The organism is Sinorhizobium sp. FG01, assembly GCF_002531875.1.
Classification (GTDB): Bacteria; Pseudomonadota; Alphaproteobacteria; order Rhizobiales; family Rhizobiaceae; genus Sinorhizobium; species Sinorhizobium fredii_C.
The window spans coordinates 114,885-344,867 of the sequence record NZ_NWTB01000002.1 but is presented as its reverse complement, the minus strand read 5'-3'; the positions used below and the strand labels follow the sequence as shown (position 1 = coordinate 344,867).

The window sequence follows — 229,983 nt, the reverse complement described above, 5'->3', positions numbered from 1 at the left end:
ATCTCTTCGAAAAGCAGGCCGTCGGCGATTTCGGCGCCTCGTTCCGCCGCTCTTTCACGCTCGGGCTGATGGTCATGGTGGTGAACGTCGCTGTCGCGCTGCTTGCGGGGCTTGCCTTCCGCCACCGCTTCCGCGGCTCGACCGCCCTGTTCTACATGACCGTCGCAAGCCTGGTCGTACCGTCGATCATTATCTCGCTCGGCATCGGCGTCGTCTTCCAGCAATTCGGCCTGAAACCTGCCTGGTATTCCTCGGGCTTCGGCGCGCATCTCACTTGGGCGCTTCCCTTCGGCGTGCTTATCATGTTCGCCGTCTTCAACCGCTTCTCGCCGGCCTATGAGGAGGCCGCCCGCGACCTCGGCGCGACCTCCTGGCAGACCTTCCGCCACGTCGTGTTGCCGATGATCGCTCCGAGTCTGATCGGCGTTGGCCTGTTCGGCTTCACGCTCTCCTATGACGAGTTCGCCCGCACGCTGATGACCTCCGGCACCTACAACACCCTGCCGCTGGAAATCTACGGCATGACCACCAACGTTACGACGCCGGTGCTCTATGCGCTTGGCACCGTCACGACGCTCTTCTCCTTCACCATCATTCTCGCAGCGCTCGCCATTATCCTCGTGCTTCGGCGCCGCCACGCAAGGTTAAGCTGACGTCCATGCGCATTCTACTCGTCAATCCCAACACGACCGTCTCAACGACCGAAAAGGCGGCGGCCGCCGCACGGGCGGTGGCGGCGCACGGCACCGAAGTCATCGCTGCCACGTCAAGGAGCGGGCCGGCCTCGATCGAAGGGCACTACGATGGAGCGATCGCCGTCCCCGGCGTGCTCATGGAAATACGCGAAGGAGAGGCGGCGGGAGCAAACGCCGCGATCATCGCCTGCTTCGACGATACCGGGCTTGAAGCCGCCCGAGCCCTCGCCGGGATCCCGGTGCTCGGTCTTTGCGAATCCGCGGTGATCACCGCCGCACTCGTTGCCCAGCGCTTCGCCGTGGTCACGACGCTCGAGCGTTCCCGCGTCCTCATCGAAAACCTTGTGCGCCGCTACGGCATGGGCGACCGGGCGAAGGTCCTTGCCGCCGACATTCCGGTCCTCGCGCTTGAAGACAAGGCGTCGAGCGCTTCCGACAAGCTTAGGCGGCGGATCGAACGGGCGCTAGACGACGGCGGCGCCGAGGCGATCGTCCTCGGCTGTGCCGGCATGGCCGACCTCGCGCAATCGCTGCAGCGCGAATACGACATTCCGGTCATCGACGGCGTCTCGGCGGCGGTCAAGCAGGCCGAAGCGCTCGTCGCACAGGGACTCGTGACCAGCAAGCGCGGCTCCTATGCCTCGCCCCTCTCGAAGGCTTATACCGGGGCGATGGAGGCCTTTGCGCCGGCTCGCAGCTGACCCGTGCCGACGAATCCCTATGGTTGCAAAGCTGGTTGTTGACAACGCTCTTCGAAGGTTGAAAGAGTGGTGCTCACTCGAAGCGGGCAGCGTTGGGAGGACTTTGTCGATGCGCGCGTTTCTCGGCCTTACCACCCTTCTCTTCGCGCTTCTTTCCCTCGGCACTCCGGCCGCGGCCGCCGAAGCCGACCGCAAGGTCGAGGTGACCGGCGACGCCGATTATTTCGGCTTCGATCTACGGACCGAGCAGAATGTCTCGCTCGACGAGTGCCAGGCACGCTGCATCGCCGACCGCGCCTGCAGGGCCTTCACCTACAATCCCAAGGTGAAGTGGTGTTTTCTCAAGTCCGACTTCAACCAGCTGAACACGTTCAAGGGTGCCATCGCCGGCAAGGTCGTCGAGACCGCCGCGGGCGAACCGGATCTCGGCGCCCCGCCACGACTGCCCTTCGTGTCGGACGACCTCCTGCAGCAGGCGCGCGACGTCAAGGCCGGGCTCGCCTTGGCAGACGATCAACTGGGCTTCGGCGTCAACGGGTTGATCGAAGCGGGCCGCAACGACTTGACAGCCGGCAATTTCGTCGCGGCGCTCAAGGCTTTCCGCGGCGCGCTGGCGATCACCCCGGAGAATGGGGACTTGTGGCTGGAGACCGCCAGAACAGCCAACCGCTTCAGCGGCGGCACGGATCTAGCAAGCGAGGCCGCCCTTGCAGCGCTCAACGGCTACCAGCTGACGAGGACCGCCCAGAGCCGCGCCGATGCGCTGGCCATCCTCGCCCAGGCGCTCGACAACCTGCAGAATTACCGAGCCGCGCTCCAGGCCTACAAGGCGAGCCTCGACCTCGTGCAGGCCAAGACGGTCGAGACGGCTTATCTCGACCTCAAGGAGCGCCAGGGCTTCCGCGTCACCGGCCACACGGTCGATGCGGATGGCGCAAGCCCGCGCGCCTGCGTGCAATTCTCCGAACAGCTGCTGAAGAACGGCCCCGACTACGCCTCCTTCGTGACGCTCGACGGCGTCGCCCCGAAGGCGGTCGAGGCCAAGGGCAGCGAGATCTGCGTCGATGGGCTCAAGCACGGCCAGCGCTACAAGCTGGCCTTGAGGCCGGGACTGCCATCGTCTGTAGACGAAGTCATCGAGACGCCGGTCAGCCTTGACATCTATGTCAAGGACCGCGCGCCGATGGTGCGCTTCACCGGCGACAGTTTCGTGCTTCCTTCGACGGCGCGGCGCGGCATCCCGATCGTCTCGGTGAACTCGGAAAGCGCCAACCTCAAGCTCTATCGCGTCGGCGACCGCAGCATCTCGTCGTTGCTGACAAGCTCTCAGTTCCTTACCCAGCTCGACGGCTATAGTGCCGAGCGCATCGAGACCGAGAGCGGAGAGCTCGTCTGGCAAGGCAGCATCGACATCAAGACCGACCTCAACAAGGAAGTGGTGACGAGCTTCCCGGTCGATGAGGCGCTGCCGAAGCGCAAACCCGGCGTCTATGTGCTGACGGCGGCTTCCGCGACTGCGCTCAGCCAGGACTGGGACGCGCGCGCCACGCAATGGTTCGTCGTTTCCGATATCGGCATCTCGACCTATGCCGGAACCGACGGGCTCACCGTCTTTGCGCGCTCGCTCGCAAGCGCCAAGCCGCTTGCCGAGGTCGAACTGCAGCTGGTCGCCAAGAATAATGAAGTGCTGGGCACCGCCACGACCGATGCGGAAGGCAGAGCGATCTTCGCCGCCGGCCTGATCCGCGGCACGGCGAGCATGGTGCCCGCCGTCATCACGGCCAGGAAAGGCGAGGATGATTACGTCTTTCTCGATATGACGCGCGCCGGCTTCGACCTTTCCGACCGCGGCGTCACCGGCCGTGCCGCACCCGGCCCGATCGACATCTACGCCTGGACGGAACGCGGCATCTACCGCACCGGCGAGACGGTGCATGCCGCAGCGCTTGCCCGAGACATCAACGGTCAGGCGATCGAAAACCTGCCGCTCACTTTCGTCTTCCTGCGCCCGGACGGGGTGGAGGATCGGCGGATCGTCAGCAATGGCGGCAAACTCGGCGGCCATACACTCGATCTGCCGATCCAGGAAAATGCCATGCGCGGCACCTGGACGATGCAGATCTTCACCGATCCGAAGGGCTCGGCGATCGGCGAGAAGCAGTTCCTCGTCGACGATTTCGTGCCGGACCGCACCGAGTTCGACCTGGCGAGCGATGCGAAGGCGATCGAAATCGGCACGCCGATCGAGGTCGCCGTCGACGGGCGCTTCCTCTATGGCGCACCGGCTGCGGGCCTAACACTGGAAGGCGAAGTGGCGGTCAGGCCGACGCGTGAGAACGAAGCCTTCAAGGGCTATGTCTTCGGGCTCGCCGACGAGGAGGCGAGCGAAGACAACCGCGTGCCGCTCGAAGGGCTCGAACCGCTCGACCAGGATGGGAAGGCCGTCATTGCCCTCGATCTCGGCGAGGTGCCGGCGACGACGCAGCTGCTCAACGCCACGGTCACGGTTCGCATGCGCGAAGGCGGCGGCAGGGCCGTCGAGCGCGCCCTGACGCTGCCGGTCAAGCCGGACGGTCCGATGATCGGCATCAAGCCCGAATTTTCCGGCGAGCTCGCCGAGAATTCGGTCGGCAAATTCCATGTCATCGCCATCGACGCGAACGGCGCCAAGGTCGCGATGCCCGGCCTCTCCTGGAAGCTGATCAGCGTCGAGCGGAACTATCAATGGTATCGCGACGGCAGCGCCTGGAAATACGAGCCGGTCATCTCCACGAAGCAGGTGGCAAACGGCACGGTCGACGTGACCGAGAACGGCGCCGAGATCGCCGTGCCGGTCGGCTGGGGCCGTTATCGGCTGGAGATCGAGACCGCGGCGGCGGACGGCCCGACCTCCAGCGTCGAGTTCGACGCCGGCTGGTATGTCGAAGCCACGTCGACGGAAACCCCGGACGGGTTGGAGATCGCCCTCGACAAGGCAAACTACGCGATTGGCGAGACGGCGAAACTCAAGGTTTCGCCGCGTTTTGCCGGCGAATTGCTGGTGACCGTCGGCACCGAAAACCTGATCACGACGAAGACGGCGACGATCGCCGAGACGGGCGGTGAAGTGGAACTGCCGGTCACCGCCGAATGGGGCGCCGGGGGCTACGTGACGGCGACGCTTTATCGGCCCGGCGACGCTCAGGAAAGCCGCATGCCGATGCGGGCGATCGGCATCAAGTGGCTTGCCGTCGACCCGGCCGATCGCAAGCTTGCTGTGGGTCTCGACGCACCGGAGAGGACGCAGCCGCGCCAGCCGCTCGATATCAGTCTCCAGGTCCGCGGCGCGGGCGCCAACGAGGACGCTTACGTCACGGTTGCCGCCGTCGATGTCGGAATCCTGAACCTGACGCGCTACGAGGCGCCCGACCCGGACGGCTGGTATTTCGGCCAGCGACGGCTCGGCCTTGAAATCCGCGACCTCTACGGTCGCCTCATCGACGGCTCGCTCGGCGCCACAGGGCGACTGCGCACCGGCGGCGACGGCGGGCAGATGCCGCTGCAGGGCAGCCCGCCGACCGAAAAGTTGGTCGCCTTCTTCTCCGGGCCGGTGAAGCTCGACGCCGAAGGCACGGCGCATGTGCGCTTCGACATCCCGCAGTTCAACGGCACGGCCCGCGTCATGGCGGTCGCCTGGACGAAGTCCGGCGTCGGCCATGCGGTGAAGGACGTCGTCGTCCGCGACCCGATCGTCGTAACTGCCAGCCTGCCGAAGTTCCTGGCGCCCGGAGACCGGGCCGGCCTCAGGCTCGACATCGCCAACACGGACGGCCCGGCCGGTAACTATCAGTTGCAGGTGACGACCAACGGTCCGGCCACGGTCGAACAGATCGCTCCATCCCAGACCGTACAGCTCGGTGCCGGCGGCAAATCCACAGTGACGCTGCCGCTCACCGGCCAATATCCGGGCAACGGCCTTGTCACCGTCACCCTCTCGAACGCCGAGGGCCTGTCACTGGAGCAGGCGGTGAACATCCCGGTTCGCCCGGCCGCACTGCCGATCACGCAGCGCCAGGTCGTCAACATCGCCGCCGGCAGCAGCCTGACGGTCGACGATCAACTGCTGGCCGACAGTCTGCTGCAGGGCGCCTCGGTCAGCCTCAACGTGACCCGTTCGGCCGCCTTCGACGTTCCGGCGCTGCTGATGTCGCTCGACCGGTACCCCTATGGCTGTGCCGAACAGACGACGAGCCGCGCCTTGCCGCTGCTCTATCTCAGCGAACTCTCGAAACAATCCGGACTTGCGGAGGACGGCGAGGTGGCAAAGCGCGTGCAGGAGGCGATCTACCGCGTGCTTTCCTACCAGTCCTCCTCCGGCAGCTTCGGCCTCTGGAGCCCCGGTTCCGGCGATCTCTGGCTCGACGCCTATATCACCGACTTCCTGACCCGCGCCCGCGAGCAGAAGTTCGACGTGCCGGAACAGGCGATGGTCCAGGCGCTCGAAAACCTGCAGAACGCGCTGAGCTACGAAACGAACGTCAAGGACCGCGGCAACGAGATCGCCTACGCGCTCTACGTGCTCGCCCGCAACCGCAAGGCCGCGATCAGCGACCTTCGCTACTATGCAGATACGTTGCTTGGCGATTTTCCGACGCCGCTTGCCAAGGCGCATATCGCCGCGGCACTCGCGCTCTACGGCGATGGCGGGCGATCGCAGGATATCTTCGCGGCGGCGGTCAACATGTCGACCGGCCTCGTCAATGTCAGTCTCGCCCGCTCCGACTACGGCTCGTCGCTGCGCGACGACGCGGCGGTGCTGGCGCTCGCAGCCGAAAGCCGGCCGGTGCCGCCGATCATTCCGGAGCTTTCAAAAATTGTCGCCCGGGAATGGGAGCAGGCCCGCTACACCAGCACCCAGGAACAGGCCTGGATGCTGCTCGCGGCGCGCGCCGTCCAGGGCGGCGACGAGGATATGAAGCTGGAGGTCAACGGCGCCCAGCGCACCGGCAGCTACGCTGCCCGGATAACCGGCGATGCGCTGATCGAGCACCCCGTCGTCATTCGCAACCACGGCACTGACGCCGTTTCCGCCGTGGTGACGACCGTTGCGGCACCCGCTCAGCCGCTCTCGGCCGGCGGCGAGGGCTTCACCATCGAGCGGACCTATTACACCCTCGACGGCGCCGAGGCGAATGTCAGTGAGGCGCGACAGAACGAACGCTACGTAGTCGTGCTCAAGGCAACGGAGAGCAACGACTGGCCGTCGCGCGTGCTGATCACCGACCTCCTGCCGGCCGGCTTCGAGATCGACAATCCGAGTCTTGTCGACAGTGCCCAACTCTCGAATTTCGAATGGATCGGCGAAGTTCAGGCCGCCCACACCGAGTTCCGCAGCGACCGCTTCGTCGCCGCCTTCGACCGGTCGAGCGGCGACAATCGCGAGATCACGCTTGCCTATGTCGTGCGCGCCGTGACCCCCGGTACGTACGACCATCCGGCCGCAAGCGTCGAGGACATGTACCGGCCACAGTTCTCGGCCCGGACGGCGACTGGGCGCATGGAGGTGCTCACGGCACAGTAGAACGCGCGATGTCCATTTGGCGACAGTTCATTATCGGTGTGCCGGGGCGGTTTCTTGAGCGAATAGGATTGTGTCGCCAGGGCGTCGGCCCGGCATCACCCCCCTCTGCCCTGCCGGGCATCTCCCCCACAAGGGGGGAGATCGGGGATGCGACCGCTCGCTCCACAACCGGCATCGCGCTCAAGGCGCGTCCGCCGATTGTAGACGGAACCACCAAGTTCGACGCGTTTTGGAAGCAAAGACCTAGCAACCGGCCGATCTCCCCCCTTGTGGGGGAGATGTCCGGCAGGACAGAGGGGGATAGCGCCGGCCCTATCCATTGCGATGCTCCTCGAAGCCCAACGCGTTCCCCAGTACGTGCCCTGATCACGCTGGCGATCGTCCTTATCATGACTGGACTTGTGGCGATCGGCCTAGAATGGGCTGACCGAACCTTCCCGCCGCCACTTGAGCGCGCCCAGATCTTCTCCCGCGAGGTTCTCGACAAGGATGGACACCTCTTGCGCGCCTTCGCTACGCCGGATGGCCGCTGGCGGCTGAAGACGAGGGTTGATGATGTCGACCCGCGTTTCCTCGACATGCTGGTTGCCTATGAGGATCAGCGGTTTTACGAGCACCACGGCGTCGATCCGCTGGCGCTCGGACGGGCGGCACTGCATTTCGTCACCAATGGCCGCATTGTTTCCGGCGCCTCGACGCTCTCGATGCAGGTGGCGCGGCTGATCGAGCCGCGCGAGCGACGGACATGGGCGGCAAAGCTGCTGCAGGTCGCGCGCGCCATCCAGATCGAGCGGCGGCTCGGCAAGGATCAGATCCTCGCCCTTTATCTCACCCATGCCCCCTACGGCGGCAATCTCGAAGGCGTGCGTGCCGCAAGCCTTGCCTGGTTCGGCAAGGAGCCGCGCCGCCTCGCGGTCGGCGAGGCGGCCCTGCTCGTCGCGCTGCCGCAATTGCCCGAGAAGCGTCGCCCGGACCGCAACCTGGCGGCGGCCGATGCCGCGCGAGAACGGGTGCTCGGCCGCGCCGCGGTCGCCAAGGTCATCGGCCAAGGCGAATCTGAGCGTGCGGCGATGACCGCCATACCGACCCGCCGCCTGCAGCTGCCGGCCCATGCGGCGCATCTGGCGGAAGCCGCGCTCCGCAAGGAGCCGAAGGCGCTCCGCCACGAGACGACGCTCCGCCGCGACATCCAGCGCGGGCTGGAAACGGTGGCGCGGGAGGGGGCGCAGCGGTTGGGACCGAAGGTGTCGGTAGCAATGGTGATGGCCGATGCGAGGACCGGCGAGATCGTCGGCGAGGTCGGCTCGGCGGATTATTTCGACGCAAGCCGCTCCGGCTGGATCGACATGGCGCGGGTCACCCGCTCGCCCGGATCGACGCTGAAGCCTTTCATCTACGGGCTTGCCTTCGAGGAAGGCATCGTCAGCCAGGAGACGATCATCGAGGATCGGCCGGCGGATTTCTTCGGCTATCGGCCGCGCAACTTCGACATGAGCTACCAGGGCGATGTCAGCGTGCGCGAGGCGCTCCAGCTTTCGCTCAACGTGCCGGCGATTCGGCTGCTCGACGCAGTCGGGCCGTCGCGTCTGATGGTTCGCTTCCGCCGCGCCGAGGTGCACCCGAAGCTGCCGCCGAACGAAGCGCCGGGATTGGCCATCGGCCTTGGCGGCGTCGGCATCACGCTTCGCGACCTGGTTCAGCTCTATGCCGGGCTTGCCAATCGCGGCTGGCCGGTTCGGCTCGGCGACGGCATCGAAGGCAAGCCGGGGCTGATCGACGGCGAGCCGCTGCTTTCGACGGTCGCCACCTGGCAGGTCGCCGACATCCTCTCCGGCGTGCTGCCTCCGGCCGGAACCCGTCAGCACGGCATCGCCTACAAGACGGGCACCAGCTATGGCTATCGCGATGCATGGTCGGTCGGCTTCGACGGCCGCTACGTGCTCGGCGTCTGGGCGGGGCGGCCGGACAACGGCGCCGTCCCCGGATTGAGCGGCTATGGCGCGGCCGCTCCGATCCTGTTCGAAGGCTTTGCCAAGGCCGGCATCGCCATCACCGCGCTGCCGGACGCGCCGGCCGGCGCCATTCGCCTGGGGCAGGCCGACCTGCCGATCGGTCAAAGGCGCTTCTCGGTGACGGCGAACGGCCTGCCGTCCACATCCATCCGTGAAGCCGCGCCGCGGATCGTCTTTCCGCCGGAAGGCGCGCGTGTCGAGCTTGGTGCCGCCGCCGGCCAGGCAATGATCCCTTTGACCCTGAAACTGCAAGGCGGCCGGGCACCGTTCCGCTGGCTGGCGAACGGCCGCCCGCTGCCGGACGTGACGCGCCGCCGCGTCAGCCAATGGCTGCCCGACGGCGGCGGCTATTCGACCCTGACGGTCATCGACGCGCTGGGCCGGGCCTCTACGGTGCGCGTTTTTGTCGAATGATGCTCAATGTCCGGGTATAAAGCGACGTTAGGCATTGATCGGAAGGCCGGAGCGCTTCCGACCAATCATTCCCTTCATCAGGCTGATATCGCAGTCTTTGGTTCAGCGCTTCGCGGTTCGTGGCGCGGCGTCACCATAACCAGCGGCATGCCCGCCTCCAGGCAGGCCGCGATGAAGGCCTCCCGGGCCACCGCCGCCGGTGTCATCCTGTTCAGTGCCCGCAGGCAGGTGCGCAGCGCGCGCTCGTAGCGCTCTCCTTTGCGCAGCGGCCACTCGTTCTCGAGAAAATCGACAGCCTCGTAAACTGAGGTGAAGGTCCGTTCCAGGCCGTTTGAGAGGCGCACTGTCAGCGGAATCGTCCAGGGAATCTCATTGAGAAGCATTTTTTCCTCCTTTCTGATACCGTCAATGGATCGCACGCACAGAGATATTTGGCGTCGAAAAGCCAGATTCAAGAACCCAACAAGCCCGAGCCGCGCACTTCTTCTCCAGGCCGCCGCGGGGCGCCCGAGAAGCGGTGAAATGGGCGTGAAATGCCTCTTGAATCCATGGTTCGAGTAACTAAATCGATCGTGTGGGCCGCCTTTCAGGGGTCTCACGGTCGAGGAGCTCCGGCCTCTTCGGCGCTCGTCATCGTCCATGTTGCTCAAGGAGGATATGGCTATGAGAACAACCTTCGATTTTTCGCCGCTGTCACGCTCCAGCGTGGGCTTCGACCACTTGTTCGAACTGCTCGACTCTGCAAACCGCATGGCACCGGCCGACAACTGGCCGCCTTACGACATCATGCGCGTTGGCGAGAGCCAGTATCGCATAGCGATGTCGGTTGCAGGCTTCAGCCCGGACGAACTCACCATCACGCACGAGCAGCGGCTGCTCGTCGTCAGCGGTGAGAAGGTCGGCGAGGACAATGCGGAGTATCTCTATCGCGGCATTGCCGCTCGTAACTTCGAGCGCCGCTTCCAGCTTGCCGACCATGTGATGGTCACCGGCGCAAACCTCACCAACGGTTTGCTTACGATCGATCTCGTCCGCGAGCTTCCGGAACAGATGAAGCCGCGGCGCATCGATATCCAGCAGGCCGGCGTGCTGCCCGCCGGCGAGGTGAACAAGCAGATCAAGGGCGATAAGCACGCCGCCTAGCGGCGAAGAAATTCCGCCAAAGCGCCGGCGATGTCGGCACTTCGGCTTGGGGCAAACGGGAGGCGAGGTGCAGAAATCCGGCGACGGGCCTCATCCCGCTCCATCGCTTCTTCCCGTTCGAAACGGGGGCCGGATCTGCCGGCCTCCGGCCTTTAAACCAGTTCCGCCTTCTTCGGGGCCAAGTTCTTGCCTTGTCCTCTCCTGCCGTGCTTCATCGGCTGCCCCGCCACATAGACTTCCGCGACGCAGCGATCGTCGCCCATCGTCTGCAGGACGAAGAGCTCTTCGGCAAGTGAGGATGCCACCTGCATCCTGAGTTCCATCGCCGGCTTGGCACGGCTGTCGAGAATGACGATATCGGCGTCGGCGCCGGCATGCAGCGAACCGATGCGATGCTCGAGGTCGAGGGCACGGGCGTTGCCGAGCGTCATCATGTAGAAGGAGCGGAGCGGCGAAAGCCGCTGGCCTTGAAGGTGGAGCACCTTATAGGCTTCGTCCAGCGTTTCCAGCATCGAGAAGCTCGTTCCGGCGCCAACATCGGTTGCGACTGAATGGCGGGCACCGAGCTTATCGAAGCGGTCGCGATCGAACAGGCCGCTGCCGAGGAACAGGTTGGAGGTCGGGCAGAACACGCCGACGGCGCCGTTCTCGGCAAGCACCGATATCTCGCGGTCGCTCAAATAGATGCAATGGCCGAGCAGCGTCTTGCGGCCCAGAAGCTCATATCGGGCGTAAATGTCGGTATAGTCCTTCGCTTCCGAATAGAGCGAGGTGGCAAAGGCAATCTCGTCCTTGTTCTCGGAAAGATGCGTCTGCACGTAGCAGTCCGGATGTTCGGCGACGAGCGCCCGGCTCATCTCCATCTGCTCGGGCGTCGAGGTGATGGCGAAGCGCGGACCGATCGCGTAATGCGCCCGCCCCCGGCCGTGCCACTTGCCGATCAGGTGCTTCGTTTCGTCATAACCCTTCTGCGGCGTGTCACGAAGCGCCTCGGGGGCGTTGCGATCCATCATCACCTTGCCGCCGATCATCAGCATGTTGCGCTCTTCGGCTGCCGTGAAAAAGGCGTCGACGCTTTCCGGATGGACCGAGCAATAGGCGACGGCCGTCGTCGTGCCGTTCGCGAGAAGCTCGTCCAGGAAGCGGCCGGCGACGAAGTCGGCGTGCCGGCGCTCCCTGAACTTCTGTTCCTCGACGAAGATATAGGTGTTCAGCCATTCCAGAAGCTGGGCGCCATAGGAGGCGATCGCCTGCGTCTGCGGGAAATGCAGGTGCGTATCGATGAGACCCGGCAGGACGAGATGAGGGCGATGATCGGCGATGCTGATACCGCGGCCGGTCCGTTTCGCCACGTCAGCATAGGTGCCGACATCGGCAACCTTGCCGTTGCGGACGAGAACGGCGCCGTCCTCGTGATAGCGGTAGGCGGTCGCATCGTCGATGCCCTCGGGCTCCTTGACGAAGGTCAGCACGCGGCCGCGGATCAGCAAGTCATTCATTGAATCGTTCCTTCCTTCACGGCTGTCTCGTACCAGGTGGCCAGCAACTGCCGTTCCTCCTCGGTGACACCGGTGACATTGGCGGGCGGCATGGCGTGCGAACGCCCCGCCTGCAGATAGATTTCGCGGGCGTGCTCGACGATATCGCCGTCGCTTTCGAGGATGACGCCCTTGGGCGGTACGACGATGCCTTCCCAGCCGGGCTCCCGCGCATGGCACATGGAGCAGCGGCCAAGCACCGTGTCACGCACCTTCGAAAAGTCCGCCGCGGCCACGACCGCCCGCTCGGCGGTCGACGCCCTCGCCTCGCTTCCCTCGGTCAGAACCTTGGGCACCGTCGAAAGCCACATGATGACGATGAAGAGGAGCACGGTGACCAGCCAGGTCCAGGTCGGGGCGCCCTTTCGGGCGTGCTGCGTGTTGAACCAGTGGCGGATGGTGACGCCCATCAGGAACACCAGCGAGGCGATGATCCAGCTGTACTCGGTGCCGAAGGCGAGCGGATAGTGGTTCGACAACATCAGGAACAGAACAGGCAGCGTCAGGTAGTTGTTGTGCGTCGAACGCTGCTTCGCCTGCTTGCCGAGAGCCGGATCCGGCGTGCGGCCGGCGATCAGATCGGCGACCACCTTCTTCTGGTTCGGAATGATGATGAAGAACACGTTGGCCGACATGATCGTCGCCGTGAAGGCGCCGAGATGCAGATAGGCGGCGCGGCCGGTGAAGAGCTGGGTATAACCCCAGGCGACGGCGACGAGGATGAAATAGAGCAGCGCCATCAGGCGGGTGTTGTCGTTGCCGAGCGGCGAACGACAGATCGTGTCATAGGCGAGCCAGCCGAAGGCGAGCGACGCCAGCGAGATGGCGATCGCCGTCGGCTTCGACACGTCGAGCACGCTCGGATCGATCAGATAGAGATCCGCGCCGGCATAATAGACGAGGGCCAGCATGCCGAAGCCGGAAAGCCAGGTGACGTAGGATTCCCATTTGAACCAGATCAGGTGCTCCGGCATGTTTTCCGGCGCGACGAGATATTTCTGGATGTGATAGAAGCCGCCGCCGTGGACCTGCCACTCCTCGCCATAGGCTCCGGCTGGCAGGTCCGGCCGCTGCCTGAGGCCGAGGTCGAGCGCGACGAAATAGAACGACGAGCCGATCCAGGCAATGCCGGTAATGACGTGCAGCCACCGCACCGCGAATGTCAGCCAGTCCCAGGCAATGGCATATTCGTACATAGAGGCCTCCCATTTCTCTAAAGTGCGTCGCGTTCAAACGAGTTGACGTGACGCGCTTTAGATCTTTGTCTTCATGCATGCCGTTGTCCCAAAACCGCTTACGCACTTTCGGGCGACATGCATTGGGCCGCATTATGTGTCATTGCTTGGAGGCGCGAGAAATGCCGCGAGATCACCAACTCTTTCAAAAAAAACTATAAAATAGGCGCCTGGCAGGCGCGGTAGTCTGGACCCGGAGGAGCGGAGGCGGGAGCATGTCCTATCTCGATAATGTGCGCGTCTTCGTGCGCGTCGTGGAACTTGGAACGCTGTCGGCCGCGGGCCGCGACCAGCGGGTAACCCCGGCCGTCGCAAGCAACAGAATCAAGGAGTTGGAGCGGCATATGGGCGTGCGCCTGTTCAATCGCACGACCCGGAAACTGACGCCGACCGAGCATGGCCGCGTCTTCTATGACGGTGCCGTAAAGATCCTCGAGGCGGTGAACGAGGCGGAAAGCGCCATCGCCGATCTGTCGCGCAATCCCAAGGGCGCCGTGCGCATTACCGCGCCGCTCGGCATAGGTCGGCGGCTGATCGCATCGGGCGTTCCCGAATTCCACGACCGCTATCCGGATATCGAGGTGCGGCTGCGGCTTTCCGACCGCAATGTCGATATCCTGAGCGAAGGAATCGATGTCGCCTTCCGGCTCGGAATTCTCGAGGATTCCAACCTGCGCATGCGCGGCATCATGAATTGCGATCGCGTGCTCTGCGGCGCTCCAAGCTATCTCGAGAAGCGCGGCGTTCCAAGGACGCCGGACGAGCTCATCACCGAGCACCACGACTGTCTGCTGCTGCGCTATCCCGGATCGAAGGAATATTACTGGACGCTGCAGACGCCGGAGGGGGTACGCAAGTTCGAGGTCGGCGGTCCCTACGATTCCGACGACGGCGACGTTCTGACCCAATGGGCGCTCGACGGCCGCGGCATCATCAACAAGCCGCTCTTCGAAGTGAAGCAGCATATCAACGATGGCACGCTCGTGCCGATCCTTGAAGACGCGCCGCCGCTCGGCGCACAGCTCGCGGCCATTTACCCGCACAAACGGTTTCAGGATCCCAAGGTGCGCCTGATCATCGACTTCATGGCCGAGCGCTGTCAGCGGCTGATCGGCAAGATGCTGGCCGAGCCCGCGACGGCGCGGCTGGAGGAGAGTGTGACGTAGAGTGGGTCGGGGCGGAACGAGAGCCTCGTCCGGAAACGCAACTAGGCGAAGGAGTACTTGTAGCGACTTGGTGGCGACGCTAGTCGCGGAGACGAACTCCCGCTTGGGGTGGGAAGCAGGCACCCCGCTACGGCTAGCGAGAACGGCCGCCATACCGTGGGGCCCAAGACATGATATCGGCGGCCGACAGGCGGAAACATCCGTTTTCGCTGTCCGTGGGAATGATTGATAGCTGGCGTATTACCTGAATCAGGTTTCAGGTTCTTGACCGGGCTGCCTATTCTCCTCGGAAGCCGAGTGGTCTCCATGACTTCAGGCATTCTTCCGGTCTACCATCATACACTTGTCGCGCAGGCGTGTGAGGGCCTCCTAACATTTGGTGAGTGCCTGTCGAGGTGGTCGGCTCGTCGAGCACCCCACGGACGGAGCATTTTGATCGCCCGTACGGGAGGAACCCGGCGGCGCGTGTTCGACCGCCTCGCTTCCCGTTTCTCGCCACAATGCGGTAACCGCAAGGATCAACACGCCACCGGCGCCGAACTCGAGGACTTCTTCCAGGATTGCTGCCTTGTATGACGTCACGAGATCGAGCGTCACGGCACTGGCAAGCATCGCGACAGCCACGGCTAAGCGGCATTCAAACGCCCGTGCGAAAATTCGATGCAGGATAGCCCAAACCGTTCGTTGAAACGCGTAAAGAAGCACGACCGCCACGGTCAGGCAAAGCAGCGCCCCAGTCGCTGCCGCAAGGTAGCCCGCGGGCCCAGAGTCTCTCAAGAGCCGGAAGACTACAATGACGATATCATGACCGCCGTCGAACTCGCCTCCGCCGCGCATTTTTGGCATCTGCACATCAAATATGCGGGCGCCGAAACTTATCTCGCTGAGGAACAGTATCAGACACAATCCGCTGGTGCAGACTAGGGTGATCGTCTCAATTGAGGACAAGAACACGCGCCTTCGAATCGCCGTTCCTAATGCGAGCAGAGATGCTGTGCCAAAACTCATGGCGCCGAGATTTTCCACGAGGTTATCCTCGACCAACAAATCCGGCCGTGAAAGACCGAGGGCGAAGAACAAGGCTATTCCGGCGGCTACCGAACAGAAAAACACAACATTCTCGCGGCTCATCGCTCCTGCCCCTGTCATAAGACTGTCATAAACAAGTCAAGGGGAATTTGGCGAACGTGCGGCGGTAGAAAACAAGCTTACTTCTTCAGCATTGAGGAAGGCTCAAAGTGTGACCGTTCGACTTCATGTCGTCTCTTGCGTCAGTCGGGTTTCGCGGGTGACTGCTCGGCTCCACTCTCGCATGCACTACGGTGGCAAAATTTAGGAAACGGCCATTCGGCGTCGTTCCGCCGAACGGCTCGATAGCGTCACTATTTCAGAACGACCACGGCTTCGACCTCGAAGAGCATGGGGTCGATTGCAAGCTTCGGTACCGGAATGAGAGTCTGCGCCGGTAGCGCCTCGCCGAACATGTCCTTGACGTTCCTGGTCAGCACCTCAAGCTTGGACATATCGTGATCGACCACGAAGACCGTAAGCTTGGCAACCTGATCCGGTTTTGCGCCGAGCGCATCGAGGGCACTGCGCAAATTCGCGTAGGCCTGCTTAACCTGGACGGCGAAATCGGGTGACAAGGCTCCGGTGCTGTCCTGGCCGCCCTGTCCGGAGATGTAGGCCACCCGGCCTTCGCGGGGCACGATCACCGCCGTGCTGTAGCCGTTCGGCGTGGGGTCGTAGAGGTTTTGCGGATTGACGATGGTCAGCTTGAGATCATTCGCCGTCGCTGCAGTGGGAATTCCCATGGTCATGATGATGAGCCCTCCGATAAGATGCTTGATTGCGCGTGACATGGTTTTCTCTTGGCTCTGAAGACCGTGAGCAACGCTCCCTGGCGGCCTGCAGGATTGAACTTCCAGACATTGCCGTATGAGTGACTCGTACGGCGTACGATTCCATCGCATCGTACACCGTACGAGTCAATCGCCGAGCATCGACATCCGTTGCATTGTCGGTTTAAATCGACGGTCTGATCGGCAGGGAAGACGGATGGCAGCCAAACGTAGCGATGCTCGGATCAACCGCTCTCAACGGAAAGACGTGTCGCTCCCGTCCGCGCAAGAGCAGCGCAGCGAACCGCCTCTCTCCCTCGAAAGGATCGTGGCGACCGCGGTGGAACTGCTGGACGCTCAAGGGATCGACGGGTTGACGATGCGTCGGCTGGCCGATCGCCTCGGCTCGGGCGCGATGAGCCTATATTGGCACGTCGACAACAAGGAAGAGGTCTTCGATCTGGCGCTCGATTCCGTGCTCGAATATCGCGGACCGGCACAAATAGCTGTGTCTCGAGACTGGCGCGGGCAAGTCGTTCATATGCTTGAAGACTGGCGCGCCACCATGCTGCGCCACCCGTGGTCGGCATCGCTGCTGCCGCGCCGGGCGCTCGGCCCGAACATCCTCAATCGTTTGGAACTCTTGAGCAAGACCCTGTCCGGCGCCGGTGTAGCGGATGCAGATTTGAACGTCGCGATATGGTCGCTCTGGAACTATGTAATGGGAGCCACCATCACCCGGGCGAACTTCGACCTCTCGGACGAGGACAGGGCCGCGGCGCAGCAGCGCCTTGCGCGTCTCAGCGAACACTACCCAACGATCGAGCGCTCTCGCCTGCTGCTTGATAATGATTGGGACGGCGCTTTCAGGAAGGGCCTGGACTTCCTGCTTGACGGCCTCACTCCTACAGCGCCGCGCGTCCAATCGGACGCGCTAAAGTCGCTGTAGCACTTTGATTGCTGCATGATCCTCAAATCGATTTCGATTTAAGGGGGTCATGCAGTGGCTAATGAACATCCGTCATTTCCTGGAGGAGACGGTGCCGGTCGAAACCCGCATGTCGGCTTTTTTCGGCTCGTCCGCCAACGTGCCCTTTGGCTGCTGCGTGAGGACCGCCGTCATGATCTCGGCCGCGGCGAGTGCAGCGATGACGGCGGGCCGCTTGTCCTTGACTGCGCTGCCGCCGATCGGGCAGACGAGCCGGCCGAAGAGTTCGGGGCGGCCGACATCGCGCGAGAGCCAGTTCCTGAAGGTGGCCCGCTTTGTCTTCGAGCCGATCATGCCGACATATGAGGCATCCTCGCGGCCAAGCGCTTCCGCGGCGATCAAGAAATCCAGGGCATGATCGTGCGTGAGAATGACGAAGGCGCTCCCCGGCGGGGCGTCGCGGACGACCGCCTCCGGCATCGCCGTCAGGCAGGTTTCGATGCCCTGCACGCCGACCGCCGACAGTTCGTCCTCGCGGGTGTCGACGAGTACGGTCCTGACCGGCACAAACGACAACGCCAGGGCGAGCGCATCGCCGACATGGCCCGCCCCGAAGACATAGACATGCGGCCGGCGGGCGATTTCCGTGTCGCTGCGCTCGATCAATGCCGCCCGGGTTTCCGGATCGACAGCCGTGAACGCCAGCGCCACACGCCCGCCGCAGCATTGGCCTATCTCCGGACCGAGCGGGATCGTCAGCCGGTCATCGGCGGCCGTCCCCTTGAGCAATCGGCGGGCATGGTCGATCGCCATATATTCCAGCTGACCGCCGCCGATCGTGGCGAAGGTGCGCTCCTTCGAGACGAGCATCCAGGCATCCGTATCGCGCGGCGTCGAGCCCGCCGCTCCCGACACCTCGACGAGAATGCAGGCCGCTTCCCCGCTCAGAAACTTTCGAATGTCCTCTCTGCCCGTCATGCCGGTCACCCATCCGCCTTGCCGCGCGTCGCGGCGCGCAGCCGCTCTATCGCCATCAGCACCCGTTCCGGTGTTGCCGGGGCATCGATGCGCGGCGGAATACGATACTCCGCAACGCTTGCCGCTGCCATGGATATCGCCTCCAGGACGGAAATCCCCAGCATGAAGGGCGGTTCCCCGACCGCCTTCGATCGGCGGATGGTCTCCTCGCGATTGAGCGACCATTCCACCAGCCGCACGTTGAAGATGCGCGGGCGGTCGGAGGCGAGCGGGATCTTGTAGGTGGACGGCGCATGGGTGCGCAGCCGTCCCTTCGCGTCCCACCACAATTCCTCCGTCGTCAGCCAGCCCATGCCCTGCACGAAGGCGCCTTCGACTTGGCCGAGATCGAGTGCCGGATTGAGCGACTTGCCGACGTCATGAAGGATGTCCGTACGCTCGACCTGGTACTCGCCGGTCAGCGTGTCAACGCTGACTTCGGAGCAGGAGGCACCGTAGGCGTAGTAGTAGAACGGGCGGCCCCGGCCTTCCGCGCGGCTCCAGTGGATCTTCGGCGTCTTATAGAAGCCGGCCGCCGAAAGCTGCACCCGCGCCGCATAGGCTGATTTGATGAAGTCGGCAAAGGCGATGCGCTCGCTGCCGATCCGCACCACGTTCGGCTCGAAGGCAACATCCGCTTCGCTGGCGCCGTACCGCTGCGCCGCGAAGCCGACGAGCCGTGCCTTGATCTGCTGCGCCGCGTTGGCGGCCGCCATGCCGTTCAGGTCCGAGCCCGAGGAGGCCGCCGTCGCCGAGGTATTCGGCACCTTGCCGGTCGAGGTCGCCGTGACCTTGATGCGGTCGAGGTCGACCTGGAACTCATCCGCGACCACTTGGGCGACCTTGGTATAGAGCCCCTGCCCCATCTCGGTGCCGCCGTGATTCAGCTGGATCGAACCGTCCGTATAGACATGGATGAGAGCGCCGGCCTGGTTGTATTCGGTCTTGGTGAAGGAGATGCCAAACTTGACCGGCGTCAGCGCGATGCCGCGTTTGATCACATGGTTCTCGCGGTTGAAGGCGAGCACCACCTCACGCCGGGCGGCATAGTCGGCCGAGGCTTCGAGTTCCTCGATGACCCGGCCGATGATGTTGTCTTCAACCGTCTGGTGATAGGGCGTCAGGTTGCGCCCTTCGCCGCCGTAGAAATTCAGCTTGCGGATTTCGAGCGGATCCTTGCCGAGCGTATAGGCGATGTCCTCGATCATCCGCTCGCCGCCGACCATGCCCTGTGGTCCGCCGAAGCCGCGGAAGGCGGTGTTCGACACCGTGTTCGTCTTCAGCGGGCGCGATCGCAGCCGGACATTCGGGTAGAAATAGCAATTGTCGGCGTGGAACAGCGCGCGGTCGGTCACGGGACCGGAGAGATCGGCCGAGAATCCGCAGCGCGCCGCAAAGACCGCGTCCACCGCCGCGATGCGGCCATCGTCGTCGAAGCCGATCCTGTAGTCGACGTGGAAGTCGTGGCGCTTTCCGGTCGCCGTCATGTCGTCGTCGCGGTCGGGACGCACTTTTACCGGGCGACGGTATTTCCTTGCGGCAAGGGCAGCAACCGCGGCGAAGAGATTGGCCTGCGTCTCCTTGCCGCCGAAGGCGCCGCCCATGCGGCGGATATTCACGGTGATCGCGTTCGACGGAATGCCGAGCACCTGGGCGACCATGTGCTGCGTCTCGCTCGGATGCTGTGTCGAGGCGATGACGGTCACCTCGTCGTCTTCGCCGGGAATGGCGAAGGAGATGTGTCCTTCGAGATAGAAGTGGTCCTGGCCGCCGATCCGCATCTCGCCCTGGACGATGTTCTTCGCCTTGGCAAAGCCGGCGTCGATATCGCCGCGCTCGAGTTTCAGGGGATCGATCACCAGCGGGTAATTGGCGGCCGCCGCCTCGACGACGTCGGTCACATGCGGAAGGTCGCGATATTCGATCTTCACCCTTGCCGCGGCCCGGCGGGCGGCGTCGCGCGAGGTGGCGATCACCGCGAAGATCGGCTGACCATGGAACTCGACCTTGCCGGTCGCAAAAACCGGGTCGTCGTGCTTGTGGGCCGGGCTGATGTCGTTCTCGCCGGGAATATCCTCAGCCGTGAGAATGCCGACGACGCCGGGGCTGCTCTCCACCGCCTCGAAATCGATCGACAGGATTTCCGCATGGGCGCGCTGGGAGAGCCCCAGATAGCCGTGCAGCGTGCCCGCCGGCTCCGCCATGTCGTCGATATATTCGGCCGTGCCCGACACATGCTTGTGACCGGATTCGTGCCGCTCCTGCTCGTGGACGCCGCCGCGGATGCGGTCGATGGGCTGCATCACATTCATCGGTCCACCCTCCTAGACAGCCACCGCAACCGTGCGGTCGATACGGACAATCCCTTTATCCTGCGTCTCCAGATAGAAGCGACGCAGGAGGTTCTTGGCGACGAGCATGCGATAATCCGCCGAGGCACGCCAATCGGTCAAAGGCGTGAAATCCTGTTCGAAGGCGCCGACGGCCGCTTCGATCGCGGCACCGGTCCAGCCTCGCCCCTTGAGCGCGGCCTCGACATTCGCCGCGCGCTTCGGCGTGCCGGCCATGCCGCCGAAGGCGATCGTCGCATCCGCAACCTTGCCCTCGCTATCGAGCGTCACGCGGAACGCGCCGCAGACGGAGGAAATATCCTCGTCGAGCCGCTTAGAAACCTTGTAGACGGCAAACCGGTCGGCGCCGCTCAGGAACGGGATATGGACGGACTCGACGAATTCGCCTGGATGACGGTCCTGCCTGCCATACTCGATGAAAAAGGATCCAAGCGGCACCGTCCGTCGGGCCCCGCCCTTCCGCAACGTCACCGAGGCGCCGAGCGCGATCAGCGCCGGCGGCGTATCGCCGATCGGCGAGCCGTTGGCGATATTGCCGCCGATCGTACCCATGTTGCGCACCTGCTCGCCGCCGATCCGGTCCCAGAGCTCGCGCAATTGCGGGAGGTGGCGGACGATCACGGTATAGGCTTCGGTGTAGCTCACACCGGCCGCGAGCGTGATGCCCTCATCGTCGACGGAGATCCGGCGCAATTCCTCGAGGTGCGAGAGGTGGACGACCGGGGCGATATCACGCATGAATTTCGTTACCCAAAGCCCGACATCGGTGGAGCCGGCCACGATCGTCACATTTGGGTTGCTTTCCAGGACATCAGCGAAATCGTCGAGCGAAGCCGGCAGCACCACGCGATCGGCCTCGTTGCCGATCTCGACGCGGCGGCCGTCCCTGAGGGCGGCAAGCTGGCCGGCGATCTTCTCGCGCTCGGCAACCAGCGGGTCCTTTCCGACCTCGCCGATTGACGAAATCGCCTGGGCGGCGCGAATGATCGCCGCATATCCGGTGCAGCGACAGAGATTGCCCTGCAGCGCCTTCTCGATCTCCTGGACGCTGGGCCTTGGGTTTTCCATCCAGAGACCGTAGAGCGACATGACGAAGCCCGGCGTACAGAAGCCGCATTGCGACGCGTGCGTGTCGACCATCGCCCGCTGCACCGGGTGGAGCGGCCCATTCGGCTCGGCGAGCGCCTCGACGGTGACGACATGACAGCCATCGAGCGAGGCAAGGAAACGGATGCAGCCATTGACGGATTCGTATTTCAGCCTGCCGTCGTAAAGGCGGCCGACGAGCACCGTGCAGGCGCCGCAGTCGCCTTCTGCGCAGCCTTCCTTGGTGCCGCGCAGATTGCGGTCGATGCGCAGGAAATCGAGCATCGTCTGGACCGGCGAGACATCGGCAAGCTCGACCTGCCGGTCGTTCAGGAGGAAGCGGATCGTATTGCGGATTTCGGTCGTCATGGCCGGTCAGCTCCCGCGATAGGTGGAATAGCCGTAGGGGGAAAGCAGGAGCGGCACGTGGTAATGCGCGTTTTGATCGGCAATGCCGAAGCGGATCGGGATGAGATCGAGGAACGGATTGCTGCCGCTCTCGGCCCCTAGATATTCGCCGGTATGGAAGCGCAACTCGTAAATGCCGGTCGTCATCGCCTCGCCGCTGAGCAGCGGCTCATCGCAGCGGCCGTCGTCGTTCGTCCGGGCCGAGACGAGATGCTCCCGCCACTCGCCATCCAGACGGTAAAGGTCGATGCGCAGCTTCGCCGCAGGCTTGCCGCTTGCCGTGTCCAGCACATGGGTCGTCAGACGCCCCGGGTTTCCGCCTCGAGATCGCATGCGTGTCGCTCCTCCCACTCACTCTCAACGGCTGAAGTATCCAAAGCACCGGTCCCTTTGTGTAGCGGGCGCGAGCTTCGAGACTTTCAAATTTTTCGAGGGGAATGAGCCCGCGGATTTCTCGCTACGACTGGCTATCCAGCGACAAAATCAGGAGGAAAGTTGCATGAGATATCCCCGTGATCTCCTGGGATACGGCCCCAGTCCAAAGGCCGTTTGGCCGAACGAAGCACGGATCGCCGTACAATTCGTCGTCAATTACGAAGAGGGTGGCGAAAACTGCGTGCTGCACGGCAATGCGGCATCGGAGGCGTTTCTGTCGGAAATCGTCGGCGCCCAGGCCTGGCCCGGCAAGCGCCACTGGAACATGGAGTCGATCTACGAATATGGCGCGCGGGCCGGCTTCTGGCGACTGCACCGGCTTTTCACGGAACGTCAGGTGCCGGTCACCGTTTATGGCGTCGCGACCGCGCTGAAGCGATCGCCGACGCAGGTCGCTGCTATGCAGGATGCCGGCTGGGAGATCGCCTCGCACGGACTGAAATGGATCGAGCACAAGGATTTCAGTGTCGAACAGGAGCGCGCCGAAATCGCCGAGGCGATCCGGCTCCACACGATCGTCACCGGCGAACGGCCGCGCGGCTGGTATACGGGCCGCTGTTCGGAAAACACCCTCGACCTCGTCACCGAAGCCGGCGGGTTCGACTATGTTTCCGACTCCTATGCCGACGACCTGCCCTATTGGCACGAGCATCAGGACCGGCCTCAGCTCGTCATTCCGTATACGCTCGACACCAACGACATGCGTTTCGCGACGGCACAGGGCTTCAACAGCGGCGACCAATTCTTCAGCTATCTGAAGGACAGCTTCGACGTTCTCTATGCCGAGGGTAAGGCAGGGTCGCCGAAGATGATGAGCATCGGCCTTCACTGCCGCCTCGCCGGCCGGCCGGGCCGGGCCGCGGCACTAGCCCGCTTCATCGACTATGTGAAGAGCCACGGCAAGGTCTGGCTGGCGCGCCGGATCGACATCGCCCGCTACTGGGCCGAGGCCTATCCGTTCCAGCCGCACGGCGACCGCCCGTTCCTGCTTTCCGAAGAGGCGTTCGTCGCCCGCTTCGGCGGCATATTCGAACATTCGGACTGGATCGCCGAGCGCGCCTTCGCCGGCGAGCTTTCTCCGGCAACCGACACGGCGACCGGCCTGCACGCGGCGTTGACCGCGGTCTTCCGAGAGGCGAGCGATGCGGAAAGGCTTGCGGTGCTCAACGCCCACCCGGACCTCGCCGGCAAACTCGCCCAGGCAAAGCGCCTGACCGAGAGCTCGACCAACGAGCAGGCCTCAGCCGGACTCGACGCCCTGACGGACGGCGAGCGCGAGCGCTTCACGACGCTCAATGCGTCCTACGTCGAGAAGTTCGGCTTCCCCTTCATTATTGCGGTCAGGAGCCGCAGCAAGGACGACATCCTCGCCGCCTTCGAAAGCCGCATCGGCAACGACCGCGAGACGGAGTTCGAGACCGCCTGCCGTCAGGTGGAAAGAATCGCCCTGCTGCGGCTTCGCGAGATGCTGCCGGCTTAACCCGCCATCTTCAGCCGATTGCTTGTTGAACGAAAATCGGCCGGACCCGCAATATGACGGGTCCGGCCGATTTCGTTTTGTCATGAGAGGGGCGTTGGTCGCCCCTCCGGAACTCCGTCAACCGCCAAAGAAGGCGAATCGCACGACGAAAAGGGCGGCGACGATCTGCGTGGCGGGATGGATGACGCTCCAGCGGCCGGTGCAGATCTTCAGGACCACGTAGCTCACGAATCCGAAAGCCAGCCCGTTCGCGATCGAGTAGGTGAAGGGCATTGCGATCGCGGTCAGCGCCGCCGGTGCCGCTTCGGTCAGGTCGTCCCACTCGATTTCGGTGAGCTCGCGCATCATCAGCCCGGCCACGTAAAGCAGCGCCGGCGCCGTTGCATAGGACGGAACGGCGGCCGCCAGCGGCGAGATAAAGAGGGCGGCAAGGAACAGCACCGAAATGGTGAGCGCCGTCAGACCCGTCCGGCCGCCCGCCTGCACGCCGGAGGCGCTCTCGACATAGGCCGTGGTGCTGCTGGTGCCGATCAGAGAGCCGGCGATGATCGCCGAGCTGTCGGCAAGCAGGGCGCGCCCGAGACGGTTCGGCTTGCCCTCTTCGACGAGTTTCGCCCGCTTGGCGACGCCGATCAGCGTACCGGTAGCGTCGAAGACCTCGACGAGCACGAAGACGAGGATGACGTGAACGAGGCCACCATGCAGCGCGCCCATGATGTCGAGCTGCATGAAGGTCGGAGCGATGCTCGGCGGCGCCGCGACCACGCCCTTGAACTCGGAAACCCCGAGGAACATGGACAGGATCGTGACCACGAGAATACCGATCAGGATCGAGCCCCGGACCTTCAGCGAGTCGAGCACTGCGATGACGAAAAAGCCGAGAATGGCGAGCAGCGGCCCGGTCTGCTTGAGGTCGCCGAGGCCGACCAGCGTTGCCGGATTGTCGACGACGATGCCGGCGTTCTTGAGCGCGATGATGCCGAGGAACAGGCCGATACCGGCCGCGATGGCGCTGCGCAGCGAATGCGGGATGCCGGCGATCAGCCAGCTTCTGACCCCGGTGACCGTCAGGAACAGGAAGATGAGGCCGGAGATGAACACCGCGCCGAGGGCCTGCTGCCAGGTGAAGCCGAGAGCGGCCACGACCGTGAAGGCAAAGAAGGCATTGAGGCCCATGCCGGGCGCCATGCCGATCGGCCAGTTGGCGACGAGCGCCATGACGGCGGAACCGAGCGCCGCCGCCAGACAGGTCGCGACGAAGATCGCGTCACGGTCCATGCCAGTGGTCGACAGGATATCGGGGTTTACGAAGATGATGTACGACATCGTCAGGAATGTCGTGAGACCGGCGACCACCTCCGTGCGGATCGTCGTATCGTGCTCTTTCAGTTTGAACAGTCGCTCAAGCATATTTCCTCCCTTGGCAGCCGTCATCTCGACGCAGCCGAACAACAGAGGCCAGGTCGCTGCTCCTCCAGCATCCGGCCGTTGCATTTTTGACCCCTCTCCGGAATTCTTCGTCGAGCGGTCGTGGCGACCATTGGGCCGCGCCGGATGGGATACCCATGCAGCGCCCTAATTGTGCGGCGTCGCGCGCATGATCGCTAGCCGCCCATTTCGACGGCGAAAGCGAAAGACTTTCAAATTTTTGAGGGCATTCCGCCGGATTTCCTTGAGAAAATCCTCCTTAAGTCGGCGATACGACCAAGCGGCCCACAGCGCCGATCGGACGGCGGCTAATGCAAGCCGCCGACTCCCAGAAGCCGCTCGACGGCCGTGTGATCCTTCGTCAGCGCCGCCGGCGTTCCGCTCCACGCGAGCCTTCCCCGCTCGAGAACGATGACGTGGTCGGCGAAATCGAGCGCGCTCTGAATGCGCTGTTCGACGAGCAGGATCGTCATGTCGCCGACCTTTGCAAGTTCGGCGAAGGCCTTCATCAGTTCCTCGCAGATGACCGGCGCCAGCCCCTCGAGCGGTTCGTCGAGGAGCAGGACGGAGGGACGCCCGAGGATCGATCGGGCGGTCGACAGCATCTGCTGCTCGCCGCCGGAGAGCTGGGAACCCAGATTCTTGCGGCGCTCGTAGAGACGCGGAAACATCTCGTAGGCTTCCTTGAGCGCGTTTTTGGGGCGTCCCTTGAGGCCGACGAAGAGGTTTTCCTCCACCGTCAGCGTCGGAAAGACGCAGCGCGCCTGCGGCACGAAACCGAGGCCCTTCAACGCGCGAGAGGCGCTCGGCATCGCCGTGACGTCCGTCTCGCCGATCCGGATGCGTCCGTCGTAACGCCGCGTCTGGCCGGCGAGCGTGGCGAGCAGCGTCGTCTTGCCCATGCCGTTGCGGCCGAGCACGGCGAGCCGCGCCCCGGCAGGCACCGAAAAGGAAATCCCTTCCAGCACCCGCGTCGGCCCGTAGCCGGCCGACAGGTTCTCGACTTCAAGCGGCGTGGCCGGCATTGGCATAGCTCCCGAGATAGGCTTCGCGCACGCGCGGGTCCTTAGTGACGTCCGACGGCGAGCCGTCGAAGATTATCGTGCCTGCGGCGAGCACGATGACGCGCTTGGCAAAGCGAAAGACGAGGTCCATGTCGTGTTCGATCATCAACACGGCGAGATCGGCCGGAAGGTCTGCGAGCGCCTGCTCGATGCGACCGGTGTCGCTTTGCGGCACGCCGGCCGCCGGCTCGTCGAGGAGGAGCACCTTCGGCTTCAGCGCCAGCGCCACGGCGATTTCCAGAAGCCGCTGCTGGCCATAGGCGATTTCGCTGACCGGCCGGTGCATCAGCTCGCGAAGCCCGAGCTTGCCGAGCAGTTCGCCGACTTCCGCCATGACGTCGGGCATGGCGAGGAAATGGACGAACAGGCGGCCCGCCCGTCCGTCGCGTTGCAACACCGCAAGAGCCACGTGTTCGGCAGGCGTCATCTCCTGGAAGAGGCGCGTCACCTGAAACGAGCGTACCAGGCCGCGCTGCACCCGCCCGATCGCGTCGATGCGTGTGATGCTCTCGCCGCCGAGCTGGACATCGCCGGAATCGGGCGCCAGGTTGCCGGTCACGAGATTGACCAAGGTCGTCTTGCCAGCGCCGTTCGGGCCGATCAGCGCGACGCGGTCGCCCGGTGCCATGGCGAGGCTGACGTTGTTGGTGACGGCAAGACCGCCGAAGGATCGCTTCAGGTTCCTGACTTCGAAGATCGCGCTCATCGGGGCGTACTCCGCCATCTGGACGCCAGACCGGCAAGGGTGCCGTAGAGACCCTTCGGCGCGAAGAGGACGACGGCGATCAGCAGGGCGCCGACCATGGTCAGCCAGTGAAACGGGTTGGCGGCGGAAACGACATCCTCAAAGAACATGAAGACGATCGTGCCAGTGAGCGCGCCGAACAACGAGCCGGTGCCGCCGAGGACGAGCATGACAAGGCTCTCGGCCGAGAGCGTGAAGGACAGGCTGTCGAGGCCGACGACCTGTGTCGAGATGGCATTGAGCGCGCCGCCCGTTCCGGCAACCGCGCCTGAAATGACGTACATCTTCATCAAGGCAAGCTTCGGCGAGGCGCCCATGGCGCGGATGCGGATCGGGTCCTCCTTGATGCCGCGGCAGAGCATGCCGAAGGGCGAACGGACGATGAGCCGCAAGATCGTAAAGACGACTGCAAGCAGGACAATGCCGAAGACATAGGCGGTGCGGCCCCAAAGGTCGAATTCGAAGTGAGCGAGCAGCGGATCGGGCGCGATGCCGGCGAGCCCGTCGCTGCCGCCTGTCCAGGAGGAGGCCTTGTTGGCAAACTCGTGGAACAGATGAATGAGCGCGATCGACAGGACCAGCTGCGGAAGACCGTGCGCCCTGAGAATGACGATACCGCAGACGAGGCCTGCAAGAGCACCGCCGAGAATGCCGCAGGCGAGCATCAGCAGCGGATCGGTGATGCCGAAGTGAACCGCGGCAATTCCGGCCGCATAAGCGCCAGACCCGAAGAGCGCGGCATGGCCGAGCGTCGCCACGCCGCAATAGCCGGTAACAAGATCGAGCGACAGGACCAGGAGCGCGATCGCGGTGATACGCGTCAGCAGCGCCAGATTGTTCGGAAACAGGAGATAGCCGAGCACGGCCAAGAGCAGAATTGCCGCAAGACCGGCGAGATCGCGGGCGAGCTTGCGCCCTTTGCCGGGCGCGCTCGTCATCGCATCGTTCATCGTTGCCATGGTCACTAACTTGTCCTTCCGGAAAGCCCGCGGGGAAAGACGCAGACGATGGCTATGACCGCGAGGTAGAAGAAAAATTCGCCGAATTCCGGCACGAGATAGCGGCCGGCGGTATCGATGCCGCCGAGCAGCAGGCAGGCGATCAACGCACCCGGTATCGACCCCGCGCCGCCGACGGAAACCACGACGAGGAAGGTCACCATGTAGCGTAGCGCGTAATAGGGTTCGACCGGCAGCAGTTCGGCGCCGACGACGCCGCCGAGCGCGGCAAGCCCGACGGCAACGGCGAAGCTCACCGCATAGACGATCTCGGTGCGCACGCCGAGCGCCGCCGCCATCGCGGCATTGTCGACGGCCGCCCGAAGCTTCACGCCGAAGGCGGTCTTTTCGATCAGGTACCAGAGGGCGGCGGCAACGGAGAGGCCGCAAAGGATGGCAAAAATTCTGTGCGTGGCGATCGATCGGAAGCCGAGATCGACCGACCCCTGAAGCGCCGAAGGAAGGGGAACGGTCTTCAGCGTAGGGCCAAAGACGTAATTGGCGATGCCGATGATGCAGAAGGTGATGCCGATCGTCATCAGCACTTGAGTGAGTTCCGGAGCCCCGTAGATGCGCCGGTAAAGCAGGCGCTCGATCGGCACGGCGATAGCGATCGTTCCGAATACGGCAAAGAGCACCGCGAAACCGTAGCCGAGCCCCAGATCGCGTGCGGCATAGGAGGCTATGTATCCGCCGATCATGGCGAAGGCGCCGTGGGCGAGGTTGACCACGCGCATCAGGCCCATGGTGACGGAAAGACCGATCGAGATCACGAACAGCACCATGCCGTAAGCGAGCGCGTCGACCGCTATGCTGAAGACGGTTTGCATTAACCCCATCCTGTTCCGCTAGGGCGGGGCCAGCGGCCCCGCATCCCTTTCCCCGAACGGCCTTACTTCAGCGCCGCCAGACCGGGATCGCCCTGCTTCTCGAAGGTCGCGATCTCCTTGTTGTAATAGGTGCCGTCCTCGGCCTTGGCGACTTCGCGCAGGTAGATGTTCTGGGTGATGTGGCGCGACTCCGGATCGATCGACACCGGTCCGCGCGGGCTCGTCCAGGAAAGCCCCTTGACGGCCTCGACCGCCTTCTGTGCGTCCTGCTCGCCGCCCGTCGCCTCGATCATCTTGTAGATGACGTGCATGCCGTCGTAGGCGCCGACCGAGGGGAAGGAAAGCTCGGCCGGATTGCCGATCGCCTTGCCGGCCGCCTCGACGAACGCCATGTTTTCCGGCGAATCGTGCGAGACCGCGTAGTGGAAGGTCGTCTGGATCCCAAGTGCAGCTTCACCAAGTGCCGGCAGGTCCGATTCCTGCGTCAGGTCGCCCGGTGCGAAGAACTTGATGCCGGCGCCCTTTAGGCCGTTTTCGTTGAAGGACTTGACGAAGCCAAGCGTCGTCGGGCCGGAGGGCAGGAAGGCGAAGACTCCTTCGGCCCCCGAATCCTTGATGCGCTGCATGATCGGCGAGAAGTCATTGGTGGCGAGCGGCATGCGGATCGCCTCGACGATCTGTCCGCCCGCGGCTTCGAACCCCTTCTTGAAAGCGTTCTCGGCGTCGACGCCCGGGCCGTAGTCGCTGACCACCGAGATGATTTTCGAGACGCCGGCGTCCTTCGCCACCTTGGCGATCGGCGTCGAGGTCTGCCAGAGCGTGAACGAGGTGCGCACGACCAGCGGGCTCTTGGTGACGATCGCCGACGTTGCGGCATTCATGATGACGAGCGGCACGTTGGCCTGCTCGAGCAGCGGCGTTACCGCCATCGCGTCGGGCGTGAAATAGAAGCCGGCGAGATATTGCACGCCTTCCTTGACAACGAGCTCCTGCGCCAGCGCCTTGGATTGAGCGGGATCGGGCTGCGGCACGTCCCGGTAGATGATTTCGATGTCGTCGTCGCCGACCTTGCTGCCGTTCAGCGCCATATAGGCATCGATGCCGGCCTTGAAGTTCTTGCCCTGCAGCGCGAACGGGCCGGAAAACGGCCCGATGACGCCGACCTTGATCGTGTCGGCATGCGCTGCACCCCCAATCGTAAGTGCCGCCAAGGCGGCGAGAATAGTCCGTTTCATTTTTCCTCCCCACGGCACTCGGCTCACTCCCGTCCGGTGCCCGTCCAAGATCAACTGCGAATTGATCGTCGTCAGTTTGCCACTTGAGACGGCGGTGAATAATGAAAGATAGGCCGCCCCACATAACTGCATAGTTATGAATACTCCTCTATCAAACCTCCCTTCCCTCGGCACAGCACAAGGTCAAAACGGCAACCCGACATAATTCTCGGCGAGCGCCGTCGCCGCGGCCCGCGAATGGGTGAGATAGTCGAGCTCGGCCTCCTGGATTTTCTGGTCGAATTCGCTGGTGTCGGGAAAACGGTGCATCATCGTCGTCATCCACCAGGAAAAGCGAACCGCCTTCCAGACACGCGCGAGCGCCCGGACCGAATAGGCGTCGACGGCTGCATTGGAGCGGTCCTGATAGTGCTCGAGCAAGCCCTCGAACAGGTAGTGCACATCGCTCGCCGCAAGGTTCAGCCCCTTGGCCCCGGTCGGCGGCACGATATGGGCGGCATCGCCGACAAGAAACATTCGCTCGAAGCGCATCGGCTCGGCGACGAAGGATCGAAGCGGCGCGATCGATTTCTCGAAGGAAGGACCGGTCACCACCCGTTCGGCATGATGGATCGGCAGGCGGCGACGCAACTCGTCCCAGAAACGCTCGTCGTCCCAATCGTCGAGCTTCTCGTCGAGCGGGCACTGGATGTAGTACCGGCTGCGGCTCAAGGACCGCATCGAACATAGAGCGAAGCCGCGCGGGTGATTGGCATAGACCAGTTCGTGATCGACTGGCGGCACGTCGGCGAGGATGCCGAGCCAGCCGAAGGGATAGACCTTCTCATAGGCGCGGATCGCGCGCTCCGGCAGGGACCTGCGGCTGACCCCGTGGAAGCCGTCGCAGCCAGCGATGAAATCGCAATCGATCCGATGGGTGACTCCGTCCTTTTCATAGGTGACGTAAGGTGCATGGCTCTCAAAGTTATACGGCTTCACATTTGCCGCCTCGTAGATCGACGACGCGCCCGACTGTTCGCGATGATCCATCAGGTCGCGAGTGAGCTCCGTCTGGCCGTAGATCAGCACCCGTTTGCCGCCCGTCAGACCATTGAGGTCGATACGATGATCACGGCCGTCGAAAGCGAGCGAAAATCCGTCATGCGGGAGGCCTTCGGCATGCATCCGCGTTCCCGATTGCGCCTCGTCCATAAGCCGGACGGTGCCTTCCTCCAAAACGCCGGCGCGCACCCGGCCGAGAATGTGTTCCTTGCTGGCGCGGTCGAGGACAAGATTGTCAATGCCCGCCAGTGTCAACAATTGCCCAAGCAGCAGACCGGACGGGCCGGAACCGATGATGACGACTTGGGTTCGCATGTATCTCCTCACCATACAAGCCGGCGAAGCCGTTGATGTGCCCGGCAAAATTGCCTTTATCAGGGAAGTTTGCGCGCCGCCGGCCCTTGTCTCAATGGACATTTCTGCCATGTTATTGGACTTTTCGAACATCGATGCTGCGTGAGCCAGATGAAGCGACCTGTCCCGACCTACGAGCTCTATGGCGAGGAATCCGGAGAACGGCCGGATTTCTGGCTGCATTGCGAGACAATCCCTTCGCGCAGCCGCCTGCACCACTGGGAGATCGGCCTTCATCGCCACGAGAGCTTCTTTCAGATCCTCTACATCGCCAAGGGTTCAGGCGATGCGCTGTTCGACGGCACGGCCAGGCCGATTTCGCCGCCGGCGGTGATTACCATCCCGCCCGCCGTCAGCCATGGCTTCCGCTTTTCGGCTGATATCGACGGTTTCGTGTTCACGGTGCTCGCATCGCATCTGCCGGTCGCGCCGGGTGGCCGCAACAGGCTCGGCGGCTGGCTGGCGACACCCCGCCTGACGCCACTCGGCGATAGCGACGACGGCCGCTACATCGCCGAGACATTGCAGCGCCTGGCCGAGGAATGGGACGCGCGCCGCAGCCACCGCACCGGCCTGCTCGATGCCTATCTGACGACGGTGTTGGGATTGGCGGCGCGGCTCGCGGATGAGCCGCGCGACAGCGGGCCAGCCGGGGAGAGCGAAAACGAGCGGCGCATGGAACGATTCGACGCCCTGCTCCGGCAGCACTATCTGGACCACCGTCCGGCCGCTTACTATGCGCGCGAGCTGGGCCTGTCGCCGACCCATCTCAATCGCGTCGTCCGCGCAGTCGCCGGGCAGAGCGTGCACGAGGTGATCGCCGGACGGCTGCTGGACGCCGCGAGGCGCCAGCTCGTCTTCACCCGTGCGAGCGTCCAGGAGATCAGCTTCCGCCTCGGCTTCTCGGACGCAGCCTATTTCTCACGCTTCTTCGTCCGCCACATCGGCATGACGCCGCGGGCCTGGCGGATCACCGAGCGGCAAAGGCTCGGTGTATGACGTGCCTTGCCGTCTGCTGCATCAGTGAGGTGGGCGCGGCCAAGGCGGCCGCGCCCGCATGTCTTTCGGCTCGCGATCAGACGAGATCGAAGCGATCGGCGTTCATCACCTTCGTCCAGGCCGCCACGAAGTCGCGGACGAACTTCTCCTGCGAGTCGCCCTGGCCATAGACCTCGGCAATGGCCCTCAGTTGCGAGTTCGAACCGAAGACGAGGTCAACGCGGGTGCCGGTCCACTTGATTTCGTCCGTCTTGCGGTCGCGCCCCTCGAAAACATACTTCGATTCCGCAGAGACCTTCCATGCCGTGCCCATGTCGAGCAGGTTGACGAAGAAGTCATTGGTGAGCGTCTCGGGCCGCGTCGTGAACACGCCGTGCTGGGACTGCCCGGTGTTGGCGTTCAACACGCGCATGCCGCCGATGAGAACCGTCATTTCCGGTGCGGTCAGCGTCAGAAGCTGCGCCCTGTCGATCAGCAGTTCTTCCGGCGAAATCAGATAGTCGCCCTTCTGATAGTTGCGGAAGCCGTCGGAGATCGGTTCCAGTACGCCGAAGGAGTCCACATCGGTCTGCTCCTCGGTCGCATCGGTGCGGCCGGGCGCAAAGGGAACCTCGATGTCGTGGCCGGCGTTCTTCGCCGCCTTCTCGACCGCGGCGGCGCCGCCGAGCACGATCAGGTCTGCGAGCGATACCTTCTTGCCGCCGGACTGGGCATCGTTGAATGCCTTCCGGATGCCTTCAAGCGTTTCGAGCACGGTCGCAAGCTGGGCCGGCTGGTTGACCTCCCAATCCTTCTGCGGTGCGAGGCGGATGCGCGCACCGTTTGCCCCGCCGCGCTTGTCCGAACCGCGGAAGGTCGATGCCGACGCCCAGGCGGTCGATACCAGCTGAGAGACCGACAGGCCGGACGCAAGAATCCGTTCCTTGAGATCGGCGATGTCCTCTTCGTCGACGAGCGGGTGGTCGACGGCCGGGACCGGATCCTGCCAGATCAGTTCCTCGGACGGAACCTCCGGGCCGAGATAGCGCACCCGCGGCCCCATGTCGCGATGGGTCAGCTTGAACCAGGCACGGGCAAACGCATCCGCGAACTGGTCCGGGTTCTCGAAGAAGCGCCGCGCGATCTTCTCGTAAGCCGGATCGAAGCGCAGCGCGAGGTCGGTCGTCAGCATGGCCGGCGCGTGGCGCTTGGACTGGTCATGGGCATCCGGAACCGTGCCCGCGCCCATACCGTTTTTCGGCGTCCACTGATGCGCACCGGCCGGGCTCTTCGTGAGCTCCCATTCGTAGCCGAACAGGTTCCAGAAGAAGTTGTTGCTCCACTTCGTCGGCGTGCTCGTCCAGGTGACTTCCAGGCCGCTGCCGATCGTGTCGCCGCCCTTGCCGGTTCCGAAGCTGCTGGTCCAGCCGAAGCCCTGTTCGGCGATATCCGCGCCTTCGGGCTCAACGCCGACATGCGAGGCGTCGCCAGCACCGTGCGTCTTGCCGAACGTATGTCCGCCGGCGATCAGCGCTACAGTCTCCTCGTCGTTCATCGCCATGCGGGCGAAGGTCTCGCGGATGTCCTTTGCGGCGGCAAGCGGATCCGGGTTGCCGTTAGGACCTTCCGGATTCACATAGATCAGGCCCATCTGCACGGCGGCCAGCGGCTTTTCGAGCTCTCGCTCTTCCGTATAGCGCTTGTCGGCAAGCCAGGTATCCTCGGCACCCCAGTAGACGTCTTCCTCGGGCTCCCAAACGTCGGCGCGGCCGCCGGCAAAGCCAAAGGTCTTGAAGCCCATCGACTCGAGCGCAACGTTGCCGGTGAGGATCATCAGGTCGGCCCAGGAAATGCTGTTGCCGTATTTCTGCTTGATTGGCCAAAGCAGCCGGCGCGCCTTGTCGAGATTGACGTTGTCCGGCCAGCTGTTGAGCGGCGCGAAACGCTGCTGGCCCGCACCCGCACCGCCGCGGCCGTCGCCGGTGCGGTAGGTGCCCGCGCTATGCCATGCCATGCGGATGAAGAGCGGCCCGTAATGGCCGAAGTCGGCCGGCCACCAATCCTGCGAATCGGTCATCAGCGCATGGAGGTCTTTCTTCAGAGCCTCCAGGTCGAGTTTCTTGAATTCCTCGGCATAGTTGAACGCCTGGCCCATGGGGTCGGACAGCGACGAGTTTTGGTGAAGAATCTTCACATTCAACTGGTTCGGCCACCAGTCCCGATTCGACCTTCCGCCATGGGCCGTGTGGGTGTGCGCCACCGGACACTTGCCCGCACTCTCGACCTTGGAATCCATTATGCTCTCCATTGCGCTTGGCTTCAATTGCGCCATCCAGATGACATCGGTCTTCAACCTCGGGCGTTCTGCATGGCGGTGCGTCAGAGCTGGCCGCTGCACTGAAGGGGCAGCAGCTGCATCTGGTGCGACCATACCGATTCAGTTCCATTAGTTTAAGTTGGATTTTCCGATTGCGGCGATAGGATAAACTTATTGTCCAATGAACTTCTCTCTCGTATTGCAGCGAATCTCGCCTGAGGCGTGCATCGGCGCTCTTTCAGGAATGCCAGCGCGCCTAGGACCTTAGTCCGGGGTAGCGGGTCCAAAGGTCTTAGGCCCGTTGCCGAGCGCTGCTCGGCAATACATACTCGATAGTGAGCACCTGCGGAACAACGGCCAGCCCCCCGCCGCCGCGGCCGTGCGATGATCCTGGAGCGGTGCGCCGATGCCCTTCCGCGCCGCTCCAGGACCTCAACTACGGCGCGCGTCCTGCTTGACGCACAGATATCGCTGTAGCCTTTGAATCTCTGCATGTTTTTATCTCCAGAACGGCGATGATCTAGAGGAACATGCAGTAGCGAGCTTTCCTATTGAGGTGTCCGATGAACTCCGAAAAAATGAGAAAGCTCATAGAGGACTGCCAAAGGGACTTATGGGAATACCTATCCTCCGACTGCGGGATCAGCGACAGGGAGATCATTATCGCGCTCCTCAATCGGTTGAATGGACCACAAGCCAGGGATGCGCTGGGGGTGGATTGCGATTGGCGCCCGCGACTTGAGGAACAATGGGTCGGGGAGCGCACTGGAACCAACCAGAACGAAGCAAGGCTCAGAATAATTTTCAACCGTCTCGCAAATGGATCAGCGCATACCTGAGCGTTATCGATGAAGGCGACACGACGCTCTTCCCGCACCGGAAGCGTCATCGATGAAGCGCTTCAACTCGTCATGATGCCGCTCTTACGGCGCGAGGGCTCTGTTGCGGCATCTTCAAGCGTCAGTCGCAGTGAAACTGCCCGTCGCCCTCGCTATAGCTCCGCCGGAGCAAGCGGCTTGCGGGCCGGACCGTGGATCACCGATCCATCTGCTGCGAAAATCGAGCCGTGGCAGGGACAATCCCATGTCCGATCGGCATTGTTCCAAGTCACCGTGCAGCCCTTGTGGGTGCAGGAGGCGGAGACGGCACGCAGGGTTCCGTCATCGTCCCGGCAGACGGCGAGCTTCTCGTCGCCGCGCAGGACGACGCCGCCTTCACCCGGTCGTATGTCCCTCGCGCTGCCGACAATCGACTGGCTGTCGCCATTCTTGTGAAAGCCCTTGGGATAAGGCCGGGTCGGATCATAAAGGCTCCGCCAGGGGCTGGCGCGGCCAAGGATCGTGTCGGCGATCATAATGCCGGCCGCGGTGCCGTTGCTAATGCCCCAGGCGTTGAAGCCGGTGGCGATATGGAAGCCCGGCGCCTTTTCGGGATCGGGTTCGCCAACATAGGGCACCCGGTCGGCGGTGTCGTAGTCCTCGTTGCACCAGTGCCAGGCCAGCTCGCCGACGGCTAGGTTCTGCCGCGCCCACTCCTCGAGTTCGATGAAGCGCGCGGCGACGTTCCCGTCCTGGCCGGTATTGAACTTCGGACCGAGCACGACAAGCAGGGGGCCGGCGTCATCCCTCCCCGTTCTGATCGAGTGTGTCGGATCGTCGATGCCGATGAACATGCCATCGACGGCGAGCGGACTGTCGACGCGGAAGGCGATCGCGGTATGGCACCGCGGCTGTGTGCGGTTTGCCATGCCGACGGGGCTCTTGACCGTCATGTTGGTCGCGACGACCACGTGTTCCGCATGAACCGTCCCGCCAGAAGTGACCACGCGCCAGCGGCTCGCCACGTCGATCAGAATCGCTCGGCTCTGTTCGAACAGGCGCGCGCCCCGGTCCGCCGCGGCGCGCGCCAATCCGACGAGATATTTCGCCGGGTTGAATTGCGCCTCACCAGGAAAACAAACTGCAGCCGTGGTCTCGAAAGGCAGCGGTGCACGATCGAGCACCTGTGCCTCGAGCCCGACCTGTCGCGCCGTCTCCGCCTCGGCAATGATGGCTTCGCGGCCCGCCGAGCTGGTGGCATAGGTATAGGCGTTCTTGCGCTCGAGATCGCAGGCTATCGCATAGTCGCGGATCCAGTCCTTGATCAGCGCGGCTCCGGCCGAATTCGCCTCGGCATAGCTACGCGCCCGTGCCAAACCGAGGCTGTCGATGAGGTGGCGATAGATCAAGGCGTGCTGGGTGGTGATTTTCGCCGTCGAACGCCCGGTCACCTGCCCGCCGATCTCGAGCGCTTCGAGCAGGATCACTGAACGGCCAGCTTCGGAAAGGCGAAGCGCTGCGGTAAGCCCGACGATCCCGCCTCCAACCACGACCGTCTCGGCATGGATCGAGCCGTCGAGCGGAGAATAGCCCGTCGGCCCGGCGCCAGCCACCCAGCAGCTTCCCCGTTTTCCCGGCAGATCGACCATCGTGGCATGTCCTCGTTCAGGTGGTCCGATAACCACGCCTGTTCGGGAATGTTCCCGCCCGGCAGCCCTGCACATATCGAGTGAACCTCAAATGGACATGCCTCCAGGCCACGGGAACGGATCGTGCAGTGTCGTTTAGCGCTTGCTCATGGACCGTTGTGGGGCCATGCTGAATTCAGAAGCTGGCTGTGCGGCAAAGCGAGAGGTCAGGCCTATTCAGCGGCCTCGAAGCCCTGCCGTACTGCCTTTCTCGGCCGTACCTTGACGCGAGGAGTTTGTCCGATGTCTGCGCACGCTGCCAACAATCCATTGCAACCGGGCGATCAGGCGCCGAACGTCGTGTTCGACGCGATTTCGCGCGAGGGGAAGATCGCACTTGACGATTTTCGCGGCCGCAGCCCGCTGCTTGTGGGCCTGTTTCGCGGCCTGCATTGCCCGTTCTGCCGCCGCCATGTGGCGGCGATGGCCCAGCTCAACCCGGCGCTCCGCGAAAAGGGCGTTCAGACGCTTGCCGTGGTAAACACTCCCGTCGAACGGGCCCGTCTCTACTTCCGTTTCCATCCGATCGCTGGTCTTCTCGCCGCATCCGATCCGGCCCGCGCATCGCACCGCGCCTTCGGCTTGCCCATCGTCGAGTTCACCGAAAACGAGACTGACTGGCCAACCAAAATCGGAATGGACGCGGTCATGCAGATGCGCGTCGACCTGCCGGGCGAATTGCCTGAACCGATGAATCCGCCCGCGGCAGGAGACCTCCTTGCCGAAAAGGACCCGTACGAAATCAAGGACGCCGATAAGCAGGTCAGCCTGGCCAATCATATGCAGCTCGTCGGCCATTTCCTGCTCGACCGTGAAGGCGTCGTGCGCTGGAGCTTCACCGAAGTCGAGGAGAACGGCCAGAATCTTTGCCGGGCGCTGAGCCCCGAAGAACTGATGTCGGCCGCTTCGAACGTTGCCCATTGACCTGGCTCCTCCCTGCGGAGCTCCGCTATGCGAATCGCGCGGGTGTTCGGCTCCGGCGGCGCGATCAGAAGCCCTGCAAAGGGAAGCGCCGCTCCATGCAGATAATGATTGTTCTTCCGGCGAAGCAAGCCTACTTTGCGCCGTCTCCATGTATGGAATACATAGTTCAGATGCGCCCGCGCCGGTTTCTTCCCTCCATCAGTCTCCTCTCGGCCTTCGAGGCGGTCTTGCGTAACGGCTCGATCTCGGGGGCGGCGCGAGAAGTCAATCTGACGCAAAGCACCGTGAGCCGCCTTGTCCAGAACCTCGAGGAGCAATTGGGCCGGCCGCTGTTCGAACGCCACAGGCAGAGGCTCATTCCGACCGAAGCAGCTCAGGCCTATGGACGGGACGTCACCCGGGCGCTCGACCTCATCCAGCGCGGCAGCATGGAGTTTTCCGCCAATCCGGGCGGCGGCGCCCTGTCGCTCGCCATCCTGCCGGCCTTCGGCACGCGATGGCTGGCGCCGCGGCTCGGTACGTTCCTAACCCGGAATCCGGGCGTGACGATCAATCTTGCGACGCGCCTCAAGCGGTTCAATTTTGCCGCCGAGGGTTTCGACGCAGCCATTCATTTCGGAGCGGACGATTGGCGCGACGCGGGGCACATGAAACTCTTCGAGGAGCGTTTGACCGCCTGCATCGCTCCGTCGCTTCTCTCCGAACACCCGGTTCGCACGGTCGACGACATGGCCGGTCTGCCGCTGCTGCAGTTGGAGACACGCGGGAACGCCTGGGAGATCTGGTTTGCCGCTCAAGGCGCCGAAGCCCCGAGCGTCACGGGAATGTTGCTGGACCAGTTCGCCACGATGACGCAGGCCGCCATTTCGGGCCTCGGTGTGGCCCTGCTTCCCGATTATCTCGCCGATGTCGAGATAGAGGAAAAGCGCCTTGTGCCGCTTCTCAAACGTTCTGTTCCGGGTTCCGGCGCCTATTGGCTGGTCTGGCCCGAGTCGCGGGCCAACCACCCGCCGCTCGAAGCCTTCCGCAGCTGGCTCGCCGCCGAGGTCTCCTCCTGAGCCCCGCTCCAGAGTCGGCTATGCTCCTGCCACCGGAAGCGGGATCGGCTGTCTCCTGTCCTCTTCATCGAGAATGCTGAACGTAAACTTGCCCTGCTGGTCGCGCTCGACCGAATAGGTCAAGCGATCGCGAACATGGTTGTTCTCGTCGAAGGTCAGCACCCTCGGTTTCAGCTCCGTCAGCCGGCTCTCGTCGAGATAGACCGAGTTGCAAATGATGACCTGATCGCCCGGCTGGCAGGTGCGGGCGGCCGCCCCGTTGAGGATGCAGCACCGCGAGCCGCGCTCGCCGAGAATGACATAGGTGGAGATGCGCGCGCCGGAGTTCTTGTTCCAGATCTCAACGAACTCCATCGGCAGGATGCCCGCCGCCTCACAGTGGTCCGGATCCAAGGTGATCGAGCCGTGATAATTGAGGTTAGCCTCGGTCACGTGGATGCCGTGAAGTTTGCCAGCAACCAGTTTTCTCATGTTCCTCCCCTCGCTTCCGCCGCGTTGTCATAGAGCAACGGCTGTCGAAGGGAAAGTGACGTCAGAAACGGCGTGTGCTCGCCGGAGGCGCGTGTCGGATATTCGCCGACGTTTCACAAAGAATGCGGCGGCTGGATGCCAAGCGGCCTGAGCCGTGATACACGGCTGGAACGAGCATCTTTCCACTCCGCCGCTAGAGGTTGCTGCACGCCCGAACGTGGGCAAAGGATAAGGCGAAGAACACGATGCCTATTGCGAATACGACAAGGTCCATGTCGATAATTCCTGTCTGTTGTTTCTACTGACTGCGCGTCCCCGATAGGCGGCGCCGGCCGCCCGGTAGGTGATCGCGATGGCGTGCATATCCGTCGCCGCAGCGATCGAGGCGATGCGGCGCGTGGATCAATAGAATATGGCTCAAGCGCATAGGACGAGAGAGGTCCAAGAGGAAAGAAATAGGATTCCATAGGAATTCGGCCGCCTCGGGGCTCATGCACGCAAACGCGCTTCGGCGTGAACATGCGAGACGCGAACGAAGCGCCAATTGCTCAGGCACTCCGGGCGAGGCGACGCACGAGGCCCTGCCGACCGCGTTCCATGACGACGTCATGGTTCCAGCTGAAGACGGGCTTCAGGATGACAGCAAGCCTGACCATCCAGGGTTTCGTCACCTTGACGATCCAGTCGTAGCGGATATTGCATACCGCTCCGTCCGGCCGCAGCGTCCATCGACCGGTCCCATCGAGCTCGCCTGAAGCTTTGCCCTCGATAAGCGATAGCGGTTCAACCCTGGTCGTTTCCATGTCGAAGGCCAAGTCATAGGGCAAAGCGGTGGACCATTTCATCCGACGCACGGCGCCGATGCCGGACTCGTCGCCTGGGCGCAGAAGCGTGACCTCATTGACTGAGGGCCACCAGTCCGGCCAGCTCTCGGGCGTGCTGAGCTCCCGCCAGACATCCTGGACAGAGGCGTCGACGGCCCAGGTCGTGACAAGATGAAACTCGGTCGATGCCATCGCGGTCTATCTCGCGGAGGCCGATGAATGGCCCTCACCAATATAGGCGATCCGGGCCGAAACAGCACCGCATGCTGTCGGTCATGCCGCAAGGCAACGATTGGGAGCGCCGCTACTGCCCGTAGGAAATGCGACGGCGCACATAGTTTGCGCGGCATGCAAAATTGCTGGATGGTGCAACGCACAATAATTCATCTTCTGCAGATCATGCTATATTTTTGGGCATATCGGAATTGGCTAATTTTCCCTCGTCAATTCAGCCACATACGAGATCTGGCGGTGTTTGGCACGACGCTTGCATTGGTGTGCTTGCTTCGGTCAACGGCGATTGAAGCAAGTTCAGGCGAAATGCGCCTGCGAAGGACAGTGACGTCGCGACGGTCTTTGCCTCCGAAAGGGATACCTCCCGATCCCCGGAGCGCGATTTCCGAGCGGCGTTTTTTTCGTCGGTTTTCGACCGGCCAACAAGTTGAGGGAACGTGCGCATGACCAAGATATCGATCGGCGGCTTTACTCGCCGCAGCCTGCTGAAGACGACCGCGACGGCCGCCATGGTCGGCGCAGCGAAAACGCTATTGCCCTCCGGGGCCTTTGCCCAGGGGGCTGGTCCGGAGACGGCGAAAGCCATCCTCGGTTTCATCGCGCTGACTGATTCCGCACCGCTGATCATCGCCAAGGAGAAGGGCTTCTTCGACAAATACGGAATGACCGAAGTCGAGGTGGTGAAGCAGGCCTCCTGGGGAACGACGCGCGACAATCTGGTGCTCGGCTCTGCCGGCGCCGGCATCGATGGGGCACATATCCTGACGCCGATGCCCTATCTCATCTCGACCGGCAAGGTGACGCAGAACAACCAGCCGCTGCCGATGGCGATCCTCACCCGCCTCAACCTCGATGCCCAGGGCATTTCAGTCGGCGCGGCCTATGCGGATCTCAAGATCGGTCTCGATGCCTCGGTGCTGAAGGACGCCTTCGCCAAGAAGAAGGCGGCGGGTGCGGCGGCAAAGGTCGCGATGACCTTCCCCGGCGGTACGCATGACCTCTGGATCCGCTACTGGCTCGCCGCCGGTGGCATCGATCCGGACAAGGACGTCGAGACGATCGTCGTACCGCCGCCGCAGATGGTCGCCAACATGAAGGTCGGCACCATGGACTGTTTCTGCGTCGGCGAGCCCTGGAACGAGCAGCTCGTCAACCAGAAGATCGGCTACACCGCCGTGAATACCGCTGAGCTCTGGGCCAAGCACCCCGAAAAGTCCTTCGCCATGCGCGCCGATTGGGTCGAGAAGAACCCGCGTGCCGCCAAGGCGCTGGTCATGGCCGTCGAGGAGGCCGCGCAATGGTGCGACGACATGGCGAACAAGGACGAGCTTGCCAAGATCGTCGGCAAGCGCAGCTGGTTCAACGTGCCGCCGAAGGACATCGTCGACCGGCTGAAGGGCGAATACGACTACGGCAACGGCAAGGTCGTGGAGAACAGCCCGCATTTCATGAAGTTCTGGCGCGACCACGCCTCCTACCCCTTCCAGAGCCACGACGCCTGGTTCCTCACCGAGAACATACGCTGGGGCAAGCTTGCACCGGATACGGATATCAAGGGGCTGATCGCCAAGGTCAACCGCGAGGACATCTGGCGCGAAGCGGCGAAGGATCTCGGCGTCGCCGACATTCCGCCCTCCACCTCGCGCGGCCCGGAAACTTTCTTCGACGGCAAGGTCTTCGATCCCGCCAATCCCGAAGCCTATCTGAAGAGCCTGGCAATCAGCCGCATCGCCTGATGCCGCAATCGCAGCCGGGCCCGGTCCCGGCTGCCGTCGACCGAGAACCCGTAGGAGAAGGGCATGTCCGCCACCAATCTGAAGCTCAAACCGCAGGCGCCGCCGCAGTCCTCGGCGCAGGTGATTGCTCTCGAGGCTACGGCAAGACCGCGCTTTGACAGCCGCCTGCCGCGCTTTGCCGCTCAAACCATCACCAATCTCTTGCCGCTGCTGGTGACGCTGACCTTCCTCACCCTCGCTTGGCAGCTCGCCTGTGCCTCGCCCGATTCGAGCCTGCCGGCGCCGACGCGCGTGCTCGAGGAGAGCTGGGAATTGATCGCGCATCCCTTCTATGTCGGTCAGGGTGTCGACCAGGGCCTCTTCTGGCACGTCTTCGCCAGCCTGCAGCGCGTCGCCCTCGGCTATGCCATGGCCGCCGCCGTCGGCGTGGCGCTCGGCACTCTGGTCGGCCAGAGCGCGCTCGCCACGCGCGGCCTCGACCCCATCTTCCAGGTGCTGCGCACCGTGCCGCCGCTCGCCTGGCTGCCGCTTTCGCTGGCCGCCTTCCAGGACGGCAACCCCTCGGCGATCTTCGTCATCTTCATCACCGCGATCTGGCCGATCATCATCAACACCGCCGTCGGCATCCGCAACATTCCGCAGGACTACCAGAACGTCGCCAGGGTGCTGCGGCTGAACGGCTTCGAATATTTCGCCAAGATCATGCTGCCGGCCGCCGCCCCGTATATATTCACTGGCTTGAGGATCGGCATTGGTCTCTCATGGCTGGCGATCGTCGCCGCCGAGATGCTGATCGGCGGCGTCGGCATCGGCTTCTTCATTTGGGATGCGTGGAACTCGTCGCTGATCAGCGACATCATCGTGGCGCTAATCTATGTCGGCATCGTCGGTTTCCTCCTCGACCGCATCATCGCGCTCATCGGCCGCGCAGTCGCCCGCGGCACGGCAAACGCCTGAAGAAAAGGAGGCTTTTCATGCCCAAGAGCTATCTCTCGCTGGAACTCATCGACAAGACCTTCGAACGTGGCGGCACCCGCAGCGAGGTTCTGAAACAGGTGTCGCTCGCGGTCGACAAGGGCGAGTTCATCTCGATTATCGGCCATTCCGGCTGCGGCAAGTCGACCCTGCTCAACATCGTCGCCGGATTGACGCAGGCGACGAGTGGCGTCGTGCTGCTGGACGGCCAGGTGGTCGACGAGCCGGGACCGGACCGCGCCGTCGTCTTCCAGAACCATTCGCTGTTGCCCTGGCTGACCGTCTATGAAAACGTCCGGCTCGCCGTCGACAAGGTGTTCTCGGCGACGCGCACTAGGCGGGAACGGCATGAATGGACCATGTGCAACCTCGAACTGGTGCAGATGGCGCATGCCGCCGACAAGCGCCCTTCGGAAGTCTCCGGCGGCATGAAGCAGCGCGTCGGCATCGCCCGTTCGCTGGCGATGGAGCCGAAGGTGCTGCTGCTCGACGAACCCTTCGGGGCGCTCGACGCGCTGACACGTGCCCATCTGCAGGATCAGGTGATGCAGATCCACGCGACGCTCGGGAACACGGTCTTGATGATCACCCATGACGTTGACGAAGCGGTCCTGCTTTCCGACCGCATCGTGATGATGACCAACGGCCCCTCCGCCCGGATCGGCGAAATCCTCGACGTGCCGCTCGCCCGCCCGCGCCGGCGCATCGAGCTCGCCTCCGATCGCACCTACCTGAAATGCCGCGAAGCGGTGCTCAAGTTCCTCTACGAGCGCCATCGCTTCGTCGAAGCTGCGGAGTGATCGACCGCGCGCCGGGCGCTCTTGACCTTCCAACGGTGGGAAGCCCCATCTTCGGTTCCTAACGAAAATCGGAGACAGGAAATGCACCGCTACAAGATCGAAGACATGACCTGCAGCCATTGCGCAAGTGTGGTGGAAAGGGCGATTCGCGGCGTCGATCCCGCCGCGGCAATAAAGGTGGACCTCGGCAAGAAGGAAGTCAGCATCGAGACCGCGGCCAACAAGACTGCGATCTCCGACGCGCTCAGAGCGGCCGGCTACGAAAGCCGGCCGCTCTGATCCACGCTGCCAGTCAACCCCTCAGCGACCGCTTCACGACAAGAGAGCTATCTCAATCCTCACCCGGATACTGAAATCCTGGAGGAAGCTGCAGGCAGGCGGCATAGGCCGGCTCAGGCGCGGCGGCCTGCGCATGTTCCCGCGGCTTCATTGAATTGGCCGCGACGATGGAACGGATCGCCAATGGGCGATAGCGTTGGAGGAGATCCGGATTCTTCTCTTCCTTCGCCGCCTCGTCGTTGCGTCCTGACTTTGCTTGCCCCCTGGGCCAGAGAACGAACGGCTCAAGCGGTCACGTGCTTCACCATGGTGCCGCCACCGCTTGCCTGATCGGTCGGGAAGACTTCGACACGGGCGACATCGACAAATACCGGCAAATCGATGACATCGTTGATGATGCGGGCGATAATTTCTGGCTGAATCGAGCGGTATCCGTCGTACAGCATGGCCTTTGCCTGACCATCCGGAATCGAGGTCCGATAGAGAGACGTCTCCACGCGGCCCGGAACGATTTCGCTGACGCGGACGGAAGTCCCCAGGAGATCGCAACGCAGGTTGTCGCAGAAGAGACTTAGTCCCGCCTTCGACGGTCCATAGACCGCCATGTTGGGATAGGCTGCCCGCCCGCCGCTGGAACCCACATAAATCAGATGCCCGCGCTTACGTGCGACCATGCCTGGCAGGAAGACGCGCGTTAAGTGCATCGGGGCCTTGAGATTGATATCGATCATCGCATCGATCTCGGAAGGTTCGATCTCGTGGAATGTGGCGCGGGTGGAAAGAATGCCGGCGTTGTTGACGAGGATATCGACTTCAACATCCTTCAACGCCTCGGCGATGACGGCCGTATCGCGCACGTCGGCCCGCACCGGAACAGCGCCGCACCCATCTGCCAGTTCCGCAAGCAGGCTTTCGTTGCGGCCGACCGCGTAAACCGTCAAGCCGCGTTGCCGCAGAGCCGAAACCGTCGATTTGCCGATACCGCTGGTCGCGCCGGTGACGACTGCCACGCGATAGGTGTCAGACATAGATATAGCCCCCGCTGACGACGACATTCTCGCCTGTGGCATAGGTGTTGCGGCTGGACGCCATCATGACGATCCATTCGGCCATTTCGACGGGCTCGGCGGCGCGGCCAAGGGCGCTCGCCTTGGCCAGCTCCGGCAGGAAGCCGAGTTCTTTAGCGCGGTCCGTCGCAAAGCCTGCCGGCGCCACCGAATTCACGAGGATCTGGTCCTTGGCGCATTCCTGGGCGAAGGACTTGGTGAGGCTGACCACCGCCGCCTTGGTCGCGGCATAGTGGGCATTCTGCGGATGCGCCTTGAAAGCATCGACGGAGGTGACGTTGACGATGCGTCCTGTCACTTCCGGCGCGTTCACGAACTGGCGCATATGCAGCACCGCCGCCACCATCATATGGTAGGTGCCCTTGACGTTGATGGCGTTCTCCCGGTCCCAGTCCTCGTCGGTGATTTCCAGGATCGGCTTGCGGGGATAGATCGCTGCGCTGTTGACGAGAGCATGGATGCGGTCAAGCTTGCCGGCAACCGTCTCGAAACCGCTGTGAGCCGTTTCTGCGCGGGAAATATCGGCAACCGCTACCGCCACCTCCGCGCCGAGTGCTTCCAGCTCCGCCGCCGCGGAGGCGAGCAATGCCTCATTGCGGTCAATAAGCCCGATCTTCGCCGCTCCATGCGCGATCATCAGTTTCGCAGTGGTGAGACCGAGGCCCGAAGCTCCCCCCACGATGACAACGGATTGGGCTTTCACAACGAGCCTCCTGACTGTTTGTTTGTATGTTATCACTTATATGCTAGGATGGAGCGAGATCAAGCAGTTTTTGTCGGTGAGAAATGACTCCGCCGCGGGCCAACACCTCCATCTTTGAAGAGAATCCCGCGAGGCAGGCAATTTATCGAGAAACGAGATATTTCGAGCGGCACGTGGCACGATATGTGATATGTGCCAACGGGGGATTTTCAATCGGAGCAAATAGGTGTCGATTATCACGCAACGTGGCAATTTGGCAGAAATCGTCGTCACAAAGCTTACCGAGCGCATCGACTCCGGGCTCTACGCTCCCGGCGCGAAAATTCCCTCCAGCGCCCAGCTATGTGAGGAATTCGGCGTTTCCCGAACCGTCATTCGCGAGGCTCTGACATCTCTGAAGGTGGGAGGACGCGTAACCGCGCGACAAGGCGCTGGCGTCTATGTGACCGAGAAGGACGCGAAGACGCTCAACTATGAAATCAGCCGCATCGAGGACATACGCTCCGCCATGCAGATCCTCGAATTGCGGCTTGGCGTCGAGATGCAATCCGTCGCTCTGGCCGCAGCCAGGCGCACTCCGGAAGCTCTCGCGGAGATTGCCCGCGCCTATGATAATTTGGAAACTCTCAAAACCGACGATGCGGAGGTCGAAGCGCGCGCGGATTTCGACTTTCATCTGGCTATCGCCCGCGCCACCCGCAATCCGCATTTTCCGAGCTTTCTAGAAGCCGTCATGGAAAGCATCAACTTCGAACTGGTGCTGAAACATCGCCAATCGTCGCGCGCCTACAATGGCTATTTGAAGAAAATCAACAGGGAACATGCGGCCATTCTGGCAGCGATCACCCAGGGCGACGTGAAGGCAGCAAAGCAGGCGCTTGCCGTGCATCTCGAGGAGAGCCTCAACAGATACCGGCTGATGTTGGACGAGCCTGAAAGTGTGGAGACGGCGGACTGATCAGGTTCGCAAATTTTCTTCGCGCGCCTGCGGAGACTTCGGCAACTCGTCGACACTGTCGCAGGATGCGTTCACTCAGCCGGCAATCTCCTGCCATTGAAGGTCGCCTTGATGGAATGCCACCGTCACCCATCTGTCCGGCAGCAGCCGTATTCTTACCTCCCCAGCGCGATCGCCTGTTCGCGGATCTGCGTGAGGCTCATTTTCGGCGTCAGTGCTTCCGGATCGAGGCGGATTTCGATCAGCGCTGGCTTACCGGAGGCTTCGCAGCGCTGGAACGCCGGGGCGAATTCCTCGGTCCTCTGCACCGTTTCTCCATGCAGTCCGTAGGAGCGGGCAAGCGCGGCAAAATCCGGGTTGGTCAAACGCGTGCCGGACACCCGGCCCGGATAATTGCGCTCCTGATGCATGCGGATGGTGCCGTACATGCCATTGTTGATAACCAGGACGATGACACGCGCGTCGTACTGCATCGCGGTCGCCAGTTCCTGGCCGTTCATCAGGAAGCAGCCGTCGCCGGCAAAGGCCACAACGATCCGGTCCGGCGCGGTGATCTTGGCGGCGATCGCCGCCGGCACGCCATATCCCATCGAGCCGTTGGTTGGGCCGAGTTGGGTGCGAAACGTCCGGTATTGATAGAAGCGATGCGCCCAGGCGGAATAATTTCCCGCCCCAGTCGTCAGGATCGCGTCGGGCTTCAGATGACCGCGCAGCCACTCCATCACCTCGCCCATCTGCACCGGGCCGGGAATTTCCGGATGCTTCAGGTTTTCTAGATAGTCCGCATGCGCGGCCCTCGTCCATTCCATCCAGGCAGCGGATGCCGCAGGTCTTAGCTTCGCCGCCTGCGACAGGAAGCCGGCCACGCTGGCATTGATTGGCAAAACCGCGTGATAGACGCGTCCGAGCTCCTCGGCGCCCGGATGGACGTGCACAAGCGTCTGCTTCGGAACCGGAATGTCGATCAGCGTATAGGCGCCCGTCGTCATTTCGCCGAGCCGCGCGCCGATCGAAATCAAGAGATCGCAGGCCTTGATGTGCTGGATCAGCTTCGGCCCGGCGGCAAGGCCAAGGTCGCCGGCATAGTTCGGATGCCTATTGTCGAACAGGTCCTGGCAGCGGAAGGAGGCTGCGACGGAGAGCGAGAAGGCTTCGGAGAACGTCCTGAGGTCGGCGACCGCCTGCTGCGTCCAGCCACCACCACCGGCAACGAGCATCGGGCGCTTCGCTTCCGCGAGCAACCGGACGAGCTCATCGAGCTGCTGCTCGCCCGCATAGGCCTCGACCCGCTTGTACGCCGGCGTATCGGCAACCGCCACCTCATCGGTCAGCATGTCTTCCGGAAGTGCGACGACGACCGGACCCGGCCGGCCGTTGACGGCACGATGGAACGCCTGGCTGACGAGTTCGGGGATACGGGCCGCATCCTCAATCTCGACGATCCATTTCGCCATCTGGCCGAACATGCGGCGATAGTCGATCTCCTGAAATGCCTCGCGCTCCATCTGGTCGCGCGCCACCTGGCCGATGAACAGGATCATCGGCGTGGAATCCTGGAAGGCGGTATGAACGCCGACCGAGGCATTGGTGGCACCCGGCCCGCGGGTAACGAAGCAGATGCCCGGCCTGCCGGTCAGCTTGCCATAGGCCTCGGCCATATACGCCGCTCCGCCTTCCTGGCGGCAGATGACGAATTCGACCGCGTCTTCCGCATCGTGGAAGGCGTCGAGCACCGCGAGATAGCTTTCGCCCGGCACGCCGAATGCACGCTCGACGCCATGGATGCGCAGGGCGTCGACCAGCACCTGGCCGCCGCTGCGTGTCTTGATTTCGTTGTTCATGAAGTTCCCCTGCCCTTTTGGTCAGATGACGGCGTCTTCGAGGAAAGGACGGTTCGCCACAACCCGTTCGTAGCCAAAGGGCGCAAGGTCGAGCGTGCGGAAGCCTCCATAGGTAATGATTTCGGAAAGCCCACGCCCCATGGCCGGCGACTGCTGCAGCCCATGGCCGGAAAAGCCGTTGGCGAAGAGAAAGTTCTTCACCTCCGTATGCGGGCCGAGGACGACGTTGTGGTCGAGCGTGCAGTAGTCGTAGTGGCCGGCCCAGGAATTGACGACCTTGATCGCCTCGAAGGCAGGCACGCGATTCGCCAGCGTCGGCCAGATCTCCTCCTCGAATTCGTCATGCATCACTTCGAAATCGTTCGGATCGACCTCCGGATCGTGCTTGGGATAGGTGCCCATCAGATAGAACTTGCCCTCCGGACGGAAAAAGACTCCCGTCGGATCGATGGTCAGTCCGACCTTGCCTTCAAGGGACGTGCGGCAATCGACGACGAAGAGCGAGCGCCGGCGCGACTCGACGGGGATGTCGAGACCGGCCATGCGGGCGACGTGTCTGCCGTTGGTGCCGGAGGTGTTGACCACCGTCCCGCAGCCGATCGTCTGGCCGCCCTTTGTCGTCACGGAAACGACGCGGTCGCCCTCGCGGTTGACCGCCACAACCTCGTCTTCGATGTATTCGACGCCGAGCGAACGGGCCTTCTTGCGGAAACCCTGCATCAAGCCGACGCTGTCGAACCAGCCTTCGCCACGCTCGCCGGTGCTGCCGAGCACCAGCCCTTCGAGGTTGAGCCAGGGGAAGCGTTTCGCGAGACCTTCGACCTCGAGCAGCGTCACTTCGGCGCCGCAGGAGACCTGCGTTTCGTGATTGCGGCGCAGAACTTCAGCGCCTCGTTCGTCGCCCGCAAGGAAGAGATAGCCCGCCTCGTGAAAGCCAATCTCCGGCGTATCGTCGTCGACGGCGACGTTCTCCTTGAAGTTGCGGATGAACTCCGTGCCGAACTGGGAGACCTTGACGTTAATGGCGTTCGAGAACTGATGTCGGATCGAACTGGACGAGAGCGCCGTCGCGCATCGTTGATAGGTCCAATCCTTCTCGATCACCAGGACGGAACCGGTGAAGTCCGGATTGGTCGCCAGGAAGTAGGCGGTCGAGCTGCCGACGACGGCACCACCGACGATGACGAGGTCATAGGAGGTCCTGGCAGCCCGCATCACTTGTTCTCGTCTTCGAAGTGGCCGGCCGCACAGAAGCTGCCGCCTTGGAAGCGCACGGCCGGATCGTTCGGATCCCCCTGCTCCGTCTTGGCGAACACCCTTTCCGCATAGTCGTCAGCACTGTCCTCCGGCTTGTAGCCGAGAGAAGCGGCGGTGCGGTTGTCCCAAAAGGCGCGGCTGTTGTTGGACATGCCGTAGGCGACCATGAAGCCGACGCGTTCGGCCGACAGGCTCTTTTCAACGAGTTGGCGGCAATCGCGGTAGGAGAGCCAGGTGATCAGATGTCGGCGATCTGTGGGCTCCGGAAAGGACGAGCCGATGCGCAGGCTTACCGTTTCGAGGCCGAACTTGTCGAAATAATAGCGGGCGAGGTTTTCGACGAAGGTCTTCGACACGCCGTAGAGACTGTCGGGCCGGGTCGGCACGTTGCCGTCGATGGTCTCGGTCCGCTCGTAGAAACCGATGGCATGGACCGAGCTGGCATAGACGATGCGCTTGACGCCATGCTGGCGGGCCGCCTCGTAAATGTTGTAGCTGCCGACGATATTGGCGTCCAGAATGGTCTTCCACGGCGCTTCGAGTCCCTGTCCGCCCATATGGACGATCGCGTCGCAGCCTTTCACTGCATGGGAAACGGCATCGAAATCGGCGAGGTCCGCCGGGGAATCCTCTTCGTGCGGCGCCAGGTTCTGGCACGCCTGTCGGGCCGAGAGCCGAACGATCTTGCCGAGCCTGGTACCGGATTTGCGAAGCTGTGTTCCAAGAGCGCCGGCGGCGCCGGTGAGAAGCGTGCGCTGATAATCGGTCACGAGACTTGATCCTGATTAGCGAAGTCTAGCTAGGGCACCGGCGGTTCGCTCGATGGCCAAAGCGAGGTTTTCGCGCGATGTTGCGAAGGACAGGCGAATATAGGGCTCTACGCCGAAAGCTGAACCCGGCACGGTCGCGACCTTTCCCTCCTTCAGGAGGTACGACGCCAGATCAGTGTCACTGGCGATTGTCGCTCCGTCCGGCGCGGTCTTGCCGATATAGGCGGCGCATTTCGGAAACAGATAGAATGCGCCTTCCGGGGCGCGTACTTCAAGACCGGCAATCGCGCCGATACCTTGCGTCACCATTTCACCGCGCGCCTTGTATTCCGCCACAGCTTTCGTCACGAAATCCTGCGGGCCGTTCAGCGCAGCCGCGGCGGCAACCTGGGTGATCGAAGACGGACAGGTGGTGCTCTGTGACTGGAGTTTGTTCAACACCTTCGTCAGTTCCTTCGGCCCTGCCGCATAGCCGAGCCGCCAGCCGGTCATCGCATAGGCCTTTGACACGCCGTTGATCAGGAGCGTGCGATTGCGCAGTTCGGGGCATGCATTCGCGAATGAGGTGAAGGGCACGTCACCGCAGACGATGCGCTCGTAAATCTCGTCCGACATGATGGCGACGCGCGGGTGGCGTGCCAGCACTTCGCCAAGGGCTTTCAGCTCGTCGGCGGTATAGATCGCACCGGTCGGGTTGGAGGGTGAGTTAAACAGGAACCAACGCGTTTTGGGCGTAATCGCCGCTTCGAAGCGTTCAGGTGTAATCTTGAAGGCATCCTCGACGCCGCAGGGCACGACGACAGGTAAACCGCCGTGCAGGATCACAATATCCGTATAGGAGACCCAGTAGGGCGCCGGAACCACCACCTCGTCGCCCGGCTCAAGCGTTCCGAGGAAGGCATTGAAGAGTATCTGCTTGGCGCCGTTGCCGATCGAGATCTCGTCCATGGCGTAGTCGAGATCGTTCTCGCGCCTGAACTTGGCGACGATCGCCTCGCGCAGTTCGGGCAGGCCGTCCGGGGCCGTATAGCGGGTGATCCCGCGCTTCATCGCGTCGGCCGCCGCCGCGACGACATGCGCCGGCGTGTCGAAATCCGGCTCGCCGAGCGAGAGGTCGACCACATGCTCGCCCTGGGCCCGCATTGCCTTGGCGGCAAGAGAAATCGCCATCGACGGCGAGGACTTGATCGTCGCGGCTCGGCTGCTTTCGAACGTCATCATGTTCATGCCTTCCCTTCCGCCTTGCCGTAGAGCATGGCCTGATCTTCGGTGATGTAGCCGTGCCTGACGTCATGGGCGACAGCATCCGCAGGGCGCTCCGCCGGATCGCCGTAGCCTCCGCCGCCCGGAAGCGCGAGCACGAGCCTTCTTCCCTCAGGCACGAATTGCAATCCCTTGCCCTTCAGCACCGTTCCATCGTCGAGCGTCACGAAACCGGCCGCCCCGTCCCTGCCCCCGTCGCGGCCGCGCGCCGGATGACCGAGACGGTCGAACATGGCGGAGAAGCGGAAAGAATAGCCCTCGGCCGCCTCGATCTCGATCATCTGGCCGAGGCCGCCGCGCTGTGCACCGGCGCCGCCGGATCCTTCGCGTAACTCCTTGCGCCAGACGATGACCGGGCCGACATTCTCCGTCGCCTCGATCGGCATAGTATGGACGCCGCTGGGGAAAGCAGTGGCGTTCAGCCCGTCGAGCGAAGCGCGTGCGCCGGAACCGCCGGAATTGAACATCAGGATCTCCGCGCCCTTGCCGCCGATTTGATCGGAGACTGGGCGCACGCTCATATGCAGGTTCCAGAGCGCGCTCGCGCCTTCGGCCGGCACCTGACCAGGCAGCGCCTGATGCAGCGCGCCGAGCACCAGATCCGGGACGAAATGGCCGAGCACGTGGCGCACCGCGACCGGCGCCGGACGTTTGGCGTTGAGGATGCAGCCTTCCGGCGCGACGACGTCGAACGGCGCAAGCGAGGCGGCGTTGTTCGGGATTTCCGGGGCAACGACGCATTTGATGCCGTAGCAGGCATAGGCCTTCGCATAGACAAGCGGCACGTTGATGCCGAACTTGCTCGTGCCGGAGGTACCGTCGAAATCGACCGCCACGCCCTCGGGGCTGATGGTGAGCTTTGCGGCAAGGTGCACCGGTTCATCGTAGCCATCGAGATCGAGGCTGTACTCCCAGGAGCCGTGCGGCAGGTCCTTCAACCGATCGAGCGTCGCCTCGCGGCTGTTCGTCAGGATGAAGCCGCCGATCATCGACAGATCTTCGAGGTTGAATTCCGTCAGCATGTCGATGAGGCGACGGTGGCCGGTCTCGTTGCAAGCTGCAAGCGCATGGAAGTCGCCGACCACCTTGTCGCTTTCTCGGACGTTGTTGCGCACGATATGGATGAGCGTACGGTTCAGTTCACCGCGCTCGAAGAACTTCATGATCGGGATGAAGATGCCTTCCTCGTAGACCTCACGCGCATCCGGGCCGAAGCCGCGGCCGCCGACATCGACGACATGGGCGGTCGAGGCGAAGTAGCCGACGAGCTTGCCGTGATGGAAGGAAGGCGTGACGACCGTGATGTCGTGCAGGTGACCGGTGCCCTTCCATGGATCGTTGGTGATGTAGACGTCGCCTTCGAAGATGTTCTCCGGGCCGATGTCGCGGATGAAGTGCGCAACGGATTCCGCCATGGCGTTGACGTGGCCCGGCGTGCCGGTGACGGCCTGCGCCAGCATGCGCCCTTCGAGGTCGAACACGCCGGCGGAAAGATCGCCTGCCTCGCGGACGGAGGTGGAGAAGGCCGTGCGGATCAGCGTCTGCGCCTGCTCCTCGACGACGGAGATCAGGCGGTTCCACATGACCTGCATGTGGATATCGATCATCGATTGGTTCATGGGAATATCCTCAAAGCCGTGATACGAGCAGGCAGCCGTCGTTCTGAACGATGGCCCTGAAGGCGGAGGTCAGAACCGTCGAGGTCTCTCGCTCCACGATAACGGCCGGACCTCTGACGACGTCGCCGGGCTTCAGGTGCGTCCGTTCATGAATACCCGCTTCGAGATAGGTCCCTTGAGCTGCTTCGAACAGCCGGCGCGTCTTGGCGGGCCTGACGGCCTCGCCTTCAGCAACGGCGGCAACCCGGGCGACCGGCGGCAGCGGCGAGCTCGCCTTGACCGACCAGCTGACGATCTCGATATCGAGGCCTTCGATGGCGCGGCCGAAGAAGCGCCCGTATTCAGTCTCGAACAGCGCAGCGATCGTCTTGGCACTGTCGGAGTCGAAGCGGGGGGACTGCAGCGGAACGGGAATGTCCCAGCCCTGCCCGGCGTAGCGCATGAAAAGCATGCGTTCGATCACCGGCTGGCCCATGTCGAGCCCGCCTTCGACGAAGCCGACGGCCTCGGCCAGCATCGCTTCCATAAGCCGGTTCGCCGCCGCATGATCGAATTTCGTAAGGTTGAAGACGGCGCTGCGCACGGACTCATAGCCGAAGGGTGCCTTCAAAAAGCCGATCGCCGAGCCGACGCCGGCGCCCGGCGGGACGAGGAAGGTGGTAATCCCCATCTTCTCGCAGAGACGCGCCGCATGCAGCGGTCCGGCGCCGCCGAAGGTGATCATCGTGAAGTCGGCGATGTTCTTGCCGTTCTCGACCGTATGGACGCGGCCGGCATTGGCCATGTTCTCGTCCACCATCTCGCAGGTGCCGTAGGCGGCAGCTTCCGGATCGAGCGCGAGAACAGAGCCGATATCGTCGCTCATCGCCTTGCGGCTCGCATCGATGGAGAGCGGGATGGCGCCGCCGGCAAAGTTCTCCGGATCGAGCTTGCCGAGGATCAGGTCGGCATCCGTCACGGTCGGGTTCTTGCCGCCGCGCTGGTAGCAGGCCGGGCCCGGCTCTGAAGCGGCGGAGTGCGGTCCGACACGGATCTGGCGCATGCCGTCGACACTGGCGATCGAACCGCCGCCCGCACCGATCTCGACCATCTCGACCACCGGAATCGAGATCGGCATGCCGGAGCCCTTGCGGAAGCGGTAGGTGCGGGCGACCTCGAAGGTCTTGGCTGTCTTCGGCACCTGGTTCTCGATTAGGCAGATCTTGGCGGTGGTGCCGCCCATGTCGAAGGAGAGCACCGTGTCGAGACCATGACGCCGGGCAATGTCTGCCGCGAAGATCGCCCCGCCCGCGGGACCGGATTCCACCAGCCGCACCGGGAACTCCGACGCGCTTTCCACCGAGACGATGCCGCCGCCCGAATGGATCATGAAGACCGGGCAGCCGACGCCGATCTCCTTCAGCGACACGACGAGCCGGTCGAGATAGGATTTGATCGCCGGTTTCACATAGGCATTGGCGCAGACCGTGTTGAAGCGCTCGAACTCGCGCATTTGCGGGGAAACTTCGGAGGAAATCGAGACGGAGACATGCGGCAGCCGCTCGAGCATGGCCTCACGCACCGCAACCTCATGCGCGCCGTTGGCATAGGCATGGATGAACCCGATGGCGACACTCTCGTAACCGCCCGCGGCGATCTTCTCGATGACTGCCGCGACGGATGCTTCATCCAGCTGCAGAAGAACTTTGCCCGACGCGGCGATCCGCTCGCGCACGACGAAACGATCCGCGCGGGCAATCAGCGCCGGCGGCAGCGAGATGTTGAGATCGTATTGCTCGAAGCGGTTCTCCGTGCGCATCTCCAGCACATCGCGGAACCCTTCCGTCGTCACCAGCGCCGTCTTAGCCCCGCGCCGCTCGATGAGCGCATTGGTGGCAAGCGTCGTGCCGTGGATTAGGATATCGATGTCCGAAAGCGCTATGCCGGCCATCTCGGCGACGACCCCTACACCCTTCAAGATCGCCCGCTCCGGCGCCAGGTAGTCGGTCAGTACCTTGGTGGAGTGGAGAACTCCGTCCAGATCGAGGGCGATGTCCGTAAAGGTGCCGCCGATATCGACGCCGACCCGGCAGTTTGAAGGGCTGGTTTTCACCGCTTTATTCCCCCGGTTTCGCCACCCGTCCGCATAGGCGATGTGCAATTGAAGTCGACGCTCTTACTATGCACTTATCATATAAGTGTCAACCGGCTGTGGTGACCGGCCATTACCGTTCGAACATTGAAGGTGAGCCCGCTGGTCCTTCGGTCGCGCCAGCTCGTGCTTCAATTTGCCGGTCTCAAGCCGGTGAGCGCTCTCGCTCGTCATAGGGCTTGCGACAGGCCGCCGCAGCCCTACGAAGCACCGGCGTCATCATCATCATCATCAAACCCCGAATATTTTTCCAAAGCGTCCGCCTTGACCTTCCCACCGTTGGAAGGCCCATCTTCAATGACAGATATAACCGCAAGGAACATAAGCATGGCATCCCTGAACGCCGCCGGAACGAGGCACGTGGAAAGCACGCAAAACGTCAGCCTTTCCGTGGAGGGCATGAGCTGCGCCTCCTGCGTCGCGCGCGTCGAGAAGGCGATTAGCGCCGTCCCGGGGGTGGTTTCCGCCTCCGTCAACCTGGCAACGGATCGTGCCGACATTCGCTTCGACGAGACGGCGAAACCATCCGAGATCATCAAGGCGATCGAGAATCTCGGCTACGGGGCGGTTGAAGATGCGCTTGAGCTCGGCATCGAGGGGATGAGTTGCGCCTCCTGCGTGGGGCGCGTCGAGAAGGCGCTGAAGGCCGTCCCCGGCGTCGTCGAGGCGAATGTCAATCTTGCCAACGAGAGGGCCTCGATCCGGCTAGTAAGGGGGCTCGCCTCCACCGAGCAGCTGGTGGAAGCGGTTCGCGGCGTCGGCTACGAGGCACATCAGCGCGGCAATGATCAGGATATCGACCGCGAGGGAGAAAGGCGCGCACAGGAGCTGAGACGCGTTGAGCGTGCCTTCCTGACCGGCGCCCTCCTGACGCTTCCTGTCTTCCTCCTCGAGATGGGCTCGCACTTCGTTCCGGCAATCCATGATTTGGTGATGACCCGCATCGGCATGGCCGAGAGCCGGTACCTGCAGTTCGCTCTGGCGACGATCGTTCTCTTCGGCCCCGGCCTCCGCTTCTTCGCCAAGGGCGTGCCTGCCTTGTTGCGCGCCGCACCTGACATGAACTCGCTGGTGGCGATCGGAACGGCCGCCGCCTGGGGCTATTCGGTCGTCGCCACCTTTGCGCCCCGGCTCCTGCCGGCCGGCACCGCCAATGTCTACTACGAGGCGGCAGCCGTCATCGTCACACTGATCCTGCTCGGACGGCTCCTCGAAGCGCGCGCCAAGGGCCGCACATCGGAGGCGATCAAGCACTTGATGGGCCTGCAGCCCAAGACAGCGCGCGTCCGGCGCGGCGGCGAGATGCTGGAAATCCCGGTTGCCGAGTTGCGCGTGGGCGACATGGTGCTGGTGCGGCCCGGCGAGAAGGTCGCCGTCGACGGCGTGGTCGTCGAAGGCCAATCCTATGTCGACGAATCGATGATCACCGGCGAGCCCGTGCCGGTGGAAAAGACGAAGGGTTCGGATGTCGTCGGCGGCACGATCAACAGGACCGGCGCCTTCACCTTCCGTGCCACCAAGGTTGGCACCGATACCATTCTTGCGCAGATCATCCGGATGGTCGAGCAGGCGCAAGGCGCGAAACTGCCGATCCAGACGCTCGTCGATCGCGTCACCGGCTGGTTCGTGCCGGCCGTGATGGCGGTCGCCGTGGTGACTTTCCTCACCTGGCTCGTTTTCGGGCCGGACCCGGCCCTCACCTTCGCGCTCGTCAACGGCGTCGCGGTACTGATCATCGCCTGCCCCTGTGCCATGGGTCTCGCCACGCCAACTTCGATCATGGTCGGAACCGGCCGTGCCGCCGAGATGGGCGTGCTTTTTCGCAAGGGCGAAGCGTTGCAGACGTTGCGCAATGCCGCGGTCATCGCCCTCGACAAGACCGGCACGCTGACCGAGGGCCGGCCGGAGCTGACCGATCTGGAGACCGCGCCCGGTTTCCAGCGCAACACCGTCCTGGCTCTAATCGCCGCCGCCGAAGCACGGTCCGAACACCCGATCGCCGAAGCGATCGTTTCCGCGGCCGAAGCCGCCGGCCTTGAATTGGCCGAGCCTGAAAAGTTCGAGGCAATTCCGGGTTTTGGCATCAGAGCCGAGGTTGCCGGAAAGGACGTCCACATTGGCGCCGACAGGCTGATGGCACGTCTCGGCCTCGACGTCTCGCACTTTGCCTCCGAAGCCGCCCGGCTCGGCGACGAGGGCAAGAGCCCGCTCTATGCGGCGATCGACGGCAGGGTCGCCTCCATCATCGCGGTTGCCGATCCGCTGAAGGAGACGACGCGAGAGGCCGTCCGAGCGCTGCATGACCTCGGCCTGAAGATCGCGATCGTCACCGGCGACAATCGCCGAACGGCCGAGGCGATCGCCCGCAAGCTCGGCATCGACGAGGTGCTCGCCGAGGTGCTGCCGGACGGCAAGGCCGCGGCGGTCAAGCGCCTGCAGGCGGACGGCCGAAGAGTCGCCTTCGTCGGCGACGGTATCAACGACGCGCCGGCGCTTGCCGCCGCAGATGTCGGAATCGCGATCGGCACGGGAACCGATGTCGCAATCGAGAGCGCCGACGTGGTGCTGATGTCCGGCGACCTCGTCGGCGTGCCGAATGCGATCGCCCTTTCGAAGACGACGATCCGCAACATCAAGCAAAACCTGTTCTGGGCCTTCGCCTATAACATGGTTCTGATTCCGGTGGCCGCCGGCGCGCTCTATCCCGGCTATGGCGTCCTGCTCTCGCCGGTCTTTGCCGCCGGAGCAATGGCGCTTTCTAGCGTCTTCGTGGTCGCCAATGCGTTACGCCTCAAGGAATTCCGAGCTTCGGAGCGGCAGGCGTGAACGGCAGCGGGTCCTTATTGGCGTCCGCCCCGGCAAGTTCCTATATTTCGGCTTGGCTGCCGGCTGTCGAAAGGATGACGACATGAATATCGGCGATCTCGCACGCGCCTCGGGGGTTTCGGCGAAGATGATCCGCTATTATGAGAAAATTGGCCTCATTCCGCCGGCCGACAGGGCCCAATCCGGCTATCGCAACTACGGCGACAACGACGTCCATACGCTGCGGTTCATCCGGCGGGCCCGCGACCTCGGCTTCACCGTCGAGCAGATGGCGGAACTTCTGGCACTTTGGCGCGATCGTTCGCGCGCCAGCAGCGAGGTGAAGAAGATCGCACTCGATCAGGTCGCGATACTGGAGCGCAAGGCGGAGGAACTGAAGGCGATGAGTCTGACGCTGAAACACCTTGCGGCCCATTGCCACGGCGACGCGCGGCCGGACTGCCCGATCATCGACGATCTTGCCGATGCAGACAACGAACCGAAGAAGTCGCCCAAGCCGGCGCGTTTCGGCCGCGGCGGCGAGCCGGTCCGCGGCCTGCGGCGATCTGGTGCATCGACACGCTGACCATTCGGGCGTCTAATTTCATGCGATCCGCGGCGCGCTGGAATGAACAGCGCGGGGAAGGAGTGATCCGATGACCATCCACCGCAGAGATTTCCTGGCCGGCACCCTGGCATGCGCCTTTGTTGTCCTACTCGGCGCTCCGACCCCGCTGGCAGGCGCCATGCGCATGGTGATCTACAAGGATCCCGGCTGCGGCTGCTGCGAAAGCTGGGCGGCAGCCATGAGGGAAGCGGGCTTCGCGGTCGAAGTCCATAACGAAAGCGACATGACCGCGATCAAGCGGCGCTTTGCCGTGCCGCCGGACATGGCGGCCTGTCACACGGCGGTGCTCGACGGCTATCTGATCGAGGGGCACGTGCCGCTCGAGGCGATTAGAAAGTTGCTCGCCGAGCGCCCGAACATTCCCGGGCTCGCGGTGCCCGGCATGCCGGTGGGTTCGCTCGGCATGGGCGACGATCCGCAGGCTGCCTATGAAGTCTATGCGCTAAGCAGGATACCCGGCGCCGCGCCGACCATCTTCCATAGCGTCCGACCGGCAATCTGACACGCCGTCCCTTACTCACTTGGGAAGGAAGAGCAGGTCGAAGCCTTTGAGTTCGCGTCTTGCGATCGATTTGCGCAATGCCGCAAAGATCGCCGACCTTTTCTCCAGGCGAAGTCCGCGAAAGCTTCGGATCAAGCGCACCGTCGCGGCCATGGTCCGGATGGCTCGAAACAGCGCAGGACCGGAAAGCGAGGCAGCCAGGATCTGCGGATGCACCGCAAGGAGCACACCCGCCGTTCGCCTGCGGTCGATCGCCCGGAACTGGTCCAGCGCCTTGTATTCATAGCCTTCGATATCGATCTTGAAGCAGAGGCGCTCGGTCGTTGCCATTGCCTGGAGCTTCTCGATCGTCACGGTTTCGGCGCTGATCGCCATGCCGGTGTCGTCGGCGATCAGCGCCGAGGTCTCCGAGCTGCCGAAACCGCCGCCGACGGAGTTGAGCACCAAGCGTTCGTCCTGCGACAGGGCGGCATTGACGAGTTCCACCTCGCCGGCATTGCCGGCCTTCATCTGTGTCAGGATGTCGAAGCACACCGGGTCGGGCTCGACGACGATAACATTGTTGGCGATCTGCGCCGCCCAATAGGGGGTGACGCCGATCCAGCCGCCGATGTCGATGAAGGTGGTTTTTTCGTCGACGAGGCGCGCGATGTTCTGGAAGGTGCCAGGTTCCCATTGACCGGCCTGCAAGCGGGCGAAAAAGCGCTTCTTTTCCGGCTTGTCGGGGAAGTGAACGGTCTTGTCGAAATAAGTTATGGCGCGCATGGCGCCTCTCTACTGCATGATTCCCGAAACCGGAACCGGAATAATCGCCCATCCGCGCACGGGTACCAGCGCACGCATCGGAAATGTCTGGGAACCCTACGCCTCGGCCCGTTGGGCGCGGCTGCGGGCTTCGGTGAGCTCGGACGTCGTCTGGCTGAGACGGTCGGCGAGCACGCGCATGATCTCAACCGCCATCTCGGGGAAATCGGCCAGCAGCTTCAGGAAATCGTCCTTGCGGATCCGCAGAGCTTCGAGCGGAGTGGTCGTCTGGATGGTTGCGGTGCGCGGCGTGTTGCAGAGGATTGCAATCTCGCCGACGATCGAATTCTGCTCGACTTCGGCGACCTTCAGCTGGCCGGTCGGCGTCGATACCAGTACGTCGGCCTTGCCGGACAGGATGACATAGGCGGCGTCTCCGATATCTCCTTGGCGGAACAGGTTTTCGCCGGCGCTGTACATCACCCGGTCGGAGGTGAAAGCGAGTAGCTTGAGTTTCGCAGGCGGCAGACCGGAAAAGAGCGTTATCCGGCGCAACATTTCCACTTCGTCTTTTAGGAGCATATCAGTCCGCTTCTCCGAATGTGCCGCGGGCGCGAAGACGCCCGTTCCCGACCGGCCGGGAAATTACGCCTACCACCCTATGCTAATATTACATCAAGACGCCAGTTCCTTATAGTCGCTGTCTTTTGAGGGCGTTTCCACAGATTCGTCGTGCACCAGCCGGCCGTTTTCGAAATGCACGACGCGATCGAAGAGTTCCGATAGGGCCGGATTGGAGAGAACCCACACGATCGCCGGATCCCGCTTTTCGTCGTGGAGAAAGGCGAAGACGTTGCGGGTAATCTGGTCCTGGGTGCGCTGGTCGAGCGCCGCCAGCGGCTGGTTGATGATGTAGAAATCCGAAAGCCGGATCAGGGTGCGCGCCAGATTGAGCTTCTGCCGCTGGCCTGCGGTCAGCCGCTTGCCGCCGGCGCCGACGTCGAAATCGAGACCGAAGGCCAGCACCTTGTTGTAAAGGCCGAGCGCCTCGAAGAGATCGCGAACGATCGCCCGGATCTTGTCCGATCCATCCGTGTGCTTGTGGCCGATGCGACCGAAAAGCACGTTGTCGAGGATGGTGGCCGAGGCCATGTAGCGGTTCGGCTGGTAGTGCTCGATGACGCCGACGAGATCGGCAGGCAGTCCGTCGCTGAACTCACGCCGCGCCTCGACGATCTTTTGCATAAGCTCCTCAGTCAGCAGGCCGAAGCGATGCCGCGGCTCGATATAGCCGAAGCACAGTCGGATGATCCGGATCGCGTCCTCCTCCGAGACCTCGTCGAGCGGCCGGCCCCTGACCTTCTGCAGAAGCGCTTCATAGCCCGGGATTTCCTCGCTGGTCATGAAGGTCAGCTGCTGGAAGAACGGATGATCCGGCGGCAGGTCGCGGAACAATTCGACGACGTTCTCGGCAATTTCCAGCCCCATCTCGTAGAAGGTCTCGTTCAGGCCCGCCCGCTTCAGGACCGTCTTGAAGAAGGGATGATTCTCGAGCGCTTCCTCCCACCTTGCCCTGTCGGTGACCGTGCCGAAGAGCAGGTTTTCGCCGACCGTCGCCTCGATATTGTAGGAGCCCGGCTCGAAGAAGACGACGAGGTCGCTGAGCTTCTCGGCCTCGAGGCGCCGGCGGAGCGCTGCGCGCATTTCGACGATTTCATGGGCGAATGCCTCATGTTCGACGGGATTGATCGTCGAACGGACCGCCAATGCCGAAATGTCGTTCGTCAACAGCACGACGTCGAGCACCGCCCTGACCTTGTTGAAGAGATCCTCCGGCCCCGTCGCTCCGGCCGCTCCATAGTCGATCCAGTCGCTATTGAGGTCGAGCGAGGGATTGCCGGCGAGCTTCGCCTCGAGCAGTTCCCACCGGCGATGGGCCGCCTTGTCGCCCTCATAGACGACCTCGGTCAGCGGCGCATGCTTGAGACCGTAGAGCAGATTGTCGCCGAGACTGCCTTGGAAGGTGTAGACCTCGGAGGAGGCATAGGAGATCCGCCGGCCGATGACGGACTCCGGCAGCTCATGGATGTCATCGTCGCCGACGACAATCCTGCCGCTTGCCGGCCAAGCCAGGCGGCCGAGGGCCTCGGCCAGAGCCTCTCCGCCGCCACCCGTGCCGCCCGTAACCGCCACCGTCTCGCCCGGGCGCACCTGAAAGGAGACATGCTCGATCAGCTTGGCGCCGCCGTCGTCGGCAAGAGTGAGGTTGACGGCAGCAAGAGCGCCGGCGAGCACCGGGGGCGACGCAAGGGAAACCTCCTGCACCTTCGGGTCGATCAGCGGCTCGACGCTGAACTGTTCGACGACCTGGGTGTATTTGACCTGCACGTCCTGGCGCGCCTGGTCCCAATCGATCAGTTCCTTCAGCGGTCCCGGCAGGTCCTTGTAGGCACCGATCACCGCGACCAGCTGGCCGATGTCAAGGCGCCCCTGGAGGGCGAAATAGCCGCCGATCGAATAGAACAGGAAAGGCGTGACCTGGGCGAGGAAGTTGTTCAGGAACTTCACCAGGAACTTCCACTGGTAAAGGTCGTAGCGGATCTTGAAAATCCGGCCGAGGCGGGCGGCAATGTCGGCGCGCTCGTAGTTGGACGTATCATGGCCGCGGATCGTGCCGATGCCATCGACGATTTCGCTGACCCGTCCGGAGAGCTCGCGTGCCGTCAGCTGCCGCTCGCGGCCGAGCACCAGCAGGCGCCGGCGCATGCGCGGAATGATTATCGCCTGGATCGCGACGATGACAAAGGCGATGATGCCGAGCCAGAAGCTCTGGATCAGGATGAAGATCAGCGCCGTCAGCGCCTGGCCGCCGAGCAGCGCAGGCTGCACGAAAGCGTCGCCGGTGAAGCCGCCCATCGGCTCCACTTCATCCTTGATCATCGTCGAGATTTCCGCGGGCTTCACGCGCTTCAAGTGATGCGGCGGGAAGCGCAGGACGCGATCGACGAGCTCGAAACGGATGCGTCTGAGGAGCCTTTCGCCGAGCCGGCCCTTGTAAGTGTTGATGTAGAACTTGAAGAGTCCGTTGATGATCACCAGCAGGAGAAAGACGAGACTGAGTGCCAGCAGCGTCCCCTGCCGCCCAAGTTCGATTCCCGAAAACAGATTGACCTCGCCAAAGTACGGCAGGCTGAAGGAAATCGGCAGGAAGAGCTGGGTCGCTCCGGGCGTCTCGAAGCCCTGTCCCTGGATCGGCCCGTTGACGATCTGCTTCGGCAGGTCGAAAGACATGAAATAGGGGATCATCGACAGCGCCACGATCAGGAGGATCCAGAGCTGCGACTTTCGGGTATGGGTCCAGATGTAGCGGGAAAGACGGGGTTCCATGGGCGGGTAATGAGACCTAATCTGAAATTCGGGATCGCAGGGCCGCTCCGAAGGCGGACGCTAGCCGCAAATGGTTTTTCTCCACCAGATCTTCAATGGCGTTCGCCTCTTCCGCGAACTCGATGACTGCCTGCCATGAGAGCAGAGGCATGCTCCATGTCAAGCGCTTGGTGGGCCAAGCAGACTTCTTCAGTCGGATATCGAACTGCCCTGTCGTTCTGCTCGGCTCCTTCGGCAACCGACCAGTCGCGGTGTTCTTGCGCGCCTTGCGCTTGCCGGATCGTGAGCTTACAACAGCCGCATGACGCATGCCAGCCACTCCCCCCGCACATCCGACGATTGGCTCGAAAACGGTTATGACCTCGCGCGGGGTCTCGCCGCATACACGGGCAGCACGCTTGTCGCCGGTATAGCCAAGGTCATTGCGAAGCATCCGGAAGCGAATATCGCCAATGCCTTCAACCACAAGCAGGTTCTCTGCAAACTCTGGGCCCGCGAGGAGCTTTTGAAGAGCGGCGGCTCCGACTACGGCAGGATTGCCGTTCTCGGCGGCTGGTACGGCATTCTGCCGGCCATGCTGCTCGAAGATCGGCGCTTCATAATCGCCGCGATCGACAGTTTCGACATCGATCCGGCGGTCCAGCAGGTGGCGCTGACGCTGAATGCCGGCTTCGGCGCCCGTTTTCACGCCGCAACCGCGGATATGTATCAGATCGACTATCGCGGCCTTGGGGCCGATCTCGTCATCAACACGAGCTGCGAGCACATCGCCGATCTTGGCGCATGGCTCGGCCTCGTCCCCTCCGGCACCCGCGTGCTCTTGCAGTCAAACGACTATTTCAGCGAGCCCACCCACATCAACTGCGTTGCCTCGCTCGGGGAGTTTCAGGCCAAGGCCGGCCTTTCCCGGGTCAACTTCGCCGGCGCACTGCCGATGAAGAAATATACGCGCTTCATGCTGATCGGTGCGGTCTGACGCCTTCCATCCGATTCAGACGCTCCTCGATAATTGTCGCCGTATTGTCGGCCCCGTCGAGATCGAGCGGCGGAATATCGGGTTTCGAACGCGCAAGCGACGCCTCCACCCGGCGGGCGAGTTGCCGCGCGGTGATTCCTTCCTCGGGCAGGACGGCGGCCAGCCCGAGCCTCTCCAGTCTCGTTGCCCGCGTGCTCTGCTCCGTTTCGCCGCCGGCGGTAAAGGGAATGAGCAGCGCGCTGCATCCGGCCCGCAATATGTCACAGACGGTGTTGTAACCGGCCTGTGACACCGAGAGACGCGCGCCGGCAAGGAGGCTTGCGAAATCCTGGCGGAAACGAAACAGGCTGGCATTTTCCGGTGCCGAGACGGCGAGTTCGTCGAAGTCCGGCTGCGGCAGGTTCGGGCCGGTCACCAGGCACCAGCGGAGCTCTTGCGGCAAGAACTTCGCAGCCCCGAGAGCAGCGCCGATCAGTTCCTTGCCGACGGCGCCGCCGCCCGCAGAAACCAGAATGTCGAAGGTCTCGGCGGGCTCGCCCGGCGATGGTGGGGCGACAAGGCCGGTATAGGCCACCCGCTCGGCGATCTCGCCAGCCAGCGGAAACGTCTCCTCGAGCCGGGCAAAAGCCGGGTCGCCGTGGACGAGCACGAGGTCGAAATGCTTCTTCACCAGTTCGACCGTCTCCTCGGCCCGGCCTGGCTTCGTCCGTTCCTGCAGAATGTCGCGCAGCGAAGTCGCGACTAGCGGGCGGCGTTCCATCGCTTCGATCGCGTCGAGCAGCGGCAGAAGCTCGAAGCGCATCTGCCGGCGGCCGAACGGAAAGGCCTCGATGATGACGATGTCGGGTTCCGCACGGCGGAGTGCATCCAGGAGCAGATCCTTGCGACGCTCCTGGAACGCGGCGGTCACCGGATTGCCCTCGGCGTCTGTCAGACCGGAGAACCCCTTGTCCCCCGCCGTCAGCGGTGGCAGGACGACCGTCCTGATGTCCTCTCCGGGAAAGCCCTGAACCGGCAAGCCGCCGGTGACCATCGTCACGTCGAAGCCGCGCTTCAGCAGCGCCTTCGCAATGCGGCTCGCCCTTGCCAGATGCCCGATACCGAGCAGGTGCTGCACATAGAAAAAAACGCGCCGCTTGCTCAAGGGGCCCTTCTCCATTCGCTTTCGAAAAGATCGCTCAAATGGCTGACGCTCGAGTGGTGGTCGAACTCGGCCCGCACGCGCCTTTCCGCCGCGGCGCCAAGCCTCCTGCGCAAGGCCGGGTCGCGGATAAGCCGCTCGAGCGCAGCTGCGAGGGCGCGGGGTTCCTCGGGCGGCACGACAAGACCGTTCTCGTCATCCTCGAGCAGCTCGGGAATGCCGGACACCTGGGTCGAAACGCAGGCAAGCCGCTGGCTCGACGCCTCGACCAGCACGTTCGGCAAGCCGTCGCGATCGCCGTCGGCCGCAACCCGGCAGGCAAGTGCAAATATGTCGCTCTCCCGATAGCGCGCGAGCACGTCCTTCTGATCGAGCGCGCCGTGCCAGGTCACGCGATGGGCAAGGCCGAGATCACCGGCGAGTCCCCGCATATCCTTGGTCAGATCGCCTGACCCTATATGGTCGAAACGCCAATTGAGATCAGCGGGCAACATCGACAGCGCCTTGAGGAGAATGTCGTAGCCCTTCTTGGCGACGGCCCGCCCGACGCTGACGATGCGCACGGGATCGCCGGGATCATATCCGTCGCGGCTGGAGTGATCGCCCTCGAAGCTTGGGAAGCGATCGAGGTCCAGACCGTGATAGCTCAGATGCACCCGGGTTTTCTCGGCCGTCAGGCTTTTGAGATGCTCGAAGCCGCTGCGCGTGCATGTCACCGTCCAGCGCGCCCGACCAAGCTTCTCCGACAGCTCCCAGTCCGCGGAAGTCCAGATGTCCTTGGCATGGGCCGAGCAAGTCCAGGGAACGCCGGCCATGATGCTCGCATAGGCCGTCACCGAGGCGGGCGTATGGATGAAATGCGCGTGAAGCCAACGCGCCCCGGCCGGCCATTCGGCGAAGAGCACCAGCGCCTGGCCGAAGCGGCGGAAGCGGTTGCGCGTCCAGTCACGGCGGAGATCGCGTGTGAAGGGAGGAAGTGCCCGCCAGAAGCCGTTTTTCGGCAGCGACTTTAACAGCGAGCGAAACACCCGCCAAGGTTCCTCATGCAGATATTCCGGGAGATAGAAGACCTGCGCCCGAATCTCGTCATGGACGGGGTGTCGCTTCGCGTCGGTCGGCCGTCTGAGGGCGACGAGCACGAGATCGTGCCCCGCCCTTTCGAGCCCCAACAGTTCCTGGGCAATGAAGGTCTCGGAAAGGCGTGGGTAGCCCTTCAGGATAACGGCGATCTTTCGAGTTTCGGGCACGGGTATTTCAGCTTGTCTGCTTGACGACGCTCAGGTGATCCCTCGATCGGTGATCGAGCCAGTCTCCGACGATGCCGGAGATGTGGACAAGGCCCTCGAGCCTCAGGTCGTTCCTGTTGCAGGAGGGAGCCGCACGCTGCGGCAGGGCCTTGAGCGCGGCGGCGAAGCGCAACGGGTCCTCCGCCTCGTGGGGCAGCAGCATCTCGACCAGGCCGAGCTCCGAGGCGCGGCGTGCCCGGATCAACTGCTCCTCTCGCGGTTGCAGCCGCGGCACGATCAGCGCCGGCTTGTCGAAGGAGAGGATCTCGCAATAGGTGTTGTAGCCGCCCATCGAGATGACGGCCCGGGCGCCGGCGACCAGTTCCTCCATGCGATTGTCGAACTCGATGATCTTGATGAACGGGATACGGCCGCCCTTCCGGATCAGCTTGTTGCGCTGCTTGGCGGGCATGTAGGGGCCGAGGACGACAAGTGCGTTATGCGTGAGGTTCGGGTCCTGCTGGTAGGCGTGGATGACGTTGTGGATGAGCTCGGCGCCGTCGCCACCGCCCCCGGTGGTCACCAGAATATAGTCGCCCTCCGGCCGGTGATCGGGCAATCCGTCATGCGGAACGCTTCGCTGCAGGAAGCCGACGAAATTCATGCGGTCGCGCACCGCCGCCGGCACGTCAATCCCGACCAGCGGGTCATAGAAATCCGGCGGGCCGTAGACCCAGATCGAATCGTAGAACTGCTCGATCTTGCGCATCGTGTCGCGGCGCTTCCACTCTTCCTCGAGCAGGTGCGGCGCATCCATGATTTCGCGAAGGCCGAGAACCAAGCGGGTCCCGTGCGTCTTCAGATAGGTCAAGGTGTCCTCGACCTCCCCGCGCAGCCCCATCGGCTCCTTATCGACGATGAAGATGTCCGGTTTGAAGGTCTCGGCGGTCGAGCGAATGATCGACTGACGCATCTTCAGCGTCTCGTGCAGGTCGATATGGCGGTCAAGGGAGGTGTATTCGCCATTCCTGAGCTTGATGACGCTCGGGATCTTCACGAAGTCGACGCGGGCCCGATAGTCGAAGGCGCCGGCGATGGTGGCCCCGGAAATGATCAGCACCTGCAGGCCGCTGTAGTCCTCGACGAGCGCATGCGCGATCGCGCGACAGCGCCGGAGGTGCCCCAGGCCGAACGTATCATGGCTGTACATGAGAATCCGGGCATCTTCGAAGCGCCGTATCATACGAAGAACCTTTCTCTCATACGGAAACGCCAAGTCCGCTGCAGCGCCTGTTTTTTGATCGAGCGACGGTACCGGGGCTATTTGTAGGGATCTGCGGCGTCGCGCAACCCGTCTCCCAGGAAGTTGAACGCCAATATCACAAGAATGACTGGTATAGTCGGAAACAGCAGCCAAGGATAGAAGGCAATCACGCTGACACTCTTTGCCTCGGTCAGCAGGATGCCCCAGCTGGTGATCGGCGGGCGCAGCCCGAGGCCGAGGAAGCTGAGCGCCGTCTCGCCGAGAATCATGCCGGGAATCGAGATCGTCGCTGTCGCGATGAGATGCGACATGAAGCCCGGCACCAGATGCCGCCCGATGATGCGGCTGCTTTTCGCCCCCATCAGCTGCGCCGCAAGCACATAGTCCTCTTCCCTGAGCGCCAGCAGCTTGGAGCGGACGGCGCGCGCCAGGCCGGTCCAGTCGAGAAGCCCGAGAATGACGGTGATGCCGAGATAGATGAGGATCGGGCTCCATGTCGCCGGCATGATCGCCGCCAGCGAAAGCCACAGCGGAATGCTCGGTATCGACTGGAGAACTTCGATCAGCCGCTGCACGACGAGATCGAAAACGCCGCCGTGATAGCCGGCAAGGCCGCCGATGACGATGCCCAGCACGAAGCTGACGGTGATCCCGAGCAGGCCGATCGTCAGCGAGATCCGCGCGCCGTAGATGATGCGCGACAGCACGTCGCGCCCCAGCCTGTCGCTGCCGAGCAGGAACATCTGGCCGTTTTCCGCCGGGCAGACGAGATGCAGGTTGCTTTCGAAAAGTCCCCAGAAGCGATAGCTGTCGCCGCGGCAGAAGAAGCGGATCGGCTGGACGTCCGCCCGGTTGTCCGTGTAGTTTCGCTTCAGCGTATCCATGTCGAGCTGCATCGTCCGTCCGTAGACGAAGGGGCCGACGAAATCTCCCTCATGGAAGAAATGCACCCGCTGCGGCGGCGCGTAGATGAAATTCATGTTGCGCGTGTGCAGATTGTAGGGCGCCAGGAACTCGCAGATGAGAATCATCCCGTAGAGCACCGCCAGGAAGATGCCGGACGCCAGCGCAACCTTGTGCCGCTTGAACTTCCACCACATCAGCCGCAGCTGCGACGCCTGGTTGACGCGCACCTGCTCCTCCGTCATCACCTCGACGGAATAGGGATCGAAGGGGGCGGTCGACACGTAATGCGGTAGCGGTTCGCCCGGGGCAGGAATCGGTGACGTCACTTGGTGCTCCTGCCTTGCAGGCGAATTCTGGGATCGAGGACGGCGAGCGCGAGGTCGGAAATCAGGACACCGATGACGGTGAGGAACGCCAGGAACATCAGGAACGACCCGGCGAGATACATGTCCTGACTTTGCAGCGCCTTGATCAGCATCGGCCCGGTGGTCTCGAGCGACAGCACGATCGCGGTGATTTCAGCACCGGAAATGATCGCCGGCAGGATTGAGCCGATGTCGGAGATGAAGAAGTTGAGCGCCATCCGCAGCGGATATTTGACAAGGGTCCGGGTCCGCGAGAGGCCTTTGGCCCGGGCGGTCACCACATATTGCTTCTGCAATTCGTCGAGCAGGTTCGCCCTCAAGCGCCGGATCATCCCGGCCGTGCCGGCGGCGCCGACGATGATCACCGGAATCCAGATGTGTTCGAGGATCGACTTCGCCTTCTCCCAGCTCATCGGCTCGGAAAGGTATTTCTGGTCCATCAGGTGGCCAATCGAGGTGCCGAACCAGATATTGGCGAAATACATGAGGATCAGCGCCAGCATGAAGTTCGGGATGGCGATGCCGATGAGGCCGACGAGCGAGAGACCGTAATCGCCCCAGCTGTATTGGTTGGTCGCCGCATAGATGCCGATCGGGAAGGCGATGATCCAGGTGAAGATGATCGTGAAGAACGACACCAGGATCGTCAGCCACAGGCGGTCGCCGACAACCTCGCTCACCGGCAACTCATATTCGAAGGAATAGCCGAAATCCCCCTGCAGCATGCCGCCGACCCAATAGACGTAGCGCAGCAGCGGCGGCTGATCGAAGCCGTATTGCTGGCGCAGCGACTCGATCTGCTCCATGTCGACGCCTTCGCCCTGCGCCCTCAGCTCGGCGATGTAGCTCTCGAAATAGTCGCCGGGCGGCAGCTCGATGATGGTGAAGACGAGTGCCGAGATGATGAGCAAGGTCGGCACCATCACCGCGATGCGCCAGAGGATGTACCGCAGCATCTCAGCTATCCTGTTCCAGCCAGAAGGTATCGGCCTTGTAGACGCCGAAGTAGCTCGTCGGATCGAAGCCCCACAGCGCCTCGTCCGGCATGTTGCGCAGCTTCGTCGAAACGAGGATCGGCTGCAGCGAAGCGTTGACGAGGCCGATCGAGAAGACCTGGTCCGTATAGATGGACAGCATCTGCCTCCATATGTCTGCCCGCTCCGCGTCGTCGGCGGAATGCCGCCAGCGCTTGAGCAAGGCGAGCAGCTCGACCACCGGTTCCAGGTCCGGTGCCTCGCCCATTTCGCCGTGCGAAATATAGTTCAGACCCCAGACCGGCCATTGCAGCTGGTCGTCGGCGGTCGGCGCGAGCTGGCCGGGATTCATGTCCGCCGTCGGCACGCCGTTGTCGATGCCGAACCACATGGACATGATGATCTCGCCGCCGACTGCGCGGCTGCGGAACGTGTCGCGCTGCGAGGTGCGGATGAAGAGCGAGATTCCGACCTTCTGCCAATAGTCGGTGATGAGTTGCAGCACATCCGTGTCGAGCGTGCTTTCGCCAGGCGTTTCCACGACGATCTGCGCCCGCCGGCCATCGGGAAGGATGCGGATGCCGTCGCTGTCGCGTTTTGCAAGGCCGGCCTGATCGAGCAGGGCGTTGGCTTGGTCCGGATCGTGGGCGATCCAGGCGCTCGCGAATTCGGGACGGAACAGCGGACTTTCCGGCAGGACCGTATCGGCGCTCTCCTTGGTCAGCCCATAGAAGGCCGCCATGTTGATCTCGCGCCGGTCGATCGCCAGCGACAGGGCTCGGCGGACCCGTACGTCTCTCAGGAGCGGCCGCCACACCGGGTCGGCGCAATTGAGATTCGGAAGCAGCGCCAGGCGCGAGCCGGAGGTCTTCTTCCACAGTTTGACCTTCACCGGATAACGCTTCTCGGCATCCTTGAGGTACGTATAGTCAACGAAGTCGATGCCCGCCGCCTGCAGGTCGCTTTCGCCTGTGCCAGTCTTTGCCGGAATGAGCGCCGAGGAACTGACGCTCAGCACGAATTTGTCGATATAGGGCAGTTGCAGGCCGTTCTCGTCGACACGATGGAAGAACGGATTGCGCTCGAAGATGAATTGTTCGGCCGGCAGCGGCGTCGTGTTGCGCCACGGATCGAGGGTCGGCAGGTCCGGGTTTTCCGGCCTGTAGGAGCGCGCCATGCGTTGGTGGAGCTGGTGCCACTTCTTGACCCGCTCTTCCTTCATCAGCGCCTTCAGCTTATCCTCTTCCTGGTATTTCTTGTGGAACTGCTTGAGATAGGCCGAGGGCATGGCGAGAACCAGCGGCTGCGGCGCCGCCAGCTTCTGCAGGAAATCCGGATTGGGCATCGCCCAGGAGTAGCGCAGCGTGCGCTCGTCGAGGACCTCGAACTTCGCCGCCTGACCGTCCATGACCATGGCCGTCGGCAGGCCGGCCGGCGACAGGTCCTCGTTGAGCAGCACGTCCTCGAAACAGTAGCGGAAGTCCTCGGCGGTCAGCGGCGTGCCGTCCGACCACTTGTGCCCCTCGCGGAGATGGAAGGTGAAAATCCGGTCCTCCACCGTCTCGAAGCGTTCGAGCACGTCCGGGTGGAGGTTGAGCGCCTCGTCGTAGCCGACAAGCCGGGCATAACCGTAGATCGTCATCAGGCGGATGTCCTTGGCGCTGCCGATCAGGCTGCGGATCGTTCCGCCATGCCGGCCGGGCTGCCTCCCCATCGCTGCGACATTGATCACTCGCGGCGTTTTCGGCAGGCGTTCGTTGAGCGGCGGAATCTTGCCTTCGGCGACAAGCGGCGCCGAGGCATCGACCCCGCCCGCCGCGGCGAAGAGGACTTTCGGCAGGGCGGTTGAAGCGAGGATGGCGAGTGCTGTTCTTCGGGTAATCACGGGCGCAACTCCCTAGCATCTGCCGATTTCCTGGCGAGCACGTAATGACCACCGCCAAGATCGGCCGGAAAGAGAGCGTTCTCCTCGCCGCCGTCCGAGAATTGCACTCCCCACTGACGCTGGTCCGAACACCCGCTCGCCTGGAGCGCGTCGAAGTCGAGCTTCCGATCCAGGTCGGGATAGGGCACGGCTGCCAGCAGTGATTTCGTATAGGGATGAACCGGATTGCGCATCAGCACCTCGCGCGGTGCGAGCTCGACAATCCGCCCCGAACACATGACGGCAATTCGGTCGGCCATGTAGTCGACGACCGCCAGATTGTGCGAGATGAACAGCATCGTCAGGCCGAGTTCCTTCTGCAAATCTTTGAGAAGGTTGAGAATCTGGGCCTGGACTGATACATCGAGAGCCGAGACGGGCTCGTCGCAGATCAGGAGCTGCGGAACCAGCGCCAGCGCCCGGGCAATGCCGATGCGCTGCCTCTGACCGCCGGAGAAGCTGTGCGGATAGCGATTGATGAAGCGCTGGTCGAGGCCGACCGCCTGCAGCAGGGAGCGGACGGTTTCGACCCGCGACTTCGGATCGCCCCGGCCGTGAATCTCGAGCGGCTCGCTGAGGATGTTCTTGACCGTCATGCGCGGCGAAAGCGACGAGACCGGATCCTGGAAGACCATCTGGATCTTGGCGCGAAGCGCCTTGAGCTCGGCGCCATCGAGCTTCAGGACGTCGACGGCGCCTTCCCCGTCGTCGAAGGTGACCGAACCCTGATCCGGCGTCACGGCGCGCATCAGTATCTTGCTGACGGTCGTCTTGCCGCAGCCGCTTTCGCCGACCAGCCCCAGGCACTCGCCGCGACGGATGTCGAAGCTGACATCGTTGACGGCGCGGTGGCGCGACGTGGTGCCGCTGCCGAACCAACCGGACGAGCGCGTCGAGAACGTCTTGCACAGATGGCGGACCGAGACGAGGACATCCGGCCCGGCGGCCTTCTTGACGTGCTGGGTTCCGAGGAGCGTCCCGGCCTTGACCGGCACCTCGCGAAGCGCCTTCAGCCTTTCACCCGGCTTCATGTCGAAATGCGGCACGGCCGCCATCAGCCCCTTGAGATAGGGATGCTGCGGATTGCGGAAGATTGCCTCGACCGGCCCCGCCTCGACAATATCGCCGTGATAGATGACGACCACCTCGTCGGCCATGTTGGCGACGACGCCAAGGTCGTGCGTGATCAACAGCATGGCCATGTTGAGCTTCGACTGGAGCTCGCGCAGCAGCTGCAGGATTTGCGCCTGCACCGTCACGTCGAGCGCCGTCGTCGGCTCGTCGGCGATCAGCAGTGCCGGGCGGCAGATCAGCGCCATGGCGATCATCGCCCGCTGACGCATGCCGCCGGAAAGCTCGAAGGGGTACATGTCGTAGGCCCGCTTCGGATTAGCGAAACCGACATAGCCCAGCAGCTCTTCGGTTTGCGCCCGGCGCTCCGCCTTGTCCGCATCCGTGTGGATTCTCAGCACTTCGGAAATCTGGTTGCCGATCGTGTGGAGCGGCGACAGCGAGGTCATCGGCTCCTGGAAGATCTTGCTGATCCGAGCGCCGCGGATTTCCTGGATCTCGCTCCCGTCGGTTTCGAGCGAGAGCAGGTCGACCGGCTTTGCCCCGGCCGCGGTGTCGTTAAACAGGACCCGGCCGCCCACCTTGGCGACACTGGGCAAAATGCCCATGATCGCCTGGCTGATGGCCGACTTGCCCGACCCGGACTCGCCGACGAGCGCCGTCACCTTGCCTGGCAAAATCCTGAAATTCGCTCCCCGGACGGCCTCCACGTTGCCGCCAAGCACGGAAAATGTGATCCGCAGACCCTCAACCCTTAGTAGGTCCGCTCCTGAAGTCATTGCAACACACCGCCCTCATTACCCCTCCTGCATGATCCCCCTCCCTTATGGCAGGGATATTATGCAGCAATTTCAAGTGTCACAGCGACCTTGACATGCCCCACGGCGCTGTAGCGTCCGCCACCGTCGAAACAGTAGCTTAGCTTCCGCGGGCTGTCCAGCGCACCGCCGGTGGGGTACGTGGAGGGCGTTGGCAAGTGGCGCGCGGACCTTTTACGGAAAGGGGCAAACGCCGTCCGTCAGGACATCGGCACAACGCGATGAACGGCGGAAGTCGTCGTAATAGAGCGTCCAGTCGGTCGTGTCGGCGGCGCGATAGGGGCCGAACTTAAAATACTGATTCTCTCCCAGGCCTTTGTCGGCGTGGCCGATATGGCCCTTGACCGTTATGATCGGCTTACCGTTGGCAAACAGCTCGATGTGCCCCGTGCCGTCCGGCCCGGGTTTGGTGAAGATCGCGAAATCGATCCAGCCGGAACCCGGCTCCGGGAGCGGATTGCCGTGATCGGTGACCGTCACCGCCTTCGTGCACGAGTTGAAAAAGCTGCTGTCCTCAGTCGTCCAGTTCGGGTCCGTGGCCACCAGGATGCGCACCTGGTTCACGTCGGGGCGGGCCCAGGCCGGCACCTCGCCCGGCCCGCAGCGGGCCGGCTTGCCTTCGGGGCCGGTCGAAATCGGCAGCTGATAATTGGTCTCGACGGTGGCGAAGAGCTTCCCGAGGTCCATGCGCAGCGCCAGAAAGGGGCTGAAATCCCCATCCGCGCCAGGATCGATCTCGCGCTTCCATTGTGCGATCAGATAGCGATGGTCGCCGCTCGGAATCGGGTCCTCGAACTTGACCGCGAAGCCGTACCAGACGCCTTGGTCATAGGGAACGCGCAGGGCGGTCTTTTCCCAGATTTCCGCCCGCTCGCTGCAGCCGTCGTTCAATGTCGGGCAATGCGGCATGACGCTGAGCTTCAGCCCGCCATTGCCCGTCCGTTTGACCGCGGTCTGGAACTCGACGGTGCCGGCGCTCTGCTCGAAATTCTCGCGGTAATAGAGGCCGCCTTCCGGCGCAAAATCCTTGCCTTCGAAACCGTCGACCAGTTTCTGCTCCAGAGGCGGTTGTTGTTGTTGCTGCAGTGCTTGAGCGTTTGCGATGGTCGGCAGGAGAAGAGTGGCGGCCAGAAAAGCGACGCGAAGCATATATCCCTCATTGGAGCATCTTGTCGATCAGGCCGCGAGGCCCCGGCGGCCCGATCTTGTTGCGATAGAGCAGCATGACATGCTCCGCTTCGGAAAGTCCATCCTCCGTCTCGTCGAAGGCGCGTTCCTGTGCGATGGCAGCGAGGGCCGCGTCCTTGGGATAGAGAACCGTAAACTTCTGGCGCACGCCGCGCAGCCTCTCCTGCCCGAGGGTCAGCCAATCGCCGCCGCAATAATTGACGAAGGCTTCGCTGGCGACGACGTTGTGGCCGTATTTCTTCGTGAGATTCTGCAGCCGCTGCACCTCGTTTACCGCCGAGCCGAAAACCGAGAAAGTCAGCCGGTCCCGCAATCCGACATTGCCGAACATGACGTTGCCGACATGCAGGCCGACGCCGTAGCCGATCGGTTCGCGGCCCTGCCTCTTCCGTTCGGCATTGAGAGCGGCGAGCCGGGCGCGCGCCGTACCGACTGCGGCGAAGGCTTCGCGGCTCGCAAGCTCGGAAGGCTCCTTGTGCCGGCCGCAGGGATAGACGGCGATGAAGCCGTCGCCGACGAAGCTCAGGATCTGGCCGCCATGGCGGTTGAACGGCGTCGCGATCGCGTCGAAGAAACCGTTCAGCGTCTCGATATAGGCTTGCCGGCCTTCCCGCTCTGCAAGAACGGTTGAGTCGCGCATGTCGGCCATGACGAGGACCGCGCGAACCGTCTCGCCATCTCCCCGGCGCACCTGGCCGCTGAGGACCCGCCGGCCGGCATTGGCGCCGAGATAGGTGGTCAACATGTTGTCGGCGAGCTTGCCGAGCACCGCGACCTTGGCGGCGATGGCCAGATGGTTCTGCAGCCTCAGCAAGGCGGCGATGACGTCATCGCTGAAACCGCCGTGACGATCGGTCGTCCAGGAGCCGACCATGCCATGCTCGGAGACGGCGCCGAGCGGCTGCATGAAGGCGATATAGTCGGTCGCTCCCTGTTCCTTGAGCTCATCGAAGATCGGGAATTCCGACGGCTGTGCCGGATCGATCCGTCGCCGCACATGGTCGAGATTATTGCTGAGCAGGTAATAATAGGGGCTGCGGAGGAACCGATCGGGATTGAGCGCCAGTTCCTCATGGCGAAGGCCGCTGACCTCGACGCCGCGGCCGCGCCACCAGGTGAAGCCGAGCGCGTCATAGAGCGGGTGGAGCATCGAAAAGGAGAGGTGAACGCGCATGAGCGGCAGGCCGGCCGCTGCCAGCCGCTCGCAGAAGCCGCGCACGATCGTCTCCAGCGATTCGTCGCTGAGCGATGTCCGCATCAGCCAGTCCGCGACCTTGTCCAGGAGGATTTCGGAAACATTGTCGTTGATCGCACTCATTCCACGTCCTCATTTGTCGCGATGGCGGATGTCGACAACGCTCCCGCGGCACCTGGCGAACTACATCGCCTGCCCGGCAGCACTGGCTGTGGCACCCGTCACTAAAGAAAGGCTCCGGCCGCATCTGACGGCGGCGGCGGCGCGCAGCGATCGGATCGCCACGATTTCGCCTTGCAGATATTCACCGCCGGCCCCGATTTCCAGAGACGTTCGCAATTTTAATCGTGGGAGAATGCTACACGGAACAGGCCCTCCGATTACACCCTGCAATTGCCGGGGTTGCCGATTGGACGCCGCTCCACGATGCTGCCCGCGCTTGACTTCGCGCCGCTTTGTCGCCAACAAAACCGGACCAGCTCGCGCGGCCGCCACGTCGAAAGAGCGGCGCGTCCGCCAACACTTGGAAATGATCTTGACCTCCTCTCATCACGACAGGCTGCTCGAATCGATCGGCGCGCGCACCGCCAAGATCGGCGTCATCGGCCTCGGCTATGTAGGCCTGCCGCTTGCCATCGCGGTTGCCCGCTCGGGTTTTCCGGTCACCGGCTTCGACATCGACCCGGCAAAGATCGTCGCGCTCGACGGCGGCCGCTCCTATATCGAGGCCGTCCCGGACGATGCGCTGAACCGGGAGGCCGCCGCCGGACGGTTTCGCTCGACGACCGACTTCGGCGAGCTCGGCAGCTGCGACGTCATCGTCATCTGCGTGCCGACGCCGCTCACCAAGCACCGGGACCCAGACCTCTCCTTCGTGGAGAACACATCGCGGTCGATCGCGGCCTGCCTGCGGCGGGGCCAACTCGTCGTTCTCGAGTCGACCACCTATCCCGGTACGACGGACGGGATCGTCCGTTCGATCCTGGAAGAGACCGGCCTGAACTCGGGGGTGGATTTCTTCCTGGGCTTCTCGCCGGAGCGCGAGGATCCCGGCAACCGGAAATTCGAGACGGCGAGCATCCCCAAGGTCGTGGCCGGAGACGGACCGCTCGCGGCAGCGCTGATGGAACGCTTCTACGCGGCCGTGGTCGAGACCGTCGTGCCCGTTTCGTCCAATGCGACGGCCGAGGCGGTGAAGCTCACGGAAAACATCTTCCGGGCGGTGAATATCGCCCTCGTCAACGAGCTCAAGGTCGTCTACGAGGCGATGGGCATCGACATCTGGGAGGTCATCGAGGCGGCGAAGACCAAGCCCTTCGGCTACATGCCGTTCTATCCCGGCCCGGGGCTTGGCGGCCATTGCATTCCGATCGACCCCTTTTACCTCACGTGGAAATCTCGCGAATACGAACTGCCGACCCGCTTCATCGAATTGGCCGGGGAGATCAACTCTGCCATGCCGCGCCACGTGGTGACGCGGCTCGCCGAGGCGCTCGACCGGAGACAGGGCAAGGCGCTCAGCCGCGCGAGCGTGCTGATCATCGGGCTCGCCTACAAGAAGAACGTGCCGGACATTCGCGAAAGCCCGTCGCTGCGGCTGATCGAGCTCATCGAGGAACGCGGCGGGAAGGCGGCCTTTTACGATCCGCATGTCGAGGAAATTCCGCCGACCCGCGAGCACATCGCACTCAAGGGCCGGCGGTCGATCGTCTTCGACGAAAACACCGTGCGCAGTTTCGATGCCGTGCTCGTCGCCACCGACCATGACGCTGTCGACTACCCCGCACTTCGCGACTGGGCGCCGTTGATCATCGATACGCGCAATATCTTCGTCCGCCGCGGCCTCGCAGGCGATCACATCGTCAAGGCGTGATCGCGCGCGCTTGCCGACCGTCTTCGGCAAGCGTTGCCTTGAGGTTCGTTGCCGCCATGGCATAGCCGCCAGCCGCTCCATCGATGAAGTGCATGTGGTCGCGGCTCATCGGAGACGGCACGATGCAGGTCATTAGGGCGGAATCCTGCCGATGCAGCCCATAGCGGCAAACGCCCGCTTCGGCGCCTCGCTTCAACCGCTCCTCGATCCGGTTCAGGCGATCGGCGCCGACATCGATCGTCATCTTCAAGCCGTCGTCGAATTTGCGGAAGTCGGAATTATTGGCAAGGTCGTGCTTGTACTGGGTGACATCGAACCTGCCGATATTGAGGCCGAGCCTGAAGCAGACGAACAGCAGGGCGCTCTGCAGCGCGATCCATGGCCAGGCCAGGAGGCGCTTGCCCGGTGAGGCGATGGCGCGCGATTCCATGGCGATCCCACGCATCGAAAGGCGAGGCTCGGGACCGCCCTCCGGAACCGGATGGCCGCCGCGCTCCTCGCTCTCGGCGAGCGCCACGACCTCGGCGATCAGCGCCTGAAATTCCGGGCCGTTGCCACGCGCGCCGGGGACCGCGATGATCGACACGATGGCGCCATGATGAGAGACGATCGGATTCCAGCGGCAGGAAAGCCCGCTCAAGTCCGGCCTCGTCCCCGGCGCCGCAGCGTCGATCTGGTAGCGCCCCGCCTTCATCTCCGCTTCCGCCCAGCTTGCGCCGCCGCCCGAGAACATCGCGTAGGAAACCTCTTCGCTCGCCTTGAAGCGGGCGACGCGCATATCGAGACCCTTGGCGCGAATGTCGCCGACCGGAACGAGGGCGGCGCGCAGTTCAAGGCCGAGCTCTTCGGCCACCCAGGTCTTGGCCGCGGCGAGAGCCGTGCGCGCCTTTGCCGACAGGGCGGCGGGTATGGCGGCGAGCGCCCCATCGCCGCCGAAGACGAAAGGCAGGTCCCTTTCCTCAAGCGCGTTCATCAGGGCCGAGATCACGCTGGCGCCCGCCATATTGACGCTCTTGTAGCGTCCCTCGGCGATCGCGCCGGTCGAATTGACGATGTCGGCTACGGCCAGCGACCAGCCCTCCGGCAGGGGCCGGTAATTCGCCTCGTCGGCCACGCCTTCGAACGCTTCGAAAAGCGGCAGGCTCTGGTAGAATTGCATTTCGGCTGGCTCTGCCATCGATGCTGAACCCTTTGGCCAGGGTGGAATTTGGCCGCCACCAATTTTCAGAGTGGGAGCGGAACGCCTCAGTCCTGAATCGCCCCATACAACTTTTAAATCACGTTGGGGCCGACGGTAAGGCTTTCAATTCAGGACCGGCACAGAAATCGTCGACAAGCATTCCGTGGCCGCGAGTGCCAATGGCATTGCAGGACCCTCATGATTTGTGCTTGTCTAGTCAGCGCGCCGGGGCAAAGTGCCCGAGGCGGGCAGGATGAAACCGAAACGGAATGCGGGACGACACCTTTCGAGTGAAGTTTTGGGGCGTCAGAGGCAGTTTGCCGGTGTCCGGCGAGCAGTTCCTGCGCTATGGAGGCAACACGCCCTGCATCGAAGTCCGTTGCGGCGCCGAGGTGCTGATCTTCGATGCCGGCTCGGGACTGCGCGAGGCTGGCCTGTCGCTGATGTCCGAGGGCGTCTCGGAGTTCGACGTCTTCTTCACCCACACCCACTACGACCACATCATCGGGCTGCCCTATTTCAAGCCGATCTACCGCTGCAGCTCGGCGGTGCGTTTCTGGTCCGGCCATCTGCACGGCACGATGTCGACGGCCGAGATGATCAACGACTTCATGCGGCCCCCATGGTTTCCGGTCGGCCCGGGCATCTGTCAGGCAAGCCTCGACACGGTCGATTTCCGTCCGGGCGACACGCTTTCGCCGCGCAAGGATGTTTCGATCCGCACGATGAGCCTCGTCCATCCGGGCGGCTGCGTCGGCTACAGGGTCGACTGGGGCGGCCGCGCCGTCGCGCTCATCTATGACACCGAGCACGAGCCGGGCATACTCGATCCCACCCTCCTCGATTTCATCGCCGACGCTGATCTGCTGGTTTACGACTGCACTTATCTCGAGTCGGAGATGGCGGCCTATCGCGGCTACGGCCACTCGACCGGGATACACGGCTCGCGCCTGGCGATGGCCGCTGGCATTCCGCGGCTTGCCATGTTCCACCACGACCCGTCGCGCACCGACGCGGCGCTTGCAGCGATCGAACAGGAAGTCCAGGCATTCTTCGCGGGCGCCTTCGCGGCCCGCGACCACCAGGTCATCGACCTATGAGATCCGACACCTTCCGCCAGCGACTGGCCGGATGGGTGACGGTAACCTCGAACAGCTTCGACAGAAACGCCCAGACATTCTCGTCATGGACAAGGTGATGCGTCAGAATACCGACTGAGCCGCCGCCGTTCACCACCTGCTCCAGTCTCGCGAGAATGTCTCGAACGATCTGCGCATGATCGCGGCAGCCGCGCGTTCCGCGCCAGTCGATGACATCCACATGCGTGTTGATGATCTGGAGGCCGGGCCGCAGGAGAGCGGTGGCCTTGCCGCTCCTCTCCGAACCGAAGACCGACAGCGCCCTGAAGCCGCTTGCGCCGAGCCCGGCGACGATTTCCGCATCGATCCGGTTCCATGGCGGGACGAGCAGCGGCACGAAGGAAGCGGGAAAGAGGGTTTTGAGACGGGCATATCCGGCCCGCAATTCGTCGGAGACCGTTCCGCCCTGTCGGTGGCTCCCTAGTTCCTGGCGCTTCTCTCCTGCGGGCGCATGGTTCTCGTGCGACCAGCCATGAACCGCGACGCCGATGTCTCTGCGGCCGGCGAGGCAGCGCTCGAGACGCGCGTCGGTATGTGCAGGAATCACCGCCAGGGTCAGCGGCACCGAAAACCGGTCCGTCAGGTCCAGCAGTCGGTGAAGCGCCGCCGTCGGTTCGACCGCATCGTCGTCGCGCAACCAGAAATCCGCGCTCTCGCCGGCTTCCTGCATCTGGTCGAGCCTGTCGATCAGCGCCTGCCAGATGGCCTCACTCTTCATCCTGCCCTCCTGACGAACGTGCCGAAAATAGTGTCCAGACGCCGAGCGGCGGCAGTGAGCGAGCGCTCTTCGAGCACGAAACGGCGCGCCCGATTGCCGAACTCGGCGCGCATGGCAGCGTCGCCCAGCAAGACCCGGATCGCTTCGGCGATGCTGGCGATGTCGCCCGCCGCGGTGAGCAGCCCGGTGTCCCCGTTTCTGACGACCTCGGGGACGCCGGCGGTCGCCTGCGCCACAACCGGCAGGCCGGCCGCCTGCGCCTCCAGATAGGAAAGACCGTAGGCCTCGCCGCATCCGGGCCAGACATAAAGATCGCTTGCGAAGAGCAGCTCCGCAACCGCTTCGGGTGCATTTTCGCCGGCCCAGGCGAGCCGCTCTTCCGGCACACCTGCAAAGGCCTGCTGCACCTCCGGGCGCGTCGGGCCGTCGCCGACGACGGTCAGCGTCCAGGGAATGTCGACGATCATTTCGAGTGCGGCCGCGAGCATCCGGTAGCTGTCCAGCTTGTCGCCGGGCCGCATCATGGCGACCGCGATCAGTCGGGCCGCATCCGGTTTTTTCCGCGGCGTTCCCTCAAATTGGGTCGTGTCGATGAACGGAGGCAGCATGGCATATCGCCCCTCCGGTATCGCCTCATCGAGCCCCTTGCGGTCGCGCTCGGTAAAGCAGATGTTCACCGCCGCCTGCCTTGCGCCGGCTGCGATTGCCTCCTGGGCGAGCTTCCACGCCCCCTCGTTGCGACGCGACGAATAGGAGCTTTCGGCCGTCACATAGGGAACGGAAAACTCAGCGGTCAGCGGAGGACCGATCAGGTCGGCGGCCTTGTAATAGGGATGGTAGCAGAACCATGCGTCCGGCGGACCCTCGCTCGCCCACCTCCGGCGAAGCCGGGCGATTTCCGCGTCCGCTTGCTTGCTGAGATCCAGATAGGCCGCGTCAGACGCTTCGCGCGAAAAGGCACGCAGTCGCGACGAGATATCGACCTCATGTCCGCATAGCCCAAGCGCCTCGACCAGCATGCGCGCCATCTGCCTGTCGCCAGAGGGGACGGGATGATCCGGGGACTTCAGCGGCGCGTAGAAGGCAATCCTCATGCGCCGCGAGCTATCCCGCCTTCTCCTCCTGATGTCAACACGGACCGCCAGGCCGCGGCGCCCCCTGCCCCGATCTACTCGGCCGCGGCCTCCCCTCCTTGCTGCGCGGCCAGAGCCGCCTTTTTCTTCTCTATCGCATCCCGGGTCGCCGCCGCGGCGGCGGTCGCTTGCCCCTCATCACCGGCGACCTGAACGGTCGGCGAGGCAAAATTGATTCCGTTGGCGTCAAACGCCTCCTTGATCATCGCCTGAGCCCGGCGCCTGATCTGGGTCTGGTGACCTGGCTTGGTCGTCATGGCGAAGCTCAGGGTGATGCCGTAGTCGCCAAACTGCTCAACGCCTTTCATCTTGACGGTCTCGATGATCAGCGGCCCGAGTTCCTCATCCTCGAGGAGCGCAGCACCGATGCCCTTCACGACCTTCTTCACCTTGGCCACGTCGGCATCGTAGGAGACATTGATCATGAACTTGTCGATGACCCAGTCGCGGCTCATGTTCTGGACCGCGCCGAGCGAGCCGAAAGGCACGGTGAACACGGGCCCCCGGTGATGGCGCAGCTTGACGGAACGGATGCTGAAGGATTCGACCGTTCCCATATAGCTGCCGCTCTGGATGTATTCACCGACCCGGAAGGCGTCGTCCATCATGTAGAAGATGCCGCTGATGATATCCTTGACGAGCGTCTGCGAGCCGAAGCCGATCGCGACGCCGAAGACGCCGGCGCCGGCGATCAGCGGCCCGATTTCGACGCCGAGACCGGAGAGCACCATCATGCCGGCGACGACGGCGATGAAGGCTGCGAGAAAATTGCGCAGGATCGGCAGCAGCGTGCGCAGCCGCATGCCGCGAGCTAGCTGAACCGGGTCGGCGACGTCAACGCTTGCCCGCTTGACGTGTAGATTGATGAACTCCTTCGTCAGTTGCCAGATCAGATCCGCGGCGAGCAGAATGACGATGCCGGAAAGCACGCCCCGGAAGATGCGGTTGAAGACGTCGTCCTGCATCATCTCGCTGCCGTTGAAGCGGAAGACGATGGCGAGCCAGGCGGCCGCGAGCGCGATGATGGCGAACCGCGCTCCGCGGTCGATCAGCACATTGCGCATTACCCGGACATTATCGGCCGCCTCTGCGTCCAGCATCGTCCGCGTCGCGGCACTGACGAAACGCAGCAGCGGCGGCAGGCCGAGGAGATAGACCCCGAGCCAGAACAGCACCTTCATGCCGGCAACCCAGACGACCCACAGCAGGATGAGGAAGGCAACGAGCAGCGCGTTGCGCAGGATGCGCCGGCCGCCCGTCAGTTCCTGAGCCGGCCGGCGGAGCACCGTGTCGATGCCGATGCCGAGCACGACGAGGCCGAGGCCGGCGCCGGTGAGGTCCCGGACGTCGGGGAGGAACGAAAGGGCCTGCATCATGTCCATGACGGCCCACAGGACAGCGACCGCACAGACCATGACGACGAAGCGCTTGTGCCAGAACCTTGTCACGTCGGCGGCGGGCGACACGCCTGCCTCCTCCGCATTCTCATCTGCCGGCTTCGCCAAGGCCGCAGCGACAGTGATCAGCAGGCGCGCGACGATCAAGGCAATCAGGAGCGGTGCGACCGCCGCCTCCAGCCGGCTCGGCCAGTCGGCAAGGACGAAGGCGGCGATCGCCGAAACTGCAAAGACGACGAGCGGCGCGATGCGAACAAAGGCCGCAAGGCCTGGCCCAGACTGTCCTGCGCTTCGACTTGCACTCCGCCGCAGCAAGTAGCGGAGAAGAAACTCGGCACCGTAGCCGACGAGAAGCACGAAGCCGAAGCCGCGCAGGATCGGCATCGTTCCTTGGTGCATATCTGCCGTTATGCGCTGTCTTGCCGCCATCCACTCGGGAACCAGCCGCGGGGCCGCTTCACGCATGCCGCCGAGGTGCCTTCTGATTTGCGCGACCCATCGCGAGGCAACGCCGCTCGGCGGCGCGGCGGCCGCAGGCGGAGGCGTGATCTGCCTGGCAGAAAGCCATTGCCGCACCTCGGGATCGTCCAGCAGTTCGATCAATTGCTGGACCTTGGCCGGCGGCGCCTTCGCCGCGGCCTCCTGCGCAGCCAGAGGAGAGCGGGAACCCAAACCCAGTTGAAGAACGAAGACGAACAGGGCCAGGACTGCACTTTGCCCAACAAGCCTAAACATCGAACTCATGCAAGCGCCCCCTCATAGCGCGGGACAATCGCGCGAGATGAATTGTATCAAATATTTACGCATACGGCAGGTCAGAAAGCCCGAGGCGCTCAGACAGGCAGTGCAACGGCGCGAGGTCGAAAGATGCTCGGGATCGCTTCGGCCATAGCGCGAACCGGCCTGCCCGGTGATCTTGCCGTAGGTGCGGGCCGACCAAAGCGCAGATTAGCCGGCACTATCAGAGGTCTGCAAAGGCGTCTTCGAGGACTGCGTCAACACGCGCGCGGCCAGCATGTCCCAATCGGCAAGGATCTGCTCAGGCATGTATCTTTGGGCGCTGGCCGCAGCCCTTGCCCCCAGTCGTTCCCTGAGGTTACGATCGGAAAGCATCCTGTCGAGGGCTTTAGCAAGGGCTTCGACATCCTCCTTCGGCACAAGTATGCCGTCGCTCTCATGCGTGATCATAACCCGTGGACCCCATTCGCATTCGAAGGAGACAACGGGCAGGCCGGCAGCCATGGCTTCCAGCAGGACAATTCCCCATCCCTCGTAACGGGAGGAGAGGACAAACGCATCCGCGGTTTCAATCCAAAGGCCCGGCCGTTCGGTGACCCCGGGCATGTCCACCCGCTTCTGCAGACCGAGGGTCTCGCGCAGGGTCTCCAAGCTACGCCGTTCATCGCCCTCACCCCAAATGACCAACCGCCATGCGGGGTGAGCGCCAGCAATCCTTGCGAAGGCTTCGAGCAAGAGGTCGAAGCCTTTCTGGGGCGTCAACCGGCCGACCGCAGTCAGGATGTTCTTGCCGCGCCTGTTCCGCCAATCCCGCGGCAAGTCGACCGGATTGGCGATGACCCAGCCCTTTTTGCGAATGCTCGGCGGAAAGTAATCCAGCGCCCCTTGGGTCATCGTCACCAGACCGAATGCTCGAGGGTATAGGCTTGCCTGAAGCCGCCTCCAAAACAGACCGAAGGGCTGTGAAGCCGGGTTGTTGCGCTCGGAGACGACGACCGGAACCGCGGAGCCGATCGTCGCCAGCAGCGTCAAGACATTCGTTCGCGTTAGAAAGCTTAGAACAAAATCCGGGCGAGTTCGCCGAATGGCAGACCGCAAGCGTCCCAATCGCTGCAGCACCAGGAGGGACGACCGCAGCTTCGAGGCTTTGCGGGGCGGTACGCCCAGGCGGACGATCTCGATCGTGGGATCGAAATCGTAATAGGGCTGCGCATCCGGACGCTCGAGGGTGATGAGCGTCACTGCGCAGCCGGTGCTGTTCCAGTGGTTGGCAACGAGATTGACGATGTGCTCGGTACCGCCCGCGCCGAGCGCCGGAACGACGATCGTTATCCTTGCCCCGGCGATCTGCGGCGATGCGAGCGCTCGAGAATCTGAACGTTTGTCCATCCAGAATTGCCCTCCCCATGCCGAGGTTTCTACTGGCCGCGTCACTAAACACATGGTAGAAATTACGGTAACAAGACTTTGCAATATAGACGCACTTGTATTTCTCAACAGTACGTAAAACGCATTCCTTGGGGCACAACAAGTTTCGTTCCCTCATAGAGCAACTGTGAATTGCAGAAGGGACGCTAACACTAACCGCTTCGTCTAGCTTTTTAAAGCCGCAGGCATCCGGCCGTAGTCGGGCCGCGGTCGACACCAGCCGAATCGCAATGGGAACGCGATCTCGCCTGATCGTTGCGAAGAGGCGGGAGGGGCAGTTGAAAAACCTGATCGCACTCCTGGTTTCGGTGATCCTGGCGTTCGGAGCCGGGGAGGCGATGCTCCGGTTGCTTACGCCGTTTCCGATCGGCACGCAGTCGCATCGCCATATCGACCCCAAGTACGGCTATCGCCTCGATACCACTCTTGGCGACGTCGACGAGGAAGGCTTCCGAAATCTGACTGGCGCGCATCACGGCTTTCAAGTCGCGGCGATCGGCGACTCGATGACATACGGCAACAACGTCGAAAGCGCCCATTCTTGGCCGGCGGTCTTTGAGGCAATCACGGGCGAACGCACCTACAACTTCGGAATTGGCAGCTACGGCATCTACACCTATCACGCGATCGTCGTCGATGCGCTGGCTGCCGGTGCAAAAGGCGCGATCGTCGCCGTTTACCCTGCCAACGACTTCGCGATCGTATTTTCCGCATGCGATATCCTGGACGCGCGATCCGACTTCTGGCTTGCAGAACAGAAGCGACTTCAGCTGCAAGCCTTCATCGGTCAGTCCGGAGGTCATTCGCAATGCACCAAGGCGCGGTCGGCAAGCCTCAAGACGAAGCTCTTCGAGAATGTCGCCATCTTGAGCGCCTATCACTACGCGATCAGGGATCGGGCGAAGAGCTTGTATGCTCGCTTCTTCGCAACCAGCGATCAGGAACTATCTGAATATTATCGGTTTCCGGACGGATGTCCGCCAGTGTCGAAGCGCTATGTCGACGAAGCTGGTCGAATGGCCGATCCGACCTCGCCCGAGGTCGCTGCAATGCTGGCGGATTTTGAGCGCTTTGCGGCCGATTGGGCTGACAGAGGGCGGGGCCGGATCGGACTTTTGGTGCTTCCGACAAAAGAGCGGGTGATCTACGAACATCTGCGCCGCCGTGGCCAGCTCGCAACCGCCGAACCTGGCTTTGTTGCCAGCGTTGAAACGCAGATCGCGCTCGAGGAAGAAATCCGGCAGATCGCCGACCGGCTCGACTTGCCGCATCGCAGCGCCGTTGCCGCAACTGCCGACGCTTTGCAGGCAGCTATCCTGACCGGGCAGCGTTTTTATCCGGACAGCGACGGCCATCCGTTCGAGTCCGGTTATGAAGCTTTTGCAAGAACCGCATCGTCGTTGTGGGAGGAAATGAAGGCGGCGGCTTCCGAGACACCCGGCATTGGCTGCGAGGGCAGCTGCCCGAGCACGATGCTGCAAAAAGAAGGAGCCGGCGTGGATCAACATCGGTAGCGAGGGCTTGCTGCCTGTTTGTTCAGTTCGCTCTTGCGGAACTATGACCTCTGACGGCGCGCCTCTGCCGTTGAACTGGCGCTTGCCATGACTTCGCGGAGAACCTGTGCCGCCCTCCCGACGGCAGCCGTGTCTAGAGCGGGATCGACCAGGAATGCGAGGCTCGTCTCTCCGAGCTGCCGCGCGTTCGGCAACCGCTCAACCGGACCCATGTTCATCTCCACGAATGCCTTCTCGAGGTAGATCTCCGGGCAACTGCCGCTGAAGCAGGCGACCCCGGCACTGTTAACTTCCGCGACGATTCGGTCTCTGCTCCATCCCGGCAACAGTAGCTTCGGCTTCAAGAAGGTGTAGAACCTATACCAAGCATGCCGGACGCCTCGGGGAGGAAGGGGTGTACGCAGAGCGTCTATCCCGGCGGCCGCCCTGGCGAGAATGGCGGCATTCTGCGCCCTGATGCTGTGCCATTGCTCGAGGCGCCGCAACTGCCGCGACCCCAACACCGCCTGGAAGGAAGTCATGCGCCAGTTCGTCCCGATCGACTCGTGCAGCCAGCGGAACCCCGGCGGGTGCTCTCTGTTGTAGACGGCATCGAAAGACTTGCCGTGGTCCTTGCGGCTCCACGCCTTCTTCCACAGCTCCTCATTGTTCATCGCCACGAGGCCGCCTTCGCCTCCGGTGGTGATGATCTTGTCCTGGCAGAAAGAGAAGACGGCAATGTCGGCGAAGCTGCCGACCGGGCGACCGTCGATTTCGGCGCCATGCGCCTGGGCGCAGTCCTCGATGACCCACAGTCCGTTTTCGCGGGCAAATTCCATGATCGCCGGCATGTCACAGGGCCAGCCGGCAAGGTGGACGGCGATAATGCCCTTGGTTTTCGGTGTCAGTTGCTCCCTGATGCTTTCTACGGTGATGTTCTGGCTGTCGCGGTCGACATCGGCAAAAACCGCGACCCCGCCCGCCATCGGCACCGAAGAGGCCGAGGCGATGAAGCTGCGTGGCGTAACGATCACTTCGTCGCCGGGCTGAAGTCCGAGCGCAAAGAGCGCCAGGTCCAGCGCCACGGTTCCGTTCGCCAGAGCCACCGCGTGCTTCACGCCAAGAAAGCGCTCATAAAGCGCCTCGAAGTTGCGGACATGCGGTCCCGTCCAGGCATTCACCTCGCCCGATCGAAGCACCGAGACGACATCCTCGATCTGCTCCTCGTCGTAGATTGGCCAACGCCCCATGTTTCCCTCCCGCTCGTATTCATCCGCCTCCGGCCATGGCCGAAACAGTGTATCGAAAATCCAACGGACACTGCCGCGGTCGGTGGTCTCCGCTTCAAACGACGTGCCGAACCAGGACGAAGGCCTCGGCCGCAGCACACATCACGGTTGCCCCACGCAAGGTGGCGAGGGCCCGTAGGGCCGCTATGGAACGCTCGTGCGGTGGTTCGCGCAGCTGCGATGCAAAGAGCTGCATTGCCTCAACCTTCGCCTCGAGATGCTCGCTGATGTCGACAAAAAAATTCGGCAGAAATCCCGGGGACAAGTATGGGGCATTCCAGTTCGTTTCCGAAAGCGTTTCGTAGGCGAGGATCAGTTTCGGAAACCCCGCCTGGTGCGGCCGACAGGCCACCAGGGCCGAGGTGAATGTCAGCTGATGGTCCATATGCATGTCGCCCGCGAAGGGAACGAGCACTGTTTGCGGGCGTAGACGAAGAACAAGGTCGAGCAGCGCACCGTTGACGGAAGCATGTGCGGTTTCGGCAAGCTGTGCAGCAGGCAAACGCAGCCAAAGGGTTTCCCGCACGCCCAAGACCCGGTGCGCCTCCATCGCCTCGGCCTGCGTCCTGGCGATCGTTGCGGCGTCGAAAGTCGGCGGCTTTCCCTCGGTTACGATGGCGACGAAGACCTCCTCGCCCCGCGATGCCAGCTTCGCGATGGTCCCGCCGGCGCCCAGCACCTCATCGTCGGGATGCGGAGCAACGACCAATGTGCGGCCGAAAGAGAAATGCGAACCGTTCATGGAACCTCCGCGAGCCCCTGCCGCCATCGCATCGCTATCCGTGGCTGCGGCCCGCACGAATGACGCGCAGAAAATCCTTGGCGACTTTCAAATGCATTTCATCGACACGCTCGCCCAAGACGATCGTCTTCAGTGTCAACAGGAGAATTCGCCCATCAAGCCAAAGACTGGCGTGCGCGACATACCAGAGGTCAAGCGCGATCTTCTCCTCGTCCGACAGCAACGTATTGCCATTCACCTGCGCCCAGCCAGTCATGCCGGGAGTGACCAGTGAGCGCAGGCGGCCGAGATCGCCGAAGCTTGCGACCGTGGCCAACGGAAGCGGGCGGGGGCCCACGATCGACATGTCGCCTGCCAACACCGCAAGGAGTTGCGGGAGCTCGTCGCAGCGGAGCCTGCGCAGCAGCGAAGTCGCAGCCGTCTGTCGTATGTCGTCCGGCAACAATGTGCCGTCCGGTCCGCGCGCGTTCGTCATCGTCCGAAACTTGGTCACCGTGATGGCACGCATGCCCGCACCGGCGCGCGTCTGGGTGAAGAGCAACGGCAAACCGAGGCTCGCCCAAACCACCATCGCCGTTACCGCCATCAGCGGCAGGCAGAGGATGACGAGCAAGCCGCCAAGAGCGCACTCAGCTATTCGCTTGAGACGGTATGATCCCGACGGGGCGGGCAGAGCAAAAGGGAAAACTGCCTGCTCTCGACTGGGCTTCACTTCGATGTCCCCTGGCGCGTGGAGCACGGTTTCCAGTATCACTTGTCTAAGAATGCTACATTCCGGCGATACTCACGACGACGACATCGCCTGGCAGCAATTCTGTAACGAGGGACGCCTGCAGGCTGGTCGGCTTGCCGCCAACTGCGCTTCGACGGACCTCGTAAGCATAGGAGATCTGATTCTTCTTCGATTCATCGCGGGCCACCGCGGCGAGGAGAAGGATCTGCTCTTCAGCCGAACGTTGCTCCGCAATCAGCTTTTTGATGGCAATTTCACGCTCCTGGAGCTGGGTCAGAATATCCTTCTTCCTGTCAGCTGCGAGCTTTGCCAGCTGCAGCTTCAGCTCGCTCATCTCCTGGCGCGTACGCGCAAGGGTCGCGAAGGTTTCCAGCAGTTGCGCCTTTTCCGTTGCGGCACTGTTCTCCGCGCGAGAAAGCTCGCTCTCAGTGTTCAACCCGCGCTGCCGGAGCGCGCCGACGCGTGCCACATCGTCGACGCTGTTGCTCACGATATCTTTCTGCTGCTGCACCAGCTCGTTCAGGATCTCTATCCCACCCTCGGCCTGGGCAATTCCTTCCGTCAGAATTTGCGCTTGCGATCGATAGGCGGCGAGATCCTCCTTCAGGATCTTCTCCTCAAGCTCGATGACGCCGTCGACAGGCAACTCCTCGACATGCGTGCGGGCGACTTCCGGGACGTCTTTCAGGTCGACCTTCTCGCTGGATTTCAACTGCGCCGCAAGTCGCGCCGCATAGACGGCCTCGTGAACGATTTCGGCTTTTGCGGCCTCTATCTCGGCGCGCAGGCGGGCGCGTACGATCAGCCGGTCGGACGCGTTCGCCGTCACCACCTGCATGCCGCCCGCAAGGCCGATCGCCTGCTCGACCGTCAGGCCGCTGTAGAAGGGAAACGAACCGGGGCTCCTGACCTCGCCGAGGACGAAAATCGGCCGGAAGGTCGAAATATTCAGAGACAGCTTCGGATCGACGAGGATGTCGCGTCTCCGGTACTCGCTGCCAAGCTTTTCAATCGCCTCCGTTATCGTGAGACCCACGACGTTGACGCCGCCGATAAGGGGGAACTGTGCTTCGCCGTTGCCTGAAACGGTCGCCGTTATCGGCAGCTCGGCATCGTCGAGGAAGTCGAAGGTCAGGACATCTCCGGCGTTGAGCCGATAATCACTGGCAGACGCAGGCGGGGCCGGGCCTACCACGAGTCCGACTGCCAACAGCACGATCGCCAAAAAATACGTGCCCCAAAACCTTAGGGACAAGCTCGTGGCCGATAGCGGAGGTAACGTCCCCATCGCAACCGCCCTCCAAAAGCAACAAAGAAAAGGCTATCAAAATATCTCGCGCGACTATATTCTCCCTCATACTGTCCCGTCAAAGGATTTTAGTTGTTTTTTGCGCCGGTGACCGGCAAGGCGACTTACCTGGACGCTCAAACACGACTGCGCCCAGGGGGCCGCGCGGGTGTTCCTGCCCTGCGGAGTCAGGCTCACTCCCGATAGATTTATGAGTGCATCGGCCCTGCGCCACGGGCGAAGGGCGGCGCGTTTTTCGACAGGGCGGCCTCGCTAGAGGCGGGAGGTCTCGTTTGGCGATACGAGAAGAGCTGGCCAAATATTTCAACCGCCTCCACAAGATGCTCGCTCGGGAAAAAGGACTAAAGGGTCGCCTGGGAAATATAAGGCACCTCCTTACGGGGAATGCGCTTACCTCCCTGCTCGGCCTTGTTGGATTCGCCTTGACGGCCAGGGCGCTTGGTCCGTCCGAGTATGGCATCCTGGCGCTTTGCTTCACCTATACGGCCGCCATAGAGCGGCTCGTGAACTTCCAGTCCTGGCAACCACTGATCAAGTTCGGCGCCGAATCGAAGAGCGCGGAAACGCTTGCTTCGTTGTTCAAGTTCGGGCTTCTGCTCGATGTTTCTGCGGCTGCGACCGGATGCGTGATTGCCGTGGCGCTCGTGTGGGCCTTCGGGCCGTGGCTCGGGATCTCGTCCGAGATGTCCGGACTTGTCACGCTTTTTTGTGCCATTCTGCCGTTTCGCATCTCCGGCATGCCGCTGGCCGTGCTGCGCCTGTTCGGGAAGTTTCGAACAATCGCCTATGGCCAGGTCGCCTCGAGCGTTTTCCGCGCGGGATTGTGCGCAATCGGCTTTGCCTTCGGCGGTACCTTGCAGGACTTCGTGCTGATATGGATGGCGGCCCAAATCTTCGGCTCGCTGTCCGTTCTCTTCCTTTCGCTTGCGGAGTTGCGAAGACAGGGAATGCTGGCGAGCATGCTTAAGGCTCCTGTCCGCGGTATCAGCGCTCATTTTCCAGGCCTCTGGAAATTCGCGATCTCGACGAACCTGTCATTGACCCTGCGTTCGAGTGCCAACCAGCTCGACACGCTTCTCGTCGGCTACCTGGCCGACCCGACCGCGGCAGGTCTTTATCACATCGCCAAGCGCATTGGCCGAATGACCCTGCAGATCGGAGATCACGTGCAGGCCGTGCTCTATCCGGATCTGGCCCGGGCCTGGGCCGCGAGCGCAATCGAAGCGTTTCATCGGGCCGTCACACAGATGCGAGTGCTTCTTCTCGGCTTCGGAATATTGCTGGTCGGCGCCGTGTCTTTGACGATCGATCCGGTGCTGAGACTGGCTGTCGGTCCGGATTTCGAGGCGGCAGGGCCCTTGGTCATCGTTCAATCGATCGCGGCGACCATGACGCTCTATGGTACTATAACGCGCTCAGCGCTCCTTGCCATGGGGCGGGAGGACCGGGTTCTAAGCAGCGTGCTCGTCGCGACAATCGCGTTTCATGGCACCGCGTTGGCGCTGATCCCGCGGATCGGCCCGATGGGCGCCAATTTGGCCCACATTGTCATGGCCGCCATCTGGCTCTGGATGATGGCAGTGGCGTATCGGCAGACATAAGGCAAGATCGCCAGAAGCTTCTCTCGACAGCTGTGACGGAGGGAAATCCATGAAGCTGCACGATATCGATTTCCTGATTATCGGCGCCACCAAGAGCGCCACGACGTGGCTGCAGCAATCGCTGCAGCAGCACCCGCGCATCTACATGCCGGCTCCAGAGCTGCATTATTTCAGTCGCTACTATGACCGCGGAGACGAGTGGTATCTGTCGAACTTCGAAGGGCCCAAGGATCGACGCCTCGTCGGCGAAAAATCCAATTCCTATCTGGATACAGAGGGCGCAGCTGAGCGGATATGCCAGAAACTTCCAGGCGCGATGCTGATCGCCCAGTTGCGCAATCCGATCGAGCGGGCCTACTCGGACTACTGCATGCTATACCGCCGGGGCGAAGTCGGCCGCGACATCGCCACATATCTTGACCCGCGCATGGGTGCCGGCGGGCGTTTCTTGAACGGTGGTCTCTACTTCCAGCAATTGCGCGCCTATTTTGATCGGTTTCCGGCCGAGCAGATCCTCGTCGTTCTTTATGAGGACATGCGAATAGATGCGTCTGCACAGCTCGATCGCATTAGCAAGTTCATGAAGATGACGGACGACATGCCGCTCCAGCCGCTGGAGAAAAAGGTCAAGGACAAGGCGGAGCCGATGATCAACCCTACGCTGCGCCGTCTGCTGCGCCCGTTGAAGCCGATCGTCGCTCCTTTCAGGAACAATGCGGGATTCAAGAGACTGCGGTCGATCGCCGCTGCCGAAGTCGAGTATGCGCCGCTGACCCGAGAACTCAGGGAACGCATGGGCGACTTCTACGCCGCCGAGATAGAAAAGCTCGGCGCCATTGTCGGCAGGGATCTGAACGGGTGGCTGAAAAATGGGGGCGTTCACTAGTTCAGCTGGCCCGGCTACGCTACTGGCGCCCGATCGACAACGCTCCGATAGCCGTCGACGGTTGCGGGCCGCGGAAATCCAGCACGAGCCTTTCGATCTCCGACCCGCCGCCCACGCGCTCCAGTGCGGTAAATGATCCGTCCTCGTCTAGCTCAAACAGGGTGGCAGCGTTTTCCCCAGCGCGATTGGTGCGGGCGATCATGAGCAAGGCGCCAGGACCGTGGAGATAGGCTTGAATATTCTCAATTGCGACATGAAGCTGATCCGCAGAAAAGTAGCCCGTATTCAGAATATTGGCGGCGCGTATCATGTCGAACCGGCGGATAAAGCGTTCCGACTGACGCATTATGTCATTTTCAACGAACACGATCGCACCATTAGGCGGCAGCGACCGGGTAACCATTCGCACCGGCGTGCTCACACCCGCGCTTATGCGCGATCGCAGGCGTGCTTGTAGAATGCTGCGGCTAAGCATGAGCGGAATAAATGCAAGCGTCACGTAGTCCAGTCTTCGGATCCAGGGACGGATCGCGATACCCCTGAGGTCATATTGCAATGGCCAGCCCCCCGGATCGCAGAACACTCTGAACCACGGAAACAGTTCGACGATGTGGGCCTCGATGAAGAGATCGGTTGCCGTGATGCTGGCAGCACTGCCGCAATCATTCAGGAATCTGGCGAGTTCCACGGTTGTCAGCCCGGTCGAAACTCCGACGTCCAGAACCTCGCGAAGCGAGCCTGCCCGCTCCTGGACATGGGGGCGGAACGCGACCTCCAGCTCCTGAAAGCGCGACGGCTGGGTCAGCTTGAAGGTGCCGTTTCGCATCTTGAGCTTGGCAAAGAAGGCAGACTCCAAGACTGCATCGGTCGTATCCGCGCCCGATGAATAGAACTCGCTGGCACTCAGGTTCATGGCCCCCTCAACCCTGCTGCATGTCTTACCCCTAGATCGAAACGATTTAAGGACGTCTAAGGTAGCTCATTGCGGATCCGGCAGCGGCCGGAAATCGCCGTCTCCCGGATCGCCGGCCATGACGTGGAGAAACTCTTCGAGGTTCGACCACCCGTCACCATCCATGTCCTGCCGACCATCGTCGGCCTTTGCCGGATCCAGGCCGTATTTCACCTCCCAATCATCTGAAATGCCGTCCATGTCCCCGTCCTGGTATGGCGTTCCAGCATCAAGATCGGGCCATCCGCCGACCTCGCGCGGATCCGTTTTCAACAGGCGCCCGCCGCGACTTTTCACATCCTCGACAATGCGGCTGTCGGCCTCATCGCGCTCGGGCTTTGTGGCACCGGCATTCTCCAGAACTTCCTCGAAGGCGGCCATGGGCGCGGACGTCCGGATGGCCGGCGCCTCGAACGGCGCCTTCACAACAAAACGTCTTTGATCCTCAGCGAGAACCAAGCTGTCATCCTGGTCAGGCGCAGTTCGATACGGTTCGTCATAGTTGTCCTTTACATAGATCGAGTGCCCGAGGCCGCTTTCGGGGAAAAGATGCACCAGGTGGTCGTTGCGCAACTTTTGTCCTGCGATCTTATAATTGCCCACCACATTGGCCTGAATATGCGTCCATTCATCGCCAAAGCTCACGACGTATTGCCACTCTGGCGAGAAGAGAACATTATTCACGACATCCGCAACCGCGCCGGGAAGTTTCATCTTTATCTGCGGATTTCTGAACCTGCCGAACGCGAAGAGCGAGTGGTGCACCGAGACGTTGCCACCTTTAGTGAACAACATGTTGCGAGCACGATTGTTTTTCCCCGGCCCGCCTTTCAGCAGCGGCTCGCTGGCAATTCCCCATTGCCAGGTGAAATTGCTGGCGTCTTCCGAATCTACCGTCTCGTCCGATCCCCAGCTGGCGGAGATATGATCGAGCATGATGTCTCTTGCCGCCTCCGAGTACATTCCGAGACCGCCGGAACAACACGCCTTGCGCGCATGCGGCCCAGGTCGAAGGCGAATATGCCTGATGATCACGTCGTTGGTCCAAATTTCAATGGAAGGACGAATCTGTGTCTCACCGTTGCGAATGGCGATCCCGCCGCCCGGAGCAGTCTCCCCGGCAATCGTCAGGAACGGATTTCGAACCAACAGCGATTTCTCGCGCAGCGTGATCGTGCCGCCGGTGCGGAAGATGCAGACGCGCGGTCCAGACGCTTCTATGCACCCGCGCAGAGATCCTGGGCCCGACTCGTTCGTGTTGACGACATAGATGACCTTACCGCCGCGGCCTCCAGCGGCACCGGCGCCGAAGCCTTCGGCCGTCGGAAAGGCACGCTGCCTGCCGTCCGGCAGCTTGGGTGAAAGAGGTTCCTGCACTGCCGTTGCAGCTTCGGCCTCCCGCACCGGCCCGACCTGCGATCCAAGGAGCAGCCATGCCAACATCAGCTGAGCCGCGACAATGTCGGGGCGCCTCCAATGTCGGGACCTTCGCGAAACAGCTGAACGCGCAGCCAGCATAGGTTTTCCCTCGCTCCTGCAGGCGATGCTTAAAGATAGCCGTAGCGTCTGAGCATCCAGCCGCACAGCCGCTCGAACGAGAGCTGCTGGCCGGCCGGCATCCGCGCCCGCCAAGACTCGTCCCTCGTGAGTGCGACAGATCCATTCATGCGCAGCCGATTGCCCGCGACCTGGTGCCCTGGACCGACCGGCTCGCCATTCCGCAAAGAAGAACCGATTTGTTGGAGGTCGAGCTCCAGAAACGCCCCGATCTGCCGCATGATGCCGACGGGGTCGGAGACGAAATCCTCATACCTCACACGCAGCACTTTATCCGGGCCCAGTTTTCGCGAGAGATATTCGACCGCAAGATTGACTATGCTCCATCGCAGCGCCGTTCTAAGTACCGATTTTGGCCGGATCTCCTTCTGCAATCCCGAGTTCGCGTCGCGCGCATAGGGTTTCAGCAATGACCAGGCCACGCCGCGCCCGTCACGCACCATGTGGATGACCCGCATGTCAATTCCCGGTGTCTGCGCAAGCGCCATCGCCCTTCCCGGCAATTTCGAAGAATCGACGATGACCTGCTTGCCGGAAGAGGTAAGCATCGCGTTCATCAGACGCTCCGTGTGCAGCGCATAGGCCGCAAATTGTTTGCCGAGACTGAGCCCGGAAAACATCCGTGCAAGCACGGGCAGACCCTCGAATTTTTCTTGAAGGCCGCAATACTCCGACATGAGCGTCGGGTCCGAGTTCGCCAGCCATTCCTGGCAAACGGTGCTCCAGAAACGGCAGTCCCGAATCCGATTGCCGCAGGCACAATATTCGTTGTGACGCCAAACATGCCGTGTGAGCGACGTTATCTCACCCGCCCCCAGCACGGCATCGTGCTGCCCCAACGCAATGTCGAGCAAGGTGGTCCCGCTGCGTCCGTAACCTGCGATGTAAGCAATGCGAGCGGGCTGCGAGGGCATCATCATAGCCTTTCATATGAGCGGCTGCTTGAACTTGCCTTCAATTATGCTTGCACGGATCGCGGACGTCCCACCAGCAGATGCGATCGACTACAATCTTCTAGCCGCGGACGTCAGCACGCGCCGACCAGTTATTTCAAATTCATGCGGGGGAATTGGCTGCTCTCGTTCACAAAACAAGTGAAACAAAGAATATATGATAATGCATGCACGCCTGATTAGCAACCCGGCCAGCTTTACTACCGCTCGGCCCTGAACGTACTTCCTCTCCAACTATTCGCCAACTATTTTTTCGACATAAAACCGCTACACATGAATAGATATGATGCGACGCGGTTAGCCGCCTGATTCCGTGAACGACAAAGCCCTCGGGCCTTAAGCTCCGCGCCTTCTAAATCTTTCGGTCTGGCGGAATTGCGCGAGGCCGAGTCCGCAGCACAAGAAAATAGGGATCGTCCAATACCGCGCGTACATATGCGGATTGAACAGGGCAATCGTCAGAAAAACCACAATGGTCGTCGTCATCGCTGCCAGCGCCCTCTTATCTCCTCCGCCCCTTTTGAGCGTCAATCCATGCAGCAGGAGGACGGCCGAAAACATGATCCAGCCCAGGAGCGCGAGCAGCCCGCCTTCGACCCAGAGGAGAAGATAGAGATTGTGAACGGGAGCGGTTTGTACACTTCTCTCCCGGAACTCGTCCGCTCCCAAACCCACAAAGGCAATCTGCTTATCGGATATCGTCTGGAGTGCTTCCTCGATCAGCGCGGCTCTCGAAACGAACGTTCCCGCTTCGGATATGTCGCCGGAGGAAAGCGCGCCCAAAACACGCGTCTGAAATGTCTTGGGCAGCAGGTCCTTGCTTCCAAAGCCCGCCACAGCCGCAGCAAGTATGCCGCCGGCAAGCGCCAACCGTAGCAACAGCTTGGGCGTCGAAAGAAACGCCGTGAAGACGCCTAGACAAAGCAACGTTACGAACAGACCGCTATTCGAGCTGGTAAGTATCACCGTACCTATGAATATCGCTATTACCGGTAAGGCGACGTATGACTTGATCCGGCCGGCCGCCCACAAGAAGAGCGGAATTGGCAGCGTCAGGGCATTCATCGCCGCAGCCAAGTTCGGGTTGCGAAGGACTGTCGCCAAACGCCGTCCACCGGTAACGACGCCCTTTCCTTCTCCAGGCACATAGCCAACCGTGTAGAAGGTAATGATGCCGTGAATATCGATGACAACCATGCTGACCAGGAAAATGGCCGCCAAACGATAGGCTACCCTGGGCTCATCTCGGATCAGAATGAACATCAGGAATACGTAGGCGAACAAATATTGCGCCGTCACGATCAGCCCTCGTTCGGGGCTGTCATGCAAGAGGCTGCCGACCATTAGCCCGACGAACAAGAGCGTGAACGCGATAAGCCAAAGCGGCGTTGCTTCGCCGAGCGGCTTGCTCCAGATCCGCCCGGTTATGAAAAGAAGAGAAAGACTGAGGCAGAAAAAGAAATCGCTGAGCGTAAAGAATAGCTCGGAAAACCGCAGTGTTGCATAGGGCGCCAGGAACACGCCCATATAGAGGAAGGCACGTTCGATTGCAGGCAAGGCCGGCGCGCGCAGGTGGGTATCGGAATGAATGTGAAGTGTCGTTGTTTTGCCTAGGTGTGACACTGTCGCCTCGCGCCGCATATCACTGCCCCGTCACCGGCTATGGGCCTGCACTCGGTCGGCGCCTTTAATGCCGCCCGTGCGCAGCAGGTCTTCGTAGACCGCCGTGATTGCGTGCACGTGGCGCTCTATGCTGAAGCGGGCGCGTGCTTGGTTGCGCGCCGTTTCCACGATGTGCGCCAGATAGCCGGAGTCGCCGAACAGTTTTAGGCAAGCTCTTGCGAATTCGTCCGGATCCTCCGGGCGAACGAGCATGCCCGTTTCGCCGTCCTCTACGACCTCGGGATTGCCACCCGAATCTGCTGCAATGACCGGCGTTCCGAGCAGCATTGCTTCGACGAGCGTTCTTCCGAGCGGTTCGTTCACCGCCGTCACCAAAAGAGCATCCAGCCCCGCGATCCAAGGCTCGCCCGGATAGCGGAAACCCATGAAATGCACGCGGTCGCCGACCCCAAGGGCTTGCGCGCGCGATCTTGCGGCGTCGTCAAGCCCGTTCAGAGCGTTTCCCAGGAACAGCCCGGCAAACTCTAAACTCGGCTCCAGCCGCCGCAGAGCCGCAAGCACCTCGACGAAAAGGATTGGCCGCTTGCGATCGACCAGGGTTCCGACATATCCGAGGAGCCTTGTTTCCGGCGCGCACCCAATCGTGGCGATGATGTTTCTTCGACTGTCTTCCCGCTCGACCTCTTTCGCTTTCATGACGTCGAATGGACTATGGACGACGCTGCATTTGGCCGCCGCTGAAATAAATCCAGGGCGTGGCGAGGCAAATTTCGAAACGGCCACGAGACGGTTCGGAAGCCAGGGCGCGATGCGTCGCAAGCCGAAGGACGTCGCGTCGCCACGGTGGTGCCAGAGGTGCTTCGATCCCGCCAATCGAGCTGCGAGACCCCACATGAGATGTGCGCGACCGTCGTTGGTGTGCACGATTGCGACGTCTCTGCCCCGCAAATATCTGACAAGCGCCGGAAGAGTGCGGGCGACATTGAGCGCCGCCGTGCCGTTGCGCGCGCCGGCCCGCTCCAGGCGGTTCAAGACGGGCGCTGGTTCAAAGTCGATACCTTCGCGGCGAAACAGTTCCGCCACCGGCCCCTCGGTATCATGGAGGACAACGAGCGGCGCGAACAACGGTTTCGGAAGATTTCGTATCAGTCCGAGGGCGGACAGATGACTGCCGCCTATGAAATCCCCGATGAAAGGAAAGCACACGGTCCGCGGCCGCCCGTTGCTCATGTTGGATTCTCCGTTCTACAACAAACGCTGGAGCCGAGACCGACGGAAAGCTTGTGGGCCCGCCCTTTCAGACGATCTCCTCCAACAGACGAGCCTTGCTCGGTTTCAGCAAATACGAGCGCCGGCCCTCGGGTTGCCGAATTACACCATCTTCGACGGAGAATTGGGCGCGGCTCTCACCGAAAGGACCGACGAGGTATTCGTTTCCTTGATCGGGCGGTCGGCGATCGCACCATTTCCGCGGGACCGGCTCCTGATCCATCCACCCGCCGGAAAACGCCTCGAGGTTATCACGTAGCCTCCGTAGCGGTGGCGTCTATGAATGTCAGGATTGACTTGATTGATTGCCGTGCCGATCAGTGGCGCATGATTCATCCGAAGCTGGGAAACGGCCACCAACAATTGGTCCTCGGTTGTCTCGCCCCAGGACACCATCAGGATGACCCCGTCGACAAAGGGTGCGAGCCAAGTCGCATCGCCCGAGCTGAGGACGGGCGGGGCGTGAAGCACAATGAAATCATACCCGCTCTGCCTGAGCGCCTGGATCAGTTCACATAGCTTGTCGGAGTCGATGAGTCTGAACGGCTCCGTCATTGCCAGCGTCGCGTCGAGATAACCTAGGCCCGGCAAGGTCGGAATCGTTTGCACGACATCGGCGAGGGTCGCTTCATTGTTGAGATAGCGCTCGAGGAGTTCGGGTGAGCGCCCCATGCTCTTCAAAAAGGGAATGCTGTGCTGATGGAAGTCCAGGTTCACGAAGGCGGTGGGGCGGCCGTCTGCGGCCGCCGCCGTTGCAATTCCCCACGCAGTCGATGCGTTTGCAATGTTGTGACGGCATGAGGTGACCATCACGACGCGATGCAGCTGCTTGGCTTCCGAGAAGCGGGACGCCATATAGATCGAACGCTCCGCTTCGGCCGATGTCACATTGCTCCAGTCCGGTATGCATGACGATCGCTTGGTGCCGTGCGACGAAAAATGTTTCGGGATTTTCGGCACATAGCCCAAGTTGGGAATTCTCAGGAGTTCGGCGGTGCGCTGGCCGCTGCGGATTCGCGTATCAGTCGCCTCGAACAGGAGGGCGAGCAAGAAGGCCAACAAGGTCGACCCGGCAAATGTCGCCGGAACAATGATGCTTGCCTTGGGAAAGGATGGTGAATTCGGGAGTTCCGCCGCCGATACGATCCGGGCGCTCGGCTTCAGCGATTCCGCCTCAAGGTCCAACAAGATGCGCCGAACCTCCTCTTCGATCATGCTGCGTACGCCCGCGATTTGCGAATCTGCATCGATCATCTGAGGGTGGTTCTTGCCGAACTTCGCCGCGATCTCCGCTTTGCTCTGCAGCAATCGGGCCTCTTCTGCCCGCAATGTGACCAGAAGCGGCTGCGTCATGCTTTGCCGGAGGAACCCGACCGCGCCGCCCGTATTAATGGCCCGCTGCTTGTCGGCGATCCGCTCGTCCTGCTTGAATTCGAGCGAGGATTCGACGTACAGCTTGGCAATCGTATTGGCGATTTCCTGAGCGAGCCTGGGACTGGGATTCGATACGGTAATTCTTACCGCAAGGCTCTCTCCGGTCCGGCTGACATTGAGCTGGGGCAGCAGTGTCGAGATTGCGCGGTCCCGTTGAGCTTTCAGATCCGGCAGAGTTCTGACCGGATCGGGCGACTGATCGATTCCGATTATTCCCTGTAAGTACGCAAGAAGTCCGCCACCGATGTTTTGCGGTTGTTTGGCCTGGCGAGCATAGGGGTTGAAGCTGGGATTGTTGATGAGCTCCAATCTGTCGACCACGCGGCCGGCAAATTGTCTGGACTGCAAGACATCCATCTCGGTTTCTGCTGCAGAGCGATCACGGTCGACGGTCGTCAAAGAAGCGTCAGTAGCAAACGGTCGAACGTCTTTCCGCTCGAGCACGACTTCAGAACTGGCCGTGTAGGTTTTTGGCAGCGTGAATGATGCGATCGCAGAGAGCAAAGTGCACCCGACGATCACTGTCGCAAGGAGCCGCATGCGCCGTTTGACGAGCGCCCAAGCATCTAGCAGACCTACCGAATTCCCATTGCGCTGAACGGCAAGCTCAACGCTTTCTCGGTAGTGGGAGCGAGCAGAGAGGCTGCCATTAGAAACGAACGTCGTCATGGAAACCATCTTAAGCAACAATTTTCGCTATCGTTCTAGATTAGTGAAATGTTTAGTAGGGCGCAATAATTTAGTTCGCCCCATCGCCACCTGTAGTTTCGGAAGCGACGTATATCTTATTCAATCGCTTCATCTTTTAGCCATTTCTTGGCGCAAATACGGCGGATCACCAATTCTGAAACGCCGCTTCATCCGAGGGCAAGGGCGGCCGCCTTCTCCTTTCGCGGCGCAAATCCAAGGTGCTGTCGCGGCGGACTTGTCTGGTTCCTGCACTGGACATCATGGTCGTCCTTGGAGTTCAATGCGGCCAGCATAGCATCACATCGTTCGTTGCCGCCGGGAAATGACATCCCGCGCTCGTCGATAGTCGGCGGTTGTTGGATCATGCGTATCGTTTTCGTCGGTGCCGTGGAGAGCTCCGTAATCGCTCTCGAAGCGCTCATAAGGATGGGGCGCGCTCCTACGCTCGTTGTCACCCTGCCGCCTGAGCTGGCCGGGCGCCACTCCGATTTTGCCGATTTGGGGGCCATGGGGCGCGCCGCCGGTTGCGCCGTTCGCTACGCGTCGGATATCAATCAGCCGGACGTGCTGGAGGCGATGGCGGCGGTCGAGCCCGACCTCACCTTCGTCATCGGCTGGTCGCAGGTCTGCAGGCAGGCCTTTCGAGATGTCGCGCGCCTGGGTACGATCGGGTTCCATCCTGCCGCCTTGCCGCGTCTGCGCGGTCGCGCGGTCATTCCCTGGACGATATTGCGCGGCGAGGAAGTGACCGGATCAACGCTGTTCTGGCTGGATGAAGGCATCGATTCCGGCCCGATCTTGCTTCAGCGGCTGTTCGCCGTCGCGGCCGACGAAACCGCTCGCAACCTCTATGCAAAGCACACAACGAATTTGCGCGAGATGGTGGTCGAGGCGATCGCGCTCGTCGAGACGGATAATCCCCCACGGAGAGAGCAGGATCATGACCAGGCGAGCTATTGTGCGAAGCGAAGCGCCGAGGACGGCCTGATCGACTGGAATGCGTCCGCCGTCTCCGTGCTCCGGCTGATCCGTGCAGTCGGCGCCCCCTACCCCGGTGCATTTTCCTTTTACAGCGGCGAGCGGGTCCGTATCGACGCAGCCGTGGAGTTCGAGAACGCCGGCCGTTACATCGGTTTGGTCGGACAGGTTCAATGCCATTCAAAACGCGGATTCGTCGTTCTATGCGGCGACGGCGCGTGCATCGAGGTGGTGGCCTGGGCCTCCCCGACTGGCAGGCGCCCGGCGGTACACGGCAGATTCCGTCCACATGCGCCTTAGGACTAGCCGAGGCGGCTTTCGTCTCCGGAGCCGGAAAGTCGGCAACGAATCTGGTCTTTGGAAATGCAATTCGACATAATCCCCTCTGGCCTGCCGAAAGACCGGGGTTGATTGCCTGCCTGAAGAGAGGACTTGGCGGTGAAGTACTGGGCCTCCGCGATTTCCACAGTGCGGGCCGAAAACGGGTTGGCCCCGGCGACCAATCGACAGACTTGGATCAATACATTCCGGGCTCGCTCGGACGCGGTCATCGCCATCGCTCGCATCGTCCTGGCGATCGGCAGCCTGTGGATTACATGGCTCGATGCCGCCATCTGGCCCGCGCGCTCGCAACTCGTTTTCTGGCTGCTCGTCGCTTATCTCGCTTACGCCATCGCTGCAGCCCATTTCGTTTGGAAGGCCCAGGTCCATAGGGTCCGCGGGACCCTCGTGCGGCATATCATCGACGTCGCCACTTTGGTTGCCCTGGCGCTGCTTACCGGCCGGGTGTCTGGCCCGGTCTTCATGCTCATGCCGTTCGTCCAGCTGACAGCGACGCTGCACTGGCTCTGGCGCGGTGCCTTGTGGACCGGTTTCATCGGCGTGGCGATCCTCGCATATCTGGCGCTTTCGAATACCGTCTGGCCCTTCAACTCGGACGTCGACGCGGCAGTCGCGCTGTCGTTCATACTCTTCCTGCTGACGGCAACGGTTCTTCTCACATGGCTCGGGACTCATCAGGAGGCGGTGCGCTCCGAGTTGTTGCGGCTCGTCGAGCGGACGCCCGGCGCGCCCGACGGGCGTGATTGGCCGGCCGAGGCGGCGCTGGATTATGCCGCGCAGGTGATGCGCGTCGGCCGCGCACTGCTGATCTGGAGTGACGGCGACGAACCCTGGACCCATCTTGCCACATGGGAGAACGGCGCATGCGAGGTGAGGCATTTGTCGCCGACCGCCTATCTGCCGTGGACACCCGAAGCGCTGGAGCATGCAAGTCTTCTGATCATCGACGCAAAGCGATCGCGAGCCCTCATTCACCGCGGCGAGGGACGTTTCGATCGATGGCGCGGAGACGAGTTGCCGGCGTCCCCCGCCCTCGTCGCCGAATTCTCGATCACTTCGGCGATTTCGGTGCAGTTCCACGCGAGCGACGTCGAGGCGCGCCTGTTTCTCCTCGATCCCCCTGCCCCGACACTCGACGACGTTGCCATGGCGGAAATTGTCGCCGACCGGCTGAAGACGCTTTTCGAGCAAGCAATTTTGCTGCGCCGTCTCAGCGACGCAGCCGCCCTTGAGGAACGCATCAAGATCGGACGAGATATACACGATGGGGTGCTGCAAACCCTGGCGGGCATGGCCTTGCAGCTGCAAAGCCTGCGCTCGTCGAAGGCCGAGCCCGAGGAGATCGACAGGCGTCTGATGGCCTTGCAAGCCATGCTATACGACGAACAAAGAGAGCTCCGCGCTCTCATTCGCGCGCTCGAACCGGGATCCGATCACGGCGGCGCGAAGGACTCGCCGCTGGTGGTGCGATTGGAGGCACTGGCCAAGCGCTTGCGGCGGCAATGGTCGATCGACTTTCGCTTCCTTCTGGAACCCGAAGACCTCCGCTTGCCGTCATCGATCATCGACGAACTGATGCGGATGATTGCAGAGGCGACGGCCAATGCGGCACGTCATGGGCATGCAAGAACGCTCGAGGCCCGGCTCCGGCTCGACGGCGGGGCCGTGGTCCTCACCGTGGACGATGACGGAACGGGCTTCGGCTTTGACCGGCGCCTCGAGCATGCGGAGCTGGAGAGCAGCAAGGTCGGTCCGCGGAGCCTTCGAGAGCGCGTGGCGACCTGGGGAGGAGAACTCTCGATCGACAGGGTGGAGCAATGGACTCGGATAACCATCAAGATACCGGCCCATCCGTGAGCCCGCGTATCGTGGTCGTCGACGACCACCTGATCGTCCTGGACGGGTTGCGCCGCTTGATCGACGCCGAGCCCGGCTGGCAAGTGGTTGCAACATGCAAAACGGCTGCCGAGGCGCTCGAGGTCGTCTCGACCCGGCCGGTCGACCTGGTCGTCGCCGATCTGCGAATGCCCGAAATCGACGGCCTCGACCTCATTCGCCGCCTGCACGGCGATCGGCCGGAACTCGCCTGCGTCCTTCTGACCGCCGATATCAGCGATCAGGAACTTGCCGAGGCGATGAGAATTGGTGTGCGCGGCATCGTTCTCAAGGAACAGGCGCCAAGTGCGCTTGTCGAGTGCATTCGGGCGGTGATGGCCGGCCGAACGTCTGTCGTGGATCAAGGTTTGACTGCGGAGATCGATCGAATTCGTGAACGCGACATCGAACGCCGCGCGGTCATGCAGAAGTTGACCCCGCGTGAACTCGAGATTTCCCGCCTTGCGGCAGCAGGTTTGCGCAGCCGCGAAATAGCCCTGCGGCTTGGAATAGCACCCGGCACCGTCAAGCTTCACCTTCATAGCGTCTACAGCAAGCTCAACATCACGACCCGCGTGGAGCTCGCCAATATTTCTCAGCGGCTGCAGCTAGGTTCGAATTGATCATCACGGGGTCGCCATCGGAGGCAGGCATGCTTCGCCGCAAGGTCGTTTGATCGCTGCGGTGATCGGAAGGCCAGTCTCCTTCACCGCGATGGAGCGGAGGATTTCCTTCGCAACGAATTTGGCCCCGGCACGACTGAAATGAGCATCGGGCGCATACAGAAGAATAGGGTCGGGCTGGGCGCGTATGGCCTCGTGAAGATCAAGCACGGGAATCCCCTCTGCCGCGGCAGCATCGAGTACCCTCCTCCGCAGCGGATCGAAGGGGCGATCCGATGAGAACGGCCCGATGAACCTGTCCATCCTCGGCACGTAGACCAATGTGAAAGTGCCGCCCCAGCCCTTGGCCAGTTCTTTTGCGCGGTGCAATATCTTTCTGAACTCCGGCCTGTCGCCGGCAATCTTCGGATAAACCAACCCCAGCCGTGCGAGAGTTTGCTGCAGGGCGACGAAATTGCGCAGCAAGGATGTTCTCGTGAGCAGGTCGACACTCGTCACCGGGGCATTTTTTCGCTCCGCCAGAATGCTGCGAGCCTCGCGCATGGTCGCTTGCGCCGTCGACTGCAAACCGAAGTTCGCATCCGGCGAAAGCGCTTGTCGAAGCCAGGGCACGGCGAGTTCCCGCTCCAGATTCTCCCAGTCGTTGCCTTCAACAAAAACCATCATCACGTGGCGGGGACGCAAAAGCTCACCGAAACGACCGAGCATTGCGAGTTCGACCAGGGGACCATTTCCGCGAATGCCTATGCTCGCTGTGGTAGCGCCGCCCGCGCGCACGCTCGATGCGAGGTCCTCGCCCGGAGGCAGGCAGAAGCCTTCGACGAACGAGTCTCCGAGGAGCATCAAATCCAGCCGGCGACTATACACATCGTCGGGATTGTTGAAGCCGTACCGGTCCGCCGTATAGCTGACAATGCCGTCCTTTGACGTGCACAGCACCACCTGGGTCGCCGGAAAACCCGACAGCAGCCCCTCGGGTAGCTCGTCGGTACCCGAAAGCCGGTTCAGGCTTCGAAGCGTGAAACCGGGCACGATGTTCTTGTTGCGCCTGAGCGTTTCAGCCTGCGCCTCGCTGAGCTGGCCGAGCATTTCCAACCGGACTGAGACCACCGAGACCGTGTGCATCGCCTCGAAGAGGAAGAGGCCGAGCAGCATGCTCGAGGCCCAGATGCCGACAAGTACGGAAATGCGCGGCTTCGCAATCAAGCCGATGGCGATCACCGCGGCTCCCAGCACGCCCGGGATCAGCACGTAGCGGACGAAATGCGGGGGTTCAGCTGCGAAAAGCTGGTAATGCAGTAGAGCGTAGACTGGGCTTAACAACAGATACAGGCCAGGAACGGCGCATGCCACAAGCCCGAGATGCCGCTTCGTCATGACATCTTTTCCTCTCTGACGAGCCGTCCAGCAAGTCGTGCCTTTGCAGACCGCCTTGTTCAGGCGGCCGATCCCGACTTGTCTGTTCTGACAGCTTTGGCAGATAAGAATCGTATCTCTTGCACTTGAACTCACACAAATGAATTCAGAATAGGAATTTGATACGAAAGCATTTTTGTGCGGCGGAATATACGGCGTTTTGCCGATAGAGTCTCCCCCCAAAAAGTGGCCTGGCGCAGCAAGTTTGATCAATGCCGCTGTACCGCTTGGTCCCGACCAGGCGTCGCCTGCTCTCTATATCCAATGGTATATTGACCGGATCGGTCGCCGCTTGTTCTATACGATGCGTCCTATATTATTCCTCAATGCAGGCGATTGCATTTCGAGCAGTATCCTATTTTAGAGATTAGCACTGGCCGCTGAGGGCGTTCCCGATGAACCAGGCGCACGAGTCTTTTTCCGAGCATGCCTTGGAGGGGCCGTCGAACCGCAGCTTCGGCTACACGGTCGGTGGCATCCTCCTCGCTTTTGTTCTCGCGCGGTGGTTTATCAGCGGCGGGCTCACTCCGATCACTACGGGGCTTGCGGCCATCGGCTGTGTTCTCGTCCTGTTGGCGTTTGCCTCTCCCGACTGGCTCGCCTTGCCGAACCGGCTGTGGATGAAACTCGGCCTGTTGCTGTTCAAAATCGTCAATCCCGTGGTGATGCTTCTGATCTATGCGGTAGCCTTCGTTCCGATCGGGGTCTTCTTGAGGCTGCGCGGCTACGATCCGCTCGTCGCCGCGTTCGACAAAGGTGCGCACACGTACTGGAATGAGCGGCAACCGCATGAACCGGACCCGACGACGATGCGCAATCAGTTCTGACGCAGGCGGTTGTAAAGCGACAAGAGCGTTGTCGGTTGATGAGTGGAGGAAATGGATATGGAACTGATCCGTGAACTCTGGGCCTATATGGGCGTCCGCAAGAAGTTCTGGCTCCTACCTATCTTCATCATACTCGGAGTGTTTGGCGGATTGGTTGTGCTGACGCAGGGTACCGCGGTGGCGCCGTTCATCTACACCCTGTTCTGAGCCGACGCCATGCGCATTCTCGGTATCTCGGCATTCTACCACGACAGCGCGGCTGCGATGATCGAGGATGGTCTGATCGTCGCTGCCGCGCAGGAGGAGCGGTTCACGCGCAAGAAGCACGACGCCGGATTTCCGGCAAATGCGGTGGCCTATTGCCTGGCTGCGGCCGAATGCGACATGGCGGACGTCGATCACGTCGTCTTCTACGACAAGCCATTCCTGAAATTCGAGCGGTTGCTGGAAACCTATCTTGCCACTAGTCCGCGCGGTTTCCGTTCCTTCAGGATGGCGATGCCGCTGTGGATCAAGGAAAAGCTGTTTCAGAAGAACCTGTTGCGCAGGCAATTGGGGAAGCTTTCCGGATCAAAGGAATGGTCAGGTTCGCTCCTGTTCACGGAGCATCATCTGGCGCATGCGGCAAGCGCCTTCTTTCCGTCGCCCTTCAAGAGCGCCGCGGTGCTGACGATGGATGGAGTTGGCGAGTGGTGCACCACGTCGCTCGGCCATGGCCGGGACAAGGATCTCGAGATACTGAAGGAGATACGCTTTCCGCACTCCCTCGGGCTGCTCTATTCCGCCTTTACCTACTACACCGGATTCAAGGTCAATTCCGGAGAATATAAGGTGATGGGCTTGGCACCCTATGGCCGTCCGCTATTCGCGCAGAAAATACTCGATAACCTGATCGACCTGAGGGAGGACGGCTCGTTTCGGCTCGACCAGCGCTATTTCGACTACTGCACCGGTCTCACCATGACATCCTCCGCCTTTCATCGTCTGTTCGGCGCCGAGCCGCGAAAGCCGGAGTCGCCGCTGACCCAGCGCGAGATGGATCTCGCCGCTTCGATACAGGCCGTCACCGAGGAAGTCGTTCTGAAACTTGCGGGTTATGCCCGGCGGGAAACCGGCGAGCGTCACCTATGTCTTGCCGGCGGGGTTGCCTTGAATTGCGTCGCAAACGGCAAGCTTCTTCGAAAGCGGATCTTCGACGACATCTGGATCCAGCCGGCGGCCGGCGATGCGGGCGGCGCGGTGGGTGCGGCGCTGGCCGCATGGCACGGCTATCTCGGACACGGCCGCACTCCCGACGGGCGGGACCGCATGGCCGGCGCCTATCTCGGTCCCGCCTTCGACCAACGCGACATAGAGAAGCGTCTGACGGCCGTGGGCGCCGTCTATACCGTCCTCGACGACGACCAGGTGATCGCGCGCACCGTCGACTCTTTGGTCGACGAGAAGGCGGTGGGATGGATGCAGGGACGGATGGAATTCGGACCGCGGGCGCTCGGTGCAAGGTCGATCCTGGGTGATCCGCGCTCTCCGACGATGCAAAAGACCCTCAACCTCAAGGTCAAATACCGCGAAAGCTTCCGTCCCTTTGCCCCTTCTGTCCGCCGCGAGGACGTGGCGGAGTGGTTCGACATCGATGCCGACAGTCCTTACATGCTGCTCGTCGCCGATGTGCTCGGCGGGCGGCGATTGCCCCTCGCTCCCGACGAGGCTGCATTGTTCGGCATAGACCGCCTCAACGTTCCACGATCTAATATCCCGGCGGTGACGCATGTCGATTATTCCGCCCGGGTGCAGACGGTGCATCAGGATACCAATCCACGGTACTGGGAACTGCTGAGCGCATTCAAGGAGCGGACAGGCTGCCCTGTCCTCGTCAATACCAGCTTCAATGTCCGCGGCGAGCCGATCGTCTGCACCCCGGAGGACGCATTCCACTGCTTCATGGGTACCGAGATCGAATGTCTCGTCGTCGGCAACTGCTTTCTGCGGAAGGAGGATCAGCCGTCGCACCTGCGGCAGGACTACAAGGAGCATTTCGAACTCGACTAGAATCGGTTCAGATGGCGATCTTGGTCGGATGCCTGCTCGACGTGTGCGACGCACCCCAGCGGATGTAATGGATGGCCGGGATCGGCATGAGAAGATGGGGCCTAGCGCTCTTTGGCGCCCGGACGTCTCTTTCGGACTGGAGCGTGCGACTTTCCAGTCTCGGAATGGCGGCGGTGACGGACCGGATGAGGCTCGGAGCGATGCCGTAGTGCGCCGTCAGTCGACGGAAAATGCCGGTCGCAGCATAAATCTCGTCGGCGCCTCGGACAGCCTCGCAAACGCGTGCCTTGTCGTTGAGGCTGACATAAAGCACGCCAGGGATCGACAAAGGCAGCGTCGTCACGATCGGGTCCAGAACCAGATTGATCGCTTGGGGGGTGACGCCATTCAGAACATAGACCACAACACCGGCCTGGCTTGCCCAGTACCCGGCCACGATAAGTTCAGCAGGCAGCCGCCCGCGAGACTCCACAATCTCGATAACGCTTCGTGCTTGCATGTTTCCGCCCACCTCGGTGAAAAAAGAGGGGCTGACGCCATGACCATTATGGCAATGCGCCGGATGGCGCCTGATCGATTACACTTTCATCGAAAGCTTATGTCTAAACCTCAAGTACGGCGTAGAAGACTAACTTCTTCATCCGGGTTACGCCATATGCCTTTAGATATACTCTTGCCGAGCGTCACATTTTTCTCGTGAGATACGGATCGGCCACGACCGATCGCCGCAGGTGGCGAATTCATCTCCCGGGGACCTCGATTTCCTGACCCGCCCTGGTGGCGTTTGCATGCCAGGGCGCCTGACCGCCCAGCAGCCGGTAAACTTTTGTGAAAAACTATAAGCCTGCGATTTATAAGCATTTACAACTACTGAATTACGTGTTTCTTATTATAGACCATTTGATCGCGATCTAGCCCACCGCGATGAGTAACCTTTTGTCGAAGTAGATTTATCAAGCCTTTCGAGCTGGTCGACAACAAGACTTACGGACGCACCGTTCTCTACCCCACCATTAAGCCTTCTTGAGGGAGGTGCGGTTCTCGTTCGGCGGCACGGCAGGCTTGCAGAAATTAGGAAGGGCCGGTCATGCAGCGTTTTTACGACGCCGCGAAGGCAGTGCGCGATAGTTTCCTAATGTTGCCGAAAGGCGGAACAGCAAGAGCATCGGCCAAAATGTTGCTACCGGTATTCGGGGCGGCCCTCGATATCGGCTACCGGCGTCTGCGAGGGGCCGTTTTCAGCATTCAGAAATATCCGGCCTTGTATCTTGCCGACCTTGGCTCCGCAGGCGTGGCGCTGGCCGTGGCGCTGTTGCTGCGTTACGGCTTTGCCGAGCTCAGTATGAGGCCCGAAACCGCCTCCGTCCTGTTGTGGTCCGGTGCCCAGTATCTCGCGATTTGCGCGATCATTTTTCCGTTGTCCGGGCTTTACAGCCGAAACTGGAAATATGGCTCGATCTCCGATCTCCTGATCATTCTTCGCGCAGTCCTCGCGACGTCTCTATTGCTGATTTCGCTCCTGTTCTTTTCGACAAGGCTGATCGACATGCCGCGATCCGTCGTGCCGATGCAGTCGCTGCTCCTGATCGCCTTCCTTGCCGCCGCCCGGCTGAGCTTTCGCGCCGACGAAATCCCGCTGGCGCGACCGGTTTTCAAGAATGGGCGCGACAAGGGAGTGGGCGACGATCACCAGGTGCCGCTGCTGCTCGTCGGAGCGGGCGACGCCGCCGAGCTTTACCTGCGAGCACTCGCGCGCGATCCAAACGCTACTCATGTGCCGGTGGCCTGCCTTGACAAGAACGCAGACCAGCTGGGGATGAGCCTGCGCGGGGTGCCGATCGCGGGTCGGATCGAGGATTTCGAGCAGGTCGTAGCAGAACTGCAGCAAGCCAGCAGGCGGCCGCGCCATGTCGTCTTCACGGAAGCGCCGGCAAACTTCGGCGAAGCCGCGTCGGACGAGCTGCTGCGGTCGGCCGAAAGGCTTGGCATTGCCGTGTCGCGCCTATCGCAGCCAACCGAGTTCAAGCACGCCAAGGGAGACAATCCTTATGAACTGCGGTCGGTAGAACTCACCGATCTGCTGGAGCGCCCGCAAGCGGCACTCGACCGCGAGGCGATCGCCCGGCTTGTCCGGGGTCGGCGCGTGCTGATCACCGGGGCCGGCGGATCGATCGGCAGCGAGCTGACCGCACAGGTCGCTGCCTGCGAGCCGGCGGAGATCGTGCTGGTCGACAATTCGGAATACAATCTCTACTCGATCGACATGACGCTCGCCGAGACCCTCCCGAACGTATCTTCGTGGAGTTACCTTTGCAGCGTCCGGCGCAGCCAGCGTGTCGAGGAAATTTTCGAGCGGCATCGCCCGGAGCTGGTCTTCCATGCTGCGGCCCTCAAGCATGTGCCCATGGTGCAGATGAATCCGCGCGAGGGCATCCTCACGAACGTCATCGGCACGATGAACGTCGCCAATGCGGCAAAGAAATACGGCACGCTTGCCATGGTCCAGGTATCGACCGACAAGGTTGTGAACTCTACAAGCATGATGGGTGCGACGAAGCGGCTTGCGGAGCTTTATTGCCAAGCACTCGACCTGCAGGGGCTCGAAACCGGCAAGGGCCCGCGGTTCATGACCGTCCGCTTCGGCAACGTGCTGGGATCGAGCGGATCGCTAATCCCGCTCTTCAAGCGCCAGCTCGCTAGAGGCGGCCCGCTGACCGTGACCGATCCATGCATGACGCGCTTCTTCATGACGATCCGCGAGGCCGTGGAGCTGACCTTGCAGGCATCGGCCTATGGCTTTGAGAAACAGCTCGGACAGGGTGAGATTTTCGTCCTCGACATGGGCGAGCCGGTGAAGGTCATCGACATCGCGCGCCGCATGATCCGGCTGGCCGGCTTCAGCCCAGACCAGGATATCGAGATCAAGATCATCGGCTGCCGCCCAGGCGAAAAGCTCTACGAGGAGCTTTTCGACGAGACCGACAAGCGCATAACCTCTCCGGTGCCGGGCGTTCTCGGTGCGGTTCCGGAGCCCATTCCCTTACCGACGCTGCGGGACGCGTTCGCTCGCCTGCAGCGACATGCGGAGCGGGGCAACGATCCGGCCGTCGTGGCAGTCATGCGCGAACTGCTTCCGCGCTACGAGCATGAGGCCGCCATGACGAAGCCCCCCGCCGTGAACAAGAAGCGCGGCCGGCTCCAGCCGACAAGGCGCAGCAAGCCTGAGAGTCCACGCCGGCAGATCTATCAAAAGAGCGCCCGCGGGGGACTGCGATTGCCGGATTAGGTGAGAGCGCGCGGGGAGGTCAGCCTTGAGTTCCGCTGAACATGTTGCCCGCATGCAGACCGAGGAGATCGCCCGCGCAGCGAGCCCCTCCGGTGTCGCACAGCCTTCGACGCGCAGACGCGTGATCGCCGTCGTCGCAAGCCTGACGGCGTCTCTCACGATTTTTCGGCTGGAGTTGCTGAAGCGCTTGGTCGGCGCCGGCCACGAAGTCATAGCCTTCGCTCCCGAGCAGGACCCGCGGGTCGCGCAGGCGCTCGCTGAAATCGGCGTTCGCTTCGTCCGCATTCCGATGGTGCGGACCGGTCTCAATCCGCTGCAGGACATCCGCACCTTTTGGTCGCTGCGGCGACACTTCAAGCGGCTGAAGCCCGACATGGTCCTTCCCTATACAATGAAGCCGATCATCTATGCCGGGATCGCCGCCCGGACGCTCGGGATCAGGGAACGGTGCTTCCTCGTCACGGGCCTTGGCCACATCTTTTCCGAAACCGGCGGTCGCTCCTTCAAGGCGCTCGCCATCCGCCACCTGTGCGTCCGGCTGTATCGCCTGGCGTTCAGGGGCGCGAGGGTGGTTTTCGTCTATAACGACGCGGATGCAGAGGACATTCGCCGCTACCATATGCTGCCGGATGCCTTGACCCCCACGATGGTTCCCGGATCCGGGGTGGACCTGGAGCATTTTGCCTTTGCGCGAAGGGCTCGCGGCGGGCCTGTCTTCCTGATGATCGCACGGCTCCTGCGCGACAAGGGAGTGGTGGAATATGTCGAGGCCGCGAGGATCGTGCGGCGCACTTTCCCCGATGCCCGGTTTCAACTGCTCGGTCACTTCGACAGCAACCCGACGGCAATCTCGCGCCAGGAGATCAAGGCTTGGGTCGGTGAAGGAATATTGGAGTATCTTGGCACGACCGACGACGTGCGCCCCTACTTGGCGGCATGCAGTGTCTTCGTCCTTCCCTCCTACTATCGCGAAGGCATTCCGCGGAGCATCCTCGAGGCGCTGGCGGTCGGCAGGCCGGTGATCACGACGGATCTGCCGGGCTGCCGCGATACGGTGCAGCCGGGCGTGAACGGCATGACGGTGAAACCGCTCGACGTCGCCGCGCTTGCAGATGCGATGGCGGCGTTAGCGCGCGATCCAGATCTCGCCGAAAGAATGGGCATGCGCTCGCGGGAACTCGCGGAAAGCAGATTTGACGTGCACATGGTCAACCGAATTCTCTTTGCCGGCATGGGTCTGACTGATTGACGGACGTTCATGGCAGAGCGGTTCGTTCCTCCTATCGATGCATGGGCAGTGCCGAACTTGCAGCTCCGCGTCTTCAGACGCGCAAAGGTCGCTGTAGCACCTTGAATTACTGCATGTCTTTGTCCTTAAATCGACCTCGATTTAAGGACAAAGACATGCAGTAGGGCGGCCTCGATGATAATGCATGTCATCACCAACTTCACCGCCAGCGCAGGTGCCGAGACCATGCTCGCACGCCTGCTTCAGGGTTCCGCCGATGAGCGCATCGTCGTCGTTTCGCTGATCGGTGTCTCGGATCGGAACCGCAATCTCGCCGACAATCCGAGAGTTGCCTACGTATCGCTGGCCGCCTCCTCCCTCACCGCGCTTCCAGGTGCGATCGTCCGGCTCGCCCGGCTTATTCGCAAGGAGCGTCCCGATGTAATCCTGTGCTGGATGTACCATGCGATGGTCGTCGGCACGATCGCTGCCCAGATGTGTCGGTCCGGAGCGGCGGTTTACTGGAACATTCGCCAGTCCTTGGACGACCCCGCCTCCCTTACGCGCAGCTCGCGCCTGGCAATTGCCGGTGCGAAGCTTCTGTCGAGCCGGCCGGCCGGCATCATCTACAACAGCGCGCGCGCCCTCCAGTTGCATCGGGCCTACGGCTACGCAAACCGGAACGCCGTCGTCATTCCGAACGGCTTCGACTTGCCGCGCATCGATTCCCCCGAGGCGAAGACCGCACGCCGGATCGGCATCGTCGGTCGGTTCCACCCGCAGAAGGATCACGGCACCTTCTTCAAAGCCGTGGCTGCCGTCCGCAAGACGCACCCACAGGCGCTCTTTTCCGCCGCCGGCAACGGGCTTTCCCGCGACAACCGCGCTGTGGTCGACTTGATGGCGGAGGCGGGTCTGCCCGAGGACGCGGTCGACCTCATGGGCGAGATCTCCGACATGCCTTCCTACTACCGCAGCATCGACGCCTTGGTGCTGTCGTCGAGGACCGAGGGTTTCCCGAACGTGATTGCAGAGGCAATGAGCTACGCGAAGCCGATCGTCACGACGGACGTCGGCGATGCCGCCACAGTTGCCGGAAATGCGGGCATCGCCGTACCGGCCCGCGACCCGGAGGCTCTTGCCGAGGCGATCCGCGAAATCCTCGATTTTTCCCCTACCGAATATGCCCGCTATGCCTACAACGCCCGAGAGCGTGTGGAAAAAGCGTATGCAATCGCCGCGATCAGGACAAAATACGCAAGTTTTCTAACGCCTTACATTCCGCATCTATGAAGTTATTCCTGATATCCGTTTCATTCCGTCAGAAGAGTGAGCATTTTCAAGGCCAGCGCTTTCAGATTCAGTTGTGAAAGCCATTGAATATTTCTAGAATAGGTAGTATAAGCCTTCGTCTCCATTCAATTGTACGTATTGAATTAGGCCCAAATCCACTTTTGCGCCCTATTCTGAAATTATCCGCCCTCCTGCAACTGCTAGGAGATCATGATGATTTTTAAGGGAACCAACCTTACCGACACGATTCTCGGCACCCTCAATGGCGACGAGCTTTGGGGCTATGCCGGCGACGATTACCTCGATGGCCGCGAAGGCAATGACAGGTTTTTCGGTGGACTCGGTAACGACCACATCAAGGCGGGCGTCGGTGACGACTATGCCGAAGGCGGCGACGGCAACGACAGCATCGAGGGTGGGCTTGGGGCCGATACGCTGATCGGTGGTTTGGGAAACGATATCTTCGAAGGCGGTGACGGCAACGACATCATCGACGGTGGCGACGGGCATGATCACATCCTGGGCGACAGCGGAAACGACAAAATCTACGGTGGAGCAGGCGAAGAATATATCGACGCAGGCTCCGGCGATGACATCATCTATGCCGGATCGGGAAATGACGGCTTCAACAATCGCATAGACCCGGCAACCGGCAAGCTGACGCAACAGGCCGTGTCGGGTGGCGCGGGCAACGATACGATCTATGGCGAAGAGGGCAACGACGCCCTGAAGGGGCAGTCGGGGCACGACCGTGTCTATGGCGGCATCGGCGACGACATCGTCGACGGCGGCGACGGCAACAATTATCTCGACGGCGGCGACGGCAATGACGTGCTCGACTCCGAAACCGGCATCGATGAAGCCCACGGCGGCATCGGCAACGACAGGATCTCGGTCGGCGACGGCAACGACATCGCCTTCGGGGATGACGGCGACGACATCCTGACCGGCGAAGGAGGCGCGGACTCGCTCAGGGGCGGCAACGGCATCGACCTCATCTATGCCGGTGACGGCAATGATACCCTGCGCGGTGATGCCGGGAAGGACACCCTCATTGGGGAAGCGGGCAGCGATATCCTCTGGGGCGGTGCCGACTCCGACCGTTTCGTCTTCAAGGCGACCGCTGCCCTCAGCGCTCAGGACACGATCATGGATTTCCAGGATGGCGTGGACTTCCTGGTCATCGAGAAGCTCGGGGTCACGCAGTATTCGAGCTCCGGCGCCAACGGCACCGTCTATGCCTACAACACCACGGATGGCGACGTGTTGCTCAAGGGTCTCAACTCCGCGGGCCACGCCTTCTCGATCGTCGTGGACGATCCAACCAGCAGTCTCTCCGCCTCCAACTTTTCGAGGAGCGACTTCATCTTTGCCTGACCCCGCGCACGCGTAGCAGCGTGGGTTGGGAAGGGGCCGGACATCGGCGCCTTCCCCTGCAAAGCATTGGCGGCCGTAACATTGTCAGCGCTGGCCTCAGGCGTCGTCGAACTCCGCAAATCCGGTCTCCGCCTTCCAGGCTTCAATGCCCTCGCGAAAGGAACGAGGCTGGTAGTCGAGATGCTTCGCAGCCTTGGCGACTTCGAGCGCCCTGAACCCGCGAGCGGCTGTATTGGTGCCCGCGGCCTCGACCCCAATGAGAATCCGGTCTGCCCCGACGACGTCGGCAACCGCCTGCGCGGCTTCCAGAGACGCGCAGGAGCAACCGCTGCCGGCATTGAAAACCCCGTCCGCGCTCTTCTCCACCGCCCGCAGCGCCAGCGTCACGACGTCGTCGACATAGACGAGGTCGACGCTGTATTGCCCGCCGTCCGCTATGATCAAGGGACGCCCGCGCGCGAGCGTCCGCAGAAAGGCAGGCACCATCCCCGTGGCGTGCATGCCCGGGCCATAGACCGACGCGAGACGGAGGACCGTCACCGGCATCGCATTTGCCTTGCCGAAAGCCATCAGGCAAATCTCGGCAGAGAGCTTGCTCGCCAGATAATAGCTGGCCCGATGGACGGGAAATGTGGCGCTCGTTTCCGATGCGGGACCGGGATCCGGCGCATAGACCTGCGCGGATCCGAAGAAAACCAGCCGCCTCAAACCCTGGGAAGCGGCTTCCATCGCGACCTGCAGGGCGCCGATGGTATTGATCTTGAAACAGCTCGCGGCCTGGCCGGCGTCGCTGAGATCGGCTGGAATGTAGGCGGCAAGATGAAGCAGGGCATCGGCTTGCCCTATCGAAGGCAGGGGGTTGCCGATCGACCATTTCTCGAGCCGCAAGCGAAAACCACTGCGCGCGGCGACCCGCTCGGGATCGCGCACAAGCGCCGTCACGGCGTAGCCTTGTGCAAGTGCACGCTCAATGACTCTTGCCCCGATGAACCCGGTAGCGCCAGTTACCGCCAGGTGCTTTGTGCTCACGGCCGATCTCTTTCCTCAGACTTGTTCTTCCAGACGAGTGGAAGCCGTGACCAGGTCGCTGGGTCTGACCACAGTCTCCGACCAGTGGCGCAATATGGTTACCGGCGTGATCTCCGGCTGAACGATCGGCTCTCCAAAGAGCAGATGCCGGATGCACAGCTCGACTTCATTGAAGCCCGCATGGATCCTCACCGCGGTGGTGCCCGAAAACCGCGCATTGATCTCGAAAATCCTGGGAACGCCGTCGTCGAGGCGGAACTGGAAATTTGCAGGCCCGTCGGCGCCGAGGGCGTCTGCCGCCTGGGCCATTGCCGCGTTGAGGGCCGGAAACGGCTCCGCAAAGGCGCGGTAGGTATTGCCGTCGCGCAGATCCCGGCGCATGACGATCGTCGCGCGGCATTTGCCGTCGAAGGTGAGTGTGCCGGAGGTGTATTCGGTCGCATCAGAGCCGACATATTTCTGTATCACGATGTCGGGCTGCTCGGCGATTGCGCGCGTTAGCTGGTCCCGATCGCGGACGATGCCGAAGCCGATCGACCTGGCGCCGATCCTCGGTTTGACGACAAGCGGAAAGCCGCACTCTTCGATCAACGTCTCCTCGTCGCCTGGCAGGCAGGAGGGAACGAAGCCCAGTCCGCGTTGCCGGAGGAACTCGGAGGTAAGCCACTTGTCATTGGCGATGGAGACGACATTTGGCGAACTGATGATCACCTGGGTTGCGTAGGTGCTCTCGATAGCTTCCCGGTTCGCTGCAAGGATCGGCAATTCCACATCAGTTCCGGGAATAAGGATGTCGGGCCGCTCCGCTCGCAGCAGGTCGCCCAGCTTGTCCAGATATTCCGGGTCCTTCGCCATCGGAACGAGATAGGCGGCATCGCCCCAGTAGAGGCCGGCCGAGAGCGGGCTCGGATCCCCGACGATTACGGTCGCTCGAAGCGTGGAGCGCCGCAAAGCGCGAATGATCCCCTGCCCGAGGAGGGCGCCCGCCCCCGTGATGAAGACCTTCATGCCAGCCCTACCCCCAGTTCACGAAGCCTGTCCCGGCAACGGCCCAGCTCGCTCAGCTTGTGCGCATCGGAACCGATTGAAACAAACGGATTGATCTCGTCGCACAGCGCCAAGAACGCGGGGATATCGACCAGGTACGAGGAGTTGATCTCGATGGCGATCCCCCGCTCGAGCGTCGCTGTCATCAGCATGCGAAAGTAATTCTCCGGAAACCGGCCGTAGCGCCTCAGGCTCATCCCACCCGGGTGTCCGAGCACGTCGATCGGCGCGCTCGCAATCATGCCCATCGACAGACGGAATTCGATTTCGGCCGTCTCCTCGAACGACATTTGCTTGAAATCGAGGTAGCCGCCCTGCCCGTCCGGCAAGCGGTGGACGACGCCAAGAACAATATCGCAGGCGTCTAGCACGGATCGCGACACATCCAGCCGTCCATCGTCGTCGATGGCTTTCGTCTCGCAGCCGACATAGACGCGCAAATCGCCGAAGCCGTCCGCAGCGGAAAGAATCTCGGCCCTGAAGTCGGGAAACCAGGACGTGTCTTCCCGGACATGTTCCGTGAAAGCGAGTTCGGCGAGGCCGCGTTCCTTGGCCGTTTGCAGCACCTCAAGCACCGTCGCCTGCCCGTCTGTCCAATTGGTATGGACCTGGAACTCCACATTCAATTGCGCGCGACCAAGATCCCGAAAACGGGAGAACACAGGCTTGCCGCTATCCGTCATTCGTTGCGGTTCCATGTTTGCGTTACGCCCTTGCTCTGCCTTCTGTCTCGGTCAATCGGAACGGACCCAACGGTCGTGCCACAGGTTGAACATCAGCACCGCCCACAATTGCGGCCCCCAGTCGCGGCGGCCGGCGAGATGTTCCTTCCAGCGACTGACGATCGGCTCGGCCCGGAAGATTCCATCGCGCTGCAGGCGAGACGGCGACAGCATCTCTTCCGCCCAGGCGCGCAGCGGTCCGCGCAACCAAGCATTGATGGGGACGCCGAATCCGCGTTTTGGAAGACTTATGAACTGTTCCGGCAGCCTCCGGGACAGGAGCTTGCGCAGCGCGGGCTTGCCCGGCGCTTCGGCGAAGCACAACGTTCTTGGTGCACGCCAGGCCAGTTCGACGAAGCGGTAATCGAGCAACGGGGCCCGCATCTCCAGGCCCACCGCCATCGAAGCCCGGTCCATCTTCACGAGGATGTCGTCGGGCAGATAGTCGACCATGTCGCTGTACATCATTCTGTCGACGGCGCCGAGGCAGGCCGGTATCCGCTTCGAGGTCATCGTGGTCGGAGGCTCCGCTCCGCCGAATACGACCTCGTCCGGATGTGACCAGATCGAGCGAAAGTCCAGGTAGCGGGCGTCCGGGTCCTCGATCTCCAGGAGCTCGGCAAGTCTTCTCAGCCGATTGCCGGTCACTTCGTCCTGAAGCGAGGACGGGTGCGCATGGCGAGCGGCCGCGGCGGCAACCTCCAGCGCCCAATGGGGTGCATGCCTTGCCGCCTGCAGGGCAACGGCAGGCGTTTTCCTCGCCAGCCGGTCGAAGGCGAGCATTTGCCGATAGCGTTTGTAGCCACCGAAGAACTCGTCGCCGCCGTCGCCCGAAAGTGCCACCGTTACGGTTCGTCGCGCCAGTTTCGATACAAGCAGCGTCGGAATCTGTGAAGGATCGGCGAAGGGCTCGTCATACACCTCCGGCAACTCGGTGACGACGCCCAATGCCGTGTCGGGTTCTGCCGTGATCTCCGTATGATCGGTGCCGAGCTGTCTGGCGATGCCTGACGCCAGGTCCGCCTCGTTATACTGCTCCTCCAGAAAGCGCACGGTGTAGGTTTTTACACGCGAGGTCGAAACTTCCTGCATGACGGCCGACACCAAGGAAGAATCGACCCCGCTGGAAAGGAGAGCCCCCACCGGCACGTCGGAGACCAGCCGCTCACTCACCGCCCGTTTCAGCTCCGCGTCGAGCGCGTCCAAGGCTTCGTCCGGGCATTCGATCCGCTGCGCATGGCCCCGTTCCGCCGCCTCGAAAGCATCCCAATAGCTCCTGGCTCCGCTAAGGGCGGCGGCCGCCGACGCCGGCGGCGTGTCGACCGAGAGGCTCAGCCAGGAGCCATGCGGAAGCTTGACGATGCCGCGGTAGATCGAATAGGGCGTTGGCACATAGCCGTATCGCAAGAACAGCGTGGCCGCCTGCGGATCTAGATCGGCGGCGCGGAAGGACGGATGCGCCCTGATGCTTTTCAGCTCGGAGCCGAAGGCAAGGCCACCCTTGGATATGCCGATATAGAGAGGCTTCTTTCCTATCCGGTCGCGAGCGAAGATGATCTGTCGCGTGGCGCTGTCGTAAAGTGCAAAGGCGAACATGCCATTGCAGCGCTGCAATGCACCTTCCAGGCCGTAGGTCTCGATCGCCTCCAGGAGCACCTCGGTATCGGAGTGGCCGCGGAAGCGAGCGCCCTGCTCCTCCAATGCGGCTCTCAGGTCAAGGAAGCCGTATATCTCGCCGTTGAAGACGATCGAGTAGCGGCCGCTGCTCGAATGCATCGGCTGGGCACCAGTCGGGGAGAGGTCAATAATGGACAAGCGGCGGTGTCCGAGCCCTACACGGCCCTCGCGATCGAGCCATGTACCCGAAGCATCCGGCCCGCGGTGGGCGAGGGCGTTCGTCATGCGCGTCAATATCTGCGCCGCTTCCTCCCGACTGTGCTGCGCATAGTCTATCAGGCCGGCAATTCCACACATGAGAAATTCCTCCTGCCCGTGCCTGCGTACAGCTGGCGGTACTAAGGAGCCGTCAACACCGAAGACGTATCCGCCCAGGCGACGAAATGCGGATTTGCGAAGTCGCTGTCGTCCGTCTGCTTCATCTTGCCGTAAGAGAGGCGCGAGCCGTCGAGCCGGACCACCGATCCGCCGGCGGCGTTGAGCACCGCGTTGCCTGCCGCCGTGTCCCATTCCATCGTCCGGCCGAAACGCGGATAGACATCCGCCCTGCCTTCAGCGAGCAGGCAGAATTTCAGCGACGAGCCGACCGAGGTCAGATCCGTGACGCCGTGGCCGGCGAGAAAGGCCTCGGTCTCCGAACTGTTGTGCGAACGGCTGGCAACGGCGGTCAGGGCCGGACCTCTCGCCCGCACCCGTATCGCCTGCCGTTCTCCCACCCGGCCGGAGCCGAAGACGAGCTTCTCCGCCCGCCCCTCGTCGGCGACATAGGCGCAACGCAGCGCCGGCGCATAGACGATGCCGGCAACCGGGACGCAGCCTTGGATCAGGGCGATATTGACGGTGAAATCGTCGCGCCGGTTGATGAATTCCTTCGTCCCGTCGAGCGGGTCGACCAGGAAGAACGTGCCGCAACTGATGTCGGGGACGCAGCCCGAAGCGACGGCCTCCTCGGCGACGATCGGGATATGCGGGAAGGCGGCCGCCAGCCGGGCGAGAATGATCGCTTCGGCCCGCTCGTCCGCCTCGGTCACCGGCGAGCGATCATCCTTGTAGCAGACCGTCGGTCCCGCTTCGTAGATGGGGAGGATCGACGCGCCGGCCTCGAGCGCGATGCGCTCGAGGAGTTCGCAAAGGAGCGTCATTGGTCCTCCCTATGTCTGTCGAGGAATGCCTCGATCTTCAGCGCAAGGGCGACCGGGTCCTCTTCGACTGTCTTCAGATGCAGTTCCGGGTTCTCCGGCGCCTCGTAGGGCGAGGAGACGCCGGTGAAATTGGCTATCTTGCCGGCGAGCGCCTTCTGATAAAGCCCCTTCGGGTCGCGCCGCGCGCATTCCTCGAGCGGCGTGTCGACGAAGATTTCGATGAACTCGCCCTCCTCCATCAGTTCGCGGGCCATCCGGCGCTCGCCGCGAAACGGCGAGATGAAGGACACGAGCACGATCAGCCCGGCATCGGCCATCAGCTTGGCGACCTCGGCGACGCGGCGGATGTTCTCGACGCGGTCGGCTTCGGTGAAGCCGAGGTCGCGATTGAGGCCGTGGCGCACATTGTCGCCGTCGAGCATGTAGGTGTGCTTGCCGCGGGCATGCAGCAGCCGGTCGAGCGCATTAGCGATCGTCGACTTGCCGGAGCCGGAAAGTCCTGTGAACCACAGGACGGCGGGGCGCTGGCTCTTCATGGCCGCACGCGCCCCTTTGTTGACGTCGGTCGCCTGCCAATGCACGTTGTCGGCGCGCCGGAGCGGGAAATCGATCATGCCGGCGCCGACCGTTGCATTGCTGGCCCGGTCGACGAAGATGAAATTGCCGGTCGCCCTGTTATCCTTGTAGGCGTCGAAGGCAATCGGCGCCTGCGTCGAGATGTTGCAGACCCCCACCTCGTTCATCTGCAGGGATTTCGCAGCCTCGCGGCCAAAGCTGTTGATATTGACCTGGTGCTTCAGCGCCGTGACCGTGGCGCCGACGCTGTCCGTCTCCGTTCTCAGGATATAGCTGCGCCCGGGAAGCAAGGGATTGGCGTCGAACCAGATCACATGCGCCTGGAACTGGTCGGCGACGAAGGGCCTCGAGGCGGGGGCGACCAGCATGTCGCCGCGCGAGGCGTCGACGTCGTCGGCAAGGACGAGCGTCACCGGCTCGCCCTCAACCGCGGTCGCCAGATTGCCGTCGAAGGTGACGATCGCCTTGACCGTCGAGCGCTGTCCGGATTTTGCGACGACCAGCGGATCGCCGGCCGAGATCCGGCCGGAAGCGATCTGCCCGGCATAGCCGCGGAAATCGGCGTTGGGACGCGTGACCAGCTGCACCGGGAGACGGAAGGGCCGCTCCGCCTCGGGCGGATCGAGCGGCACTGTCTCCAGATAGTCGAGAAGCGGCGGCCCCTCGTACCACGGCATGTTCTGCGATGGCGAGATAACGTTGTCGCCGAACCGCGCCGAGATCGGGATCGGCTGAATGCTGACAAAGCCGAGCGTCTTCGCGAAAGCTTCGTAGTCGCGGGCGATTTCGTCGAACACCGACTGGCGGAATTCGACGAGATCGATCTTGTTGACCGCCAGCACGACATGGCGGATGCCGAGCAGCGAGGCGATATAGGAATGGCGGCGAGTCTGCTGGAGAATACCCTGCCGGCTGTCGATGAGGATGACGGCGAGGTCCGCCGTCGAAGCACCGGTTACCATGTTGCGCGTGTATTCCTCGTGGCCGGGCGTGTCGGCGACGATGAATTTGCGCTTCGCCGTGGCGAAATAGCGGTAGGCGACGTCGATGGTAATGCCCTGTTCGCGCTCCGCCTCGAGCCCGTCGAGCAGCAAAGCCAGATCGACTTCTTGGCCATTGGCTCCGCCCGAAGAACCGACCCGGCCGAGATACGCCAATTGGTCCTCGAAGACCAGCTTCGCGTCGACGAGCAGCCGGCCGATCAGCGTCGACTTGCCGTCGTCGACAGAGCCGCAGGTGATGAAGCGCAGCACCGCCTTGCCGTCGTGGTCGGCGAGATGCACCGCCAGGTCGTGCGGCGGCACGGATTGAAGATACGACATCAGAAATACCCCTCGCGCTTCTTCTTTTCCATGGCGCCGGCCTCGTCTGTGTCGATCAGCCGACTCAGCCGTTCGGAGGTGCGCACCGTCAGCATTTCGCGCAATATGTCGGGAACCGTGGCAGCCTCGGAGTCGATCGCCCCGGTCAGTGGATAACAGCCAAGCGTACGGAAGCGGACCATCCGATCCACGACCTCTTCGCCAGGTTCGAGCGGCATGCGGCCGTCGTCGACCATGATCAGCGTGCCGCCGCGGCTCACCACCGGCCGGCGCGCCGCGAAATAGAGCGGCACGATCGGGATAGTTTCCTGAAGGATGTATTGCCAGATATCGAACTCGGTCCAGTTGGAGAGCGGAAACACACGCATCGTCTCGCCGGCGCCGACGCGGGTGTTGTAGGTCTTCCACATCTCGGGCCGCTGGCGCTTCGGGTCCCAGCCGTGCTGGGCGTTGCGGATCGAGAACATGCGCTCCTTGGCCCGCGACTTCTCCTCGTCCCGCCGCGCTCCCGCCAAAGCCACGTCGAAGCCGTATTTCTCGAGGGCCTGCCGGAGCGCCATCGTCTTCATGACGTGGGTGTGCAGGTTGGACCCATGCGTAAACGGATTGATACCCTGCTCGACGCCGTCCTGGTTAACATGGACGAGAAGCTTGAAGCCGCGTTCCTGCGCCATCCGGTCGCGAAACTCGATCATCTCCCGGAACTTCCACGTCGTGTCCACATGCAGGAAGGGAAAGGGCGGCTTTGCCGGAAAGAACGCCTTCATCGCCAGATGCAGGAGAACGGACGAGTCCTTACCGATCGAGTAAAGGACGACGGGGTTCGAAAACGTCGCGACCACTTCTCGAAGGACATGAATGGCTTCGGCTTCAAGTCTCCGAAGGTTGGCAAGAGACATGCCGCAACCCCTCTGACTTTTGAAAAAGAGACTTTTCTCTAAGCATTTATCGAATGCGTCACCCAGAAAACATTCGGGTGTTTATCGGCAATCGTATGGCGGCAGAAATCGCTGCACCGAAAGGCGGCATTTAACCGCCATATTGCTAATATTTCAAGTAACAAAGGTTACTTTGCGTGGAGATGCACGCAAATGGTCACGGAGACCGGGGCGCGCGAGTCTTCAAGATGGCGGAGAAACTCGGGTCGAAGGTCCGGCTGATCGGCTCGGCCGCTGCGCCGATTGCGACCGCCCAGGGGTCGGTAAGCCCAAGCTGCAGGCGCGGCGCGCTGCGCGCACGCCGCTCGGCGATCGACGGCAGCAGAGGGTGGATGGAATCGATGAGCCGGCGCGCGAGGCCGGGCGGCATGCCGCCGCAGAGCACGATCGTCTGGGGATCGAATGTCGTCTCGAGGATCTGGACGGCGCCTCTCAACTCATAAGCCGCGTCGGCGATCCAATCGGCAACTCTGCCGTCCGAGACAGCGGCCATATCGTCGAGATGCCGGTAAAGGGCGGGGTCGGCCGGGTCGAGAGCGAGGATCTTGCAGAGCGAGGCGATCGACGCGCGGTGCTCAAGCGGCGCCCGCTGATCTTCCGTCCCTCCCCGCGGTCGGCTGAGGATCATGCCGATCTCGCCGGCATTGCCATTGGCGCCGCGATAAAGCTCTCCGTCGAGAATCAGGCCGGCGCCGAGACCGTAGCCGAGATAGATGCAGATCGCCTGTTCGAAGCCATGGGCGGCGCCGACCATCTTCTCCGCCGTCGCCGCCGCGGCCGCATCGTTCTGCAGCCGGACGTCGAGTCCGGTCCCGTTCGCCAGGGTTTCAGAAAGTGGAAAGCGTTGCCAGCGGGCCATCATCCAGGGATCGTCCGGATCGGCATCGATGCCGAAAGGACCCGGCATGGCGACGCCGAGCCCGACAAGGCGATCCCGCGACTGCGGCGCCACCCTGGCCAGTTCCCGTTGTGTGCTGTCGATAAGCGAGAGGATGGTCTCCGTCCCCCGCTCCGGCCCGCCAGCGGGCAAGTTCGCCTCGCCCCGGGCAAGCACCGTGCCGACGAGGTCGACCGCAATGGTGCGCGTCACATGCCGGTCGATTTGCAGGCCGATGGCGAAAGCACCCTCCGGCACCAGCCGATAGGGGGTCGAAGGCTGCCCGCGGCCTCTGCGCACTGCGGCAAGCGAGGCGACCAGCCCGTCGCGCTCTAGTTCCTCGATGATGTTCGACACGGCCTGCTTGGTGAGCGCCGTCGCCCGCGCCAGATCGGCGCGCGACAATTGTCCGTTGAGGCGCAGCGCGTCGATCATCACACGGCGATTATGGGCACTCGCGCCCTCCTGATTGGTGCCGCTCTTGGCCCGGATCGGGCGCATCTCGTTCATCCATAAATCCCGCTTGACTCATCTAGAATATTGAACAAGAAATAAGTCAAGACAATTGACTTAATAGAGGGCACAAGAACCTCGGGGAACGACGACAGCGGCGAGACAGGGCCGCGAACGCTTCGATCGATTTGTCGACGGCCGTCGCGGCGAGCGACGGATTCTCGCATGTAGACTGGAACGATCAGCTATTGGAGGCAGCAATGTTGAAATCCATACGTAATGCCTTACTGGGAGCGACACTCATTGGAACCGCCTTCGCAAGCCAGGCCTATGCGGAAACGACGCTGAATGCCCTATTCATGGCGCAGGCCGCCTATAGCGAGGCCGATGTGCGCGCCATGACCGAGGCCTTCACCAAGGCCAACCCGGAGGTGAAGGTCAATCTCGAATTCGTCCCCTATGAGGGACTGCACGACAAGACGGTATTGGCTCAGGGCTCCGGCGGCGGCTATGACGTCGTCCTCTTCGACGTGATCTGGCCGGCCGAATATGCCAGCAACAAGGTGCTCGTCGATGTCACCGACCGCATCACCGACGAGATGAACAAGGGCATCCTGCCGGGCGCCTGGACGACGGTAGAATATGACGGCAAGCGCTACGGCATGCCGTGGATCCTCGACACCAAGTACCTGTTCTACAACAAGGAAATCCTCGAAAAGGCGGGCATCAAGGAGCCGCCGAAGACCTGGGACGAGCTTGCCGAGCAGGCAAAGACGATCAAGGAAAAGGGGCTCCTCCAGACGCCGATCGCCTGGAGCTGGTCGCAGGCGGAAGCCGCGATCTGCGACTACACGACGCTGGTCAGCGCCTATGGCGGCAAGTTCCTCGACAGCGGCAAGCCCGCCTTCACGACGGGCGGCGGCCTCGAGGCGCTGAACTACATGGTGACGAGCTATACCTCCGGCCTCACAAATCCTAACTCCAAGGAATTCCTCGAGGAGGATGTGCGCAAGGTGTTCCAGAACGGCGAGGCCGCTTTCGCGCTCAACTGGACCTACATGTACAATCTCGCCAACGATCCCAAGGAGAGCAAGGTGGCCGGCAAGGTCGGCGTCGTGCCGGCTCCAGGCGTTGCCGGCAAGAGCGAGGTTTCCGCCGTCAACGGCTCCATGGGGCTCGGCATCACCGCAACCAGCAAGCATCCGGAAGAGGCGTGGAAATATATCGTCCACATGACCTCGCAGGAAACGCAGAACGCCTATGCGAAGCTCAGCCTGCCAATCTGGGCGTCGTCCTATGAAGACCCGAATGTGACGAAGGGCCAGGAAGAGCTGATCGCCGCGGCGAAACGCGGGCTTGCCGCCATGTATCCGCGGCCGACCACGCCGAAATACCAGGAGCTCTCGACCGCATTGCAGCAGGCCATCCAGGAGGCGCTGCTCGGCCAGGCCTCGCCGGAGGATGCGCTGAAGACCGCCGCTGAAAACAGCGGGCTCTAATGGCAATACGACAATGGGGTCCCGGGCTTGCCGCCCAGGACCCATTTTGTCAGCGCAACAGCCCCAATATCGAACGATCGGCAAGGGTTTCATTCATGTCCGGCACCTGGATTTCGACACGCGCATGGCTGCTGATGCTGCCGCTGCTCGTGGTGATGGTCTCGGTGATCGGCTGGCCGCTTGTCGACACGGTGCGGCTCTCCTTCACCGATGCCGAGCTCGTCGGCACCGAGGGAAGCTTTGTCGGCATCGCCAACTACGAGAAGATGCTGGCGGGATCGAACTTCCAAAAGGCACTTGTCACGACGACATGGTTTGCAGTCGTCTCGGTCGCCGCCGAGATGGTGCTCGGCGTTCTTGCCGCCCTTCTGTTGAACCAGCAGTTCCGCGGCCGAACAGCGCTTAGAGCCTTGATGATACTGCCCTGGGCGCTGCCGACGGTGGTCAATGCGACGCTGTGGCGGCTGATCTACAACCCGGAGTATGGCGCGCTCAACGCCGCACTCACCCAACTCGGCCTGATCGACAACTACCGCTCCTGGCTCGGCGAGCCGGGGTCGGCGCTGACCGCGCTGATCATCGCCGATTGCTGGAAGAACTTTCCGTTGGTCGCCCTCATCGCACTGGCTGCACTGCAGGCCGTTCCGCGCGACATCACTGCCGCCGCTCACGTCGACGGTGCCGGCCCGTTCAACCGGTTTCGCTTCGTCATCATGCCCTATCTCGCCGGCCCGCTTCTGGTGGCGCTGGTGCTCCGCACCATCGAGGCCTTCAAGGTGTTCGACATCATCTGGGTGATGACGCGCGGCGGACCGGCGAACAGCACGCGCACCCTGTCGATCCTCGTCTATCAGGAGGCCTTCTCCTTCCAGCGGGCCGGTTCCGGGGCGTCGCTGGCGCTGATCGTCACCCTGCTCGTCACCATTCTCGCCGCTGGCTATGCGGCGCTGCTCCGCCGGGCCGCAGGAGCCTCGTGATGGAACGCCGGAACCCGCTCTTCAACGCCTTCGTCTATGCGAGCGCGCTACTCCTTGCCGCGGTCATCCTTACCCCGGTCGTGTGGCTTTTCGTCATGAGCATTTCGCCGGCCGCCGACCTCTCTGCCAAGCCGCTCGCCTGGTGGCCGAGCGACATCGACCTCTCCCGCTACCGCACTCTGCTCTCTGCCGTCGAAAACAGCGCCGGTGCCGCCTTCGTCGCCTCGCTCGTCAACAGCCTGCAGGTCGCCGGCATGGCAACGCTTGCCGCGATCGTCGTCGCCGTCCCGGCTGCCTGGGCGGTGTCGCGGACGCCCGCCGTCTCTTGGTCGCTCTATGCCGTGATCGCCACCTATATGCTGCCGCCGGTAGCACTTGCCGTGCCGCTCTATATGGGCCTTGCCTATTTCGGGCTGCTCAATTCGGTCTTCGGGCTCGCGCTCGTCTACCTCACCATTCTGGCGCCCTTTACCACCTGGCTTCTCAAATCCGGCTTCGATGCGATACCGCGGGAGATCGAGAGCGCAGCGATGATCGACGGCGCGCGGCTCGACCAGATCCTCAGATTGCTGACGCTGCCGCTCGCCGCCCCCGTCATGGCAACCTCGGCGCTCTTCGCCTTCCTGCTCGCCTGGGACGAGTTCTTCTACGCGCTGCTCTTCACCTCCGACCTGCGCGCCAAGACCCTGACGGTCGCCATCGCCGACCTCGCCGGCGGCCGTGTTTCCGACTACGGGCTGATCGCGACCGCCGGGGTGCTTGCCGCCCTGCCCCCGGTGCTAATTGGCCTCGTCATGCAACGGGCCCTGATATCCGGGCTCACCAGCGGCGGCGTAAAGGGATGATCATGCGAAGCTCGAAACAACGCCCGATCGGGCTCGTCGCGATCGATCGCGAGATGGGCCGCCAGCACGCCGATGCCCTTGCCTCCTACGATGAGGCGGCCGCCCTTGCTGAAGGGGTGGCGGCATCGCTGAAGTCGACCGGCCGGCTTCTGCTTCTCGGCATGGGCGGTTCGCATGCGGTCGGCCGCGCCGTCGAGCCACTCTACCGCGCCCTCGGCGTCGATGCCGTCGCCCTGCCGCTCTCCGAGCAGCTCGGCCAGCCGCTGCCGATCGTAGGCAAGACGATCCTCATCACCTCGCAATCCGGCGAAAGCGCCGAGGTGCTGCGCTGGTTCAAGGAGACGAATGGCGGTACGCCCGAAACATTTGGCCTGACGCTCAAGGCAAATTCCTTCCTCGCAAAAGCAGTGCCGTCACTGATCGGCGCCGGCGGCAGCGAAAAGGCGTTTGCGGCAACCCGCAGCCTGACGATCAGCTTCGCGCTGCATCTCGCAATCCTCTCTGCCCTTGGTGGCGACCCGGCAGCAGCGCTGGCCGCCCTCGAAGCACCCGAAACGCCCGAGACCGAAGGCGCACTGCAAGCGCTCGCCGACGTTAGCGCCTTGGTAACCTCCGGCCGTCTCCTTCAGGGCCTCGCCGAGGCGATTGCTCTCGGACTTACCGAACTGTCGCGGCTTCCCTGTTTCTCGCTCGAAGGCGGACAGTTGCGGCATGGACCGATGGAAATGCTCGGACCTTCGATCGGCCTCGTTCTCTTCCGCGCCGCCGACCCTACCGCCGGTCTCGTCGCCGCCATGGCAGCCTCGGCGGCCGAAGCCGGCTCGCCCGTCGTCGTCTTCGATGCCTCGGGCGAGCCGCCGCTCGCAGGCGTGACGACAATTCCCTTCAAGCCGGCGGCGGGCATGGCGGCGATCTTCGCCATACTGCCGGTCGCGCAAGCCTTCATGATCGCCTTTGCCGACGCCCGCGTCGAACATGCCGGTACGCCGGTGCGATCCACCAAGATCACCCGGAGCGAGTAGAAAATGCGTCCACTGGCCGTCATCGGCAATGTCAATGTCGATCTTATCCTCGGGCCTGCCGCGCCCTGGCCCAAGGCAGGCACGGAGATCATCGTCGATCACGACGAGCTGCGCGTCGGCGGCTGTGCCGGCAACAGCGCGCTTGCCTGGGAGTCACTCGGCGTCAACTACGCGATCGCCGCCAATGTCGGCAACGACCAGTTCGGCGCCTGGCTGAAGGAGGCCTTCGGCGCGCGCTCGCGCCACTGGCCGGTGGAAACCGTTGGCTCGACGCTTTCGGTCGGCATCACCCATCCGGACGGCGAGCGCACCTTCTTTACCACGCGCGGCCACCTGCCGCTCTTCAGCTTCGACGAGATGCGTGCAATGCTCGATGGAAACGCGCTTCGGGGCGGGATCGCCCTGCTCGCCGGTTCCTTTCTGACAGACGCCCTGAGGCTTGCCTATGACGCGTTCTTCGATTGGGCGGATGCGCATGAGATCGCTGTGGCGCTCGACACCGGCTGGCCGCTGGAGGGCTGGACGGAGGCCAATCGATCGAAAACCCTCAATTGGCTGAAGCGCTGCCATTGCGCGCTCTTCAATGAAGTCGAAACGACGACGCTGACCGGTTGCACCGACCCGGCGGAGGCGGCGCGCAGCCTGAAATCCCGAATGCCTGCCGATGCGATCGTCGTCGTCAAGCGCGGCCCGCACGGCGCGCTCGCCATTGACCACGACGGCAAGGAATTTTCCGTCGGCGCGCCGCGCGTTGCCGTCGTCGACACGATCGGCGCCGGCGACGTCTTCAACGCCGGCTTCCTGGCGGCGCTCGCCGCCGAAATGCCGCTGGAGGCCTGCTTGAGGACCGGCGTCACCGTCGCCTCGGAGGCGATCTCCACCCTGCCGCGCAGCTACGGCAAGCCTCTTTCGGCCCTCCTCGAGGATGTCCGCCAATGAGCGCACTCGAAATCCGCAACATCCAAAAGCGCTACGGCGATGTCGAAACGCTGAAGGGCATCGACATCGCGCTCGAAAGCGGCGAGTTCCTGGTGCTGCTCGGCTCCTCCGGCTGCGGCAAGTCGACGCTGCTCAACATCATTGCCGGGCTCGCCGATCCGAGCGGCGGCGACATCCTGATCGGCGAGCGTTCGATCCTCGGCGCCCATCCCAAGGATCGCGACATCGCCATGGTGTTCCAGTCCTACGCGCTCTATCCGAACATGAGCGTCGCCCGCAACATCGGCTTCGGCCTCGAAATGCGCAAGGTGCCCTCGGCCGAGCGGGAAAAGGCGGTGCGCGAAGCCGCCAAGCTGCTACAGATCGAGAACCTGCTGGACCGCAGGCCGAGCCAGCTTTCCGGCGGCCAGCGCCAGCGGGTCGCGATCGGCCGGGCGCTGGTGCGCAACCCGCAGGTCTTCCTCTTCGACGAGCCGCTGTCGAACCTCGATGCCAAGCTGCGCATGGAGATGCGCACCGAGCTCAAGCGCCTGCACCAGATGCTGAAGACGACTGTCGTCTACGTCACGCACGACCAGATCGAAGCGATGACGCTCGCCACCCGCATCGCCGTCATGCGCGACGGCCGCATCGAACAGCTCGGCACGCCGGCGGAGATCTACGACCGGCCGGCGACCCTTTACGTCGCCGGCTTCGTCGGCTCGCCGCCGATGAACATCCTCGATGCGGAAATCGTCGGAGACCAGCTGAGAATCGCTGGCTCCGACCAGGTGCTGCCGCTGCCGCAAGATTTCAGGAGAACCGCAGTATCGGGCGGGCGCGTCGAGGTCGGCATTCGGCCCGAAGCGCTCCGGCTCGCGGATCCCAGCGCAAGCGGCGTCCGCTTGGTTGCCGATATCGAGGTGATGGAATTGACCGGACCGGAGCTGGTGACCACGGCAAGGGTCGGCGGACAACGGATCACCGCCTGCCTGCCACCACGAACGCCGCTCGCCGCGGGATCGACGCGGGCCTTCTCGTTCGAGGAAGCGGCACTGCATCTCTTCGATCCGGCAAGCGGCCGCTCCGTTCGGACGGCATGAAGCCTTCTTGTCTGTCGCTCACGCCTCTCCGGGTTTTAGCGGCCGGCGACGCTCCGCGCCGTTGCCGCACCGGCCTGCCGATAGCCGAGCTTTTCCGATAGTTCGCCCGCCGCATCGACCAGCACCCGCAGATAGGCGTCGCGATTGCGCAGCCCATCTTCCTTCGGCGATACGAGGCAGAGAGTGGCGATGCAGACTTCCTCCGCGTCGTAGATCGGCACGGCGAAGCAATGGGTGAAGCTATCGACAATGCTGTTGAAGGTGAAATAGCCGTCTTTCTTGGCCTGCCGGACCTGCGAGATGAACTCGGCCGGATCCAGGTGCTTGCCGTTCGGCAGTACGAAGTCGCTTTCCGGGATGAAGGCCATTATCTCCTCGTCGCTCATATGGTCGACGAGGAGGCGGCCGGAAGCGGTCCACGGAATGGCGACCGGCTCGCCGATATTTGTGGAGATGCGGAACGGCCGGCTGCCCTCGTTCATCAGCACCACGGCATATTTATTGCCCTCGAGCTGGCACATCTGCGCGGTCTCGCGCGTCTCCTCGGCGACCCTCGAAAGCAGATGCTCGCATTCGCGCATCAGGTCGAACTGCTCGGCGTAAGCCGCTCCGAGGAAATAGAGCTTGCGGCCCAAAAAGACGCGGCCATCATCGCCCCGGTACTCGATGACGCCCTGGCGCAGCAGCAGATTGACGAGCTCATAGACCGACGAGCGCGGTGCGCCAATTCCCTGGGCGATCTCGTTGGGGCGCAGCGGCTGGCGCTGCAGGCGCAGATAATCGAGGATCTCGAAGGCCCGATCGAGACCCCGTGCCCTACGATTGATCGTGTCTTCCACCTCCGCCATCGCGTCCTCGATCGTGTTGGAAGGGCGCGCGAAGCACGCCCGGTTCACTTCATTTAGCCTTGTAGGCGACGCAGTCAACTTCCACCTTGCAGTCGACCATCATACGCGACTGCACGCAGGCGCGGGCCGGCGGGTTGCTGCCGAAATACTCCGCATAGACGCCGTTGAACGTCCAGAAGTCGCGCGGATCGTCGAGCCAGACGCCGATCCTGACCACGTCTGCGACGCCATAGCCCGCCTCATCGAGGATGGCGATCATGTTCTCGATCGCCTTGCGGCTTTCGGCGACGATGCCGCCGCCGATGATCTCGCCCTTCTCCATGGCGACCTGCCCCGAAACATAAAGCCAGCCATTCGCCTCGACGGCGCGAGCAAAGGGCAAGGGCTGCTTGCCGGCACCGGTTTCCCCCGTTCCAAAACGCTTGATCGTCACACTACACTCCACTTCTTCCTTGAAATTCACTGTTAGTTGAACTTTGAGGTCTTCAAAAATTCCGCCAGCCGCTCGGTCTGCGGCTTCAGGAACATTTCGCGAGGATTGCCTTCCTCGCCGATGCGTCCCTGGTTCATGAAGATCACCCGCGACGACACCTCATAGGCGAACCGCATCTCGTGGGTGACGATCAGCATGCTCATGCCGTCCTCCGCGAGCGCCTTGATCACCTGCAGCACCTCGTTGACGAGCTCGGGGTCGAGCGCCGAGGTCACCTCGTCGAAGAGCATCAGCTTCGGGTTCATGGCGATGGCGCGGGCGATCGCCACGCGCTGCTGCTGGCCACCGGAAAGCTGGCCCGGATAATGGTCTTTGCGCGAGAGCAGGCCGACGCGGTCGAGCCATTTCTCCGCCAGCGCCCGCGCCTCGTCGCGGCCCATCTTCTTCACCTTGACGAGGCCGAGCATGACGTTGGCGGCGGCGGTCATGTGCGGAAACAGGTTGAACTGCTGGAAGGCCATGCCGGTCAGGGCCCGCTGGCGGGCGATCTCGCGCTCCGGCTTGCGGCGGCGCACGCCGCCCGCCGTCTCGTAGCCGATCTCCTGGCCGTCGATCGCGATCGTGCCGCCCTGGAATTCCTCGAGCATGTTGATGCAGCGGAGCATGGTCGTCTTGCCGGAGCCGCTGGAGCCGATGATGCTGATCACCTCGCCCTGGGGCATGGAGCAATCGACGCCCTTCAGCACCTCGACCGTGCCGTAGCGCTTATGGAGATCGCGGATTTCAAGAAGGTTGGTCATCGGAGCCTCACGATGGGACGGCGGTCTTGCGCTCGACGTAGCGTCCGAAGCGCTCGATGCCGTAATTCATGACGAAATAGAGGAAGCCCGCGAAGAAATAGAATTCGAGGCTCATGAAGGTGCGGGAAATCACTTCCTGGGTGCGCAACAGCAGTTCGCCGACACCGATGATCGACAGTAGCGTCGAAGCCTTGACCATTTCCGCCGCCGTATTGACCCAGGCCGGCAGCGCCTGGCGAAGCGCCTGCGGTCCGAGCACATAGGCGAAGGTTTGCGGGAAGGTCAGCCCGATCGCCTTGGCGGCCTCGGTCTGACCCTTGGGGATGGACTGCAGCGCGCCGCGCACCAGTTCGCCGACATGCGAGCTGCAGAAGACCGCAAGCGCCAGCACGCCCGCCTGGAACGGCCCGAGATCGATGCCGACGGTGCTGAGCACATAATAGCTCGCCAGAACCAGCACGAGCACCGGCGTGCCGCGGATGAAGTCGGTATAGCCGCGCACCAGCCATTTGATCGGCCTGTAGCCATAGGTGAGCGCCAGGCCGACGAAAATGCCGAGGACGGTGCCGACGACGATCGCCAGCAGCGAGATCGAAATCGACACGCCGAGACCTTTGAGGAGGGGAACGCGGGCGACCCAGAGCTGATCGATGAAACCCAAATCCATGGGCGTCACCTCGGGACGGCGAGACGGCGCTCGACGGCGCGCATCAGCGCGGCCAAGAGCGAGCAGGTTGCGACGTAGAGGCAGCTCGCGACGATCCAGGTCTCGATGACGCGGAAGGTCTCGACATTGATCTTGCGCGCCTCGAAGGTCAGCTCCGGCACGGCGATGGCGGCTGCGAGCGACGTATCCTTGAACAGCGAGATCAACGTGCTGCCGAGTGACGGCAGGACGTTGCGCAGCATCAGCGGGATGATGATCGAGATGCGTATCTGCATCTCCGTAAGGCCGATCGCAAGCCCCGCCTCGCGCTGTCCCGGCGGCACGGCGATGAGGCCGCCGCGGAACACTTCGGCAAGGTAGGCGCCCGAATAGATGGCGAGCGTCAGCACGAAGCTCTGGATCTTGCCGAGCCGCACGCCGAGCTCCGGAAGGGCGAAATAGCTGAACAGCACGAGCACCAGGATCGGCGTGTTGCGGATGATCGTCACGTACAGACCGGCCGGTTTGCGCAGGAGCATGCTTTTGGAAACGAGCCCGAAGGCGGTGATCAGTCCGATCACGCAGCCGGCGAGGATAGCCACGACGGCAAGGCCAAGGCTAAGCGCCAGCCCCTGCAGCAGCAGGTCGAAGGAGCGCCAGACAGCCGCGAAATTCAATGTATAGGTCATGGGCGCACTCGCCTCTCAGCACGCTTCGGGGCGGCACCGCCGAATGGCGGCGCCGCCGTGACGAGGGCTTACTTGTACTCGACCGGGAAACCGATCTGCGGCGGGGTGAGGTCCTTGCCGAACCAGGTCTTGAACGACTTGGCGTAGAAGTCGAATTCGACACCGGTCATCGCTTCGTGCAGCGCCGTGTTGACGAAGTTCAGCCAGTCCTGGTCGCCGCGCTTGACGCCGCAGGCATAGGTCTGCGGGTTCCAGCCATAGCCGGCATCCTTATAGCGGCCCGGGTTCTGGGTCATGTACCAGGCTAGCGACGACTGGTCGGTGGCCGCCGCATCGGCGCGGCCGGATTCCAGCGCCTGATAGATCAGGTCCACCGATTCATACTGGTCGACCGTCGCGTCCGGCAGGGCGGCATGGACCATGTCCTCCGCGTAGACGTTCTGCAGCACCGAGACGGTGACAGATGATCCCGCATCCTTCAGTGCCTTGTAGTCGGCATACTTGCCGTCGCCCTTCAGCATCAGGCCGACGCCCTCGCGATAATAGGGAATGGTGAAGGCGATCTGCTGGGCGCGTTCGCCGGTGACCGTCATGAACTGGCAGGTGAGATCGACCTTGCCGGTGGTAATGTTGGGAATGCGCGCATCCGACGACTGGTTGACATATTCGATCTTGTCGGGATCCCCGAACAGCGCCTTGGCGATGATGCGCCCCATGTCAACGTCGAAGCCCTGCAGCTTGTCCTCGGCGCTCTTGAAGTGCCACGGCGCGTTCGTGCTGCCGGTGCCGAGTATCAGATGGCCGCGCGCCAGAACCTCATCAAGCTTGCTGGACGGCTGCTGCGCTTGCGCCGGCATGGCAGCGAGCGCGGCGACTGCGAGGCTCGCAGCGATGGCGAATGTCTTGAGCATCGGAGATCTCCCCTTTTCGTTCCCGGTGAATTCGTTGTCCGTTATTTTGGACATACGTCCTCAATACCGGATTGACCTATCAAATGCCTCGGGTCATAACTTGTCAAGCGGCTTCGGCGAGATTCGCCGTCCGTGCCATCTCGTGGAGGAACCGAGCCAATGCAGCTGCCGATCGAAACGCCCGCCGTGCTCGTCGATCTCGACATTGCCCGCCGTAACATTTACGCCTTCCAGGCCTATGCCGATCGGCACGGCATTCGCGTGCGTCCGCACATCAAGACGCACAAGCTGCCGCAGATGGCGGAGCTGCAGCTCGAGGCAGGGGCGATCGGCATAACCTGCCAGAAGGTCTCCGAAGCCGAGGCGATGGTCGATGGCAGCCCCCGGATCAAGGATGTGCTGATCACCTACAACATCCTCGGCGAGGCAAAGCTCGCAAGGCTGGTCCGGTTGAACGAGCGGGTAGCCCTCAGCGTGGTTGCCGACAATCCGGCGGTGGTCGACGGCATGTCCGCCGTTTTCGCCGACGCTACGAAGCCGCTCACGGTGCTCGTCGAATGCAACACCGGCGCCGACCGCTGCGGCGTCGCCTCGCCCGAGGCGGCGGCAGAGCTTGCGCGACGCGTTGCCGAGGCGCCCGGATTGCGGTTCGGCGGTTTGATGACCTATCCGCCGGCCGGCGGTGAGGCGCGGGTGCAAGCCTTCATGAGCGAAGCAAAGCGGCTGATCGAAGCGGAGGGGCTGGAGGTCCCCACCATCACGTCCGGCGGCACGCCGAGCATGATGCAGGCGGCCGAGGCACCGATCGCGACCGAGTATCGCCCGGGCACCTATATTTACAACGACCGCTCCCTCGTCGCCCGCGGCGTCGCCACATGGCAGGATTGTGCCCTCACGGTGCTTGCGACGGTCGTCTCCGTTCCGGCCGAAAACCGGGCGATCATCGACGCCGGCAGCAAGGTGCTGACCTCCGACCTGCTCGGCCTCGCCGGCTATGGCCATGTGCTCGGGCACGACGACATCCGCATCGACCAGCTATCCGAGGAGCACGGCAGGCTGGTCTGCGACGGTCCGATCCGCCTTAAGGTCGGCGAGCAGGTTCGCGTCGTTCCGAACCACGCCTGCGTGGTGACCAACATGGTCGATGCGGTCCACATTCTCGAGGCCGGTCAGCCGAAAGCCGAGTGGAGCGTTGTGGCGCGCGGTCGCGTTCTCTGACGGGGGGCCTGCGCTTCTGCCTCCTTGAAACGCTCCACGGCCCCTCGTCTGCCGTACCCCGGGACCATCGCCGTGCCAGCGGTCGACCGGCGGCGATCGCCGCGTGCCACACGTAAAGTTACTTTGGCCCAGCGCAAAAATGGGCCATGCTCCTGCGCGCCGAGCGAAGCGGTTCGGCACGGAATTCCCGGAAACGCCTAAATTAGGATACGACATTTCCCAAATCCGCCTGCCGGCGTCACATGTTTGCGTTGATGTAGTCTATTAAATTGATAGTTTTATCTGGCAAAGGATGGAGGTCGACATGCGTTCGAATAGACTTGCCGGAATGATGAAACTAGCACTTGTGGTCGGAAGCTTGCAGCTCGGCTCGATCGGTGTTGCCGCCGCCGATACGACAATCCTGAACGTGTCCTATGACCCGACGCGGGAACTCTACAAGGACTTCAACGCCGCCTTCGCGGAAAAATGGAAGGCCGATACGGGCGAGACCGTCACGATCCAGGCTTCGCATGGCGGCTCTGGCAAGCAGGCCCGATCGGTGATCGACGGCCTGGAAGCGGATGTGGTGACGCTGGCGCTCGAAGCCGACATCGACGCGATTGCACAGGCGACCGGCAAGATCCCGGCGGACTGGAAGACCCGCCTCGAAAACAACAGCGCTCCCTATACGTCGACGATCGTCTTTCTGGTCCGCAAGGGCAATCCGAAGGGCGTCAAGGATTGGGGCGACCTGACCAAGGAGGGCATCCAGGTCATCACGCCGAACCCGAAGACCTCGGGCGGCGCCCGCTGGAACTTCCTCGCCGCCTGGGCTTGGGCGCGCGCCGCCAACAACGGCGACGATGGCAAGGCGCAGGAATATGTGACGCAGCTCTTCAAGCACGTTCCGGTGCTGGATACCGGCGCGCGCGGCGCAACCACCACCTTCGTCCAGCGCGGCCTCGGCGACGTGCTGCTCGCCTGGGAAAACGAAGCCTATCTTTCGCTCGAGGAACTCGGCCCCGACAATTTCGAGATCGTCACGCCGTCAACCTCGATCAAGGCCGAGCCGCCGGTGGCGCTCGTCGACGGCAATGTCGACGCGAAGGGCACCCGCAAGGTGGCGGAAGCCTACCTCAACTATCTCTACAGCGATGCCGGCCAGAAGCTCGCCGCCAAGCACTATTACCGGCCGTTCAAGCCGGAGCTTGCCGACCCGAAGGACACCGCCCGCTTCGCCGACGTGAAACTCGTCACTATTGACGAATTCGGCGGTTGGAAGGAAGCTCAGCCGAAATTCTTCGCCGATGGCGGGATCTTCGATCAGATCTACAAGCCGGGACAATAACAGCATATGGCCTTTCGCAGCAGCACGCGATGGCGGTTTCGGCAGCCGAGCGTCATTCCGGGTTTCGGATTGGCGCTCGGCGTCACACTGGCCTGGCTCACCCTTATCGTCCTCATTCCCCTCTCCGGCCTGATCTGGCGCTCGACGGGCCTCGGCTGGTCCAATTTCATGGCGCTCGTCCTCGACGAGCGCACCGTCAACGCCTTGACGATCAGCTTCGGCACCGCCTTCATCGCCGCGGTCGTCAACCTGTTCTTCGGCGTCATTCTCGCCTGGGTGCTGGTGCGCTATCGCTTCCCGGGAAAGCGGGTGATCGACGCCATGGTCGACCTGCCTTTCGCGCTCCCGACCGCGGTTGCCGGCATCGCCCTGACGGCGCTCTATGCGCCGAACGGCTGGATCGGCTCGCTGCTCGAACCGCTCGGCATCAAGATCGCCTTCACGCCGGCCGGCATCGTCGTGGCGCTCGTCTTCGTCGGCCTGCCTTTCGTGGTGCGCACGGTGCAGCCGGTCATGGAGGAAATCGACAAGGAGGTCGAAGAGGCGGCCGCGACGCTCGGCGCCAGCCGGTTTCAGACGATCAGCCGGGTCCTGCTGCCGGGTCTTCTGCCGGCCGGTCTGACCGGCTTTGCGCTCGCCTTCGCCCGCGGCGTCGGGGAATACGGCTCGGTGATCTTCATCGCCGGCAATCTCCCCTATGTTTCTGAGATCGCACCGCTGCTGATCATCATCCGCCTGGAGGAGTTCAACTATCCAGCTGCGACCGCAATCGCCACGGTGATGCTGTTCCTCTCGTTCATCATGCTGCTGATCATCAACTCGATCCAGGCCTGGAGCAGGCGGAGATACAGCAATGGCGCTTGATACCAGCACGGCGCCGGCCGCGTCATCCAAACTCGTGAAGGCGGCAACATCGGAAACGCGGATCGCGCGCCTGACGCTGATCGCAGTCGCGCTCGGTTTCGTTGCCCTTTTCCTCCTCCTGCCGCTCGCGACCGTCTTCATCGAGGCGTTTCGCAAGGGGCCGGCCGAGTTCGCGACGGCGCTTCGCGATCCCGAGACCTTTTCGGCGATCCGCCTGACGCTGATCGTCGCAGCAATCTCCGTTCCCCTGAACCTGGTCTTCGGGGTAGCGGCCGCATGGGCCATCGCCAAATTCGAGTTCAAGGGCAAGGCGTTTCTGACGACCCTGATAGACCTGCCCTTCTCGGTGTCGCCGGTGATCTCGGGCCTCGTCTTCGTCCTGCTCTTCGGCGCCAACAGCGCCCTCGGCCCCTTCCTGCAGAAGCACGGTATTCAGATTCTCTTCGCCGTGCCGGGCCTTGTGCTTGCCACCGTCTTCGTGACCTTTCCCTTCGTCGCCCGCGAACTCATCCCGCTGATGCAGGAGCAGGGAACGAGCGACGAAGAGGCGGCGCTGTCGCTTGGGGCGACCGGCTGGCAGACCTTCTGGCATGTGACCCTGCCGAACATCAAATGGGGCTTGCTCTATGGCGTGCTGCTCTGCAATGCCCGGGCGATGGGCGAGTTCGGCGCCGTGTCCGTGGTTTCTGGTCACATTCGCGGCCAAACGAACACCATGCCCTTGCAGGTCGAGATCCTCTATAATGAGTACAATTTCGTGGCTGCATTCGCTGTGGCGGCAGTCCTTGCGCTCCTGGCGCTGGTGACGCTCGTCCTGAAGACGGCGCTTGAAATTCGCTACAGCGACGAAATCGCTGCCAGCCGCAGGCATTGAAAGGTCCATAATCCATGGAAGTTCGCGTCCAGAACATACGCAAGGAATTCGGCCGCTTCCCGGCGCTCGACGACGTCTCGCTCGACATCCGCTCCGGCGAGCTGATCGCGCTGCTCGGTCCCTCCGGCTCGGGCAAGACGACGCTGCTGAGGCTCATTGCCGGGCTCGAGAGCCCGACCGATGGTACGATCTTCTTCGGCTCCGAGGATGCCTCGAAGAAGACAGTGCAGCAGCGCAATATCGGCTTCGTCTTCCAGCACTATGCGCTGTTTCGGCACATGACCGTGCTCGACAACGTCTCCTTCGGACTGAAGGTCCGGCCGTCCAATCGCCGGCCGCCGGCCGCCGAGATCCGGCGCCGGGCTCTCGACCTGCTCGAACTGGTGCAGCTGTCCGGCCTGGAAAAGCGCTATCCTGCCCAGCTCTCCGGCGGCCAGCGCCAGCGGGTGGCGCTGGCACGCGCCATGGCGGTGGAACCGAACGTCTTACTGCTCGACGAGCCCTTCGGCGCGCTCGACGCGCAGGTGCGTAAGGAACTGCGCAAGTGGCTGCGGGAAATCCACGACCGCACCGGCCACACGACAGTTTTCGTGACCCACGACCAGGAAGAGGCCCTCGAACTCGCCGACCGAGTCGTGGTGATGAGCAAGGGTGCGATCGAGCAGGTCGGCACACCCGACGAGATCTACGACCACCCGATCTCGCCCTTCGTCTATGGCTTCATCGGCCAGTCGAACTGCATCGACGTGACGCTTTCGAGCGGCGAGATCTGGTTCGAGGACCGCCCGATCGGCCTGCGCGCCACAAGTGAGCCGGACGGGGCGGCAACGCTCTACTTCCGTCCGCACGACATCGAACTCATCGATGGCTGCGGCGGCTGTCTCGCGGGCCTAGTGACGACGAGCCGCCGCGTCGCCGGCACACGGCACCTCGAGATCGATCTCGGCAAGACCCACCCTCCGGTCGAGATCGAATTGCCGCCGGAGCGCGCCTCATCGACCGACCACACCCGTGTCGCCTTCCGGCCGACCAAGTGGACGCTCTTCCGCAAGGAAGGGGATGTCGCAGCCGTCTCGAGAGAGGTGGAAGCACCGGTGAGCGAGCTGGCACGCACCGGCACCTGAAGCGGCATCACAGTGCCGCGTCGTGACGCGGCACTGGCTGGCGCCGACTTCCGGTTTACTCTATCGGAGCGATAGCATCGGGCGAGATCGATCGATCCGATCCCGTTCCTCGGACTGCTGCCCGCCGCGCGTGGAGCCACCGCATGACCGTCATCGAAGAGCTTGTTCAATCCCTCGGCGAGGCCGTATTGACCGGCGACCGCATCGGCGACCGTTATCGCAGCGATGCCAGCCTGACGGGACGCAGCCTGCCGAAGGCGATCGTTCGCCCGGCAGGTGCAGCCGAGGTCGCCATCGCCCTGAAAATCTGCAACGAACACCACCAGAACGTCGTGCCGCAGGGCGGCATGACCGGTCTGGCTGGCGGCGCCAACCCGAAGGCCGAAGACATCGTCATCTCCCTTGAGCGGATGTCCGGCATCGAGGAGATCGACAGCGCCGCTGCCACGATGACGGTGCTTGCAGGAACGCCGCTCGACGTGGCGCAGCGCGCCGCCGAGCAGGCCGGGTTCCTGCTGCCGATCGACCTCGGGGCCCGCGGCTCCTGCCAGATCGGCGGCAATCTCGCCACCAATGCCGGCGGCATCCGGGTCATCCGCTACGGCGTGACCCGCGACAATGTGCTGGGTCTGGAAGCCGTGCTCGCAGACGGTACCGTGCTCTCCTCGCTGAACAAGATGGTGAAGAACAATACCGGCTATGATCTCCGGCAGCTCTTCATCGGCTCGGAGGGCACGCTCGGCATCATCACCCGCGCCGTTCTCCGGCTCCGCCCCTTGCCGACGGGTCGCCTGACGGCGCTCTGCGCCCTCGCCAGCTATGCCGATGTCGCCGCCTTGCTCAAGCGGGCGCAGCAGCAACTCCCCGGCCTGTCGGCTTTCGAGACGATGTGGGAAAGCTATTTTCGCTTCACTTGCGAGGCCGAAGGCTTGCGGCTTTTCGAGACATCGCCCGCCTTCGCCGTGATCATCGAACAGGATAGGAAGGGCCGCGACGGCGAGCGCGACGCATTCGAGGTCTTTCTTGGACAGGTGCTCGAAGACGGGTTGATCGGCGATGCGCTGATCGCGCAGTCGGAAAAAGAAGCGCAGACCTTCTGGCGCGTTCGCGAAGGGCATGCGCTCGACCGGCTGCCGTCGCTCGCCAATTTCGACGTCAGCCTGCCGATCGGGGCGATCGGCCGTTTCGCCGAGGCGTGCGGCGCCGCACTCCACGAGGCGTTTCCCTCAGCCCATGTGTCCTTCTTCGGCCATGTCGCCGACAGCAACCTGCACATCGCCTTCTCGGCCCCGGATGCGCCCGAGACGCTGCATGCGGTCGACGAGATCGTCTACACCCTCGTCGGCCGCTACCACGGCTCGATCTCCGCGGAACACGGCATCGGTACCCTGAAACGCGATTTTCTCGACCGATCCCGCTGTCCGGCAGAGATCGAGGTCATGCGGCGCATCAAGACCGCGCTCGATCCGAACGGCATCCTCAATCCGGGTAAGGTGCTCATCTAAAGCCAGGAGGCTGGCGATTTCGGGAGCCGGCCCTCTGGATCGATGACGTCGAGCTGCGGTCCGCTCCGGCCGTTCCAGCGCCAGAGGGCGACACATGTGCCGCCGGGCGACATGTAGGACGGATAGATCACGCCGTCATAGCCGCGCTTCAGAAGGTCGGCCCGGGTCTTGTGCGTATGCGGCATTGAGCCCCTGTCGAGTGCGTCGCGCCATTCGCAGCGGTGGATCGCCTCTTCCAGCCGGAGTTCGGCAAGCACATCGCCACTCGTCAGGTCCGCCAGCTTCGCGTCGCGAAGCTCGAGTTGGACGATCAGCGCCGGATGCTGCACGAAACCCTGGTTATATTCGGCCCAAGCGGTGGAAAGCTCCCGCGCCGCGTAGATCGTCGGCGTGCCGACGGGATTCCATCGGCCACCGAACCGGGCGGCACCCTCTCCGGAAAGCGGCATATGCGCCCAGCGGGGCACGAAGGCACGCCAGAGCGTCATCGGCTCCGCCGGCGACATTTGTTCCTGATCGGAGCGGGACGCGGGCGGAGATCCGCTCACACTTCTCCTCATCCTCAGGCGTAGACGCCGGCGCGGATGGCCTCGAGATAGGCGAGGACCTTGTCGGCCTTGCCTTCGCCGACCAGGTCATAAGCGGTCTTGCCGGCCCAGCCGGGGATCGGCTGATGTTTGAACCAAATGACGGCGCGGGCTTCGTCGCCGGCCATTTCAGACGCCATTGCGAGGATGCGGACGACCTTGCTCAAAGCGCTGTCGACCTTTCGCGCGCCAGACTTTGCCGTCAGCGTGTTGCGTGCCACGCCGATCAGCTTGGCGAGTTCGGCAAGTGTGACGCCGAGCCGGTCGGCGACGAGGCGTGCCGACAGGTACGGCGAATGATCATCCCCGAAGAGTGCCGCCGGAATCTGGAAGTCGACAGCCATCATGACAAACTCGATCCTATTTTGAGCAGTCCACTATTAAATTAGGATTAGATACGGCGCAATTCAAGCCCAATTTCCGCCACTGCATGTCTCCGTGAATCGATCTCGATTAAAGACATGCAGCAATTCAAACGGCGACCCTTGCGCCTTTGAAAAGACGCGCAGCGCTTTAGGAAGCTCAGCTCCGCCAGGACGGTTCGCGGCGCTCGAAGAAGGCCGCGACCCCCTCTTGCGCTTCTTTGGTTTCCCAGGTGTCGGCGAGTTGCTCTATCGTCGAAGCGATGACGACATCGGTAATCGGGCTGCCGAGCGACCGCGCAAGCCGCTTGGCACGGCCGGCGGCTCCCGGAGCCGCCACCAGGTAGGACGCGACTTCGGCCTCTACGGCGGCATCCAACGTGGCAACGTTCGAGACCATCGAGACCAGGCCAGCGGTTTTCGCCTCTTCGGCCCCGAAAATCCGCGCCGACATGAACATAGGCCGCGCCCTCGCCTCCCCGATCCGGGCGACGACATAGGGGCTGATGGTAGCCGGGATAAGCCCGAGGCGGGTTTCCGTCAGCCCGAATTTCGCCCCGCGCTCGGCGACGACGGCATCGCATACGCTGATCAGCCCCACCCCACCGCCGAAGGCGCTGCCGTGGACCCGCGCGATCAACGGTTTCGGCATCTCGTTCAAAGCCTTGAACATCATCGCCAGCCGCGTCGCCTCGGCGATCCGCGTCGGCCTGTCTGCCGCGAACTGCCGCCGCATCCACTCCAGGTCGCCGCCCGCGCAAAAACTCTTGCCTTCCGCTTCGAGAACGACCGCCCGCACGGTCTGATCGGCTCCAAGCCGGCCGGCAATCTCCGTGAGTTCGCCGATCATCAAGGCCGAGAGCGCGTTGTGCTTTTCAGGGCGCGCGAGCGTCAGCCGGACAATGCCGCGTTCGTCGCGGTCGTAGCGGATCGTTTGGTAGATCATGCCGTACTCCTCAAGGAGCGCGCGAAGGCGGCGGCCTGTTCGAGCTTCTCGGCGTCGAGTCCGGTGGAAAAGCCCCTCTTCCCTAGAAGCGCGTTGACCGCGACCGTATCCACATTGCCTGCGGCGCCGGGTGCATAGGGGCATCCGCCAAGGCCGCCGGCAGATGCGTCGAACACTCTGAGACCGTGCTCCAGCGAAACCGCGATATTCTCGAGCGCACGGCCTGACGTGTCGTGGAAGTGACCGGCGAGCTTCGTTGCGGCAATCTCGCCGAGCACCGCTTCCAGCATGGCGTCGACGGCTTCCGGGGTCGCTCGTCCAATCGTATCGCCGAGGCTGATCTCGTAGCAGCCGAGGCCGGAAAGCAGCCGCACCAGGCGGGCAGCAGCCTGCGGCGCGATAGGCCCCTCGTAGGGGCATTCGACGACGCAGCTCACATAACCGCGCAGCGGAATGCGGTTATGACGGCTCGCCTCCGCCACCGGACGGAACCGCTCGATGCTTTCGGCGATCGAACAGTTGATGTTCTTCTGGGAAAAACTCTCGGAGGCCGAGGCGAAAATCGCCACCTCGTCGGCGCCGGAGGCAAGGGCCGCCTCGAAGCCGCGCATGTTCGGTGCCAGCGCCGTGTAGCGCGTGCCGTGGCGCCGCGCAATGCCCGCCATCACGGCCGGAGCATCGGCCATCTGCGGCACCCAGCGCGGGCTGACGAAGCTCGTCACCTCGATCCGCTCGTAGCCGCAGTCGGAGAGCAGGTCGACAAGCCTGATCTTGTCGCCGGTATCGACGAGTCTGGCCTCGTTCTGCAGACCGTCGCGCGGCGCCATCTCGACGATCGTGACGTGCTCGCTTTTCTGCGAGGTCATTCGGCCGCCTCCTCGTGAAGCTTGACGAGCACGGTGCCTTCACTGACCTGCGCGCCCTCCGCCACGTGCACGCTCGCTACCTTGCCTTCCCGCGTCGCCGAGAGCGTAAGCTCCATTTTCATCGCCTCCATGACGACGAGCGGCTGGCCCTTGGCGACCGCCTCGCCGGCGCCGACGCGCACCAGCTTGATGAGTCCCGGCATCGGCGCGATGAGTTCGTCGTCGGCGATCTCGCTCGTGTGCCCGCCCGAAAGCGAATCCGGCAGGTGGAAGACGAGGTTGCGGCCACCGAAGAACAAGGTCAATGTCTCGCCGTCCTTGAGGAAGCGAAGCATCCGCTTCTGCCCGGCCACTTCGAGCCGGGCGCCGTCCTCGAACCGCTCGAGCACCAGGATCGGCAGCGTGCTCGACCCCGCATGCACTGCGAACTGGTCGCGGCCGCGGGCCTTGAGGGTCGCCGCCACGCGGACTCCGCCATGCTCAACCGTCACCGTCCGTTGCGCGTCGCCCCATATCTGCCAATAGCCGAGCGACGACCAGGGATCGCTTTTTATGGCCAGCTCGAGGACGCCGGTCGCGACGACTGCCGCCAGCGCCAACGCCTCGTCGTCGGCCGCGGCCGGCGCCGTCAGCCGCTCGATTTCGCGGTCGATCAGACCCGTATCGGGCCTGCCAGAGCGGAAATCGTGTTCTTCGGTCAGGCGGATGAGGAAGTCGAGATTGGTGACCGTGCCGCCGATCTGGCATTCCTTGAGCGCGGCCTGCAACTGGCCAAGGGCCGCCGACCGGTTGGGGCCATGGACGATCAGCTTGGCGATCAACGGATCGTAATAGGGCGTCACCATGTCGCCCTGCCGCACTCCGGAATCGATCCGCGCCTTGCCTTCCGGAAAGTGCAGGTGCTGCAACCGGCCGATCGCCGGCAAGAATCCCTTGGCGGGGTCCTCCACATAGATCCGTGCCTCGAACGACCAGCCGTCGATCGTGATGTCGGTCTGCTTTTTCGGCAGAGGCTCCCCGGCGGCAACCCGCAATTGCCACTCGACGAGGTCGAAGCCGGTAATCGCCTCCGTCACCGGGTGCTCCACCTGCAGCCGGGTGTTCATCTCCATGAAAAAAAATTGATCCGGCCAGAGCCCGTTCGAAACGTCGGCAATGAATTCGACCGTCCCGGCGCCGACATAGCCGATCGCCCGCGCCGCAGTGACCGCCGCATCGCCCATGGCGCGGCGCACCTCGGCGGTCATCCCCGGGGCCGGCGCCTCCTCGATCACTTTCTGGTGCCGACGCTGCAGCGAGCAGTCGCGTTCGAACAGATGAACGAAATTGCCGTGCCGGTCGCCGAAGACCTGGACCTCGATGTGGCGCGGTCTGGTCAGATATTTTTCGATCAGCACCGAGCCGTCGCCGAAGGCGGCTTCGGCCTCCCGCCGGGCGGCGTCCAGCGCCGAGGCGAAGTCCTCCCGCCGGTCGACCCGCCGCATGCCCTTTCCGCCGCCGCCGGCGCGCGCCTTGATCAGCACCGGATAGCCGATTTCGGCCGCCTCCCCGGCAAGGAAGCCAGCATCCTGCTCTTCGCCGTGATAGCCGGGCACGACCGGAACGCCGGCGCGCTCCATCAGCGCCTTGGCGGCGTCCTTCAGCCCCATGGCGCGGATCGCATCCGCAGAGGGCCCCACGAATACCATGCCCGCCGCTTCGACGGCGGCGGCAAAGTCGGCATTCTCCGAAAGAAAGCCGTAGCCGGGATGAATGGCATCCGCCCCGACGCTTCTCGCCGCCCAGATGATCCGCTCGATCGACAGATAGCTCTCGGAGGCCGCCGCCGCGCCGATCCTCACTGCCTCGTCGGCCAGCGCCACGTGGAGCGCGTCGTCGTCGGCATCGGAATAGACGGCGACGGTGCGGATGCCGAGCCGGCGGGCGGTGCCTATGACGCGGCAGGCAATTTCACCGCGATTGGCTATCAGGAGCTTCGAAAACATACGCCTCTCTTCCGCTTATTGCGCCGCCACCACTTCGACTTCGAGGAGCCAGGCGGAATCGAAGATTCCGGCAACCACCACTGTCATCGCCGGCGCCAGCGCACCCAGATAGTCGTTGCGGATCTCGCGGTTCGCCGCGAGATGATGCCTGTCGGCGAGATAGGTCGTCACCTTGACGATGTCGGCCTTCGACATGCCCGCCGCCTTCAGCTGCGCATCGACATTCAGCCACACCTGGCGCGCCTGCGCCTCGAAACCGTCCGGCACGATGTCGCTTGAATTCATCGGCACCTGACCGCTGACGAAGAGCAGTCGCCGGAAATTCTCGATGCTCACGGCCTGCGAGTAGCCGCCGCGCGGCTGCGGTGCGCTCAGGGCGTTGATATTGTCGCGCTTCATTCCCCAAGCTCCTACATCCTGAACAGCCCGAAACGCGTGTCCTCGACCGGCGCGTTCAGCGCTGCCGAGAGCGACAGCGCCAGCACCTCCCGGCTCTTGCGCGGATCGACGACGCCGTCGTCCCACAGACGCGCCGAGGCATAGAGCGGATGGCTCTGCCGCTCGAAAAGATCGAGAACCGGCTGGCGAAATCGTGCTTCCTCCTCTTCGTTCCAGGGCGTTCCGGCGCGCCTCAGCGCCTCGCCGCGCACAGTCGAAAGCACGCCCGCCGCCTGCTCACCGCCCATCACCGAGATGCGGCTGTTCGGCCAGGTCCAGAGAAAGCGCGGAGAGAAGGCCCGGCCGCACATGCCGTAATTGCCGGCCCCGAACGAGCCGCCGACCAGCATGGTGATTTTCGGAACCTTGACGGTCGCGACCGCCGTCACCAGCTTGGCGCCGTGCTTGGCAATGCCCTCGGTCTCGTATTTGCGGCCGACCATGAAGCCGGTGATGTTCTGCAAAAAGACGAGCGGGATTTTGCGCTGGGCGCAGAGCTCGACGAAATGAGCACCCTTCAGCGCCGATTCGGAGAACAGCACGCCGTTGTTGGCGACGATGCCGACCGGGATGCCGTGGACATGGGCAAAACCGCAGACGAGCGTCGTGCCGAAACGCGCCTTGAACTCGTCGAAGCGCGAGCCGTCGACGATCCGGGCGATCACCTCGCGGATTTCATAGGGCGTCTTCAGATCGCCCGGTACGATGCCGGCGATCTCGTCGGGATCGTAGAGCGGCGGTTCCGGTACGCGAAGTTCGACGGAATGCGGCTTCTCGCGGTTGAGCCCCGCGACGGCGCGGCGGGCGAGCGCCAGCGCGTGCGCGTCGTCGCGCGCCAGGTGGTCGGCAACGCCGGAGAGCCGGGTGTGCACGTCGGCGCCGCCGAGATCCTCGGCCGACACCACCTCTCCGGTCGCGGCACGGACCAGCGGCGGGCCGGCGAGAAAGATCGTCCCCTGGCCCTCGACGATGATCGTCTCGTCGGACATCGCCGGCACATAGGCGCCGCCGGCCGTGCAGGAGCCCATGACCACGGCGATCTGCGGAATCCCGGCCGCCGACATATTGGCCTGATTGTAGAAGATGCGGCCGAAGTGATCGCGATCCGGGAAGACCTCGTCCTGGCTCGGCAGGTTCGCGCCGCCGGAATCGACCAGATAGACGCAGGGAAGCCGGTTTTCGGCGGCGATCTCCTGGGCCCTCAGATGCTTCTTCACCGTGATCGGATAATAGGTGCCGCCTTTGACGGTCGGGTCGTTGCAGACGACCATGCATTCGCGGCCGGAGATCCGCCCCATGCCGGCAATCAGCCCGGCGCCGGGCGCGTCGCCGTTATACATCCCGTGTGCAGCCGTGGCCGCGATTTCCAGAAAGGGCGTGCCCGGATCGACGAGGGCAGCGACCCGGTCGCGCGGCAGGAGCTTGCCGCGGCTGACATGGCGCTCGCGCGCCGTTTCTCCGCCGCCGCCGGCCGCCAGCCGCACCGCTTCCTCTATCGTCGAGATCGCCTCCGCCATGGCGGCCCGGTTTGCCTTGAACACATCCGAGGATGGCGAGATGTGCGATCGCAAGATTGTCATTGTCCCCCAGCCCTGCCCTTCCTCAGTCAAGCGGCGCCCCTCGGTCTATAGCGTCCTCTGTACGCCTGAAGGACGCACGGCGCCGTAGTGGCTATTTCGTCTCGGCAAACAGTTCGCGGCCGATCAGCATGCGGCGGATCTCGCTCGTGCCGGCGCCGATCTCGTAGAGCTTGGCGTCGCGCAGCAGCCGGCCGGCCGGATAGTCGTTGGTGTAGCCGTTGCCCCCGAGCGCCTGGATCGCCTCGAGCGCCATGGCGGTTGCCTTCTCGGCCGCATAGAGAATGCAGCCGGCAGCGTCCTTGCGGGCCGTCTCGCCGCGGTCGCAGGCCGCCGCCACTGCATAGACATAGGCGCGCGCCGCATTCATCGTCACATACATGTCGGCAAGCTTCCCCTGCATCAGTTGGAATTCGCCGATCGGCTGGCCGAACTGCTTGCGCTCATGGAGATAGGGGACGACGACATCGAGGCAAGCCGCCATGATGCCGAGCGGCCCGGCGGAAAGCACCACCCTCTCGTAGTCGAGGCCCGACATCAGCACCTTGACGCCCTCGCCGACCTTGCCGAGCACATTTTCTTCAGGCACCTCGCAATCCTTGAAGACAAGTTCGCAGGTGTTCGAGCCGCGCATGCCGAGCTTGTCGAGCTTCTGACCGGTCGAGAAGCCGGAGAAGGCCTTCTCGACGAGAAAGGCGGTGATGCCGCGCGGCCCGGCGGCAGGATCGGTCTTGGCATAGACGACCAGCACATCGGCATCGGGGCCGTTGGTGATCCACATCTTGCTGCCGTTCAAGACGTAGCGGTCGCCGCGCTTGTCGGCCTTGAGCTTCATCGAGACCACGTCCGAACCGGAGCCCGGCTCCGACATGGCGAGCGCCCCGACATGCTCGCCAGAGATCAGCTTCGGCAGGTATTTCGCCTTTTGCTCGGCGTTGCCGTTGCGATTGATCTGATTGACGCAGAGATTGGAATGGGCGCCGTAGCTCAGGCCGACCGAGGCCGAGGCGCGGCTGATCTCCTCCATGGCGACGCAATGGGCGAGATAGCCGAGCCCGGCGCCGCCATAGGCCTCGTCGGCGGTGATGCCGAGCAGGCCGAGTTCGCCCATCTCCCGCCAGAGCGGCGCCGGAAAGGCGTTGCTGCGATCCGTTTCATCCGCCAGCGGCGCAATCCGCTCGGAGGCGAACCGCCGCACGCTGTCGCGCAACGCGTCGATCTCTTCGCCCAGGGCGAAGTTCAATCCAGCTTCAAACATTCCGTTCTCCTCCCGACGCCCGCCGACGATCTCCTCACCGACGAACAGGCCGGCACATGTTACCGCTATGCGGGCCTCTCGCGAACGATAACATCGCTGCCGGCTAATTTCCTTCCAAAGAGCCGGGCGGCCAAGCACGAATTGCAAAAGAAGAAGGTGGGCAAGCGGCGCAACCATGCTTTGATGGCGAAAGGCGTAGATGCCCGTCTACTGTCCAGCGCTGGAGGTAAGGCGGAGGCGATTCCTTGGTTCAGCGCAAAGGTGCAGAGCCGGCCCGATCTCTGGGCATTTGCCTCGAATTTCTCACATTCGCCATTCCATATAGGACATGCCGAAGCGCACCGACAAAGCAGGCATGGCCTTCCTCGTGCTTATCTGCATCCTCATCGCTCTTGTGGTCAGTATTCTCGCACTCGATCCCGGCGTTCAGGAGCCCCCACCCGTCAGACCGGCAATCGTTCCGGATAACTAAAGCACGCGTTGCTTACTGCACGCGATGCGCTTTATGCATGTCATTACCCAAACCGCTGCGCAATTTTGGACATGAGTCCGTTCGCGCAGCCGATATCCGAGAGATCGCTGGTGGCCCTTGCCTACCGTGTCGGAATATGGCCCCATCATCAGCCTGCCTGCGGCAACAGTTGGGGCTTCGGATGTCTGAGAAACCGGAAATTTTAAATCAAGTCCTGGCCGATTTGATCAGTGATCAAATCGAGCTGCGTCATGCAAACGAACTTCGAGCAGTTCTCTCAACCGGCAATGAAATCACCATGCACGGAAAGTTCACCGTCGGTCGAGACTTCATCATCTACAGAACGACGAAGGATGACAGCGGCAAATGGGCGATGACGCCCTTCACACACATTGTGCAATTGATTATTTGATACTTGGCAGAGGCGGGTCCCCCGAAGGAGTCGAGTGAACTGGCTGCCGCCTTGTCGGCTGTCTCTACGATTGATCGAAAGAATTCACGCCTCGCCGCGCGGGCGGGCGATGTCGTTCACGCCCTCCGCATCCGGCGCCTGGCCGTAGCTCATGCGCTGCATCTGGGCGATGACGCGCTCCATCTCGTCGTCAGGCAGGATCGGCGGTTCGCCAAGGGTGAGAGCCTGGACATAGATCCGCGACAGCGTCTCGACTTCGATCGCAAGCCAGAGCGCCAATTCGAGCGTCTTGCCGAGCGAAATCTGGCCATGCTGGCCAAGCAGGCAGGCGGTCCGGTCCTTGAGTGCGGCAAGCGCGTTGTCGGAAAGCGCCTGCGTGCCGAAGGTCGCGTATTCGGCGCAGCGGATCGTCGTGCCGCCGGCAATGCCCGTCATGTAATGAAAACTCGGAATGGTCTTGTGGTGGCAGGCGAGCGTCGTTGCATAGATCGAGTGACAATGGAGCACGACGTTGATATCGGTGCGGGCGCGCAGAATATCACGATGGAACCGCCATTCGGACGACGGCCTATGGCCGACATAGGTTCCATCGAAATCCATCTCGACCAGATCTTCCGGCTGCATCGTCTCGTAAGGCATGGAAGATGGGGTGATCAGGAACCCCTCGCCGGCACGAACGGAAAGATTGCCGGCCGTTCCCTGGTTGATGCCGCTCGAATTCATCCGCCGGCAGATGTCCACCATCTCGCGCCTCAGTGCCAGCTTGTCGGTCGTTGGGTCTTCAGCCATGGAAGCTTCCTTTCGCGTATTCGAATTCATTTCGCTTGCCCGGCGCTGCGCAGGCAAGGGCCCGCCAATCGGCGGCGTAGCCTATGAGCTCGGGTGTGAGGTCTTTGAGTTTGGACGGCTTCCCGAGGGTAAGTGGTGCCGGGTGACGGCGCCTCTCCTGGCCGGCAAGCAGCGCCGCACCGCCGGCGACGCCATAGGCATCGAGATTGACGCGCACCGCGCGGCCTGGAAGCAAGGACGCCACGAGCCCCGCATAGAGCGGATCGAGCAGAAAACTTCCATCGAGGACGACGAGGCGATCATCGGAAAGCATGTCGATGCACTCGGCGGTCAACAACGCGCAACAAAGGAGCGCCAGGGCCTTGCGTTCCATCGGCTCCGCGACTGGCGGACCCAGGATTCGGCCGCGTCCGGCGCTGCCGGGAAAAATGCCATCCCCCTCTCCGAAGGAGGGAACGGCGAAGGTGCGCTGCGCTATCAGACGCGCAACCGTTTCGGGCGGCACAGGCTCGGCCGGCGGATCGCTGCCGGCGATCTGCGAGAATTCCCGCCCTCCCATGGTCAGAATGCCGCCAAGCGGATTGCCGAAAACATCGCTGTTCAGGGTCATGCCGCAATGCTCCTCGAGCCGCCCGACCGGCGTCGAACCGGAAAAACCGACGATCCAGGTCCCCGTGGAGATGACCGTGAAATCCCGCAGCCCGGCGGCGTGATAGCGATAATGATTGAGGCTGCTGTCATGGCCGCCCGTCAGCACGGGCAGCCCTTCCGGCAGATCGAAGCGGCGGGCAAGTTCGGGTTGGACGGGCCCCAGCGCCTGCCATGCCTTGGCGAAGGGCGGCATCAGGTGCTGCCAGCCGCGGGCGCTGACGATCGGCGCCCAGCGCGCTTCCGCGACATTCCAGAGATGCGACTGGGCGCCGAGGAAGCTCGCTTCCGAGGCGGCTACACCGGAAAGCCGCCAGGCCCAATATTGCGGCAGGCCGAGATACCAACGGGCATTCCCGAACGCGCGCGGCTCGCGCTGCTCCATCCAATAGAGCTGACGGGCCTGATGGGTCGCGCCATGCATGGTCGCACTGCCGCGGTCGAGAAAGCTGCCGGCGAGCGGCGCATAGCCGTCGCGGATATCGGCCGGCAATGGCTGCTCATAGTCGATCATCGGAAGAGCGGCGCCGTCGCCGGCATCCGGATCCGCGCCGGTCAGCACACCGCCGGAGCCATGTCCGGAGGTGACGAAGGCGTCGAAGGCATGGCGGCGCGAGAGGATCGCCAGCGTCTCGAAGATCCAATCGCTTAAGGCATTCAGATCGTGATGGCGCCAGGGCGGTCCGGGCAGAACGGGGTTTGGGACGCTGAGGGTCTCGACGATCGTGCCGTCCGCCTGGGCGGCGCTGAGCTTAACATTGGTCTTGCCGACGTCGAGGACGGCGATCATCGCCTTTGCACTTCCTCGATCGCTCACCGCTGCCTCCACTTCCTATTGCTCTGGAGCAACAGGCGGCCAACAGAACCTGGCCGCCTGTTGAGGTCTTCAGATCAGCCCATATTGCCTGGCCTTGTTGCGCAGGAAGGGCAGGCCATTGCCCATCACTTCCTCCTCATCCTTGGCGACCGGCCGCCAGACCGCAAGGCCGTAGGCCACTTCCGGCGGCATGTTGATGAAGCTCTCCATGGCGAGACCGCCCGTGAAGCCGATGGCGGCAAGCGTCGAGAAGATTTCATCCCAGCCGCAGGTGCCGTAGCCGGGCGTGCCGCGGTCGCTCTCCGACAGGTGAATATATTTCAGATGCTCGCGTGCATCGAGAATGCCCTTGCCGACGCCCTTCTCCTCGATGTTCATGTGGTAGGTGTCGAGATGGACGAAAATGTTGTCGGCACCGACGCGCTCGATCATCTTCACTGCCTGCCAGCCGGTATTGATCAGGTGGTTCTCATAGCGGTTGACGGCCTCGACGCCGATTTCGATGCCGCGCGACTTGGCGTGCTTGGCGGCGGCCTCGAGCACCCGGGCGATATTGTCGTATTCCGCGAGCGTCGGCGGCACGCCGGTGCGCTCGCCGATGCCGCCATAGATGACTCCGGAAAGCGCCTCGCCGCCGAGCTCCGCGGTCTTGTCGATCGCGACCTTCAGATGCTCGATCGCCGCATCCGGCCGCACCGAGGCCCAGGCGCGCTCGGGCAGGCCGAGCGAGCAGAGCGCCCGCAGCCGGTTTTTCTCGAGCAGCGCACGGGTATGTTCCGTATCGACGGCCGGCGGGTTCAGCATCGGGATCTCGATGAAATCGACCTCGTATTTGACGGCGGCTGCCACCGCCCGCTCCGCACCCGGACGGTCCCAGTTCATGGTCCACATGCTCGTATGGACGCCAAATCCCTGCATTGTCATGATCCTCTTCTGATGATGGAAACCCTGATTTTCGAAGCGACCCAGCGAAGGATCATCACGCCGACGAGCAGGATTCCCCAGACGGCGGTCGCAAGATGCTGGTTGGCCCCTATGAGATTGAGGCCGGACGATAGAAGCTGCAGCACCACCAGCGCCACGAAGACGGGAATGACCCGGCCGAAGCCGCCGAACGGATTGACGCCGCCGAGGAAGCAGGCAAGCACGGTGATCAGCAGGTAGGACTCGCCGTGACCGATGCGCACCGAATTGAACCGTGCCAGCATGATGATGCCGGCAATGGCGCACATCATCCCGGAGAGCGTGTAGACGAGGACGATCGCCTTGCGCGTATTGATGCCGGAATAGCGGGTCGCCTCGAGATTGGAGCCGATCATGTAGGTATTGAAGCCGAGCTTGGTGCGGCCGAGCAGCACGTGCCAGCCGAGCACGCAGACAATGAAGACGATGAGCGGTACGGGGATGCCGGCGATCGAACCATGGCCAATCGGTCCCATGAAGGCGGGGAACCCGGAAATGTCGCCGCCACGCGTCAGGAACTCGCCGAGCCCGCGCAGGAAAATCATCATCGACAGCGACACGAGGATCGGATGGGCGCGGGTGAAGGCGATCACCAGCCCCATGACGACGCCGCTTGCCGCGCCGACCAGAAGCGCCAGCAGACAGCCGACGATGAAGATGCCGACGCCAGCATCGACGCCGCCATTCTCCCTGAGGACCCAGGCGACCGTAAGCCCGGCGATATTCGCCGTGAAGGTGATCGCCAGATTGAGGCCGCCGGTGAGGATCGGCAGCAGCATGGCAAGCGTCAGCAGGCCGAGTTCGGGCAGTTGGAAAGCGACGGAGCCGAAGGTTGCGGCACTCAGGAACTGCGGCGAGGCAAGTCCGAAGACAAGGACGACGGCGACGAAGGCGAGGCCGGGTCCGGCCATCTCCGGCCCGAGGGCCGTTTTGACGCGCTCGAGGATTGTGCTCATCGTCCCCCTCCCTTCTGGCCGACGAAGGGCACCAGACGTTCGATGCGCGTATTGGAAAGCGTGATGGCGAGCAGGATGATGGCGCCGACGATCATCTTGAAGGCAAAGGGTGAGACGCCCATCAGGTTGAGGCCGTTCTGGGTGATGGAGATCAGGAGAACGCCGAGCACGCAGCCGAGCACCGAACCCTTGCCGCCGCCGAGGCGAGCGCCGCCGAGGACGACCGCAGCAAGCACGTCGAGTTCGCGGCCGTAAAGCGCGTTCGGCACCACCTCCTGGGCATAATGCGCCTGGATCAGCCCGCCGATGCCGGCCATCAGGCCGAGCCAGCCGAAGGCGATGAACTGCATCGCGCCTATGTTGATGCCGAAGCGGCGCGCGCCCTCCGGGTTGTCGCCGAAGGCGTAGAGCTGCCGGCCGATCGTGGTGCGGGTGATCAGCATCCAGGTGGCTACGACACAGATCACCATCACGAGAACCGGCAGCGTGATCTCGATCCAGGTCCCGTCCGGCATTTCATGCTCGAAGAGGATGACACGGTCGGTCAGCCAGTCGGGCAGGTCGTAGATCGACACGCCCCGGGTGAAGAACATCAGCAGCCCGAAATAGATGTTGAACGTGGAGATCGTCGCGACGATTGAGATGATCCGGAAGCGGTGGATCAGGAAGGCGTTGACGCAGCCGAGCAGCACGCCGAACGAGGCGGCGATCAGAAGCCCGGAGACCCAGCCGCCGCCGCCGATCCAGCCGAGCACGATCGCGGTGCAATATTGCACGACCGAAGCGGAGACGGCAAAGGAGATGTCGATGCCGCCGGCAATTAGCACGACCAGCAGGCCGACGGCGAAGATGATGTTGACCGCGCTGATATTGAGGAGGTCGAAGGCGTTGCCGAGCGAGAAGAAGTTCGCCGTGGCGAAGGAAAGCACGGTGCTGATGACAATGATCACTGCCAGCAGCGAGAATTCGGTCGCGTGAGTGCGGATCAGGCTACGCATAGACGGCCGCCTCGATGTCTTCCAGCCGCGCCTGGCGCGGATCATAGCTGCCGACGATCCGCCCCTGCGCCATATGCAGGACGCGGTCTGCGTTGAAATAGACTTCCGGCACCTCGTCGGAGATCAGGATGATTGCTAGGCCGCTCTCGGCGAGGCTGGCCACGATGTCGAAGATGCCGGCGCGGGCGCCGACATCGACACCAACCGTGGGGCAGTCGAGAATGAGGACCTTCGGATCCGTGGCGAGCCATTTGGCGATCGCCACACGCTGCTGGTTGCCGCCCGAGAGCGTCGATATTGCATCGGCCTGGCGGCCGATCTTGACGCCAAGATCGGCGATCCAGCGCGAAACGAGGCTGCGCTTGCGGTCCTCGGAGAGCAGCCCGCCGGAAAGGATCTTTCGCAACGAGGCGATCACCAGATTGTCGGCGATCGCCTGCGGCTGGATGAGCCCGAGCGACAGCCGGTCCTCCGAGAGATAGGCGACGCCAGCCTTGATCGCATCGCGGTTCGAGGTGAAGCGAACGTCCCGCCCCTCGATGCTGATCGTGCCGGAGACGGGCCTCAGCATGCCGAAGAGGGCGAGCGCCAGCTCGGTCCGCCCGGCCCCCAGCAGCCCGGTAATGCCGACCGTTTCGCCGCGCCGGACTGTGAGCGAAATGTCCTCGAACTGGCCGGGCCGGGTTAGCCCCCGAACATCAAGCACCACCGGCTGATCGTCCTTCGCGCGTGCGCGGACATGCTGGTCGAAGATCTTGCCGGTCATCAGTTCGGTGATGCGCGACTGCGTCATGCCGGCGGCGGGATAGACCCCGACCAGCGCCCCGTCGCGCAGCACCGTGATGCGGCTTGAAATCTCCAGCACCTCGGCGAGCCGGTGGCTGACGAAGACGACGGCGACACCGGAAGCAGAGAGGTTGCGAACGATATCGAGGAGGTGATCGGTCTCCGACTGCGTCAGCGATGCGGTCGGCTCGTCCATGAAGACGAGCTTCGCCTCGCCGATCAGTGCCCGGGCGATCGCCACGATCTGGCGCTGGGCGATTGCATATTCCTTCAGCGGCATGTCGACGTCGAGACTGACGCCGAGCCGAGCGAGCGCGTCGGTGGCGATCTGCCGCATGCGGCCGTAGTCGACCAGGCGCGGCCGGCGGCCGACCACTTCGTGGAAGGCGATATTCTCGGCGACGCTCATTTCCGGAAACAGCGCCAGGTCCTGCCAGATGACCTTGATGCCGCGGTCCTGGGCGGTAACCGGCGACATGTGCGAATAGGTCTCGCCGTCATATTCGATGACAGCGCCGTCCGCCGGGCGGTAGACGCCGGTGATCACCTTGATGAGCGTGGTCTTGCCGCAGCCGTTCTCGCCTGCGAGACAATGCACTTCGCCGGGGCGGACCTCGAAGCTTACATTCTTCAGCGCCTTGACGCCGCCGAAGGTCATGGTGATGTTGCGAAGGGACAGAAGCGGCTTTTCACCGACCGTCGCGCTCGTTGCCTGATGCATGGACCCTGCGCCTGTCGAACTTCGTTTCACGAGACTTGCCAGGCCGGCCGGAGCCGGCCCAGCAGCCGGGAGAACCCGATTGCATGTCTCCTTGGATCGATCCCGATTTAAGGACAAAGACATGCAGCAATTCAAAGTGCTACAGCGACCTTTACGCGTCTCGTAGGATGTACGGTGCTGTAGGGCGGGATGCACGGCGCGCATCCCGCCTGGAAACACCGTCAGAGACCCATCGCGGCGAGGTCGGCGACGGTGTCCTTGTTGATCGGTACCAGCTGGTCGACGATGATGTTGCGGTTCTGGAAGTCCGGATGGACGACGCCCAGGCCTTCGATCTCGTCGCCGTCCTTGATCTCCTCGCCCTTGAGCAACTTATCGGCCATCGTCACGAAGACTTCGCCCGCCTGCTTCGGATTCCACATGAAGCCGCCGGAGATCGCGTCGGACTTCACCAGCTTCTGGCCCTGTCCGGGCGAGAAGGGCCCGAGAACGAAGATCTCGCCCACTTTGCGGCGTTCCTCGATCGCACGGCCGGCGCCGATCGGGCCCTGGCTGCCGAAGGCGAGGAAGCCTTTGAGGTTCGGATGAGCGGAGATCAGGTCAAGCGCCGTCGAGCGGCTCTTGTCGACATCCTCGGCAACGCCGTAGCGCTCGCCGACCAGGGTCATCTCCGGGTAGTTCTTCTTGATATAGGCGATCGCCGCATCAGCCCAGGCATTGTGCAGCGGCACGGTCAGCGAGCCGACGAAGACCGCATACTCGCCCTTGCCGCCCATCTTCTCAGCCAGCAGCTTGCCGTGCGCCTCGCCGAAGCCCTGGGACGAGGCAAGCTCGAAGTCCCAGTCGGCCCCCTTTTGGTTCGGCGATTCGTGGGTGATGACGATGATGCCCTTCTCCTTCGCCTTGGTGAGGACCGGCTCCAGCACCTTGGCATCGTTAGGCACGACGCCGATGACTTTGACGCCCTGGGCGATCAGATCCTCGATGGCGCGAACCTGCAGGGCCGGGTCGGCGCTCGTCGGACCGACCATGAAGGCGTCGAGGCCGAGCTTCTGGCCGCGCTCCTTGATGCCCATTTCCATGGCGTTGAACCACGGAATGCCGCCGATCTTGACGACTACGCCGACCTTCGGCGCATCCTGCGCCGCGACGGAAAAGGCACCGGCGAGCGAAAGCGAAGCCGCCAGAGCGGCAGCAAGAAATGTCTTGATCATGTCTCTCCTCCACAGGTTCCCGCAACGGGAACTCTCCCGGGCGCTTGCGCGCCGGCCTCCAGTTTCAATCCTCCTTGACGAGAAGCGAGTTTCCCGCCGCTGACCGTCGCCTCCTCAGGCGACCCACGCCGTGCGCAATCGATATTTCTTGTTTGCACAATCGATGGTGCAGAGACTATCCTGCAGACTTAATCTTTCGTCAAGCGGAAATCGGCTCTAAGAGATTCGAGGGGGCTCAGATGGCGAACAGCGGCAAGAAGAAGGCGACGATCTACGATCTCTCGGTGCTCTCGGGCAGCTCGCCTTCGACGGTGAGCGCCGTGCTGAACGGCACCTGGCGCAAGCGGCGCATCAAGGAAAGCACCGCCGAGCTCATTCGCAGCCTCGCCGAGACCCACCAGTATACCGCCAACCGCCAGGCGCGCGGTTTGCGCAGCTCGCGCTCGGGCCTCGTCGGGTTGCTCCTGCCGGTGCACGACAACCGTTACTTCTCCTCGCTCGCCCAGACCTTCGAGGCGCATGTGCGCAGCAAGGGCCAGTGCCCGATCGTCGTCAGCGCCAGCCGCGACCCGGAGGAGGAGCGCAAGACCGCCGAGACGCTGATCTCCTATTCGATCGACGAATTGTTCATCTGCGGCGCGACGGATCCGGACGGGGTTCACGAGGTCTGCGAAGCGGCCGGCCTGAAGCACATCAATATCGACCTGCCGGGCACGAAGGTCCCGTCCGTCATCAGCGACAATTTCGAAGGCGGCCGGCTGCTGACCGAGGCGATCATCCGCCACTTTCCCGCCGACCGGCCGCTCCAGCCGCGCGATCTCTACCTTTTCGGCGGCCGCAACGACCATGCGAGCCATGAGCGGATCCGCGGCTTCCGCGCCGTGAAAAAGGAACTCCTCGGCGACGATCCGGACGAATGCATCCAGCCGACCGGCTATGCCGCGAACAATGCGCGGAAGGCCTTCGACGCCTTCTACGCCCGGCACGGCAAGCTGCCGCGCGGCCTCTTCGTCAATTCGTCGATCAACTTCGAAGGCCTGTTGCGCTTCATGGCCGAGCATCCGCATAACAATTTCATCGACCTCGTCGTCGGCTGTTACGACTACGACCCTTTCGCCTCGTTTCTCCCTTTTCCCGTCATCATGATCCGGCAGGATGTTGAAGGAATGATCGCCAAGGCCTTCGAGGTGATCGAACAACCCCGGGCGGCGGCGCGCATCCATCTGGTGGAGCCGGTGCTCGTGCCGCCGAGGACGGCACTGACCGGGCCGCTCGATGCTCTGAAGGACATCGATCTGCCGCGGGGAGCACCTTAAATATTCTCTGTACATTAGCTGCCTTGCAATGTATTTTTCTGTAATGGACATTACAGACAAAAAAATCATTGGAATCCTAGCCAACGACGCTCGTGCCTCGCTGACGGACATCGGCGCCGCGGTGGACCTTTCGCCCTCGGCGGTCAACGAACGCATCCGCCGCCTGGTGACGAGCGGCGTCATCCGCCGCTTCACGCTCGAGGTCGATCACCGGATCCTCGGCTTCGACGTGCTTGCCTTCGTCTGGATCGCGCTGGCGACCGATGCCGACGAGAGCGAGTTTCGCAGCTTCATCGCCTCCCACCCGGCGGTTGCCGAGTGCCATCACGTGACCGGCGCCTGGTCCTACTGCGCCAAGGTGCGCATGCCGACGCTCGGCGACATCGAACCGTTTCTAGCGGAACTGAAGGCGCGCCGCTATCTCGCCCGCAGCGAGACTGTCCTGGCGCTCTCCACCGCCACGGAACGTCCGGTCACCTTGCCCGCGGGCGACGAGGCGAAGCGAGTGAGATCATGACCCTGTTCCTCTTCGCGAAGGGGCTGCTCCTCGGCCTTGCCATTGCTGCACCGCTCGGCCCGATCGGCGCGCTGTGCATCAGCCGTACGCTCGAGCGCGGCTTCTGGGCCGGCGTCGCCGGCGGTCTCGGCACGGCGCTGGCCGATGCAACCTATGCGATGATGGCGGCTGCCGGCTTTGCGGCCTTTGCGACGTTTCTCGCGACGCTTTCGGTGCCGCTCGGCGTCTTCGGCGGTGTCTTCATGCTCTGGCTCGGCTGGCGAGGATTGACGCCGCGGCCGATGGCGGCGGCGGCCGAGATCGGTGCACGCGATCTGCTGCACACCACCACCGCGACCTTCCTGCTGACGATGGCGAACCCGACCACGATCCTGACCTTCGCGGCGATCTTTGCGGGCCTCGGGCTTGCCGCCGTCGGCGATGGAGGGAGCGCCGCGATCCTGGTCGCCGGTGTCTTCCTCGGATCGCTCGGCTGGTGGTGCCTCCTGAGCGGCGGCGTCGCCCTTGCCAAGACCCGGCTGCCCGACGGTTTTTCCGCCTGGACCTCGCGTCTTTCCGGATTTCTCCTCATCGCTTTCGGCTTCGCCGCCCTTGCCTCGGCAGCGTCCGGCCTTGCAGGGTAGCGATTCATTTCGCAGCGACACGCGGCCAATACTCCTCCTTGCCGCAAAAGCGCCGTTTCAACCATAGAATTTAGCGCGCAGTGATTGCATCCGCTCGCTTATGCGAGCAGACTTACATATAACTGTAGTGAGAGATCGCGAGGAGAATCGTTTAATGAAGAAGAATCCAAATCCGATCGATACCTTCGTTGGTTCGCGGGTCAGAATGCGCAGATTGATGGTCGGAATGAGCCAGGAAAAACTCGCCGACGGCCTCGGGATCACATTCCAGCAGGTGCAGAAATACGAGAAGGGCACGAACCGCATCGGCGCGAGCCGGTTGCAGGCGATCGCCGATATTCTCGGCGTGCATCCGAGCTTCTTCTTCCAGCAGGACGAGAAGCCAGAGGCGCGAGAAACTGCGGCCGATGTGCATGAGTCGCACGAAATCTCTTCCTTTGTCGCCTCCAAGGAGGGGATCGCGCTCAACAGGGCATTCCTGAAGATCGCCGATCCGGTCTTGCGGAAGAAGATCATCGCCCTCGTCGCCGCCATGGCAAATTCCGGCGAGGCGGAACAGTCGGCCGTGCCGTCGGCGGCCCGCCATGCCGAACCCTTGCACAGCTAAGACCTGCAGCGCCGCGCGTCCTATCAGGCGCGCAACGGCTGCTGCAGCGCTTTGGACTGCTGCATGAAAATCCTATTCGTCGGCCCGACCGTCCCCGATGCGGCCAGAATTGCCGGCGACGCACTGGCCGTCCGGCCGCCCGCCACGCAGGGCGATCTCGTCCGCGCCGTCAACGAAGGGGCCACGGCCATCGGCCTGATCGACGGGAATTTCGAATATGTCGCTCCCGTCTGGCACAAGGAAATACTATTCGCCCTCTCTCAGGGTGTCGCAGTCCTCGGCGCCGCCAGCATGGGCGCCCTGCGGGCGGCCGAATGCGCCCCCTTCGGCATGGTCGGGATCGGTGCCGTTTTTCGCCAGTATATCGACGGCGAGACGGTGGACGACTCGGACGTGGCACTGCTGCATGCACCACGGGAACTCGGCTATGCGCCGCTTACGGTGCCGCTCGTCAATCTGCGTGCGACGCTGCGCCACCTCACGGAGCAGAATCTGTTATCGCACTCGGATGCGGCGCGCACCGCCGATGCGGCGGCAAGCCTGTTCTACAAGGAACGGAGCTGGGCCGCGATCTTTGCCCGCGCGGGCTTTGCGTCCGGAACCGATGCGGTGATGCTGCGCGCCAACTATGTCGACCAGAAGCGCATCGATGCACTCGAGCTTCTTGAAGCGCTGCAACGGATGCCGGCGGAAAGACGTGCGGCTCCGCGAGACTGGAATTTCAACGCAACCAGTCTCTGGACGACGATGCTGAGCCGGCTGCCTCCGTTCACCGAAATGGCGGATGTCTGAACGGCAGTGCGCTTTGGCTGATCGAATAGCTCGCCTCCATGGCTTCTCCATTGTGTTCTGCCACAGCCCATGGAATGTGATCGGGCTGGGAGAGAAGGCGCGAGTCGAATAATGGCAGAAGGCGAGGCAGACGGTCGCATAGCGGAACTTGTCGAGAACATTCTCGCCGAGACGCCCCTGAAGGCCGCCGGCTTCATCGTGACGATCTATGGAGACGTCGTGGAGCCCCGCGGCGGCGTCGTTTGGATCGGCAATCTGATCGACACCTGCGCCGCGGTCGGCATCAGCGAAACGCTGGTGCGAACCGCCGTCTCGCGGCTGGTCGCGGCCGGGCAGTTGCTCGGCGAGAGAGAAGGACGGCGCAGCTACTATCGCCTTTCGAAAGCAGCCGGCAGCGCATTCGCTGCCGCGGCACGGATCATTTTCGGCAGCGCGCAGGCGGAAAGCTGGCAACTGGTGCATCTGAGCGGCGCCCGGGCCGAGGAAAGGATGCAGGCCCTCGAGCGCGCCGGCTACGCACGGCTAGACCCGCGCCTCGCCATCGGGCCTGCGAGAGAGAGGCCGGGATCGGCCGACGCCCTGGTGCTGCGCGCCGACTCGCCCGATTCGAAGGCGCTCGCCGCCTTTGTCCAGACCTATTGGGACCTCGCACCGCACGCTGCCGCCTATCGCCGATTCATCGACCAGTTCGCACCGGTGGTCCTTCTTGCGCAGAGCCTAGCGCCGGCCGCGGCGCTAACGATGCGGCTGCTTCTGATCCACCGGTTCCGCACCGTCCTGTTGCATGACCCCCGCCTGCCTGCTGCCGCATTGCCCGAGGATTGGCCCGGCATGGAGGCACGCCGCCTATTCGCCGCGCTTTACCGGCTCCTGTCGCCCTTAGCCGACGCCCATATCGGGCGGACCTTCGTCAGCGGGTTCGGTCCGCTCCCCGACGTCACCGAGGAGACTAAAAGGCGCCTTGCCCTGCTCGAAGCACAGGCTGCTTAGCTGCAGGCCACTACACCGGAACGGCGGTCGAGTATTTCACGCTCTTCAGGGCGAAATGCGAGGACGAGTTCGCCACCGCGTCATGCGTCAGGATGCCGTGCATCAGCAATCGCTCGTAATCGGCAACGTCCGCCACGACGACGCGCAAGAGATAGTCCCACTCGCCCGACATCGAATAGCATTCCAGCACTTCTTCGTGGCTCTCGACGAAGCGTTCGAAGCTTCGGCGGGCGACCAGGTCGTGCGACTTCATCCGCACATGACAGAAGACGTTCAGACCACGCCCGACCAGGTCCGGATTGACGAGCCGAACGGCCTTTCCGAGCACGCCGGCCGTATCGAGCGCCTTGATCCGCCGCCAGCAGGAGGCCGGCGAGGCACCCACCGCCTCGGCCAGCGCAGCGTGGCTGATATCGGCCTGTTCCTGGAGGATTCTCAGGATCTTTCGGTCGACCGTATCGAGATTGAACGTGCTCATCATAATTCTTTCGAAAATGAAACAGGTTCATCAATGGATATCGAAAATGCTGCAAGATTGAAACCGATTTGCGCCCGAGGCGAGCTACTCTTCCAGTGAGGAACCTGGAGGAGATAAGGCAATGGGACAGGCTGCACTCAAACCGGACCGCCGGAACGCACCGGACGAGAGCATCGCCTGGAAGCGGGTGGTGCATCTCACGCTTCTGTCCCGCGAACTCGACGAGATGGAGGAGAAACGCCTCGTCCCTGAGAAGAAGGTCCTCTATCAGTTTTCGGCCCGCGGCCATGACATGGCGCAGATCCTGCTGGGGCTGAAGCTCACGGGTAAGCATGACGCAGCCTGCGGCTATTACCGTTCCCGCCCACTGCTGCTGTCGCTCGGCGTCGATCCGGCCGACGCGCTCGGCTCGGCCATGGCGCGCGCCGGCGGCTATTCCGACGGCCGCGACATCGGCGTCGTCTTCAACTATCCCAATCCGAACGGCGCCTCGGCGCTGCCGATGTGCGGCGGCGTCGGATCGCAATACACGCCGACGGCCGGATGGGCGCAGGCGATCGCCTATTTCAGAAAGCACCTCAAAAACCGGGATTACGACCGCGACATCGCCGTCGTCCTCGGCGGCGACGCTTCGGTCGCCTCCAACGGCTTCTGGTCGGCGCTGACGGTCGCCACGACGCAGAGCCTGCCGATGCTCTTTTATATCGAAGACAACGGCTTCGGCATTTCGGTCCCCTCGACCTTGCAGACACCCGAGGGCAACATCGCCGCCAATCTCGCGGCCTGGAAAAACCTCACCATTCTCGATGGCGACGGCTCTGATCCGGAGGAGGCCGCACGGCTCACCGGAGGCGCCGTGGACCTCGTTCGCGACGAACGCCGGCCCGTCCTGCTGCGCCTGCGGGTGCCCCGCCTCGAGGGACACAGCTTCCAGGACACGCAGGCCTACAAGAGCGAAGAGCTCATCAGAAGCGAATGGGCGCGCGACCCGTTGCCGCGGCTGAAGGACTATCTGGTTCCTGCCGTCTTGAGCGAAAGGGAATGGGAAGAGGTCGCCGGCGCTGCCAGGGCGGCGGCCGAACAGGCACGCCTGGAGGCCGAGTCGCGGCCGGTCGCCGATCCCGCAACGCTGACCCGCAATGTCTTCTTCGAGGGCGAGATGCAGGCGATGGGCGGCCAGCACTGTAGCGGTTACCAACCACCCGCAGCGACCGACACGCCGACGGGCGACGGCCAGCGGATCAACATGGTGACCGCAATCCGGCGGACGCTCGACCTCGAAATGTCGATCAATGACAAGGTCATCCTGTTCGGCGAGGATATCGGCCCCAAGGGCGGCGTCCATGCCGTGACCCTCGGATTGCAGGAGAAATACGGCGCGGCCCGCGTGTTCGACACCTCGCTTTCGGAGGAAGGCATCGTCGGCCGCGCCGTCGGAATGGCGCTCGCCGGCCTCGTGCCCGTTCCCGAAATCCAGTTCCGCAAATATGCGGAACCGGCGATGGAACAGATCAATGATTGCGGCACGGTCCGCTGGCGCACGAACAACCGCTTCGCCGCCCCGATCGTCCTGCGCATGCCGGGCGGCTTCTTCAAATGCGGCGACCCGTGGCACAGCCAGACGAACGAGGTCGCCTTCGTCCACCAGCCGGGCTGGAAGGTCGCCGTTCCCTCCAACGCCGAGGATGCCGTCGGGCTCCTCAGAACGTCGTTGCGCGGCAACGACCCGGTGATCTTCTTCGAGCACCGCGCCATGCTGGACCATGCCTGGGCGCGCCGCCCCTATCCAGGCGACGCCTTCGCCCTGCCCTTCGGCAAGGCGAAGTTCACGCGCCAAGGCAAAGACGTCACGATCGTCACCTGGGGCGCGATGGTGCACCGCTGCGAGGAGGCGGCAGAGGGGATTTCCGCCGACGTCATCGACCTCAGGACATTGATGCCCTGGGACCGCGACGCGGTGCTTTCCTCGGTCCGCCGCACCCGCCGCTGCCTGATCGTTCACGAGGATCTCGGCACTGCCGGTTTCGGTGCCGAAATCGCCGCGGCCGTCGCCGACGAAGCCTTCATCGATCTCGACGCTCCGGTCTCGCGGCTCACCATGCCGGATATTCCAAGTCCCCATAATCCGGTCCTGCTCGACTGGGCGGTCCCCTCGACGGAACGGATCCGCCGGAAAATCACCGACCTGCTGGAGTATTGAGCATGGGCGACCTCATCGACATCAACGCCCCCATCGAGCAGGAGGGGACGAAGGCCGTAGTCCGCAACTGGCTCAAGAAAATCGGCGAAAGCGTGAAGTCGGGCGACCCGCTGGTCGAGCTCGAAACCGACAAGGTGACCCAGGAAGTCCCCGCCCCGGCCGACGGCATTCTCACGCAAATCCTGATGGAGAACGGCGACGATGCCGTGCCCGGCGCCGTTCTCGGCCGGATCGGCAGCGAAACACTCGGTCGTGAGCAGGTCGCCGTGCCGGCGCAGGGGTCGGCCCTGAGGACGCCCGGCGATGCGGGGGCACCGCATTTCTCTCCCGCCGTACGCCACGCGGCCGAGGAATACGGGATCGATCCGACGACCATTGCCGGCACCGGCCGGGACGGCCGCGTCACCCGCGCGGACATGGACAGGGCCTTCGCGCAAAGGCCGGAAGGCCGCGCTCCGGTGCCCGAGGCGAGGCCCACCCAACCGCCACCGCGGATGGAACCGGCGGAAAAGGCCACCTTGCTGCGTTCGCGAAAGATAGCGCACAGCGGCATGCGCAATTCGATCGCCGCGCATATGCTCTCGTCGGTGACCACCGCGCCGCACGTGACCGCCGTCTTCGAAGCCGATTTCTCGGCGGTCATGCGCCACCGGGATGTGCACAAAGCGAAGCTGGGGGCGGAGGGCATCACTCTCTCCTATACCGCCTATATCGTTTCCGCCTGCGTGGCGGCGATGCGCGCCGTCCCAGAAGTCAACAGCCGCTGGCACGAGGATGCGCTCGAAGTTTTCGACGACATCAACATCGGCGTCGGAACCGCGCTCGGCGACAAGGGACTGATCGTGCCGGTGATCCACCAGGCCCAGGATCTCCCCTTCGCCGGGATTGCGGCGAAGCTGCAGGACCTAACTGCCCGGGCACGGGCAAACGCCCTCGGCCCCGACGACGTTAGGGGTGGCACCTTCACCATTTCGAACCATGGCGTATCGGGCTCCTTGCTTGCGACACCGATCATCATCAACCAGCCGCAATCGGCGATCCTCGGGATTGGAAAACTCGAGAAGCGGGTCGTTGTGCGCGAGATCGACGGCGTCGACACGATCCAGGTGCGGCCGATGGCCTATGTGTCGCTGACCATCGACCACCGGGCGCTCGACGGCCATCAGACGAATATGTGGCTCACCCATTTTGTCCAGGCCTTAGAGACCTGGCCCCATGAACGAATGTAATAAATGCTGACGTGCGGGTCATAGGCGGACCCGATGATGAGCCATCAACGGCGGCAGCCCGCCAGCGGCAGCACCAGCTAGCGCGAAGCGTCCGTCTTCTCGAGCTTCGGCACCGTCCAATAGCGGCCGTCACCGGAATGGCGCTCCGCGGCCCAGAGCGGTCCCAGCCAGATGAGCAACAGACCGGCCGCCAGCGGTAAAGCCAAAACCGTAACGAACAGGACAGCTTGCATAGCAACATTTCCCATGCTCTGCAGCCGTCATCCTTGCTGACGGCTGCAACTTACAACCGGTCGGGTCTGCGAAAAGTTCCCATTGAGGTCGGCGCGGCTGTGCCCGCCAATCTTAGATGTAGGTCGGGAGTCGGGACCCAGCGAAACGACGCGGTTGCCCGCCGCCCCCGCCCACCATCAAAGATGGAAGTTACGGCCCATTTTTTGCGCAGCCATGTGTGCATGATGGGGCATTTAGCCCTAAATTTGAGCAATTCGATAATCCGCAAATTATTTAGGCACAGACATATTGCGAAAGTTGCTGCACTGCATCATGATGCAGCATGTCGCATCAAGATCTGACCATCCTAGTCATTGACGAGAACGCCATTCGCGCCTCGATCATCGAGGAAGGTCTGCGCGAAGCGGGCCACCGCAATGTTACAGTCATCCATGAAGTCCATGGGGTGGCGCGGATCATCGAGACGCTGCAGCCCGATGTGATCGTCATCGATATCGAGAATCCCAACCGGGACATGATGGAACACCTCTTCCAGCTGACGCGCACCGTTGGCCGGCCGATCGCCATGTTCGTCGACCGCTCCGACACGGCCTCGATCGAGGCAGCGGTCGAGGCGGGCGTCTCGGCCTACGTGATCGACGGGCTGAGAAAGGAGCGGGTCAAACCGATCCTCGACATGGCCGTCAGCCGCTTCAACGCCTTCAGCCGGCTGCAGCGCGAGCTTGCCGAGGCGAAATCGGCGCTCGAGGAGCGCAAGCTCGTCGAACGCGCCAAGGGCATTCTCATGAAAATGCGAGGGCTTTCCGAGGAGGAGGCCTTCACGCTGCTTCGCCAGACCGCGATGAACGAGAAAAAGAAGATTTCGGAAATCGCGCAAAGCGTGGTGACCGCCGCCGGATTGCTGATTCGATGAGGGACGGACGCCACGCGCATCGAGCAGCGCGTCGGGAGAGACCGGAGTGAATGCATTGACGAATATCGACGAGTCCAAGGCGAGCAAGCTCGCCGCCGGCGAGGCCCTGCCCGTTCCGTCCATCGTGGCAGCAGAAGGGTCGCGCACCGTGCGCGCCGGCTTCATTCCGCTCGTCGATGCGGCCGTGCTGATCGCCGCAGCCGAGTTCGGCTTCGCGCAAAAGCAAGGCATCACCCTCGATCTGGTGAAGGATGTCTCCTGGGCGAATGTGCGCGACCGGCTGGCCTTTCGTCAGTTCGACGTCGCGCACATGCTCGCGCCCATGCCGATCGCGGCGATGCTCGGCCTCGGCTCCAACCCGTCGCCGACGATCACGCCCATTTCGCTCGGGCGCGGCGGCAATGCGATCACCCTGTCGACGCGGCTCTATGCCGAGATGAGGAGGGAGGGCGAACTCTACGCGAGCGACAACGCTCTGGCCAATGCGCAAGCCCTGGCGGCGGTGATCCGTCGCGACCGGGCCGCCGGTCGTCCGCCGCTGACGCTTGGCGTCACTTATCCGTTTTCCTCGCATAATTACGAGTTCCGCTATTGGCTTGCCGCAGGCGGCGTCGATCCGGACCGCGACGTCAAGCTCGTCGTCGTACCGCCGCCGATGACATCCGACGCGCTGGCGGCCGGGGCGATCGACGGCTTTTGCGTCGGCGCTCCCTGGAACATGGTGGCCTCGGAACGCGGCGTCGGCCGCATCGTTGCGACCAAGCAGGACATCTGGCCGTCGGCGCCGGAAAAGGTGATCGGCATGCGGCCCGACTGGGCCGAGGCCAATCCAGAGACCGTTTCGCGACTGCTCGTCGCGCTCGATGCCGCCGCCCGCTGGTGCGACGCGGCGGAGAACCGCGCGGCTCTTGCAGAGGTCCTTTCCGCGCAGCGCTACGTCGCCGCCCCCGTCGATATCCTGCGACGGGTGCTGGCCGGTCAATTCACCATCGATCCCGAAGGTAACCAGCGGGTGGTCGACGACTATTTCGTCTTCCACGCCGGCTCGGCCAATTTCCCCCGCCCGAGCCAGGCGCTCTGGACCTACAGCCAAATGGTCCGCTGGGGACAGGCGGCTTTGTCCCCCGAGGGGCTGGAGGCGAGCGTTTCCGCCTACCGGCCCGACCTCTACCGCCGCGCGCTCGGACAAGCGGCCCCGCCGGCGGAGACCGATATTGTCCTCGAAGGCGCAATGCCCGGCGACGGCTTCATGGATGGACACGTCTTCGACCCCAAGCGGATCGGGGAATATATCGAGAGCTTCCCAGTGAAGGCGGCGGGGCTTCCCCCCGCCTCGCTCGACGACGTCTGAGCGATAAGCTGCTCGTTTCAACGGCAGAGGCTTCCCTTGAATGCCGCATCGCACAAAAATTAATCACAACACACCGTGTTTATTTATTGGGCAGACCTGCCGCGTTAGAAATTCCATTGCGAATTCAATTAGATAAGCGAATAATCCGAAACTGGCACGACGTTTGCTTTTGTAAAATTGCTTTAGTCAACGGCGATTGAAAGCGAGCTCGGGCGCCGCCAGCGCCCGTCAAAGACACCGACGTCGCAAGGCTTTGCCTCCAAGGGGATTTCTTCCAGGTCCCGGAGCGCAAATGTCCAAGCGGCGTTTTTTTGTGCCGGTCCCGGACCGGCCGGCAAATTTTGAGGAAACGTGCACATGACCAGGACCTCGATGGGCGGGCCACTCCGCCGCAGTCCCCCGAAGACAGCCGCAACGGGCGCGTCAAACCGCGCCTATCTGCGGGACCGGGTTTTGGCCATCCATCCGATCCTCAATCGAACCCACCTGAACTGTCGCGAAGTCGTGCTCTCTCTCGCCGAGCGACGCCACTTCGTCGAAGCTGCGGAGTAATTACCCAATGGCTGAAAGCACCCTTGAAAAACTCGTCATCATCGGCAACGGCATGGCGCCGGGCCGGATGCTGGAAGAGCTCTTCGAAAAGGCGCCCGGGCGCTATCAAGTGACGATCTTCAACGCCGAGCCGCGTGTCAATTACGACCGCATCATGCTCTCGCCGGTACTGTCCGGCGAGAAGGACTACGAAGAGATCATCATCCATGGCGACGGATGGTACATCAAGCACGGCATCACACTTTACAAGGGTCACAAGATCGTCGCGATCGACCGTTCCGCCAAGACCGTGACGTCGGATCACGGCGTCACCGAAAGCTACGACAAGTTGGTGATCGCCACCGGTTCGGTGCCCTTCATCATTCCAGTACCGGGAAAAGACCTGCAAGGCGTCATCACCTATCGCGACCTCGATGACGTGCAGGCGATGCTGCTCGCCGCCCAGTCGCGCGAGAAGGCGGTGGTCATCGGCGGCGGTCTGCTCGGCCTCGAAGCGGCCGCCGGCCTCAAGGCCCGCGGTATGGAGGTCACCGTCCTCCACGTCATGCCGACGCTGATGGAACGCCAGCTCGATCCGGCCGCCGGCTATCTCTTGCAGAAGGCGGTCGAAGAGCGCGGCATCAAGGTCCTGACCAAGGCGAACACCAAGCGGATCATCGGCGAAACCAGGGTCGAGGGCATCGAGCTCGAGGACGGCCGGATCATTCCGGCAACGCTGGTCGTGATGGCCGTCGGCATTCGGCCGAATGCTGGCCTCGCCAAGGATGCGGGGCTTGCGGTCAACCGCGGCATCGTCGTCGACGCCGGTATGCAGACTTCCGACGGCGACATCATGGCGCTCGGCGAGTGCGCCGAAGTCGGTGGAATGGTTTACGGCCTCGTGGCGCCGCTCTATGAGATGGCGCGGGTTGCCGCCTCCCACCTCGCCGGGGACCGCAAGGCCGCCTTCGTCCACTCGGACACGCCGACCAAGCTCAAGGTGACCGGCATCAATCTCTATTCCGTCGGCGATTTCGCCGATGGCGATGGGCGCGAGGAGATCGTGCTTCGCGATGCCACCGCCGGCATCTACAAGCGGCTGGTGCTCAAGGAGAACCGCATCATCGGTTCGGTTCTCTATGGCGACACCGCGGACGGCGCCTGGTTCAACGACCTGTTGAAGCGCGGCACCGATATCACCGAAATGCGCGACACATTGATCTTCGGCCAGGCCTACCAGGGAGGAGCCCCTCTGGACCCTACGGCGGCCGTTGCAGCCTTGCCGGATGATGCGGAAATCTGCGGCTGCAACGGCGTGTGCAAGGGCAAGATCGTTTCGACGATCACCGGCAAGGGCCTGACCTCGCTCGACGAGGTTCGCGCCCACACCAAGGCATCCGCCTCCTGCGGCTCCTGCACCGGACTTGTCGAGCAGTTGATGTCGCTCACGCTTGGCGAGAGCTACAACCCGGCCGCCGTGCAGCCGATGTGCAACTGCACCGAGCTCGGCCATGACGACGTGCGCCGGCTGATCAAGGCGAAGGGGTTGAAGACCATTCCGGCCGTCATGCAGGAGCTCGAGTGGAAGACATCCTGCGGCTGCGCCAAATGTCGGCCGGCCCTCAACTACTACCTCGTCTGCGATTGGCCGGACGAATATGCCGACGACTACCAGTCGCGTTTCATCAATGAGCGCGTCCACGCTAATATCCAGAAGGACGGCACCTATTCGGTCGTGCCGCGCATGTGGGGCGGCGTCACCAGCTCCAACGAACTGCGCGCCATCGCCGATGTAGTCGACAAGTTCAATGTCCCGCTGGTCAAGGTCACCGGCGGCCAGCGCATCGACCTGCTGGGCATCGAGAAGGAGGACCTGCCGGCCGTCTGGGCCGATCTCGGCAAGGCGGGCTTCGTCTCCGGCCAGGCCTATGCCAAGGGCTTGCGAACGGTGAAGACCTGCGTCGGCTCGCAATGGTGTCGCTTCGGCACCCAGGATTCGACCGGCCTCGGGATCCGCATCGAAAAGTTCATGTGGGGCTCGTGGACACCGGCCAAGCTGAAGATGGCTGTCTCCGGCTGCCCGCGCAACTGCGCCGAGGCGACCTGCAAGGACATCGGAGTCATCTGCGTCGACTCCGGCTTCGAAATCCACTTTGCCGGTGCCGCCGGTCTCGACATCAAGGGCACCGAGGTTCTGGGGCTCGTCAAGACCGAAGACGAGGCGCTCGAGCATATCGTCGCGCTGACGCAGATGTACCGCGAACAGGCCCGTTACCTGGAGCGCATCTACAAGTGGGCAAAGCGCATCGGCCTCGACGAAATCCGCCGGCAGATCATGGACGATGCGGAGAAGCGCAAGGGCTACTACGACCGCTTTGTCTTCAGCCAGAAATTTGCACAGGTCGATCCCTGGTCGGAACGGGTCTCCGGCAAGGACAAGCACGAGTTCCGGCCGATGGCGACGGTCGGGTTCAACCAGGCAGCGGAATGAGGTGAGGACAATGAACTGGATAGCTATTGGCGACATCAGCGACATTCCGCTTCGCGGCGCCCGTTGCGTCAAGACGCCGATCGGCAAGATCGCTGTCTTCCGGACCGCCGAGAACGAGGTCTTTGCGATCGAGGATCACTGCCCCCACAAGGGCGGCCCGCTCAGCCAGGGCATCGTCCATGGCAACGCGGTCACCTGCCCGCTGCACAACTGGGTGATTTCGCTGGAGACCGGCAAGGCGCTCGGCGCCGACGAAGGCGCGGTGCGCACCATACCGGTCAGGAATGACAATGGCGCGCTCTCCATCGCGCTCGAGAACCTGGCACTGGCAGCGGCGGAGTAGGCATGGCGTGCGAGGTCAAGACCACCTGTCCCTATTGCGGCGTCGGCTGCGGCGTCATCGCCCGCGTGGGCGAGGACGGTGCGGTCAGCGTCAAGGGCGATCCCGAGCACCCGGCCAATTTCGGCCGGCTCTGCTCGAAGGGATTGGCGCTGGCCGAAACTCTCGATCTCGACGGTCGCCTGCTCCATCCGGAAGTCGGCGGCCGCCGGGCTGGCTGGGACGAAGCGCTTGACCTCGTCGCCGAACGGTTTTCCCAAAGCATCGCCGAACACGGGCCGGATTCGGTGGCCTTTTATGTCTCGGGGCAATTGCTGACCGAGGACTACTACCTCGCCAACAAGCTGATGAAGGGCTTCATCGGCTCGGCCAATATCGACACCAATTCGCGCCTCTGCATGTCCTCTTCGGTCGCCGGCCACCGGCGCGCCTTCGGCGCCGATACGGTACCGGGCACCTATGAAGACATCGAGCTTGCCGACCTCGTCATCCTGACGGGCTCCAACATGGCCTGGTGCCATCCGGTCCTCTACCAGCGCCTTTCGGCAGCGAAGGCCAACCGCCCGAAAATGAAGGTCGTGGTCATCGACCCGCGTCGGACGATGACGGCCGACATCGCCGACATGCATCTGGCGATCGCGCCCGACGGCGACACGGCGCTCTTCAACGGGCTGCTTGCGCATCTGGCAGAGAGCGGCGCCATCGATCGGGACTATGTGTCCGCCCACACGCAAGGCTTCGCCGAGGCCCTTCAGGCCGCGTCGGCACTCGATCTCCCTGCGCTGTCGGCGGCGACGGGCCTCACGCCCAAGCAGTTGCGCGACTTTTTCCGGCTGTTCGAAACGACGGAGAGGGTCGTCACCTGCTACAGCCAGGGCGTCAACCAGTCCTCCGCCGGGACCGACAAGGTGAACGCCATCCTCAACTGCCATCTGGCGACCGGCCGCATCGGCCGCCCTGGCATGGGCCCCTTCTCGCTGACCGGCCAGCCGAATGCGATGGGCGGCCGCGAAGTCGGCGGACTGGCGAACATGCTTGCTGCCCATTTGGATATCGACAAGGCGGTTGACCGCGATCTGGTGCGCCGCTTCTGGGGAGCGCCGAGCATCGCCGCGAAGCAGGGCCTCAAGGCGGTGGACATGTTCCGCGCCGTTGCCGATGGCAGGATCAAGGCGCTGTGGATCATGGCTACGAATCCGGTCGTTTCCATGCCCGACGCCGACGCCGTCGAGGCGGCGATCAAGGCCTGTCCCTTCGTCGTCGTCTCGGAGATGCAGCGGCAGACCGATACGGCCCGCCACGCCCAGGTCCTGCTCCCCTCGCTCGGCTGGGGCGAGAAGGACGGCACGGTGACCAATTCCGAGCGGCGCATCTCGCGCCAGCGCGCCTTTCTTCCGGTACCGGGCGAAGCGCGGGCCGACTGGTGGCAACTCGCCGAGGTCGCGCGGCGGATGGGCTTTGACGAGGCCTTCAGCCATTCGTCGCAATCCGAGATCTTCGCCGAGCACGCCGCACTTTCCGGCTTCGAAAACGATGGGCGCCGCGATTTCGACATCAGCGCCCACGCGGCGATCGACCGGGCGACCTATGACGAGCTCAGGCCCTTCCAATGGCCGCAGCCGAAAGGAAGCGCGCCTCAGGTCAAGCGCTTCTTCGCCAAGGGCGGCTTCTATCATCCGGATGGCCGCGCCCGCTTCATCGCCGTTCAGGCGCCGCAGGCGCGCCGCGCCAACGAGGCCTTCCCTTCGACCCTCAACACCGGCCGGGTGCGCGACCACTGGCACACGATGACCCGTACCGGCAAGAGCGCCCGGCTATCGAGCCATCTCGCCGAGCCCTTCGTGGAAATTCATCCGCGCGACGCGCAGAAGGCCGGCGTCTCCGTCGCCGACCTCGTCATGCTCGAAAGCCGGCATGGCACGGCGATCGTGCGGGCGCTCGTCACCGAACGGCAGGCCGAAGGCAATCTCTTCGTGCCGATGCACTGGAACGATCAGTTCGCCTCGAAGGCGCGGATCGACGCTCTGGTCCCGCCGGTCACCGACCCGGTCTCGGGCCAACCTGCCTCGAAGAACGTCGCTGTTCGGGCGAAGCGTTTCGCCGCAAAAGCCTACGGCTTCGCCGTTTCGGCCGAAAAGCCTGAGCAGTTCGACGCGGCCTACTGGGCGATCGCCAAGGCCGAGGGCGGATGGCGCATGGAACTCGCCTTCACCGGCGCGGACGGCGATTGGATAGGCTGGTGCCGGCAGGCCTTCTCCATTCCCGCCGATATTGACCCGATCGGCTATACGGACCGGACCTCGGGAGAACTCCGCCTTGCCTTCTTCGACGGCGACAGGCTGCTTGCCGCGCTCTTCCTCTCGCCCCGGCCGGTTGCGGTGGCGCGAAACTGGGCGGTTTCGCAGCTTGGCGTTTCGCACGCCAATCTCAGCAAGCGCTTCGCCATGGCCGCCGGCCGCCCCGGTGCCGACAAGCCCGACCCGGGCGCAACCGTCTGTTCCTGCTTCAGCGTCGGCGTCAACCAGATCACCGCCGCGATCCGCGGAGGCTGTCACAGCGTCGAAGCCATTGGCGAGAAGACCAGCGCCGGAACCAATTGCGGTTCCTGCCGCTCCGAAATCAGGGGGATCATCAATGCATGCCTTGCCGCCGCTGCCGAGTGATCGCGCCTCGAAGCCGCAGCGTGTCGCGGCACTGGCGACGCTGCCGCTCTTCTGGACGCTGAAAGGCAAGCGTGTCGTCGTCGCCGGCGGCAGCGACGGCGCCGCCTGGAAGACCGAACTGCTTGCCGCCTGCGGCGCCGAGGTGCACGTCTACGCATCGCATGCGGACCTCGGCGACGGCTTCCACGACCTGCTCGGCCGCGGCGCCGCCGATCGGGACGGCTCCTTCGTGCACCATGATCAGACCTGGCATGACGGGATCTTCGGCGATGCCGCGCTGGCGATCGGCGACTGTGAAGACGACGAGGAGGCCGAAGCCTTCTTCAATGCGGCCCGTGCCGCCGGTGTGCCCGTCAACGTCATTGACAAGCCGCAATTCTGCCAGTTCCAGTTCGGGTCGATCGTCAATCGATCGCCCGTTGTCGTGGCAATCTCGACCGACGGAGCAGCGCCGATCCTGGCGCAGGCGATCCGCCGCCGTATCGAGACGCTGCTGCCGCCGGCGATGAAGCGTTGGGCCGGCGTGGCCCAGGCGATCCGCGAACGGGTGAATGCCCGCCTGCAGCCGGGCGCTCAGCGCCGCACGTTCTGGGAGCGCTTTGTCGATCGGGCTTTCATCGAAACACCGGAGGAGGGTGTGGAGACGCGGCTGATGGCGGAGGTGGATCGTTTGGCGACGCCCCGCCGCGCCGTTGGCCGCGTCACCATCGTCGGCGCCGGACCGGGCGACGCGGAGCTCTTGACGCTGAAGGCGGTCCGCGCCCTGCAGGCCGCCGACGTCATCCTCTACGACGAACGGATCTCCAACGACGTGCTGGAACTCGCTCGGCGCGAGGCCAGGCGCATCCTTGTCAACCAGCGAAGCCGGGATACGGGCGCCGGAGATGGAAGCAACGCGATTGCCGCTCTCGCGAGAGCCGGAAAACGCGTCGTGCAGCTCCAGGCGGGCGATCCGGCAAGCGATGCCGAAACGCGGGAGGCGGCCGCATGGCTCGGCCAACGCGGCATCCCGGTAGAGATCGTCCCCGGCGTCGCCGATCGCCGTCGCGGCGCCTGGGAGAACTGCGATGCGCAGGCGCTCGTCGTCGCGGGCATGGCCGAGCAGGCGCACGAGCGGCTCCGGGTCGCCGGCCATTAGATGGCATGCTAGCGGCGGTTATGGCGGTCTTCCAAACGATCGATGAATGCCGTTTGAGCGGCGTTTATCTTTGCCCGCGCCTCCTCGAGCGTGAACCATTCCGCCCGATCAACTTCGGGGAAGGATTGCATGCGCCCGCTTCCAGGCGGCCACTCTATCTCGAACAGGTTGCTGCGAATGCTGGCGATGTCGAACTCGCTTTCGCCCGCGAAGGCGGTGATCAGCTTGCCGCTTTTCAGGCGCGCCTCGCCGAGCGGCTCCAACGGCCCCGTGACGGCGATGCCGGTCTCCTCGAGGAACTCGCGGCGCGCCGCCGCTTCCGGCTCTTCGCCCCCCTCGTATTCGCCTTTCGGGATCGACCAGGCCCCGAGATCCCGGTTGCTCCAGAAGGGGCCGCCGGGATGAACGAGCAGGACGAGAAGCGCACCGGCTTCGTATCTGTAGAGCAGGATGCCTGCGCTTTTCTTCGGCATGTGCGATCCTCCGATCGATAGTCCGGCGCCCGTTCGGCCTCAGCGGCCGGGGCAGGATACATCGTAGCGGCGGCTTCGGACGAATGTCCGTCGCGCGCACAGAGTTTCAGCCCCGGTCATCTGCCGCGGCGGCACGTCCGGTCATCTCGTCGATGCCGATGCAATAGAAGAGATGCGGCGAAGCGCCGAGCATCTTCTGCGGCGTCGGCTTCAATCCTCCGGGTTCCCACCAGTTGACGTGCTTCTCCAGAAGAGACCAGGCGTGCATGCGTTCGCGTGCCATTGTGGCGTTTCCGGAAGCTACCGATACTGGCCATAGAGGAGCACGCTCTTCCAGCCCTGCGCGCCTATAAACACGTCGATCTGCAGACATGCGGATTGACGCGCATCCACTCGATCTTCCGGCCCGGCATGGAGAAGCTGTAGAGGCGCCGGCCGGCATAGGCATAATGGATCGGAACGACATAGGGCCGGTCGTCCTTTGAACAGGCGAGCCTGGCGAGCCGCCCCGACGTCACGACAGCGATGCACTCCGCTTCACTCATTTCCCTGATGAACATGATGTGAGTCACTTCATCAAGCGATCTAAATGCTTTAGTCTATGGCCGAAGCGCAGACCCGCCTTGACCGGCGTCAAGACGGATGGGTGCCGCGGCGGCGGCCCTGCGCTTCCAAATTGATGCGGATCAACGAATGTGGGGACTGGCCGCCCTAGCTTGGTAGCCAAAGGAGACCGCCAATCCGGGTCGTAGAGGGCGCCGTCACGTCTTCCACGACGCCGATGGTCCTGCTCAATGAGTTTTGTGTGCCGCTGATACAGCGAGATGCTGCAGAAGAGGAGGCTCTGCGATGTCGAAGACAATATCCGACCCTCTTGCATCAGAGACATGGCCACGATGGCCGGTAGGCCCTGAAGGTCGATCGCTGATGCTTTCGATGGCCCGTTTCCAGGCGGACTTCTTGCAGACCGCCTTGCGGGGTCAGATCGAGGCGCTCACCTTCATGCAGAGCCGCAGCGAGCAGCATCTGCAGCTCTGGGAGGAGCTGCTCGCGTCGGACTACGCGCGCGACGGCTTCGATCTCTACTGCGCCTTCTGGCGCAACGCCTTTCAGGACTATTCCGACGAGACGGAGCGGTTCACCCGAATGGGGGCAGAGCTCGCCACCCAGGCGGCAAAGCGCGTCAGCGAGGAGCAGGAAGAACTGACCGAGAAAGTGGCGCGGCAGATGGTGATGTGACGCGCCGGGGGCCTCGCCGGCGCTGCTATTCCGAGGAGCGTCCGGTCTTGGCCGAGAGGATTTCGGCGATTTCCATCGGGAACGGGAAGATGATCGTCGAGTTCTTCTCGCCGGCAATGACATTGAGCGTGCTGAGATAGCGAAGCTGCATGGCCTGCGGCTGGCGGGCGAGGATCTGCGCCGCTTCGAGCAGTTTCGCCGCCGCCTGCTGCTCGCCCTCGGCATTGATGACTTTGGCGCGCCGCTCGCGTTCGGCTTCCGCCTGGCGGGCGATTGCGCGGATCATCGATTCATTGATGTCAACATGTTTGATCTCGACGGTCGCGACCTTGATGCCCCAGGCATCGGTCTGCACGTCGAGAATCTTCTGGATATCGTCGTTCAGCCGGTCGCGCTCCGCCAGCATCTCGTCGAGATCATGCTTGCCGAGCACCGACCGCAAGGTCGTCTGGGCGAGCTGGCTCGTCGCCGCCATGAAATCCTCGACCTGGATCGTCGATTTCTCCGCATCAATCACGCGGAAATAAATGACCGCGCTGACGCGGACTGAGACGTTGTCGTGCGAGATGACGTCCTGGCTCGGCACGTCGAGCACGCGCGTGCGGAGGTCGACGCGCACCATCTGCTGCACGTAAGGAAGGAGCAGGATGAGGCCCGGTCCCTTGACGCCAGTGAAGCGGCCGAGCGTGAAGACGACGCCGCGTTCGTATTCCCGGAGGATCCGGATCGCGTAGGCAATGACGATCAGCAGGACAAACAGCGCCGCGGCGAGCGGGACGAGACTTCCTATGAAGGGCATCAAACTCCTCCTCTTCTGGCTTCCTTTGCCCGGCGCTCGACTTCGAGCGTCAAGCCGTCCCGGCCGACGACCATCACGTCCTCGCCGGGGCCTAGCGGATCGCTGCTCACCGCTCGCCAACGCTCCCCATGGGCGATGACGTAACCGTTGGCGCCTGCCCAGCTATCGACCTTGCCAAAAATACCGATCATCTGCTCGGCTCCGGTGGCGACCTTGTGCCGGCGGGACACGAAGGCGAGGCGGGCGACAATGAGGCTGAAGGCGAGGCTCGCGATCGCCACGCCGCCGAGAACCGGCCAAGACACCTGCAGCCCCGGCACGTCGGTATCGAAGAGGATGGCGGCACCGAGCACGATGGCAACGCCACCGCCGAGCCCGAGCACGCCGAAGGACGGCGCGTGCGCTTCGGCCACCAGCAATGCCACGCCGAGGATGATCAGTCCGATACCGGCATAGCTGACCGGCAGCACGGCGAGAGCATAGAGACCGAGCAGAAGGCAGATGCCGCCGACCGTGCCGGGCAGCACGGTGCCGGGCGACAGAAACTCGAAAATCAAGCCGTAGATGCCGACGAGCATCAGCAGCAGCGCGACATTCGGATCGGTGATCACCGAAAGGAGCCGCGTGCGCCAGTCGGGAAGCACGTCTTCAATTGAGAGCCCAATCGTATCGAGCCGGCTATCGGCCTGGCCGATGCGAACCGTTCGGCCATGGGCCTGCTTCAGCAGGTCCTCGACGGTGGCGGCTGTGAAATCGACGACCTTCTCCCGGACCGCCGCCGCCGAAGAGAGGCTTGCGGCCTCGCGCACGGCCTTTTCCGCCCAATCGACATTGCGATTGCGTAGCTCGGCAAGCCCGCGAATATAGGCCACCGCATCGTTGATCAGCTTTGCCTCGCCGGCGCTTGCCGGGCGTTTCGGAGCGTCGGTCTTGCCTTCCTCGGCAGGCTTGTCCTTGTCGCTTTCCTCGTCGCCGCCGAACAGCCCTCCGCCGATGGCGATCGGTGTCGCGGCGCCGAGATTGGTCCCCGGCGCCATCGCCGCCACGTGGCTCGCGTAAAGGATATAGGTCCCGGCGCTCGCCGCCCTGGCGCCACTCGGCGCAACGAAGCTGGCGACGGCTACGGGCGAATCGAGGATGGCCCGGATGATGGCGCGCATCGAGGTGTCGAGGCCGCCGGGCGTATCCATCTGCAAAACCACCAGTGACACGCCCCGATCCTTCCCACGCTGGAGTCCTCGGATCAAATATTCCGCGGTCGCCGGACTGATCGCGCCGTTGACGTGCAGCACCAATGCGACGCGCTCGGCCGCGGACACCGGTGGGACGGGAGAAGCGAAGGCCGACAAGATGAACAGAACAAGGGTGAGGATTCGGGACATCCGCCGTCAAGCCTCTGGTCGCGCTACGGGCCGAGCGGGAGTATGGATCGGACGCTATCCTACCCGCTCTCTACCTTTCGTCGAAATTCATGGTTTCTAATATAGGTTAGAACGGCAAAAAGCGTAAGGGATCTAGTCTCGATGCTCTGCCGCGAAAGTTGTATCGAGATGAAGCCGCATAGATTTTTGCACCTGCCGGGAACGCATGAGAAGAGGCGGCGACGAGGCAGTCAAGGTCTGTGATTGACTCCGTCCGTTTGATGATGGTATTACGTGAGTAATCGTTAACCCAAGGAACCACCGTGACGATTTCGTTGAGCGACATAGCCGAGCGTGCAGGCGTTTCCGTCAAGACCGTATCGGGTGCTCTTCATGGTGGCTCGGCCCGGATGTCGGAAGAGACGCGGCAGCGGATCAAGGAGATCGCCGAGGAACTCGGCTATGTCACCAATCTCGCCGCACGCAGCATGCGGCAGGGCTGGATGCCGCTGATCGGCGTCGTCGCCGACGAGTTGATCACCTCGCCTTTCGCGACCGAAATCATCCGCGGGCTCGACGGTGCGGCTCGGGCCTCAGAGATGGCCGTCTTCGCGATGACGCTCAGCGGTAGTCGCGACGTTGCTTCGGTGGTGGAGGAAGTCCGCCGCTTCCGCCCGCGGGCGATCGCCTATGCCGCGATGTACCACAAGACCGTCACGCTGCCGGAGGAGTTTGCCGGCACCGTCGGGGTGATGATCAACTGTCGTGAGGCGAGCGACCGCGTCACGTCTCTCGTGCCGGACGAGGTCGGCGCGGCGCATGAGATCACCAGCTACCTGATCGACGCAGGGCGGCGCAACATCGCCTTCATCAACCTGCCGGGCCTGCTCGCCGGCGACCTGCGCGAGATCGGCTTTCGCCAGGCGATGACGGAGGCCGGTCTCGATGGCGCCGGCGCAAGGCTGTTGCCGGCGGTGCGGCGCGCCACCTACAGCGACCGGGCGCCGAGCCTCGTCCACTCCCACGTCACCGAACTGATGCGCGGGCCAGACCGCCCGGATGCAATCCTCTGCGGCAACGACCGGGTTGCGATGGAGGTCTATGCCGCCCTGCGCCGGGTCGGCGCCGAGATCCCGGACGACGTCGCCGTCGCCAGCTTCGACAACCAGGTCGATATCGCCTCGCGCCTCGATCCGCCTTTGACGACCATGGCCCTGCCCCATCGCACGATGGGCCGCATGGCAGCCAACATTCTGCTGACCAATGATGCGGTGCCGGGAGAAGTGCGAAAGTTGCCGTTCCAATTGGTGGAGCGGCTATCCGTATGAATTTACTTGCAGCGTAAAAACCCGTTGAGGAGGAGTGACTATGATGGGTAATCGTTTACTTTCACTACTGGAGGCATCGGCGGCCCTGGGTCTGCTGATGGGCCAGGCCGAAGCCAATACCGTCATCCAGGTGATGCACCAGGGCGATCCCGGCTGGGTCTCGACCTATGGCGACGTCGCCAAGCGTTTCGAGGCGGCCAATCCGGACGTCGACATCGAGCTGATCTATGCGCCGCACGACGCCTATAACGAGAAGTTCAGCGCCGCCGTCATGTCCAAGCAGTTGCCGGACGTCATGGAACTCGACGCTCCCTTCCTCGCCAACTACGTCTGGTCCGGCTACCTGCAGCCGATAAAACCTCTGATCGAGCAGGATATCCTCGACGACATGACCGAGTCCAACGTCGCGCAGGGCACCTATCCGATCGACAAGGAGCTTTACGCCGTAGGCCTCACCGACTCCTCCGTCGTCCTCTATGGCAACAGAAAATACCTTGAGGCGATCGGCGCCCGCATTCCGAAGGGCGTGGATGACGCCTGGACGCGGGAGGAATTCGAAGGCTATCTCGACAAGCTCTCGAAAGTCGAGGGCGTCAAATGGCCGATCGACACGTTCCGAGGCTATGGCATCAAGACCGAATGGATCACCTATGCCTATGGTCCGATCCTGCAATCCGCCGGCTGCGACCTGATCGACCGCAAGAGCTGGAAAGCGGTCGGAACGCTCGACAGCGATCCGTGCGTCGATGCGCTGACGATGATGCAGAGATGGGTGAATAAGGGCTGGGTCGTGCCGCAATCCTCCGGCACCAACCAGTTCTTCGCCGAGGGGCATCCGGCCGCGCTGGCGTTCGGCGGCCACTGGATCTATGCGGAAGCCGCCGCCTCGATGAAGGACGACATCGTCGTCATGCCGCTGCCGAAGTTCGGGCCGAAAGGCGCGAGCCCGAACGGCACCTGGATCTGGGGCATCACCACCGCCTCCGAGCATCCCGATATTGCCGGCAAGTTCGTGAGCTTCATGCTGAAGGACAAGCAATATCGCGACTATGCCAGGGAGGATTCCGCCTATCCGGGGCTGAAGAGCTTTGCCGCCGATTCTCCCTTGTATAGCACCGGCGGCCCGATGGCCGTCGCCTTCGAGCAGGCATCGAAGACCGCGATCGCACGGCCGCCGCATCCGGCCTATCCGGCGATCACCTCGGCCTTCATGGGAGCCGTCGACGAGATCTTCAACGGCGGCGACGTCAAGGCGGCGCTCAGCGCAGCGGCAGAGAAGATCGACGAGGACATCGAAGAGAACGACGGCTACCCGCCCTTCGACGAACAGCAGTAACGCTGACGGGCGACCGCTCGCCCAATTCGCGCGGTCGCCCAATCGGTCGCAGAGGCGATCGACTTACGCGATTGAATGAGGAGGAGATCATGACCTTGCAGCAACCGGCGCTGACCGCGACGGCAGCCCTGGCGCGCCCTGCCCAACGCAAAGACAAGGGACGCAGGGATCGGGGCCGCCTGTTCCAGGAAATCGGCATGCTTGCGCCGGCGGTGGTGCTCTTGGCGATCTTCCTGATCGTGCCGTTCCTCCTGTCGTTCTGGACGGCGATGACCAACCAGCCGCTGGTGCCGCGTCCGACACCTGTCCGCTTCATCGGCCTCACCAACTTCCTGAGGATCTTGAAGGACGACCTGTTCTGGACCTCGCTCTGGAACGTCTCGCGCTTCACCTTCTGGATTCTGCCGGTGCAATGCGGGCTCGCCTTCGCGACCGCCCTGCTGCTGCATCAGAAGCTGCCCTTCCGCAACTTCTTCCGCGGGCTGTTCTTCCTGCCCGCCATCACCTCGATGGTCGTTGTCTGCGTCATCTGGGGAACACTGTTCCAATACCCGACCGGGCCGCTCAACCAGGTGATCGGGTTCCTCTCCGGTGGCCGTATCCAGCCGATCGACTGGCTCGGCGACCCCAACTGGGCGATGTTCTCGATCGTGCTGCTCTCGGCCTGGCAGGCCTACGGCTTCCAGATGATCGTCTATCTTGCCGGCCTGCAGGGCATACCGGACGAGCTCTATGATGCCGCCCGCATCGACGGCGCCAATGCCTTCCAGCGCTTCTGGCACGTGACCATGCCGGGTCTGAGACCGACGCATGTCTTCGTGCTGGTGATCACCACCATCCAGGCCTTCAAGCTCTATACTCAGGTCGCGGTCCTGACCCAGGGCGGACCGAAAAGCAGCACCGAAACCGTGGTGCATTACATGGTGCGAACCGGCTTCGAGGAGCAGAAGCTCGGGCTTGCCTCGGCCGTGTCGGTCATTCTGTTCCTCATCGTTCTCGTTATCGCGCTGCTGCAGCGCCAGCTTCTGAGGCGTTTCGATGTCTGATCTCGTCCTTTCCACAACACCGTTGGAGGTAGAGCGTGAGCGCTCCGCTGTCGGTACGCTGCGCCTCGTGCAGACCGCCTGCATCCTCGTCATCGCGCTCGTCATCATCTCGCCGCTGTTCATGCTGCTGGTGGCGAGCCTCAAGGATGATCGCTTCCAGATCCTCGCCGATATGGGCAGTTTCCGTGCCTTCTGGGTGTCGAACCCGACGCTGTCGAACTTCGCGGAGGTCGGCAACCTCTCGGGCGAGCTCGCCTACGGCCGCTACCTCCTGAATTCGCTGATCATTCTCGCATGCACCGTAGGCGCGGGCCTGATCGTCAATTCCATGGCTGGCTTCGTGCTTGCCTGGGGATCGCTGCGCGGGCGGGCCTTGATGCTGTCGGTCGTCATCGCCCTCTATGTCATCCCGCAGGAAAGCATCATCATGCCGCTCGTCATCATGGTGTCGCGCGCCGGCATGACCGACACCTTCACGGTGCAGATCGTGCCCTGGGTCGCCAGTCCGCTCTACATTTTCCTGTTCTACCAGTTCTTCGCCCAGCTTCCGAAGGAGCTCTTCGAGGCGGCCGAGATGGACGGCGCCTCGGTGTTCCGCATCTACCGCTCGATTTTCCTGCCCTTGAGCCTGCCGGCACTCGCCACAGTCTCGATCCTCATGGGGATCGAGGCCTGGAACCAGTATCTCTGGCCGATCCTGGTGACGCAGACCGACTATGCTCGGCCGATCGCAGTCGCCATAGCCACCTTCTTCGGCCAGGACAGCATCTACTGGGATCGCGCCATGGCGGCCTCGGTCCTGATGATGATCCCGATCCTCGCCCTCTATCTCGTCTTCCAGCGCTGGTTCGTAAGTTCCTTCGTTGGCTCCGCCGTGAAAGGTTGATCAATGACAAGCCATGCAAATCCCTCCTCGCTTCTCGACGGCAGCCTCAAGACGCTGAGTGCCGCCCTTCCCGCCGGCACGACAATCCATGCGTGGCTGAAGGCGATCGACGCGGGAACGCCGGCTGAGCTTAGAGCCGACCAGGAAGGACGCGACGCCGGTCGTCTGATGGCTCGCAACAGCGAGGAATTCGAGTTCCAATCGCTGGTGATCGAGAGGGGCGGCGAAACGACATTGACCTATGACGCGACGACGACCACCCTGTCCGTCGTCTATGCCTTTTCGGAAAAGGAGGTGCTCGAAACCGGCATCCGCATCCTCTTCACCGGCGAGGCCAATGCGGCACCCGCCGTTCCCGGCAGCTACCATTTCCGCCCGCCCTTCGGCTGGATGAATGATCCGAACGGCTTCGGCCGCTTCGGCGACAAGGTCCATCTCTTCTACCAGCACTATCCGCACAGCCTGCGCTGGAACACGATGCACTGGGGCCATGCGATCTCCGACGACTATCTCCGCTGGAGGCATCTCCCGGTATTCCTGCTGCCCGCGGCGGAGCTTTCCGCAAGCGCCGACGGCCGCGGCGGCGCTTTCTCCGGCTCGGCAATCCCGCTCGCCGGAGAGGAGGAGGGCATCCGAGTATTCTTCACCGAACAGGTCAAGGACCGCGCGCCGGAAGAGCAGATCCAGTTGACAGCTGTCACCCGCGACCAGATTGCCGCCGGACCCGCCGAGGTCCTTCTTCCCGAGCGTCCGGCAGGCCTCGATCTGACACTCGATTTCCGCGATCCCTATGTGATCAAGGGTCCGGACGGCCGCTGGAAGATGCTCATCGGCAGCCGTGACCACGCCGGCGGTGTCATCCTGCTCTACGAGACCGTCGATCCAGCGGCGGCTGGCGGCTGGACCTTCGTTGGCATCCTGCACCGCGAGGACCGTTTTGGCATGACGGCGGCCGAATGCCCGTGCATCGTTCCGGTCGACGGGCCGGCTGACGATCCGCAGACCCGCTGGGCGCTGATTTTTGGCCTCTTGACAAGCCGCGACCCGGCGACCGGCCGCCGCAACATCACGATCGCGACCGTCGGTCGCTTCGACGGCCGGAGCTTCACCAGGGAATTCGAGCAGGAACTCGACTTCGGCACCGACGCCTATGCCTTTCAGGCATTTGTCGACCAGTCTGGGCCAGTCGGCATCGCGTGGCTGGCGAATTGGACGGAGATTTCGAAGAAGGCCGATTTCCCGACCGCCATGACGCTGCCACGCCGCGTGCTGATCACAGACGGCGCTCTGTCGACACCGCCTGTCGACGCCGTCGACAGCCTGCGAAAACACCTGATCGACGAGGCCCGGCTATGGTCCGGCGAAACGGTCGCGCTCGGCAACGACGCCGTCGAGATCGTCATCGACCTTGCGGCCCCAGGCGCGGCCTTCGATCTCGAATTCGACCATCCTGAAGTCGAACTCGGCCTAAGGCTCGACCAAAAGGGCCTGAGCATCCTCTATGACGTTCCGGACGGCAAATGGCTGCCGCGCTACATTGCGACCGGCGCGCGTCCCTCGACACTTCGGATCTTCCTGGACAAGGGATCGATCGAGGTCTTTGCCGACAACGGCCGCTGGACCGGGACGAAGCGCCTGTCTGGCTTCGCGGGCGTCCGCTCGGCACGCCTCGCCGCACCGGACGGCAATGTCACTGCCGCACTGATCTGGCAGCTTGAGCTCTGAAAGAACAGGAAGGGAGGAATCAACGATGGCATCCGTCACGATCGAACAGGTTCGCAAGCAATACGGCGCCGTGCCGGTAATCCACGGCGTCTCGGTGGACATCGAGGATGGCGAGTTCGTCACCCTCGTCGGCCCCTCCGGCTGCGGCAAGTCGACCCTTCTGCGCATGCTCGCCGGGCTGGAGGACATCAGCGGGGGCGAAATTCGCATCGGCGGGCGGGTCGTCAATGACGTCGCGCCGAAGGAGCGGGATATCGCCATGGTGTTCCAAAGCTACGCGCTCTATCCGCACATGACGGTCGCGGAAAACATGGGCTTCGCGTTGAAGCTCAAGGGTGAAGGCAAGGCGGCGATCGAAAAGCGCGTGCGCGAAGCGGCCGACATCCTGGCGCTCGGGCCGTTGCTCGACCGTCTGCCGAAACAGCTTTCCGGCGGCCAGCGCCAGCGCGTCGCCATGGGACGGGCGATCGTCCGCCACCCGCGGGTCTTCCTGTTCGACGAACCGCTGTCGAATCTCGACGCCAAGCTGCGCGTCACCATGCGCGCCGAAATCAAGGACCTGCACCAGCGCCTGAAGACGACGACCGTCTACGTCACCCACGACCAGATCGAAGCGATGACCATGGCGGACCGGATCGTCGTCATGCGCGGCGGCAATGTCGAGCAGATCGGCAAACCGCTCGAGCTTTACGACCGTCCGGCCAACACCTTCGTCGCGGCCTTCATCGGCTCGCCGGCAATGAACCTCTTTGAGGGCTCGGTCGCGAATAGAGAGTTCGTCACGCGCAACGGCGCTTCGCTGCCGATGCCGGCTCGCTATCAAGGCGCAGCGGCGGCCATCTACGGCATCCGGCCGGAACATCTCGCCCTCGCCGAGAACGGCGTGCCGGCGACGGTGGTCGTCGTGGAGCCTACCGGCTCCGAAACGCATGTGCTCGTCAAGCTCGGCTCTGCGGAAGCCAACCTGGTCCTCAGGGACCGGATCGATCTTGAGCCCGGCCAACAAGTGCATGTCGCCCCGGACCTCGCCAAGCTGCATCTGTTTTCCGCGCAGGGAACGCGCGTCAACTGAGGCATCCGCCTCGACATCCATGAGTCGCGCCGTGTCGGCGCGACCGCACCATTCAACGGAGGGGAATGGAATCGTCGACGATGATCACGGGGCGTCCGTGCGAACAGGATTCGACCCGGGCTTCGACTCGGTAGACGGATTTCAGCATCTCGGCGGTGATCACCTGGTGCGTCGGCCCGCTCGCCGCCACCGAGCCGCCGCTGATCACAATCGTGTCGTCGCAATAGCGAAGCGCGTGGTTCAGATCGTGCAGCGCAATCAACACCGCCATGCCCGACTGCTCGGCGAGCCGCTTCATGAAGCCGAGCACTTCGATCTGGCGGAAGAGGTCGAGCGCCGAAGTCGGCTCGTCCATGAGCAGAACCTCCGGCTTGCGCACCAGCGCCTGGGCGATCGAGACGAGCTGCCGCTGGCCACCGGAGAGTTCGCCGAGACCGCGAAACGCGAGGTCGTCGATCCTGAGTGCCGCAAGCACCCGATCGATTTCAGCGAGCTCGCCGTCCTTCACCTTCCAGCCCGAGCCCTGCTTGGCCGAAAGCAGGACGGATTCGTACACCGTCAGCACCGCATTGGCCCCGGTGTCCTGCGGCATGTAACAGATTGTCTCCGGCCCTTTTTCCGTGTCGGTGAGGTGGACGAGACCGGGACCGGCGGCGAGCCCTGCAATGCGCTTGAAGAGCGTCGACTTGCCGGCGGCGTTCGGACCGATGACCGCGGTCAGGCCCCCGCCTCTGAGCGTGCCGGTGTCGATGCCGGACAGCACGGTGCGCCGACCATAGGTGGCGCCGACCGCGTCTAACCTCAAGGCTACCATGCTCGTCTCCTGTTGGTGAAAATCAGCACGAAGAAGAACGGCACGCCGACCAGCGCCGTGATGATGCCGATCGGCAGCACCGCGCCCGGAATGATCATCTTGCTGACGACGGACGTGACGGACAGCAACAGCGCACCGCAAAGCACGGACGCCGGCAGGAAGAAGCGCTGGTCCTCGCCGACCAGCATGCGGGCGATGTGCGGCCCGACGAGGCCGACGAAACCGATCGTGCCGACGAAGGAAACGGGGATCGCCGCGAGCAGGCTGACGATCAGCATCGTCTCGAGCCTGAGGCGCCGGACGTTGATACCGAAGCTCGCGGCCTTGTCGTCGCCGAGCCGAAGCGCCGTCAACGCCCAGGCATGGCGGGCAAAGAGCGGCACGGCGAAAACCAGCACCGCGGCGGTGATCCAGACCTTCGGCCAGGTCGCCTTGGTGAGGCTGCCCATGGTCCAGAAGACGACGGCTGCGAGCGCCTGTTCGGAGGCGAGGTATTCGAGCAGCGACAGCGCCGCGTTGAAGGTGAAGACGAGGGCAATGCCGAGGAGCACGATGGTCTCGACGGTGACCCCACGCATGGTCGAGGCGAAATGGATGAACAGCGCCGCCAGCATCGCCATCAGGAAGGCGTTGAGCGGCACCATGTACTGGACCGCGACCGGAAACACCGCGACGCCGGCGACGAGCCCGAGGGCGGCGCCGAAGCCGGCCGCCGCCGAGATGCCGAGCGTGAAGGGGCTTGCCAGCGGATTGGCGAGGATCGTCTGCATCTGGGCGCCGGCGACCGACAGCGAAGCGCCGACCGTCACTGCCATCAGCGCGATCGGCATGCGGATGTCCCAGATCACGACGCGCAGCTGGTCGGTTACCGTATCGGAGCTGAACAGTGCCGTCAGCACGTCCGCAAGCGGATAGTTCGCCGGTCCGAGCGCCATGTCGACGGCGATCGAAAGGAACAAGGCGGCGATCAGGGCGGAAAGAATCAGGAGCCGGCGCGCGACAAGGGCGCGGTAGCGACCGCGCCCCTCGAGGCCGGAGATTTCGTCGGCGATCGCGACCATCATTCACCCCCGTCCGAAAGCGAGACAAAATAGCCGGGCCGGTAGGCGATCGGCAGGAACTTTTTATGAAATTCGCGGAAGGTCCGGTCCGGATCGATATCGGCGAAAAGTTCCGGATGGAACCATTTGGCGAATTGCTGGATCGGCACGAATTCATAGGGCGCGCCGTAGAACTGATGCCAGACGGCATGCACCCTGCCCGCCTTGACGGCGTCGAGCGTGGCAAAGGCCGGCCTCTGCATCAGCCCCTTCAGCCGCTCCCGCGCCGCGGTCGGGTCGGCGCCGCGGCCGACGCTGACGAACTGGTTGACGTCGGACTCGGCCGACCAGTTGCTGCCGGTGACGATCACATGGTCCGGATTGGCAACGACGAGTTGCTCGGGATTGAGGTCGCCGAAGGTCGCCGTGATCACGTCGGAGCCGATATTGTGGCCGCCGGCCTTTTCCACCATCTCGCCGAAATTTGCCGGCCCGAAGGTGCGGCAGCAGGCCGTGTCGCCGGTGATCCCGGGCGAACGTTCGATGAAGACTTTCGGGCGCGCAATCGCGCCGGCCCCGGCGAGGCGGTCGGTGACGACGTCGATCTGGGCGCGTCGATAGTCGATGAACTCCTTTGCCGGCGCCTCGGCGCCGAAAATCTGGCCGAGGATTTCGACCGATCTTTCGCTGTTCTTCGCCGGATCGACGCGGAAATCGAGGTAGACGACGGCGATGCCGGCAGCGGCAGCCTTGTCGATGAAGCCCGACTCCTCGACTGCCTCCTGCGCTTCAAGGTTCAGCGTCAGCACGTCCGGCTTCAGCGCGATTGCCGCCTCCAGGCTGAAGTCGCCGCTCGGGATATAGCCGAAGCGCGGCAGCTTCTCGATCGCCGGAAAGCGTTCACGGTAACCCTCATAGGAATCCGGATCCTTCATGATCAGATCGTCGCGCCAGCCGACGATCGTATCGAAGACATGCTCGCCCCTGAGCGCCGCCGCGATGTGGATCTGCCGCGCCTCGCCGAGCAGGATCCGCTTGGCCGGAAGCTCGATCCCGACCTTGCGGCCGGTGACATCGGTGATTTCCGCCGCAACGGCCGGCGCCGCGGCAATAACGGCGGCGGCAAGTGCCAGGACGATAGTTTTCAGAACCCGCATGTTCAGTACCTCGCAAAAGCGATCGGAGGGCTTGTGCCCTCCGATCCGGATTTTACTGGCCGACATTCAGCGACACGAAGTAGCCGCTCTTGTAGGGAAGCGGCAGGAAGCGCTCGTGCAGTTCCTTGAACGTCGCGTCCGGGTCGAGGTCCTTGAAGAGGTCCGGATGCAGCCACTTGGCGATCTGCTGGATGGCGACGAACTGGTACGGGTTGTTGTAGAACTGGTGCCAAATGGCGTGGACATTGCCTTCCTTCACTGCCTTCACGCCGGTGAAGGCCGGGCGCTTCGTCAGGTTTTCGAGCTTGCGGAAGGCTTCCTTCTCATCGGCGCCATAGCCGACGCCGACCCAGTTTCCGCCCGGCACGTAACCTTCCCAGTTGCCGCCGGTGATGATGATCTGGTCCGGGTTCGAGGCGATGATCTGCTCCGGATTGACCGTCCCGAACGTCCCCGGGATGATCTCCTTCGCCATGTTGATGCCGCCGGCGAACTCGACCATCTTGCCGAAATTCTCGTCGCCGAAGGACATGCAGCAATCGTCTGAATAGCCGCCGGCGCGCTCCATGAAGACGAGGGGCTTCTTCGGATCGGCCTTAGCCAGCACGTCCGTCACCTTGGCGATGCTGTCGGCGCGGAACTTGATGAATTCCTCGGCCTTTTCTTCCTTGCCGAACAGCTTGCCGATCAGGCGCATGCTCGGCTCTGTGTTTTCCATCGGCTTTTCGCGGAAGTCGACATAGACGAGCGGAATGCCGACCTTCTCGAGCTTCTCGATATAGCCCGCCTCTTCCGTCGCCGTCTTCGCGTCGACATTCATCAGCATGACGTCGGGCTTCAGCGCCACCGCCTGCTCGATGTCGAAGGTGCCGTCCTTCATGCCGCCGAAGGCCGGCAGCTTGGCGATGTTAGGATATTTGGCGAGGTAGGCGTCATAGGTCTCGGGGTCGGCCTTGGTCAGGTCGTCGCGCCAGCCGACAACGCGCTTGAAGGGCTCGTCCTTGTCCAGGGCGCCGATGAAATAGATCTGCCGACCTTCGCCGAGGATTACGTGCTGGACTGGCACATTTACTTCGACCTCGCGGCCCGTGATGTCCTTCACCTTGACCGTGTCAGCGAGTGCGGCGCTCGAAAAAAGCACGCAAAGACCCGCGGCGGCGGAAGCCACCCTGTTGAAAACCTTCATTGATCCCTGCTCCTTTGGAAAACGCTGCCTTCTAATGTTTCATGACTTTACCAGTCAACATTTATCTTTTAGAACGCTTCCAAACAGGAGAGGCGGACTGGTAATGAGCGACGTGGCGGCGGGCCGGAACTACGATCTTCGCGACGAAATCAAGGCCTATTGGTCGGAACGTGCCGCCACTTTCGATCTCTCGCCGGGACACGAAATCTTCTCCGAGGAAGAGCGCGCCGCCTGGCACCGGCTTTTCCTGCGCCATCTCGGTCACGGCGAAGGGCGCGCCGCACTCGACCTTGCGAGCGGCACCGGCGTCATCTCACACCTGCTCGACGATCTCGGCTTCCAGGTGACCGGTCTCGACTGGGCCGAGCCCATGCTCGAGCGGGCACGTCAGAAGGCAAGAAGCCGCAAGCGTGCCATTTCCTTCCGCATGGGCGACGCGGAAAGCACGATGGAGCCGGACGACCACTATGACGTCATCGTCAACAGGCATCTGGTCTGGACGCTCGTCGATCCGGCCGCGGCCTTCGCCGAATGGCTGCGCGTGCTGAAGCCCCGCGGCACGCTTCTGATCGTCGACGGCGATTTCGTCAATACGGGTGCGCTGGAGCGCCTGTTCTCGAAATTGAGCGCCTGGGGACAGCGCACCGGCGTTTTCAAGCCGGACGCACCCATGCACTCGCGCGAGATGATGGAGGCCCACCAGAGCATCCTCTCCCGTGTCCATTTCGCCAACGGCGCACGCGCCGAGGCCGTGGTCGAACTCCTTACGGCCACCGGCTTTACGGACATCATCGTCGATACCGATCTCGGCGAAATCCACCGGACGCAGGCGAAGAACTGGAACCTCTTCAAGGGGCTGGCGAGACGCAGCCAGCATCGTTACGCGATCCGCGCAAGCAAGCGCGCCGCCTGACCGGGCGGCACTTCGCCGCCACCACTGGCTGTACTCGCTTTCTGGTTCGAGAGAAGCGCGGGGCCACAAAGCTGCCGCGCAATGGTCAGCAAATTGCCCCCAGATCGCCCAACCGAGCACTTTTGAGGGCTACATGGTCTATCGCCGCTGCGTCACACACGACACGGAGCGGTTGAGCAAGGCGGTATTGCTGCCGATCACGTCATGCACGTCCAAGAGGGCACGTCCAAGAGGAATGAATATGATCACTCGTTACACCCCCGTTGCATCGCTGACCGCTGCATTCTTCGGCCTGATGGTCGTGAGCCCGGCCTCGGCGCTGGAACTTGCCCAGGCCCAGGAAACACAGCCGGCGCAGCAGACGGCCCCGGCTCAACCCGGCGCCAAGGGTGCCCCGATCAGCGAACAGAAGATCGAGGCCTTCGCGGTCGCATACCTTCAGGTCGACAAGGTCCGGCAGGAATATTCCGCCAAGATCGGCGCGACACAGGACGCGGCTGCAAAGGAGAAGCTGCAGAGCGAAGCCAGCCAGCAGATGGTCAAGGCCGTCGAGGCCTCGCCGAACATCTCTGTCGAGGAATATACGACCATTCTGACGGCCGCGCAGAACGATCCGGCGCTTGCCAAGAAGGTCCAGGAAAAGCTTCAGGGCACAGCGCCTGTCGAGCAGGCTCCGGCACAGCAACAATAAGCTTCCCGCCCGCCGATGCTTCCGGCGTTCCGACGTCAGGTCGGGACCCCGGAAGCGTTTCTGGCTTCTACTTTCCGGTTGCGCTTATCGGGGCCGCGACCGGCTTCGATTCCGGCGATCCGCGGAAACGCAGGAAAATCGAGAGCAGAACCAGCAGCAGGGTGGAGAGGAACTCCGATTGCCAGTTCTGAAAACACTCGAACCAGAACTCGGCATCGGCCAGTCGCGTCCAGAGGCCGACAGACGGCTCGCCATGGCGCATCGCCTCGACATTTGCGGCCGCGGCGCTGGCGCGCAGATGGAAAACGAAGCTCAGGACGAACAGTGCAGCAAGCACGATGCCCAGCGAATAGGAATAGAGCGTCCTTATCAGCGGCCCTTGCCGAACGGCCCAGGGTGCCTTCGGATCGTTCTTCTTCTCGCGAGGATCTTCGTCCACCTCGTCCTGAAGGACGTCCGGGTCCTTGGACTCGGCCGAGCCACGCTGGTAGAGGAACGCCGTCAGGCAGACATAGGCCGCCATCTGCAGAAATTCGCTCTCCCAATTTTCGAAGAGAGCGGACAGGAAATGGCCGGTGGAGAGATATTCGACGACGGTCACGGTCCCTTCGCCGTGCATGATAGCCTCTTGATTGAAGGCATGAGTGCCGGCGAAAACCGTGCCCGCGATGGTTGCGGCAGTGAGAATGGTCAGTGTAATGCTCAGCCCGTGGTCACGCAGAAGCGACATTCACTTTCTCCGCCATTGCGGTTCTACGCTCAATCCAACGTGCATCAGGTGACGAGCCAGAAGAAGGTTCCCGCCACCAGAATGAAAAGGGCGATTGCAGCAAGCAGGCGAAGCATCCCGGCATTCGTCGTATCGCCAAGCATCCTGTTCCAGGTCTCTCCGCCCGTTCCTTCGTCACTGCTTTCCTGATGTTCCTGAGTTGCGGCTTCCTGTACCGTTCGGCCTTGGTCGTGTTTCGGCCTGATCGGTTGAGCGCCGCCGCTGAAATCGCGCGGCGAAGGTTGCGGCGGGTCGACCGACATTCCGGCGCGCAAGTCCTGGGCGCCGCCGCCCGCGTCCGAAGCGTCCGCTATGTGGTCTTCGCCGGAAGCATTCTCTGGCTGCGACTGCAGGTGCGCTGTCCTTTGCGGCTGCGGCCCCAGGCGACGAGCCGGCCACGATACATCGGGCGACTGCGACGTCCGGCGCGGGCGCTGCTCCGCGGGGCGACCCTTCCCAAGCTCTCCATTGTCCTGCTTTTGCGGCATGCTGCCTCCATGGCTTGGCGCCCTTCGCGGGCGCCAATTCGATTTTCAAAGGGAGCGTGTCAGTGCCGGCCGGCCTGATTGTGCTCGCCGCCGGGCATGGTCACGCCCTTCAGGCCCGCGCCCGCCGCGGCGGGCTGCTCCCGCGCGGCGTCAGCCAAAGACACGATGCCGACGAGGCGCTTGTCCCGATTGACGACGGGGAGACGTCGCACCTGGATATCCCCCATGTTCCGCGCCACGTCGTCCACCTCTTCGTCCTCGAAGCAATATTTGACGTCTGTCGTCATCACGTCGCGCACTTTCGCCTGCGGATCGAGTCCGTCCGCCACGCCGCGCACGACGATGTCGCGGTCCGTCACCATGCCGACAAGGCGGTCATGGTCTTCGACCGGCATGAAGCCGATGTCGTTGTCCGCCATCTGCCGCGCCACATCCCTGATCGTGTCGTTGGGGGTGGCGAGATGAACGTCCCTGCTCATGATATCCGATACATGCATTGTCCTGCTCCTTTCTCGGAAGGTGCTGTCCGATCAGCCGAGCCGTCCGGGACCAGGCCGAATCAGACAGGTGGGAGGCGGCATTTCAGTGCGCTCGCGCTCCGTTCCTGGCAGTTTTTGCGCGCGGTGCAGGCGGCTTCGGGCTCGACACGGCATTGGTCGTACCCTCCGTTTCGAGGCTCTCGCCTCCGTTGGGGCTGGACGTGCCTTGCCCTTCCATTTCCCGCGCTGCCTGCTCCCAATGGCGCAGGTGTTCGCCGTCCGGACGGCCTTCCTGCTCCCAGATCGCGTAAGCCCTGCGCTTGATGAGCTCTTCCCTGTCGTGTTCCATGTCCCTTACCTCGCTGATGAAGCCTCGTCGGCAAAATGCAAACGGGACGACCGCCCATTTGTTCCATGCTTAAAACCTGTTCCAGTAACGCTCGCCGGAGCCGCCGCCATAGCGCGGCGGCTCCGGATTTTCATCGGGATTCGGTACCGGCGCCTCGTCCGGAAGGCGGTCGGGTTCAGGTTCGCCGATAGGCGGTTCCGGATCCCTCGGCGACGGTGGCGGAGCCTGACCCGGCTGACGCGGATTTTGCACTGCTGCCTCCTTTCCACGCGCCCGCAAGCGCAGTTGTTGTTGGCGCCTCCTGCTCGCCAGAGTCTTGTGGAACGAAAGCGGCGACGCTCTGCGCGCGGACCGTTTCCCGCTCCCTGGCAACGGTCTCGGTAAAGGCGTCGTCTTCGGCCGTATTGAGCGCCCACCGCCAGCCTTGCGCCCCGTGCACAGGCGGAAGCGCGACATCGCAGTCGCCGCCGGCGTTGAAGACGAGAAAGATCTCTTCCGCCGGTGCCTCGTTAGGGGAGAGGTGGCAGAGATAGACGCCGAGGATGCGCAATTCGCCGTCGCCCCATGCCGGCTCGTCCATCATGCTACCGTCGGGCTTGTACCAGGCAATCTCGATACGTCCGTGCTCGTCGGTGGCCCCTTCCAGGAAATTCTCCTGGCGCAGCACCGGGTTCTCCCGCCGGAAGGCCGTCATCTTGCGGCAGAAGGTAAGGAACGCCTCGTCAGAGCTGCTCCAGTCGATCCAGCCGATCTCGTTGTCCTGGCAATAGGCGTTGTTGTTGCCGCCTTGGCTGTTGCCGAGTTCGTCGCCGCCGAGGATCATCGGAACGCCCTGGCTCATCATCAAGGTGGCGACCATTGCACGGCGGCGGCGCCGGCGCGCCTCGCCGATCCCGGGATCATCGGTCGGCCCCTCGGCGCCCATATTGTCCGAATGGTTGTCCGAGTGGCCGTCGCGATTGTCTTCGCCATTGCCCTCGTTGTGCTTCTCCGTATAGGAGACGGTGTCCATCAGCGTGAAGCCGTCATGTGCGCTTAGGAGATTGACGGAGGTGGTCGCCGCCCGGCCGGAATGATTGAACTGGACCGGCGAGCCCGTGAGCCGTTCGGCGAGCACCGGCACGACGCCGCCGTCTCCCTTCCAGAAGCGACGGACATCATCGCGGAAGCGATCGTTCCACTCGCGGAAGGGCGGCGGGAAACCGCCGAGCTGATAGCCGCCGTCGCCGATGTCCCACGGTTCGGCGATGAGCTTGACGCCGGCCAGCATCGGGTCTTGCCGGATCGCATCCAAAAAGCCGCCCTCGCGATCGAATTCCATGTATTCGCGCCCGAGGGCGCTCGCCAGATCGAAGCGGAAACCGTCGATGTGCATGACGCCCACCCAGTAGCGGAGGCTGTCAAGCACCATGCGCAGCACCATCGGATGCGCGACGTTCAGCGTGTTGCCGGTGCCGGTCATGTCATAAGTATGCCGGGGCTGCTCCGGCGACTGGCGGTAATAGCTGAGATTGTCGAGACCTCGGAAGCTGAGCGTCGGCCCCTGTTCCGAACCCTCGGCTGTATGGTTGTAGACGACGTCCATCAGAACCTCGATGCCGGCGGCGTGGAAGCGCTTCACCATCGCCTTGAACTCGGTAATCCTGGTGCCCTTCATGTAGCGCGCATGCGGCGCGAAATAGCCGAGCGGCTGGTAACCCCAGTAGTTCCTGAGGTTTCGCTCGATGAGGTAGCGGTCGTCGAGGAAATATTGCACCGGCAGAAGCTCAACCGCGGAGACGCCGAGTTTCATGAGATGATCGATGATCGGGTCGCTGGCCATGCCGAGAAAGGTGCCGCGCAATTCGTCCGGCACGCCGGGATGCGTCATGGTCATGCCGCGCAGGTGAGTCTCGTAGATGATCGTCTCGGTCCAGGGCCGGCGGATCGCCTCTTCGCCGTCCCAGTCGAAGTTCGGATCCTGGACGACGCCCTTGACCATGAACGGAGCGCTGTCCCGCTCGTCGAAGGAAAGATCGCCCTCCGGGTTGCCGATCGTATAGCCGAACAGCGCGTCGTCCCAGACGAACTCCCCCGCCACCTGCTTGGCATAGGGATCGAGGAGCAGCTTGTTCGGATTGAAGCGATGTCCGTTTTGCGGGTCGTAAGGTCCGTAGGCGCGGTAGCCGTAGAGCGTGCCCGGCCCCAGCCCCTCGATATATCCGGACCAGATGTCGCCCTCCCGCTTCGGCAGGGGCAGCCGCGCCGTTTCCTTGCTGCCATCCTCGGAAAAGAGACACAGCTCGATTTTTTCGGCATGGGCGGAAAACACCGCGAAATGGGTGCCCTGGCCGGTGTATTCGGCGCCAAGCTCCGGCTTCAGAAAATCGAGTTCGGAGAAAGCCACATTCATTCGGTGTCGTCGCGCCCCCTGCAGCGTCGTGGAAGTGAGGGGGCAACGCCGATGGCGGCAACTTTGTTCCTGCCGAAGCTCGGCGACGATTGATTGCCGCGGAACTTTCGACCCGTCGACGCAGTTCTCGTCTCTTGCCGATCTCGCAGCATCAAGGAAAATGAATGACCGATTCTGTCCGGAAAACCTGGGGCGCCGAGCTCACCTCAGACGACGTCGCACATTTTCGCCTGTGGGCCCCCGACGAGCAGGCGGTCCGCCTCGTTCTTGCCGATGTGCCGCACTCGATGCGCGCGCTCGACAGCGGCTGGTTCGAAATCTCTGCCCGGGCGCAGGCAGGCGATCGCTACTGGTTCGAACTTTCCGACGGAACCCGCGTCGCCGATCCTGCCTCTCGCGCCCAGCCAGAAGGAGTTTCCGGCCCGTCGATGCTCGTCTATCATTCGGCCTACCAGTGGAAGGCTTCCTCCTGGCGCGGCCGGCCCTGGGAAGAGGCAATCATCTCCGAGCTGCATGTCGGCTGTTTTACGCCGGAGGGCACCTTTAGAGCGGCGGCCAAGCGGTTGCCGCATCTCGCCGAGGCCGGGATCACCGCCATCGAGATCATGCCCGTCGCGGAGTTTCAAGGCGAGCGCGGATGGGGCTACGACGGCGTTCTGCCCTATGCGCCACACCATGCCTATGGCACTCCCGACGATCTCAAGGCGCTGGTCGATGCGGCGCACGGGCTCGGCATGATGGTCCTGCTCGACGTCGTCTACAATCACTTCGGACCGGAGGGCAACAGCCTCCCCCGTTACGCCAGCCGCTTCTTCAACCGCGACCGGCCGACCCCATGGGGTGCGTCGATCGCCTTCGAGGAACCCGCCGTGCGCCGCTTCTTCATCGACAACGCGCTCTATTGGCTCGGTGACTTCCACTTCGACGGGCTGCGCCTCGACGCGACGGACCAGATCCGAGACACCAGCCAGCCGCATTTTCTTGCCGCCCTGGCCCGCGAGGTGCGCGAAACTTTTGCCGACCGCAGCATCCATCTGGTGGTCGAGGATGCCGACCGTCGGCGCAATCTGGTGCGGCGCAACGCCGACGGGACAATCGCTCTCTTCACTGCCGGGTGGAACGACGATTTTCACCACGGCCTCCATGTCATCGCAACGGGCGAAGACAGGGGCTTCTATCGGCCCTTTGCAGCGCGCCCTTGGCAGGCGACGCGCGAGGCCATGACCGACGGCTTCGCCTCGACCGAAACGATCGAGTCCCTCCCTCAGCCGGAGGGCCAAGTGCCGCCGCAGGCGCGCGTGAGCTTCCTGCAGAACCACGACCAGATCGGCAACCGCGCCTTCGGCGAGCGCCTCGTCTCGCTCGCGAGGACTGACCAGCTGAACGTGATGACCGCGATGCTGATGCTTTCGCCGCAGATTCCGCTGCTCTTCATGGGCGAGGAATACGGGGAAAGCCAGCCGTTCCTGTTCTTCGCCGACTATGCGGGCGAACTCGGCGCGGCCGTTCGGCGCGGGCGGCAGGAGGAAGCCGAGAAATTCGGCGGCATGCCGCCCGGCAAGACGGCAGAAGATCTCCCCGATCCGATCGATCCCGAGACCTTTGCCGCTTCGAAGCTTCGCTGGGAACGCGCCGAGAGCGCGGCCGGCAGGACTCACCTCGCCTTCATGCGCGACCTCGCCGATATCCGGCAGCGGCACATCGCGCCGCTGATGAGACAATGCAACCTTCCGAGTTTCGAGGTCCATTCCGCTCGCGACGGCATTGTCGCCGTTGACTGGTCGTTCGGCGGCCCGGTGCTCGAGTTGCGCGCCAATCTCTCCGCAGGCAAAGCCGCCGTTCCGCCGATCTGCGGCGAGCAGATATTCGGCGCACTTAAATTGGACGGACGTGAGTTGCCGGGCCCAAGCATCGTTGCTGCCGTACGGTCCAATTAACGTAGCGAACGGAACATGGTCGGAGCCTGTCGGTTTAGCCGATTGCACGACTGAAATGGACCGAGGCTCGTGTCTTGAAAGCCATGCCGACTGAACTTGTAAAAATGGGTCCGGCCCTTTCCGGCGAGCACGCTGATGCGCCCTCCATTGCAGCGTTGCGCAAGCAGGCCGAGGGCTGCGAGCGTTGCGATCTCTACAAGCATGCGACGCAGCTCGTGTTTGGCGAGGGACCCGGCAAGGCCCGCGTCGTCCTTGTCGGCGAACAGCCCGGCGATCGCGAGGATCTGGCCGGGCGGCCCTTCGTCGGCCCGGCGGGACGTATTCTCGACGAGTGCCTGCATGAGGCAGGCATCGATCGCTCAAGCTGCTATCTCACCAATGCCGTCAAGCATTTTAAGTTCGAGCAACGCGGCAAGCGCCGCCTGCATTCGCGGCCCAATGCGGGCGAGATCCAGCGCTGTTCCTGGTGGCTCGGCGCAGAGCTCGAGCAGCTGCGGCCCAAGGTCGTCGTCGCGCTGGGTGCAACGGCGCTTTCGTCGCTGCTCGGACGCCGCGCCGGCGTGATGAAAAACCGCGGCGACCTGGTCGCCACGCCCGCCGGATACCCGGTGCTCGTCACCATCCATCCCTCCTATCTTCTCAGAATTCAGAACAGGGACGACGCCGCGGCGGAACGCGCCCGCTTCGTGAAAGACCTCGCCCAAATCGCCGGCCACGTGGATTAGCAACTCAGGGCGGTCGGTCGAGTTCGGGATAGCGGCGGAAAATGCAGGACTCGTTGAAGGGCAAGCGCCTGTCGGAAGCCAGATAGCTCATGATCCGCGGTCGCGCCGCGACCGAATCATGCAGCGCAATCAGCGCCGGCACATGCTCTTCATTGGCACGCATCGCGTTCGGAAACGCGTAGCGGAGCCCCTCGACCAGGTGGAACAGCGAAAGATCGACATAGCTCGGTCGCCCGCCGACGCTATGCTCCGGGCCTTCCGGATTTTGGGCGAGAACGCGTTCGAAATAGCCAAGATATTTCGGGAGCCGCTCGGATAGGAAGTTCTCCGCCCGCTTCGACGCTTGCGGTTTCTGCTCCTCGTAATAGAGCGACACGCCTATCGGATGGTGCGTGTCGTGGATTTCGGTAACGAGATCCGTCACCGTCAATTGCAGGCCGTTGGCAACGTGGCGCAGGCCCTCATCCTCGGGCGTCAGCCCCAGCCTCGGGCCGAGATAGAACAGGATATTGGCGACGTGGGAGATGAGCAGTTCGCCATCGACCAGAAAGGGGGGCGCGAAAGGGCTGGTGGCACCGCCGGCATCCTTCATCAGCTTCAGCATTGCATCTGTGCCGCCCGGCTGGCGCGCCGCATCTACATAGTCGGCGCCTGCGTCCTCCAACGCGAGCCGCACAAATTCGCCGCGGCCGGGAATTCCGTCCCAGTAATAGAGCGTGAATGCCATGAAATCCCTCGTCTCCCGGTTCAGCCTGTGGGCTCCCGCCCGAAAATCCCTCCTGAGTTCGTCCTTCGCCTGTTCGAGCACGCACCGCTGTTCGTCGGCCAATCCAGAGGCCTGCCCTGTTGATATAGAAGGTGAGCATCGACATCGCGGACCGGTAGGCGCTCGACTTACGGCGGTCGCTCGCTTCCGCCGAGCGTCTCAGGGAACGTGCAATCTTCCGCGGATCGTCCGAGGCATAGATACCGGGCTCGATGTCCAGCGCATTGCTATGCGCCGTCACCTCTTGCGACCATTTCGTCGTCTTTTTACTGCCGTTGCCCTTCGGGCCCCATCAGCGGCTCAGCGCAGCCACACGGGCAATTCGGAAGCCTGCCGAAATTCGCGCGCCCGGTCCTTCCAGCCGAGCTTTTCCCAGGCGAATTGCTGGGCCGCCATCCTTGCCGTCTCCTTCGTGGGATAAAAATCAGGCAACACATAATCCTTGTCGCCACAGCAGAGCAACGCTCTCCCGCTCATCAGGTCGAAATGAAGCTCTAGGCATTCCTGTGCATGCATCGAATCCCTCCCGGACATGATTCACAAAAACGGCCCTCGCGAGAGGAAGTTCCAACGACATGAAAAGAAGCTCCGCAAATCCGCATCGTACCACGGGAACAACGGAGGCTTCCCGGAGTTTAGAGCGCTTACGGGAGACCAGCCATGAGCAAGCACGGAAAAGCGCGATCCCCGACCGTCGCACGCCCTCTTGATCCGCACGGTGTCGACGAACCTATCGATGCGTCGGAACGTCATGCGGCAGAGACCAGTGGTACGGTCCGGCAACAGATCACTGACCTGCAGGAGCGCATCGCCGAGCTCGAGGCAGAGATCGATGCGATTGCGACCGAGGCGCATACCGCAATCGGTACGCTCCCCGGCGCCGACCGGATCGAGACGGCAAAGGATGTGGTTACCGAGAAGCGCGACGAGATTCAGAGGCTGAGGGCACGGCTGGAGGAAATTCAAAGGCTCGTCGCGACGCGTTAGCTTCTCCAACTCACCCGCGGCGAGGCCGGTTCAAAACACGTCATACCTCAAAATAGGCGCGCCATACGGAGGCGGCCTGAACAGGGTTTCCTTGCAAGTGTCCGCTCTCACTCGCGGTCGACGAACTTGAAGAAACGGCTGACTTTCCCCTCCGCGGTCCGGTCCTGATAAAGGAAGGCCAGCTTGTTCTCGTCGAATATGCTGAAGAAATCCTCCCAGGAAATCTCCTCCAGCCTCTCTTCCGGCTTTCCAAAGTCGATGCGCAGCAAACCGCCGTCGGATGCCCCCTTGACGCGGGCCGGATGGCCGTCGCGGCTCTCTGCCCATTTGCGGATCGTGTCGTGATCGGTCGTTGTTTTCGAAGCGCTCACCGGAACCTCCTTCGGTTGGGGATGTCTCGCATCTCGCCCCTCTAATCGATCGGTCCGGTGATTGTTCCCGTGAGCTCAGCTGCGGCTGCGGCCCTTGACGGCGGCAGCGTCCCTGTGGTCTTCCTTGTCCTCCGGCTCCCAGCCGAACACGCTCCGCCCGCCAAAGCGGGCAGAATTTCTGAACTCGCCGGCAACGATCTCCTTAAGATCCGGGCCGGTGACGTAGCGCTCCAACCGGCGCGACTGCTCATCGAGCCGCCGCAAGGCGGCGAGTTCCTCCTCTCGCCCGAGCCGCCCTTTCTGCACCGCCGATTTCATCACGTTGATCGTCTCGTCATAGACCTTGAGCGGCACCGGGAAGGGATGACGGTCCTTGCCGCCATGGGCGAGCGAAAAACGAGCCGGGTCGGAAAAGCGGCACGGCGTGCCGTGCACCACCTCGGCGACCATCGCGAGCGCCTTGACGGTTCGCGCGCCGACGCCCGGCACGAGAAGCAGTTCCTCGAAATCCTTCGGCCCGCGATCAGCTGCGGCGGCGAAATTGCCGTGCAGGCGCCGCATGTTCACGTCGCTTTCGCGCACGTCGTGATGGGCCGGCATGAAGAGGTGCGGCAGCATCGGCTGGGCCGGAGCCGGCAGTCCCGGCCCGCGCGCCTCGATCGTCGCCAGCTCGCGCATGAGGCCATCGGGTCCGAGCGCGCTTAAAAGGTCGAGCTGGCTTGCCCGCGAGGCGCCGGCGCGCCGGTCCGCAAGGTTGATGATCTTGCCCTGCTCCCGCCCCTCGATCGCCGCATGCGGCGAGTCGACGAAGCTATCCAGGCCTTCGGAAAGCCAGTGATAGCGCCGTGCCTGCCGTCGGTCGCCATTCATGCCCTGCTGGACAACCACCCAGCTCGCATCGTCCGTGACAATGAAGCCGTGAAGGTAGAGATCGAAGCCGTCCTGTACGGCGGCACTGTCGACCTTGGCGACGAGGCGGCTCGCCTCGGCAAGCCTCGCGCCGTCGAACCCGATGCGTTCGCCGATCACGACAAGTTCGCCCGGGGTCATTCGGGAATGCCGGCCACGGCCGCCGCAGACGTGAATGCCGAGTTCGCCCGAAAGCGGCGTCAGGCCACGCTTCAAGGCGCCGATGACGCTGGTGGTGATGCCCGACGAATGCCAGTCCATGCCCATCACCGCGCCGAAGGACTGGAACCAGAACGGGTGCGCAAGCCGCCTCAGGAATTCGTCCCGTCCATAATGATGGACGATCGCCTCGGTGATCAGAGTGCCGAGGCGTGTCATCCGGTCGCCGAGCCACTTCGGGACCCGGCCGCCATGCAGCGGCAGATCCGCATTGCCCGCTCGTTGCGCCATGTCTCGGCTCCTCGTTGTATCGTCTTTGATTTAACCCTACATGCTTCGGATGTTCGCGGAAAGTTCTCAGTGGCTGCGCGCAAGTTTCGGGCGCAACGTTGGCGAGCGTGAAAATATGAGACTACATACGACCGGCATAGATCGGGGAGCGCTATCGATTGCGGTGGGATGACAGCTTCTTTGCGCGCGACGCCGTTAAGGTCGCCGCCGATTTAATCGGTGCGGAATTCGCTGTCTCCGGCATCGGCGGCATCATAGTCGAGACGGAAGCTTATCTGCCCGACGATGCCGCCTCCCACAGCTTCGCCGGTACCACGAACCGCAACCGCTCGATGTTCGGCCCGCCGGCGCATGCGTATGTCTATCTTTCCTACGGTCTTCACTGGTGCCTGAATTTCGTCTGCCTGCCCGGCAGCGCCGTGCTCGTCCGCGCCATCGAGCCGAGATGGGGGCTGGAGACGATGCGGGAGCGGCGCGGCGTTTCGCAAGACAGGTTGCTCTGTTCCGGCCCCGGACGAGTCGGCCAGGCGCTCGCGATCGGCAAGGAACAGGATGGCTTGCCGCTTAACGGAAAGCCCTTCCAGCTAAGCCTGCAGACGAAGCGGCCGCCCGTTGCAACCGGCCTTCGCGTCGGAATATCCAAGGCCGTCGAGCACCCCTGGCGCTTCGGGCTGCAGAACTCGCCCTTCCTCAGCCGCAAGTTCTAACGCCTCTTGCCCAAAAGTGTGCAGCGGTTTTGGGATGACGACATGCACAAAACAAGGACCTAAAGCGCGCAGCGTGAATACATTTTCTCGCGACGCGCTTTGGCCTGTCAGCGTGGCTCGATCTGCTCATAGGTGCATTGGCGCGGATCCTTGTCGGGACGCCAGCGCATCAGCTTCGTGCCATGGCGGAAACGACGGCTGCTGACGTGATCGAATCTCACCTCGACCACCAGCTCCGGACGGACCGGTTCCCATTCGCCGCTGCGCTCTGTGCTCCAGCGGCTCGGGCCGCCGGGTGCCTTGCCGGTAAAGCCGGGCGGCTCGCGCAATGCCTCCAGCCGACGTGTCAATGCCGGGCGCTCCTTGTCGGAAATCGTCGCAGTAAAGCCGACATGGTTCAGCGTTCCGTCGCTGTCGTAGAGGCCGAGCAGGAGGGAACCGACCTCGTCGCTGTCGCTCTCGTAGCGGAAGCCGCCTACGACGCAATCGGCGGTCTTCAGGCGCTTGACCTTGACCATCGCACGCTCGCCGCATTCGTAATTCCCGTCGCGCCGCTTGGCGACGACGCCGTCGGTCGCGCCCGCCTCCCACGAGGCGAGCCATCGCTCGGCCTCCTGTCGGTCTCGCGTGAAGGGGGAAAGGGCGAGCTTGTCCGGAACTGCGTTTTTGGCGGCAAAGGCTTCCAGTGCCGCTCTCCGGGCGGGAAGAGGCTTGTCGGTCAGGACTGCCCCCTTTGCGTCGACCAGCATGTCGAACAGGATGAGGCGGGCCGGCGTTTGCTGCGCGAGCTTCTCAACGCGGCTTGCCGCCGGATGCAGGCGCATCTGCAGGGCGTCGAAGGAAAGACGCCCCTCGACTTCGATGACGAGTTCACCGTCAAGGACGAATTGCCGGGCGTCCAGCCGGCGCAAGAGGGCGATGACTTCCGGGAAAAACCGCCCGAGCGGCTTGCCGGATTTGGCCCTAAGATCAACCTCCTCGCCGGATTTGAAGGCAAGGCAGCGGAAGCCGTCCCATTTCGGCTCATACTGCCATGCCCCATCGCTCGGAAGCTCGGTCGCAGAGCGGGCCTCCATCGGCGCGGTGCTGACCGGCAGCGCGAAGCCGCCGGCGGATACAGCCTCCGCCGCCGCCCTTGCCTTTCTCGCCGAGCGCGGCCGTCCGGTCGCCTTGGTCGGTTTTCGATGCGCCGGTGACGGCATCGTCCACTCCTTCCCCGATCGCCCTATTTCAGTTTCACGGCCGGTTCCCTCGCCCAGACGCGCAGCTTGCCGAGTTCCTTGAAGAAGGCGGCGATGCTCCCGGCATCGGTGAGCTCGATCGTTCCCTCGTCGAGGGCGTCGGCAATGCCGGCCCTCTCCAGGAGGGGACGTGCCGCACCGACAAAGCCGATATATTTGCAGTGGGCGAAAGCATCGGCCACGAAATCGCGGGCGGTGGCGACATCGATCAGATCGGCGACGGCCTCTGCCGAAGGAAGAAGCACCACCGCGTCATAGAGCACGGATGGGCCGCCATCGACCATCTGATGGGCTGCGACCCACCTGCCGTCCGAGGCGGTGAATCCGCCGACCTTGGGGGCGATCAGCTCGAAGGCTGCCTTTTGCTCCGTGACCGCAGCGATCAGGCCATCGAGCAGCGCCGCATCCGCGCCGTCGGTCGCCAGAATTCCGAGCTTACGGCCCTCGAAGCGCTTCGGACCGCGCTCGATGATGCTGAGCGCCGGCGATGGATCGAGGTCCTGCCGCGTGGGTACGGCAGCTTCGGCCGGCTTCGGCATTGTTTGCAACCCGAGCGCGTGGCCGACCTTCTTGCCGAGCGTCTCGTCGATATTGAGGAGATGGGCGACCATGCGCTCGCGAATCACAGGTGTCTCCACCTTGCTCAATTCGAAGGTCAGGGCGTCAGCAATATGACGCTGCTCGGGCGGCGTCTGGCTGATGAAGAACTGGCGCGCCTGACTATAGTGGTCCGCGAAGCTCTCGGCCCGAATGCGCAGTTTCGGCCCCTGCTCCTCCGAAGCGAAATGCCGGAACCCCTTCGTCGGAGACTCGCGCGGCCCCTCGCCCCAGGAATTCGGCTGGTAGTTCACCCGCCCGACGGGATTGCGCATGGCCATGTGGCCGTCCTGCTGGAAGTGCTGGAAAGGACATTTGGGCGCGTTAATCGGCAGATGCGTGAAATTCGGGCTGCCGAGCCGTTTCAGCTGCGTGTCAAGATAGGAGAAATTGCGTCCCTGCAGCAGGGGATCATCGCTGAAGTCGATGCCCGGCGGCACGTTCTGGGTCATGAAGGCGACCTGCTCGGTCTCGGCGAAGAAATTCTCCGGCATGCGATCGAGTACCAGCCGCCCGACCGGCTTCGTCGGCAGAACCTCCTCCGGAATGATCTTGGTCGGATCGAGAATGTCGAAATCGAACTTGTCGGCAAACGCCTGGTCGAAGAGCTGCACATGCAGTTCCCACTCCGGGAAATTGCCTGACTGGATGGCCTGCCACAGGTCGCGCCGGTGGAAGTCGGGATCCGCGCCGTTGATCTTCACCGCCTCGTTCCAGGCGACGGACTGCAGTCCGAGCTTCGGCTTCCAGTGGAACTTGACGAAGGTCGACTCGTCCTTGGCATTGACGAAGCGGAAGGTGTGAACGCCGAAGCCTTCCATGAAGCGGAAGGACCGCGGGATGGCCCGGTCTGACATGACCCACATGATCATGTGCATGCTCTCCGGGGTCAGGCTGATGAAGTCCCAGAAATTGTCATGCGCAGACTGCGCCTGCGGGAACTCCCGGTCCGGCTCCGGCTTCACAGAGTGGATGACGTCCGGAAACTTGATCGCGTCCTGGATGAAGAAGACCGGGATGTTGTTGCCAACGAGGTCCCAATTGCCCTCCTTGGTATAGATCTTGACGGCGAAGCCGCGCACGTCGCGTGCCAGATCGAAGGAGCCCTTGCTGCCGGCCACGGTCGAGAAGCGCACGAAGGCCGGCGTCTGTTCGCCCGCCCGCTGAAACAGGTCCGCCCGGGTATAGGCGGCAAGCGATTCATACGTCTCGAAGAAGCCATGGGCGCCGTAGCCGCGGGCGTGCACGACGCGCTCCGGGATCCGCTCGTGATCGAAGTGAAAGATCTTTTCGCGGAAATGAAAATCCTCGATCAATGTCGGGCCACGCTCGCCGGCGCGCAGGCTGTTCTGATCGTCTGCCACCGGTCCTCCTTGCGCGGTCGTCAAGACAGGAGTGGCGCCTTCGGCAATCTGATGGAGCTCGCCGCCGTTGCCGCGGGTTGCTTTCTGGTCATGAATGGTGGCCGGCTTCGAAATGTTCGGCGCAGAGGGTTTCTTGGCCATCGCAGCACTCCTTGATCGGGGACGGAATGGGCACGAAACCGCGACCGCTGAGGTTGGTTCCCGGCGAACTCGTTTTTCGAAGGCTGAGGTGATCGACGCCGTAACCGAAGCGTCAGCCTTGACAGGTGCCGATCAAAACCGCCTCCGCGATGCGGTGCTTGCGGGCCTCGTTCCAGGCCTGCATCGCCCCGACATCGTCCGAGATCGACATGTTGCGGGTGTCCAGCGCGGCGAGCTTGAAGTGATAGTGATGCAGGCCAGTCCCCGCCGGAGGCTGCGGCCCATCATAGCGCGCATTGCCGAAGTCGTTCCGGATGAACTTGATGGCGTGTTCCGGGCCGGTATCGACAGCCTGCGAAAGCTCGGTCCAGTTGCCCGGAATGTTGATGATGGCGCAATGCCGGAACACCCCCCTGACGGCGTCCGGATCCTCGACGATCAATGCAAAGCTCTGTGTACCGTCGGGCGTACCCGTCCATTTCAGCGGCGGAAAGATGTTCTCGCCGAAGCGCGTATGTTTTTTCGGGATCGGCTGGCCTTCCGCGAAGGCGGGGCTCATCAAGCTGAAAGTCATCACCTCTCTCCTTCATGTTGGGCACATGGAACGGGCGCACGACCGCCGGATTGTACTCCCAAAGCAGGCCGGTGTTGAGGTCGGTGGCAGCAAATCGCCACCCGACCGAACCGGTCGCCGCGCGCACAGAGGCTCCTGCAAAAATTTCGATTTCGCGGCGGAACTTTGCGCACGGGCTTCGTGTTGAAGGAACTGCAAATGGGGCGGCGATTGGCCGGCAACGGCCAACACAATTTTCCGGAAATACGATCTATGAACGTTCTCTCCGTGACGGCCGAGATTTTCCCTTTGGTGAAGACCGGCGGGCTGGCCGATGTTGCCGGCTCGCTGCCCAAGGCTTTGAAATCGCACGGGATTCGCACACGCACGCTGATCCCGGGCTACGCCTCCGCCATCGAGGCCCTCGAGGCGGCCGCACCGGTTGCCCGCTACGATTGTCTTTTCGGAGAGAAGGCGACCCTGCTTTCCGGACGCGCCGCGGGGCTGGAGCTTTTCGTGCTCGATGCGCCGGGATTCTTCTACAGATCGGGCGGCCCCTACACCGACGAGCACGGGGTGGACTATCCGGACAATTGGAAGCGCTTCGCCGCCTTCTCCCTGGTCGCATCGCAGATCGCCGGCGGACTCGTGCAGCACTGGCGGCCGGACATCATTCACGCGCACGACTGGCACGCCGCCTTGAGTCTGGTCTACGCCAAATATGCAAAGAACGTGCCGATTCCACGTGTCCTGACCGTCCACAACATTGCCTTCCAGGGACAGTTTTCCGCCCATCTCTTCTCAGAACTCGGCCTGCCGAACGAGGCCTATTCCATAGACGGCCTCGAATATTACGGCGATGTCGGGTATTTGAAGGGCGGCCTGCAGGCGGCCGATGCCATCACCGTCGTCAGCCCCACCTATGCGCGCGAAATCATGACGCCGACCTTCGGGATGGGTCTCGAAGGAGTGGTGAATGCACGCCATGAAGACGTCGTCGGCATCGTCAACGGGATCGACGTCGACGTCTGGGATCCCTCGATCGATCCCCATATCGAGCATTCCTATTCGGCGAGAACGCCTCTCCGGCGGCTGCCGAACCGCGAGGCGCTGCTCGAGCTGTTCGGCCTGCCGCATACGCGCGCTCCGGTCTTCGCCAGCATCAACAGGCTGACTTGGCAGAAGGGCATGGATCTTCTGGCAGCCGTCGTCGACGAAATCGTCGCCATGGACGGCCGGCTGATCGTTCATGGCAATGGCGACGCGGATATCGAATACGCCTTTCTCGACGCCGCCCGGCGGTTCCCGCAACACGTCGCCATGAGGCTCGGCTACGAGGAGCAGATCGCCCATAAGATCCATGCCGGCGCCGACGCCATGCTCGTTCCCTCGCGCTTCGAACCCTGCGGGCTGACGCAGCTCTATGCGCTTCGATACGGCTGCGTGCCGATCGTCGCGCGGACCGGGGGCCTGTCGGAAACGATCATCGACGCCAACGTCGCTGCGCTCCAGGCGCAGGCCGCCACCGGAGTGCAATTTTCCCCGGTCGATACGGAGGGATTGCGGCACGCGCTGCGCCGCGCCCTCAAACTATTCCGGCACCGGCGCGTCTGGGAGAGCCTGCAGCGGCAGGGGATGAAGACGGACTCATCCTGGCACCGCAGTGCTGCCAGATATGCGGAGCTCTACGGCGACCTCACCGCGACCGCCACCGACATGCGCTTGGCCGGCTAGCATCAGCCGGTCCGTTTGACGTCTCATTCGCAACGCTGATGAGTCGATCAAGAACGATGCATGGATTGCGGCGCCGGAATATGCCAATGGCTCAGCGCTCCACGAGGACTTCGCCATGGCCGTCGAGACCGCGCCCGCCGCCCTAGCCACCGCGTCCAACGCCACCCGCACGGGCGTGCTGGTCATGCTCTTGGGCATGCTGATGTTTTCGCTCAACGACGTCATGGGCAAGTGGCTCGTCGCCACCTATTCGGTCGGTCAGGTCGTGCTGATCCGCAGTCTCGCCGCGGCGGTCCTGCTTGTCCCTTTCCTCTGGCTCGGCGGTGCCCGCAAACTTCTCGCCATCGAGCAGCCGGGCCTCCAGGTCGCCCGGGTCGTCGCCTCGACGGCGGAGGTCTTCGCCTTCTATTTCGCCGTCATCTACCTGCCGCTTGCCGATGTCATGACCTACTGGCTGGCGGCGCCGATCTATGTGGCGGCCGCCTCACCGCTCCTGTTGAAGGAACATGTCGGCTGGCGACGCTGGACGGCGATCGCCTTCGGCTTCGTCGGCGTCCTGATCGCCCTCGAACCTTCTTCTGAGGCGCTGACTCTGCCGGCGCTGATTTCGATCTTCGGCAGCATGTGCTTCGCCTTCATGATGGTGTCCGGCCGCTCGCTGCGCGGCACGCCGGATACGACGCTCGCCTTCTGGCAGCTGGTCGGGGCGGCGCTTGCCGGCCTCCTCTGGGCGCCGTTTGACTGGACGCCGCTGAAGCCGCTCGACACGGCGCTGCTCGGCCTGCTCGGCGTCGTCGCGATGGTCGCCCACGTGCTCGTCAATCGGGCGCTGAAGCTTGCCGACGCCGCGACGGTGGCGCCACTTCAATACACGCTGCTCTTCTGGGCGATCGTCTTCGGCTGGCTGATCTTCGGCGACACGCCGCGCCTGTCGATGGTGCTCGGCGCCGGTCTCATCGTCGCCTCTGGCCTCTTCATTTTCTTCCGCGAGCAACAGCTCAAGCGGCAGGGGCGGCTGAAGGCTTAGACCCGGCGGCGCCCTCAAGGGGCGCCACCCGCGAAATCAGTCGTCCGCAACCACCATCTGCTTCTGCGCGCCGAGGCCTTCGATGCCGAGTTCGATGACGTCGCCGCCCTTCAGATATTGCGGCGGCTTGAAACCCATGCCGACACCGGGCGGCGTACCGGTCGAGATGATGTCGCCCGGATGGAGCGTCATGAACTGCGAAAGGTAGCTGACCAGATACGCGACGCCGTAGACCATCGTCTCGGTCGAGCCGTTCTGCTTCGTCTCGCCATTGATCTTCAGCCACATCGCGAGGTTTTGCGGATCGGCGATCTCGTCGCGGGTGACAAGCCAGGGACCGGTCGGACCGAAGGTGTCGCAGGACTTGCCCTTGGTCCACTGGCCGGAGCGCTTGATCTGGAAATCCCGTTCCGAGACGTCGTTGATGACGCAATAGCCGGCGACATGGTCCATCGCTTCGTCTCGGCCCACATATTTGGCCCTCTTGCCGATCACCACGCCAAGTTCGACTTCCCAATCGGTCGCCACCGAACCGCGCGGGATGATGACGTTGTCGTTCGGACCGACGATCGCCGAGGTGGCCTTCATGAAAACCACGGGCTCCGGTGGAACCTCGAGGCCGGATTCTGCCGCATGGTCCGCGTAATTGAGGCCGATGCAGATGAACTTGCCGCTACCGGCGACGCAGGGGCCGAGCCGGGGCGTGCCCTCTACGAGCGGAAGGCCCTCGAGGTCGAGACCGCGAGCCCAGCCGAGATCGGCGATTGCCGGGCCGGCGACGTCGGCGATCACCGCCGAGAGGTCGCGAATTCGGCCAGCACTGTCCAGAACGCCCGGCTTTTCCGCCCCTTCGGGGCCGTAACGCAACAACTTCATTCTGCTCCTCCAAACGGTCGAGACGAAAGACTCCGCCTCACAAACCAAAGGAAGCGGTAGATGTAAAGTTGTTTTGGAAGGTGCCGGAAGAAATGCGGATCCTCGCAGGTCCGGTTCGCGGCGGAAGCGAATCGAAAGAGCGTGGAACCTTCCCGTCACCGGCCGGTTCGGTGCGCTGCGCGTTGTGCGCGCTAATAAGAAGGACAACGCAGATGAAATACAATTATTTTTTTGCCGCTGCTATCTCGCTTGCAATGGCATCCGCCGCTGTCGCTCAAAGCAGTTCAGGGTCAACATCGGGTGGTGGCACGGCGGGCTCCGCATCAGGGACGACCTCCGCCTCTCCTTCCGGGAGCAGCTCGGGAGCCCCGGGGGTGATGCAGATGAACGAAGCGGAAAGGAGCACCACGTCGAAATGGCCGGATCCGGTACGCAACGCCCTCTTCTCCGATGCGTCAGGGACGAGCTTGCGCAGCCAGGATGAAATCAAGGCCAACTGGTCGAAGCTGACGGCCGAGCAGCAGAACCAGATCAAGCAGGATTGCAATACGATGCAAACCGCATCGGCGACGGGAGCCGGAAGCGCATCAGGCAGCGCAAGTGGGTCGGCGGCCGGAACTACACCCCAGGTTTCGGGCGAAACCACTGCAAGCACCTCTACCGGATCGACCTCGTCCGGGTCGGCGGCGGGCACTCAGGCCACAGGCGGCGCGATGACCATCGCGCAACTCTGCACTATGGTCAACGCGATGTAGAGCTGGCCGTCCGTATCGCGGGAGACGTGGCGCTCCCGCGATACGGCTATTCCGCTTTCCTTCTCCGCAACATCTCGGCTTATCGGCACTGACGGCGCGGCCCGCCGTCATAGGGCTGGTAGGTGTTGTCTTCCGGACGGTACGATCGGTATCGACTGAAGCAATAGTCGACATGTTCGAACGACAGGTTCGTCGCATCGGCCGAGAGGTCCATCTCGGCTGAAGGAGCGTCGACGCTTTCCTCAGGAGTGGGTGGCGGCAAGGCGACTTCCAACGGCGTTCCGGCCGCATTCATATAGGGAGAGATGCAAGTCCGCCGGCCGCCACTAAAGGATGTATAGCTGTTGTCGCGGGCACGGTAGGACCGATAGCGGTTCGCACACCATTCGACGTGCGCCGTCGGCCCGGCTGCCGACACCGGCTGTTCCTCGCTGGGTATCGTTTGAACTGAGCCGGTGGCCATTGAATCCAGAGAAGGAAGTTCCTTTTCGTCCCCATTGACCCTTGCGATCACCTCGGGTTCCGAAGGAAGGTCTTCTGCAGCCTCATTGCCCTGCGTGGTTACCACGTGTTCCGGGAAGTCCTCCACTGCCTCTTTGCCTTTTGTGGTCGCGATGCGTTCTGAAGGCAGGGTCACTACCGGCTCTTTGCCTTTTTCGGTCTCCAAGGGCTCCTTGGGAGAGACATCAATTGCCGCGGCGCGGGCGGGGAGCCGCTCGAATTGCTGAGCCGCCGGGTTCACTGCACGCGGCTGCTCGGTCCATATTTCCGACTGATTCATGTCGAGCTGCGGCTCACGTGCCGGGTTCCCGTTAAGGATGAAAGTTGCGACCGCCGCCCCGCTAAGGAAGAGTGCGAGTGACAGGGCGAGCCCGCAAAGTCCCGCCAATAAGCCTTTCACCTGACCCTCCATCGTTTGTCTGTACGAAGAATGCGAGGGCTCCGTCTCAGGTTCCGCCGTGCGTGAGAATCCCCTGAATTTTGGCGGCCAGCTTCTCGCGCACGGTCGCGGAGATGCCTGACAAAGGTCTGGCTCCGCGATAAGAAAGAAACCCGCCCCTACTGCAGGGTGGCCGGATCGATCTTCCGGCTGTTCAACAGGTGAACGAATGTGATCCCCTGCTCCAGGAGCAGTTCGGCGGCCTTCAGGTCGCACGCCTCAAGGCCGGAGGAACAGCCGCGAAGGCTGCATGCGAGCGACATCGAGTTCGCAACCGCGCGCGCGTCGCCGTCCTCCTCGGCCTCGTCGGCGGCTGCTTCGAGCGCGTCGGCTACCGCCGACATCAGGTCCGCCAGTTCTCTGACATTCATCTCTTCGACAGTTTTCAGAACTTGCATGACGTCTCCTTGGCGCGCGACAATTCGCGGTGGCAAACAGCGCGCGCATCTTTCATATGGAAGTCGTGGAAGTGGTCTGATGAGATATGGTCGCGGAACCCCTGGCCTGCAAGGCATGGCTACCATGCCCGTGGAGCATGCCCTATGCCGCGGAGAACCGGCTCGCTCAGGCTTTTGGAGATGAAAAGCAACTTGCGCGCTACCCAAAGGCATCAGTTTTTGAAAAGATGCGCAATGCTGCGTGTCAGCGCCTGCCGCTCAAGTCGCCATCCGATGTGACTTGAAGCGGAGGAGACGAGGATGACCGGGAGCAAGCCATGTGCCGAAACATCAAACCTCTCTTCAATTTCAATCCGCCGGCGACGGACGAGGAGATACGCGATGCCGCACTGCAGTTCGTGCGAAAATTGAGCGGAACGACCAAGCCGTCTAAGCGCAATGAAGCGGCGTTCGAGCGCGCCGTAAGCTCGATCGCGGCCTGCGCCAGCGAACTGCTCGAAACGCTGGAGACTTCCCAACCCCCGCGCAACCGTGAGGACGAAGCAGCAAAGGCGCGTGCGAGAATGGCGATCCGCTTCCCGTAACATGTGCGGGCGTAAAATTCTGTCAAGAGTTGCACAGGCAAAGGGACTCGACCTCTAGGTTTTTCTTTGGTTTTATCTTCAGCTAATATTCTTGGGTGGAGGAGGACAGAGGATGGTTTACGACTGGGACGGAAAGCGGACACGTCGCCTTCAGATGCTGAAATTCTTCAGCGCGCTGGCGATACCTGCCCTTCTTTTCGGTTCAGCGGTTGCGGCAGTGGAGTGGACCGACAGAGGCACCCAGGGCGTCAAGGCCACTCGAATTCGGTAAGCGGCCGATGAACGCTTCGGCGTTCACCCGGCGAGCTCGGAAGCTCACCGGGGGAATTCAAGTTTATTGTATGACCTGTACCACCGTGCGGCTTTTCGGGTCGGCGATGACCCGTTGCTCATTCACGACCGCATAGGCATAGCGCGTATCTTCGGGTATCGGAGTAAGGACAACCGTCTCGGGCAAGGGCTTGCCGACGACGATCTGTTCCTGGATGACGACTGGCTGCGTCGGAAGCGGCTGCGCTTCGACATAGGCAATCACTTTCGGCGGAGGCGGGTCGATGACCGCTCCCGCGATCGCGCCCGCGACGCCGCCAACCGCGGCTCCGACCGGACCTCCAACGACTGCGCCCGCGGCGGCTCCGCCAGCGGCGCCGGTCACTGCGCTATTTCTCGACGTGTCTTCTGCTGCAGCAGGAAGAGTTACGGCTCCAATTCCAAGACTCAACGCAACAGCACTCTTGAGGAGCATGGCTTTCATCAGAAAATTCTCCCTTGTGCATCCCTTCGGGTCGACAAACTACAGGGTTCGGGCTTTTGTTCCGGCGGTCCGCAAACGAGATCAAGGAGGATGAGACATGCGCGAGGCACTGATCGTCTGGGGCGGCTGGAGCGGGCACGAGCCAAAGGAATGCGCCCATGTCATTCGCGACATGCTGCAGGAGGACGGCTTCCGGGTCTATCTGGAACACACGACCGAGATCTTTGCCGATCCCTCCATTCACGACGTGTCGCTGATCGTGCCGATCATGACCATGTCGAAGATCGAGAAGGAGGAGGCGAAAAACCTCGCCGCTGCCGTGCAAGGTGGCGTCGGCATTGCCGGCTATCACGGCGGCGCCGGCGATGCGTTCCGCGAATGCGTTGAGTACCAGTTCATCATCGGTGGCCAATGGGTGGCCCATCCCGGAAACATCATCGACTACCGCGTGAACATCAGCCGCCCCGACGACCCCCTGATGGAAGGGATCTCCGATTTCCCTTACACCTCAGAGCAATATTACATGCATGTCGATCCCTCGAACGAGGTGCTGGCGACGACCACCTTTTCCGGCGAGCATGCGTGGTGGATCGAGGGCGTGGTGATGCCGGTAGTCTGGAAGCGCAAGCACGGTAAGGGCCGGGTCTTCTATTCCTCGCTCGGCCACGTATCGAAGGAATTCGAGGTTCCGCAGATGCGGACGATCTTCCGCCGCGGTGCCAACTGGGCGGCGCGGTAAATCGATCTGGCGCTTACTGGATGGGTTGCCGCTCGGCGTTCTCTCGCTGCGCCAAGCCGACCGCTCTTCGGCCTCGCAACTGATCCAGCCTATCGCCAAACGGGCTATGACTGTGTTTCGTCTGGCGCTGCACAACGAGGCCGCTCCGCCTACAATCCTTCCCCAACCCTTTGGAATTCCCTGTAAAGCTGCTCCGGCAGAAAACTTTCATGCACATGTTGCAATGCAATAATATTCTGTTAGGGTGTATTGCAGAGATTATCTCCTCTTGAGGTTGTGCAATGAAGGCATGTGCTTGGTCGGGCAGCCGGAGTTTTCAACGGGCTAAGGTCGCTCCCCGCAGGCCGTCCGCCCGCTTTGGTGAAGCGCAGTTTCGAGGTAAGTGCCCACAGCGGCGAATGTTCAAAGTGCGGGTCGTTTCTTCGGCATCTGCGTATCATTGCAAAAACTGTAGCTGCGGTCTGCAGCCGGTAATCGCCTGTGCCGCATTTCACAGGCAATAGCGGCCGTCGGGGAACTCCGACTGCTGCCATCCGAAATTCGCATCGAAGCATCTGCCTACTACCGCAGCACTGGTGAGAACGTGACCGGAGTGAATTTGCTGACCCTGCAATTCGGGCCCCGCAGGCCAATGCGGTTGCTCCTCCCCGCCTTACGAGGTTAACCGATGGTGCTGGGTGTTCGCGCCGAAGAGATCGCCGGAGAGCATTTCGACGTGGTCGTGATCGGTTCCGGCTTCGGATCCGCCTTCTTCCTCCATGGTTTCACGCATCGCCGCAGCGCGCGCATTCTTCTCCTTGAATGGGGTCGCCACAACTCGCATGCGTGGCAGTTGGAACATGGTGCGAATACCGATCTCAAGGATGAGCAGACCTACAGGAGCAATTCAACAAAGCCGTGGAACTACACGATCGGGCTGGGCGGCGGCACCAACTGCTGGTTCGCCCAGACGCCACGGCTGCATCCGAATGATTTCAGGCTGAGAAGCCTCTATGGGGTCGGACAGGATTGGCCGATCAGCTACGATGATCTCGAGCCTTTCTACTGTCAGGCCGAGTCGATCATGTCCATATCGGGCGATCCGGATATGGCGTCGCTCATGCCGCGATCGAGGCCCTTCCCTCAACCGCCGCATCGGATGTCGACGCCGGATCGGATGATGAAAGCGGCGCAACCGGATCGGCACTTCGTCATGCCGACAGCACGGGCGCGGGTAGCGACAGAACAGCGTGCGTCCTGCTGCGCATCGCTGCACTGCTGGCTCTGCCCGGCCGATGCGAAATTCACTGCCAATAACGGTCTCATGCATGTCTTCGAACATCCGCAGGTATCCGTCTGCCTGGAATCGGAAGTGCGGCGATTGGAGCACGCGGCCGGAAGTATTCGCGCCGCGACGTTCCGGCACGATGGCAGGGAGCATACGGTCACGGGCGACCTTTTCGTGCTCGGCGCCAACGGTATTCAGAGCCCGGCTATCATGCTGCGATCGGGTCTCGGCGGCGATTTGGTCGGGCGGGGTCTGCATGAATCCTACGGCTGGAACCTTGAAGCCTATCTCGACGGCGTCGACAATTTCGATGGAAGCACCATCACCACTGGTCTGAATTTCGGCCTGTATGACGGAGCCCACAGATCGGAGCACGGCGCGGCTCTGGTCTATTTCGAGAACCGCTGGCAGCACGGTCTTCGTCCCGAGAAGGGGCGATTGCGGCAAACACTTCCCCTCGTAATCGTCACCGAGGACCTGCTGGAGGCGGACAATTTCGTCAGCCTCGATGAAAACGGCGACGCTTTCATAAGCTACAAGGGAGCGGCCGAATACGCGGTCAAAGGCATGACGAGAGCCAAGGAGCAACTGCCGGAGCTTCTTCGGCCGCTGCCGGTCGAAAAAGTCCTGGATCGCGGCATCCGGCGGACGGAATCGCATGTTCAAGGCACGCTTCGCATGGGGAAAGACCCCAAGGACTCGGTGGTCGACGGTGATTTGATCCACCACCAAATTCGCAATCTGCTGATCGTCGGCACCAGCACCTACCCAAGCTGTTCCTGCGCCAATCCCAGCTTGACGGCCGCGGCCCTCTCGTTGCGGGCGGCTAGTCGCCTAACATGATGGAGAAAAAGCATGATCACGCTTTCACGGCGCGCGGTTCTCGGTCTGGCCGGCGGGTGTGTCGCTTCAACCGCCCTTGCCTACACGGCGGCCCGGTCCTTTTCCGGCGAGGATTTGGTCCGGGTATCTCTGAAACGGTATCTCGGAGAGCTGAACATGTCGGATGAGCATCTGCGCGCCTTCACCCTGGAATTCCACAAGCGAAATCCATGGGATTTCCCGACGGAAAAGCTGGCGGATGCTTCGACGCTATTCGAAGGACTGGGTCTGGGAGACGCGGTTCGACCACTGCTGCCCGATGATGACGCAAAGCGTTTGGAGCGGTTCGAGCGCTGGCTGCTCGCCGACTTTCATCTCCTCACCGACTACGCCTGGCGCAGCGGACCGGAAGATGCCGTTACCTTTTCAGGCAGCCAGCATTGCGTGAACCCGTTTGCAAATTTCGACGCTGCATAGTGTCCATCAATACTACTTGGGGGTGAAGTTATGTACTACAGATCAATTGCAGATATGAATTCCACCATTGCCAAAAACCTCCACCGACTGCCACGTGATATCGATCTCGTCGTCGGAATCCCCAGAAGCGGCCTCCTGGCTGCCAACCTCGTCAGTCTGACCGCGAACATCCAGATGACCGATCTCGACAGCTTTGTCGCCGGCAAGACCTTCTCCTGCGGGATCACCAAGCGCTCCGCCGCTCTGCAGCGCACCATACCTGAGATGCGCCGGATACTGGTTATCGATGACAGCATCAATGGCGGTGGCGCCATGCGGGAGGCGCGGGTAAAGGCAGCCGCCGCGGGCGTTGCCCGCGACCAGCTTGTCTTCGCTGCCGTATACGGCACCTATGAGCGCTACGACGAGGCCGATCTCGTGCTCGAGGTCGTACCACAGCCTCGGCTTTTCCAGTGGAACGTGATGCACCACAAGTTTCTCGGCCAGAGCTGCGTCGATATTGACGGGGTCCTGTGTTTCGATCCCACCAACGAAGAAAACGATGACGGCCCCGCCTACCTCCAATTCCTGGCGCAAGCACGTCCACTGTATGTCCCGACGCGAAAGATCGCCTATCTGGTGACCAGTCGGCTGGAAAAATACCGGGCCCAGACGGAGGCCTGGCTGGCGGCGCAGGGAATCGAGTATGGAGAACTCATCATGCTCGACCTTCCCAGCAAGGAAGAGCGCCAACGGCTCGCCGCGCACGGCCGCTTCAAGGCCGAGTTCTACCGGCGTTCGGATGCCGTGCTTTTCATCGAAAGCGAGCACGATCAGGCGGTGAATATAGCCAAGCTCTCGGGAAAGCCGGTGCTTTGTATGGAGTCGCAACAGATGATCTCTTCGAATTCCGCGTGGCTGCTGGCAGGGCTAAAACAGGCGAAATCGTTGGAGGGTCGGCAGGCAATGCTGAAGGCAGCGGCCCGTGCGATGCTTGGAGAACGGGGTTACCAGGCGCTGAAGGGCAGGGTGCGAAAGCCGGCCTGATGATTGATGATTGCAGAAGGCCTCCGATGCGCAGAAGGCGCTCTTAGGCCTCCCCGCCCCGCGATCCGATCACGCGTCCCGGCACGAGCTTGATGGCCTCCCGCAAGGTTTGTCTGCCGAACGGGAAAAGCATCGCGATCACGATTGTAACGGCGTATGACAGGGCGGCAACGGCCGCAATGGCGAGAATAGGCTGGTTCGGCAAGACCGGTCGGGAAAACCAAAGGACCAGCAATGCGCAATGCGAACCGAGCACAAAGGGGCCGGCAGCACAAAGCACATCCTTCAAACCCAACGGCCCCTTTCTCCCGACATAGATCCACAGAAGCGGTGTTCGAACATACTCGCTGAGCGAATAGACAACGGCGACCCCTAAGGCTCCGTAGGGCAGACCGATGACGAAGGCCAAAGCCGACGTTACCGCTGTCACGATTCCCCACCGCATGAAATCACCCGACCGGCCCTGGCTGATGAACAGCCAACCTGCAGGATTGTTGACCGGCTGCAGCAAGCCGGCAAAGCCGAGCGCCATGAAAATGACTGCGCTCTCCCGCCACTGCTCTCCCAAGACAAAAGGAATAAGCACATCGGCCGTGGCAATGGCGGCGCCGACGCCGGGGAGCGCCACAATGAGCATCAAGGGCAGCACCCGAAGATAGGCGCTGCGATACCGATCGGGCTCGTTCGCCAGGCGGGAGAGCGCCGGCACCATGACTTTCGACAGCGGATTGGCCAGTTGGCTGAGCGGAAAGAGCAGCAGCTTATAGGCTCGGTCGTAAAGCCCCAATTGCGTCTCGCCCCAGTATCGGCCGATGAGAATGTTGTCCAGATTGCGGGCAAAGAAGTTCGCGAAGTTGAATCCAGTTATGCCGGCACCGAAGGTCAGCAACGCGCCTACGCCTTCGGTTTTGAGTGTGAAACCTGGCCGCCACCCCGAATTCGCCCAGTAACAGAGCGTCGGCAAGACGGCACTCGTCAGCGTGCCGGCGTAAAGCGCCCAATAGGATCGATCGACGAAAGTCCAGCCGACGGCGGCGAAAAAGCCACCCATGGCGCTAGCGATCTCCACCACCGCCAGGCGATCGAAGGCCATGCGCCGGTTGAGCAGTGCAAGGTGTTGGGCCCCGAAGCCATAGGCGAGTATCTGCAACGACATCGCGGCGACAAGAGGCCCCACTCGGGGCTCATCGTAAAAAGCTCCGATGAGCGGTGCCATGCCCACCATCAAACAGGCAAGCGCCACGCTGACCGCAACGTTGATCCAGAAGAGAGAATTCACCTCTTCGTGTGTTATGGAGCGTTTCTGCACGGTCGCCTGCGTGAGCCCAAGGTCCTGAAACAGTGCGATGAACGCCAATACCGGCGCGCACATCGCAACCACGCCAAAATCCTGAGGTGACAGGAGGCGCGAAAGGACGATTACGGAAAGGATCTGCGTCGCGACCTTGACCGCTTGGGCAAGGGCCGTCGCGACGGCACCCCGACCTACTTTCTCGCGGAGCGAACCGTCAGGGGGATCGAATGCGCTGGCTTCCAAATCCTCACCCTCATGCAGGTTGCAGTCGACGACAGGTTTGAAACTAACCCAGATGCTTGCCGCAGCGCAACAGAAACGGTCTGTTGTTGCTGCCATGCACAATGAAATATTGCTGCGCAACATGGGCCGTAGTAGAGTTGCTTCGTAACCGTGGGTCATGCAGCGTGCCGCTTCCGTGGGAACCAACTCTCCAAGGAACCGTCTTCGAAGGGTCGTCCGCAAACGCTCACCGCCGGTTGCTGACCGAATTGTTGTTTACAATTGAGAGTTGCTTAAGCTAATCATCGCGTGCGAATGGACCCCGCCAATGGTCGGGGCGCGTTGGACAGGACACCGGCAAGATGTCGTGATGCGGCAAATTGCTCCCGGTGCATTCGAGGTCGTGTGAAATTGTCGGTGCACAAAAGGCTGCCCGGAGGAGCATGCCTTCTTCTCCGGCGCGAGAAACAATCACTTCAAGTGGGTTCTAACGATGACGGCGAGCGCAATACCTTTCTGGAACTTTCGTCCAAGCAAAATCTCAACTGTCGGAAATCCCGCCTATACCTATGACGGTCTTACTGCATTTACGCCGTTTTGGGCGATGGCAGCGCTCTTCAGCATCGCGGGCGATGTCTATTCACTGATCGGTTACAAAGGGCTGGCCTACACGGTTTTGAGCTGGTCCATCGTCCTGCTCAGCCTCTTGCTTCTGCTCTATCCGCGCCGCACCGGCATCCTGCTGGGGCTGGTCGCGGTCTCGCTGCTGTTATACGGCCTCCGCTTGCCGGTTGCCTCAAACAACAAGACGATCACGGCCGTGATGAACTTGGGAATCCTGCTCAGCGCAGCGGCTCTCTACGTCAAAGCCGGCAGCATCGCCGCCATCGACCGCATGACGCTCTATGGTCAGATCCGTGTCGTCGCCCGCGCCCTGCTCGCGATCATGTACTTCTACGGAATCTTTCATAAGATCAACACGGACTTCCTCGATCCTTCCGTCAGTTGTGCCGTGGGGCTCTACGTTCCGCTTGCTCGCCCGTTCGGTCTCGAAGACAATCTGTTTGGCAGGTACCTGGCGATCTATGCGACCTTTGTTATCGAGGCGATTGCCATCGTCGCACTCTACTGGAAGCGCTATTTCGCGATCGGCTTCATCCTGGCGCTTGTCTTCCACTACGTGATCCCGATCTCCGCCTATTCGTGGTACATGGATTTTTCGAGCCTTGTATTCGCGCTTTACGTGCTGAGCATTCCAGTTCCCGCCAGCCGATCGCTCTACGGCATCTCGCTTGCCGCCGCCAATGGCCTTCGCGCGCAGTTCGGACGGATTGGCACGCTCTTCCCGGCGGCGGTGCTCATGTTTTTTGCGATTGCAGTCGTCCTGCTTCTCGCCCGGACCTATCCGGAGCGCAGCTTCGACATGGTGGTCCACTCCGTATGGATCCTCGTGTGGTCCGTGGTCGGCGGCGTCGCGATGATCGTCCTGGCCTATGTGGCGCTGCAGAATCTGCCTTGCGACAACGTTTCCGCCCCGCGCCCGCCGGCATGGGTCTACGTCATCCCGGGCTTGTTTTTCCTTTCGTGCCTTTCGCCCTATGTGGGGCTAAAGACCGAAAGCTCGATCAACATGTTCAGCAATCTGCATACCGAAGCCGGTCAAACCAACCACCTGCTGTTCCCGACGCCGCCGTATCTTTTCAACTACCAGAACGAGGTGATGAAGATCGTCGATTCTTCCGAGCCGCACTTGGTCAGGCAAGCGCAGGCCGGAAAGTATCACGTCCTGCACGAGATTAAGAAGCAGCTCCGCTGGAATCCCGAGGCGTGGGTGACCTACGTCAAGGATGGAGAAACCGTTAGTCGCGCGACGGCAGCGACGTTGGCAGATGAAATGCCCAACATCCTCGAACGCAAGCTGCTGATCTTCAAGCTGGTGGACTTCTCCCGGCCTAAGGTCTGCACCCACTAGGCTCGGGACCTGCAGTTTTCTGCCAGGCGGACGCGCGGCTCAGGCGTCCGCGCGGCCACCGGGACGGAGCAGGGCGACAATGCGAGCCAGACCATTAGCCTGCCGGGTTTAGCGCCTGAGGAAGTTCCCCCTCACCAGCCGCTATTTCCATCCGGTGGAGGGTCAAGGTCGGCCGGAATGAGCGGGCGCCCGCGCAGTCGCAGCGTAGCACGGCGCCCCGCCTTGAGGAGCGGGTAGATCAACCTCGCGGCCGTTCTATTGGAAAGAAGCGCCCGGTTAAGGCGGCCGAAGAGGGACGAAGACGAACTAAGGATTGCCAGGAGATTGACCGCTTCGTCGCCGTGGTAAATGCGATCCTGGAAGACGAACAGCATTCCTTCATTGAGGTCGAAACCCTGCTTCTGGAAGCGAGCCACCCGCGGATCAGCGGAGCGGGCGTCGAGCAGTTCGACGGCACCAATGGTTTCGCGCAATCGCATGAAGCGAACATAGCTTTGGCAGAAGATGCAATCGCCATCATAGACGATCAGTGCTGGTGTCGGGGGCTCTTTCATTGGACTGGCGGATCGACGCCCAGGTCGGTGGGCGGCTCGGCCATGTCGCCGAGGCGGCATTCACCATAAAACGTGCAGCCCGAAACGACGGGCAAATTGATGAGCGCATCGAATACACCGACAAACGCCAGAGCGACAATCCCGAGGGCAACGAGCTTCTTATAAAGAGGCATGTCTCGAAAACCCACCGGCTCCACTCCTCTCAGGCTCGCGTCGTATGATATGAGCGCTCGCAGTGCGACTAAGCTGCGCCTCGCCCGCCGCCGATCTTGTGCAATGCACAATGCTTCGAAATCAGCTTGAGATCAAGAGGTTTCCTATCATTGGTTGTATTCAACTCATCCTCGCGGCACCTCTCGCCCGTCATGGGCAAATGTGGCTTGATCTTTGAATATTGAAATATATCGCGGCTCGCATGGGCGTCTCGATGATCCGCGCCTGTTTCCATCGAAACGGCCCCGTCATAAGCTCCGGACTGTCTTCTCGATCCTCGCGGAGTTCCATTCCCATGCGTGACCTGCAATTTCCCGGCCGTTCAGTCGTCATGGGCAGGCATGGCGCCGCGGCCACGTCGCATGCTCTTTCGACGCTCGCCGCCATCGAAATCCTGCGCCGCGGCGGTAATGCGGCCGACGCCGCGATCGCCGCCTGTGCCGTCCAATGCGTGGTCGAGCCGGGCTCGACAGGCATCGG

Annotated in this window: 203 protein-coding genes and 3 pseudogenes (2 of these 206 running past the window's edge); 87 read left to right on the top strand and 119 right to left on the bottom strand. The window is 62.8% G+C overall.

From position 1 onward, the window contains the following. From CO656_RS01680 to pbpC, 4 genes are all read left to right on the top strand, one after another. Positions 1-653, top strand: the 3' portion of a protein-coding gene (locus tag CO656_RS01680) for an ABC transporter permease (protein WP_037417032.1). Its footprint begins 169 nt before the window's first position; 653 of the gene's 822 nt are visible here — the last part of the coding sequence; its start codon lies beyond the left edge, outside the window; it ends in the stop codon at positions 651-653. A 5-nt stretch (positions 654-658) separates the two neighbouring features. Further along, positions 659-1,396 carry an aspartate/glutamate racemase family protein gene (locus CO656_RS01675; RefSeq protein WP_097524574.1) on the top strand — a complete coding sequence of 246 codons (738 nt, stop codon included), beginning with the start codon at positions 659-661 and terminating at the stop codon, positions 1,394-1,396. A gap of 109 nt (positions 1,397-1,505) precedes the next feature. Beyond that, complete coding sequence (locus CO656_RS01670) at positions 1,506-6,956, top strand: alpha-2-macroglobulin family protein (RefSeq protein WP_097524573.1); 5,451 nt, start codon at positions 1,506-1,508, stop codon at positions 6,954-6,956. A gap of 389 nt (positions 6,957-7,345) precedes the next feature. After that, complete coding sequence (gene pbpC / locus CO656_RS01665; RefSeq protein ID WP_234819624.1) at positions 7,346-9,382, top strand: penicillin-binding protein 1C; 2,037 nt, start codon at positions 7,346-7,348, stop codon at positions 9,380-9,382. A gap of 77 nt (positions 9,383-9,459) precedes the next feature. Here the strand turns inward: pbpC and CO656_RS01660 are convergent, their stop codons facing one another. Further along, complete coding sequence (locus CO656_RS01660; RefSeq protein ID WP_097524571.1) at positions 9,460-9,765, bottom strand: DUF982 domain-containing protein; 306 nt, start codon at positions 9,763-9,765, stop codon at positions 9,460-9,462. A gap of 280 nt (positions 9,766-10,045) precedes the next feature. On the opposite strand from CO656_RS01660, the gene CO656_RS01655 reads away from it, so the two are divergent. Beyond that, positions 10,046-10,525 carry an Hsp20 family protein gene (locus tag CO656_RS01655; protein ID WP_097524727.1) on the top strand — a complete coding sequence of 160 codons (480 nt, stop codon included), beginning with the start codon at positions 10,046-10,048 and terminating at the stop codon, positions 10,523-10,525. A gap of 152 nt (positions 10,526-10,677) precedes the next feature. Here the strand turns inward: CO656_RS01655 and guaD are convergent, their stop codons facing one another. Together guaD and CO656_RS01645 are read right to left on the bottom strand one after the other, a co-directional pair. Next, positions 10,678-12,024 (bottom strand): guanine deaminase, encoded by a 1,347-nt coding sequence (gene guaD / locus CO656_RS01650; RefSeq protein ID WP_097524570.1) that lies wholly within the window; start codon positions 12,022-12,024, stop codon positions 10,678-10,680. After that, on the bottom strand, positions 12,021-13,259 hold the full coding sequence (locus CO656_RS01645) for a urate hydroxylase PuuD (RefSeq protein WP_097524569.1): 1,239 nt from the start codon (positions 13,257-13,259) through the stop codon (positions 12,021-12,023). Before CO656_RS01645 ends, guaD begins: the two co-directional genes overlap by 4 nt. 254 nt (positions 13,260-13,513) lie before the next feature. Between CO656_RS01645 and CO656_RS01640 the strand changes: the two genes are divergently transcribed. Further along, the gene (locus CO656_RS01640; RefSeq protein ID WP_037417012.1) at positions 13,514-14,464 is read left to right on the top strand and encodes a LysR family transcriptional regulator; all 951 of its coding nucleotides are present in this window, start codon (positions 13,514-13,516) and stop codon (positions 14,462-14,464) included. Positions 14,465-14,833: 369 nt separating this feature from the next. On the opposite strand, the gene CO656_RS01635 is transcribed toward CO656_RS01640, so the two are convergent. Both CO656_RS01635 and CO656_RS01630 read right to left on the bottom strand, forming a co-directional pair. Continuing rightward, positions 14,834-15,595, bottom strand: a complete 762-nt coding sequence (locus CO656_RS01635) for a hypothetical protein (protein WP_097524568.1) — start codon at positions 15,593-15,595, stop codon at positions 14,834-14,836. Between the two features lie 251 nt (positions 15,596-15,846). Then, entirely contained in the window at positions 15,847-16,326 is a 480-nt protein-coding gene (locus CO656_RS01630; RefSeq protein WP_037417007.1) for a RidA family protein, read from the bottom strand. A gap of 196 nt (positions 16,327-16,522) precedes the next feature. Between CO656_RS01630 and CO656_RS01625 the strand changes: the two genes are divergently transcribed. Then, entirely contained in the window at positions 16,523-17,254 is a 732-nt protein-coding gene (locus CO656_RS01625; RefSeq protein WP_097524567.1) for a TetR/AcrR family transcriptional regulator C-terminal domain-containing protein, read from the top strand. A 72-nt stretch (positions 17,255-17,326) separates the two neighbouring features. On the opposite strand, the gene xdhC is transcribed toward CO656_RS01625, so the two are convergent. The 4 genes from xdhC to uraH are packed head-to-tail and all read right to left on the bottom strand — an operon-like array spanning position 17,327 to position 22,428. Beyond that, positions 17,327-18,211, bottom strand: a complete 885-nt coding sequence (gene xdhC / locus CO656_RS01620; RefSeq protein ID WP_234819623.1) for a xanthine dehydrogenase accessory protein XdhC — start codon at positions 18,209-18,211, stop codon at positions 17,327-17,329. Between the two features lie 5 nt (positions 18,212-18,216). Then, positions 18,217-20,562 (bottom strand): xanthine dehydrogenase molybdopterin binding subunit, encoded by a 2,346-nt coding sequence (gene xdhB / locus CO656_RS01615; RefSeq protein ID WP_097524565.1) that lies wholly within the window; start codon positions 20,560-20,562, stop codon positions 18,217-18,219. A 12-nt stretch (positions 20,563-20,574) separates the two neighbouring features. Continuing rightward, positions 20,575-22,056, bottom strand: a complete 1,482-nt coding sequence (gene xdhA / locus CO656_RS01610) for a xanthine dehydrogenase small subunit (RefSeq protein ID WP_097524564.1) — start codon at positions 22,054-22,056, stop codon at positions 20,575-20,577. A gap of 6 nt (positions 22,057-22,062) precedes the next feature. Beyond that, positions 22,063-22,428 carry a hydroxyisourate hydrolase gene (uraH, locus tag CO656_RS01605; protein WP_097524563.1) on the bottom strand — a complete coding sequence of 122 codons (366 nt, stop codon included), beginning with the start codon at positions 22,426-22,428 and terminating at the stop codon, positions 22,063-22,065. 166 nt (positions 22,429-22,594) lie between these two features. Between uraH and puuE the strand changes: the two genes are divergently transcribed. After that, positions 22,595-24,010 (top strand): allantoinase PuuE, encoded by a 1,416-nt coding sequence (puuE, locus tag CO656_RS01600; protein ID WP_097524562.1) that lies wholly within the window; start codon positions 22,595-22,597, stop codon positions 24,008-24,010. A gap of 117 nt (positions 24,011-24,127) precedes the next feature. On the opposite strand, the gene CO656_RS01595 is transcribed toward puuE, so the two are convergent. From CO656_RS01595 to pobA, 7 genes are all read right to left on the bottom strand, one after another. Continuing rightward, a complete protein-coding gene (locus CO656_RS01595; protein WP_037416995.1) occupies positions 24,128-25,420 on the bottom strand; it encodes an NCS2 family permease in 1,293 nt (430 codons plus the stop codon). A gap of 326 nt (positions 25,421-25,746) precedes the next feature. Then, positions 25,747-26,463 (bottom strand): ABC transporter ATP-binding protein, encoded by a 717-nt coding sequence (locus CO656_RS01590; RefSeq protein ID WP_037416957.1) that lies wholly within the window; start codon positions 26,461-26,463, stop codon positions 25,747-25,749. Next, positions 26,444-27,208 carry an ABC transporter ATP-binding protein gene (locus CO656_RS01585; RefSeq protein WP_097524561.1) on the bottom strand — a complete coding sequence of 255 codons (765 nt, stop codon included), beginning with the start codon at positions 27,206-27,208 and terminating at the stop codon, positions 26,444-26,446. Before CO656_RS01585 ends, CO656_RS01590 begins: the two co-directional genes overlap by 20 nt. Beyond that, complete coding sequence (locus CO656_RS01580) at positions 27,205-28,206, bottom strand: branched-chain amino acid ABC transporter permease (RefSeq protein WP_037416993.1); 1,002 nt, start codon at positions 28,204-28,206, stop codon at positions 27,205-27,207. The genes CO656_RS01585 and CO656_RS01580 overlap by 4 nt, the downstream gene beginning before the upstream one ends. Positions 28,207-28,211: 5 nt before the next feature. Next, positions 28,212-29,075 (bottom strand): branched-chain amino acid ABC transporter permease, encoded by an 864-nt coding sequence (locus CO656_RS01575; RefSeq protein WP_037416953.1) that lies wholly within the window; start codon positions 29,073-29,075, stop codon positions 28,212-28,214. A 62-nt stretch (positions 29,076-29,137) separates the two neighbouring features. Next, positions 29,138-30,310, bottom strand: a complete 1,173-nt coding sequence (locus tag CO656_RS01570; protein WP_097524560.1) for an ABC transporter substrate-binding protein — start codon at positions 30,308-30,310, stop codon at positions 29,138-29,140. 183 nt (positions 30,311-30,493) lie between these two features. Continuing rightward, the gene (gene pobA, locus CO656_RS01565) at positions 30,494-31,666 is read right to left on the bottom strand and encodes a 4-hydroxybenzoate 3-monooxygenase (protein ID WP_097524559.1); all 1,173 of its coding nucleotides are present in this window, start codon (positions 31,664-31,666) and stop codon (positions 30,494-30,496) included. On the opposite strand from pobA, the gene CO656_RS30080 reads away from it, so the two are divergent. After that, positions 31,665-31,811 (top strand): hypothetical protein, encoded by a 147-nt coding sequence (locus tag CO656_RS30080; RefSeq protein WP_210421632.1) that lies wholly within the window; start codon positions 31,665-31,667, stop codon positions 31,809-31,811. The genes pobA and CO656_RS30080 overlap by 2 nt on opposite strands. A gap of 5 nt (positions 31,812-31,816) precedes the next feature. Then, a complete protein-coding gene (locus tag CO656_RS01560; RefSeq protein ID WP_037416948.1) occupies positions 31,817-32,704 on the top strand; it encodes a helix-turn-helix domain-containing protein in 888 nt (295 codons plus the stop codon). Positions 32,705-32,780: 76 nt separating this feature from the next. Here CO656_RS01560 and katG read toward each other — a convergent pair whose 3' ends face one another. Both katG and CO656_RS01545 read right to left on the bottom strand, forming a co-directional pair. Continuing rightward, on the bottom strand, positions 32,781-34,979 hold the full coding sequence (gene katG / locus CO656_RS01555) for a catalase/peroxidase HPI (RefSeq protein ID WP_179864677.1): 2,199 nt from the start codon (positions 34,977-34,979) through the stop codon (positions 32,781-32,783). 1,012 nt (positions 34,980-35,991) lie between these two features. Continuing rightward, positions 35,992-37,467: an FAD-dependent oxidoreductase gene (locus tag CO656_RS01545; RefSeq protein WP_097524557.1), complete on the bottom strand. Its 1,476-nt coding sequence runs from the start codon at positions 37,465-37,467 to the stop codon at positions 35,992-35,994. A 282-nt stretch (positions 37,468-37,749) separates the two neighbouring features. On the opposite strand from CO656_RS01545, the gene CO656_RS01540 reads away from it, so the two are divergent. Together CO656_RS01540 and CO656_RS01535 are read left to right on the top strand one after the other, a co-directional pair. After that, positions 37,750-38,430 (top strand): redoxin family protein, encoded by a 681-nt coding sequence (locus tag CO656_RS01540; RefSeq protein WP_097524556.1) that lies wholly within the window; start codon positions 37,750-37,752, stop codon positions 38,428-38,430. A gap of 170 nt (positions 38,431-38,600) precedes the next feature. Beyond that, positions 38,601-39,488 (top strand): LysR family transcriptional regulator, encoded by an 888-nt coding sequence (locus tag CO656_RS01535; protein WP_037416992.1) that lies wholly within the window; start codon positions 38,601-38,603, stop codon positions 39,486-39,488. An 18-nt stretch (positions 39,489-39,506) separates the two neighbouring features. Here the strand turns inward: CO656_RS01535 and panD are convergent, their stop codons facing one another. Together panD and CO656_RS01525 are read right to left on the bottom strand one after the other, a co-directional pair. Further along, a complete protein-coding gene (gene panD, locus CO656_RS01530; RefSeq protein ID WP_037416938.1) occupies positions 39,507-39,959 on the bottom strand; it encodes an aspartate 1-decarboxylase in 453 nt (150 codons plus the stop codon). Positions 39,960-40,507: 548 nt separating this feature from the next. Next, entirely contained in the window at positions 40,508-40,975 is a 468-nt protein-coding gene (locus tag CO656_RS01525) for an SRPBCC family protein (protein ID WP_097524555.1), read from the bottom strand. A gap of 485 nt (positions 40,976-41,460) precedes the next feature. Between CO656_RS01525 and CO656_RS01520 the strand changes: the two genes are divergently transcribed. From CO656_RS01520 to CO656_RS01505, 4 genes are all read left to right on the top strand, one after another. Next, the gene (locus CO656_RS01520; RefSeq protein WP_037416934.1) at positions 41,461-42,753 is read left to right on the top strand and encodes a CmpA/NrtA family ABC transporter substrate-binding protein; all 1,293 of its coding nucleotides are present in this window, start codon (positions 41,461-41,463) and stop codon (positions 42,751-42,753) included. A 63-nt stretch (positions 42,754-42,816) separates the two neighbouring features. After that, complete coding sequence (gene ntrB / locus CO656_RS01515; protein ID WP_097524554.1) at positions 42,817-43,710, top strand: nitrate ABC transporter permease; 894 nt, start codon at positions 42,817-42,819, stop codon at positions 43,708-43,710. A gap of 17 nt (positions 43,711-43,727) precedes the next feature. Continuing rightward, entirely contained in the window at positions 43,728-44,528 is an 801-nt protein-coding gene (locus CO656_RS01510) for an ABC transporter ATP-binding protein (RefSeq protein WP_097524553.1), read from the top strand. 81 nt (positions 44,529-44,609) lie between these two features. Beyond that, complete coding sequence (locus CO656_RS01505; RefSeq protein WP_037416928.1) at positions 44,610-44,807, top strand: heavy-metal-associated domain-containing protein; 198 nt, start codon at positions 44,610-44,612, stop codon at positions 44,805-44,807. A gap of 284 nt (positions 44,808-45,091) precedes the next feature. On the opposite strand, the gene CO656_RS01500 is transcribed toward CO656_RS01505, so the two are convergent. Continuing rightward, on the bottom strand, positions 45,092-45,835 hold the full coding sequence (locus tag CO656_RS01500; protein WP_097524552.1) for an SDR family oxidoreductase: 744 nt from the start codon (positions 45,833-45,835) through the stop codon (positions 45,092-45,094). After that, positions 45,828-46,577, bottom strand: a complete 750-nt coding sequence (locus CO656_RS01495; RefSeq protein ID WP_097524551.1) for an SDR family oxidoreductase — start codon at positions 46,575-46,577, stop codon at positions 45,828-45,830. The genes CO656_RS01500 and CO656_RS01495 overlap by 8 nt, the downstream gene beginning before the upstream one ends. Before the next feature lie 226 nt (positions 46,578-46,803). Here CO656_RS01495 and CO656_RS01490 point away from each other — a divergent pair, with 226 nt between their 5' ends. Beyond that, complete coding sequence (locus CO656_RS01490; RefSeq protein ID WP_097524550.1) at positions 46,804-47,535, top strand: FadR/GntR family transcriptional regulator; 732 nt, start codon at positions 46,804-46,806, stop codon at positions 47,533-47,535. Positions 47,536-47,690: 155 nt separating this feature from the next. On the opposite strand, the gene CO656_RS01485 is transcribed toward CO656_RS01490, so the two are convergent. From CO656_RS01485 to CO656_RS31200, 7 genes are all read right to left on the bottom strand, one after another. Beyond that, complete coding sequence (locus CO656_RS01485) at positions 47,691-49,376, bottom strand: thiamine pyrophosphate-binding protein (protein ID WP_097524549.1); 1,686 nt, start codon at positions 49,374-49,376, stop codon at positions 47,691-47,693. A gap of 21 nt (positions 49,377-49,397) precedes the next feature. After that, positions 49,398-50,591, bottom strand: a complete 1,194-nt coding sequence (locus CO656_RS01480; RefSeq protein WP_097524548.1) for an FAD-binding oxidoreductase — start codon at positions 50,589-50,591, stop codon at positions 49,398-49,400. Further along, entirely contained in the window at positions 50,591-51,403 is an 813-nt protein-coding gene (locus CO656_RS01475; RefSeq protein WP_037416913.1) for an NAD(P)-dependent oxidoreductase, read from the bottom strand. The genes CO656_RS01480 and CO656_RS01475 overlap by 1 nt, the downstream gene beginning before the upstream one ends. A 15-nt stretch (positions 51,404-51,418) precedes the next feature. Continuing rightward, the gene (locus CO656_RS01470; RefSeq protein WP_179864676.1) at positions 51,419-52,630 is read right to left on the bottom strand and encodes a pyridoxal phosphate-dependent aminotransferase; all 1,212 of its coding nucleotides are present in this window, start codon (positions 52,628-52,630) and stop codon (positions 51,419-51,421) included. Further along, a complete protein-coding gene (locus CO656_RS01465; protein ID WP_097524547.1) occupies positions 52,627-54,285 on the bottom strand; it encodes a hydantoinase B/oxoprolinase family protein in 1,659 nt (552 codons plus the stop codon). Before CO656_RS01465 ends, CO656_RS01470 begins: the two co-directional genes overlap by 4 nt. 10 nt (positions 54,286-54,295) lie before the next feature. Further along, positions 54,296-56,377, bottom strand: coding sequence for a hydantoinase/oxoprolinase family protein (locus tag CO656_RS01460; RefSeq protein WP_097524546.1), 2,082 nt, complete (start codon positions 56,375-56,377; stop codon positions 54,296-54,298). A gap of 239 nt (positions 56,378-56,616) precedes the next feature. Continuing rightward, positions 56,617-56,739, bottom strand: a complete 123-nt coding sequence (locus tag CO656_RS31200; RefSeq protein ID WP_272938879.1) for a hypothetical protein — start codon at positions 56,737-56,739, stop codon at positions 56,617-56,619. 4 nt (positions 56,740-56,743) lie between these two features. On the opposite strand from CO656_RS31200, the gene CO656_RS01455 reads away from it, so the two are divergent. The 3 genes from CO656_RS01455 to CO656_RS01445 all read left to right on the top strand — a co-directional run bounded on the left by CO656_RS01455 (position 56,744) and on the right by CO656_RS01445 (position 60,351). Next, a complete protein-coding gene (locus CO656_RS01455) occupies positions 56,744-59,242 on the top strand; it encodes a heavy metal translocating P-type ATPase (protein ID WP_097524545.1) in 2,499 nt (832 codons plus the stop codon). 82 nt (positions 59,243-59,324) lie between these two features. Continuing rightward, positions 59,325-59,807 carry a Cu(I)-responsive transcriptional regulator gene (gene cueR, locus CO656_RS01450; protein WP_097524544.1) on the top strand — a complete coding sequence of 161 codons (483 nt, stop codon included), beginning with the start codon at positions 59,325-59,327 and terminating at the stop codon, positions 59,805-59,807. Between the two features lie 70 nt (positions 59,808-59,877). Next, on the top strand, positions 59,878-60,351 hold the full coding sequence (locus tag CO656_RS01445; protein ID WP_097524543.1) for a DUF411 domain-containing protein: 474 nt from the start codon (positions 59,878-59,880) through the stop codon (positions 60,349-60,351). Positions 60,352-60,366: 15 nt separating this feature from the next. Here the strand turns inward: CO656_RS01445 and CO656_RS01440 are convergent, their stop codons facing one another. The 4 genes from CO656_RS01440 to CO656_RS01425 form a co-directional block, all read right to left on the bottom strand. Continuing rightward, complete coding sequence (locus CO656_RS01440) at positions 60,367-61,116, bottom strand: FkbM family methyltransferase (RefSeq protein WP_097524542.1); 750 nt, start codon at positions 61,114-61,116, stop codon at positions 60,367-60,369. Positions 61,117-61,212: 96 nt separating this feature from the next. After that, positions 61,213-61,677, bottom strand: coding sequence for a Crp/Fnr family transcriptional regulator (locus CO656_RS01435; protein WP_037416890.1), 465 nt, complete (start codon positions 61,675-61,677; stop codon positions 61,213-61,215). 93 nt (positions 61,678-61,770) lie between these two features. Beyond that, the gene (locus CO656_RS01430) at positions 61,771-64,482 is read right to left on the bottom strand and encodes an ABC transporter ATP-binding protein (protein ID WP_097524541.1); all 2,712 of its coding nucleotides are present in this window, start codon (positions 64,480-64,482) and stop codon (positions 61,771-61,773) included. A 16-nt stretch (positions 64,483-64,498) separates the two neighbouring features. Then, on the bottom strand, positions 64,499-64,792 hold the full coding sequence (locus tag CO656_RS01425) for a hypothetical protein (protein ID WP_037416884.1): 294 nt from the start codon (positions 64,790-64,792) through the stop codon (positions 64,499-64,501). On the opposite strand from CO656_RS01425, the gene CO656_RS01420 reads away from it, so the two are divergent. Next, a complete protein-coding gene (locus tag CO656_RS01420) occupies positions 64,784-65,458 on the top strand; it encodes a hypothetical protein (protein ID WP_037416881.1) in 675 nt (224 codons plus the stop codon). The genes CO656_RS01425 and CO656_RS01420 overlap by 9 nt on opposite strands. Here CO656_RS01420 and CO656_RS01415 read toward each other — a convergent pair. The 9 genes from CO656_RS01415 to CO656_RS01375 all read right to left on the bottom strand — a co-directional run bounded on the left by CO656_RS01415 (position 65,436) and on the right by CO656_RS01375 (position 77,653). Further along, entirely contained in the window at positions 65,436-66,617 is a 1,182-nt protein-coding gene (locus CO656_RS01415; RefSeq protein WP_097524540.1) for a glycosyltransferase, read from the bottom strand. The genes CO656_RS01420 and CO656_RS01415 overlap by 23 nt on opposite strands. Beyond that, complete coding sequence (locus CO656_RS01410) at positions 66,599-67,846, bottom strand: glycosyltransferase family 4 protein (RefSeq protein ID WP_097524539.1); 1,248 nt, start codon at positions 67,844-67,846, stop codon at positions 66,599-66,601. The genes CO656_RS01415 and CO656_RS01410 overlap by 19 nt, the downstream gene beginning before the upstream one ends. A gap of 7 nt (positions 67,847-67,853) precedes the next feature. Then, positions 67,854-69,068, bottom strand: coding sequence for a glycosyltransferase family protein (locus CO656_RS01405; RefSeq protein WP_097524538.1), 1,215 nt, complete (start codon positions 69,066-69,068; stop codon positions 67,854-67,856). Between the two features lie 77 nt (positions 69,069-69,145). After that, positions 69,146-70,321, bottom strand: a complete 1,176-nt coding sequence (locus CO656_RS01400; RefSeq protein WP_037416868.1) for an ABC transporter permease — start codon at positions 70,319-70,321, stop codon at positions 69,146-69,148. Then, a complete protein-coding gene (locus CO656_RS01395) occupies positions 70,318-71,316 on the bottom strand; it encodes an ABC transporter permease (RefSeq protein ID WP_037384592.1) in 999 nt (332 codons plus the stop codon). Before CO656_RS01395 ends, CO656_RS01400 begins: the two co-directional genes overlap by 4 nt. Position 71,317: 1 nt before the next feature. Further along, entirely contained in the window at positions 71,318-73,219 is a 1,902-nt protein-coding gene (locus CO656_RS01390) for an ABC transporter substrate-binding protein (protein WP_037416865.1), read from the bottom strand. Beyond that, on the bottom strand, positions 73,216-75,108 hold the full coding sequence (locus CO656_RS01385; protein WP_037416863.1) for an ABC transporter ATP-binding protein: 1,893 nt from the start codon (positions 75,106-75,108) through the stop codon (positions 73,216-73,218). The genes CO656_RS01390 and CO656_RS01385 overlap by 4 nt, the downstream gene beginning before the upstream one ends. A gap of 213 nt (positions 75,109-75,321) precedes the next feature. Continuing rightward, positions 75,322-76,296, bottom strand: coding sequence for a polysaccharide lyase (locus CO656_RS01380; protein ID WP_097524537.1), 975 nt, complete (start codon positions 76,294-76,296; stop codon positions 75,322-75,324). Positions 76,297-76,303: 7 nt separating this feature from the next. Continuing rightward, positions 76,304-77,653: an adenylate/guanylate cyclase domain-containing protein gene (locus CO656_RS01375; protein WP_097524536.1), complete on the bottom strand. Its 1,350-nt coding sequence runs from the start codon at positions 77,651-77,653 to the stop codon at positions 76,304-76,306. Positions 77,654-78,065: 412 nt separating this feature from the next. Between CO656_RS01375 and CO656_RS01370 the strand changes: the two genes are divergently transcribed. Beyond that, positions 78,066-79,403, top strand: coding sequence for a nucleotide sugar dehydrogenase (locus CO656_RS01370; RefSeq protein ID WP_179864675.1), 1,338 nt, complete (start codon positions 78,066-78,068; stop codon positions 79,401-79,403). Here the strand turns inward: CO656_RS01370 and CO656_RS01365 are convergent. Then, positions 79,393-80,580 (bottom strand): DUF3095 domain-containing protein, encoded by a 1,188-nt coding sequence (locus CO656_RS01365; protein ID WP_097524534.1) that lies wholly within the window; start codon positions 80,578-80,580, stop codon positions 79,393-79,395. The genes CO656_RS01370 and CO656_RS01365 overlap by 11 nt on opposite strands. A 272-nt stretch (positions 80,581-80,852) precedes the next feature. Here CO656_RS01365 and CO656_RS01360 point away from each other — a divergent pair, with 272 nt between their 5' ends. Beyond that, a complete protein-coding gene (locus CO656_RS01360; RefSeq protein WP_097524533.1) occupies positions 80,853-81,683 on the top strand; it encodes an MBL fold metallo-hydrolase in 831 nt (276 codons plus the stop codon). Here CO656_RS01360 and CO656_RS01355 read toward each other — a convergent pair. The 4 genes from CO656_RS01355 to CO656_RS01340 all read right to left on the bottom strand — a co-directional run bounded on the left by CO656_RS01355 (position 81,670) and on the right by CO656_RS01340 (position 87,097). Further along, a complete protein-coding gene (locus CO656_RS01355; protein ID WP_097524532.1) occupies positions 81,670-82,440 on the bottom strand; it encodes a polysaccharide deacetylase family protein in 771 nt (256 codons plus the stop codon). The two genes, CO656_RS01360 and CO656_RS01355, sit on opposite strands and share 14 nt — an antisense overlap. Beyond that, positions 82,437-83,534: a glycosyltransferase family 4 protein gene (locus CO656_RS01350; protein WP_097524531.1), complete on the bottom strand. Its 1,098-nt coding sequence runs from the start codon at positions 83,532-83,534 to the stop codon at positions 82,437-82,439. Before CO656_RS01350 ends, CO656_RS01355 begins: the two co-directional genes overlap by 4 nt. 74 nt (positions 83,535-83,608) lie before the next feature. Next, positions 83,609-85,714 carry a mechanosensitive ion channel family protein gene (locus CO656_RS01345; RefSeq protein ID WP_097524530.1) on the bottom strand — a complete coding sequence of 702 codons (2,106 nt, stop codon included), beginning with the start codon at positions 85,712-85,714 and terminating at the stop codon, positions 83,609-83,611. A 204-nt stretch (positions 85,715-85,918) separates the two neighbouring features. Next, positions 85,919-87,097, bottom strand: coding sequence for a glycosyltransferase family 4 protein (locus CO656_RS01340; protein ID WP_097524529.1), 1,179 nt, complete (start codon positions 87,095-87,097; stop codon positions 85,919-85,921). 317 nt (positions 87,098-87,414) lie between these two features. Here CO656_RS01340 and CO656_RS01335 point away from each other — a divergent pair, with 317 nt between their 5' ends. Then, positions 87,415-88,650: a hypothetical protein gene (locus tag CO656_RS01335; protein ID WP_234819622.1), complete on the top strand. Its 1,236-nt coding sequence runs from the start codon at positions 87,415-87,417 to the stop codon at positions 88,648-88,650. A 41-nt stretch (positions 88,651-88,691) separates the two neighbouring features. Here the strand turns inward: CO656_RS01335 and CO656_RS01330 are convergent, their stop codons facing one another. From CO656_RS01330 to CO656_RS01315, 4 genes are all read right to left on the bottom strand, one after another. Continuing rightward, positions 88,692-89,879 carry a DegT/DnrJ/EryC1/StrS aminotransferase family protein gene (locus CO656_RS01330; protein ID WP_097524528.1) on the bottom strand — a complete coding sequence of 396 codons (1,188 nt, stop codon included), beginning with the start codon at positions 89,877-89,879 and terminating at the stop codon, positions 88,692-88,694. A gap of 94 nt (positions 89,880-89,973) precedes the next feature. Beyond that, on the bottom strand, positions 89,974-90,660 hold the full coding sequence (locus tag CO656_RS01325) for a PIG-L deacetylase family protein (protein WP_097524527.1): 687 nt from the start codon (positions 90,658-90,660) through the stop codon (positions 89,974-89,976). Positions 90,661-90,694: 34 nt separating this feature from the next. Next, positions 90,695-91,372: a sugar transferase gene (locus CO656_RS01320; protein WP_179864686.1), complete on the bottom strand. Its 678-nt coding sequence runs from the start codon at positions 91,370-91,372 to the stop codon at positions 90,695-90,697. A 55-nt stretch (positions 91,373-91,427) separates the two neighbouring features. Then, positions 91,428-92,681, bottom strand: coding sequence for a polysaccharide biosynthesis/export family protein (locus CO656_RS01315; protein ID WP_097524525.1), 1,254 nt, complete (start codon positions 92,679-92,681; stop codon positions 91,428-91,430). A gap of 293 nt (positions 92,682-92,974) precedes the next feature. Between CO656_RS01315 and CO656_RS01310 the strand changes: the two genes are divergently transcribed. Further along, entirely contained in the window at positions 92,975-94,303 is a 1,329-nt protein-coding gene (locus tag CO656_RS01310; protein WP_097524524.1) for a lipopolysaccharide biosynthesis protein, read from the top strand. 49 nt (positions 94,304-94,352) lie between these two features. Then, complete coding sequence (locus tag CO656_RS01305) at positions 94,353-95,189, top strand: sulfotransferase (RefSeq protein WP_037416824.1); 837 nt, start codon at positions 94,353-94,355, stop codon at positions 95,187-95,189. Between the two features lie 19 nt (positions 95,190-95,208). Here CO656_RS01305 and CO656_RS01300 read toward each other — a convergent pair whose 3' ends face one another. The 6 genes from CO656_RS01300 to CO656_RS01275 all read right to left on the bottom strand — a co-directional run bounded on the left by CO656_RS01300 (position 95,209) and on the right by CO656_RS01275 (position 103,646). Further along, positions 95,209-96,102 (bottom strand): ATP-binding protein, encoded by an 894-nt coding sequence (locus tag CO656_RS01300; RefSeq protein WP_097524523.1) that lies wholly within the window; start codon positions 96,100-96,102, stop codon positions 95,209-95,211. Between the two features lie 66 nt (positions 96,103-96,168). Next, positions 96,169-97,584, bottom strand: a complete 1,416-nt coding sequence (locus CO656_RS01295; RefSeq protein WP_179864674.1) for a pectate lyase — start codon at positions 97,582-97,584, stop codon at positions 96,169-96,171. A 104-nt stretch (positions 97,585-97,688) separates the two neighbouring features. Then, positions 97,689-98,615 (bottom strand): sulfotransferase, encoded by a 927-nt coding sequence (locus CO656_RS01290; RefSeq protein ID WP_097524724.1) that lies wholly within the window; start codon positions 98,613-98,615, stop codon positions 97,689-97,691. Between the two features lie 372 nt (positions 98,616-98,987). Beyond that, positions 98,988-100,292, bottom strand: coding sequence for an O-antigen ligase family protein (locus CO656_RS01285; protein ID WP_097524521.1), 1,305 nt, complete (start codon positions 100,290-100,292; stop codon positions 98,988-98,990). Positions 100,293-100,304: 12 nt separating this feature from the next. Further along, complete coding sequence (locus CO656_RS31365; protein ID WP_037416815.1) at positions 100,305-101,504, bottom strand: glycosyltransferase family 4 protein; 1,200 nt, start codon at positions 101,502-101,504, stop codon at positions 100,305-100,307. 141 nt (positions 101,505-101,645) lie between these two features. Next, on the bottom strand, positions 101,646-103,646 hold the full coding sequence (locus tag CO656_RS01275; RefSeq protein ID WP_037416977.1) for a tyrosine-protein kinase domain-containing protein: 2,001 nt from the start codon (positions 103,644-103,646) through the stop codon (positions 101,646-101,648). Between the two features lie 384 nt (positions 103,647-104,030). On the opposite strand from CO656_RS01275, the gene CO656_RS01265 reads away from it, so the two are divergent. The 3 genes from CO656_RS01265 (at position 104,031) to CO656_RS01255 (ending at position 107,485) form a co-directional block, all read left to right on the top strand. Further along, positions 104,031-104,945: a formyltransferase family protein gene (locus CO656_RS01265; RefSeq protein WP_037416810.1), complete on the top strand. Its 915-nt coding sequence runs from the start codon at positions 104,031-104,033 to the stop codon at positions 104,943-104,945. Positions 104,946-105,083: 138 nt separating this feature from the next. After that, the gene (locus CO656_RS01260; protein ID WP_097524723.1) at positions 105,084-106,844 is read left to right on the top strand and encodes a sensor histidine kinase; all 1,761 of its coding nucleotides are present in this window, start codon (positions 105,084-105,086) and stop codon (positions 106,842-106,844) included. Continuing rightward, entirely contained in the window at positions 106,805-107,485 is a 681-nt protein-coding gene (locus tag CO656_RS01255) for a response regulator transcription factor (RefSeq protein WP_097524519.1), read from the top strand. Before CO656_RS01260 ends, CO656_RS01255 begins: the two co-directional genes overlap by 40 nt. A gap of 3 nt (positions 107,486-107,488) precedes the next feature. Here CO656_RS01255 and CO656_RS01250 read toward each other — a convergent pair whose 3' ends face one another. Then, complete coding sequence (locus CO656_RS01250) at positions 107,489-108,862, bottom strand: SGNH/GDSL hydrolase family protein (protein WP_097524518.1); 1,374 nt, start codon at positions 108,860-108,862, stop codon at positions 107,489-107,491. A gap of 434 nt (positions 108,863-109,296) precedes the next feature. Between CO656_RS01250 and CO656_RS01245 the strand changes: the two genes are divergently transcribed. Genes CO656_RS01245 through CO656_RS01235 form a run of 3 tightly spaced genes read left to right on the top strand, consistent with a single transcriptional unit; the run spans position 109,297 to position 111,777 of the window. Next, positions 109,297-109,728, top strand: a complete 432-nt coding sequence (locus tag CO656_RS01245) for a hypothetical protein (protein ID WP_037416804.1) — start codon at positions 109,297-109,299, stop codon at positions 109,726-109,728. Between the two features lie 57 nt (positions 109,729-109,785). Further along, on the top strand, positions 109,786-109,935 hold the full coding sequence (locus CO656_RS01240) for a DUF5989 family protein (protein ID WP_082912469.1): 150 nt from the start codon (positions 109,786-109,788) through the stop codon (positions 109,933-109,935). 9 nt (positions 109,936-109,944) lie between these two features. Beyond that, the gene (locus CO656_RS01235) at positions 109,945-111,777 is read left to right on the top strand and encodes a carbamoyltransferase (protein WP_097524517.1); all 1,833 of its coding nucleotides are present in this window, start codon (positions 109,945-109,947) and stop codon (positions 111,775-111,777) included. Between the two features lie 7 nt (positions 111,778-111,784). On the opposite strand, the gene CO656_RS01230 is transcribed toward CO656_RS01235, so the two are convergent. Next, positions 111,785-112,276 (bottom strand): hypothetical protein, encoded by a 492-nt coding sequence (locus CO656_RS01230; RefSeq protein ID WP_097524516.1) that lies wholly within the window; start codon positions 112,274-112,276, stop codon positions 111,785-111,787. Positions 112,277-112,951: 675 nt separating this feature from the next. On the opposite strand from CO656_RS01230, the gene CO656_RS01225 reads away from it, so the two are divergent. The 4 genes from CO656_RS01225 to CO656_RS01210 all read left to right on the top strand — a co-directional run bounded on the left by CO656_RS01225 (position 112,952) and on the right by CO656_RS01210 (position 118,961). Next, the gene (locus CO656_RS01225) at positions 112,952-115,063 is read left to right on the top strand and encodes a nucleoside-diphosphate sugar epimerase/dehydratase (protein WP_234819619.1); all 2,112 of its coding nucleotides are present in this window, start codon (positions 112,952-112,954) and stop codon (positions 115,061-115,063) included. Between the two features lie 25 nt (positions 115,064-115,088). Then, entirely contained in the window at positions 115,089-116,312 is a 1,224-nt protein-coding gene (locus CO656_RS01220) for a glycosyltransferase family 4 protein (protein WP_097524514.1), read from the top strand. A 174-nt stretch (positions 116,313-116,486) separates the two neighbouring features. Next, positions 116,487-117,584: a glycosyltransferase gene (locus CO656_RS01215; RefSeq protein WP_097524513.1), complete on the top strand. Its 1,098-nt coding sequence runs from the start codon at positions 116,487-116,489 to the stop codon at positions 117,582-117,584. Positions 117,585-117,797: 213 nt separating this feature from the next. After that, positions 117,798-118,961 carry a calcium-binding protein gene (locus tag CO656_RS01210; protein ID WP_097524512.1) on the top strand — a complete coding sequence of 388 codons (1,164 nt, stop codon included), beginning with the start codon at positions 117,798-117,800 and terminating at the stop codon, positions 118,959-118,961. Positions 118,962-119,057: 96 nt separating this feature from the next. On the opposite strand, the gene CO656_RS01205 is transcribed toward CO656_RS01210, so the two are convergent. The 8 genes from CO656_RS01205 to CO656_RS01170 form a co-directional block, all read right to left on the bottom strand. Then, positions 119,058-119,990: an NAD(P)-dependent oxidoreductase gene (locus tag CO656_RS01205; protein WP_097524511.1), complete on the bottom strand. Its 933-nt coding sequence runs from the start codon at positions 119,988-119,990 to the stop codon at positions 119,058-119,060. Between the two features lie 15 nt (positions 119,991-120,005). Further along, entirely contained in the window at positions 120,006-120,998 is a 993-nt protein-coding gene (locus CO656_RS01200; protein ID WP_037416780.1) for an ATP-grasp domain-containing protein, read from the bottom strand. Continuing rightward, entirely contained in the window at positions 120,995-121,720 is a 726-nt protein-coding gene (locus CO656_RS01195) for a PHP domain-containing protein (protein ID WP_234819618.1), read from the bottom strand. The genes CO656_RS01200 and CO656_RS01195 overlap by 4 nt, the downstream gene beginning before the upstream one ends. 51 nt (positions 121,721-121,771) lie before the next feature. Continuing rightward, entirely contained in the window at positions 121,772-123,733 is a 1,962-nt protein-coding gene (gene asnB / locus CO656_RS01190; RefSeq protein WP_097524510.1) for an asparagine synthase (glutamine-hydrolyzing), read from the bottom strand. A 41-nt stretch (positions 123,734-123,774) separates the two neighbouring features. Further along, positions 123,775-124,578: a 3'(2'),5'-bisphosphate nucleotidase CysQ gene (cysQ, locus tag CO656_RS01185; RefSeq protein ID WP_097524509.1), complete on the bottom strand. Its 804-nt coding sequence runs from the start codon at positions 124,576-124,578 to the stop codon at positions 123,775-123,777. Then, positions 124,575-126,476 carry a sulfate adenylyltransferase subunit CysN gene (gene cysN / locus CO656_RS01180; protein WP_097524508.1) on the bottom strand — a complete coding sequence of 634 codons (1,902 nt, stop codon included), beginning with the start codon at positions 126,474-126,476 and terminating at the stop codon, positions 124,575-124,577. The genes cysQ and cysN overlap by 4 nt, the downstream gene beginning before the upstream one ends. Beyond that, on the bottom strand, positions 126,476-127,375 hold the full coding sequence (gene cysD, locus CO656_RS01175) for a sulfate adenylyltransferase subunit CysD (protein WP_037416765.1): 900 nt from the start codon (positions 127,373-127,375) through the stop codon (positions 126,476-126,478). Before cysD ends, cysN begins: the two co-directional genes overlap by 1 nt. A 196-nt stretch (positions 127,376-127,571) precedes the next feature. Then, positions 127,572-128,801, bottom strand: coding sequence for an ROK family transcriptional regulator (locus tag CO656_RS01170; RefSeq protein ID WP_037416762.1), 1,230 nt, complete (start codon positions 128,799-128,801; stop codon positions 127,572-127,574). A 203-nt stretch (positions 128,802-129,004) separates the two neighbouring features. On the opposite strand from CO656_RS01170, the gene CO656_RS01165 reads away from it, so the two are divergent. From CO656_RS01165 to ugpC (CO656_RS01140), 6 genes are all read left to right on the top strand, one after another. Then, positions 129,005-130,243, top strand: coding sequence for an extracellular solute-binding protein (locus CO656_RS01165; protein ID WP_095678082.1), 1,239 nt, complete (start codon positions 129,005-129,007; stop codon positions 130,241-130,243). Positions 130,244-130,338: 95 nt separating this feature from the next. Next, entirely contained in the window at positions 130,339-131,220 is an 882-nt protein-coding gene (locus tag CO656_RS01160) for a sugar ABC transporter permease (RefSeq protein WP_037416743.1), read from the top strand. Beyond that, complete coding sequence (locus tag CO656_RS01155) at positions 131,220-132,065, top strand: carbohydrate ABC transporter permease (protein ID WP_097524507.1); 846 nt, start codon at positions 131,220-131,222, stop codon at positions 132,063-132,065. Before CO656_RS01160 ends, CO656_RS01155 begins: the two co-directional genes overlap by 1 nt. Next, positions 132,062-133,087, top strand: coding sequence for an aminotransferase (locus tag CO656_RS01150; protein ID WP_179864673.1), 1,026 nt, complete (start codon positions 132,062-132,064; stop codon positions 133,085-133,087). The genes CO656_RS01155 and CO656_RS01150 overlap by 4 nt, the downstream gene beginning before the upstream one ends. 3 nt (positions 133,088-133,090) lie before the next feature. Next, positions 133,091-134,026, top strand: coding sequence for a PfkB family carbohydrate kinase (locus CO656_RS01145; RefSeq protein WP_097524505.1), 936 nt, complete (start codon positions 133,091-133,093; stop codon positions 134,024-134,026). Continuing rightward, the gene (gene ugpC, locus CO656_RS01140) at positions 134,023-135,108 is read left to right on the top strand and encodes a sn-glycerol-3-phosphate ABC transporter ATP-binding protein UgpC (protein ID WP_095678083.1); all 1,086 of its coding nucleotides are present in this window, start codon (positions 134,023-134,025) and stop codon (positions 135,106-135,108) included. Before CO656_RS01145 ends, ugpC (CO656_RS01140) begins: the two co-directional genes overlap by 4 nt. 35 nt (positions 135,109-135,143) lie before the next feature. On the opposite strand, the gene CO656_RS01135 is transcribed toward ugpC (CO656_RS01140), so the two are convergent. The 6 genes from CO656_RS01135 to CO656_RS01110 form a co-directional block, all read right to left on the bottom strand. After that, complete coding sequence (locus CO656_RS01135; protein ID WP_037416725.1) at positions 135,144-135,956, bottom strand: IclR family transcriptional regulator; 813 nt, start codon at positions 135,954-135,956, stop codon at positions 135,144-135,146. A 49-nt stretch (positions 135,957-136,005) separates the two neighbouring features. Further along, on the bottom strand, positions 136,006-136,389 hold the full coding sequence (locus tag CO656_RS01130) for a RidA family protein (protein ID WP_097524504.1): 384 nt from the start codon (positions 136,387-136,389) through the stop codon (positions 136,006-136,008). Positions 136,390-136,421: 32 nt separating this feature from the next. Next, complete coding sequence (locus CO656_RS01125) at positions 136,422-137,189, bottom strand: amino acid ABC transporter ATP-binding protein (protein WP_037416700.1); 768 nt, start codon at positions 137,187-137,189, stop codon at positions 136,422-136,424. Between the two features lie 7 nt (positions 137,190-137,196). Then, entirely contained in the window at positions 137,197-137,856 is a 660-nt protein-coding gene (locus CO656_RS01120) for an amino acid ABC transporter permease (protein WP_037416697.1), read from the bottom strand. A 5-nt stretch (positions 137,857-137,861) separates the two neighbouring features. Then, on the bottom strand, positions 137,862-138,524 hold the full coding sequence (locus CO656_RS01115) for an amino acid ABC transporter permease (protein WP_037416693.1): 663 nt from the start codon (positions 138,522-138,524) through the stop codon (positions 137,862-137,864). A 68-nt stretch (positions 138,525-138,592) separates the two neighbouring features. Next, positions 138,593-139,435: a transporter substrate-binding domain-containing protein gene (locus tag CO656_RS01110; RefSeq protein WP_097524722.1), complete on the bottom strand. Its 843-nt coding sequence runs from the start codon at positions 139,433-139,435 to the stop codon at positions 138,593-138,595. Positions 139,436-139,594: 159 nt separating this feature from the next. Here CO656_RS01110 and CO656_RS01105 point away from each other — a divergent pair, with 159 nt between their 5' ends. From CO656_RS01105 to CO656_RS01080, 6 genes are all read left to right on the top strand, one after another. Beyond that, entirely contained in the window at positions 139,595-140,653 is a 1,059-nt protein-coding gene (locus CO656_RS01105) for a D-TA family PLP-dependent enzyme (RefSeq protein ID WP_037416691.1), read from the top strand. 304 nt (positions 140,654-140,957) lie between these two features. After that, positions 140,958-141,983: a sulfate ABC transporter substrate-binding protein gene (locus CO656_RS01100; RefSeq protein WP_097524721.1), complete on the top strand. Its 1,026-nt coding sequence runs from the start codon at positions 140,958-140,960 to the stop codon at positions 141,981-141,983. Between the two features lie 6 nt (positions 141,984-141,989). Then, complete coding sequence (gene cysT / locus CO656_RS01095) at positions 141,990-142,847, top strand: sulfate ABC transporter permease subunit CysT (RefSeq protein ID WP_097524503.1); 858 nt, start codon at positions 141,990-141,992, stop codon at positions 142,845-142,847. Next, on the top strand, positions 142,837-143,721 hold the full coding sequence (gene cysW / locus CO656_RS01090) for a sulfate ABC transporter permease subunit CysW (protein WP_097524502.1): 885 nt from the start codon (positions 142,837-142,839) through the stop codon (positions 143,719-143,721). The genes cysT and cysW overlap by 11 nt, the downstream gene beginning before the upstream one ends. Before the next feature lie 14 nt (positions 143,722-143,735). Further along, entirely contained in the window at positions 143,736-144,845 is a 1,110-nt protein-coding gene (locus tag CO656_RS01085) for a sulfate/molybdate ABC transporter ATP-binding protein (protein ID WP_097524501.1), read from the top strand. Between the two features lie 143 nt (positions 144,846-144,988). After that, complete coding sequence (locus CO656_RS01080; protein ID WP_097524500.1) at positions 144,989-146,350, top strand: FAD-binding oxidoreductase; 1,362 nt, start codon at positions 144,989-144,991, stop codon at positions 146,348-146,350. On the opposite strand, the gene CO656_RS01075 is transcribed toward CO656_RS01080, so the two are convergent. The 8 genes from CO656_RS01075 to CO656_RS01040 all read right to left on the bottom strand — a co-directional run bounded on the left by CO656_RS01075 (position 146,347) and on the right by CO656_RS01040 (position 154,369). After that, positions 146,347-146,910 carry an RES domain-containing protein gene (locus tag CO656_RS01075; RefSeq protein WP_037416676.1) on the bottom strand — a complete coding sequence of 188 codons (564 nt, stop codon included), beginning with the start codon at positions 146,908-146,910 and terminating at the stop codon, positions 146,347-146,349. The genes CO656_RS01080 and CO656_RS01075 overlap by 4 nt on opposite strands. A gap of 2 nt (positions 146,911-146,912) precedes the next feature. Continuing rightward, positions 146,913-147,284: a DUF2384 domain-containing protein gene (locus CO656_RS01070; protein WP_097524499.1), complete on the bottom strand. Its 372-nt coding sequence runs from the start codon at positions 147,282-147,284 to the stop codon at positions 146,913-146,915. Positions 147,285-147,459: 175 nt separating this feature from the next. Further along, on the bottom strand, positions 147,460-148,245 hold the full coding sequence (locus tag CO656_RS01065; RefSeq protein WP_097524498.1) for a crotonase/enoyl-CoA hydratase family protein: 786 nt from the start codon (positions 148,243-148,245) through the stop codon (positions 147,460-147,462). Then, the gene (locus CO656_RS01060) at positions 148,242-149,111 is read right to left on the bottom strand and encodes a hydroxymethylglutaryl-CoA lyase (RefSeq protein WP_097524497.1); all 870 of its coding nucleotides are present in this window, start codon (positions 149,109-149,111) and stop codon (positions 148,242-148,244) included. The genes CO656_RS01065 and CO656_RS01060 overlap by 4 nt, the downstream gene beginning before the upstream one ends. Next, positions 149,108-151,096, bottom strand: a complete 1,989-nt coding sequence (locus CO656_RS01055) for an acetyl/propionyl/methylcrotonyl-CoA carboxylase subunit alpha (protein ID WP_097524496.1) — start codon at positions 151,094-151,096, stop codon at positions 149,108-149,110. The genes CO656_RS01060 and CO656_RS01055 overlap by 4 nt, the downstream gene beginning before the upstream one ends. A gap of 15 nt (positions 151,097-151,111) precedes the next feature. After that, positions 151,112-151,495 carry a RidA family protein gene (locus CO656_RS01050; RefSeq protein ID WP_097524495.1) on the bottom strand — a complete coding sequence of 128 codons (384 nt, stop codon included), beginning with the start codon at positions 151,493-151,495 and terminating at the stop codon, positions 151,112-151,114. An 11-nt stretch (positions 151,496-151,506) separates the two neighbouring features. Then, positions 151,507-153,114 (bottom strand): carboxyl transferase domain-containing protein, encoded by a 1,608-nt coding sequence (locus CO656_RS01045; protein WP_097524494.1) that lies wholly within the window; start codon positions 153,112-153,114, stop codon positions 151,507-151,509. Positions 153,115-153,205: 91 nt separating this feature from the next. Next, positions 153,206-154,369, bottom strand: coding sequence for an isovaleryl-CoA dehydrogenase (locus CO656_RS01040; protein WP_097524493.1), 1,164 nt, complete (start codon positions 154,367-154,369; stop codon positions 153,206-153,208). Between the two features lie 653 nt (positions 154,370-155,022). Here CO656_RS01040 and CO656_RS01035 point away from each other — a divergent pair. Further along, a complete protein-coding gene (locus CO656_RS01035) occupies positions 155,023-155,253 on the top strand; it encodes a hypothetical protein (RefSeq protein WP_037416716.1) in 231 nt (76 codons plus the stop codon). Between the two features lie 84 nt (positions 155,254-155,337). Here the strand turns inward: CO656_RS01035 and CO656_RS01030 are convergent, their stop codons facing one another. From CO656_RS01030 to CO656_RS00995, 7 genes are all read right to left on the bottom strand, one after another. After that, positions 155,338-156,042, bottom strand: a complete 705-nt coding sequence (locus tag CO656_RS01030) for a class II aldolase/adducin family protein (protein ID WP_097524492.1) — start codon at positions 156,040-156,042, stop codon at positions 155,338-155,340. Next, positions 156,035-157,507, bottom strand: coding sequence for an FGGY family carbohydrate kinase (locus tag CO656_RS01025; protein ID WP_234819617.1), 1,473 nt, complete (start codon positions 157,505-157,507; stop codon positions 156,035-156,037). Before CO656_RS01025 ends, CO656_RS01030 begins: the two co-directional genes overlap by 8 nt. A gap of 69 nt (positions 157,508-157,576) precedes the next feature. Further along, on the bottom strand, positions 157,577-158,425 hold the full coding sequence (locus CO656_RS01020) for a sugar phosphate isomerase/epimerase (RefSeq protein WP_037416713.1): 849 nt from the start codon (positions 158,423-158,425) through the stop codon (positions 157,577-157,579). Positions 158,426-158,427: 2 nt separating this feature from the next. Continuing rightward, positions 158,428-159,426 carry an ABC transporter permease gene (locus CO656_RS01015; protein WP_097524490.1) on the bottom strand — a complete coding sequence of 333 codons (999 nt, stop codon included), beginning with the start codon at positions 159,424-159,426 and terminating at the stop codon, positions 158,428-158,430. Continuing rightward, entirely contained in the window at positions 159,423-160,424 is a 1,002-nt protein-coding gene (locus CO656_RS01010) for an ABC transporter permease (RefSeq protein WP_097524489.1), read from the bottom strand. Before CO656_RS01010 ends, CO656_RS01015 begins: the two co-directional genes overlap by 4 nt. After that, the gene (locus CO656_RS01005; RefSeq protein WP_097524720.1) at positions 160,417-161,931 is read right to left on the bottom strand and encodes a sugar ABC transporter ATP-binding protein; all 1,515 of its coding nucleotides are present in this window, start codon (positions 161,929-161,931) and stop codon (positions 160,417-160,419) included. Before CO656_RS01005 ends, CO656_RS01010 begins: the two co-directional genes overlap by 8 nt. A gap of 221 nt (positions 161,932-162,152) precedes the next feature. After that, positions 162,153-163,145 carry an autoinducer 2 ABC transporter substrate-binding protein gene (locus CO656_RS00995; RefSeq protein WP_083853938.1) on the bottom strand — a complete coding sequence of 331 codons (993 nt, stop codon included), beginning with the start codon at positions 163,143-163,145 and terminating at the stop codon, positions 162,153-162,155. A gap of 239 nt (positions 163,146-163,384) precedes the next feature. On the opposite strand from CO656_RS00995, the gene CO656_RS00990 reads away from it, so the two are divergent. The 6 genes from CO656_RS00990 (at position 163,385) to CO656_RS00965 (ending at position 167,990) form a co-directional block, all read left to right on the top strand. Further along, positions 163,385-164,461, top strand: a complete 1,077-nt coding sequence (locus CO656_RS00990; protein WP_097524488.1) for a LacI family DNA-binding transcriptional regulator — start codon at positions 163,385-163,387, stop codon at positions 164,459-164,461. Positions 164,462-164,504: 43 nt separating this feature from the next. Continuing rightward, positions 164,505-164,978 (top strand): Lrp/AsnC family transcriptional regulator, encoded by a 474-nt coding sequence (locus tag CO656_RS00985; RefSeq protein WP_037384241.1) that lies wholly within the window; start codon positions 164,505-164,507, stop codon positions 164,976-164,978. Further along, on the top strand, positions 164,975-165,601 hold the full coding sequence (locus tag CO656_RS00980) for a LysE family transporter (RefSeq protein WP_097524487.1): 627 nt from the start codon (positions 164,975-164,977) through the stop codon (positions 165,599-165,601). The genes CO656_RS00985 and CO656_RS00980 overlap by 4 nt, the downstream gene beginning before the upstream one ends. Positions 165,602-165,755: 154 nt before the next feature. Further along, positions 165,756-166,208, top strand: a complete 453-nt coding sequence (locus CO656_RS00975) for a helix-turn-helix transcriptional regulator (RefSeq protein WP_037416631.1) — start codon at positions 165,756-165,758, stop codon at positions 166,206-166,208. 63 nt (positions 166,209-166,271) lie between these two features. After that, entirely contained in the window at positions 166,272-167,000 is a 729-nt protein-coding gene (locus tag CO656_RS00970; RefSeq protein WP_097524486.1) for a TfuA-like protein, read from the top strand. A gap of 111 nt (positions 167,001-167,111) precedes the next feature. Continuing rightward, positions 167,112-167,990: a PaaX family transcriptional regulator C-terminal domain-containing protein gene (locus tag CO656_RS00965; protein WP_179864672.1), complete on the top strand. Its 879-nt coding sequence runs from the start codon at positions 167,112-167,114 to the stop codon at positions 167,988-167,990. 10 nt (positions 167,991-168,000) lie between these two features. Here CO656_RS00965 and CO656_RS00960 read toward each other — a convergent pair whose 3' ends face one another. Then, complete coding sequence (locus tag CO656_RS00960; RefSeq protein ID WP_097524484.1) at positions 168,001-168,471, bottom strand: Lrp/AsnC family transcriptional regulator; 471 nt, start codon at positions 168,469-168,471, stop codon at positions 168,001-168,003. A gap of 118 nt (positions 168,472-168,589) precedes the next feature. Between CO656_RS00960 and CO656_RS00955 the strand changes: the two genes are divergently transcribed. Together CO656_RS00955 and CO656_RS00950 are read left to right on the top strand one after the other, a co-directional pair. After that, on the top strand, positions 168,590-170,668 hold the full coding sequence (locus CO656_RS00955) for a transketolase C-terminal domain-containing protein (RefSeq protein ID WP_097524483.1): 2,079 nt from the start codon (positions 168,590-168,592) through the stop codon (positions 170,666-170,668). A gap of 2 nt (positions 170,669-170,670) precedes the next feature. After that, complete coding sequence (locus CO656_RS00950; RefSeq protein ID WP_097524482.1) at positions 170,671-171,897, top strand: 2-oxo acid dehydrogenase subunit E2; 1,227 nt, start codon at positions 170,671-170,673, stop codon at positions 171,895-171,897. A 77-nt stretch (positions 171,898-171,974) separates the two neighbouring features. Here the strand turns inward: CO656_RS00950 and CO656_RS30075 are convergent, their stop codons facing one another. Further along, positions 171,975-172,130 (bottom strand): hypothetical protein, encoded by a 156-nt coding sequence (locus CO656_RS30075; RefSeq protein WP_158255700.1) that lies wholly within the window; start codon positions 172,128-172,130, stop codon positions 171,975-171,977. A 323-nt stretch (positions 172,131-172,453) separates the two neighbouring features. Here CO656_RS30075 and CO656_RS00945 point away from each other — a divergent pair, with 323 nt between their 5' ends. From CO656_RS00945 to CO656_RS00915, 7 genes are all read left to right on the top strand, one after another. After that, positions 172,454-173,044, top strand: a complete 591-nt coding sequence (locus CO656_RS00945; RefSeq protein WP_097524481.1) for an ANTAR domain-containing response regulator — start codon at positions 172,454-172,456, stop codon at positions 173,042-173,044. Positions 173,045-173,150: 106 nt separating this feature from the next. After that, positions 173,151-174,395 carry a CmpA/NrtA family ABC transporter substrate-binding protein gene (locus CO656_RS00940; RefSeq protein WP_234819632.1) on the top strand — a complete coding sequence of 415 codons (1,245 nt, stop codon included), beginning with the start codon at positions 173,151-173,153 and terminating at the stop codon, positions 174,393-174,395. 357 nt (positions 174,396-174,752) lie between these two features. Then, positions 174,753-174,947 carry a hypothetical protein gene (locus CO656_RS00935; protein WP_037416572.1) on the top strand — a complete coding sequence of 65 codons (195 nt, stop codon included), beginning with the start codon at positions 174,753-174,755 and terminating at the stop codon, positions 174,945-174,947. A 7-nt stretch (positions 174,948-174,954) separates the two neighbouring features. Then, positions 174,955-177,417 (top strand): nitrite reductase large subunit NirB, encoded by a 2,463-nt coding sequence (nirB, locus tag CO656_RS00930; protein ID WP_097524479.1) that lies wholly within the window; start codon positions 174,955-174,957, stop codon positions 177,415-177,417. A 10-nt stretch (positions 177,418-177,427) separates the two neighbouring features. After that, complete coding sequence (gene nirD / locus CO656_RS00925) at positions 177,428-177,760, top strand: nitrite reductase small subunit NirD (RefSeq protein ID WP_037416566.1); 333 nt, start codon at positions 177,428-177,430, stop codon at positions 177,758-177,760. A 2-nt stretch (positions 177,761-177,762) separates the two neighbouring features. Continuing rightward, entirely contained in the window at positions 177,763-180,420 is a 2,658-nt protein-coding gene (locus CO656_RS00920; RefSeq protein WP_097524478.1) for a nitrate reductase, read from the top strand. Then, positions 180,392-181,558, top strand: coding sequence for an SAM-dependent methyltransferase (locus tag CO656_RS00915; protein ID WP_097524477.1), 1,167 nt, complete (start codon positions 180,392-180,394; stop codon positions 181,556-181,558). Before CO656_RS00920 ends, CO656_RS00915 begins: the two co-directional genes overlap by 29 nt. An 8-nt stretch (positions 181,559-181,566) precedes the next feature. On the opposite strand, the gene CO656_RS00910 is transcribed toward CO656_RS00915, so the two are convergent. Further along, positions 181,567-182,031 carry an NUDIX domain-containing protein gene (locus tag CO656_RS00910; RefSeq protein ID WP_097524476.1) on the bottom strand — a complete coding sequence of 155 codons (465 nt, stop codon included), beginning with the start codon at positions 182,029-182,031 and terminating at the stop codon, positions 181,567-181,569. Between the two features lie 106 nt (positions 182,032-182,137). Further along, positions 182,138-182,591: pseudogene (locus tag CO656_RS00905) on the bottom strand (pyridoxamine 5'-phosphate oxidase family protein). A 367-nt stretch (positions 182,592-182,958) separates the two neighbouring features. On the opposite strand from CO656_RS00905, the gene CO656_RS00900 reads away from it, so the two are divergent. Further along, positions 182,959-183,270, top strand: a complete 312-nt coding sequence (locus CO656_RS00900) for a hypothetical protein (protein ID WP_234819616.1) — start codon at positions 182,959-182,961, stop codon at positions 183,268-183,270. A 25-nt stretch (positions 183,271-183,295) separates the two neighbouring features. Here CO656_RS00900 and CO656_RS00895 read toward each other — a convergent pair whose 3' ends face one another. Together CO656_RS00895 and CO656_RS00890 are read right to left on the bottom strand one after the other, a co-directional pair. After that, positions 183,296-184,069 (bottom strand): slipin family protein, encoded by a 774-nt coding sequence (locus CO656_RS00895; RefSeq protein WP_037416550.1) that lies wholly within the window; start codon positions 184,067-184,069, stop codon positions 183,296-183,298. Beyond that, entirely contained in the window at positions 184,069-185,451 is a 1,383-nt protein-coding gene (locus CO656_RS00890) for a nodulation protein NfeD (protein ID WP_037416547.1), read from the bottom strand. The genes CO656_RS00895 and CO656_RS00890 overlap by 1 nt, the downstream gene beginning before the upstream one ends. A 302-nt stretch (positions 185,452-185,753) precedes the next feature. On the opposite strand from CO656_RS00890, the gene CO656_RS00885 reads away from it, so the two are divergent. The 6 genes from CO656_RS00885 to ugpC (CO656_RS00860) all read left to right on the top strand — a co-directional run bounded on the left by CO656_RS00885 (position 185,754) and on the right by ugpC (CO656_RS00860) (position 192,823). Then, positions 185,754-186,758, top strand: a complete 1,005-nt coding sequence (locus CO656_RS00885; protein WP_097524475.1) for a LacI family DNA-binding transcriptional regulator — start codon at positions 185,754-185,756, stop codon at positions 186,756-186,758. A gap of 43 nt (positions 186,759-186,801) precedes the next feature. Continuing rightward, positions 186,802-188,094 (top strand): sugar ABC transporter substrate-binding protein, encoded by a 1,293-nt coding sequence (locus tag CO656_RS00880; RefSeq protein WP_179864671.1) that lies wholly within the window; start codon positions 186,802-186,804, stop codon positions 188,092-188,094. Between the two features lie 89 nt (positions 188,095-188,183). Continuing rightward, the gene (locus tag CO656_RS00875; protein ID WP_037416539.1) at positions 188,184-189,140 is read left to right on the top strand and encodes a sugar ABC transporter permease; all 957 of its coding nucleotides are present in this window, start codon (positions 188,184-188,186) and stop codon (positions 189,138-189,140) included. Next, the gene (locus CO656_RS00870; protein ID WP_037416537.1) at positions 189,133-190,026 is read left to right on the top strand and encodes a carbohydrate ABC transporter permease; all 894 of its coding nucleotides are present in this window, start codon (positions 189,133-189,135) and stop codon (positions 190,024-190,026) included. The genes CO656_RS00875 and CO656_RS00870 overlap by 8 nt, the downstream gene beginning before the upstream one ends. Before the next feature lie 3 nt (positions 190,027-190,029). Then, positions 190,030-191,751 (top strand): GH32 C-terminal domain-containing protein, encoded by a 1,722-nt coding sequence (locus tag CO656_RS00865; RefSeq protein ID WP_097524473.1) that lies wholly within the window; start codon positions 190,030-190,032, stop codon positions 191,749-191,751. Positions 191,752-191,776: 25 nt separating this feature from the next. Next, complete coding sequence (ugpC, locus tag CO656_RS00860) at positions 191,777-192,823, top strand: sn-glycerol-3-phosphate ABC transporter ATP-binding protein UgpC (RefSeq protein WP_097524472.1); 1,047 nt, start codon at positions 191,777-191,779, stop codon at positions 192,821-192,823. A 52-nt stretch (positions 192,824-192,875) separates the two neighbouring features. On the opposite strand, the gene CO656_RS00855 is transcribed toward ugpC (CO656_RS00860), so the two are convergent. Genes CO656_RS00855 through CO656_RS00840 form a run of 4 tightly spaced genes read right to left on the bottom strand, consistent with a single transcriptional unit; the run spans position 192,876 to position 197,020 of the window. Next, positions 192,876-193,637: an ABC transporter ATP-binding protein gene (locus tag CO656_RS00855; RefSeq protein ID WP_097524471.1), complete on the bottom strand. Its 762-nt coding sequence runs from the start codon at positions 193,635-193,637 to the stop codon at positions 192,876-192,878. After that, on the bottom strand, positions 193,631-194,701 hold the full coding sequence (locus tag CO656_RS00850) for an iron ABC transporter permease (RefSeq protein WP_097524470.1): 1,071 nt from the start codon (positions 194,699-194,701) through the stop codon (positions 193,631-193,633). Before CO656_RS00850 ends, CO656_RS00855 begins: the two co-directional genes overlap by 7 nt. Then, entirely contained in the window at positions 194,698-195,834 is a 1,137-nt protein-coding gene (locus CO656_RS00845) for an ABC transporter substrate-binding protein (protein ID WP_097524469.1), read from the bottom strand. The genes CO656_RS00850 and CO656_RS00845 overlap by 4 nt, the downstream gene beginning before the upstream one ends. A 52-nt stretch (positions 195,835-195,886) precedes the next feature. Continuing rightward, the gene (locus CO656_RS00840) at positions 195,887-197,020 is read right to left on the bottom strand and encodes an ABC transporter substrate-binding protein (protein ID WP_097524468.1); all 1,134 of its coding nucleotides are present in this window, start codon (positions 197,018-197,020) and stop codon (positions 195,887-195,889) included. 103 nt (positions 197,021-197,123) lie between these two features. Between CO656_RS00840 and CO656_RS00835 the strand changes: the two genes are divergently transcribed. Both CO656_RS00835 and CO656_RS00830 read left to right on the top strand, forming a co-directional pair. Beyond that, complete coding sequence (locus CO656_RS00835; protein WP_097524467.1) at positions 197,124-197,933, top strand: class I SAM-dependent methyltransferase; 810 nt, start codon at positions 197,124-197,126, stop codon at positions 197,931-197,933. A gap of 241 nt (positions 197,934-198,174) precedes the next feature. Next, positions 198,175-198,624, top strand: coding sequence for a DUF4168 domain-containing protein (locus CO656_RS00830; protein ID WP_179864670.1), 450 nt, complete (start codon positions 198,175-198,177; stop codon positions 198,622-198,624). Between the two features lie 67 nt (positions 198,625-198,691). Here CO656_RS00830 and CO656_RS00825 read toward each other — a convergent pair whose 3' ends face one another. The 6 genes and pseudogenes from CO656_RS00825 to glgX form a co-directional block, all read right to left on the bottom strand. Further along, positions 198,692-199,354 carry a DUF6766 family protein gene (locus CO656_RS00825; protein ID WP_097524465.1) on the bottom strand — a complete coding sequence of 221 codons (663 nt, stop codon included), beginning with the start codon at positions 199,352-199,354 and terminating at the stop codon, positions 198,692-198,694. Between the two features lie 44 nt (positions 199,355-199,398). Further along, positions 199,399-199,881, bottom strand: a complete 483-nt coding sequence (locus tag CO656_RS00820) for a hypothetical protein (RefSeq protein ID WP_097524464.1) — start codon at positions 199,879-199,881, stop codon at positions 199,399-199,401. Between the two features lie 59 nt (positions 199,882-199,940). Further along, on the bottom strand, positions 199,941-200,378 hold the full coding sequence (locus CO656_RS00815; RefSeq protein WP_037416514.1) for a CBS domain-containing protein: 438 nt from the start codon (positions 200,376-200,378) through the stop codon (positions 199,941-199,943). Positions 200,379-200,463: 85 nt separating this feature from the next. Then, on the bottom strand, positions 200,464-200,727 hold the full coding sequence (locus tag CO656_RS00810) for a DUF2934 domain-containing protein (RefSeq protein ID WP_179864685.1): 264 nt from the start codon (positions 200,725-200,727) through the stop codon (positions 200,464-200,466). 51 nt (positions 200,728-200,778) lie between these two features. After that, the gene (locus CO656_RS30650; RefSeq protein WP_234819615.1) at positions 200,779-200,961 is read right to left on the bottom strand and encodes a hypothetical protein; all 183 of its coding nucleotides are present in this window, start codon (positions 200,959-200,961) and stop codon (positions 200,779-200,781) included. A gap of 130 nt (positions 200,962-201,091) precedes the next feature. Further along, positions 201,092-203,101 (bottom strand): annotated as a pseudogene (gene glgX / locus CO656_RS00800) (glycogen debranching protein GlgX); the annotation flags it as partial. 164 nt (positions 203,102-203,265) lie between these two features. Between glgX and treZ the strand changes: the two are divergent. Further along, positions 203,266-205,038: a malto-oligosyltrehalose trehalohydrolase gene (treZ, locus tag CO656_RS00795; RefSeq protein ID WP_097524462.1), complete on the top strand. Its 1,773-nt coding sequence runs from the start codon at positions 203,266-203,268 to the stop codon at positions 205,036-205,038. Between the two features lie 83 nt (positions 205,039-205,121). Next, on the top strand, positions 205,122-205,763 hold the full coding sequence (locus CO656_RS00790; protein ID WP_097524461.1) for a UdgX family uracil-DNA binding protein: 642 nt from the start codon (positions 205,122-205,124) through the stop codon (positions 205,761-205,763). 4 nt (positions 205,764-205,767) lie between these two features. Here the strand turns inward: CO656_RS00790 and CO656_RS00785 are convergent, their stop codons facing one another. The 3 genes and pseudogenes from CO656_RS00785 to CO656_RS00775 all read right to left on the bottom strand — a co-directional run bounded on the left by CO656_RS00785 (position 205,768) and on the right by CO656_RS00775 (position 207,045). Next, on the bottom strand, positions 205,768-206,490 hold the full coding sequence (locus tag CO656_RS00785; RefSeq protein ID WP_097524718.1) for a glutathione S-transferase: 723 nt from the start codon (positions 206,488-206,490) through the stop codon (positions 205,768-205,770). A 42-nt stretch (positions 206,491-206,532) separates the two neighbouring features. Then, positions 206,533-206,770: pseudogene (locus CO656_RS00780) on the bottom strand (DUF3175 domain-containing protein); the annotation flags it as partial. 59 nt (positions 206,771-206,829) lie between these two features. Then, positions 206,830-207,045: a hypothetical protein gene (locus CO656_RS00775; protein WP_037416507.1), complete on the bottom strand. Its 216-nt coding sequence runs from the start codon at positions 207,043-207,045 to the stop codon at positions 206,830-206,832. Between the two features lie 144 nt (positions 207,046-207,189). On the opposite strand from CO656_RS00775, the gene CO656_RS00770 reads away from it, so the two are divergent. Further along, positions 207,190-207,516, top strand: a complete 327-nt coding sequence (locus CO656_RS00770) for a hypothetical protein (protein ID WP_037416505.1) — start codon at positions 207,190-207,192, stop codon at positions 207,514-207,516. Positions 207,517-207,623: 107 nt separating this feature from the next. On the opposite strand, the gene CO656_RS00765 is transcribed toward CO656_RS00770, so the two are convergent. Both CO656_RS00765 and CO656_RS00760 read right to left on the bottom strand, forming a co-directional pair. Then, complete coding sequence (locus tag CO656_RS00765) at positions 207,624-207,887, bottom strand: hypothetical protein (RefSeq protein WP_097524460.1); 264 nt, start codon at positions 207,885-207,887, stop codon at positions 207,624-207,626. A gap of 75 nt (positions 207,888-207,962) precedes the next feature. Continuing rightward, entirely contained in the window at positions 207,963-209,246 is a 1,284-nt protein-coding gene (locus CO656_RS00760; RefSeq protein WP_037416502.1) for a DUF763 domain-containing protein, read from the bottom strand. A 158-nt stretch (positions 209,247-209,404) separates the two neighbouring features. Between CO656_RS00760 and CO656_RS00755 the strand changes: the two genes are divergently transcribed. Continuing rightward, the gene (locus CO656_RS00755; protein WP_097524459.1) at positions 209,405-209,953 is read left to right on the top strand and encodes a DNA-3-methyladenine glycosylase; all 549 of its coding nucleotides are present in this window, start codon (positions 209,405-209,407) and stop codon (positions 209,951-209,953) included. A 107-nt stretch (positions 209,954-210,060) separates the two neighbouring features. Here CO656_RS00755 and CO656_RS00750 read toward each other — a convergent pair whose 3' ends face one another. The 3 genes from CO656_RS00750 to CO656_RS00740 all read right to left on the bottom strand — a co-directional run bounded on the left by CO656_RS00750 (position 210,061) and on the right by CO656_RS00740 (position 213,870). Beyond that, positions 210,061-211,155 (bottom strand): ATP-dependent DNA ligase, encoded by a 1,095-nt coding sequence (locus tag CO656_RS00750; protein ID WP_097524458.1) that lies wholly within the window; start codon positions 211,153-211,155, stop codon positions 210,061-210,063. 23 nt (positions 211,156-211,178) lie between these two features. Beyond that, entirely contained in the window at positions 211,179-213,296 is a 2,118-nt protein-coding gene (gene catE / locus CO656_RS00745; RefSeq protein ID WP_097524457.1) for a catalase C, read from the bottom strand. Positions 213,297-213,408: 112 nt separating this feature from the next. Further along, entirely contained in the window at positions 213,409-213,870 is a 462-nt protein-coding gene (locus CO656_RS00740; RefSeq protein WP_097524456.1) for a YbhB/YbcL family Raf kinase inhibitor-like protein, read from the bottom strand. Between the two features lie 252 nt (positions 213,871-214,122). On the opposite strand from CO656_RS00740, the gene glgA reads away from it, so the two are divergent. Further along, positions 214,123-215,583, top strand: a complete 1,461-nt coding sequence (gene glgA, locus CO656_RS00735; protein WP_179864669.1) for a glycogen synthase GlgA — start codon at positions 214,123-214,125, stop codon at positions 215,581-215,583. A 115-nt stretch (positions 215,584-215,698) separates the two neighbouring features. After that, complete coding sequence (locus CO656_RS00730; protein ID WP_097524455.1) at positions 215,699-216,610, top strand: DMT family transporter; 912 nt, start codon at positions 215,699-215,701, stop codon at positions 216,608-216,610. A gap of 36 nt (positions 216,611-216,646) precedes the next feature. Here the strand turns inward: CO656_RS00730 and CO656_RS00725 are convergent, their stop codons facing one another. Next, the gene (locus CO656_RS00725) at positions 216,647-217,486 is read right to left on the bottom strand and encodes a fumarylacetoacetate hydrolase family protein (protein ID WP_097524454.1); all 840 of its coding nucleotides are present in this window, start codon (positions 217,484-217,486) and stop codon (positions 216,647-216,649) included. Positions 217,487-217,860: 374 nt separating this feature from the next. Between CO656_RS00725 and CO656_RS00720 the strand changes: the two genes are divergently transcribed. After that, entirely contained in the window at positions 217,861-218,241 is a 381-nt protein-coding gene (locus CO656_RS00720; RefSeq protein ID WP_210421631.1) for a hypothetical protein, read from the top strand. A gap of 79 nt (positions 218,242-218,320) precedes the next feature. Here the strand turns inward: CO656_RS00720 and CO656_RS00715 are convergent, their stop codons facing one another. Together CO656_RS00715 and CO656_RS00710 are read right to left on the bottom strand one after the other, a co-directional pair. After that, on the bottom strand, positions 218,321-219,154 hold the full coding sequence (locus CO656_RS00715) for a BA14K family protein (protein WP_234819614.1): 834 nt from the start codon (positions 219,152-219,154) through the stop codon (positions 218,321-218,323). 146 nt (positions 219,155-219,300) lie between these two features. Continuing rightward, positions 219,301-219,579: a hypothetical protein gene (locus tag CO656_RS00710; protein ID WP_097524453.1), complete on the bottom strand. Its 279-nt coding sequence runs from the start codon at positions 219,577-219,579 to the stop codon at positions 219,301-219,303. A gap of 317 nt (positions 219,580-219,896) precedes the next feature. On the opposite strand from CO656_RS00710, the gene CO656_RS00705 reads away from it, so the two are divergent. Further along, entirely contained in the window at positions 219,897-220,163 is a 267-nt protein-coding gene (locus tag CO656_RS00705) for a DUF2277 domain-containing protein (RefSeq protein WP_097524452.1), read from the top strand. Between the two features lie 334 nt (positions 220,164-220,497). Here CO656_RS00705 and CO656_RS00695 read toward each other — a convergent pair whose 3' ends face one another. Continuing rightward, the gene (locus CO656_RS00695) at positions 220,498-220,917 is read right to left on the bottom strand and encodes a DUF1236 domain-containing protein (RefSeq protein ID WP_097524450.1); all 420 of its coding nucleotides are present in this window, start codon (positions 220,915-220,917) and stop codon (positions 220,498-220,500) included. 97 nt (positions 220,918-221,014) lie between these two features. Here CO656_RS00695 and CO656_RS00690 point away from each other — a divergent pair, with 97 nt between their 5' ends. The 4 genes from CO656_RS00690 to CO656_RS00675 all read left to right on the top strand — a co-directional run bounded on the left by CO656_RS00690 (position 221,015) and on the right by CO656_RS00675 (position 225,248). Further along, complete coding sequence (locus CO656_RS00690; protein WP_097524449.1) at positions 221,015-221,656, top strand: ThuA domain-containing protein; 642 nt, start codon at positions 221,015-221,017, stop codon at positions 221,654-221,656. 667 nt (positions 221,657-222,323) lie between these two features. Next, positions 222,324-223,766, top strand: a complete 1,443-nt coding sequence (locus CO656_RS00685) for a GMC family oxidoreductase (RefSeq protein WP_097524448.1) — start codon at positions 222,324-222,326, stop codon at positions 223,764-223,766. A gap of 12 nt (positions 223,767-223,778) precedes the next feature. Continuing rightward, on the top strand, positions 223,779-224,222 hold the full coding sequence (locus CO656_RS00680; RefSeq protein ID WP_097524447.1) for a hypothetical protein: 444 nt from the start codon (positions 223,779-223,781) through the stop codon (positions 224,220-224,222). A 54-nt stretch (positions 224,223-224,276) separates the two neighbouring features. Further along, positions 224,277-225,248, top strand: a complete 972-nt coding sequence (locus tag CO656_RS00675; protein WP_234819612.1) for a phosphoribosyltransferase family protein — start codon at positions 224,277-224,279, stop codon at positions 225,246-225,248. Positions 225,249-225,291: 43 nt separating this feature from the next. Here CO656_RS00675 and CO656_RS00670 read toward each other — a convergent pair whose 3' ends face one another. Then, positions 225,292-226,785, bottom strand: coding sequence for a lipopolysaccharide biosynthesis protein (locus CO656_RS00670; RefSeq protein ID WP_097524445.1), 1,494 nt, complete (start codon positions 226,783-226,785; stop codon positions 225,292-225,294). Positions 226,786-227,257: 472 nt separating this feature from the next. Here CO656_RS00670 and CO656_RS00665 point away from each other — a divergent pair, with 472 nt between their 5' ends. Beyond that, positions 227,258-228,736 carry a thiol-disulfide oxidoreductase gene (locus tag CO656_RS00665; RefSeq protein WP_097524444.1) on the top strand — a complete coding sequence of 493 codons (1,479 nt, stop codon included), beginning with the start codon at positions 227,258-227,260 and terminating at the stop codon, positions 228,734-228,736. Positions 228,737-228,867: 131 nt separating this feature from the next. On the opposite strand, the gene CO656_RS00660 is transcribed toward CO656_RS00665, so the two are convergent. Continuing rightward, positions 228,868-229,290, bottom strand: a complete 423-nt coding sequence (locus CO656_RS00660) for a DCC1-like thiol-disulfide oxidoreductase family protein (protein WP_097524443.1) — start codon at positions 229,288-229,290, stop codon at positions 228,868-228,870. Beyond that, positions 229,287-229,478, bottom strand: a complete 192-nt coding sequence (locus tag CO656_RS29570) for a hypothetical protein (protein WP_141471702.1) — start codon at positions 229,476-229,478, stop codon at positions 229,287-229,289. Before CO656_RS29570 ends, CO656_RS00660 begins: the two co-directional genes overlap by 4 nt. 320 nt (positions 229,479-229,798) lie before the next feature. On the opposite strand from CO656_RS29570, the gene ggt reads away from it, so the two are divergent. Further along, positions 229,799-229,983, top strand: the start of a protein-coding gene (gene ggt, locus CO656_RS00655; RefSeq protein ID WP_097524442.1) for a gamma-glutamyltransferase. 1,435 nt of this gene lie beyond the right edge of the window; 185 of the gene's 1,620 nt are visible here — the first part of the coding sequence; it begins with the start codon at positions 229,799-229,801; the stop codon falls past the right edge of the window.

Excerpts from the sequence above, each read along its gene's own strand:
- CO656_RS01045 (WP_097524494.1), bottom strand. The coding sequence starts at position 153,114 with ATGACAATCTTGCGATCGCACATCTCGCCATCCTCGGATGTGTTCAAG.
- katG (WP_179864677.1), bottom strand. The coding sequence starts at position 34,979 with ATGGATTCCAAGGTCGAGAGTGCGGGCAAGTGTCCGGTGGCGCACACC.
- CO656_RS00725 (WP_097524454.1), bottom strand. The coding sequence starts at position 217,486 with ATGAAGTTGTTGCGTTACGGCCCCGAAGGGGCGGAAAAGCCGGGCGTT.
- CO656_RS01560 (WP_037416948.1), top strand. The coding sequence starts at position 31,817 with ATGAAGCGACCTGTCCCGACCTACGAGCTCTATGGCGAGGAATCCGGA.
- CO656_RS31365 (WP_037416815.1), bottom strand. The coding sequence starts at position 101,504 with ATGAGCAACGGGCGGCCGCGGACCGTGTGCTTTCCTTTCATCGGGGAT.
- CO656_RS00980 (WP_097524487.1), top strand. The coding sequence starts at position 164,975 with ATGACCCTGTTCCTCTTCGCGAAGGGGCTGCTCCTCGGCCTTGCCATT.
- CO656_RS30080 (WP_210421632.1), top strand. The coding sequence starts at position 31,665 with ATGTATCTCCTCACCATACAAGCCGGCGAAGCCGTTGATGTGCCCGGC.
- CO656_RS01295 (WP_179864674.1), bottom strand. The coding sequence starts at position 97,584 with ATGTTGGCATGGCTGCTCCTTGGATCGCAGGTCGGGCCGGTGCGGGAG.
- CO656_RS00740 (WP_097524456.1), bottom strand. The coding sequence starts at position 213,870 with ATGACTTTCAGCTTGATGAGCCCCGCCTTCGCGGAAGGCCAGCCGATC.
- CO656_RS01585 (WP_097524561.1), bottom strand. The coding sequence starts at position 27,208 with ATGAGCGCGATCTTCGAAGTCAGGAACCTGAAGCGATCCTTCGGCGGT.
- CO656_RS00770 (WP_037416505.1), top strand. The coding sequence starts at position 207,190 with ATGAGCAAGCACGGAAAAGCGCGATCCCCGACCGTCGCACGCCCTCTT.
- CO656_RS00760 (WP_037416502.1), bottom strand. The coding sequence starts at position 209,246 with ATGGCGCAACGAGCGGGCAATGCGGATCTGCCGCTGCATGGCGGCCGG.
- CO656_RS00710 (WP_097524453.1), bottom strand. The coding sequence starts at position 219,579 with ATGCAAGTTCTGAAAACTGTCGAAGAGATGAATGTCAGAGAACTGGCG.
- cueR (WP_097524544.1), top strand. The coding sequence starts at position 59,325 with ATGAATATCGGCGATCTCGCACGCGCCTCGGGGGTTTCGGCGAAGATG.
- CO656_RS01070 (WP_097524499.1), bottom strand. The coding sequence starts at position 147,284 with ATGATGGCTGTCGACTTCCAGATTCCGGCGGCACTCTTCGGGGATGAT.
- CO656_RS00840 (WP_097524468.1), bottom strand. The coding sequence starts at position 197,020 with ATGAAGGTTTTCAACAGGGTGGCTTCCGCCGCCGCGGGTCTTTGCGTG.
- ntrB (WP_097524554.1), top strand. The coding sequence starts at position 42,817 with ATGTCCGCCACCAATCTGAAGCTCAAACCGCAGGCGCCGCCGCAGTCC.
- CO656_RS00965 (WP_179864672.1), top strand. The coding sequence starts at position 167,112 with ATGGCAGAAGGCGAGGCAGACGGTCGCATAGCGGAACTTGTCGAGAAC.
- CO656_RS00680 (WP_097524447.1), top strand. The coding sequence starts at position 223,779 with ATGATCACGCTTTCACGGCGCGCGGTTCTCGGTCTGGCCGGCGGGTGT.
- CO656_RS00950 (WP_097524482.1), top strand. The coding sequence starts at position 170,671 with ATGGGCGACCTCATCGACATCAACGCCCCCATCGAGCAGGAGGGGACG.
- CO656_RS01010 (WP_097524489.1), bottom strand. The coding sequence starts at position 160,424 with ATGCGTAGCCTGATCCGCACTCACGCGACCGAATTCTCGCTGCTGGCA.
- CO656_RS00775 (WP_037416507.1), bottom strand. The coding sequence starts at position 207,045 with ATGCATGCACAGGAATGCCTAGAGCTTCATTTCGACCTGATGAGCGGG.
- CO656_RS01395 (WP_037384592.1), bottom strand. The coding sequence starts at position 71,316 with ATGCTGCGGTACATCCTCTGGCGCATCGCGGTGATGGTGCCGACCTTG.
- CO656_RS00890 (WP_037416547.1), bottom strand. The coding sequence starts at position 185,451 with ATGTCCCGAATCCTCACCCTTGTTCTGTTCATCTTGTCGGCCTTCGCT.
- CO656_RS01635 (WP_097524568.1), bottom strand. The coding sequence starts at position 15,595 with ATGAGCCGCGAGAATGTTGTGTTTTTCTGTTCGGTAGCCGCCGGAATA.
- CO656_RS00730 (WP_097524455.1), top strand. The coding sequence starts at position 215,699 with ATGGCCGTCGAGACCGCGCCCGCCGCCCTAGCCACCGCGTCCAACGCC.
- CO656_RS00750 (WP_097524458.1), bottom strand. The coding sequence starts at position 211,155 with ATGCCGTCACCGGCGCATCGAAAACCGACCAAGGCGACCGGACGGCCG.
- CO656_RS01505 (WP_037416928.1), top strand. The coding sequence starts at position 44,610 with ATGCACCGCTACAAGATCGAAGACATGACCTGCAGCCATTGCGCAAGT.
- CO656_RS00985 (WP_037384241.1), top strand. The coding sequence starts at position 164,505 with ATGGACATTACAGACAAAAAAATCATTGGAATCCTAGCCAACGACGCT.
- CO656_RS01145 (WP_097524505.1), top strand. The coding sequence starts at position 133,091 with ATGCGTCCACTGGCCGTCATCGGCAATGTCAATGTCGATCTTATCCTC.
- CO656_RS01100 (WP_097524721.1), top strand. The coding sequence starts at position 140,958 with ATGCGTTCGAATAGACTTGCCGGAATGATGAAACTAGCACTTGTGGTC.
- CO656_RS00975 (WP_037416631.1), top strand. The coding sequence starts at position 165,756 with ATGAAGAAGAATCCAAATCCGATCGATACCTTCGTTGGTTCGCGGGTC.
- CO656_RS00945 (WP_097524481.1), top strand. The coding sequence starts at position 172,454 with ATGTCGCATCAAGATCTGACCATCCTAGTCATTGACGAGAACGCCATT.
- CO656_RS00665 (WP_097524444.1), top strand. The coding sequence starts at position 227,258 with ATGACGGCGAGCGCAATACCTTTCTGGAACTTTCGTCCAAGCAAAATC.
- CO656_RS01265 (WP_037416810.1), top strand. The coding sequence starts at position 104,031 with ATGCGTATCGTTTTCGTCGGTGCCGTGGAGAGCTCCGTAATCGCTCTC.
- CO656_RS01580 (WP_037416993.1), bottom strand. The coding sequence starts at position 28,206 with ATGGCAACGATGAACGATGCGATGACGAGCGCGCCCGGCAAAGGGCGC.
- CO656_RS01520 (WP_037416934.1), top strand. The coding sequence starts at position 41,461 with ATGACCAAGATATCGATCGGCGGCTTTACTCGCCGCAGCCTGCTGAAG.
- CO656_RS00675 (WP_234819612.1), top strand. The coding sequence starts at position 224,277 with ATGAATTCCACCATTGCCAAAAACCTCCACCGACTGCCACGTGATATC.
- CO656_RS00900 (WP_234819616.1), top strand. The coding sequence starts at position 182,959 with ATGCTTTCGATGGCCCGTTTCCAGGCGGACTTCTTGCAGACCGCCTTG.
- CO656_RS01340 (WP_097524529.1), bottom strand. The coding sequence starts at position 87,097 with ATGGACAAACGTTCAGATTCTCGAGCGCTCGCATCGCCGCAGATCGCC.
- CO656_RS01640 (WP_037417012.1), top strand. The coding sequence starts at position 13,514 with ATGTCCTATCTCGATAATGTGCGCGTCTTCGTGCGCGTCGTGGAACTT.
- CO656_RS01085 (WP_097524501.1), top strand. The coding sequence starts at position 143,736 with ATGGAAGTTCGCGTCCAGAACATACGCAAGGAATTCGGCCGCTTCCCG.
- ugpC (WP_097524472.1), top strand. The coding sequence starts at position 191,777 with ATGGCATCCGTCACGATCGAACAGGTTCGCAAGCAATACGGCGCCGTG.
- CO656_RS01020 (WP_037416713.1), bottom strand. The coding sequence starts at position 158,425 with ATGCAGGGATTTGGCGTCCATACGAGCATGTGGACCATGAACTGGGAC.
- CO656_RS01540 (WP_097524556.1), top strand. The coding sequence starts at position 37,750 with ATGTCTGCGCACGCTGCCAACAATCCATTGCAACCGGGCGATCAGGCG.
- CO656_RS01105 (WP_037416691.1), top strand. The coding sequence starts at position 139,595 with ATGCAGCTGCCGATCGAAACGCCCGCCGTGCTCGTCGATCTCGACATT.
- CO656_RS01160 (WP_037416743.1), top strand. The coding sequence starts at position 130,339 with ATGTCCGGCACCTGGATTTCGACACGCGCATGGCTGCTGATGCTGCCG.
- CO656_RS01670 (WP_097524573.1), top strand. The coding sequence starts at position 1,506 with ATGCGCGCGTTTCTCGGCCTTACCACCCTTCTCTTCGCGCTTCTTTCC.
- CO656_RS01380 (WP_097524537.1), bottom strand. The coding sequence starts at position 76,296 with ATGCTTCGCGTCGCTTTTCTGGCCGCCACTCTTCTCCTGCCGACCATC.
- CO656_RS01415 (WP_097524540.1), bottom strand. The coding sequence starts at position 66,617 with ATGGAGAAGGGCCCCTTGAGCAAGCGGCGCGTTTTTTTCTATGTGCAG.
- CO656_RS31200 (WP_272938879.1), bottom strand. The coding sequence starts at position 56,739 with ATGTTCCTTGCGGTTATATCTGTCATTGAAGATGGGCCTTCCAACGGT.
- pobA (WP_097524559.1), bottom strand. The coding sequence starts at position 31,666 with ATGCGAACCCAAGTCGTCATCATCGGTTCCGGCCCGTCCGGTCTGCTG.
- CO656_RS01645 (WP_097524569.1), bottom strand. The coding sequence starts at position 13,259 with ATGTACGAATATGCCATTGCCTGGGACTGGCTGACATTCGCGGTGCGG.
- xdhB (WP_097524565.1), bottom strand. The coding sequence starts at position 20,562 with ATGAATGTGATGCAGCCCATCGACCGCATCCGCGGCGGCGTCCACGAG.
- CO656_RS01195 (WP_234819618.1), bottom strand. The coding sequence starts at position 121,720 with ATGACGGATAGCGGCAAGCCTGTGTTCTCCCGTTTTCGGGATCTTGGT.
- CO656_RS01030 (WP_097524492.1), bottom strand. The coding sequence starts at position 156,042 with ATGGCTGAAGACCCAACGACCGACAAGCTGGCACTGAGGCGCGAGATG.
- CO656_RS00835 (WP_097524467.1), top strand. The coding sequence starts at position 197,124 with ATGAGCGACGTGGCGGCGGGCCGGAACTACGATCTTCGCGACGAAATC.
- CO656_RS01365 (WP_097524534.1), bottom strand. The coding sequence starts at position 80,580 with ATGGCAGAGCCAGCCGAAATGCAATTCTACCAGAGCCTGCCGCTTTTC.
- CO656_RS00910 (WP_097524476.1), bottom strand. The coding sequence starts at position 182,031 with ATGCCGAAGAAAAGCGCAGGCATCCTGCTCTACAGATACGAAGCCGGT.
- cysN (WP_097524508.1), bottom strand. The coding sequence starts at position 126,476 with ATGTCGTATCTTCAATCCGTGCCGCCGCACGACCTGGCGGTGCATCTC.
- ugpC (WP_095678083.1), top strand. The coding sequence starts at position 134,023 with ATGAGCGCACTCGAAATCCGCAACATCCAAAAGCGCTACGGCGATGTC.
- CO656_RS01595 (WP_037416995.1), bottom strand. The coding sequence starts at position 25,420 with ATGCTTGAGCGACTGTTCAAACTGAAAGAGCACGATACGACGATCCGC.
- CO656_RS01625 (WP_097524567.1), top strand. The coding sequence starts at position 16,523 with ATGGCAGCCAAACGTAGCGATGCTCGGATCAACCGCTCTCAACGGAAA.
- CO656_RS00845 (WP_097524469.1), bottom strand. The coding sequence starts at position 195,834 with ATGCGGGTTCTGAAAACTATCGTCCTGGCACTTGCCGCCGCCGTTATT.
- CO656_RS01375 (WP_097524536.1), bottom strand. The coding sequence starts at position 77,653 with ATGAGTGCGATCAACGACAATGTTTCCGAAATCCTCCTGGACAAGGTC.
- CO656_RS01240 (WP_082912469.1), top strand. The coding sequence starts at position 109,786 with ATGGAACTGATCCGTGAACTCTGGGCCTATATGGGCGTCCGCAAGAAG.
- CO656_RS01035 (WP_037416716.1), top strand. The coding sequence starts at position 155,023 with ATGTCTGAGAAACCGGAAATTTTAAATCAAGTCCTGGCCGATTTGATC.
- CO656_RS00875 (WP_037416539.1), top strand. The coding sequence starts at position 188,184 with ATGACCTTGCAGCAACCGGCGCTGACCGCGACGGCAGCCCTGGCGCGC.
- CO656_RS00820 (WP_097524464.1), bottom strand. The coding sequence starts at position 199,881 with ATGCCGCAAAAGCAGGACAATGGAGAGCTTGGGAAGGGTCGCCCCGCG.
- CO656_RS01360 (WP_097524533.1), top strand. The coding sequence starts at position 80,853 with ATGCGGGACGACACCTTTCGAGTGAAGTTTTGGGGCGTCAGAGGCAGT.
- CO656_RS01655 (WP_097524727.1), top strand. The coding sequence starts at position 10,046 with ATGAGAACAACCTTCGATTTTTCGCCGCTGTCACGCTCCAGCGTGGGC.
- CO656_RS00920 (WP_097524478.1), top strand. The coding sequence starts at position 177,763 with ATGGCGTGCGAGGTCAAGACCACCTGTCCCTATTGCGGCGTCGGCTGC.
- CO656_RS00935 (WP_037416572.1), top strand. The coding sequence starts at position 174,753 with ATGACCAGGACCTCGATGGGCGGGCCACTCCGCCGCAGTCCCCCGAAG.
- CO656_RS01590 (WP_037416957.1), bottom strand. The coding sequence starts at position 26,463 with ATGCCGGCCACGCCGCTTGAAGTCGAGAACCTGTCGGCCGGCTACGGG.
- CO656_RS01525 (WP_097524555.1), bottom strand. The coding sequence starts at position 40,975 with ATGGCATCGACCGAGTTTCATCTTGTCACGACCTGGGCCGTCGACGCC.
- CO656_RS01225 (WP_234819619.1), top strand. The coding sequence starts at position 112,952 with ATGTTGCTACCGGTATTCGGGGCGGCCCTCGATATCGGCTACCGGCGT.
- CO656_RS00960 (WP_097524484.1), bottom strand. The coding sequence starts at position 168,471 with ATGATGAGCACGTTCAATCTCGATACGGTCGACCGAAAGATCCTGAGA.
- cysT (WP_097524503.1), top strand. The coding sequence starts at position 141,990 with ATGGCCTTTCGCAGCAGCACGCGATGGCGGTTTCGGCAGCCGAGCGTC.
- CO656_RS01545 (WP_097524557.1), bottom strand. The coding sequence starts at position 37,467 with ATGGTCGATCTGCCGGGAAAACGGGGAAGCTGCTGGGTGGCTGGCGCC.
- CO656_RS01330 (WP_097524528.1), bottom strand. The coding sequence starts at position 89,879 with ATGGGGCGTTGGCCAATCTACGACGAGGAGCAGATCGAGGATGTCGTC.
- CO656_RS00830 (WP_179864670.1), top strand. The coding sequence starts at position 198,175 with ATGATCACTCGTTACACCCCCGTTGCATCGCTGACCGCTGCATTCTTC.
- CO656_RS01420 (WP_037416881.1), top strand. The coding sequence starts at position 64,784 with ATGACGCATGCCAGCCACTCCCCCCGCACATCCGACGATTGGCTCGAA.
- CO656_RS01435 (WP_037416890.1), bottom strand. The coding sequence starts at position 61,677 with ATGCTCCTAAAAGACGAAGTGGAAATGTTGCGCCGGATAACGCTCTTT.
- CO656_RS01500 (WP_097524552.1), bottom strand. The coding sequence starts at position 45,835 with ATGTCTGACACCTATCGCGTGGCAGTCGTCACCGGCGCGACCAGCGGT.
- cysD (WP_037416765.1), bottom strand. The coding sequence starts at position 127,375 with ATGTCTCTTGCCAACCTTCGGAGACTTGAAGCCGAAGCCATTCATGTC.
- puuE (WP_097524562.1), top strand. The coding sequence starts at position 22,595 with ATGAGATATCCCCGTGATCTCCTGGGATACGGCCCCAGTCCAAAGGCC.
- CO656_RS01060 (WP_097524497.1), bottom strand. The coding sequence starts at position 149,111 with ATGACCTCGCAGAAAAGCGAGCACGTCACGATCGTCGAGATGGCGCCG.
- CO656_RS01285 (WP_097524521.1), bottom strand. The coding sequence starts at position 100,292 with ATGCGGCGCGAGGCGACAGTGTCACACCTAGGCAAAACAACGACACTT.
- CO656_RS01480 (WP_097524548.1), bottom strand. The coding sequence starts at position 50,591 with ATGCGGGCTGCCAGGACCTCCTATGACCTCGTCATCGTCGGTGGTGCC.
- CO656_RS01535 (WP_037416992.1), top strand. The coding sequence starts at position 38,601 with ATGCGCCCGCGCCGGTTTCTTCCCTCCATCAGTCTCCTCTCGGCCTTC.
- CO656_RS00825 (WP_097524465.1), bottom strand. The coding sequence starts at position 199,354 with ATGTCGCTTCTGCGTGACCACGGGCTGAGCATTACACTGACCATTCTC.
- CO656_RS01170 (WP_037416762.1), bottom strand. The coding sequence starts at position 128,801 with ATGAACGAGATGCGCCCGATCCGGGCCAAGAGCGGCACCAATCAGGAG.
- CO656_RS00695 (WP_097524450.1), bottom strand. The coding sequence starts at position 220,917 with ATGAAAGCCATGCTCCTCAAGAGTGCTGTTGCGTTGAGTCTTGGAATT.
- guaD (WP_097524570.1), bottom strand. The coding sequence starts at position 12,024 with ATGAATGACTTGCTGATCCGCGGCCGCGTGCTGACCTTCGTCAAGGAG.
- xdhA (WP_097524564.1), bottom strand. The coding sequence starts at position 22,056 with ATGACGACCGAAATCCGCAATACGATCCGCTTCCTCCTGAACGACCGG.
- CO656_RS01455 (WP_097524545.1), top strand. The coding sequence starts at position 56,744 with ATGGCATCCCTGAACGCCGCCGGAACGAGGCACGTGGAAAGCACGCAA.
- CO656_RS01290 (WP_097524724.1), bottom strand. The coding sequence starts at position 98,615 with ATGATGCCCTCGCAGCCCGCTCGCATTGCTTACATCGCAGGTTACGGA.
- CO656_RS01405 (WP_097524538.1), bottom strand. The coding sequence starts at position 69,068 with ATGATACGGCGCTTCGAAGATGCCCGGATTCTCATGTACAGCCATGAT.
- CO656_RS00855 (WP_097524471.1), bottom strand. The coding sequence starts at position 193,637 with ATGGTAGCCTTGAGGTTAGACGCGGTCGGCGCCACCTATGGTCGGCGC.
- CO656_RS01630 (WP_037417007.1), bottom strand. The coding sequence starts at position 16,326 with ATGTCACGCGCAATCAAGCATCTTATCGGAGGGCTCATCATCATGACC.
- CO656_RS01255 (WP_097524519.1), top strand. The coding sequence starts at position 106,805 with ATGGACTCGGATAACCATCAAGATACCGGCCCATCCGTGAGCCCGCGT.
- catE (WP_097524457.1), bottom strand. The coding sequence starts at position 213,296 with ATGGCCAAGAAACCCTCTGCGCCGAACATTTCGAAGCCGGCCACCATT.
- CO656_RS01065 (WP_097524498.1), bottom strand. The coding sequence starts at position 148,245 with ATGATCTACCAAACGATCCGCTACGACCGCGACGAACGCGGCATTGTC.
- CO656_RS01570 (WP_097524560.1), bottom strand. The coding sequence starts at position 30,310 with ATGAAACGGACTATTCTCGCCGCCTTGGCGGCACTTACGATTGGGGGT.
- CO656_RS01165 (WP_095678082.1), top strand. The coding sequence starts at position 129,005 with ATGTTGAAATCCATACGTAATGCCTTACTGGGAGCGACACTCATTGGA.
- CO656_RS01385 (WP_037416863.1), bottom strand. The coding sequence starts at position 75,108 with ATGACTTCAGGAGCGGACCTACTAAGGGTTGAGGGTCTGCGGATCACA.
- CO656_RS01325 (WP_097524527.1), bottom strand. The coding sequence starts at position 90,660 with ATGAACGGTTCGCATTTCTCTTTCGGCCGCACATTGGTCGTTGCTCCG.
- CO656_RS00955 (WP_097524483.1), top strand. The coding sequence starts at position 168,590 with ATGGGACAGGCTGCACTCAAACCGGACCGCCGGAACGCACCGGACGAG.
- CO656_RS01215 (WP_097524513.1), top strand. The coding sequence starts at position 116,487 with ATGATAATGCATGTCATCACCAACTTCACCGCCAGCGCAGGTGCCGAG.
- CO656_RS01235 (WP_097524517.1), top strand. The coding sequence starts at position 109,945 with ATGCGCATTCTCGGTATCTCGGCATTCTACCACGACAGCGCGGCTGCG.
- CO656_RS00660 (WP_097524443.1), bottom strand. The coding sequence starts at position 229,290 with ATGAAAGAGCCCCCGACACCAGCACTGATCGTCTATGATGGCGATTGC.
- pbpC (WP_234819624.1), top strand. The coding sequence starts at position 7,346 with ATGACTGGACTTGTGGCGATCGGCCTAGAATGGGCTGACCGAACCTTC.
- CO656_RS01575 (WP_037416953.1), bottom strand. The coding sequence starts at position 29,075 with ATGCAAACCGTCTTCAGCATAGCGGTCGACGCGCTCGCTTACGGCATG.
- CO656_RS01445 (WP_097524543.1), top strand. The coding sequence starts at position 59,878 with ATGACCATCCACCGCAGAGATTTCCTGGCCGGCACCCTGGCATGCGCC.
- CO656_RS01075 (WP_037416676.1), bottom strand. The coding sequence starts at position 146,910 with ATGAGGAGAAGTGTGAGCGGATCTCCGCCCGCGTCCCGCTCCGATCAG.
- cysW (WP_097524502.1), top strand. The coding sequence starts at position 142,837 with ATGGCGCTTGATACCAGCACGGCGCCGGCCGCGTCATCCAAACTCGTG.
- glgA (WP_179864669.1), top strand. The coding sequence starts at position 214,123 with ATGAACGTTCTCTCCGTGACGGCCGAGATTTTCCCTTTGGTGAAGACC.
- cysQ (WP_097524509.1), bottom strand. The coding sequence starts at position 124,578 with ATGACGCTCCTTTGCGAACTCCTCGAGCGCATCGCGCTCGAGGCCGGC.
- asnB (WP_097524510.1), bottom strand. The coding sequence starts at position 123,733 with ATGTGTGGAATTGCCGGCCTGATAGACTATGCGCAGCACAGTCGGGAG.
- xdhC (WP_234819623.1), bottom strand. The coding sequence starts at position 18,211 with ATGACGGGCAGAGAGGACATTCGAAAGTTTCTGAGCGGGGAAGCGGCC.
- CO656_RS01440 (WP_097524542.1), bottom strand. The coding sequence starts at position 61,116 with ATGCGCGCCATAACTTATTTCGACAAGACCGTTCACTTCCCCGACAAG.
- CO656_RS00690 (WP_097524449.1), top strand. The coding sequence starts at position 221,015 with ATGCGCGAGGCACTGATCGTCTGGGGCGGCTGGAGCGGGCACGAGCCA.
- CO656_RS01055 (WP_097524496.1), bottom strand. The coding sequence starts at position 151,096 with ATGTTTTCGAAGCTCCTGATAGCCAATCGCGGTGAAATTGCCTGCCGC.
- CO656_RS01200 (WP_037416780.1), bottom strand. The coding sequence starts at position 120,998 with ATGAAGGTCTTCATCACGGGGGCGGGCGCCCTCCTCGGGCAGGGGATC.
- CO656_RS00895 (WP_037416550.1), bottom strand. The coding sequence starts at position 184,069 with ATGCCCTTCATAGGAAGTCTCGTCCCGCTCGCCGCGGCGCTGTTTGTC.
- CO656_RS00850 (WP_097524470.1), bottom strand. The coding sequence starts at position 194,701 with ATGATGGTCGCGATCGCCGACGAAATCTCCGGCCTCGAGGGGCGCGGT.
- panD (WP_037416938.1), bottom strand. The coding sequence starts at position 39,959 with ATGAGAAAACTGGTTGCTGGCAAACTTCACGGCATCCACGTGACCGAG.
- CO656_RS00990 (WP_097524488.1), top strand. The coding sequence starts at position 163,385 with ATGGCGAACAGCGGCAAGAAGAAGGCGACGATCTACGATCTCTCGGTG.
- CO656_RS01355 (WP_097524532.1), bottom strand. The coding sequence starts at position 82,440 with ATGAAGAGTGAGGCCATCTGGCAGGCGCTGATCGACAGGCTCGACCAG.
- CO656_RS01110 (WP_097524722.1), bottom strand. The coding sequence starts at position 139,435 with ATGCTCAAGACATTCGCCATCGCTGCGAGCCTCGCAGTCGCCGCGCTC.
- CO656_RS01345 (WP_097524530.1), bottom strand. The coding sequence starts at position 85,714 with ATGAGTTCGATGTTTAGGCTTGTTGGGCAAAGTGCAGTCCTGGCCCTG.
- treZ (WP_097524462.1), top strand. The coding sequence starts at position 203,266 with ATGACCGATTCTGTCCGGAAAACCTGGGGCGCCGAGCTCACCTCAGAC.
- CO656_RS00785 (WP_097524718.1), bottom strand. The coding sequence starts at position 206,490 with ATGGCATTCACGCTCTATTACTGGGACGGAATTCCCGGCCGCGGCGAA.
- CO656_RS01275 (WP_037416977.1), bottom strand. The coding sequence starts at position 103,646 with ATGACGACGTTCGTTTCTAATGGCAGCCTCTCTGCTCGCTCCCACTAC.
- CO656_RS30075 (WP_158255700.1), bottom strand. The coding sequence starts at position 172,130 with ATGCAAGCTGTCCTGTTCGTTACGGTTTTGGCTTTACCGCTGGCGGCC.
- CO656_RS01210 (WP_097524512.1), top strand. The coding sequence starts at position 117,798 with ATGATTTTTAAGGGAACCAACCTTACCGACACGATTCTCGGCACCCTC.
- CO656_RS00880 (WP_179864671.1), top strand. The coding sequence starts at position 186,802 with ATGGGTAATCGTTTACTTTCACTACTGGAGGCATCGGCGGCCCTGGGT.
- CO656_RS01230 (WP_097524516.1), bottom strand. The coding sequence starts at position 112,276 with ATGCAAGCACGAAGCGTTATCGAGATTGTGGAGTCTCGCGGGCGGCTG.
- CO656_RS00865 (WP_097524473.1), top strand. The coding sequence starts at position 190,030 with ATGACAAGCCATGCAAATCCCTCCTCGCTTCTCGACGGCAGCCTCAAG.
- CO656_RS01305 (WP_037416824.1), top strand. The coding sequence starts at position 94,353 with ATGAAGCTGCACGATATCGATTTCCTGATTATCGGCGCCACCAAGAGC.
- CO656_RS01300 (WP_097524523.1), bottom strand. The coding sequence starts at position 96,102 with ATGAACCTGAGTGCCAGCGAGTTCTATTCATCGGGCGCGGATACGACC.
- CO656_RS01350 (WP_097524531.1), bottom strand. The coding sequence starts at position 83,534 with ATGAGGATTGCCTTCTACGCGCCGCTGAAGTCCCCGGATCATCCCGTC.
- CO656_RS01675 (WP_097524574.1), top strand. The coding sequence starts at position 659 with ATGCGCATTCTACTCGTCAATCCCAACACGACCGTCTCAACGACCGAA.
- CO656_RS01050 (WP_097524495.1), bottom strand. The coding sequence starts at position 151,495 with ATGAAGCGCGACAATATCAACGCCCTGAGCGCACCGCAGCCGCGCGGC.
- CO656_RS01120 (WP_037416697.1), bottom strand. The coding sequence starts at position 137,856 with ATGGATTTGGGTTTCATCGATCAGCTCTGGGTCGCCCGCGTTCCCCTC.
- CO656_RS00870 (WP_037416537.1), top strand. The coding sequence starts at position 189,133 with ATGTCTGATCTCGTCCTTTCCACAACACCGTTGGAGGTAGAGCGTGAG.
- CO656_RS00995 (WP_083853938.1), bottom strand. The coding sequence starts at position 163,145 with ATGATCAAGACATTTCTTGCTGCCGCTCTGGCGGCTTCGCTTTCGCTC.
- CO656_RS01250 (WP_097524518.1), bottom strand. The coding sequence starts at position 108,862 with ATGACGAAGCGGCATCTCGGGCTTGTGGCATGCGCCGTTCCTGGCCTG.
- CO656_RS01430 (WP_097524541.1), bottom strand. The coding sequence starts at position 64,482 with ATGGAACCCCGTCTTTCCCGCTACATCTGGACCCATACCCGAAAGTCG.
- CO656_RS00790 (WP_097524461.1), top strand. The coding sequence starts at position 205,122 with ATGCCGACTGAACTTGTAAAAATGGGTCCGGCCCTTTCCGGCGAGCAC.
- nirB (WP_097524479.1), top strand. The coding sequence starts at position 174,955 with ATGGCTGAAAGCACCCTTGAAAAACTCGTCATCATCGGCAACGGCATG.
- CO656_RS01155 (WP_097524507.1), top strand. The coding sequence starts at position 131,220 with ATGGAACGCCGGAACCCGCTCTTCAACGCCTTCGTCTATGCGAGCGCG.
- CO656_RS01470 (WP_179864676.1), bottom strand. The coding sequence starts at position 52,630 with ATGAACATGATGACGTTCGAAAGCAGCCGAGCCGCGACGATCAAGTCC.
- CO656_RS01015 (WP_097524490.1), bottom strand. The coding sequence starts at position 159,426 with ATGAGCACAATCCTCGAGCGCGTCAAAACGGCCCTCGGGCCGGAGATG.
- CO656_RS01135 (WP_037416725.1), bottom strand. The coding sequence starts at position 135,956 with ATGGCGGAGGTGGAAGACACGATCAATCGTAGGGCACGGGGTCTCGAT.
- nirD (WP_037416566.1), top strand. The coding sequence starts at position 177,428 with ATGAACTGGATAGCTATTGGCGACATCAGCGACATTCCGCTTCGCGGC.
- CO656_RS01510 (WP_097524553.1), top strand. The coding sequence starts at position 43,728 with ATGCCCAAGAGCTATCTCTCGCTGGAACTCATCGACAAGACCTTCGAA.
- CO656_RS01245 (WP_037416804.1), top strand. The coding sequence starts at position 109,297 with ATGAACCAGGCGCACGAGTCTTTTTCCGAGCATGCCTTGGAGGGGCCG.
- uraH (WP_097524563.1), bottom strand. The coding sequence starts at position 22,428 with ATGCGATCTCGAGGCGGAAACCCGGGGCGTCTGACGACCCATGTGCTG.
- CO656_RS01315 (WP_097524525.1), bottom strand. The coding sequence starts at position 92,681 with ATGGGGACGTTACCTCCGCTATCGGCCACGAGCTTGTCCCTAAGGTTT.
- CO656_RS01080 (WP_097524500.1), top strand. The coding sequence starts at position 144,989 with ATGACCGTCATCGAAGAGCTTGTTCAATCCCTCGGCGAGGCCGTATTG.
- CO656_RS00715 (WP_234819614.1), bottom strand. The coding sequence starts at position 219,154 with ATGGAGGGTCAGGTGAAAGGCTTATTGGCGGGACTTTGCGGGCTCGCC.
- CO656_RS01465 (WP_097524547.1), bottom strand. The coding sequence starts at position 54,285 with ATGAACCAATCGATGATCGATATCCACATGCAGGTCATGTGGAACCGC.
- CO656_RS00815 (WP_037416514.1), bottom strand. The coding sequence starts at position 200,378 with ATGCATGTATCGGATATCATGAGCAGGGACGTTCATCTCGCCACCCCC.
- CO656_RS01005 (WP_097524720.1), bottom strand. The coding sequence starts at position 161,931 with ATGCATCAGGCAACGAGCGCGACGGTCGGTGAAAAGCCGCTTCTGTCC.
- CO656_RS01125 (WP_037416700.1), bottom strand. The coding sequence starts at position 137,189 with ATGACCAACCTTCTTGAAATCCGCGATCTCCATAAGCGCTACGGCACG.
- CO656_RS01040 (WP_097524493.1), bottom strand. The coding sequence starts at position 154,369 with ATGTTTGAAGCTGGATTGAACTTCGCCCTGGGCGAAGAGATCGACGCG.
- CO656_RS00970 (WP_097524486.1), top strand. The coding sequence starts at position 166,272 with ATGAAAATCCTATTCGTCGGCCCGACCGTCCCCGATGCGGCCAGAATT.
- CO656_RS01150 (WP_179864673.1), top strand. The coding sequence starts at position 132,062 with ATGATCATGCGAAGCTCGAAACAACGCCCGATCGGGCTCGTCGCGATC.
- CO656_RS01660 (WP_097524571.1), bottom strand. The coding sequence starts at position 9,765 with ATGCTTCTCAATGAGATTCCCTGGACGATTCCGCTGACAGTGCGCCTC.
- CO656_RS00705 (WP_097524452.1), top strand. The coding sequence starts at position 219,897 with ATGTGCCGAAACATCAAACCTCTCTTCAATTTCAATCCGCCGGCGACG.
- CO656_RS00685 (WP_097524448.1), top strand. The coding sequence starts at position 222,324 with ATGGTGCTGGGTGTTCGCGCCGAAGAGATCGCCGGAGAGCATTTCGAC.
- CO656_RS01485 (WP_097524549.1), bottom strand. The coding sequence starts at position 49,376 with ATGAACAACGAAATCAAGACACGCAGCGGCGGCCAGGTGCTGGTCGAC.
- CO656_RS01425 (WP_037416884.1), bottom strand. The coding sequence starts at position 64,792 with ATGCGTCATGCGGCTGTTGTAAGCTCACGATCCGGCAAGCGCAAGGCG.
- CO656_RS01115 (WP_037416693.1), bottom strand. The coding sequence starts at position 138,524 with ATGACCTATACATTGAATTTCGCGGCTGTCTGGCGCTCCTTCGACCTG.
- CO656_RS00915 (WP_097524477.1), top strand. The coding sequence starts at position 180,392 with ATGCATGCCTTGCCGCCGCTGCCGAGTGATCGCGCCTCGAAGCCGCAG.